Origin of the sequence: Lapidilactobacillus wuchangensis (genome assembly GCF_003946645.1) — a bacterium.
GTDB classification, from domain to species: Bacteria; Bacillota; Bacilli; order Lactobacillales; family Lactobacillaceae; genus Lapidilactobacillus; species Lapidilactobacillus wuchangensis.
In genome coordinates this window covers 1-176,157 of the sequence record NZ_RHOU01000004.1, presented here as the reverse complement: position 1 = coordinate 176,157, position 176,157 = coordinate 1, and the positions used below count along the sequence as shown (strand labels likewise).

At 42.0% G+C, this 176,157-nt stretch carries 156 protein-coding genes, 1 tRNA gene, 1 rRNA gene and 2 pseudogenes; 53 read left to right on the top strand and 107 right to left on the bottom strand.

The genetic code is table 11. The annotated features are described in order from the left end of the window. Nucleotides 1-850 precede the first annotated feature (850 nt). The gene (locus tag EKM82_RS05275; RefSeq protein ID WP_125767263.1) at nucleotides 851-1,381 is read left to right on the top strand and encodes a hypothetical protein; all 531 of its coding nucleotides are present in this window, start codon (nucleotides 851-853) and stop codon (nucleotides 1,379-1,381) included. After that, nucleotides 1,382-2,542, top strand: coding sequence for a tRNA epoxyqueuosine(34) reductase QueG (gene queG / locus EKM82_RS05270; RefSeq protein ID WP_125767262.1), 1,161 nt, complete (start codon nucleotides 1,382-1,384; stop codon nucleotides 2,540-2,542). Nucleotides 2,543-2,806: 264 nt separating this feature from the next. Here queG and EKM82_RS05265 read toward each other — a convergent pair whose 3' ends face one another. From EKM82_RS05265 to EKM82_RS05255, 3 genes are read right to left on the bottom strand one after another with little or no spacing between them, the layout of a single operon-like run. Further along, entirely contained in the window at nucleotides 2,807-3,604 is a 798-nt protein-coding gene (locus EKM82_RS05265; RefSeq protein ID WP_125767261.1) for a lectin-like domain-containing protein, read from the bottom strand. 25 nt (nucleotides 3,605-3,629) lie between these two features. Further along, nucleotides 3,630-4,313, bottom strand: a complete 684-nt coding sequence (locus EKM82_RS05260; RefSeq protein WP_164508123.1) for a type I 3-dehydroquinate dehydratase — start codon at nucleotides 4,311-4,313, stop codon at nucleotides 3,630-3,632. Between the two features lie 47 nt (nucleotides 4,314-4,360). Then, nucleotides 4,361-5,206, bottom strand: a complete 846-nt coding sequence (locus EKM82_RS05255; RefSeq protein ID WP_125767259.1) for a MerR family transcriptional regulator — start codon at nucleotides 5,204-5,206, stop codon at nucleotides 4,361-4,363. 334 nt (nucleotides 5,207-5,540) lie between these two features. Here EKM82_RS05255 and EKM82_RS05250 point away from each other — a divergent pair, with 334 nt between their 5' ends. Both EKM82_RS05250 and EKM82_RS05245 read left to right on the top strand, forming a co-directional pair. Then, nucleotides 5,541-6,908 (top strand): hemolysin family protein, encoded by a 1,368-nt coding sequence (locus tag EKM82_RS05250; protein ID WP_125767258.1) that lies wholly within the window; start codon nucleotides 5,541-5,543, stop codon nucleotides 6,906-6,908. Between the two features lie 38 nt (nucleotides 6,909-6,946). Further along, nucleotides 6,947-7,019, top strand: a tRNA-Ala gene (locus EKM82_RS05245). A 246-nt stretch (nucleotides 7,020-7,265) separates the two neighbouring features. Here the strand turns inward: EKM82_RS05245 and EKM82_RS05240 are convergent. Next, nucleotides 7,266-7,598, bottom strand: coding sequence for a hypothetical protein (locus tag EKM82_RS05240; RefSeq protein ID WP_125767257.1), 333 nt, complete (start codon nucleotides 7,596-7,598; stop codon nucleotides 7,266-7,268). A 357-nt stretch (nucleotides 7,599-7,955) separates the two neighbouring features. Between EKM82_RS05240 and EKM82_RS05235 the strand changes: the two genes are divergently transcribed. Continuing rightward, entirely contained in the window at nucleotides 7,956-8,414 is a 459-nt protein-coding gene (locus EKM82_RS05235; protein ID WP_125767256.1) for a GtrA family protein, read from the top strand. 144 nt (nucleotides 8,415-8,558) lie between these two features. On the opposite strand, the gene EKM82_RS05230 is transcribed toward EKM82_RS05235, so the two are convergent. From EKM82_RS05230 to EKM82_RS05215, 4 genes are all read right to left on the bottom strand, one after another. Further along, on the bottom strand, nucleotides 8,559-9,404 hold the full coding sequence (locus EKM82_RS05230) for a class A sortase (protein WP_164508122.1): 846 nt from the start codon (nucleotides 9,402-9,404) through the stop codon (nucleotides 8,559-8,561). Nucleotides 9,405-9,420: 16 nt separating this feature from the next. Beyond that, complete coding sequence (locus tag EKM82_RS05225) at nucleotides 9,421-10,302, bottom strand: class C sortase (protein WP_125767254.1); 882 nt, start codon at nucleotides 10,300-10,302, stop codon at nucleotides 9,421-9,423. A 220-nt stretch (nucleotides 10,303-10,522) separates the two neighbouring features. Continuing rightward, on the bottom strand, nucleotides 10,523-11,245 hold the full coding sequence (locus EKM82_RS05220) for a hypothetical protein (RefSeq protein WP_125767253.1): 723 nt from the start codon (nucleotides 11,243-11,245) through the stop codon (nucleotides 10,523-10,525). A 47-nt stretch (nucleotides 11,246-11,292) separates the two neighbouring features. Continuing rightward, complete coding sequence (locus EKM82_RS05215) at nucleotides 11,293-12,909, bottom strand: SpaH/EbpB family LPXTG-anchored major pilin (RefSeq protein WP_125767252.1); 1,617 nt, start codon at nucleotides 12,907-12,909, stop codon at nucleotides 11,293-11,295. Nucleotides 12,910-13,665: 756 nt separating this feature from the next. On the opposite strand from EKM82_RS05215, the gene EKM82_RS05210 reads away from it, so the two are divergent. The 6 genes from EKM82_RS05210 to EKM82_RS05185 all read left to right on the top strand — a co-directional run bounded on the left by EKM82_RS05210 (nucleotide 13,666) and on the right by EKM82_RS05185 (nucleotide 19,609). After that, nucleotides 13,666-14,949: an alkaline phosphatase family protein gene (locus tag EKM82_RS05210; RefSeq protein ID WP_125767251.1), complete on the top strand. Its 1,284-nt coding sequence runs from the start codon at nucleotides 13,666-13,668 to the stop codon at nucleotides 14,947-14,949. Between the two features lie 8 nt (nucleotides 14,950-14,957). Beyond that, nucleotides 14,958-16,211, top strand: a complete 1,254-nt coding sequence (locus tag EKM82_RS05205) for an MFS transporter (protein ID WP_125767250.1) — start codon at nucleotides 14,958-14,960, stop codon at nucleotides 16,209-16,211. A gap of 152 nt (nucleotides 16,212-16,363) precedes the next feature. Then, nucleotides 16,364-16,726, top strand: coding sequence for a GntR family transcriptional regulator (locus EKM82_RS05200; protein WP_125767249.1), 363 nt, complete (start codon nucleotides 16,364-16,366; stop codon nucleotides 16,724-16,726). 2 nt (nucleotides 16,727-16,728) lie between these two features. After that, the gene (locus tag EKM82_RS05195; protein WP_125767248.1) at nucleotides 16,729-17,613 is read left to right on the top strand and encodes an ATP-binding cassette domain-containing protein; all 885 of its coding nucleotides are present in this window, start codon (nucleotides 16,729-16,731) and stop codon (nucleotides 17,611-17,613) included. Further along, nucleotides 17,613-18,575, top strand: a complete 963-nt coding sequence (locus EKM82_RS05190) for a hypothetical protein (protein WP_125767247.1) — start codon at nucleotides 17,613-17,615, stop codon at nucleotides 18,573-18,575. Before EKM82_RS05195 ends, EKM82_RS05190 begins: the two co-directional genes overlap by 1 nt. 50 nt (nucleotides 18,576-18,625) lie before the next feature. Then, entirely contained in the window at nucleotides 18,626-19,609 is a 984-nt protein-coding gene (locus EKM82_RS05185; protein ID WP_125767246.1) for a hypothetical protein, read from the top strand. 63 nt (nucleotides 19,610-19,672) lie between these two features. Here EKM82_RS05185 and EKM82_RS05180 read toward each other — a convergent pair whose 3' ends face one another. The 8 genes from EKM82_RS05180 to EKM82_RS11355 form a co-directional block, all read right to left on the bottom strand. Next, nucleotides 19,673-21,340: an aryl-sulfate sulfotransferase gene (locus EKM82_RS05180; protein WP_164508121.1), complete on the bottom strand. Its 1,668-nt coding sequence runs from the start codon at nucleotides 21,338-21,340 to the stop codon at nucleotides 19,673-19,675. A 198-nt stretch (nucleotides 21,341-21,538) separates the two neighbouring features. Next, complete coding sequence (locus EKM82_RS05175; RefSeq protein WP_125767245.1) at nucleotides 21,539-23,122, bottom strand: ATP-binding cassette domain-containing protein; 1,584 nt, start codon at nucleotides 23,120-23,122, stop codon at nucleotides 21,539-21,541. Between the two features lie 2 nt (nucleotides 23,123-23,124). Beyond that, complete coding sequence (locus EKM82_RS05170) at nucleotides 23,125-23,304, bottom strand: hypothetical protein (RefSeq protein ID WP_125767244.1); 180 nt, start codon at nucleotides 23,302-23,304, stop codon at nucleotides 23,125-23,127. A gap of 257 nt (nucleotides 23,305-23,561) precedes the next feature. Beyond that, entirely contained in the window at nucleotides 23,562-23,735 is a 174-nt protein-coding gene (locus EKM82_RS11365) for a hypothetical protein (protein WP_164508120.1), read from the bottom strand. 353 nt (nucleotides 23,736-24,088) lie between these two features. Continuing rightward, complete coding sequence (locus tag EKM82_RS11360) at nucleotides 24,089-24,265, bottom strand: hypothetical protein (protein WP_164508119.1); 177 nt, start codon at nucleotides 24,263-24,265, stop codon at nucleotides 24,089-24,091. Nucleotides 24,266-24,384: 119 nt separating this feature from the next. Next, nucleotides 24,385-26,166, bottom strand: coding sequence for an ABC transporter ATP-binding protein (locus EKM82_RS05165; RefSeq protein ID WP_125767243.1), 1,782 nt, complete (start codon nucleotides 26,164-26,166; stop codon nucleotides 24,385-24,387). Nucleotide 26,167: 1 nt separating this feature from the next. Further along, entirely contained in the window at nucleotides 26,168-27,883 is a 1,716-nt protein-coding gene (locus EKM82_RS05160; protein ID WP_125767242.1) for an ABC transporter ATP-binding protein, read from the bottom strand. Nucleotides 27,884-27,923: 40 nt separating this feature from the next. Continuing rightward, complete coding sequence (locus EKM82_RS11355) at nucleotides 27,924-28,265, bottom strand: hypothetical protein (RefSeq protein WP_164508118.1); 342 nt, start codon at nucleotides 28,263-28,265, stop codon at nucleotides 27,924-27,926. Nucleotides 28,266-28,543: 278 nt separating this feature from the next. Here EKM82_RS11355 and EKM82_RS05155 point away from each other — a divergent pair, with 278 nt between their 5' ends. Continuing rightward, nucleotides 28,544-29,236, top strand: coding sequence for a hypothetical protein (locus EKM82_RS05155; RefSeq protein ID WP_125767241.1), 693 nt, complete (start codon nucleotides 28,544-28,546; stop codon nucleotides 29,234-29,236). Nucleotides 29,237-29,336: 100 nt separating this feature from the next. Here the strand turns inward: EKM82_RS05155 and EKM82_RS05150 are convergent, their stop codons facing one another. Beyond that, nucleotides 29,337-29,870: a GNAT family N-acetyltransferase gene (locus tag EKM82_RS05150; RefSeq protein WP_125767240.1), complete on the bottom strand. Its 534-nt coding sequence runs from the start codon at nucleotides 29,868-29,870 to the stop codon at nucleotides 29,337-29,339. Between the two features lie 192 nt (nucleotides 29,871-30,062). On the opposite strand from EKM82_RS05150, the gene EKM82_RS05145 reads away from it, so the two are divergent. The 3 genes from EKM82_RS05145 (at nucleotide 30,063) to EKM82_RS05135 (ending at nucleotide 32,610) form a co-directional block, all read left to right on the top strand. Next, a complete protein-coding gene (locus tag EKM82_RS05145; RefSeq protein ID WP_125767239.1) occupies nucleotides 30,063-30,788 on the top strand; it encodes a DUF975 family protein in 726 nt (241 codons plus the stop codon). 221 nt (nucleotides 30,789-31,009) lie between these two features. Continuing rightward, nucleotides 31,010-31,726, top strand: a complete 717-nt coding sequence (locus EKM82_RS05140; protein WP_125767238.1) for a DUF975 family protein — start codon at nucleotides 31,010-31,012, stop codon at nucleotides 31,724-31,726. A gap of 143 nt (nucleotides 31,727-31,869) precedes the next feature. Beyond that, complete coding sequence (locus EKM82_RS05135; protein ID WP_125767237.1) at nucleotides 31,870-32,610, top strand: class I SAM-dependent methyltransferase; 741 nt, start codon at nucleotides 31,870-31,872, stop codon at nucleotides 32,608-32,610. Between the two features lie 60 nt (nucleotides 32,611-32,670). Here EKM82_RS05135 and EKM82_RS05130 read toward each other — a convergent pair whose 3' ends face one another. From EKM82_RS05130 to EKM82_RS05125, 3 genes are all read right to left on the bottom strand, one after another. Beyond that, the gene (locus tag EKM82_RS05130) at nucleotides 32,671-33,129 is read right to left on the bottom strand and encodes an 8-oxo-dGTP diphosphatase (protein ID WP_125767236.1); all 459 of its coding nucleotides are present in this window, start codon (nucleotides 33,127-33,129) and stop codon (nucleotides 32,671-32,673) included. Between the two features lie 339 nt (nucleotides 33,130-33,468). Further along, nucleotides 33,469-33,618 (bottom strand): hypothetical protein, encoded by a 150-nt coding sequence (locus EKM82_RS11350; RefSeq protein WP_164508117.1) that lies wholly within the window; start codon nucleotides 33,616-33,618, stop codon nucleotides 33,469-33,471. 215 nt (nucleotides 33,619-33,833) lie between these two features. After that, entirely contained in the window at nucleotides 33,834-34,424 is a 591-nt protein-coding gene (locus EKM82_RS05125; protein WP_125767235.1) for a peptidylprolyl isomerase, read from the bottom strand. 474 nt (nucleotides 34,425-34,898) lie between these two features. On the opposite strand from EKM82_RS05125, the gene EKM82_RS05120 reads away from it, so the two are divergent. Continuing rightward, on the top strand, nucleotides 34,899-35,531 hold the full coding sequence (locus tag EKM82_RS05120; RefSeq protein ID WP_125767234.1) for an NAD(P)-dependent oxidoreductase: 633 nt from the start codon (nucleotides 34,899-34,901) through the stop codon (nucleotides 35,529-35,531). 181 nt (nucleotides 35,532-35,712) lie between these two features. Here the strand turns inward: EKM82_RS05120 and EKM82_RS05115 are convergent, their stop codons facing one another. From EKM82_RS05115 to EKM82_RS05085, 8 genes are all read right to left on the bottom strand, one after another. Continuing rightward, on the bottom strand, nucleotides 35,713-35,799 hold the full coding sequence (locus EKM82_RS05115; protein ID WP_125767273.1) for a type I toxin-antitoxin system Fst family toxin: 87 nt from the start codon (nucleotides 35,797-35,799) through the stop codon (nucleotides 35,713-35,715). 289 nt (nucleotides 35,800-36,088) lie between these two features. Next, complete coding sequence (locus EKM82_RS05110) at nucleotides 36,089-36,175, bottom strand: type I toxin-antitoxin system Fst family toxin (protein ID WP_125767272.1); 87 nt, start codon at nucleotides 36,173-36,175, stop codon at nucleotides 36,089-36,091. 167 nt (nucleotides 36,176-36,342) lie between these two features. Next, complete coding sequence (locus tag EKM82_RS05105) at nucleotides 36,343-37,254, bottom strand: N(4)-(beta-N-acetylglucosaminyl)-L-asparaginase (RefSeq protein ID WP_125767233.1); 912 nt, start codon at nucleotides 37,252-37,254, stop codon at nucleotides 36,343-36,345. A gap of 147 nt (nucleotides 37,255-37,401) precedes the next feature. Continuing rightward, the gene (locus EKM82_RS05100) at nucleotides 37,402-38,373 is read right to left on the bottom strand and encodes a ribose-phosphate diphosphokinase (protein ID WP_125767232.1); all 972 of its coding nucleotides are present in this window, start codon (nucleotides 38,371-38,373) and stop codon (nucleotides 37,402-37,404) included. Between the two features lie 389 nt (nucleotides 38,374-38,762). Beyond that, nucleotides 38,763-38,924, bottom strand: a complete 162-nt coding sequence (locus tag EKM82_RS11345; RefSeq protein WP_164508116.1) for a hypothetical protein — start codon at nucleotides 38,922-38,924, stop codon at nucleotides 38,763-38,765. A 142-nt stretch (nucleotides 38,925-39,066) separates the two neighbouring features. After that, nucleotides 39,067-39,408, bottom strand: coding sequence for a DUF2568 domain-containing protein (locus EKM82_RS05095; protein WP_225419664.1), 342 nt, complete (start codon nucleotides 39,406-39,408; stop codon nucleotides 39,067-39,069). A gap of 122 nt (nucleotides 39,409-39,530) precedes the next feature. Continuing rightward, nucleotides 39,531-39,887, bottom strand: coding sequence for an iron chaperone (locus EKM82_RS05090; RefSeq protein WP_125767231.1), 357 nt, complete (start codon nucleotides 39,885-39,887; stop codon nucleotides 39,531-39,533). Between the two features lie 15 nt (nucleotides 39,888-39,902). Beyond that, nucleotides 39,903-40,745: an alpha/beta hydrolase gene (locus tag EKM82_RS05085; RefSeq protein WP_125767270.1), complete on the bottom strand. Its 843-nt coding sequence runs from the start codon at nucleotides 40,743-40,745 to the stop codon at nucleotides 39,903-39,905. Between the two features lie 214 nt (nucleotides 40,746-40,959). On the opposite strand from EKM82_RS05085, the gene lepB reads away from it, so the two are divergent. Together lepB and EKM82_RS05075 are read left to right on the top strand one after the other, a co-directional pair. Then, nucleotides 40,960-41,538 carry a signal peptidase I gene (gene lepB / locus EKM82_RS05080; protein WP_125767230.1) on the top strand — a complete coding sequence of 193 codons (579 nt, stop codon included), beginning with the start codon at nucleotides 40,960-40,962 and terminating at the stop codon, nucleotides 41,536-41,538. A 214-nt stretch (nucleotides 41,539-41,752) separates the two neighbouring features. Further along, the gene (locus EKM82_RS05075) at nucleotides 41,753-42,358 is read left to right on the top strand and encodes a hypothetical protein (RefSeq protein ID WP_125767229.1); all 606 of its coding nucleotides are present in this window, start codon (nucleotides 41,753-41,755) and stop codon (nucleotides 42,356-42,358) included. Here EKM82_RS05075 and EKM82_RS05070 read toward each other — a convergent pair. After that, the gene (locus EKM82_RS05070) at nucleotides 42,303-42,833 is read right to left on the bottom strand and encodes a hypothetical protein (protein ID WP_125767228.1); all 531 of its coding nucleotides are present in this window, start codon (nucleotides 42,831-42,833) and stop codon (nucleotides 42,303-42,305) included. The genes EKM82_RS05075 and EKM82_RS05070 overlap by 56 nt on opposite strands. A 145-nt stretch (nucleotides 42,834-42,978) precedes the next feature. Then, nucleotides 42,979-43,542, bottom strand: a complete 564-nt coding sequence (gene efp, locus EKM82_RS05065; protein WP_125767227.1) for an elongation factor P — start codon at nucleotides 43,540-43,542, stop codon at nucleotides 42,979-42,981. A gap of 190 nt (nucleotides 43,543-43,732) precedes the next feature. On the opposite strand from efp, the gene EKM82_RS05060 reads away from it, so the two are divergent. Next, nucleotides 43,733-44,305 carry a TMEM175 family protein gene (locus EKM82_RS05060; protein ID WP_125767226.1) on the top strand — a complete coding sequence of 191 codons (573 nt, stop codon included), beginning with the start codon at nucleotides 43,733-43,735 and terminating at the stop codon, nucleotides 44,303-44,305. Between the two features lie 82 nt (nucleotides 44,306-44,387). On the opposite strand, the gene EKM82_RS05055 is transcribed toward EKM82_RS05060, so the two are convergent. From EKM82_RS05055 to EKM82_RS05025, 7 genes are all read right to left on the bottom strand, one after another. Beyond that, nucleotides 44,388-46,406, bottom strand: a complete 2,019-nt coding sequence (locus EKM82_RS05055; protein WP_125767225.1) for a WxL domain-containing protein — start codon at nucleotides 46,404-46,406, stop codon at nucleotides 44,388-44,390. A gap of 70 nt (nucleotides 46,407-46,476) precedes the next feature. Beyond that, nucleotides 46,477-47,511: a DUF916 and DUF3324 domain-containing protein gene (locus tag EKM82_RS05050; RefSeq protein ID WP_164508115.1), complete on the bottom strand. Its 1,035-nt coding sequence runs from the start codon at nucleotides 47,509-47,511 to the stop codon at nucleotides 46,477-46,479. Between the two features lie 61 nt (nucleotides 47,512-47,572). Next, complete coding sequence (locus EKM82_RS05045) at nucleotides 47,573-48,208, bottom strand: WxL domain-containing protein (RefSeq protein WP_125767223.1); 636 nt, start codon at nucleotides 48,206-48,208, stop codon at nucleotides 47,573-47,575. A 593-nt stretch (nucleotides 48,209-48,801) separates the two neighbouring features. Beyond that, nucleotides 48,802-50,814, bottom strand: a complete 2,013-nt coding sequence (locus EKM82_RS05040; protein ID WP_125767222.1) for a WxL domain-containing protein — start codon at nucleotides 50,812-50,814, stop codon at nucleotides 48,802-48,804. Between the two features lie 47 nt (nucleotides 50,815-50,861). After that, nucleotides 50,862-51,893 (bottom strand): DUF916 and DUF3324 domain-containing protein, encoded by a 1,032-nt coding sequence (locus EKM82_RS05035; protein ID WP_125767221.1) that lies wholly within the window; start codon nucleotides 51,891-51,893, stop codon nucleotides 50,862-50,864. Between the two features lie 66 nt (nucleotides 51,894-51,959). After that, complete coding sequence (locus tag EKM82_RS05030; protein WP_125767220.1) at nucleotides 51,960-52,598, bottom strand: WxL domain-containing protein; 639 nt, start codon at nucleotides 52,596-52,598, stop codon at nucleotides 51,960-51,962. 333 nt (nucleotides 52,599-52,931) lie between these two features. After that, complete coding sequence (locus EKM82_RS05025) at nucleotides 52,932-53,951, bottom strand: YeiH family protein (protein WP_125767219.1); 1,020 nt, start codon at nucleotides 53,949-53,951, stop codon at nucleotides 52,932-52,934. A 106-nt stretch (nucleotides 53,952-54,057) separates the two neighbouring features. On the opposite strand from EKM82_RS05025, the gene EKM82_RS05020 reads away from it, so the two are divergent. Together EKM82_RS05020 and EKM82_RS11340 are read left to right on the top strand one after the other, a co-directional pair. Then, nucleotides 54,058-54,882, top strand: coding sequence for a LysR family transcriptional regulator (locus EKM82_RS05020; protein ID WP_125767218.1), 825 nt, complete (start codon nucleotides 54,058-54,060; stop codon nucleotides 54,880-54,882). 455 nt (nucleotides 54,883-55,337) lie between these two features. Next, complete coding sequence (locus tag EKM82_RS11340; protein WP_164508114.1) at nucleotides 55,338-55,526, top strand: hypothetical protein; 189 nt, start codon at nucleotides 55,338-55,340, stop codon at nucleotides 55,524-55,526. On the opposite strand, the gene EKM82_RS05015 is transcribed toward EKM82_RS11340, so the two are convergent. From EKM82_RS05015 to EKM82_RS04980, 8 genes are all read right to left on the bottom strand, one after another. Beyond that, nucleotides 55,519-56,886 carry a hypothetical protein gene (locus EKM82_RS05015; RefSeq protein WP_125767217.1) on the bottom strand — a complete coding sequence of 456 codons (1,368 nt, stop codon included), beginning with the start codon at nucleotides 56,884-56,886 and terminating at the stop codon, nucleotides 55,519-55,521. The genes EKM82_RS11340 and EKM82_RS05015 overlap by 8 nt on opposite strands. A gap of 536 nt (nucleotides 56,887-57,422) precedes the next feature. Next, entirely contained in the window at nucleotides 57,423-58,751 is a 1,329-nt protein-coding gene (locus EKM82_RS05010) for a dihydrolipoyl dehydrogenase family protein (protein ID WP_125767216.1), read from the bottom strand. Nucleotides 58,752-58,852: 101 nt separating this feature from the next. Continuing rightward, nucleotides 58,853-60,019 (bottom strand): PrsW family glutamic-type intramembrane protease, encoded by a 1,167-nt coding sequence (locus tag EKM82_RS05005; RefSeq protein ID WP_125767215.1) that lies wholly within the window; start codon nucleotides 60,017-60,019, stop codon nucleotides 58,853-58,855. Nucleotides 60,020-60,034: 15 nt separating this feature from the next. Then, nucleotides 60,035-61,498, bottom strand: coding sequence for a serine hydrolase (locus EKM82_RS05000; RefSeq protein ID WP_125767214.1), 1,464 nt, complete (start codon nucleotides 61,496-61,498; stop codon nucleotides 60,035-60,037). Nucleotides 61,499-61,500: 2 nt separating this feature from the next. Then, complete coding sequence (locus tag EKM82_RS04995) at nucleotides 61,501-62,166, bottom strand: zinc ribbon domain-containing protein (protein WP_125767213.1); 666 nt, start codon at nucleotides 62,164-62,166, stop codon at nucleotides 61,501-61,503. Next, nucleotides 62,163-62,435 (bottom strand): Mor transcription activator family protein, encoded by a 273-nt coding sequence (locus EKM82_RS04990; RefSeq protein WP_125767212.1) that lies wholly within the window; start codon nucleotides 62,433-62,435, stop codon nucleotides 62,163-62,165. The genes EKM82_RS04995 and EKM82_RS04990 overlap by 4 nt, the downstream gene beginning before the upstream one ends. 356 nt (nucleotides 62,436-62,791) lie before the next feature. Further along, nucleotides 62,792-64,192: a hypothetical protein gene (locus EKM82_RS04985; protein ID WP_125767211.1), complete on the bottom strand. Its 1,401-nt coding sequence runs from the start codon at nucleotides 64,190-64,192 to the stop codon at nucleotides 62,792-62,794. Then, nucleotides 64,189-64,758 (bottom strand): hypothetical protein, encoded by a 570-nt coding sequence (locus EKM82_RS04980; RefSeq protein ID WP_125767210.1) that lies wholly within the window; start codon nucleotides 64,756-64,758, stop codon nucleotides 64,189-64,191. Before EKM82_RS04980 ends, EKM82_RS04985 begins: the two co-directional genes overlap by 4 nt. Nucleotides 64,759-64,924: 166 nt before the next feature. On the opposite strand from EKM82_RS04980, the gene EKM82_RS04975 reads away from it, so the two are divergent. Then, nucleotides 64,925-65,920, top strand: coding sequence for a helix-turn-helix transcriptional regulator (locus EKM82_RS04975; protein WP_125767209.1), 996 nt, complete (start codon nucleotides 64,925-64,927; stop codon nucleotides 65,918-65,920). A gap of 87 nt (nucleotides 65,921-66,007) precedes the next feature. Beyond that, nucleotides 66,008-67,012 (top strand): helix-turn-helix transcriptional regulator, encoded by a 1,005-nt coding sequence (locus EKM82_RS04970; RefSeq protein WP_125767208.1) that lies wholly within the window; start codon nucleotides 66,008-66,010, stop codon nucleotides 67,010-67,012. A gap of 625 nt (nucleotides 67,013-67,637) precedes the next feature. On the opposite strand, the gene EKM82_RS11915 is transcribed toward EKM82_RS04970, so the two are convergent. The 3 genes from EKM82_RS11915 to EKM82_RS04955 are packed head-to-tail and all read right to left on the bottom strand — an operon-like array spanning nucleotide 67,638 to nucleotide 69,666. Continuing rightward, nucleotides 67,638-68,645, bottom strand: coding sequence for an NADP-dependent oxidoreductase (locus tag EKM82_RS11915; protein ID WP_318531085.1), 1,008 nt, complete (start codon nucleotides 68,643-68,645; stop codon nucleotides 67,638-67,640). After that, entirely contained in the window at nucleotides 68,638-68,976 is a 339-nt protein-coding gene (locus EKM82_RS04960) for an ArsR/SmtB family transcription factor (protein WP_125767206.1), read from the bottom strand. Before EKM82_RS04960 ends, EKM82_RS11915 begins: the two co-directional genes overlap by 8 nt. Nucleotides 68,977-68,979: 3 nt before the next feature. Next, on the bottom strand, nucleotides 68,980-69,666 hold the full coding sequence (locus tag EKM82_RS04955; RefSeq protein ID WP_125767205.1) for a type 1 glutamine amidotransferase domain-containing protein: 687 nt from the start codon (nucleotides 69,664-69,666) through the stop codon (nucleotides 68,980-68,982). Nucleotides 69,667-69,857: 191 nt separating this feature from the next. On the opposite strand from EKM82_RS04955, the gene EKM82_RS04950 reads away from it, so the two are divergent. Beyond that, on the top strand, nucleotides 69,858-70,505 hold the full coding sequence (locus EKM82_RS04950; protein WP_125767204.1) for a DNA-3-methyladenine glycosylase family protein: 648 nt from the start codon (nucleotides 69,858-69,860) through the stop codon (nucleotides 70,503-70,505). A 774-nt stretch (nucleotides 70,506-71,279) separates the two neighbouring features. Here the strand turns inward: EKM82_RS04950 and EKM82_RS04945 are convergent. The 4 genes from EKM82_RS04945 to EKM82_RS04930 all read right to left on the bottom strand — a co-directional run bounded on the left by EKM82_RS04945 (nucleotide 71,280) and on the right by EKM82_RS04930 (nucleotide 75,870). Continuing rightward, nucleotides 71,280-72,140, bottom strand: coding sequence for an aldo/keto reductase (locus EKM82_RS04945; protein WP_125767203.1), 861 nt, complete (start codon nucleotides 72,138-72,140; stop codon nucleotides 71,280-71,282). Nucleotides 72,141-72,252: 112 nt separating this feature from the next. Next, on the bottom strand, nucleotides 72,253-73,686 hold the full coding sequence (locus EKM82_RS04940; RefSeq protein ID WP_125767202.1) for a hypothetical protein: 1,434 nt from the start codon (nucleotides 73,684-73,686) through the stop codon (nucleotides 72,253-72,255). 100 nt (nucleotides 73,687-73,786) lie between these two features. Then, nucleotides 73,787-74,377: a TetR/AcrR family transcriptional regulator gene (locus EKM82_RS04935; protein ID WP_125767201.1), complete on the bottom strand. Its 591-nt coding sequence runs from the start codon at nucleotides 74,375-74,377 to the stop codon at nucleotides 73,787-73,789. Further along, nucleotides 74,374-75,870 (bottom strand): MFS transporter, encoded by a 1,497-nt coding sequence (locus EKM82_RS04930; RefSeq protein WP_125767200.1) that lies wholly within the window; start codon nucleotides 75,868-75,870, stop codon nucleotides 74,374-74,376. Before EKM82_RS04930 ends, EKM82_RS04935 begins: the two co-directional genes overlap by 4 nt. A gap of 1,351 nt (nucleotides 75,871-77,221) precedes the next feature. Here EKM82_RS04930 and EKM82_RS04925 point away from each other — a divergent pair. Then, entirely contained in the window at nucleotides 77,222-77,917 is a 696-nt protein-coding gene (locus EKM82_RS04925; protein WP_125767199.1) for a M57 family metalloprotease, read from the top strand. 125 nt (nucleotides 77,918-78,042) lie between these two features. Here EKM82_RS04925 and EKM82_RS04920 read toward each other — a convergent pair whose 3' ends face one another. Both EKM82_RS04920 and EKM82_RS04915 read right to left on the bottom strand, forming a co-directional pair. Then, nucleotides 78,043-78,675, bottom strand: coding sequence for a DUF421 domain-containing protein (locus tag EKM82_RS04920; RefSeq protein ID WP_125767198.1), 633 nt, complete (start codon nucleotides 78,673-78,675; stop codon nucleotides 78,043-78,045). Further along, nucleotides 78,675-79,127 carry a DUF3290 family protein gene (locus EKM82_RS04915; RefSeq protein ID WP_125767197.1) on the bottom strand — a complete coding sequence of 151 codons (453 nt, stop codon included), beginning with the start codon at nucleotides 79,125-79,127 and terminating at the stop codon, nucleotides 78,675-78,677. Before EKM82_RS04915 ends, EKM82_RS04920 begins: the two co-directional genes overlap by 1 nt. A gap of 213 nt (nucleotides 79,128-79,340) precedes the next feature. Between EKM82_RS04915 and EKM82_RS04910 the strand changes: the two genes are divergently transcribed. The 5 genes from EKM82_RS04910 to EKM82_RS04890 all read left to right on the top strand — a co-directional run bounded on the left by EKM82_RS04910 (nucleotide 79,341) and on the right by EKM82_RS04890 (nucleotide 85,083). Continuing rightward, nucleotides 79,341-79,925 carry a TetR/AcrR family transcriptional regulator gene (locus tag EKM82_RS04910; RefSeq protein WP_225419663.1) on the top strand — a complete coding sequence of 195 codons (585 nt, stop codon included), beginning with the start codon at nucleotides 79,341-79,343 and terminating at the stop codon, nucleotides 79,923-79,925. Next, entirely contained in the window at nucleotides 79,918-81,153 is a 1,236-nt protein-coding gene (locus EKM82_RS04905; RefSeq protein WP_125767196.1) for an MFS transporter, read from the top strand. Before EKM82_RS04910 ends, EKM82_RS04905 begins: the two co-directional genes overlap by 8 nt. 154 nt (nucleotides 81,154-81,307) lie before the next feature. Beyond that, nucleotides 81,308-82,306 (top strand): cation diffusion facilitator family transporter, encoded by a 999-nt coding sequence (locus EKM82_RS04900; RefSeq protein WP_125767195.1) that lies wholly within the window; start codon nucleotides 81,308-81,310, stop codon nucleotides 82,304-82,306. A gap of 818 nt (nucleotides 82,307-83,124) precedes the next feature. Then, on the top strand, nucleotides 83,125-84,501 hold the full coding sequence (locus tag EKM82_RS04895; RefSeq protein ID WP_125767194.1) for a hypothetical protein: 1,377 nt from the start codon (nucleotides 83,125-83,127) through the stop codon (nucleotides 84,499-84,501). A gap of 24 nt (nucleotides 84,502-84,525) precedes the next feature. After that, the gene (locus EKM82_RS04890; protein WP_125767193.1) at nucleotides 84,526-85,083 is read left to right on the top strand and encodes a TetR/AcrR family transcriptional regulator; all 558 of its coding nucleotides are present in this window, start codon (nucleotides 84,526-84,528) and stop codon (nucleotides 85,081-85,083) included. Here the strand turns inward: EKM82_RS04890 and EKM82_RS04885 are convergent. The 3 genes from EKM82_RS04885 to EKM82_RS04875 form a co-directional block, all read right to left on the bottom strand. Beyond that, the gene (locus EKM82_RS04885; protein WP_125767192.1) at nucleotides 85,080-85,910 is read right to left on the bottom strand and encodes an N-acyl homoserine lactonase family protein; all 831 of its coding nucleotides are present in this window, start codon (nucleotides 85,908-85,910) and stop codon (nucleotides 85,080-85,082) included. The genes EKM82_RS04890 and EKM82_RS04885 overlap by 4 nt on opposite strands. A gap of 243 nt (nucleotides 85,911-86,153) precedes the next feature. Continuing rightward, nucleotides 86,154-86,696, bottom strand: a complete 543-nt coding sequence (locus tag EKM82_RS04880) for a GNAT family N-acetyltransferase (protein WP_164508113.1) — start codon at nucleotides 86,694-86,696, stop codon at nucleotides 86,154-86,156. Nucleotides 86,697-87,125: 429 nt separating this feature from the next. Further along, a complete protein-coding gene (locus EKM82_RS04875; RefSeq protein WP_125767190.1) occupies nucleotides 87,126-87,521 on the bottom strand; it encodes an iron-sulfur cluster biosynthesis family protein in 396 nt (131 codons plus the stop codon). A 194-nt stretch (nucleotides 87,522-87,715) separates the two neighbouring features. Here EKM82_RS04875 and EKM82_RS04870 point away from each other — a divergent pair, with 194 nt between their 5' ends. From EKM82_RS04870 to EKM82_RS04855, 4 genes are all read left to right on the top strand, one after another. Next, a complete protein-coding gene (locus EKM82_RS04870; protein ID WP_125767189.1) occupies nucleotides 87,716-88,057 on the top strand; it encodes a PadR family transcriptional regulator in 342 nt (113 codons plus the stop codon). Beyond that, complete coding sequence (locus EKM82_RS04865; RefSeq protein ID WP_125767188.1) at nucleotides 88,041-88,391, top strand: DUF1048 domain-containing protein; 351 nt, start codon at nucleotides 88,041-88,043, stop codon at nucleotides 88,389-88,391. The genes EKM82_RS04870 and EKM82_RS04865 overlap by 17 nt, the downstream gene beginning before the upstream one ends. Next, complete coding sequence (locus EKM82_RS04860) at nucleotides 88,372-88,785, top strand: ATP-binding cassette domain-containing protein (protein ID WP_125767187.1); 414 nt, start codon at nucleotides 88,372-88,374, stop codon at nucleotides 88,783-88,785. The genes EKM82_RS04865 and EKM82_RS04860 overlap by 20 nt, the downstream gene beginning before the upstream one ends. A 464-nt stretch (nucleotides 88,786-89,249) precedes the next feature. Then, complete coding sequence (locus tag EKM82_RS04855; RefSeq protein ID WP_125767186.1) at nucleotides 89,250-91,760, top strand: ATP-binding cassette domain-containing protein; 2,511 nt, start codon at nucleotides 89,250-89,252, stop codon at nucleotides 91,758-91,760. Between the two features lie 285 nt (nucleotides 91,761-92,045). Here the strand turns inward: EKM82_RS04855 and EKM82_RS04850 are convergent, their stop codons facing one another. Continuing rightward, nucleotides 92,046-93,755 (bottom strand): MFS transporter, encoded by a 1,710-nt coding sequence (locus tag EKM82_RS04850; protein WP_125767185.1) that lies wholly within the window; start codon nucleotides 93,753-93,755, stop codon nucleotides 92,046-92,048. A 159-nt stretch (nucleotides 93,756-93,914) separates the two neighbouring features. On the opposite strand from EKM82_RS04850, the gene EKM82_RS04845 reads away from it, so the two are divergent. Further along, nucleotides 93,915-94,457, top strand: a complete 543-nt coding sequence (locus EKM82_RS04845) for a TetR/AcrR family transcriptional regulator (protein WP_125767184.1) — start codon at nucleotides 93,915-93,917, stop codon at nucleotides 94,455-94,457. A gap of 445 nt (nucleotides 94,458-94,902) precedes the next feature. On the opposite strand, the gene EKM82_RS04840 is transcribed toward EKM82_RS04845, so the two are convergent. From EKM82_RS04840 to EKM82_RS04805, 9 genes and pseudogenes are all read right to left on the bottom strand, one after another. Further along, nucleotides 94,903-95,499 (bottom strand): NAD(P)H-binding protein, encoded by a 597-nt coding sequence (locus tag EKM82_RS04840; RefSeq protein WP_125767183.1) that lies wholly within the window; start codon nucleotides 95,497-95,499, stop codon nucleotides 94,903-94,905. Between the two features lie 178 nt (nucleotides 95,500-95,677). After that, nucleotides 95,678-96,661: a helix-turn-helix domain-containing protein gene (locus EKM82_RS04835; RefSeq protein WP_125767182.1), complete on the bottom strand. Its 984-nt coding sequence runs from the start codon at nucleotides 96,659-96,661 to the stop codon at nucleotides 95,678-95,680. Nucleotides 96,662-96,675: 14 nt separating this feature from the next. Then, nucleotides 96,676-97,488 carry an oxidoreductase gene (locus tag EKM82_RS04830; protein WP_125767181.1) on the bottom strand — a complete coding sequence of 271 codons (813 nt, stop codon included), beginning with the start codon at nucleotides 97,486-97,488 and terminating at the stop codon, nucleotides 96,676-96,678. Nucleotides 97,489-97,747: 259 nt separating this feature from the next. After that, complete coding sequence (locus tag EKM82_RS11780; protein ID WP_225419662.1) at nucleotides 97,748-97,915, bottom strand: nucleoside triphosphate pyrophosphohydrolase family protein; 168 nt, start codon at nucleotides 97,913-97,915, stop codon at nucleotides 97,748-97,750. Between the two features lie 3 nt (nucleotides 97,916-97,918). Further along, entirely contained in the window at nucleotides 97,919-98,062 is a 144-nt protein-coding gene (locus tag EKM82_RS11775; RefSeq protein WP_225419661.1) for a nucleoside triphosphate pyrophosphohydrolase family protein, read from the bottom strand. 306 nt (nucleotides 98,063-98,368) lie between these two features. Continuing rightward, nucleotides 98,369-98,470 (bottom strand): annotated as a pseudogene (locus EKM82_RS04820) (2,3-bisphosphoglycerate-dependent phosphoglycerate mutase); the annotation flags it as partial. 540 nt (nucleotides 98,471-99,010) lie between these two features. Next, on the bottom strand, nucleotides 99,011-99,862 hold the full coding sequence (locus EKM82_RS04815; protein ID WP_125767180.1) for an aldo/keto reductase: 852 nt from the start codon (nucleotides 99,860-99,862) through the stop codon (nucleotides 99,011-99,013). Nucleotides 99,863-99,875: 13 nt separating this feature from the next. Further along, a complete protein-coding gene (locus EKM82_RS04810) occupies nucleotides 99,876-100,460 on the bottom strand; it encodes a TetR/AcrR family transcriptional regulator (protein ID WP_164508112.1) in 585 nt (194 codons plus the stop codon). A gap of 1 nt (nucleotide 100,461) precedes the next feature. Beyond that, nucleotides 100,462-101,367 carry an alpha/beta hydrolase gene (locus tag EKM82_RS04805; protein WP_225419660.1) on the bottom strand — a complete coding sequence of 302 codons (906 nt, stop codon included), beginning with the start codon at nucleotides 101,365-101,367 and terminating at the stop codon, nucleotides 100,462-100,464. A 124-nt stretch (nucleotides 101,368-101,491) separates the two neighbouring features. Between EKM82_RS04805 and EKM82_RS04800 the strand changes: the two genes are divergently transcribed. Then, entirely contained in the window at nucleotides 101,492-102,382 is an 891-nt protein-coding gene (locus EKM82_RS04800) for an alpha/beta hydrolase (RefSeq protein ID WP_225419659.1), read from the top strand. A gap of 259 nt (nucleotides 102,383-102,641) precedes the next feature. On the opposite strand, the gene EKM82_RS04795 is transcribed toward EKM82_RS04800, so the two are convergent. From EKM82_RS04795 to EKM82_RS04785, 3 genes and pseudogenes are all read right to left on the bottom strand, one after another. Continuing rightward, nucleotides 102,642-103,334 carry a 2,3-diphosphoglycerate-dependent phosphoglycerate mutase gene (locus tag EKM82_RS04795; RefSeq protein WP_125767177.1) on the bottom strand — a complete coding sequence of 231 codons (693 nt, stop codon included), beginning with the start codon at nucleotides 103,332-103,334 and terminating at the stop codon, nucleotides 102,642-102,644. Nucleotides 103,335-103,487: 153 nt separating this feature from the next. Beyond that, a complete protein-coding gene (locus EKM82_RS04790; protein ID WP_125767176.1) occupies nucleotides 103,488-104,918 on the bottom strand; it encodes a hypothetical protein in 1,431 nt (476 codons plus the stop codon). A gap of 426 nt (nucleotides 104,919-105,344) precedes the next feature. Next, nucleotides 105,345-105,971, bottom strand: a pseudogene (locus EKM82_RS04785) (transposase). A 376-nt stretch (nucleotides 105,972-106,347) separates the two neighbouring features. Here EKM82_RS04785 and EKM82_RS04775 point away from each other — a divergent pair. Further along, nucleotides 106,348-106,659 (top strand): helix-turn-helix domain-containing protein, encoded by a 312-nt coding sequence (locus EKM82_RS04775; protein ID WP_125767173.1) that lies wholly within the window; start codon nucleotides 106,348-106,350, stop codon nucleotides 106,657-106,659. Here the strand turns inward: EKM82_RS04775 and EKM82_RS04770 are convergent. Then, nucleotides 106,654-106,881: a hypothetical protein gene (locus EKM82_RS04770; protein ID WP_125767172.1), complete on the bottom strand. Its 228-nt coding sequence runs from the start codon at nucleotides 106,879-106,881 to the stop codon at nucleotides 106,654-106,656. The two genes, EKM82_RS04775 and EKM82_RS04770, sit on opposite strands and share 6 nt — an antisense overlap. A gap of 501 nt (nucleotides 106,882-107,382) precedes the next feature. Between EKM82_RS04770 and EKM82_RS04765 the strand changes: the two genes are divergently transcribed. Beyond that, nucleotides 107,383-108,336: an NAD(P)-dependent oxidoreductase gene (locus EKM82_RS04765; protein WP_125767171.1), complete on the top strand. Its 954-nt coding sequence runs from the start codon at nucleotides 107,383-107,385 to the stop codon at nucleotides 108,334-108,336. Nucleotides 108,337-108,398: 62 nt separating this feature from the next. Here EKM82_RS04765 and EKM82_RS04760 read toward each other — a convergent pair whose 3' ends face one another. Continuing rightward, nucleotides 108,399-109,268, bottom strand: coding sequence for an NAD(P)-dependent oxidoreductase (locus EKM82_RS04760; protein ID WP_125767170.1), 870 nt, complete (start codon nucleotides 109,266-109,268; stop codon nucleotides 108,399-108,401). Nucleotides 109,269-109,312: 44 nt separating this feature from the next. Beyond that, complete coding sequence (add, locus tag EKM82_RS04755) at nucleotides 109,313-110,326, bottom strand: adenosine deaminase (protein ID WP_125767169.1); 1,014 nt, start codon at nucleotides 110,324-110,326, stop codon at nucleotides 109,313-109,315. A 1,059-nt stretch (nucleotides 110,327-111,385) separates the two neighbouring features. On the opposite strand from add, the gene EKM82_RS04750 reads away from it, so the two are divergent. Continuing rightward, on the top strand, nucleotides 111,386-112,687 hold the full coding sequence (locus EKM82_RS04750; RefSeq protein WP_125767168.1) for a pyrimidine-nucleoside phosphorylase: 1,302 nt from the start codon (nucleotides 111,386-111,388) through the stop codon (nucleotides 112,685-112,687). A 194-nt stretch (nucleotides 112,688-112,881) separates the two neighbouring features. Here the strand turns inward: EKM82_RS04750 and EKM82_RS04745 are convergent, their stop codons facing one another. Beyond that, nucleotides 112,882-113,451: a guanylate kinase gene (locus tag EKM82_RS04745; protein WP_125767267.1), complete on the bottom strand. Its 570-nt coding sequence runs from the start codon at nucleotides 113,449-113,451 to the stop codon at nucleotides 112,882-112,884. A gap of 133 nt (nucleotides 113,452-113,584) precedes the next feature. Continuing rightward, complete coding sequence (locus EKM82_RS04740) at nucleotides 113,585-114,139, bottom strand: helix-turn-helix domain-containing protein (protein WP_164508111.1); 555 nt, start codon at nucleotides 114,137-114,139, stop codon at nucleotides 113,585-113,587. Between the two features lie 448 nt (nucleotides 114,140-114,587). On the opposite strand from EKM82_RS04740, the gene asnB reads away from it, so the two are divergent. Further along, a complete protein-coding gene (asnB, locus tag EKM82_RS04735; RefSeq protein WP_125767166.1) occupies nucleotides 114,588-116,549 on the top strand; it encodes an asparagine synthase (glutamine-hydrolyzing) in 1,962 nt (653 codons plus the stop codon). On the opposite strand, the gene EKM82_RS11335 is transcribed toward asnB, so the two are convergent. The 5 genes from EKM82_RS11335 to EKM82_RS04715 form a co-directional block, all read right to left on the bottom strand. Further along, nucleotides 116,546-116,740, bottom strand: a complete 195-nt coding sequence (locus EKM82_RS11335) for a hypothetical protein (RefSeq protein ID WP_164508110.1) — start codon at nucleotides 116,738-116,740, stop codon at nucleotides 116,546-116,548. The genes asnB and EKM82_RS11335 overlap by 4 nt on opposite strands. A gap of 528 nt (nucleotides 116,741-117,268) precedes the next feature. Beyond that, complete coding sequence (locus EKM82_RS04730) at nucleotides 117,269-117,496, bottom strand: hypothetical protein (protein ID WP_125767165.1); 228 nt, start codon at nucleotides 117,494-117,496, stop codon at nucleotides 117,269-117,271. A 98-nt stretch (nucleotides 117,497-117,594) separates the two neighbouring features. Continuing rightward, the gene (locus EKM82_RS04725; RefSeq protein WP_125767164.1) at nucleotides 117,595-118,224 is read right to left on the bottom strand and encodes an NAD(P)H-binding protein; all 630 of its coding nucleotides are present in this window, start codon (nucleotides 118,222-118,224) and stop codon (nucleotides 117,595-117,597) included. Next, nucleotides 118,217-118,546 carry a carboxymuconolactone decarboxylase family protein gene (locus tag EKM82_RS04720; RefSeq protein WP_125767163.1) on the bottom strand — a complete coding sequence of 110 codons (330 nt, stop codon included), beginning with the start codon at nucleotides 118,544-118,546 and terminating at the stop codon, nucleotides 118,217-118,219. Before EKM82_RS04720 ends, EKM82_RS04725 begins: the two co-directional genes overlap by 8 nt. 27 nt (nucleotides 118,547-118,573) lie before the next feature. Further along, nucleotides 118,574-118,978 (bottom strand): cupin domain-containing protein, encoded by a 405-nt coding sequence (locus tag EKM82_RS04715; protein ID WP_125767162.1) that lies wholly within the window; start codon nucleotides 118,976-118,978, stop codon nucleotides 118,574-118,576. A gap of 112 nt (nucleotides 118,979-119,090) precedes the next feature. Here EKM82_RS04715 and EKM82_RS04710 point away from each other — a divergent pair, with 112 nt between their 5' ends. Further along, nucleotides 119,091-119,972 (top strand): LysR family transcriptional regulator, encoded by an 882-nt coding sequence (locus EKM82_RS04710; protein WP_125767161.1) that lies wholly within the window; start codon nucleotides 119,091-119,093, stop codon nucleotides 119,970-119,972. 709 nt (nucleotides 119,973-120,681) lie between these two features. Here the strand turns inward: EKM82_RS04710 and EKM82_RS04705 are convergent. The 4 genes from EKM82_RS04705 to EKM82_RS04690 form a co-directional block, all read right to left on the bottom strand. Beyond that, a complete protein-coding gene (locus EKM82_RS04705; protein ID WP_125767160.1) occupies nucleotides 120,682-122,793 on the bottom strand; it encodes a MucBP domain-containing protein in 2,112 nt (703 codons plus the stop codon). Nucleotides 122,794-123,412: 619 nt separating this feature from the next. Beyond that, nucleotides 123,413-124,753 carry a branched-chain amino acid transport system II carrier protein gene (gene brnQ, locus EKM82_RS04700; protein WP_125767159.1) on the bottom strand — a complete coding sequence of 447 codons (1,341 nt, stop codon included), beginning with the start codon at nucleotides 124,751-124,753 and terminating at the stop codon, nucleotides 123,413-123,415. Nucleotides 124,754-124,846: 93 nt separating this feature from the next. Beyond that, nucleotides 124,847-125,473, bottom strand: coding sequence for an LVIS_2131 family protein (locus EKM82_RS04695; RefSeq protein WP_125767158.1), 627 nt, complete (start codon nucleotides 125,471-125,473; stop codon nucleotides 124,847-124,849). A 927-nt stretch (nucleotides 125,474-126,400) separates the two neighbouring features. Continuing rightward, nucleotides 126,401-127,300 (bottom strand): LysR family transcriptional regulator, encoded by a 900-nt coding sequence (locus EKM82_RS04690; protein WP_125767157.1) that lies wholly within the window; start codon nucleotides 127,298-127,300, stop codon nucleotides 126,401-126,403. A gap of 119 nt (nucleotides 127,301-127,419) precedes the next feature. Here EKM82_RS04690 and EKM82_RS04685 point away from each other — a divergent pair, with 119 nt between their 5' ends. The 7 genes from EKM82_RS04685 to EKM82_RS04660 all read left to right on the top strand — a co-directional run bounded on the left by EKM82_RS04685 (nucleotide 127,420) and on the right by EKM82_RS04660 (nucleotide 134,719). Beyond that, nucleotides 127,420-128,616 (top strand): aminotransferase-like domain-containing protein, encoded by a 1,197-nt coding sequence (locus EKM82_RS04685; RefSeq protein ID WP_125767156.1) that lies wholly within the window; start codon nucleotides 127,420-127,422, stop codon nucleotides 128,614-128,616. 353 nt (nucleotides 128,617-128,969) lie between these two features. Next, nucleotides 128,970-129,212, top strand: coding sequence for a hypothetical protein (locus EKM82_RS11330; RefSeq protein ID WP_164508109.1), 243 nt, complete (start codon nucleotides 128,970-128,972; stop codon nucleotides 129,210-129,212). A gap of 340 nt (nucleotides 129,213-129,552) precedes the next feature. After that, on the top strand, nucleotides 129,553-129,786 hold the full coding sequence (gene nrdH, locus EKM82_RS04680; protein WP_125767266.1) for a glutaredoxin-like protein NrdH: 234 nt from the start codon (nucleotides 129,553-129,555) through the stop codon (nucleotides 129,784-129,786). A 3-nt stretch (nucleotides 129,787-129,789) separates the two neighbouring features. Next, nucleotides 129,790-130,173 (top strand): ribonucleotide reductase stimulatory protein, encoded by a 384-nt coding sequence (locus EKM82_RS04675; RefSeq protein WP_125767155.1) that lies wholly within the window; start codon nucleotides 129,790-129,792, stop codon nucleotides 130,171-130,173. Next, nucleotides 130,148-132,313 (top strand): class 1b ribonucleoside-diphosphate reductase subunit alpha, encoded by a 2,166-nt coding sequence (nrdE, locus tag EKM82_RS04670; RefSeq protein ID WP_125767154.1) that lies wholly within the window; start codon nucleotides 130,148-130,150, stop codon nucleotides 132,311-132,313. Before EKM82_RS04675 ends, nrdE begins: the two co-directional genes overlap by 26 nt. Nucleotides 132,314-132,498: 185 nt before the next feature. Continuing rightward, nucleotides 132,499-133,467 carry a class 1b ribonucleoside-diphosphate reductase subunit beta gene (nrdF, locus tag EKM82_RS04665; protein ID WP_125767153.1) on the top strand — a complete coding sequence of 323 codons (969 nt, stop codon included), beginning with the start codon at nucleotides 132,499-132,501 and terminating at the stop codon, nucleotides 133,465-133,467. 760 nt (nucleotides 133,468-134,227) lie between these two features. Continuing rightward, nucleotides 134,228-134,719 carry a DUF2798 domain-containing protein gene (locus EKM82_RS04660; RefSeq protein ID WP_125767152.1) on the top strand — a complete coding sequence of 164 codons (492 nt, stop codon included), beginning with the start codon at nucleotides 134,228-134,230 and terminating at the stop codon, nucleotides 134,717-134,719. 105 nt (nucleotides 134,720-134,824) lie between these two features. Here the strand turns inward: EKM82_RS04660 and EKM82_RS04655 are convergent, their stop codons facing one another. From EKM82_RS04655 to EKM82_RS04630, 6 genes are all read right to left on the bottom strand, one after another. Beyond that, nucleotides 134,825-135,640 carry a putative ABC transporter permease gene (locus EKM82_RS04655; protein WP_225419658.1) on the bottom strand — a complete coding sequence of 272 codons (816 nt, stop codon included), beginning with the start codon at nucleotides 135,638-135,640 and terminating at the stop codon, nucleotides 134,825-134,827. Next, complete coding sequence (locus tag EKM82_RS04650) at nucleotides 135,640-136,386, bottom strand: hypothetical protein (RefSeq protein ID WP_125767151.1); 747 nt, start codon at nucleotides 136,384-136,386, stop codon at nucleotides 135,640-135,642. Before EKM82_RS04650 ends, EKM82_RS04655 begins: the two co-directional genes overlap by 1 nt. Before the next feature lie 917 nt (nucleotides 136,387-137,303). Continuing rightward, nucleotides 137,304-138,599: an extracellular solute-binding protein gene (locus EKM82_RS04645; RefSeq protein ID WP_125767150.1), complete on the bottom strand. Its 1,296-nt coding sequence runs from the start codon at nucleotides 138,597-138,599 to the stop codon at nucleotides 137,304-137,306. 137 nt (nucleotides 138,600-138,736) lie between these two features. Then, entirely contained in the window at nucleotides 138,737-139,222 is a 486-nt protein-coding gene (locus EKM82_RS04640) for an NAD(+) diphosphatase (RefSeq protein ID WP_125767149.1), read from the bottom strand. 763 nt (nucleotides 139,223-139,985) lie between these two features. After that, the gene (locus EKM82_RS11950) at nucleotides 139,986-140,090 is read right to left on the bottom strand and encodes a putative holin-like toxin (RefSeq protein WP_125767138.1); all 105 of its coding nucleotides are present in this window, start codon (nucleotides 140,088-140,090) and stop codon (nucleotides 139,986-139,988) included. Between the two features lie 195 nt (nucleotides 140,091-140,285). Then, a complete protein-coding gene (locus EKM82_RS04630; protein ID WP_125767148.1) occupies nucleotides 140,286-141,104 on the bottom strand; it encodes a sugar phosphate isomerase/epimerase family protein in 819 nt (272 codons plus the stop codon). 256 nt (nucleotides 141,105-141,360) lie between these two features. Here EKM82_RS04630 and EKM82_RS04625 point away from each other — a divergent pair, with 256 nt between their 5' ends. Further along, the gene (locus EKM82_RS04625; RefSeq protein ID WP_125767147.1) at nucleotides 141,361-142,719 is read left to right on the top strand and encodes a C39 family peptidase; all 1,359 of its coding nucleotides are present in this window, start codon (nucleotides 141,361-141,363) and stop codon (nucleotides 142,717-142,719) included. Nucleotides 142,720-142,844: 125 nt separating this feature from the next. On the opposite strand, the gene EKM82_RS04620 is transcribed toward EKM82_RS04625, so the two are convergent. Then, the gene (locus EKM82_RS04620) at nucleotides 142,845-145,184 is read right to left on the bottom strand and encodes an HAD-IC family P-type ATPase (protein WP_125767146.1); all 2,340 of its coding nucleotides are present in this window, start codon (nucleotides 145,182-145,184) and stop codon (nucleotides 142,845-142,847) included. Between the two features lie 264 nt (nucleotides 145,185-145,448). Beyond that, a complete protein-coding gene (locus tag EKM82_RS04615; protein ID WP_164508108.1) occupies nucleotides 145,449-151,127 on the bottom strand; it encodes a MucBP domain-containing protein in 5,679 nt (1,892 codons plus the stop codon). 628 nt (nucleotides 151,128-151,755) lie between these two features. Here EKM82_RS04615 and EKM82_RS04610 point away from each other — a divergent pair. After that, nucleotides 151,756-153,264, top strand: a complete 1,509-nt coding sequence (locus tag EKM82_RS04610) for a gluconokinase (RefSeq protein ID WP_125767144.1) — start codon at nucleotides 151,756-151,758, stop codon at nucleotides 153,262-153,264. A gap of 358 nt (nucleotides 153,265-153,622) precedes the next feature. Beyond that, nucleotides 153,623-156,001: a helicase C-terminal domain-containing protein gene (locus EKM82_RS04605; protein WP_125767143.1), complete on the top strand. Its 2,379-nt coding sequence runs from the start codon at nucleotides 153,623-153,625 to the stop codon at nucleotides 155,999-156,001. A 60-nt stretch (nucleotides 156,002-156,061) separates the two neighbouring features. On the opposite strand, the gene EKM82_RS04600 is transcribed toward EKM82_RS04605, so the two are convergent. The 4 genes from EKM82_RS04600 to EKM82_RS04585 all read right to left on the bottom strand — a co-directional run bounded on the left by EKM82_RS04600 (nucleotide 156,062) and on the right by EKM82_RS04585 (nucleotide 163,055). Next, nucleotides 156,062-156,661 carry a WxL domain-containing protein gene (locus EKM82_RS04600; RefSeq protein WP_125767142.1) on the bottom strand — a complete coding sequence of 200 codons (600 nt, stop codon included), beginning with the start codon at nucleotides 156,659-156,661 and terminating at the stop codon, nucleotides 156,062-156,064. A gap of 1,044 nt (nucleotides 156,662-157,705) precedes the next feature. Next, nucleotides 157,706-159,310, bottom strand: a complete 1,605-nt coding sequence (locus EKM82_RS04595; protein ID WP_125767141.1) for an ABC transporter permease — start codon at nucleotides 159,308-159,310, stop codon at nucleotides 157,706-157,708. Continuing rightward, nucleotides 159,303-160,067: an ABC transporter ATP-binding protein gene (locus tag EKM82_RS04590; protein WP_125767140.1), complete on the bottom strand. Its 765-nt coding sequence runs from the start codon at nucleotides 160,065-160,067 to the stop codon at nucleotides 159,303-159,305. Before EKM82_RS04590 ends, EKM82_RS04595 begins: the two co-directional genes overlap by 8 nt. 537 nt (nucleotides 160,068-160,604) lie before the next feature. Beyond that, the gene (locus EKM82_RS04585; protein ID WP_125767139.1) at nucleotides 160,605-163,055 is read right to left on the bottom strand and encodes a hypothetical protein; all 2,451 of its coding nucleotides are present in this window, start codon (nucleotides 163,053-163,055) and stop codon (nucleotides 160,605-160,607) included. Between the two features lie 728 nt (nucleotides 163,056-163,783). Between EKM82_RS04585 and EKM82_RS11945 the strand changes: the two genes are divergently transcribed. Next, complete coding sequence (locus EKM82_RS11945) at nucleotides 163,784-163,888, top strand: putative holin-like toxin (RefSeq protein WP_125767138.1); 105 nt, start codon at nucleotides 163,784-163,786, stop codon at nucleotides 163,886-163,888. 159 nt (nucleotides 163,889-164,047) lie between these two features. Here the strand turns inward: EKM82_RS11945 and EKM82_RS04575 are convergent, their stop codons facing one another. Further along, nucleotides 164,048-164,341, bottom strand: a complete 294-nt coding sequence (locus tag EKM82_RS04575) for a hypothetical protein (RefSeq protein ID WP_125767137.1) — start codon at nucleotides 164,339-164,341, stop codon at nucleotides 164,048-164,050. Between the two features lie 44 nt (nucleotides 164,342-164,385). Between EKM82_RS04575 and EKM82_RS04570 the strand changes: the two genes are divergently transcribed. Next, nucleotides 164,386-164,652 carry an ATP-binding cassette domain-containing protein gene (locus EKM82_RS04570; RefSeq protein WP_125767264.1) on the top strand — a complete coding sequence of 89 codons (267 nt, stop codon included), beginning with the start codon at nucleotides 164,386-164,388 and terminating at the stop codon, nucleotides 164,650-164,652. An 87-nt stretch (nucleotides 164,653-164,739) separates the two neighbouring features. On the opposite strand, the gene EKM82_RS04565 is transcribed toward EKM82_RS04570, so the two are convergent. The 10 genes from EKM82_RS04565 to rrf form a co-directional block, all read right to left on the bottom strand. Further along, a complete protein-coding gene (locus EKM82_RS04565) occupies nucleotides 164,740-165,549 on the bottom strand; it encodes an aldo/keto reductase (RefSeq protein ID WP_125767136.1) in 810 nt (269 codons plus the stop codon). A 742-nt stretch (nucleotides 165,550-166,291) separates the two neighbouring features. Beyond that, the gene (deoD, locus tag EKM82_RS04560; RefSeq protein WP_125767135.1) at nucleotides 166,292-166,987 is read right to left on the bottom strand and encodes a purine-nucleoside phosphorylase; all 696 of its coding nucleotides are present in this window, start codon (nucleotides 166,985-166,987) and stop codon (nucleotides 166,292-166,294) included. Nucleotides 166,988-166,999: 12 nt separating this feature from the next. Continuing rightward, entirely contained in the window at nucleotides 167,000-168,202 is a 1,203-nt protein-coding gene (locus tag EKM82_RS04555) for a phosphopentomutase (RefSeq protein WP_125767134.1), read from the bottom strand. Beyond that, a complete protein-coding gene (gene deoC, locus EKM82_RS04550) occupies nucleotides 168,189-168,860 on the bottom strand; it encodes a deoxyribose-phosphate aldolase (RefSeq protein WP_125767133.1) in 672 nt (223 codons plus the stop codon). Before deoC ends, EKM82_RS04555 begins: the two co-directional genes overlap by 14 nt. Before the next feature lie 1,228 nt (nucleotides 168,861-170,088). Further along, nucleotides 170,089-171,237 carry a bacterial Ig-like domain-containing protein gene (locus tag EKM82_RS04545; RefSeq protein WP_164508107.1) on the bottom strand — a complete coding sequence of 383 codons (1,149 nt, stop codon included), beginning with the start codon at nucleotides 171,235-171,237 and terminating at the stop codon, nucleotides 170,089-170,091. Nucleotides 171,238-171,748: 511 nt separating this feature from the next. After that, nucleotides 171,749-173,182 (bottom strand): 6-phospho-beta-glucosidase, encoded by a 1,434-nt coding sequence (locus tag EKM82_RS04540; protein ID WP_125767131.1) that lies wholly within the window; start codon nucleotides 173,180-173,182, stop codon nucleotides 171,749-171,751. A gap of 248 nt (nucleotides 173,183-173,430) precedes the next feature. Beyond that, nucleotides 173,431-174,174 (bottom strand): MurR/RpiR family transcriptional regulator, encoded by a 744-nt coding sequence (locus EKM82_RS04535; RefSeq protein ID WP_125767130.1) that lies wholly within the window; start codon nucleotides 174,172-174,174, stop codon nucleotides 173,431-173,433. A gap of 331 nt (nucleotides 174,175-174,505) precedes the next feature. After that, nucleotides 174,506-174,979 carry a threonine/serine exporter family protein gene (locus EKM82_RS04530; RefSeq protein WP_125767129.1) on the bottom strand — a complete coding sequence of 158 codons (474 nt, stop codon included), beginning with the start codon at nucleotides 174,977-174,979 and terminating at the stop codon, nucleotides 174,506-174,508. A gap of 12 nt (nucleotides 174,980-174,991) precedes the next feature. Further along, entirely contained in the window at nucleotides 174,992-175,771 is a 780-nt protein-coding gene (locus tag EKM82_RS04525; RefSeq protein WP_125767128.1) for a threonine/serine exporter family protein, read from the bottom strand. A 300-nt stretch (nucleotides 175,772-176,071) separates the two neighbouring features. Continuing rightward, nucleotides 176,072-176,157 (bottom strand): 5S ribosomal RNA (gene rrf / locus EKM82_RS12000); the annotation flags it as partial.

Here is a 176,157-nt window from a genome sequence, read left to right as displayed (position 1 = left end):
CAATTGTTTCAAATACGAGCCTTTGTCTAATTGCTAAAGCAATAAGACAAATTTGGCGGCTGACAACCACGCCCTCCCTTCCGTCTGGAGTTTAGGTGTGCATTTTAACTTTGTTAGTACTTGAGGCAATTTTAGTGAGATTAAGCAACTTGATTTGAATTGTTCTCATACTTGAATAGTGATATTAAAAGAGCCTGTTTGACATTCCTCTGGTTTCATCCAGACAAGACTGTCAAACAGGCTCATTAGTTTATAACGATCTGCTTTTTTAATAGTGGTAATCAGTTCTCTTAGTTTTAATCAGGTGGTTGCCGAGCGATTACCATCTAACTTTGCAGTGCTGCCTTAATATCTATTAAATCTAAAGTGGACCAGCCTGGCTCAAAACGCAGTGGAGGCCGCCGGGTTGTCAGCCGCCAAATTATCCTTGGCGCTTTAGCGCTTAGGATAAGGGTTGTATTTGAGATTGTTGCGTTAGCAATAAGCTCAAATCAATCCCGGCAGCGTTCCACAACCCGCCGGCCGCAACGGAGTTGTCAGCTATTTAGCCCAAAATTAATTCAGTTTCAAATTGATCATGTCTATTTAGAAAAACCAATTTTATTTAACCATAAAAAACAGCGCTGCGATCGGCCGCAGCACTGACTTAAGATGTCATTTTAAAATGTGAAGAAATTGTGAAGATTTTGTGACGAAACTGTGAACATCACTTTTTATTTATTTCTAGCTAAAACTCACTACAGCTATCATAACAAAGTAGTGTATACTTTTCAAGGTAAGCAGCTAAAAAGTTGCAGCAAATTTAATTTTGCATCATTCAAAGAATAAACAATCATGAGGTTAGCTCAAAATGAAAACACAAGCAGTTCGGTTGCTCACGTTTACGGCATTAATGGGCGCGTTAGGCGTTGGTCTCAACTACTTAACGATTGCCTTACCAAACTTTTCCATGATTCTCGCATTTTTTCTATTAATTCTAACCTTTGCTGGCTGGACCGTTGGAAGTCTAACAATGCTCATTACCGTACTCGCGTCTAATCTTCGGACTGGTGGCGTTGGTCCTTGGACACTTTTCCAAATTGCGGCCTATTTGATTATTTTCCTGCTTTGGGAATTACTAGGTAAAACTTCCTTAAAGCGCTGGCGCTGGAGTCAAACCATCGTAGCCGCAATTTTAGCGTTTAGTTTTGGTTTCTGGAACGCCCTGCTCAATGTGCCTTTTTACCACCTACCAAATTTCTTGGTTTATTATTTACAAGGATTACCTTTTGATGCCGCCTACTGTTTAGCCACAGGCATCAGTTATTATTTCATGGATCGTTATTTGCAACCATTATTACAGCGACGAATTCCTGAACTCGCTCGAAAGGAGCACCATTAAATGGCTAATGATCAACTTAAGCAGGCAATCATTGCTGCCAGCAAAGAAATCGGCATTGATAAAATTGGGTTCACCACTGCCGCTGACTTTGAACACTTGCGGCCCAGCTTAGTCGCTCAGAAAGCAGCCGGGCATACCACTGGCTTTGAACATCAAAACTTAGATGAACGTTTAAATCCAGATTTGATTTTTGATCAGCCGCAATCAATTATTGCCATTGCTTTAGCCTATCCAACACGAATGAAGCAGCGACCACCACGAACCGAATATCGTCGCGGACAGTTTGCCCGGGCTTCGTGGGGCGAGGACTATCACAACATTTTGCGTGAAAAAATGACCGCTTTAATTGCTCGCATCAAAGATTTGGCCAATAACGACACCACAATTGATTTTAAACCGATGGTGGATACTGGTGAGTTAATTGATGTTGCAGTGGCGCAGCGTGCTGGTTTAGGCTTTATTGGGCTAAATGGCCTGCTGATTACGCCAGAATTTGGTTCTTATGTTTATTTAGGCGAAATCATTACAAATTTAGCCTTCACGCCGGATCAACCAATGGCCAGTCAATGTGGGACTTGTCGACGTTGTGTCGAAGCTTGTCCACCACAGGCATTGCTTGGTGACGGCCGTTTAAACGGCCAACGTTGTCTTTCTTATCAAACGCAAACCAAGGGGATCATGCCGGCTGAATTTCGGCCAATGATTCGCAATGTGATTTACGGCTGCGATATTTGTCAAATCGTTTGTCCTTTTAATAAAGGAAAAGATTTTCACTTTCATGAAGATATGGAACCTGATCCTGAAGCGGTCATGCCGGAATTAGTGCCGCTACTGACTATGAACAATCACGATTTTAAAGTGAAGTTTGGTCCCATGGCTGGTTCTTGGCGCGGTAAAAAGCCGTTACAACGCAATGCGATTATTGCTTTAGTAAATCTCCATGACCACAGTGCCGTACCAAATTTATTGGCAGTTATTGATCACGATCCCCGGCCTGTGATTCGGGCTACTGCTGCTTGGGCGGTAGGCGAATTAGCGCTGCAAGCCAATCCTGATTTAATTGATTTTATAAAACAAGCCTTGACCAAAGAAGACGCTGAGAATCCTGAAATTGTTCAAGAATATCAACAAGCCCTAACTAAATTAACTGCCCTTAATTGAGAACATTCTTAATATCGAAATTAGCTGCATTTTTGCTTTCAGCTTCCGTGACAATTGAAAGTATCAAAAAAGCCCAAGCGACAATTGCTAGTTAAACTAGCAAGATTATCGATTGGGTTTTTTTGAATTAAGCCACTTTAATTTCAAACTTGGTTGTTCGCTTAGTCAGTGAATTTCAACAGTGACACCAGTAATGCACCCGTCATTCTGGCCGTGTCAGCTAACAAATTTCCTGACTAATGGTAATTTTTTGATTGAGCGGAATTACTCAGGCATTTGATTTTTAACGTAGGTTGTGGCGACGCCCTTGCTGGAACTGGTTAACTGGCTAATACCGTTATCGCGAGTAAAGTTCAAAGTGTAAGCCTTGCTATTGGATGGTGATAGCTTGATTTCCAGCTTCTTGGTATCGCTGTGATTGTTCACAACGGCAAACCGGCCTTCTTCAACCTCTTTGTTAGCACTACTGTAACGTTCATAAGTGCCATCGGGATTATAGTTAGTCGTAATGGCATCCGTCGCATTCTCATCAGTATTCATCCAAGTACCGACTAATTCTTCACGCAACGTGTTCGGAGTACCTGAGAAAGCCTTGGTCATCAACAAATCAGTCGTAATATGACTGGCCTCACCAGCTAGCGTGAAATGTCCGAAACCAACAATATTCAACTTCTTGTGAGTGGTGTCAAACCGCACGCCTAAATAGTTACCAATCCCACCGATACCTTGGTCCAAGCCGTGTAGCTTCAATAAAACATCACGGCCATAGCCACCGGCCACTTGGAAAGTCCCATCAGTTTTGGCACCATTGCTGGTCTCATAAACCCATTTGCCATCAGGATTAAACGTAAACTGGATGCCGTCACTGGTTTTCCAGGTGCCAATTAATGGGACAGCCGTCAATTTAACTTTGTTGCGTACTTTTTTCTTAGTGGAAGTGGTGGCTTTTTTACTACTAGTCGTTGACTGGCTGCTGGTTTTAGTTGCCGGCTGACTTTGGCAAGCGGCTAATAGGAAAAACAAAGGTAATAATACTAACAGAAATTTTCTGAATTGTTTCATAATGGTCCTTTCTGGCGAAACAGAACTAATCAAGGAGAATTTGATCCAATTGGCTAAGAGGCAACTGCCCCGGCGCTGAGCCGGTCGTTGTCAAAGCACCAAAACTCACCTGCGAACCAAACAACGGTCCTAAAATACGTGAAATTTGGCCTTCATGTCCCATGGCCATCGTAATTAATGGTTGGGGAAATTCATGATGTGCCTGCCAAGTCGCCGTTAATAACGCTAAGGTATCGGCACTGCTTTGACTAACAACTGCCAGTTTCAAATAATCAACTGCACTGGCAGTTGTCGCCATTTTACGTAAAATGGTTAGCATTTGCAAATAAGATTTTACTGTTAAACTATGGTGACTCCAAATAAACCGCTGCTGAGCCCCGGCAATTTCACGTAATTGCTGATAAAAAGGCTGCGCCGTCGCTGACCATTGAATATCCCAATAAGCCGCCGGTAATTGCGGCAGCCACTGTAAAATACGCTGTTGATATGCTTGATCAGTCAACGTCAGCTCACCACCAGCTGCTTTGGTGCGCAGTGTCATAATTAATTGGCCGGGCCGAACTTGCTGACAGATAACTTGATAACCTGCCGGCAAATCGGCCCAATTTTGCCAATAATCTAAACGCCATTCAACGAGCAAGGCGTGCTGCAATTGCAGTTGTGCTAATTGTCGTAATTGTTGTTGGAGCTCAGGCAAGTTAGTCGCCATCAGTGCAACGGCTATTTGGGTAGCGTTAGTGGTCGTCATGACAGTAATTATTTACCGGTGACCCGATGCCACCAAGATTGCTTCTTCGTTTTATTATCATCGGGTAACTGCATCTCGGCTAAACCATGAGGATGATCATAAACTTGAACCTGGTGATCCTGATCTTTCTCATCGCCAAAAACCAAATGATGGGTGGCACTTTCGGCGGCATTGGGGTCATCACTAGGCAGAGGCTCAGTAAATTTCAGGCCACTGTTAGTTGCCGCTTCATCCTCTGCTTCAGCCTCAGGATCAGTGGTTGCTGTTTGATCAGCAGCTTGGTCTTGGTCGGCTGCGGCCATTGCTTCTTCAGTAACGGCTGCATTTTTGGCGACGGTCCGCTCAATTAATGCTGCATCAGCGGCCGCATCAGTTGGATTAGCCGCTAAGACGTCATCAACAGGGCTAGTCGTTGCCTGAGTTTGCGCAGTCGTTAAGGTTTGTTGCGCCTCTAATTTAGCAATGCGCTCTTCAAGTTTGATCATTCGTTGCCGCGTTGTTAAAACTTCACCCTTCAATCGCTGACAAAGTTCCCATAATTGCGTTTGGTCATTGCGGTTATTCAGTTGATCAGCTGAAGTAATAATTTGCTGTTGACTGCCAGTGGCAAAAATTTGTTGTGCTGCTGACTGTAAAGTCATATCTCGTTGCTTACTCAGTTCAACTAATTTTTGTAGATCAGCGAGATTCTTCTCAGAGTATGAACGCACATTCTGTTGATTACGCGTAAAGTAGTTCGTGTTACTCGTGACTTTCTCAACGAGTAGTGAGTATTTCCGTAAAGTCGGCACACTGATATGAAGCAGTTTTGCCAAATCGGCTGGCATATATTGTTGGTTTGTTTCGGTTGCCAATTGTTTCACCCCTGTAATTTTAACTAATTTCATTATAGCGTCCGTTATAACGCCGTGCAACCGTTAGCCTGTCAAGATTTGTCGAATTAAGGCGACTCGTCACAAAACAACCGCCGGCAAAAACTAAAATATTGTCATTAGTGCCATCAGCGCGCCTGACTAAATTGAAACCAGGCTAACATGAACCGCTTCCCGGTCGGCATCCTATGATTAAACTGAACCATTCCCCTAAAACATGTTAAAATAAGTAAGGACTAATGACTATGAGCTTGAAACATAGGCGTTATCACTGACAATTGGTCAGTAATTATTATAAATAATGGGGCTTTATTCTGTGAGTGCAAATACCATATCGACAAATTTATTAATCATTGTAATTACGTTCATTGCGGCGACTTTCTTCGTGGCGGCGGAATTCGCGCTAGTACAAACGCGTAGCAGTCAGATCGAAGAATTACTTGATCAAGGCAAAGGGAATCAGCGTAAGCTTAATCGTGCTTTAAAGATGGTTCAAAGCTTGAACGAGTATTTATCAACGACGCAAGTAGGGACAAGTTTAACTGGGATTATTTTAGGTTGGATCGGTGAAACGACCATTGAACAATTATTAGTTGATTTCTTTGGCTGGGCTCATTTTGCCTCTGGTAATTCGCTCAGTATTCTGGGAGCCGTCGTTGGTGTGATTCTCCTGACTTATTTGGAAGTCGTCATTACTGAAATTGTGCCCAAAAATATCAGTATTGATATGCCTTTAAAAGTTTTATTATCCGTGGTCACACCGTTATTCTGGTTCCATAAGATCTTCTATCCGTTCGTTTGGTTATTAAACGTATCTGCATCAGGAATCGTGCGGATGTTAGGTATGCAAGTGGCTAACGAAGAAAATGAAGTCTTCTCGCAATCAGAAATTCTCAATTTATCAAAAGTCGCCGTTTCTGGTGGGAGTTTGGATAAAAACGACCTCCTTTATATGGAGCGGGCTTTCGAGCTAAATGACCGCGTGGCCAAGGATATTATGACCGACCGGACCCAATTGACGGTAATTGACGTCTCACAAACCGTTCACGAAGCATTAGGCGTTTATTTATCGGAAGGATATAGCCGCTTACCGGTCACTCGCGACAACGACAAGGATAATCTAATCGGTTATATTTACTCCCATGATATCGTTCAACAAAATCAGGTCAATGGTGATTTAGGCGTGAGCCGAATTTTACGAGCTTTGATCACGGTTCCCGAAAGTATGCCAATTGATGAAATTTTGCAATTAATGCTGAAGAAACAAACACCAATTGTCGTGGTTGTTGACGAATACGGTGGTACCAGTGGTGTTGTAACTGATAAGGATATTTACGAAGAATTATTCGGCGCTGTCCACGACGAGATCGATGATGTCTCTGATGATTATATTATCAAGCAAGATGACGGCACGGTGAAAGTTAGCGGCAAAGCAACTTTATATGACTTTGAACGTTACTTCCACACTAAGCTGCCCGACTTCCAAGAATCCGATATTATTACTGTCGGCGGTTTCTTCATGGAGAATTATCCTAATCTCCAAGTGAATGAAACCGAGGAAATTGGCCAATTCACTTTTAAGTTGACGGAAATCGAACACGGCTTTATGAATTGGTTTACGGTTACAGTAACCCCTGTGACCACTGAATCTGAATCAACAGCAACAACTGACGAGAAAGACTAGTCAAACTTAATAATTTGCGGTAAAATAAAACACGTATTGGGTCCTTAGCTCAGTTGGGAGAGCGCTTGCTTCGCATGTAAGAGGTCAGCGGTTCGAATCCGCCAGGATCCATTGACGTGAAAAAGGTGGTTATTGTAGGTCTTCAAAAGCCTATGGTGATTGCCTTTTTGTTTTGGTTAATAGCATGCGGTGCTTAAAAATGAAAATATCAGGCAGCAAAAAGGTACCCTCCTAATGGAGACTACCTTCAAATTATTGCTTATATATCTTAATTCATTAATAATCCTTATCGCCCAACAACGCGCGATATTCTGCACTTTATTGCTTACTGCTGTAACGAGGAGCGCTATAAGATCCTCAATCGGTTTCTTCCGCCAAGTTCGTCCATGGTATTGTCGTCACCATTTTTTCCAAACGGGCAATGGGGACTCTTAACTTCTCACTAATTGTATAGAGCAAAACCAGTTTTAATTGGGCCTCAGTCGTTTCGCCGTAGACCAACATAGTTTCCGCAGACGGCTCACCCTGTTGATAAGCAATCACCCGAGAAGTGGTGTCTTCAACGTATCTTTCTAAAATCGTCAACAAATCTTTAACACTATCTAACTCAACTACTGCCTCTTCCACGATATCGCGATACTCGTTGCGCTCAGTTCGTAAATCCTGTGTAGTTAATATGATCTGATTCATAGGAACAACCTCTTTCTATTCAGAAATTCATCGTCAACGTTGAACAGTGAATTTATTCCCAGAGAATACTGTCAGTGATTAACTTCATCATAACAGCAAACGTAGACTAAAATTATCTCAGGCTGCGAAAGCACCATTTTATTACCTCAAAGATTGCTAACACACTTTTTCCTGTCAAGACAAATGGTATTCTTTATTTCATTTCAATTTATTTCATGCTATGCTTGCTAAATAAGTGCTTTGCCACAAATTAATCATTTTACGTGGCACTTCCCTACTAGAAAATCCAGAAATCTTTAACTTATTCTGTAAAGAATTCACTGCAACTCTTAAAATAACGAAAGTAAGTGTTCATCGATGAAAGAAAATTCATTTATCAAACGATTGCTCCAAAATAAACTGATTCAACAATTCGTAAAATTTGGCTTGGTGGGTGGTCTAAATACCATTCTGACCATGATCATCTACTATTTGACCTATCAATATATTGGCCCATCATTTGCCAATGGCCTGGGCTTTTTCCTGACCTCAATTTTAGGCATCTATTTAAACTTCAAATACGTCTTCAAGAGCGATCATTTCACAGCTTGGACTTTGGTTAAGTATTACACTACTTACGGTATTGCCATGCTGATCAGCATGTACATCCCTCATTTGTGGGTCAACGTCTGGGGCCTATCTGCGAAAATTGCCCCTTGGATTTCACTGATCATTACGATCCCATTTAATTTTGTGTTGATGCGGATTTGGGTCTTTCGCAAACCGAAAACCGTGGCAACTCCTGAAAAATCTGAAGTTAATAACAATCTAAAATAACTAAAATAAACGTTATGACCTCGTCACTCAACCAATCAAGTGATGACTGTCATAACGTTTTTATTATTAATTTACTCATTCTGTTGTCGGTTATTCTTCAACTAATTGTTAGAAATATTCCCGCCTAATTTCAACTGGCCTTTTCTATCTAATGTTTGTCCGCAAATAACCCCAAATGCCGCAACACCAGCTGAGTAATAGCAATCCCAACAAGCTGATTAACCACGACACTTTGAAAACATGACTGCTAACAAAGGTGGTTAATTTTTTGAAGCTAGTTCTAGTTACTGCTATTTGTGGCTGATTAGGACCATTTTTAGTACCAATAACTACTGGCCCGCCGTTCTTGGCAAGCGCGTGTTGTGCGACTAAACGCCCGACAACAACCCGACGCCAAGGCGTTTGCGGACCACCCTCACACCGAATCAAGGTCAATTTATTAGCAGCTTTAGTATTAGCTAAGACAGCTACCTTTGTCTGCGCCACAACCTGATTTTGTTGAACTTGATAATCATAAACATTTGCTTGGTCGGCCACATAAAGATGATCTCTCACCTGCAAACGATTAATTCGTTGGAGTAGGACATTAGCGCCATCGAAATTATGAGCGATCAATACTTGGTTGCCCCTCGCACCTAGCGCTCGTTGCGAGAAATAGCGAGCGACGCCGGCACTCAAAGTGGCCATAGTTGGTGTACTAAATATTGGTAACTTAATTGCCACTGTAGGAATGCTTAACTCACCAATTCCTTGAGTTGCCACTAATTGTTGAAACTGGGTTCGTGCTGCCAACAGATCTTGCGTATTGGCAGCGCTAATTAATTGTGACTGCTTAAGTTGTTTCGAACTGGCCGAAGCAGTTCGTTGCAAGTTCCGCTTAATTTGTTGCTGAGTTAATTGGTATTGTGTTTGATCTTGACCAGTTAATAAACGCTGATAACTCCAGTAATAAAGTCCGGTCACCACTAGTGTCAGCAACAAGGGTATCATGAGCCATTTGCAAAAATTATTCATCTTGGTCACGGTCTTTTCGCCGATTACGCCACCACAACCAGAGAATGACAATAATGGCTAACAAAGGAATGATGCTAAGCAAAGCCATAATCGACTCAGGTGTCCACTGCGAACGAATTTGAACTGGCCGATGTTTGGCCTGTTTCAATTTAGTTCGCCGCGCGTAAATCACTAACCGGCGATTATTGATGAAGCGCGGTGTACAAGTCATTAAGGCAATCTGATCTTGATTTTTCTGGGCATATGATGTACGAATGCTGCTCGGTTGATTAGGATCAAGGACGACGCGGCCAGTAACCTTGTAGGCAAATTCTTGATCAAATGCGGTGACATAAATCAAATCACCCTTCTTCAAATACCGAATATTGTCGAAGAAAACTTGGCTCATGCCGGTATGACCAGTAATTTCAGCTAAAGTCCCCCGGCGGCCATTAGGAATACTGGTCCAAGGTAACAACCCTGCGCCATGAGTCAACGCCCAATCATCATCACCATAATAAAAGGGCATGCTGCTCATTTTAATTGCTGGCACCGTCACAAAGCCTAAGGGATGATGTAGTTGTGGTTGAAATTTTTTGACTAATGCCAGGCGATCACGGCTGGCATTGGTCCCGCCAATTTGATTGGCCTGTTGTTGCTGGACCACGAGTTGGTTGTACTGATTAATTGCCTGCTGACGTCGTTTTTCAGAAGCGCTCTTTTTTGGGGTAGCATTTTTCTCAACAATAAGCGCTGCCTTTTGATTAGCAGTCATTTGCTGAGTTGTGCGTAAATATGGATAGAGCAATAGGCCTGCTGCTAACAATAACAGAACCAGGCTGACCGCTAATAGTATTGGTGAGCGTTTTTGCTGAGTTGAATTTTCCGATTTCATTAGAACACGCCCTCCTAATCCAAGTGACAAATTAAATGAAAGAGGCTGTGATCTCAGTCCTCTTACTCAAAATAAAATGAGTTTTCGCTGTTGAAACGTGTTCTCAAAAAGCAACCAGCTCTGCTTAACGACAAAATAACGAGCAATTCTAACGAATTGTTCGTTATTTTATCTTAATGCGCACCGGCTAAATTGCCTTTTGTCACACGTTGTTTATTTATCAAGAATTTTTCTGTCGTTTTAATTTAAAAATTAAGCTCTGAATGGCTAATAGAAAGCCGCCACTAATGACGAAAATCAACCAGCTCGGCAAAACTCGCCCGCCAGACTGCATGATTTTGGCATTAGGTCTTAGCTCATTGACATTGGCAATTGCGGTTGATGTCTTGCTAGACGTCATTGTCGACTTGTGTGGCTCAATTGCCGCTGTTAAACCAGACTTCGGCACATAATCGAACACATCATTAGCCGTGCCCGCTTGGCCATGGTCAGCAAAATAAAGCAAAACTGGTGCGGCTGGCTGAGGCACAATTGCTGAAGCTTGCTCGCTTAGCAAATAGTAGCCCGCTGGTAATGAATCATTTTGATAACTGACCTGACCAGCTTGATTGGTCGTTAACGTTATCGCAAATGCCTGACTACCAGTCAAAGGCTGATAAGACTTAGAATCAGCCGCGGTTGGTTGCTGTTGCGAATTAGTTGGCATAGTTGGCATCACTGCTTGTAACCGATAATGGACGCCAGCTAATGGCGCTGTTTGTTGTGTTGCCGTTTGATTCGAGGTCTTAATGGTCACTAGCTTATCAATCCTCACAGTCGCCGCTTGGGTGACTTGGGCAGGTCGATAAGAACACAAGCCAATCAGTAAGAGGCAACTGACAAGTAACCAATTCCTGATGATTCTTCGATATTGTTCTAGATCATTTGTACCCCGAAATACCATTTGCTCACCTCCGCTTTCCGTTTGGTGCTTGACTACCAAACGAGGGATTAACGAGCTGAATGATGATCACTATGACGCCGACGATTATTGTAAACAACGATCAATGTGCCAGCAATAATAACTAATAATGCGGCCGCAATCATCATGTAAAGATTCATCTTAGACCCAGATAAAGGAAAGTCAGGTAAAAATGATTTACTATCCACGAAAGTAGCGTCAAGATCTGTATCTGCTGCCGCCGTTACTTCACGAATGCCGCTATCTCGATCATAACCAGCTGGTGCAATCGTTTGTACTAAATAATAGGTTTGAGTTTTATTAGTGGGATCAACCTGTAAGCCATCTAATGAAATATTGCCATCTGCATCTGAAGTAACCGTTGCTGGAGCTGTCTGGCCATAAGTACCAACAAGTTTCATCAAGTTAACCCACTTTCCGGATTTGGCATTTTGAAGCGAAGTGGCCACTCTGAATGTTGCGCCAGAAATACCCACACCATCGCTATCAACTACTTTTGCGTTTAAATTACCAAAATAAATAGTAGCTGGTTCAGCTGGACTTCCTGTAGTGGTCACTCCCACTGAATCAGTGTAAGTGACCGTATAATTACTAGGAACTTGGGTTGTAGCAGGTGTATTGTCTGTAGCGGCAAATGATCTCGCAGTAACAGGAACTGTTACAATAATTTTTTCAGAGGTAGCAACTTTCGCCATTCCGGCCTTAGTTAATGAAACTTTTATTTGTCCTGATTGATTAACTTCAAAATCGGTTGAGTAAACTAATTTCTTAACTTGACTGCCCGTAGCATCTTCGCCACTAACTGTCACATCTCGAGCCTGGGTTATATCCAAATTATTCAAATAAGAATTAAAGAAATGAGTAGATATATCTTTATTTGCGAAACTCAATTCTGAAGCAGAAGAAATATCTTTTGGAGTATTGATCGTGTACTTATAAGTAAACTGAGTTTGAGACATGCCTGATGCTGATTGGCTATCAGCGCCACCATCCTGACCCGGAAAGGCAATCGTGGGATTCAACTCAGTACTGACAATTTCGTTTTTAGGATATACATTAACATCATAAGTCACTGAACCATCAGTGCTTTCATTCACATTATCTTTAGGTTGCGGTACCTTCACGATAAATGCTGATGTTCGTGTCGTAATTGATGGAGATGCTAATTCAGTAACCAAATATAGACCATCTACGCTACTATCATTACCTAACACTTGTTTATAAATACCATATTGACTGTTTTTTACGCCAGTTGTAGCATCGAATTCCGTACCGGTTACACCAGTGAATTCTTTACTAACTGTATAAGTACTTGAATCAGTTGCTACAATACTTGCATCGCTTTTATTTGCCAGTGGCGCTATTTTTTGAATTTTAAAGGGGACATTGGCTAGCGGTGTAGAATTATCTGTAGGTGCGTCAGCAGTTGTCCCAGTAGCAACATCATCCTTAGCTCTTTTGCCAGTTGCTTGAGCAGCTGTTCCTGCAGACTTATGAATCGTAATACTTCGCTCAGTCGTATTATCAACTATTGTCGAATCTGTGTCTGCGAACACAGTCGCGTTATTAGCATTGGCACTCATACCAATCGCGGCCAATAATAATAGGCTCGCAGCTAATACCTTAATCTTCAATGCCTGTTTCATCATAAAACCCCCAATTATATATCTCGTAATTACTTCATTACGATTTCAGGCTAAATAGCCGTGAAACAAATTCGTTCACTAATAGCTGGAAAATCTCAAAAGCTAACTAATTCTCCAAAAACTACTTTGCAAACAACAAAGCCTGTTTTTTCACACAAAAAAACAGTCATACCAGCAAGCGAATTGCAAGATGACTGAGCACTGATAAATTTGAAATTTGATAGTTAAGCGAAAATCTAGTAATTGCTATTCAGTAAATCTTGACCCACATCAAGATTGCTCAAAAGTTATTGCCCCAATAATCATTCATTAATTGTCATAAATCCCAGATTCAAAATCATTTAACAGCTCGCTAAATACTATTTCCATAACGAACTTATCTCATAATTAGTGATAGTCTCTTTATACTCGTTCACTTTATTATACTAGCTAAACTACCATAATGAAAAGCTTATTGCCAAGATAATTACTTGGTATTTTTATGCTTTAATAAGACTTTCGTTTATTTTTCCGTCATTCAGAAATAATTTGCTGTCTTTGTTGGGTAAATTCTGTTAATGACACCAGTCACCAAATTATCATAATTTCAAAATAATCTAGTCGACCAAACTCTAAATCCTACTTACTAAAATTTGCCGTTTCACCCGATTCAAAGCACGATGACACCAACTGGTCATTACATCTCCCCCACAAGTGGCGTATAATTTAAGTAATCTTAATAAATTATTTATCACCTGATAAAAGGAAGTTTTCAGTATGACAAATCAACATATGGTCATCATTTCATTGGATTCCCTAGGCTTTCGTGATTTGCGCGAACATCAAGATGAATTACCGACCTTAAAAAAACTGATGCAAACTGGGGCTTGGGCTAAATCGGTCACCGGTATTTATCCGACGCTGACTTATCCTTCTCACACGACGATTATTACTGGCCAGTACCCAAGCGTGCACGGTATCGTCAATAACACCAAGATTCAGCCAGAGCGGCGTTCGCCAGATTGGTATTGGTATCAAAAAGACGTGAAGGTGCCAACACTTTACGACTTAGCCCGTCAAAAAGGACTGAAAACAGCCGCTTTTTTGTGGCCGGTCACTGCTGGTAGCAAGATCAATTATAATCTGGCCGAGATTTTTCCTAACCGGATTTGGACTAACCAAGTTTTGGTGTCATTAAAAGCCAGTTCGCCACTATTTATTCTTGAGTTGAATCACAAGTTTGGTAAGTTACGCGATGGCATTCATCAACCACAATTAGATGCGTTCATCACGGCGTGCGCTGTTGATACGCTTAAGAATAAGCGGCCAAACTTAACAATGATTCATTTAGTTGCCATGGACAGCATGCGTCACCGTTATGGCGTTCGTTCGGCGGAAGCAATGACGGCCCTACGCACTTTAGACCAACAAGTGGCCGAATTAATTCAAGCGACTAAAGATGGTGGTTTTTATGAGGACACGAATTTCGTTATTCTGGGCGATCATTATCAAATCAATGTCGATAAGATGATTCATCTGAACACATTGTTTGCGCAGAAAGGTTGGCTGACACCAGCAGCTGATCAGACCTTCAAAGAATGGTCGGTCATGGCCAAAACTTGTGACGGTAGCACTTATATTTACACTAAAAACTTTACAAAATTGGCTGAGTTACGTCAGGCTATCAGTCAAGTTGAAGGCGTGGAAAAGATTTATAGTCGCAAAGCAGCTAATCAACGTGGCGCTGATCCTGAATGTACGCTGATGGTTGAAGCCAAAGAAGGCTACTATTTCACTGACGAAAGTGATCGTCCCGCAATCGTTGAAACTGTTGATCCCGCCAGTCTAGGTACACCTGACCGTTACCACGGCGTTCACGGCTATGATCCTGATAAACCTGATTACCAAACAACGATTCTCTTCAATGGCCCTGCTGTTAAGCCAGGCGTTGAAATCAATCGAGCTAATTTAGTCGATGAAGCCCCAACTTTCGCCCAGCTACTTGGTCTCGAATTTCCTGAACCATTACCTGGTCATGCTTTACACGAGATTTTCAAGTAGGAGGACGTATGAAGAATAAATTTAATAAACAACAATGGAGTTGGATTTTCTATGATTGGGCCAACTCTGGTTACGGCATTATTATTACAACCGCCGTTTTACCAGTCTATTTCAAGGCAGTGGCACAAAGCAGCGGTGTCAGTGCGGCTAACTCAACGGCTTATTGGGGCTATGCTAATAGTTTCGGCACTTTGATTGTCTCACTATTAGCACCAGTCTTAGGCGCCTTAGCTGATTATCGCGGCTTCAAGAAAAAGATGCTCAACTTCTTTACTTGGGTCGGTATTATCACGACATTAGGCTTAAGTTTTATTCCTACTTCCCAATGGCGCTGGTTATTAGCCGTTTATATTCTGTCGATTATCGGCTACTCGGCGGCCAACCTTTTCTACGATAGTTTCTTGACCGATGTCGCGCCGGATAATGATATGGATGCCTTATCCTCCTATGGTTACGGCTTCGGCTATCTCGGCGGCGTTATGGCGTTCATTCTGTTCTTGATTCTGCAATTGACCAAGGGCTTTGGTCAGTTATCAAGCTTCGGTGTCGCTCGGTGGAGTTTTGCCTTAGCAGCAGTTTGGTGGCTCATTTTCTACGCCCCACTGTTAAAAAACGTCCAACAAGTTTATGCAATCGAACCAGATCGTCATCCCGTTCGTGATAGTTTCAAACGCGTTTGGGAAACTTTGAAGCACATTCGTCAGTATAAAGAGGTTGCTTGGTTCTTGATTGCTTACTTCTTCTACATTGATGGTGTTGATACTATCTTTACCATGGCAACGTCAATTGGGATGGATATTGGCATTACCACCACTACTTTGATGATTGTTCTCCTAGTTGTTCAGCTAATTGCCTTTCCGTTCTCATTACTCTATAGTTGGCTAGCCAATAAAACCTCAACGCGAGTGGGAATTTTAACTGGGATCATTATTTATTTGTTTATTTGTCTCTATGCCTTGAAGCTGAACACCACCGCCGACTTCTGGTTCTTAGCTGTGCTGATTGGGACCAGTCAAGGTGGGATTCAGGCTTTAAGCCGGTCTTACTTTGGTAAACTGATTCCCAAAGAATCCGGTAGTGAATTTTTCGGTTTCTACAATATCCTTGGTAAATTCTCCGCTGTTTTAGGCCCGGTCATTGTCAGCGTGGTCACCCAAATCACCGGCCGCTCAACTATCGGTGCTGCTTCCTTAAGTATTCTGTTCGTGATTGGCTTAGTGATTTTCCTTTATCTACCAAAATTAATTCGTCAAAAAAATTAAGCGTTATTTCAAATACATCGACATCTAAAAAGTTGTTGCTAAAACTCAAGTGAGTTCAGCAACGACTTTTTTTATTGTTAATAAAATAAAAGTTGCACTTGTTTTTCGAAGTGTACTAGGTATAATAGTACACGTAAAGGAGCTGAATGCCAATGGCACCTAACTTTTCAGGTCAGGCCTACTACGAACGCCTTGCCTTCAAGATTAAGACGGAAATTCTGCAGGGGATTTGGCAGCCTGGTGACAAGCTACCCTCAGTGCGGGAACTGGCCGCCCAAGAACATTTGAATCCGAATACGGTGGCCAAAACTTATCGTTTGCTCGAAAGTCAACAGCAAATCTATACCGAACCGGGCCGTGGCTCATTTATTAGCCACCCACCAGAACAAGTCAATCAGCAGCAAGTAATTAAATTACATCATCAATTCCAACAGTTTGTCGTTGAGGCGCGCGCTCAGGGTTTGACGCAAAACCAACTACAAGCCTGGTTAACCGAGCAATTTCAGGAGGAGTAACTGTGAAATTAACCGTTACAGATTTAGCCAAACAAATTCAGCACCATCAAATTCTCAAAGAGATTTCTTTCCAGTGGGCAGCTGGTGAAATCGTCGGTTTAGTGGGCCGTAATGGAGCTGGTAAAACGACTTTAATGCGTTGTTTAACGGGCCAATATCGGACCGATCATGGTGAAATCGCCCTTGATCAACAACCGTTCTCAACCGTACCAGCTGGTCGCCAAGAATTAATTATGGTCGATCCTCAGCAGAATTTCTTCAAAGGCTATGCCTTAAAAACAGTCGCAACTTTTTATGCCGAGCTTTATCCCCACTTCGACCAAAAACACTTCAGTGAATTAATGGCGCAACAAAAATTAGCCCCCGAAAAACGCTTCCGTGATTTATCTAAGGGACAACAAGCGTACGTTGCGATTGCTTTAGCAATTACTAGTGGTGCTAAGTTTATTCTGCTAGACGAGCCTTTTGACGGTTTGGACCTGCTCGTTCGCGAAGATATCATCAAATTAATTATTAAGGCCAACACTGATCACCAACAAGGTTTTCTAATTGCCTCGCATAATTTGACCGAACTAGATGGTCTCTCTGACCGTGTCTTATTTCTGAAGCATGAGCAATTGGTGGCTGATGTCAGTTTGGAAACTTTTCGGACGCAAAGTAAAAAGTTACAACTCGTCTTTCGTCAAAATCAAGTACCTCAATTATTAAGCGACCAAGGCCAAATTCTGTCAATTCACGGTCGTGTGATTGAAGTTTTCTTTAAAGATTACACGGAAGAAATTGATCAAGCTTTAAAGACACTCGATCCAGTGTTAATGGAAAATCTGCCGCTGAGTCTGAGCGATTTATTTAAAGTTGAATATGCTTATGGAAAGGATGATCTCTGATGCCGACAGCTCTGAAAAAAGAAATCCGCCTTCGTGAACGCCCGCTTTTTATCATTTCATTCTTGATTGTCATCATACTTGTGCTTCTCAAGCTAACAACACTGCCAGCCTATCAGCAAGCTGCGCCATTAATGCATCTTGCCAAGCCGCAGCAGCACCATCAATGGTACTTTAATGTTTATGTTAACTTTCCTGCTCAAGCCTATGGTCTTTTCTTTCTTAGTTTGTTTTGGGGATGGCTAAATGGCATTCGTGATAATGTCGGGCGTTTCTACAACTTTCTTACTACTCAAGGCTATAGTCGTAAAACAATTTTTAAAACATTGTGGTGGGAACGTGCCTGGCCAGTTTTAACGTTTGGTCTGATCTACTGGGGTAGTTTAACAACTATCTGGATTCTGAGCCTTTCTTGGTCAACTTTAAAAATGACCCTGTTACAATTACTTTTGATTATTTTTACAAATTTATTAATCAACCAAGCAGCCTGGATTATGATGACATTAGTTAGCCTATTTTTTAGTAACATCATTTTCAGTCTACTAGCTCTGGCAGCATTCTGGTGGACAGCCGGTCAAACAATTTACTATCTTGACCATCCTCACTTTGATCTTTGGAATAACTTTCTTTATCCAATGACTGATTTAAGGTTTTGGCCGTTATTTGGAATCTATCTGGGGTTAATTGTTTTCGGTACTCTCATAAGTTACTGGTTATTTCAACATTATTCCGGCGAAAATATTGGCGAATTCTTTAGTGTTCCGCAAACACGTTGGCTATTTTCGATTTTAATGATGATTTTAGTGGCAACAGTCTTTTATTTAATGCCAGTAGTTTCTTCAACATTTATTGTCATTCTCTTGTTCATTGTCATTACAGTCACTAATTTTTGGTCAACAATTCAACGGCGAATATTACCTTATCTCAAATTCCATTCTAAAACACATTTCAACCGTTCAGTCTAATGAATCTTAACAATCTTAAATCATAAATTGCATCTTGGAGGAGAAACATCATGACTGTTTCAATAAAAAGAATCATTCGGCAACGTCAAAAATTTCTTTTATTAGGGTTACTGATGGCTCTGCTGATTGTAGTTGGTTTCAGTATTGTAGATAGTATTTCGCTGCACAACCAAGGGATCATTCCGCGATTCGTCAATAATCACAGCAGTAAACAAGACGATTGGCTATATTTCCGTGAAACATATGATGTCGCTAATTCTAATGGCTTTTTATTTATTATCGCTGCTATCTGGGGTTGGTTAAACGCCAGTTGGAACCACCAAAGTCAATTTTATACTTGGCTTAAATCAACTGGTCAGCCATCACGAAAAATATTTCTAGCGATTTGGTGGGAAAATTCTTGGCCAATTTTACTAATGACCCTTATTTTTTGGTTTAGTTCTTTATTAATTTGGCTCTCAGCAACAAGTTGGCAAACGTTAAATCTCGGAGTGCCAAATTTGATAATGATTTTCTTAGTCAACCTTTTATTAAATCAGGCGGTAGTGAGTTTTTCGTTTCTAGTTGGGCTATTCTTTAACAATCAAATTTTAGGTTTGATGGGTTTCAGTCTATTCTGGTGGTTAGTTAATCAGGCAGTTAAACGCATCCAAATTACTTTTCAGATAGGTAATCCCCGTAGTAATGTTCTTGGGTTACTGTTGGCTGGTTCCAGCCACACTCGCTTATGGCCCCTGATTGCCTTTTATGTCGTAATGATTATTGGCAGTGCTGAGCTATCCTACTTACTTTATAGTCATCAGTCTGGCGAAAATACTGGTCATCTTTTTACCATTCCCCAGACACGTTGGCCGTTCGCTGTGATTATAATGGCCCTCATTATCGTTGCTAACCTACATCTTCATATTTTGTATAGTTGGATTTTTACGACAATTTGTATAGTAATGGTATTGGTGCCAAATATTTGGTGGCACTTACAGCGCAAAAATATATATTTCTCTAACCTAATCAAAATAAAAAGTAATACGAATTAATAATGTAAAAAAATCGATTCTCCAGATGACGGAGAATCGATTTTTTATATTTTAAATATTTTATTAGTCATTCAAATCAAACACATAACTACTATCATAAACTGCCAGGCGATAAGCGCGGTAGACGTAGGCTTTGGCCGAGGGATTGGAGACGATTAGGTTGAAGACTTGATTTTGGCCGTCGACTTCGATGATGTTGCTTTCGGTGCCGCTGCCTTTATAACCGAAATCAATTAAATAATTGTTGCCGGTTAATTTCTGCGTGTAGCCGATGACTTCAGTGAAGTTGGCTTTACCCAGCGTTTTACCATAAGACCAGGTTTGTTTAATGGTCATCGTCTTAGTATCGATATAATACTGGACACCTTCAGAATACTTGCCAGAAGTGCTGGCGTCGCCGTTAGTCACGTTGATATTATTGTTATAAAGCAAAATGTTTTCGCTGCTAGGATCGTTATTATCGTCGTTCAATAAGGTCACGCCGTGTTGCCCGCCAGTGATGGTGGTACCAACCGTACCAGTCAGCAGCAGAGATTGATATTTTGTCGGCCAACTGCTCTTCTTTTTGCCAGAATAGATCCACTTGATCTTGGCCGTCTTCAGGTCCAACTTCATGATCATATCCTGATTCCGACCAGAAATAATAATGCTGCCATCATTGCTGTCGTAATCAACGGCATTCTGGTGGAACCAATCAACGGTGCCATCGCTGCTAGCCTTGTAACTTTCATACATTGACTTCGGCAACAACTTCTTCAAGTCAATCACCTGGGTCACTTTACCAGTCGTGTGAGAAATCACCACCATGGTATCTTCAACATACTTGGAGCCATCACTAACGGTGGCCAGCAAATCATGATTAGGTAATTCTAAAATATCGTGGTGAATAACGGTCTTATCAGAATTAGCGTTTTCGCTGTGGCCAGTTTTAGTGTCAAAAGTGTACTCCTTATAAACGCGACCCAGTAAATCAGTTTCCACCAAATCATTATAAGTCGTGCCAGACTGATCATTCTTCGTCAGCATCAAATAATGACCGTTGGAAATCGGTTCCAGCATATGTTGAACGTACAAGGTTGAATACCAACGCACGGCGCCATCAGCATCTACTGCGAAGGACTCTTTAGTTGTGCGCACTAAAAAGGTCAACTTATTATCGCCAATGTCCATTTCGCTCTTATTACTCTTGCTGACAGTAATCTTGGTCGAAGCAATGTACTTCGGCAAAGTGGACGTGGTGGTAATTGCTAAAGTTTTCGTGGTGGTGCTGCCATTTTCATAAGTGACCGTAATTTTCACGGTATTATTACCAGCGTACAAACCAACCACCGGTACTTGATGCTGGGTTTGGTAACCACCATTGACTGTGTTCGTAATACTGGTTTTCGCCGTCTTACCGACTACGGTGTAACTAACCTTGGCTTTTTCAGTGGTCGTGAAAAGAACTAAAGCCGTTAACGGCGAAGTGCTATACGGATTGACTTTCACATACGGCGTATCAATTGTGTATGCCGTATTAGCCAAAGCAGCCTGATAAGTTTTCGTTGCAGTTGCTTGGGCATCAGCCCGCGTTGTAACTAACTTGCTGCCTAAATTGTCTGTGATTTCCGAACTTGATAAGGGCACATTTTCCGTTGCATTAGCGGTTTGCTGCTGACAACCAGCCAAAAATAATAACGTACTTCCTAAACCAATTAATAATGAGATTTTAAATTTTTTTCGATGTTTCACGAACTATCACCACTCCAGACATATCATTCCAATAGCTTTCATCATACAGAAAAGTTATGAAATGATAATGAAATTTGCGATGAAGTTATGAATGAATTGTAAGGATTATATGACAATTCTGTAAGATAGTCATTAAAAAACTAACCCTAACCTCAGCAAAGAAATGAACGACAGCGGATCAACCAGCCCCTGATCGCACTAGGCAACTGGTTTAACCGTCACGGTTTGATCGACTAAATTATTGGCACCATCTTCAGCCCGATGTGATGTAAACAATACCGTGCGCTGGGGATCTTGGAGAATCGCTGTTTCAATGGCGGTGCTGGTCGCCTGATCAACATTGGCGGTGGCTTCATCTAATAATAAAACCGGCGCTTTGGTCAAAATGGCCCGGGCGATACACAAACGCTGGCGTTCACCACCGGACAATTCATTGGACAGTTCACTAATTTCCGTATCTAATTGCTGTGGTAATTGCTTAATTCGCGTTTCTAGTCGAACTAATTTTAAGACTTGCCACAGCTCGCTATCTGAAATGTTTGAAGACAATGTTAAATTATAGCGAATGCTCCCAGAGAAAATATGCGTTGCTTGCGGCACATACAGCACTTGTTGCTGATCAGAAATGGTCGCCGTTTGCCAAAAGTAGTGGCCGGTACTCGGCGTGACTAAACTGGCCAACGTTTTCAGCAAAGTTGTTTTGCCAGCACCGCTAGGACCAGTGACAAATGCCTTCTGACCAAATGGCACTTGGAAGCTAATCGGGGCCAACCAAGTATTGTCACGATCACCGACGGACAGCGACGAAACGGCCAAATCAGGACGGGCTGCTTCATCGAATGCTTGATCAACATGCGGCGTAAAGTCCAACCCTTGATATTTCTTGAAAATCGCACTAACCGACCTAAAACTAACAATCGCATTGCCTAACCCAGCGAAAGAAGTCACGAAAATACCGGCCAAGTTACCCGTCGCATAAAAAGAACCGGCCGTTAGTTGACCATTCAGTACTAATAACGAAGTGGTAATAATAATCACGTATTGCGAGACTTGGCCAAACAGTCCATTGACCAAACCAGCTTGGGCTGTTTTAACACTTTGATTAACGGCTGCCGCTTTCGTTTCTTCTGACTGCTGCTTAATTAGCCGGGGGATCTCGACTCGTTTATGAAAGGCGAAGAGCACCTCAAAGCCACCAAGCACATTTTGCACCACATTATTCATTTTCTCGTTCTGCACGGTCAAACGTTCAGTCGCCTTGGTGACCCAAGGCGTTGTGATGCGCGGAATAATCGTCGACAGCACTGCCAAAATAATGCCGCTCAACCCAATTAGCCAGTGATAAGAGAACAGCATGATAATCGGAAACAATAAGCCAAAAGCATACATAATGATGTTAAATAACGACTGCAATCCTTTTTGTTCGATCTGACTAATATCATTATTAAACCACGACGAGTATTCGCCAGTGGTCCGTTTAGTGACGGCTTGATAATCCATATTGGCAATCCCAGTACCTAAATCAGTTCGAATTGCGGTATCCACACTTTGCGTAATTTTCTGCTGCCAAACTTCACTATACAAATCCGCCAACACCATAAAAAGATTCGTAACAATACTCAATAACAGCCAAAAGAAAAACTGCTGCTGATTTTTCTTGATCAAGGTATCGATCACCTTGCTAATCGCCACACTAGTAAAAGTTTGACTAAAAATAACTGCTGCTGTTAAAACGGTATACCCAATTATAGTTCCCCGAAACATCTTCAAATAACGTTTCATTGCTAATCATCCCTTCGCGTACATTTCAGCCGCTGATCTGGCGGTGGTGCTGTTTCAAGCCGCGTAATTTCCAGATTTAATCGATCACGAAGCTGTTTAATGACTGCCAAATTCTGACTCGTCACTCGAAACGAAATTTGTTTCGCGTGATTTTTACTGCGAATAATAATTTTATGACTCACTTTCTCGCTTCCCATCGATTAATATCTCATTTAATTATTGTCTCGATGTCATCATCTCTCATTATTTGAATGTTCCTTAATTGCTGTTTTGCTGATTTAAAGCCGATTTCAACCCATATCAGAATAAATGTTCAATATTTATCTTCTCATCTGGTTAGAAATATTTTAATTCACATTTAATCTTAATGCAATGCTTTTTTATTGGAAATAGTTTTAGGCCGATTATAGGGACTAAATCTATCTAGAACAATTAAAATCTAGTATATGTATTGAAACAGAACTGGTTCTGACGCCATTCCGGGCTTGCTGGTTGCGGAACGCGGCCGGCATCGATTGATGCCAATTAAAAACCAAATTGTCATCAATACGAGCCTTATACTAAGCGATAAATCGCTAAGTATAATTTGGCGGCTGACAACCACGCCCTCCATTCCGTCTGGAGTTGAGGTAGCTCACTTCAGATCTGTTAGTGCTTAAGGCAATTTAACTGGGATTGATCAACTCGATTTAAATTATTGTCACATCTGAACAGTATTAAAAAAGTCTGTCTGACAGTTTCTGACTTAATTCCAGAAAGCTTATCAAACAGGCCTATTAGTCTATTGCGATTTGTTTTTCAAAACAGTGGTAATCAATTCAGTTAGTTTCATCTGGTGGTTGTTGGGCGATTGGTGTCCAACTGCGCTAGTATTGCTTGATATCAACCAAACCTAAAGTGGGTTAAATTAACTCAAAACGCAGTGGAGGCCGCCGGAGTGTCAGCCGCCAAATTATCCTTGGCGCTTTAGCGCTTAGGATAAGGGTTGAATTTGAGATTGTTGCGCAGCAATAAGCTCAAATCAATCCCGGCCGCGTTCCACACTCCGCCGGCCGCAACGGAGTTGTCTGCCATTCCGCCCAAAACTAATTCAGCTTCAAATCGACGGCCACAGCGTTCCACGTCAGTAAAATCGCCCAGCAACCACCTTCACCAATTGGGGAAGACTTTAAGCACTACTCATATACAAAAAACCATGCTGCCCGTAAAACTAGGCAGCATGGTTTGTCATTACTTATTATTCAATTGTTTCAAAACAAAGCTTATTCAAACACCATTTGGTTATGATACAACTCAGCGTAAAAGCCCTTTTCGGCGAGCAGCTGTTTATGACTGCCCTCTTCAATGACATTGCCATCACGAAGCACCACAATCTTATCAGCATTCAGAATCGTCTTCAGACGATGGGCAATCACGAAACTGGTCCGTCCCTGAATCACGTTGTCCATCGCTTCTTGAATCTGCGCTTCGGTGACAGTATCAACGTTGGACGTTGCCTCATCAAGAATCAGCAACCGCGGATTGGTGATGATCGTCCGGGCAATTGACATCAATTGCTTTTGACCTGCTGAGAAAATCGTATTCTCATCGCTGATCATCGTGTCGTAGCCGTCATCCAAAGTCATAATGAAATCATGAATTCGCGCTTGTTTAGCCGCATCATACAATTCTTCATCAGTGGCATTCGGCTTCCCGAATTTAATATTCTCAGCAATTGTTCCTGAGAATAGTTGCGGATCTTGCAGCACAATCCCGACATTTTCCCGCAAGGACATCAGATCCATGTCGCGAATATCGACGCCGTCAAAAGTGATACTACCTGAATCCAAATCATAGAAACGATTTAGCAAGTTCATGACCGTCGTTTTACCAGAACCGGTTGGCCCAACTAAGGCGACCATTTCGCCACGATCGACTTCAATATTGATGCCATGAAGGATTTCTTTCCCAGGCAAGTAGCTGAAATGAACATCCTTTAACTCAATCTTATCGTGAACGCCATCAAGAATTTTACCATTCTGGGGATTGATCTCGTCAGGCTGTTCGCGAACTTCATTGATCCGCCGCGCCCCAGTAATGGCCAATTGGATCATACTGTACAGTGAGGTCAAAGAAATAATTGGCTGGTAATATTGTTGTGCTAGTTGAACGAAGATGACAACTAAGCCCAACCCAGCGGCAACCGACATCCCTTGTTGTAGCACTAACGCTGAGCCAACAAAGATAACCAAGGCAGTGTTAAACAATGACATCCCTTGCATCAACGGGAATAAAATCCCTGACCAAACTTGACCACGTAAAGTTGTCTTTTTAACTTCATCGTTGTGTTTCAAGAAACCCTTGATCGATTCCTGTTGTAAACCATTGGTAATAATAATCTTCTGACCAGTAATCTGTTCGTTAATATAACCATTCAATTTACCAACATCGTCTTGTTGCTCGTTAACGTATTTCTGTGCCTTGACAATAATCACCGCAGCTAAGATAACTGCGACCGGTGTTGAGGCCACCGCCACCCAAGCTAAGGTCACATTCTGGCGGAACATCATAATGATCATCCCGACAAACAACGTGATACTTGCGAAAATTTCAAACATCGCCTGATTCATGGCATTGAAAATATTATCCAAGTCAGAAGTGTAACGCGCTAAAATATCGCCATCAGAATGAGTGTCGAAATAACTCACCCGCATCCGTTGCATTTTACGGAATAAACCGATCCGCATTGTCCCGGTAGAACGACCAGCAATCTGGGAAATGATCAACGAACTGATCAACATTGCGGCCGCGTTAAAGATATAGAACCAAGCCATTTTAATAATCGCACTATTGAAAGTTGCTTGTGATGCTTGGGCGCGTGTTGCTGGGTTCGACCAAGCCTGCAGATACTTGGTCAAGGCTGTAATCGCGTCACCCATGTAAATTGGCGCTTTTACTTGGAGATATGAGGCCAGAATCGTTAGCGCTAAAACAATTAATAAACCTGGCCAATATTTGCGTAAATAATGAGCGTAAAACTTACCGGCTCCTTTTAAATCATTCATCTTAAACCTCCTCCAACGCCTTTTGCGTCCGATAGATTTCCTGATAAACCGCGTTATTTTTAACTAATTCGTGGTGCGTCCCTGAGCCGACGATCTTCCCTTGATCAAGCACTAAAATACGATCCGCCTTAATAATCGAAGCAATCTTTTCAGCGATGATCACCGTAGTCGTATGGCCTAAGTCACGGGCCAAAGCTTCCTGGACGAGTTTCTCCGACTGAGCATCAAGGGCGCTGGTCGAATCATCCATGATCAAAATATCGGGTTTACTAATAATCCCTCGAGTAATTGATAGGCGCTGTTTCTGACCACCAGAGAAGTTAGCCGAGCGTTCTTCAATCGGCGCATCATATTGCTGGTCCAAACGCTCAATAAATTCAGCCGACTGGGCAATATGAGCGGCCCAGCGCATATCACTAACTGAGGCGTCAGCTTTACCTTGCCGTAAATTATGAGCAATCGTTCCAGAGAACAAGGTCGACCGTTGCAAAACATATGAAACTGCTTGCCGCAAGGATTGTTCGTTAACATCCTTGACGTTCTCACCGCCGACTTTAACAGTCCCGGTTTCTGGATCAAATAGCCGCGGAATCAGCTGAGCCAAACTAGACTTACCTGAACCTGTGGCCCCAACAATCCCAATCATTTCCCCCGGTTGCACGGAGAAGTTGATATCTTGTAAAGTTGGTGCTTCGTCACCAGGATAAGTGAAGGTCACATGATCAAATTCAATCGAACCGGATAATTTCTCTTCAGGCACATCAGGGAAAGTTAAGCTAGGTTTCGTATCGTAGATTTCTTGTAACCGTCGTAAAGAAACGAAGGCCCGTGAAGCACCAGTCAACATGAAACCACCGTTAACAATCGCAAACAGAATTTGATACAAGTAACTGACAAATGCCGTGATTGCAGCTAATGAACCAGGATCACTAGTGACCATACTGCCGACTAACATAATTGAGCCGGCCATTGCCAAGTCACCAATTAAGAAGAATGCTGGCATTAAAATTGAGAACAAGTTCCCGATAATAATTGTAACTTTTGTCATTTTGTCAGAAGCTTTAGAGAATTGTTCGATTTGATTCTGTTCTTGAACGAAGGACTTGACCACGCGAATTCCCATGAGGTTTTCCCGGGCCAACGTGTTATTGCGATCCAACATGGTCTGCATTTTCTCGAAATACTTGCCCATCTTGGAGAACGAGAAGTAACTGATGACGAAAATTAAAATCATCATTAAAATAATGACCCACCATAATTTCGGCAAGGTGATGATCGCCAAAATAAAGGAACCAATAAATAAAATTGGCACGCGGGTTAATTGCTGGAGCACGGACATGACAACCATTTGCATTTGATTGATGTCGTTTGTCAGTCGTACCACCAAATTTGAAGCTGAGAATTTCTCAATATCTTGAAATGAGAAAGTTTGAATTTGCCGATATGCTTTCTCACGCATATCAGCTGCCACACCTTGCGCCGCCCGCGCTGAATAAATCGTGTTAACAATCCCGGCGATAATCCCCAGAATCGCTAACGCCACCAGTTCGATCCCGAGCTTGGTAACAGTGCTACTGTCACGTTTGATGATCGCATTTAGCATATCTTGCAATAAATGCGGTTGCCATAATGTGGCAAAAGAAATAATAACTACGGCCACAGTTGACCAAATCACATCAGATTTGTACTTTTTCAAGTAATGACCCAAAGTTTTCATGTCCGAACCCCCTATCGGTTTTTTTAGAATAACTCTTTTATTATACTGTAAGAATTTTATACAAGCTAGTAAAAAATAAGTTGTTCGGAGCAGCGGGTAGCTGGCGTAGAGTAACTTCAATTATTTGATTGAGCTGGTGTAACCAGATCGAGCAAATAATTAAGTTAATCATAGCCAGCTGCTGCTCCGAACACGATTCAGCAGAGCGTGAAGAGTGGCGACGAAGCTGAATTGAGTCTGACTCCATTGCGGGCTTGCTGGTTGTAGAACGCGGCCGGCATCGATTTGAACCAATTACAAACCAAATTATTTCAAATACGAGCCTTATCCTAAGCGATAAATCGCTAAGGATAATTTGGCGGCTGACAACCACGCCCTCCATTCCGTCTGGAGTTGAGTTAGTGCAATTCATCAATATTGGATGTTAAGTCAATTATCGTAGAACTGATCAACTTGACTCGAATTGTGATGACAACCGAACAGAGCATAGAAAAACAAACAAATAAACCTGTCTGACAGACGCTAGATTCATCAGATTGCGATGATACTATTTATTTACTGATGACGGTGTTTTATATCAAATTGCAAGCGCTGTCAGTCAGTGGGATAATGAAATCAAGTTAACTAGTGGGCAAGCTTTTTGGAAAGGAGTTAAGCAATATGCAGCGAACTTTAAAATTAGCACTAGGTAGTCTAAGCGGATTATTGCTACTGGTTGCAGTCACAGCACCGACAATTGAAGTAGCGTCGGCTGCACAAGAAATCACCGATGATCACGTGACCATTATTTATCCGGACTTACCAGCAGAACAGCCGCCTAAGGTTAGTGAGGTTCGCGATGATAATTTGACGGTGGTTTATTTGGAGACGCAAGATGATGAAAATGCTGAGGCAACAGCAATTGAAAGTACAGTTGCTTCAGAAAGTTCGGATACTAATACTGCACCAGAATTAACCCCATCAACGCTTCCAGCAACCGGTCATCATCGCGAGCTTAAATCAACAATTCAAATTATGCCCAATTATCAAGCCACTATTCTTTTGCACTGTATCACCAGTGAAAGTGGCAATTTCCGAGCGATTAAACAGATTACCAGCGTCAATTTCTTAACGAAAGAAAGTTCAGTTAAAAAAGATTTTAGTGGCCATCTCTTGATTGAATTAACCGACCCTAATCAATTGCATTATGCGATTGACGGTAATTTTTATGATGCCAGGATATTCAGTCAAACAATTCTTGAATCTAGCCAGCGCCTTGATGAAAAAAGCTTATTAACAAGTTTTACCACCAGTGGTATTAATACCACTGTCGATAGTCCCTACATTTTCCAAAGTGGGGTAATTACTTTCTAATTGAGTTAAACCAAAGCATCAGCTAAAATTACTAAATAAAAAATAGTTCGTTGACCTTTTCATTTCGAAATCAGTCAAGGAACTATTTTTATTTGTGACCTTACAAATTCAATTCATAAGCTCGTCTTGCATTATCTTCATGATTTTCAGCAGGCTCATCTACATAGATTTTGCCCCGGTATTGATAGCCGAAACTTGTGACCACGGCTTGCATGCGTTTGTTAAGTTCGTGAGTATCAATTCGAAAATTGCGAACGCCTTGTGCATAAGCCTGGCTGATTAAATCGGAAAAGAAATAATGGCTCAAATGTTGACCACCAAATTGGCCGCCAATGGCAATTCGATGAATCGTTGCATATGAATCGGTGACATTTTGCCAAGCGCCATTTTCAATTTCTGCATAATTGGCATCATTGCCAACAATCATGGTCGCAGTGCCCGCAACTTCATTGCCGACCATTAATAACCAGCATTGTTGCGCTGAAATATCTTGGGTGAGCGCCGCTTCATCGGGGTAACCATCTTGCCACTGAGGACTACCATCAGCTTTCAATTGCGCTTTAGCCTGATTAATAATCGGCATAATCATTGGCAAATCTGCCTGTCGCGCCTGTTTAATATAGATTAAGCTCATCGCGAACCCTCCATCACTCATTAGTTATCTCTAAGAATACCATTTTTAGAAACACTTGTGCACACTCATTCAAAAATGTTACCTCTCTCGTTTCTTGATTATGGATTCATTAGTCACATTGTATTTAATTCATCACTATGTTATAAATTAATAGGCTTTTGCACAAAAATATATTTGGGGATGGGTTAAGTTATGAAGCAGCAATATAAAACTCGGGCGGAGTTAAAACGTGAGGTTAAGGATCTTTATCGCGGTAATTGGGGGATGGCGATTAAGTTGAATTTGGTGCCGGTCATTATTTCGATCTTGGCGGCATTTGTCCTGATAATTGTGGGCATCATGGGCATCATTTCCATGTCGATGGCCACCACAGATTTGTCGGCAGCTGATATTTTATTTGCCACTAGTTCAGTCTTCACGGTGATTGGCAGCTTTTTCAGCAGTGCTATCGGCGGCATTATCATGGTTTTAATTAGCACTGGGATTCTGTTTACGTCATTAAATTGGTTAAGAACTCAGCAAAAACCTGATGGTGCGCTGAAAAATGCCTTTGCTGTTTTCTCTGGAAAATATTTCGTAGGTACTTTATTGACTTACATTTTAGTTAGAATTTTTACTTTCCTTTGGACATTATTATTTATTATTCCCGGGATTATTAAACAGTATGCCTATTCACAGGCACTCTATATTTTCAAAGACGCGGCCGATAATGATAACAACACCAACGTCAGTTACTTCGACTGCATTACGAAAAGTCGGCAATTAATGGTCGGTCATAAATGGCGCCTGTTCGTCTTGCAACTTAGCTTTATTGGCTGGGATATTTTAGCCAGTCTGACCTTTGGTATCGGCAATCTTTGGCTAACACCTTATAAAAACGCTACTTATGCCGCTTTTTATAAAGATTTAGTTGACTAATGATTGTTCGCTGCGTTGATTTAATAGACCTTGATGACAATTGAAAAAAGCCATTGCTAGCTAAAAACTGGCAGTGGCTTTTTTTCATTACTGTGACTGATTTTTGACCGATAAGTTTAAATGTCGTTTTAAATTAGCAGCAACTATTGTATTCACTTTTTTCCTATGATATAAACAAAGACGAGTGTTTGGGCTAAATACAATGTAAATGGGGGATTTTTATGATAAAAAAACACAAAACTCGGGGCGAATTAAAACGTGAAGTGAAAGATGCCTTTCGCGGTAACTGGTTGGAAGCAATCAAGCTGAATTTGGTGCCAGTGTTGTTAGGTATTATTGTTTTAATCATGATTGGCGTCATGGCTGGCAAAGGTTATTTCTATTTTCTTAGAGACAGCTTCAATAATTTCGAAATTAGCAATATTCGCGATATTAATACGAATCAATCAACTTCTAATAGTAGTGTTTTCGGCGGCTTTATTGCGTCCTTAGTGACCACAGGGATTATGTATACCAGCTTGAATTGGTTGCGGACGAAACAAGTGCCCGAAAGTTCGATCAAGGGTGCTTTTGCAGTTTTCACTAAAAAATATTTTATCGGCGTGTTCGCCACAACTTTATTGTTACGGATTTTCACCTTCCTCTGGACCCTATTGTTGATTATTCCTGGAATCGTTAAAAACTACGCTTATTCTCAGGCCAATTTCGTCTTCAAGGATTTGGCTGACAGTGATTCTGATCAAAGCATCAGTTACCTTGATTGTATTACGAAAAGTCGCCAATTAATGGTTGGCAATAAGTGGCGCTTGTTCGTCCTCCAATTAAGTTTCATTGGTTGGGATATTCTTGCTTGCCTGACCTTGGGGATTGGTTTTCTCTGGTTGATTCCTTATCAAAACGCCACCTACGCCGCTTTTTACAAGGATCTTGTTGATTAGGCCCCATTTTAAAATTTTTAACTCGAAAACATCAGTCCTGTTTCAATAAGCTATGTTTGTAAAACACTGTCGTAATAACGAACTGTTGCGCGACAATAACACACTAGCCGCAAATACTTAATAATATTTTCGGAGGTAAGTCCATGTTTACCGAATATGGCAAATTAAGTACAATGCTTTATGAATTCACTAAACCAGCCGGTACTTCCATCGATGGCGATTTAGAATATTATTTAGAAAAACTACAAGGCACTTCTGGCCGCATTCTTGAAGCCGGCGTTGGTACTGGACGGTTATTAATTCCGCTACTGGGGGCTGGCTTAACGGTTGATGGTGTTGATATATCTGCGGAAATGCTGGCGCAATGTCGGCAGAATCTACAGGCCCATCAGTTAAGTGCTGATTTATTCGAGCAAGATCTGACCAAGTTAAATCTACCTGAACATTATCAAGCCATCGTCATGCCAACTGGTAGTTTTTGCCTGCTCCCTAAAGCAAAAATTGCGGCAGTTTTAGCAGCTTTTTACCAACAATTAACGCCAGGTGGGCAATTAATTGTTGATCTCGAAATGCCCAGTGATTTCCATGAAGGTACAACTGATCAAGCAACTTTCCCGCTGGATGATCATCAAGGCATCATGATGACCAACTATCATGAAAAAATTGACTGGTTTAATCAGAAAACATCAACCTTGAGTAAGTATGAATTGATCACCAACGGCGCAGTCACCGCCACAGAGCTTTCGCACTTTATCATGTATTGGTACGGTTTAAATGAATTTGAAATGTTGCTGCAAGCCGCCGGATTTTCGGAAATCAGCCATGAGATTGGCTACGGCAAACACGCTTCAGAAATCATCACGTTTATTGCTCGCAAAGCATAAGCGACTTAAAAAAAGGCACCGACAATTCATTTCTAAGTTGTCAGTGCTTTTTTTGAACCATTAATTAAAATCAGCCGGACTTTCTTCGTCATAGTAAATGACTTCGGACAGTTTCGGATCATTAAAAATCTTCATGAAATCTGTTAAGGCACCGGCCAATTTAAGTTTGGCAAATTCAGACTTCTTCATCCAGAAAATTTCGCCCTCACGTCCAGAGTGAATCTCACCACTAAAATCAGACGTGCGATAGAAATAGATCACGCGGCGAAACGGTGCACCCTCAACTGTTTTGTCAGGATACTGACATAAGCCGACTGATTGCAAGTTGCGAATCGTTAGGCCAGTTTCCTCTTTAATCTCGCGAATAGCTGAATCCACGAATGATTCACCAGGCTCCACATGTCCGCCAGGGAAGGTAATGCCGGGCCAATCTTTCTTGCGCCGATTCTCCACGAGAACTTGATCACCAGATTCAATCATGACTAAGTTTAAGAATAATGCCGGTTCTGGTAGATGCATACGGGAACCTCCTTGATATTAATAAAACTAAGTATAGCCCTGCACAGAATAATTAGCTACCTTATCTAGACATGATTTAACGCGACTCAAGTACGAAAGTAAAAAGTTGTCAAACTGGCTTAGTATTTTATCTCAATCTGATTTTCCAATTAGTGGTGATTAATTCTGTTAGTTAGTACAGGTGGTCGCTGGGCGATTGGCATCTAACTTTACTAGTTTTGACTTGATATCGACAAAATCTAGAGTGAGCTAAATTAGTTTAAAACGTAGTGGAGGCCGCCGGGTTGTCAGTCGCCAAATTCTTCTTGCCGCTTTTAGCGGTTAGAAGAAGACTCGTATTTAAGATTTTGCATTGCAAAAGCTTAAATCGATGTCGGCAACGTTCCACAACCCGCCGGCCGCAATGAAGTTGTCCACTATTTTGCCCAAAACTCGTTCAGGTTCAAATCGACGGCCACAGCGTTCCATGCCAATAAAATCGCCCAGCAACCACCTTTCTAATTGAGGAAAACATGGCACTATCCGCATTTCATCAACTCGACCTTGATATCAATCAAAACTAAAGTGGACTAACCTAGCTCAAAACGCAGTGAAGGCCGCCGAGTTGTCTGCTATTCTGCCCAAAACTGGTTCAAACTAGCATAAATTCTTTGATAAAAAAATAACCAGCCCTGATTATGGGTGGCTATTTTTTCAAAGCGCTATTATTGAGCTGGTGTAATTGTAACTGATTCAATGACAACATCATCTTTAGGCTTGTCACTGCCGTCACGACTAACGCGGGAAATTTCTTGAACAACGTCCATGCCCTTAATCACTTGACCGAAAACCGTGTGGCGATGATCTAACCAAGGCGTGCCACCGTTTTTATAAGCAGCGATAATTTCATCGGGATACTGAGCATCGCGCATACTCTGAAGCATCCGCTTAGGCATATTCGCATTTGAAACAATGAAGAATTGGCTGCCGTTTGTATTAGGACCAGCATTGGCCATCGACAAAGCACCGGTCAAATTAAACAATTCATCGGAAAATTCATCAGCAAATTCACCGCCATAAATACTCTCACCACCAGCACCAGTGCCAGTTGGATCGCCACCTTGAATCATAAAATCAGGAATAACGCGATGGAAAATAATCCCATCATAATAATTTTTATTTGCTAAACCAATAAAGTTAGCAACTGTTTTGGGTGCTTGTTCATCAAACAATTGAATCTCAATTTCACCATGATTAGTTTTAATCGTCGCCATACTGCCAGTTGCGTTAGCCAAGTCTAATTGTGGAAAAGTCATAAGTGCCTCCAAATATTTAATTAGTAGCTACATTCTAATACAAACAGAGTGTGAAGAGCAATGGGTAGCTTGCGTAGGGTAATTTCAAATATCTGATTAAGCGGCGCTAGCCGATTGAGCAGATATTTAAATTAGCCATAGCCAGCTATTGCTCTGAACACGTTTCAACAGAGTGTGAAGGACAACGGTCTTTTGGCGTAGCGTAACTTCAATTATTTGATTGAGCGGCAAAGCCGATCGAGCGAATAATTAAGTTAGGCATAGCCATTTGTTGCGCTGAACACATTTCAAAAGAGTGTGAAGGGCAATGGGGAGCTTGCGTCGCATAATTCTTGTGCAATCTTTAAATAACTTTTAATATCAATAATTTTCGACAATGTTCTCGCCCTTTCACTTGTCAAAAATAAGTTTTTCGCCTATGATTAAGGAGGATGAAACCGTTACCAAATTTGAAATAATAAGGAGTCTTCACTTATGAAAATTGGAATTATTGGTGCCACCGGCCATGTTGGTCACTTTCTGACCGAAGAGGCATTACGGCGCGGCCATGAAGTTGTGGGCATTGTTCGTCACGTGCCTGAAACAACCGAACCAAATTTACATTTCTTGAATAAAGATTTGTTTAACTTGACCACAGAAGACGTGCAAGACTTCGATGCGCTCATCAGTGCTTACAACGCACCTGCTAATGAAGAGCCGTTACACTTGGAAGCCATGAAACACTTAGTTGAAATTCTGAACGGCACTAACGTTCGCTTGTTAGTTGTCGGCGGTGCTGGTAGCTTGTATGTTGATAATAAATTGGAAAAGCGGCTATTCGAAACGGATGACTTTCCTGATGATTTCAAGCCAACAGCAGCTAACATGACTAAGGGCTTGGATTATTTGCGCGATGTTGAGAATGTGCGTTGGACTTATTTAAGTCCTTCCAAAGATTTCTTAGTCAACGGTGCACGTACTGGCCACTATAAAGTTGGTCAGGAACAATTATTGATCAGTAAGTATGGTAAGAGCGAAATCAGTATGGCTGATTATGCCATTGCCATGTTGGACGAAATTGAAAATCCCCAACATCAACAACAGCGTTATACGGTTTGCATGGTATAGCCAAACGGGTTGACCATCTTTTAATTAACACAATTTGCATTATTTGTGTACTGATGTTATATTATGAATATAATCTCATTGAGCATGAATCACCGAAGCCCCAGACTATTCTCAGTAGTCTGGGGCTTTTTTTGCGAACAATATGTAATTGAACGAGTGAGGCTAATTGTTGCCAAACTGACTATTTATGCTGTTTATTATTTAGCCAATAATTAAACAAAGCCAGAATCACACCAACAATTATTGGCGCAATAATCTCATCGAGCATAAACTCACCTCCCCCACGCTGATAATTTTTTCACAACATGTGGTTGGCAACACATTCATTATGCCAGATGGTTCACAAATATGATAGTCCAAATGAAGAATGTCTAAGAATCGCTAATATCCTAATTGGTCGATTGAACAAGATTGCTTTATTTAGCTACTAATGTTATATTGTAAGTATAATTTTGTCGAACATAGACCACCAAAGCCACCGACTATTGCAGTAGTCGGTGGCTTTTTTTGCGAGCAATTATGTAATTGAACGGGTGAGGCTAATGTTGCCTACTTGACTACTTGCGATGCCGATTACTTAGCCAGTAATTGTACGTCGCAAGAACCACACCAATAATGATTGGCGCAATAATTTTGTCAAACATAAACTCACCTCCCCCACGTTGATAAATTTTCCACAACGTGTGGTTGGCAACACTCTCATTATGCCAGAGATCGAGTTGATTGTGTACCTATAAACTAATGATTTAATCAGAAATTAATCACAAAAATAGCCGGCGATAAGCGACTATTTTAGCTGCTCCAAATTAATCTAATTTTCATTCATTGGTGTAATCACGGTGCACTGTTCTGGACCAGGAGTAGCTAGATAAACACGCTCCGCTTGCTGATCATTGGCCACACTGAAGGTAAATTCCACGTTGGTTGCCACGCCCCACTCGCCATTTTTGTTCATGGCAATCAGTGACATGGCACCGCACTTACCATAGCGTTGGCGCAGTTTAGCCGCAAAATCATAAACGGCTTGGTCGCAGGCCGCCTGCGGCGTCAAGCCCGTCCCCATGAGTCGAACAATCTCATAAGACAAACAGCCTTTCATTAAATCTTCACCCAAACCCGTGGCGCTAGCACCGCCGATGTCACTATCCACATAAAATCCGGAGCCAGATAGTGGCGAATCACCAACTCGACCTGGCTTTTTCATAAATAAACCCGAGGTTGAGGTACCGACCGTCATTTGCCCAGTCGCATCTAAAGTGACCGCGCCAACCGTATCATGGCCGTCGTAAGGATTCAGATTATTGGCAGCGACTTCTTTGACACGCTCCGTCCAATCAGCATGGGCCTTCTCCGTCAACATATTTTGCTTGGTGAAGCCGGCCAGTGATGCATATTTAGTTGCGCCGGCACCAACGCGAAAACTATTAAACTGTTCGTCGCTTAATTTGCGAGCCACCGAAATGGGATTCTTGACGTCTTGAATACCAGCAACACCACCGATTTTGAAAGTATTACCATCCATAAAAGCCGCGTCCATTTCAAGAATGCCTTCCTCATTAGGCAAGCCGCCATAACCGACGGATTGATAATCAGGACAATTCTCAACCGTTTGAATCAGCCGCTCGACGGCATCCCCCGCCGTCACACCGTCTTTCAACATTTCACTGGCAGTCACAACTCCATCATGAGCCATTTGCCAAGTTGCAATAACTCCCCAACTCATTTGCGCACCTCTTTTTTCATTATGATAGCGATTTCAACAACTATTATACCGGATTCCTTTCAAAATTGCGGTAAATTTACGATAAAAAAACGAGTTTAGCTATTTCAGCCTAACTCGTTTTATTTAATGTTTAAAATGAACAACTAATTAATGCTTGCCGTCAAACAAATCATGAATAGATTCGTTATTATAGATACGTTCAATCGCATTGGCAAATAAGTCAGCAACTGACAACCGCACTAATTTTGGAAATTCTTTTTCTTCAGGAACACGAATTGAATCAGTGACAACCACTTGTTCAATGATTGATTCCTGTAATTTCTCAGGGGCACCCTTCGAGAAAACAGCATGAGTGGCACAGCCATAGACAGCTTTAGCACCAGCAGCTTTCAAGGAGTTAGCCGACCAAACCATCCGGTTCGCCGTATCGATCAAATCATCAGCAATAATGCAAATTCGACCATCAACGTCACCAATGATATCTAAAGGATCAACGCTTGGACTACTGTCACGCTTGTCAACAATGGCAATTGGCGCATTCAAATATTCAGCCAAGGCCCGTGCCCGCTTCGTTGAATTATGGTCAGGTGCTACGACCACAATATCGTCTTTATCGTCTAAATGTTTCTTCTCAAAATACTTAGCCAGTAATGGTAACCCTTGTAAGTGATCAACTGGAATATCGAAGAAGCCTTGAATTTGATCCGCATGTAAATCTAAGGCAATAACTCGATCAGCGCCACCACATTCAATTAAATTAGATACTAATTTAGCCGTGATTGGTTCCCGCGAACGTGTTTTACGATCAGCACGAGAATAGGCATAATATGGCATCACCACATTAATCGTATGGGCACTAGCACGCCGTAAAGCATCCAACATGATCATTAATTCCATGAAGTTTTCATTTACTGGATCATCAACAGATTGAATCACGAAGATATCATCACCACGAACGGTTTCATCAATGTTGATTTGAATCTCGCCATCGGCAAAATGCTTCACTGAAGTTGACAATAAAGGTGTCCCCACAGCCTTAGCAATTGCCTCTGCCAATGCATAGTTACCATTCAACGCAATTAATCTCATTGCGTGTCGATTATTTGCTCTTGTTGCCATATGTTCCTCCAAATAGCTTTAACTGAAATTTTAAAAACAATCCGTTTAATTATCACCCTTCATTATAATTGAAAACCGAGCTGATGACTAGTGAAAATTAAAGAGTGTGAGGAGCAGCGGGTAGTTGGCGTAGGATAACTTCAAATATTTTGATGAGCGGCGCCAGCCGATCATTGAAATATTTAAGTTAGCCATAGCCAACTGCTGCTCCGAACACGTTTCAAGCAAGTTGTGAGGAGCGATGGTCAGACTGCGTAGCGTAATTTCAATTATTTGATTGAGCTGGTGTAACCAGATCGAGCAAATAATTAAATTAGGCATAGCAGTCTATCGCTCCGAACACGTTTCAGCACCACAAAAAAATAAAACCACCAATCCAAGTTCAGGTTTTAAAACGGAACTGAGTCTGACTCCATTCCGGGCTTGCTGGTTGTGGAACGCGGCCGGCATCGATTTGAACCAATTAAAGACCAAATTGTTTCAAATACGAGCCTTATACTAAGCGATAAATCGCTAAGTATAATTTGGCGGCTGACAACCACGCCCTCCATTCCGTCTGGAGTTGAGTTGATTTATGCCACAATTTATTGTTCTGAATTCAATGCGGCAAGTTTTAGCGCAAAGACTCAAAGTAGTTCATCAATTGAAACTATCTATTTTGCTTCGTCGAAAGACTCAACTGCAGCCCAACCGCTAGTGCCCTTGAAGTTTCAACACATACATTAAAATCAAATCAACCACGACGATGACTGCATAAACGCTCCCAATTTTAATACCGAATAATACAAAGAACCCGATGATGCCACAGCTATAAACAAATAACTCTAATAGTAATTTAGCGGTACCTGCAAATGCGTGGTCTGATTTTGGGGCGCCATATCGTGCCCACAAAACAATCACCAATAAGCCAACGATTAAAAATAAGACTTTTGCTAAATTACCGTTCGCAAAATAAACGCCACTTAATAAACCTAACGCCGTCACAACTTCAAGCAGAAAACGAACAGCTAACACAATCACCTGAATAACAGACATCTTGATCTCCTATTTTTAAGCTTAAAAATAATGATAGTCACTTCAACAAAAGTCCAATGTAACCACAGGAGAAATTTAAAAATTTATCGTGTAGCTATATTGGACTTTTCGTGAAACTGTTATTATTTTATTTTCGCCAGCACTTGATCTCGCCGCCATAACGCGATTTTTTGAATTAAATCGTAAGGAATTGGTTGGTCAAAAGGAAACTGAATCGCACCTTTGCTGGTTTGATAATTCTGCAATTCTTTGGCGAAATGAATAATGGCACTGGGCGTTGGGTAAATGCCTAAATGTTTCTGGGCGCAGGCAAAATGAATTAAATTTTCGTGATAATAATAAGTTGGCATGCCATATTTCATGGTTTCTTCAGCCTCAGGTAAACAAGACAACATAATTTCGCGAACTTGATTTAGTACGTCTTGGCGCTCATGGGGACATTGTTGGATATATTCGGTAATCGCTGGATTTTGACTCATGACAGTTCCTCTTTTCTACTTATTCCACAAGAATTTAATTAGGATTTGATCAACTTGTTTATTTTCGTGTAATTTACTGTGCTGAGCGTTGGGACCGACAATCTTTTTTTCTTGATAGAACTTAGCTTGATCCGCTACTAAATAACGTAACGACTGTGAGGACGCGTTACTGACATCCCCGTCAGAATGGGTGCCATTATTTAAATCGCCGAAAATATTCAACACTTGAACTTGGCGATAAGTTGATTGAGCACGCAGCTTTTCCAGCTCACCATAAGTCTGATTGATTTTCGTCGGCCGACCATTAGCCGCTAACTTCATGCGATTAGGCTGATCATCCATCCCTAAAATACCATTAAAGTGCCCGGCAATATCGACTTGCTTCTGCACTTGGGGCAACTTTTTATCTTGACCATAGTCCAGCATGTAAAAAGCAATCGCCATGTTGCCCATCGAATGACCGACTAAATTCACCTTTTCAATCTGATCACGTTTCTGGAGCGCCCGAATAACATTGTGCGCCCATTTACCAGCCTGGTGATAATCGGGATTCTTATTATCGACGAAGCCAACCTCAACAATTGGGTGGTGATCATCCGCCTGAAAATTGCCCTGCAGCGTTACTTGACCAGTTTTCGACACGTGGGCCTGAATAACCGTTTGCGTCACGCCGGCCTTGACCGCGGCATTGGCCATTTGCTTCTCTGCATTAATGCTACTGCCGTAACCGTGGAAAAATAATGTCGGCACAATTTTAGCACCAGCTTTAGCAGTAACCGGCTTGTTAGTCGGCTGACCACAGGCTGTTAGAAAAAGCAGACTGCCTAGAACAATTAAGCCACTGAAAAACTTTCTCATTGTTTTCACGATAAACCTCCCACCCTTGAGTCTGTTTTCATTTAACCGCATCTCACCAGAACCGTCAATTCAGAACACTTTACCGGCCAAGAACTCTAAAGTTTCAATAAGATGCGGCGAAATAATTGCTTTTTGAGCCTGAAAATTAGACAATGAAACTAATGATATTGCGGCCAAGCTTTTGACCGCGAACAATTTTATTGGGGTAAGTTAAATGACAAATGGACAAGATACTACGAAAAAAGGTCAAAAGAAAGAGGAAACTAGTTTTATTAAGTGGCTACTGGAATTAATTATTATTGCCATCGTGATGTTTACCGGCGTGAATCTGCTTTTCAATTACGTGCTCGCTAAAGATGTGGTGACTGGGCCATCGATGCAACCGACTTTCTACGATGGCGATCGACTGATCACTTATCGTTTAGGCAAAATTAAACGCGGCGACATCGTGGTGCTGAATGCGCCCGACGAACCTGGCAGTCTTTATATAAAACGAGTGATTGGCTTGCCTGGCGATAAAGTTTACGCCAAAAACGACCAGCTCTACGTTAATGGTAAGAAATTAAACGAATCGTATTTATCTGAGTATAATACCGGGACTGATTTCACTGAAGATTTCTCGCTACAACAATTATTCGGTCGGAGCACTGTGCCAGCTGATAGTTATTTCGTGATGGGCGATAATCGGCCGGTTTCTAAAGATAGCCGGAAGATTGGTTTCATTAAGAAGTCGTCGATCAATGGTGTCGTGAAGTTGCGCTACTGGCCACTGAATCGCTGGAAGATTTTCTAAACAATTTTGAGATTAATGAATAAAAAGATGTTGCGTGAACTCATGAATTCGTGAGTACCGCAACATCTTTTTTGTTGGCCAGCATTAAACAATGCCCTAGAAACAAATTGTCACTTTTTTCCAAGGCGATTAAGTGTTAAATTATTAATAGTCTAATCATAATAATTTTTCATCTTTACGATAAGTAAAATTCGCGTGCAGGGAGGTTAATCCGGTGTCAACTAAATCGTCAACAATACCGCCACGGCCACACTTGACCAATTACACTTGGGGCTGCTTGATTATTTCACTGAGCCTGTTCATTGCTGATTTCGTTTTTCGGCAACAACATCAGGCTGCTTTGAAAAGTGGTCTTAACCACCAATTGCTGGTATCCAGTGGTGCCAATTTAAAACAACTCAATTTCATTCAAGTTCAGGATGTTATTTTGACAATTGCCTTGATTTTATCGATTCAAGCGATTGTCGAGCTGATTATTAAGAATATTCGGATTGCCAACTACTTACTGACTTTGCGCATAACGGCCGTGTTGATTTTGGTCGTGATTCTTTATTTCTCCTATACGCCAACCGCCTCAGTTTATAAAGACATGGCCCACAGTCTCTTGAGCCAATTCGATCAACTATTCCTGCCGCTAGTGATTTCACCACACGTTTCCCCAATTGGCAGTGTGCTATCAATCGCGAAATATGGCTTCTTCGTCTTAGCGGTTCTCAGTGTGCCACCCTATCGCCCACTGATCACGCCATGGCAGGCTCAGAGAATTAAGACCAAGCAAAATTTTGACGATCAGAATCCTTGTGATAGTAAAAAATTCTAAAATCTGGATCATTATCTTCTGGCCAACGATATTTTCGGAATTGATAAACATATTTTAGCTTGATGCCTTTAACAGCCGGTTGTTTCAACTGCAGTTTCTTCCAAGAGTCGTATTGATAGTTCAAACCACTTTCTTGATAGATAACGCCATAGTAGCGTTGCTGACTTTTTTGAGAAAATGCTCGTGCCCGATAAACAATAACGTCGTGATTCCAGCCTACTTTTTCAACCTGTGGGACGCTGACGTCCTGCCACCCTTGGCCACTGTCGTCAACCTTGACGATTGTCACATCGTTTCCTGAACCAATTCCAGCATAAGGTTTGCGTAATTTAATGAAACAATCCTTCATCACATTGTCAGTTGCACGCGGTGGTCCATAATGACTAGTAGGACGTGCACTCCAAAGAACGGCTACACTGATCAACATCATCGTAATCGTCATGCCTAACATCATTCGTTTCAAAAGCCAGCCCATTTTTGAAAACCTCCTTGCCATCTAACTCATCATATCACAAGAAGTGTGCCAAACATTTATGTCCCAAATTTTTCCACAAAAAAACAGTTACTGTTCAGAATCACTTCCATAAAAGTGATTTTGTCAGTAACTGTTTTATTGACTATTATTTTTGAGAACGGCCACGATATGAGTTATCGCTTGTGTTAACTTGAATCTTTTCACCAGCAGAGATGAAATCTGGCACGTTAACGACTAAGCCAGTTTCCAAAGTAGCAGGTTTGCCACTACCAGTTACAGAACCACCCTTGATTGAAGGTTGTGTTTCTGTCACAACTAAGTCAACTGTCCCTGGTAAAGTAACACCGATCACTTCTGAACCGTAGAATTCAATTTCAACAGTCATGTTTTCCAATAAGTAATTCATTTCATGAGCGATTGAAGCCACTGGAATTTCATATTGTTCGTAAGTTTCCAAGTCCATGAAAACGGCCATGTCATTTTGAGTGTATAAGTATTGAACTGATTTACGTTCGACAACGGCTAATTCGATTTTTTCGCTAGGACGCATGGTTGTTTGAATCGTTGAACCAGCGCGAACATCATATAATTTCACCTGCATCACCGTGTTGCCTTTACCGGGTTTGTGGTGATTACTTTCGATAACTTTAATGAGCTTGCCGTCCTTAACGAAGGTCATACCTGCCCGTAAACTAATTGCTTCTGTCATGATAACTACCTCTCGTTCAATCAGAATTTCTTGACCAGCCCCAAAAGAACTGAACCAAGCATGATTTGTCAATCCTACTGATTATAACATTGAATAGCCTAAGTTGCGAACACCTGCGGTAGCGGCATGGCATCACATCGAACTTCACGGTATAATAAATTCAAGAACTATCTTTTGCGGGGGAATATTAATGAAAAAAGAACGTTTAACCACATTTATTGACGCAGTTTTAGCCATTGTCATGACCATTCTTGTTTTGGAATTGGAGAAGCCCAAACAAATTACGCCCCAGGCTTTCTGGGACTTGCGGGAAAACTTCTTCGCCTATAGCTTGTCGTTTTTCTGGTTAGGCGCCATGTGGGTCAATCTTCATAACGAATGGTATCCCCTAGATAAAATCAATCGTAAAACAATCTGGGCCACTTTAGTTATGTTATTTTTTGCTTCTTTATTTCCTTACGCCACCAGCATTGTTTCTTCTAATTTCAACAATCGAACGGCTCAAATTTTCTACGGCATTGTTGTTTTGCTAATTACCTTCTCGAATATGTTCATGTATCGCGTGCTGCAAAATGCTAACGCCGCAGATACAACCTTTATTCACCACATGCGCCGGCGCTTAGATTGGGCCTGGTATGATATTGCCATCAAATTAGTTGGCTTCGTGATTGCGCTAACTGTTTATCCACCAGCAATGATCTATTCAGTTTTAATCACTTTAGTCGTCTTAGTTATTCCCAATCAATTACGAGAACCTAAATAAACAGAAAAGTTCAATCTCAGGGGAGCGCTCCTAAGATTGAACTTTTTTATTACTCTGTCTTAAAAAGATGACATTCAGTTAGTTATAGTGCAGCAGCCGTCGGTGTATCCGAGGTGAGATTCCAAGTGATGGTCGAATGAAATTGCACGCCCTCAGTTAACTTCGCCAAAGGATTGGCGGCTAGCTGAAGCTGCGCGGCCACTGGGTAATTGCCAGAAGCCATTTCATTTGAACTCAGGATTTGATGTTCTTCCGAATCGCTTGGTAGCACCGGCGTTAAGCTATTAGGTAGACCAGTTAATTTCAAATTAGTTCCCGGCAAAGTTTGCTCATCCTGATCTTCGAAAGATGACATTTCAGCTGACAAGTACCAAGTCTGCGGTTTGCCATCCTGATTTGGCCGCGTATCACTAATTGAGATTTGATTATTCGTATTATTTTTCGAAACTGGTTGTGAACTTTCATTGCTTAAATTGCCATCATAAATTTGCTTAGCAGCAACATTACCGAAGTTAAAATCGGGCACGCTAGCCAAACTTAATTCGCCAATCGCCCCAGTAATTGAAATCTGGGCAAAGTTGGTCTTAACAGTAATGGTTTCTTTACTAAACTTAAACGCCATTGTTAATTGAGCATAGAAATTATCATTCACAGCCGTTGCTACGTTGGCCCCTAGAAAGAAGTCGCTATCGCCATGAAGATAGAGTTGCTTAGTCGAATTCAATTCAGCAGGAGTATTTAACATACCATCACTATTATCAGTCTGGGAAGTATTAAAGCTTGTTGCCACGTACTTGCCGCTGCTATCTTTTCGATAATAGCGCCAACTATACGTAGCCGATTTAGGCTGATCAAGTGCTTCGCCATCCGTATCGGATTCGTAGAATTCTTTGGTTAATTTATCTAAGCCATCGACTGACCAAGACATGCCATATTTTTGGGCCTGGTCAATTGCCAAGCTTTTCGCCTTCAAGCCACCAACATAGACTGTAGTTGCCGCAGACACTCCCGTTGGCGTACCAGTTAAATCTTGCGCGTCCGCGGACAAGGTCACTGGTATTCCTGGATTCTCAGTACTCGTATTAATAGCACTATCAATAACTGAAGCTTGCGGCTCAAAGTCAACCTCACGGCCGGTATACATATCATAATCCACATCACTGGATTTATTCCAGCCAATAAAGTTTGTTGAGGTGTTCGGTGTCACCGTAGCTTGAGCCTCATATTCAAAATTAGGAAAAACAACGTTCGACTCTGGTGTAATACTCAAATCAGTCGCCGGTATCTCTTCAGGGACCACCACCACTTTAACTAATTTGGAGTAGTAGTTGCCTTGTAGCCAACCCTTGCTGTAATAATACTGAAAATAGTAATAACCTACGTCCAGAGTGTTTTGCACGGTAACATCATAACGAGAACCCAAACTATGAATCTGATTCACATTATTCTTGTCAATCTTACGATCCTTTGTCATTATCCATTTTTGTGTTGCTTCATCATAACTCCACATATTTTCATACATGGTTGGTTGTGACCCCACGGTACCTGCAAGTATCGAATTAATTACCTGATGTTTTAAATTGGCGGCCGTTCCTTTGACCACGTATTGTTCCGACTGTGGTTGGGTAATAAAGCCATCACGCACAACAATACTATCAAAAATCAGCGATGCACCCTTGCTAGCACTTTTCACGCCATCAGCTGACGTTGGTGCAGCTGGTTCATCTTCCAAATTCAGTTCATCTTCTGACCTATTCGTTGGTAATTCTTCTTGATCAGACGTTGTTTCCTCAGATTCAGATGTGGCTTCATCAGACGTTGTTGTCTCTTCAGCATTTACAGATTCTTCGTCATCATGATTGTCGGCCGCAGCTGTCTCCGCATTGCCTGTTTCATTTGGTGTCTCATTAGTAGTTGTCGCTTCGTTTTGATTGACTGCTTGATTAATCGCTACTAATTTTGAATCAGCACCGGTTAATTTTTGTTTTGCTGTTGTTGTAACTGCACTCCCGGCAGTTAAATTTGGTGTTATTTGGCCAACAATTGCACCTAGAAGAACCAGTGCAACTATTAACTTACTTGTTTTTTGCCAGTAGTTCACGACTAATCCCCCCGAGCAATTAGACTGATCACAATAGCTGAATTATTCAGTTATCCCCAATATAGCACAATTATTTCTGAGCACGACGTTTGCGATAGATCAGCAGAATCACTAAGCCAATAATGATTAAGACTAAGCCAGCGCCAATTGCATACCAAAGCCACCAGATATTGCGGTTTACTTTGACCAATTGTTGTTCCGTGGTACGATGCTCACTTGCTTTAATGCCGAATTCTTTTTCCAGATTAAAGACTTTTTCGCCAGAAGTTAACCGCATCTTCAAAACATAGCGACCAGGCGCTAATGCTTCGCCACCGGTTCTAACTTGATAAGGCATTGTTGAGTTCGGCGCCATTTCAAAGTTCTGATCAGTTTGGGTGATCAGGGCTTTTTTGCTGCCTTTTTTAAACACTTGCGTCTTCATGTTGATCTTGCCGAACATCACTGGCTTGCTGTTATGAACCCGCGCCTTTAAAACAGCCGCTCCCCCAGAAGCAGATTGTTTAACGCTGGTAATGTTCAAAGCAGGCGTGATTTTGGGCAGATTTTTCTGCTGAAGCATGACAGGAATGGTCATTGCAAATTCATTCTGAATGCCAATCGTCTGATCATTTTTACTTTTAGCGTCGACTCGCCGCACATAAATACTGCCTAAAACAGTCCCGACAATATTACTCTTCGGCATCGTCACGGTAAAAGTCACTTCTTGCTTGCTAGCTGCCGGCACTGTAATCCGATGAGTCGTTGGCTGATCAAGTGCCAATTCTGGCAAAGTGGTCAAAGCACTGGAATCACGTTTATCCGCAGTTGGCATATAACTAATTCGACCTGAACTAGTCGTCGTTGCAGTCACCAACTGCACTTGGAAATTCTGGGCTTTCTCAGAATTCAAGTTATTCACGACCACTTTTAACGGATAGACCTGATTTGCTTCCGTATTTAACGAAAAATAGTTTAAACTTTGATCAGCTTGAGCCTCTGGTAGAACTGGACTGATCGTAAAATCAGCGCCAGAACCAGCAGCTTGGGTTTGATTAATGGTTGTTGCAATGCATCCCCCGATGAACACTGCCAAACCAAATAAGATTGATTTTAAATGTTTCATACGCATCCCCAATTCAAAAGAGGTAAAGTAGCGCGACCCGCTTTACCCCAAGAAATCTAAATTATTCTGCAACTTGAGTCGTTGGTTGACCTGAAGTTAATTCCCAAGTTAAGTTCGAAGTATAAGTTGCGCCATCAGTTAAGACAGCACCACCGTTAGCGCCTAAGTTTAAGGTATTGTTAGCTGCGGCTAAATTATAATCAAAAGTACCATGGGCAGTACCATCACTAGTTGCTAATTGTGTTTGGGTACCAACATTGATTGCCCCATTTAAGTCAAGTGCAGTTGTTTGACCAGCTGCTTGCAAGTTCAACACAGAATCGCTTAAAGTTGTTGTGCCATCAGTGAAACCAGTCATCGATGCTTTCAAAGTCCAATCAGTTGCACCGATTCGGTTATCACTAATTGATACTTTACCATCAGCAGTTGCTGCACGGCCAGTAAAACCACCATAAATATTTTTAGCAGAAATTATCCCAAAGTTAAAATCAGGTACTTCGTTAAGCACTAATTTACCTGCATCTGGATCTGGATCCGGATCTTCTGGATCTTCTTTAGCAGTAACCTTAAAATCAGCAGTTGAACTACCCCCTAGTTGGTCCGCCGAAATTGAAGCTGCTTGAGCTGTTGATCCTGTAAATGCAAGTGAACCAACGATTGCCAGTGATAGTGCCAGGAGTGAGATTGTTTTTTTCATAATGATTTCCCCATTTCTTTTTTTCAACACAAATTTTTGATTGTTGACAGCGCCGTCACATCAATTTATGAGCCTAGTATACGAAGAGTTACTAGGTACGTCAACTAAAAAAATTGCGCTTTCAAAAAAACAGTAATTTTTTTGCATATTATGATAGTTTTTAAGTTACATTGTGTCACTTTGAAAAATTAATCATATCATCATATTTATCAAGATGTTTAGACATCTTTTTTGAGTTACATATTGTCACTTTTTAGATAATAAATCGTAAAAAATGAATAATTAAAAAATATTTTTTCAGTAGGCTTGCTCAAGATATCATATTTATAATTGTAATAGTTTTTCATTATCATTATTCATTTTTGTATTTTTGCGAGTCATTAATCTAATAAATGAGCCGTACCGCTAACGCCATTAGCTGCGGTAGTATTCGTGTGTAATGAAAGCCTTGCCCGTAAAATCAGTTTACGTTTTAAAAAGTAATCAGCTGCAACATGCACCAAAAAAGCGACTCAATTCAGCATTGAGTCGCTTTTTTAACGTGTTTCACACTAACATCTTGTCACCAAACTAATGTTGAATCACTAGTTCGCTTACAGCATTGGTGCGGCTGGCTGTGTGGTGGTCAAGTTCCAGGTAATTTTAGCCTGGAATTTTTGTTGGTCGTGTAATTGGGCTAGTGGTTGCGGATCGAGCAGTAGTTCGCCTTGAACCGGAAAGGCCCCCTGCTGCCAATCACTTGATTTCGCCACCGTTAGTGGGGCCTGATTGGGTCGTAATACAGCTTCTGCCGGATGAATCGCAAAGCTTTTCAACTTGATGCCAACCTGTGTCAGCTGTTGATCAGCGGCTGTAAACGGCGTCATCGTTGCTTGTAAAGTCCAGTCGGCATTGTCCGGCCGCGTATCGACCACCGCCAAAAAACTGCGTTCAGTCATTGGTGCCAAGATTTGCTCAGCAGTGGTTTGTTGATTACCCTGATAAATTTGACGACTAGTCACTGGTGGAAAATTGAAATCCGGTGTCATTGCTAAATACAATTTTCCTGTGGGTGGATTAACCAAAAGTCGAGCCTGATTCGTGGTTAAATTAACGTCCTTAGTCGCATTACGGCCAGTTTTAATAGTTAACGTCAGCATCAGCTTCGCGTAAATGGCCGCATTATTCATGCTGGCAGTTCGCAGCGTGTTAATGAAGGCACTGTCGCCAGGAATCGCTAATAATTTACTGCTATTTAAATCAGTGGGCTGATCAAGTGTGCCGCTGGCGTTTTTAACTTCTTTAGGAAAGCTGCGTTCCGTGTAGCGCCCGCGATTATTTTTTTGGAAATAGGACCACTTGAATTTCGTCCGCTTCACTTCAACACTACTGTCAGCAGCGTACAAGTCACGCTGCAACTTATCCATTCCGGCCACGGGCCACTGAATGCCTTGATCACGAGCGCGGTCAAGCGGCAATTCTTGAGCTTTCAACCCACCGGCGTGAACTAGTGTCGTATCATAATGTTCATTGGCCTTGGCGGTAACTGTTACTGGCAAGCCTGGCCGGTTAGTGTCAACGTTGACCCAGTCTTTAATCGTCCCACCATCTAAATGGAAATTAGCACTGCGGCCAAAACTACGGTCCAAAGTAGCCGCATCGCTTTGCCAGCCAACAACACTGGTTGAATGGGCTGGCTGAATATTGGCATCGATTTGATATTCAACATTGGGGAAAATAATTTCCGTCTCCGGCACCACATTAACTGATGTGGCAGCATTGCTATCACTTTCAACAACAATTTTAGCCAATTGCGAATAGTAAGTGTTGCGCACCAAGTTACCATTGGTGAACCGCAATTGAAAATAATAGTAGCCGACTGGCAGTTGATCATGCTGGCCAGGGCCAAAGCGAATCACCGTTTTAAATTTATTGTTTCCTATATCAGTTGCCTTGTAGGCATAACCATCATCACTCTTTAACCAACGCTCGCCGTTCCACGACCATTTGGTTAGAAAAACCTTTTCGCTGCCAGAGGGGTGCCATTCGGTTTCGGTAAAACGAGCATCCAATTCAACCGAATCACCCTCTTGAACATATTGTTGCCGCTGAGGCTGGCTGAGGAAGCCGGCAAATAACGGAATACCTAAAACCCAGCCAGCCTTATCCGCCGGACGGGCCCCATCCTGAGCTGTTGGCGGTAGTGGTGGCTCCGTGATTGGTGTGGCTGGCAAAGTATCAGTTGCCGCCGGTTCGATTGCTAACTCATCAGCAGACTCAGACACAGTTGGGGGTTCACTGGACGTTTGCGTTTCCGAATCTGGTGTTGTCGTTAATGGCAGTGTTAATAGTGGTTCGGCTGGTCGTTCGGGATTGGCAGTTGTATCTAGAGCTGCATCTGCGGTTGTATCTGTGATTGCATTGGCTGTTGACTCTTGTGCACCAGCATGAGGCAGATTAGTTTTGTCTTCGTCTGCAACTGGTTCATTAGCTGCCAGGCTGGCTGAGTCATTGACTGCAGTTGCTGCGGTAATTGTGCCTGCCAACGTTGGCTGAAGTGGCGAGCTGATGCAGCCCCAAAGCATTGCTAACAAGCTGAGTCTCACCAAGTATTTTTTTTGCTTCATCGCTATGCCGCCTTTCTCCTTTCAACCATCGGTAGCAACAATTGTAATTAAGACCGGCGTCGTTGGCGGACGAACCAAATAATCAAGCCGCTGATCACGAGCAGTCCGGCCAACGTGCCTAGAATTAATAGCAACCAGGGCGTCGGTCGTGTTTGATTAATTTCGACTAAATGTTGCTCAACTGCACCTTGATCAGTGGCCTTAATCGTAAATTTTCGCTGTAATTTGAATTTCTTCTGGCCAGAATTCAGTGTCAAATCAAGCACATAGCGACCTGGTGTTAACGTCTTACTCCCCGTCTCCAAATGATAATCTAACGTTGAATTAGGCGCCATTTCATAATCATGATCCTGCTGATGGATCAGCACTTGATTTTGGCCTTGACGGCGAATCTTCGCATCAAGTTTAATCTGGCCAAACATCACCGGACTGTTGTTATGAACCGCCGCGACCAATCCCGCCCGGCCACCAGCTGAAGCTAAATAGACATCATCAACAGCAAGTTTGGGCAGGCGATTACTCGGCGTTTCCAGCACCACCGGGATGGTCATGGCAAATTGATTTTGCAAGCCAATTTCCCGGTCAGCTGCTGCCAGTTCGGTCACCCGTTGAACATAAACGCTGCCTAAAATAGTGCCCTCAATTAACGGTTGCGGCGTTTTAATCATGAAAGTGACAACTTCTTGGCTGGCTGGTGCCACGGTTATCAGCTGTTCTGGTGCCTGCTGTGCCACTAAATCCGGTAGCAACACGTGCGCACTAGAATCACGTTTTTTATTTGAAGGCGTGTAGTCAATTTTGCCGCCACTAGTCGTTGTGGCTGCCAAAAGCTGCACCCGAAATTGGTGACTGGTCGTCGGGCTCAAGTTTTCGACCACAATTTTTAACGGATAAGTTGTGTTTGCCTGAGGTGTAATTGCAAAATGGTGTAATTGTTGGTCAGTTTGCGCAGCCGGTAAAATCGGTTGAACTGAAAATTCAGCACCAGTTTCGGCAGCCTGACTGATTCGCGGTGCAATTAAGCCGAGGCTGACTAAGCCAGCGACAATAATGGCACCTAAGATTATTTTAAATTTCATACGCAACTCCTAATAGGAAAAAGGAGTAAGGCAGCGCGACCCAACCTTACTCACAAAAGGTTCAGATTATAAAGGCTTGACTGCTGGTTGTGAGGCCGCCAGTGTCCAAGTCAAAGGGGCGGTAAAAGTATCATTGGTCTTAATTGCCAAGCGATTGGTTGCATCTAAGCTTAACGTGTTATCGCTTTTAGCAAAGTTATATTTTACTAAGCCATGCAGGCCAGAGCGGTTCGTTGTCAGCACATGGGTGGCACCATCAGTTGGCACCTTGCCATTGATCGACGCGGTTGTATCAGCCTGATCAGCGGCCATTGGTAAGGCCATCAATTGTAATAGTCCGGCGTTTAAAGACTGCTGATCAGCCCGCTTGAATGCATCGGCTTTAACTGATAATTGCCATTGATCGTCGCCTAGTCGATTATCAACAATCACCAATTGCCCATCTGCTTGCGCTTGCTGATCTTGAAAACCATTGAAAATTTGTCGAGCCGATAAAGTACCGTAATGAAAATCAGGAACTGATTTTAAAAGCAACCGGCCATCCTCGGGATTAGGATTATCGGGATTGGTGGCATCAACATTAACAGTTGCTGTTGAATCCAAGGCCTTATTATCGTCCGTTGCTGCTGCCACCGGCTTCGTTACAGCTAAGGTGCCGCCCAACATCGCCAAAATTAAACTTAAACTCACTAATAGTTTCTTCAAATGACTACCCTCGTTTTCTGAAAATTTCTGTTATTTTTACCAAGCAAAAAATATTATACATTATAAAATAAAATATCGTCAATGCTTTTTGGCTTATTTTTAATAATTAATCAGAATAATGAATATTTTTAAGCAAATCTCCTCGTCGTATTATCTTTGATAAATAAAAGAATAATAAAAAATATCTCAAAATAATTTGTATATTATTTTGAGATATTTAAATTGTTAATCATAAATTTTACCAAATAAATTATACTTAAAAATATTCATAACGACTTATTGTGTTTTATTTTGACGAAAAAAAGTTGTTGCACCCCAATTTACTGAATACCCTTATAAACCTAAGAGCAGAATAAAACTAATCGCCGCTACCGTCTGGACAAAACCAACGCCAACCCCATAAAGTAGGAACTTGACCCCTTGCTGCATGAACTTACGAAAATCTAATCGTAACCCAATAGCCGCTAATGCCGTCGTTTCAAACCAAGTGCTAATTGTATGTGCACTGGCATTCAGCACCGTTGGTAATGACACGAGACTATTTAGGATACAAAAAATTAGAAATCCCAAAACATACCAAGGAATGCGAATCCCTTTCGTTTTGTGGGTTGTGTTTGCCGCCGAAGTCGTTGGAGCGGCAACTTTTTTAGTAAAGGCCAAGACGACCACGACCAGCAACATGATCCGCATAATTTTAAATAGCATCGCGTATTGCACGGTAGCGCTACTAATTAGACTGGCGCCAGCCACTACCTGACCCACAGATTGTAAGGTGCCACCAAGCAGCGCACTTTTGGCCAGCAGTTGATCACCAAAAACCTGGCCGCCAATTAACGGCAACAATAACATCATTACCGTGCCTAGCAAATTCACCAACGTAATAATCTGGCCCTTGTCAGTTTCATCAGCCTTAATCGCCGGGGCAATCGCACCAATCGCGCTGGAACCGCACACTGCGTTACCGCCGGCCATCATTAACGACATCTTCTCGTCGAAGCCTAGCCAGTGACCCAGCCAATAAGCCGCGAAAATCACCGTGGTCATCATTAAAACAACATAAACCACCCCGCGCCACCCAATCTGGCTGATGGTTTGAAAAGTCACTGTAAAACCCAATAAAACAACTGAGTATTCCAACAAGCGACTTTCCGAGAATTTCGTCCCCACGGCCCATATTTCCTGTCGAAAACACGTGTTACCCAGCAGAATACCTAATAAAATAGCAATCGTGGCACCACCCAAATCAGGCAACCAAATGGCAATTACTTTAGCAGCAATTGCCACGGCCACTGATAAACCCAGTCCTGGTAAAACTGGCCGAGCAGCAACTGAAATTTTTGCGAATCGTTCCATTATTTTTCCTCCAAAATATCAATATTAATATTGTACCGGAAGACTATCATTAGTATGATTGATAGAGATAATAGTTACGATTGATATTTGTAATGGAAAGGTTCCCATGTTTAAATTACTGACAACTTTCAAAATGGTTTATGAAACAAAAAGTTTCTCGCATGCCGCTGATTTACTGTTCATTGCTCAGCCAACAGTTTCCGCACAAATCAAACAACTGGAAAACGAACTCCAAACAACCCTATTTGTGCGCAATGGCCGCACCCAATTATTAGTGACGCCGCAAGCCGAGGAACTTTACCGGCAAGCCAGCAAAATTTTAGACGAGTGGACCACTGTCAAGCAGAATCTACCTGGAAGCCAGCGACTAAACTGCCGCATTGGCGCCTCCCACACTTTCGCCTGTTACTTCTTGCCCGAATTGCTGCCCCAACTTTATCAACACAATCAGCAAGTCAATTTCAGCGTCACCATGCTGAATTCTTTGGCCGTTTTTGAAGCGCTGCAGCAACACAAGATTGATCTCGGCTTTATTGAAAAGCCCCTGTCCAGCAATAGTATTCATCGGCAAACTTTATTTAATGACCAACTCGTACTTGTAAACGGTGAGCAGCCTGAACAGCCTTGGCTAGTTCGTGAGGCCAATAGCGGCGTCTATCACTATACGGCTCGCTATTTTGCCGAGCACGATATTCAAGGGCCACAGTTGACCATTGCCAATAATCAAATCATCGTCCAACTGCTGCATCAAAATTTCGGCAAAGCGATTATTTCTGAAAGTGCCGCCCAGAATTTGAATTATCAGACCTTGGGCAGTCCTTATCAGCGGCAATTTTATTTGATCAGTCGGCAAGTTGATAAGCCTGATCAATATCAGTCACTAACGAAGCAAATCACGGCTTGGGCTCGCCAGCACAAAACAGTGGTGTAATACCAAAACTACTTCAATTGGAAATGGTGGTAGCGCAATTTGCAGAGTTTGGAATACCATGGCCTTGAACCTAGTCGTTTCCTAGCGAGAACGGCAGGGGCCCAGCGATTTTGTAGGCGTGGAACATGGTGGACATCGATTTGAGCTTATTGCTGACGCAACAATCTCAAATACGAGTCTTATTCTAACCGCTAAAGCGGCAAGAATAATTTCACCATTGACGCCAATCGCTGGGCCCCTGCCTGAATTAAACTAACGAAATTGATCACCACTATTTAGCCGAGCCGGATTGCGGTAATACGGAAATCGGTGTGACAATCTCTACTGAATAGAGTTGTCACACCGATTTTTTGTGCTACTTAACTATTGTACTGATTGAATTGAGTTACTGAATCCCACTACCACTGCCTCAAACACTAACAAATGTGAAGTGCGCTAATTCAACTCCAGACGGAATGGAGGGCGTGGTTGTCAGCCGCCAAATTTGTCTTATTGCTTCAGCAATTAGACAAAGGCTCGTATTTGAAACAATTCGGTCCTTAATTGGTTCAAATCGATGCCGGCAGCGTTCCACAACCAGCAAGCCCGCAATGCAGTCAGAACCTGTTCTGTCCCACCACTTTCACCAAATTTTAACTATTTAGCATCATGATCGACAGTCGGCGCATTCAAGAGCTGGTGCTTGCGCAGTGCTCGATAAGTCATTAAGCTACTCAAACCCACACACAACACGATGAAACAATTGATCAAGTTGAGCTGCCAGTTGGTAACACCTTGCACATCAGGATTAAAGAACGACAAGACGCGGACGTTTTGGAAATAACTGACGAAATAAACGGACATCATGAAGAGCAATTGTTGTGCGACACTACCAATACTTGAGAACTGGTATTTCACTAAGAACGAGCGCTCGGTCTCAATTCGAGGATCAACATAAATGGCATCATTCAATAAGCGATTGTCGGCCCCAATAAAGACCGAACAAGCAAAGATTCCCAAGAAATAAGTCCAATTAAACAAAGTCAGCAATAAGCCGGCAAACAAAACGAAGTAACGTTGACTCGGGTATTTTTTCAATAAAACTGGGCCGAGTTCCAGGCCAACTAAATATAACGTATAAATGATCATTAAAGTGCTGAGCTTGGGAAAGCGTAACTGGCTGTTGAAGGCGGCGTAGAGCATGACAAAGTTCATCACCACGCCACGATTAATCGCATCTAAACTGAGCGGGAATAATTTCTGATGAATCGCTAATTGATAAAAGATCAAGAGCGCTAAGACGCCTAAGGAAACCAGCGCTAAAATCAAATCATAATAATGAGGTGTCACTTTGGTGCGGGTATAACGATAAGCGAAAACTAAAATCAAGAGAATCGTAACAGCCAGCGTATTACGAGCCAAGCGCAACTTATTCGTCACGTGCTGGCGCCAATCAGTCTCCTGCAAATCCGTTTGCTGATAGTAGGTTATTTTCTGGCCCATGAACCAACTGCCCAATAGCGACAAACCGTACAACACCGCCAAAACTAGAAACGACCACGACAAGCGCTGATCGTGGGCATCAAAAAATTCGACTGCCCCAAGTAAGACCACTGTGATCAACGACGCCAATGAATGCATCTTGGTTAATTTAAATTCGTGCTTTTGCCGGCCGCGATATTTTACAGTCAAATAATAAGGCCAAACCCAACTAGAAGCTAAGCCTAAGAGAATCCCGCCAATAATCCCTAGTGCCGGCATTTGTGCGCCTAGCAAAAGCAATGAGCCCACCACACCGAAACCATTGGCCAACATCAGCATTTTAACAGTTGGCTGGTGAATCGCCGTCGTTAGTAGCATCCCAATCGTTCGAAACGCATAAACCATTAAAAAGGGATAAATTGCCGCTGCTAAATTCTTGTTTTGATTATAAAAGGTTAAGCAGAAAAAATAAGGCAAAATCACGCCAGCATTAGCCATCAGGTTCAATACACCTTCAGAAAAAACTGCGACTCTTGTTTTCATCAATCAAGCATCCCTTATCAAGTTTTAGTAAATCCATTCTACAATAAAAAAATTCAGGTTGCGAGAATCAGCTGTTCCTCCCTAAATATAACCTACTCATCAAAAAAATAAAAAATAGCGGCTAAATAAGCTGTAAAAAGACAACTGCCCCACTTAAACGAAAAAATCCCGAACAATTCCTAAGAATCGTCCGAGATTTCAAATAAACGTCATTAACTGCCCCGCAGTCACACACTTCAGGTCGTGACATAAACCAGATATTTGCCACAATCCCACAACAACTGCCTTGATTACTAGCAAAGATAAAGTGTACTAATTCAACTCCAGACGGCGTGGAGGGATCTTGGCGTCAGCCGCCAAATTGTTCTTAGTGGCTATGCCACTTAGAACAAGGCTTGTATTTGAGATTGTTGCGAAGCAATAAGCTCAAATCAACGCCGGCAGCGTTCCACAACCAGCAAGCCCGCAATGCAGTCAGAACCAGTTCTGTTTTAAACCGATGTCATCACTTCATCGATCATTTAACACTTTTTATTTTAATAAAGATAACCAAGGTCACTGGAAAAGCTTGGATAAACAGCAATCGATTTGGCCAAATCAGCCGGCGTTTGTTTCAAGCTAATGATTTGGGCAAAGCGATTCATTAACTCTTCGCTATCATGGGCCATAACCACAGCGCCCACCAATAAACCAGTCTTTTTATCAACCACGGTCGTAATTTGCGCATCTTGATCACGCAAGCGGAAATAATTGTACCACTGGCCAACTTCATTCACTTTAATCTCATAACGATCAGGCTCTTTCATAGCTTGATCGACGGTCAGCCCGACCTGGCCTAATTGAGGACTGGTAAAAGCAATAAATGGAATTGCTGGGTAAATAATTGGGGCCGTTGCGCCGAGAATTGTCCGCGCAACGTAAGCACCCTCGAAACCAGCCACGCCAGTTAGCTTGGGAATTCGTTTGGAGCCAATATCGCCAATGGCATAAATATGGCTCTGACTAGTCCGCAAGTGGTCGTCAACCTTAATACCATGATTATCAGTTGCAACGCCAGCATGCTGCAGATTTAAGCCATTTAAAGCAGCTGGGCGGCCAACTGCACTAATTAACATGTCCACAGGAACAGAACCATCACTGGTTTGCGCGATCAACGCGCCTTGATCCTTATTAATTTCACTGACGGTAGTTTGCCAATGGAATTTAACCCCTCGTTGACCGAGAATCTTGGCTAAACGGTCGGTAGCACTTTGCGGCAAGGTTTCCAGTAAGCGATGATTATGTTGGAAAATATGGACTTCGGCGCCAACAGCATTAGCAATGTTAGCCAGCTCCAAAGTAACAAAGCCACCACCAATAAACCCAATTCGCTTCGGCATTTCCGTCATCTTTAAGAAATCGGTACTCGTCTTCAAATAATCCTGGCCTGGAATATCAAGAATTCTTGGTTCAGCACCAGCAGCAATTACAAAATTATCGGTCTCGTAAGTCGCGCCGTTCACAGCAATCATATGGTCATTGACGAACGCTGCTTCCCCGGCCAAGGTTTTGGCACCAGCGGCTTTAAGTCCAGCGACCATATTCGTTGGAATATTCTTGGTATAGCTTTTCTCGAAGGCAACTAGTTTAGACCAGTCTAATTGGCCCATGGTTGGCATGCCATCGTCATGAAAACGTTGCGCCTGTAAATAGTTGTCGACCACACCATAAAGGATCTTCTTGGGATCACAGCCGCGATTAGGACAAGTACCACCCCAATCACCTTTTTCAACCACTAATACGCGTTGCTTGCTGGCTAACGCTGAGGCCACCGCCATGCCGCCGGGACCAGCACCAATTACAATCGTATCGAATTTCTCAGTCATCTCAGAACCCCCTACTTTGATTTTCACCTCAGTATAGGAATAGCTGACCCAAGATTTCAAGTTTTATGCTGGCACTGGCGCTCAGAAATTGTCTAGTAGCGTTAGGCCGGAATTTCACCATTTTTAATATGAGTGACTTCTTTTAACCCAGCATTGATTAATACGAATAAAATCAGCCAGGCAGCAACTGTTAACAGCAACAACTTTAAGTATAATGGCAAAACAGGCAAGTCATAATCCCATAAAGCGTGCATCGCAACTGCGAGAACAAAGAAAACTAGAAATTTCGGATTCAATAATTGATTATAATCAAACCGGTTGGCTTTTTTAACAATAATTAAAGCCCCACCAGCAATCGCACACCAGACAAGATGACCGCCAATTGCTGTAACTGCTCGAACAATTGCCACATCAACTAATTGCGCTTTACTGGCTTGGTAAATGTAGCCAGCTGTTTCAAAAGCGGCGAAGCCAGCACCAACGGCCCCACCAATTAAGATGCCATTTAAAATACGATGGATATTTAATTTGCTGACAAAATAAAGTAAAATAACCAGCTTACCAACCTCTTCAACAACGCCGACTGACAAGGCATCGCCCAGCGTCATCACACCAAAAATCTGTTCCTGAACGCTCATCGTCACAAAGCTATAAAGAATCATTGTAATTAATAGCGAGAACACGCCACCAATAAAAAAGACTTTCGCCACTTGATATAAACTAACATTCTGGAAAACGTTGGATTCAAAAAAGAAGATCACAGCACTTAATGGCACGGCAAAAGCTCCCACAAAAATCAATCCCGGAATTGCTTTTTCATTGCCTAAATTGCCAGCCATATATAACAAGGCTACAAAAGCAATGCCAAACACGGCGAGAATTCGTGAGAAAAGCCAAGGTTTGGCCCAATCACTGGAAATACTTTCCAGCGCTGGCGTCGTTGTTTTAGTCCCCGCAATAAAAATTTCTTCAGCCTCATCTTGCGTATGCTTTTGAAAAACCTGTGAGAAAAGATCTTTTAAATTGATTTTAACGGGACCTTGCTCACCAGTAAATTGGTTAAGTTTCTCCGTGGCCGATGCATATAACCCGCGAGTAACATTCTGTGGGTTAGACTGAGGCGCCATTTCTGGCTGCGCAACAATTTTCTGCTGGGTGGTTGCTGCTGGCTGAGCGGCCGCCTCAACGACTGGCAAATGATAACCACAAGTGGTACAGAATTTAGCTGTGGGTTTTAATTCAGCGCCACAATTGGGACAAAATTTCATGATAACTCCTCCATTTTAAATTAATAATTTTTGATACAAATCAGCACCTAAGAGATTCATCGCCTGAATTTGTGTTGATTCTTGACCATCTTCGGATAGCACCACGACAACCAAAGCCGCTTTGCTGCTTTCGAGAATCGCGGCATCATTTTGAACCCCATAAGTCGAGAATTCACCAGTCTTGTTGTAACCTTTAGCGCCCGCTGGTAAATCAGCTAACAATTTACTGTGATTTTTATTTTTGGCTAAAATATTTAACATTTCTGTGTCGTAGCCTGATGAGACTAGCTGATGATTGTACATTTGCTTCAAGACAACGCCGAGGTCCTTGGCCGAAGTCATGTTATCGCGACCGGCGTTGAGCGCATCCGTATCCATTAACTTGCGCTCTAATTGCGTGTCAGTCAGACCTAACTGACTGATTTCATCGTTGACCGCATCAAGCCCACCAACAGCGTCAATCATAATATTAGCCGCAGTATTATCACTCTCGTCGATCATGTACTGAATACACTCCCGCAAAGTCAAGCGCGTCCCCGCCGGCATGCTTTGAACAACCCCAGTACCGCCAACTTTGTCATCATCGCTTAATTCATATTTGCCGTCTAAATCAAGCTGATTATTCTTAGCCTGTTCATAAGCTGTAATCATAATAAAAATCTTAATGTCACTGGCAGCTCGTTGCTCGCGGTTGTTGCGAACGACTTCCTCATCACTATCTGTTCGCGAAACATAAGCCGACGTATTGCCAGCTAAACCTGACAAGTCACGATCCAGAATCGGTTCCACTAGACTGGTGATTGCTGGCGGTTCATTAGATTGAGCGGCTTTCTTCGGCGCGGCTTTAGTGACTTTCTGCGATGATTTTGCTGACTTGCTTGAAGAGACCCGACTTTTTTTCGACGAGCGTTTTTTAGAGCTCCGGTCAGCTGTTGCCACCGATTTGGCGCTAGGCTGATTATTTTGATAGAAATAATAACCAGCCCCACCTAGTAACAGGACCAATAATAAAATTGCTGCCCACAAGCCTTTTTTATTTGGTTTAGGTTTAACTGCAGCTGCAGGTGGCACTTTGCCTGTGGACGCTGCTGGCATTGGCTGATTGTCTAACTGTGCGCTCGGTGTTGGCGTATTTGCCGGTGCTGTTGGCTGATTATTACTGACCAGCGACTGAGTAACCTGATTAGCGGCTGCAGCAGTATTGACCACTGGCTCAGGTGCCGCCACCGAATTTGACGATGCTGCTTTTACTGGTGCGTCAGTTAAGGGCGTGCCACAATTCAAGCAAAAATTCTCACCGGGCTCATTGGGTGTGCCGCAATTCGGACAAATATTTGTTGCTACTGTTTGCTCAGTCGGTGTTTCGGAAGTTGCTGCTGTTGCTGGAATATCGGCTGGTGTCGCTGCTAAACTCTGACCACACTGCCAACAAAAAGCTGCATCTTGATCATTTTTGGCACCACAATTGGGACAAGTCATGATTAATCCTCCGTCTCAGTTGCTAATTTCGTGCCACATTCCGGACAGAACTTTGTGCCAGCCGCATTTAGATGATGACAGTTAGGACATTCAATTTGTAACTTCTGACCACAATTTGGACAAAACTTCGCGTCGACGGGATTGTCATGACCACAATTAGGACAAGGTGCTGTCGTAGCGTCTGACTTAGTTGCCGCAGTTTCAGTTGTAGCTTGTGGTGCTGCTGGTTGACTGGCTTCGACGCTAGCAGTTTGCGCATAGCCACTAGCCGAGCGGCCACCAGAAACAATATAATTCTCGATACATTCGAAGATTTCTTTTGGTAATTGTTTCTGGCTCCAAGCACCGACTGCTGCCGTAATCGCTAACGGTGCGAAAACAAACATGCCAATGGTGGCCGCACTAGCCTTATCGACCCATTTTCCTTGGCCAATATTAACTGTGACTAAATCAGTGCCATTTTGTAACAATTGAATATGAATCGCAGTGTCCATGCCAGCGAACTTTTTCCAACTTTCTTGATTCTTAGCCTGCACCAAATATCCCTGCTCAGTTGGGACTGCTTCGGCTTCAAGATTTTTTTCAAATTGTAAGAAATTAACTAACCCCTGACTGATTCCCTCAAGATCGACCCCATTATCTAACCGAAAAGTTTTTGATTCTGTCATGCTTCTTTTCCTCCATTGTCATTTTTAATCAACCGCTTCATCCAGCGTTGTGAATACCCATATTTTTGTGTGAGTTCTTTCAAATTAGCACCGTTATACTCACGCTGAACGATTTGCTCCACCTTGTTGCTGTCATAAAGCCGCATTGGAAAGCTTACTTGCTGCCCCTTAAGCTCATCATAAAGTTGCAGCATCGTTTCTTTTCCAACTAAGTCATACAGCTGCTGATATGTTGGATGAAGTGCTGATACATCAATATCATCTTGCATTGCCAACCCCCGATTTCTAGACCTATAAGCAAATATACCAAATCATTATTGCTCAAGATAATTCGCTACAACATGCAGAATTCACAACGTAATCACATCAATTCAGCACCGAAAAAATCTCAAAGAAATAATATTTAATTATCAAGTCGTTGACCACCCAAATACCTGTCCCTCCGGAAGAACTTCGACATGTCGCAATGACTTAAGTGATCATACCCTTATGATAGCGGTGGGGTGGACAGTGAGTGACGCAGGAGGAAAAAGAGTATAAAAAAAGCTCAAAGTATAAATTATCTTTTACGATAACTACTTTGAACTATTTCATATAGTAATTAAACTTCAATGTTAAATCTCATTTAGAACGTTTTGTACAAATCATCAATTGCAATTAGCTCTTTCTCCATACGGTTTGATATTTCATTCTCCACAAATTCCTTTTTTATCTTACAAATAAATCTGACATCCGTAAATAAATGCAACACAGTATTTAACAAACTCCCAATATCGAGATTTTTTGGATTAGATGTGATTGCTGCTTCAATAATAGAACTAGATGATGCAATAGAATTTGAAATTAACAGAATTTTCCTAGTCCGCACTTCAAACATATCACGTGATCCAACCTTATCGTAAAACAAACCATGAGTTAGCGTTATAATAACATCAATTAATTTGGATACGATAAAAGAGGCAGTAACAATCTTAGTATCGCGAGCAAAGCAAAGTGCATCGTAATTACTCTTATATAATTTACTGGCAAAATCTTCATTTACTGTTTCAAGAATGGGCACTGGTAAACCAACTTTTGTATATTCATCAGATTTCAAATGCTGCGCTTCTGCAAAAATTGCAGCAGGTAAATTTAATCTGTCGCTTCTTACTACATCATACGATTCACCAATCATACCGGTTAAAGAAACAAAGTTTGATGTAATTCTCATAGGATTTCTAACTACTCGATATGAACTAAAATTATTAAATGTGATAATATCTGTCAAAATATTCATAGTGCCAAAAACCCAGCCTAAAATCGGATCGTGTCCAAGTGTGTGCATTCGATGGTAGGCGCCACCCATATTTATTCCTAACGATTTTGATCCTTTCGTAATATCATATGGCGGTGTCTGATAAACTATATTAATCCATTTACCCTTGTTATCATCCGTAAGATGTTTATCACGGAATGAATCATTTGCCTTTTTATGAGCGCTCTCAATACTCTTATCATTATGTGCAAGCCGATCATTTTTATCAAAGCTCTTACCATAGTCGAACTTCTCGGCGATAATAGGAAATAGGAGACTCTTTGTTACCTGTAAGGCTATAGCAATTGAGAGAAAAGCCAAGTCTGTTTTGTTTATAATACTTGTCTTTCTTGAAAATTCTTTATTAATAGATTTGAGTTCCTGAAATGACTGGTCAATCTCATCTTTCGACATAATATCCTCAATTGAGACTTCTTGAGGATGATACTCATTGGCCTGTTTAACAATTTCATCCCAATCATCTAATTTCATGTCTGAAGAACTTGTCGCAGATGTTGACCCATTTTTTATAGTTGCCTCTTTTAAATCTTTAACCTTTTTATCATATTTCAGTGATTGTAATAACTCTAACGAATCTGAAATATTACAATCTGCTGTGCTACGAGTTTTTGTTTTCTCAGTATCTTTTTCTAAAGAAGCACTTACGTCTTGATTTACTTTAAGCACTTTGTTCATATCTAGTTCATCGCGAGAATACTTAAACTCGCTCATGATTCTGCCGGCAAACTATCTGAAACACCTAAATCAAATTTCAAATCATTAATTGCTGCTTTCAAAAGCATATTTAATCCATTGAGATAATCTAAACGTTCTTTGTCTGCATCGGATTCTTTTTTCAACTCCTGAAGAATTTTTGTTTGTTTTGCGATTGCATTTTTGTATACTAATTCTTTTGCTGCGCGTAATTTCTTATTTTTATGATGAGAAGCAACTCCAATTCCTGCCCCTGCGAGAACAACAGCTGGTGCTGCCAACACTGCCACGCCAGCAGCCATTCCACCGCCTATCACGGCACCCGCCGTTGCTAATCCGCTAGTAATTCCTGCAGCACTTAACCCAGCGACTGATCCACCAAGATAAAGTCCCGCAAAACCAATACCAGCGCCTACACCTGCACCCAAAGCACCACTCACGGTCTCACCTAGTGGAGAATCCTTTAACTTTCTCGATTTTTGCTTTATCGCTTTATCCGCATCATCAATAACGCTTTGCACCCTATTCAAAGATTCTATATCTTTAAATTTCATACTTTTTTTACTTTTTACATATTCACCCATAATAATTGATTCTCTCCTCTATCATTCTATAAAATTAAAAGTATTCTTTCACATAAGTTACTAAGAAGAACGCTTTCATGTTATTATCATACTTATGACCTAGCCACATAATGTCCATTAGACAGAAAATGTCAAAAAATATCTTTTTAATTTTGGAGCAGATAAAATGTCATCAGCAGCTTATCGTCAGTTATACATACTTAGCACCTTTAGTCAGCAGCAAGCCGTTACCAAGGCGGACTTGATGTCAAAATTTGCCGTCAGTGCCCGGTCGATTCAGCGGGATATTAGTTCGTTGAATCAATTTTTCGATGATGAAAGTTTATCCCAGCAAATTAATTACGATGCCACTGAGAAAGTTTTTAAATTGCAGGCTCAAGAACAGCAGTTAACTGATGCGCAAATTTTGATTTTGATCAAGGTTTTGTTAGCCAGCCGCGCGCTCAATGTCCCGGAACTGAAAGAATTAGTTGGTAGTTTATGCCAATTAGTTTCTGCGGATCAGCGACGCTTGGTCGATCGCATCACGAATATTGAAAGTTTCGATTACGTGCCCCTGCATCACCAGCAAGATTTGGTCCAACCGATTTGGCAATTGAGCCAGGCGATCATGAAGGGCGGCACCATGAAGATTTCCTACGAAGATCGCCATCATCGCGCCTTAGAAAAGCAAATTCGGCCAAAATCAATCTTCTTTTCCGAATTTTATTTTTATGTGATTGCCACCGATATCACGATTCAGCAGGACCGTTTTTATCGGATCGATCGCATTCAGCACTTGGAACCTTCGCTATTACCTCATATTAATAGTTACCAAAATCGTGCCGAGGATGGCGACGTGCGCAAACACGTTTATTTAATGTACAACGGCGATGTGGAAACCATTACTTTTGAGTTCTGGGGGATTGTCGAAGCGGCGCTAGATCGACTGCCCACAGCCCGGGTCATTCAAGAAAAGCCCGACAAAGGTAGTGTGATTATTCAGGCCCAGGCCTCAGATAACGGCATTCGCATGTGGCTGCTTAGCCAAGGCAACATGCTGAAAGTGCTCAGCCCCCAAAGTTTAGTTGACGAAATCCACGACATTGTCAGCCAAATGGGCCAGCTTTATCAGCAAGAATTAGGCGAAGATAACGGTCCTCAACCAAAATTCATCATTTAATTTTGGCAAATCACTACTGCTAGCCATATTTTGTCCAAGGCAATCGTTATACTGGAATTATCAGAACAGTATTTTGGAGGGCAATCAATGACGCTGGCAGCAAATCGTCAACTTTATATTCTTAATGCATTAAATAATCACGAATTTTTAACGAAAAACGACCTGAGCACGCACTTTCACGTCAGTGCTCGCACTATTCAACGTGATATTAGCGAACTCAATCAATTTTTTGACGACACCAAAAGCCAACAAGAAATTAGCTATAATACGCAGTTGAAGACTTTTGAAATGACCCAGCAAACTGATGGTGGGCAACTTTCTGATGCGCAAATTTTGATTATTATGAAAGTTCTCTTCGCTAGTCGCGCTTTAAATAATCGGGAGCTGCAAGATATCACTGCAGCTTTGCAGAATCAAGTGTCGCCTAGTCATCGCCAAGTGGTCAGTCGGATTACGAATAAGGAAAAATATAATTATGTCCCCTTGCATCACGACAAAGATTTGGTCAAATTAATTTGGGATCTGAGCAATGAAATTTTGGCGGGACGGCGCATTAAAATTCAGTATCGTAATCGCAATCTAAAAAATTGGACCGACGTTGAGTTGCAGCCAAAAAGTATCTTTTTCTCCGAATATTATTTCTATTTGATTGCCGCTGGTTCCTACCATAATCGCGACCGCTTTTATCGACTGGATCGAATTATTAATTATGAAGAATTGGCCGACTATCATCCCGACGGTCATCGTCATGACTATGCTGAAGGTGAACTACGTAAGGAAAAGCCGTTTATGTATAATGGCGCCGTTGAGAAGGTCACTTTCGAATATTGGGGCATTGAGGAAGCGGCTTTGGACCGCCTTCCCACCGCCAAAGTCATTGCCCGCCATCCCCAGCAGAAAAGTATCACCATTGAAGTTAACGCCGCCGATACTGGCCTGCGCTTCTGGTTGCTTAGTCAAGGCAACATGGTCCACGTTCTCAGCCCGGAAAAAATGGTCACTGATTTAAAAAACATTGTCGCGCAAATGAGCCAGCTCTACCAAGGCACGCTGGGCCAGCCAACTGGTCCACAACCAACATTAATCAACTAACTGAAATTTTAGCTGATTAACGATTTAAATCTATGTTAGTCTTCCCCAATTGAGGAGGGTGGTTGCTGGGCGATTTTACTGGCGTGGAACGCCGTGGCCATCGATTTGAGCTTATTGCTAACGCAACAATCTCAAATACGAGGCTTTGACTAGCTGCTAAAGCAGCAAGACAAATTTCACAGCTGACGCCAATCGCCCAGCAACCACCTGTATTAACTAACAGAACTGAGCACCACTATTTGGAAAAACAAATTGCAGCAAATTAATAAGTCTGTTTGACAATCTTTCTGGAATTTAACCAGAGAACTTTCAAACAGACTTTTTTTGGTATTACTGTTCAGTTGTGACAACGATTTGAAATAAGTTGATTAATCCCACTGCAACTGCCTCAAGCACTAACAACGATGAAGTGCACCACCTAAACTCCAGACGGAATGGAGGGCGTGGTTGTCAGCCGCCAAATTCTCGTTGGTGCTTTAGCACTTACGAGAAGGCTTGTATTTGAGATTGTTGCGCAGCAATAAACTCAAATCAATGCCGGCCGCGTTCCACAACCAGCAAGCCCGCAATGCAGTCGAACTCAATTCTGTTTTAACACTTTTTTCTTTCAACTAATCACGTGCAATTACTTCATGGTAACAACCACTTTGCCAGTCACGTGACCTTGCTCAGCATAATCCAGCGCCTGTTTTATTTCAGCAAAAGGATAGGTGCGGTCGATAATTGGACGCAACTGCTGATGTTCGATTAGATTAGTTAGCTGATTTAATTGTTGACCGCTGGCGTGCATCAACAAGAATTGATAGCTAACCTGTTGTTGCTGAGCGATTTTAGTCAATTGACTACTGGCCATGGCAAAGCCCAACTCGCGGATTTTACCTAAATGGCGTTCCCGGGCAAATTCAGCCGTTGGTAAATTGGCAATTGACACTAATTTACCACCAGGCCGTAGAATACTGAGTGCTTTCTGGGTATCAGCACCACCGTGAGTATCAAACACGGCATCATAATCGTGCAAAATGGTCGAAAAATCCACTTGATGATAATCCGAAATATGATCAGCACCTAAATCGGCCACTAATTGCCGATTCCGCTCACTAACAGTCGTAGCAACTTCAGCGCCTTGAGCATGGGCAAGCTGAATTGCCATACTACCAACGCCACCACTACCAGCATTAATAAAAATCTTTTGACCAGCTTGCAATGCCAAAATTTCCATCAGAGCCTGATAAGCCGTTAAGCCAACCAGGGGCACGGCAGCCGCCGCCGTTAAAGACAAATTAGTTGGCACTTTAGCAATTGCCGTTTGATCGATTGCCAAATATTCCGCGAAGGTACCAGTACGATCATGATTAACTCGCCCGTAAACTTGGTCCCCCACTTTAAAGTCAAGTGCTTGGGCACCACGCGCCACAATCGTTCCCGAAAAATCATTACCTAAAGTTAGCGGATAAACTGTGGTCAATTTCATACTGTAATGCAGTAAACGATACTTCTGATCAACGGGATTAATACTAGCGGCGGCCACGGCAACCAGAACTTCATTAGGCTTTAATTCAGGTCGGGGAATTTGTTTTATTTGTGGTTGCGAATGAGTGTGTGCTGCGACAAGGGCTGACATTAGTTTAGTCATGGTCATGGGCCTCCTGCAATTGCTGAACGGCATCTAATAGCTGGCGCAACTTAGCAAAATTAGTTCTAATATCGGCGGCATAGAAATTCATGGTTCCTTCTTGACGCTTCTTAATTAGCCCAGCCTCACGCAAAATTTTCAGGTGATGCGAGACTGCTGGCCGTGACAAATTCACCAGACTCGTAATTTCGCCAACCCGTAAACCAGTTTGGCAAGTGGTGTTGACTAAGGCCAAGAGAATATTTTGACGATTTTCATCGCCTAGCGCCGTTAACATTGGCTGACATTCAACGAAACTTTTCTTAGTCATGAGTGCTGCTTGATTGGTCATCAATTATTGCTCCTTTTGAATATTTTCTAAAAATAGGTTCGCGACTGCTTTCACTGAAAATGGATTCTGCCCCGTAATGAAATGACCATCTTGAGTAGCAAACTCACTGTAAGCACGCTTTTTTATAAAATGAGCGCCATGATCAGTGGCGACTTGCTGATTCAAGAACGGCACCACCCGTTTTTTGCCGGCGAGAATTTCTTCCGTCTTAGTAAAACCAGTGATTGTCCGGCCGTTGATCAAATATTGGCCGGCGGCGTCACGGACATTCAACAAGCCAGCAATGCCATGACAAACCGACAAAACCCAACCGTTATTCTGGTAAATAGCCAAAGTCAGCCGCTGCAAATTCGCATCATCCGGGAAATCCCACATGACGCCATGGCCGCCAGTAAAATAAATGGCTTGATAGTCGCTAGGATCAACCGTCGCCGCGGCCAATGAATGCGTCAAGGCGCGCTCTTTAAAATCAGCAGATTCATAAACGCTCATCATCTCGGCGTCTGTATACTTCATACTCCGCGGATCCAATGGCACGAAGCCACCTTTAGGACTAGCAAAATCATAGGCAATCCCTGCTTTTTGTAAGGCAGTGATGAATTCGGCCGCCTCGCCTAACCACAAACCAGTCGGCTCATCAGTTCCCTGGTAACGCGTCACATTTGTTAGCACAATCAATACTTTTTTCATGTCAATCCCCCGCAAATCATTTTGTGATGGTTCATTAGTTTAAACCAACGAAACGTTGCTCATAGCATAAACCTTTTGGCTGCTTTTAACCACATTGAGAAAGAAATTCGAGACCAATACTTTTTGTAAGCTAAAGAATTGCAATTAAACACCAATTCTGCAACCATTAAAAACAGAACCGAGGTTAAAATATGGCTACAATCCAACATCTATCTGCCACCACGCCAGCTGTTCAGTACTTAGTCCAAAAAGACAAACACCTGGCCAAAGTAATGAAAATGGTCGGGCCGCTTGATTATCAGGTCGAAACTGACGGCTATGCCTTCCTAACTAGCCAAATCGTCGGCCAAATGTTATCCAACAAAGTCGCCGCCGTCCTCACCGCCCGACTAGAAGATTTGTGCGGCGGCCAAATCACGCCCCAAGCCATTGCCAAACTGTCAGCTGCAGAAATTCGACAAATCGGCATCTCCCATGCAAAAATTGGCTACATTCATAATTTAACGGCAGCCGTCACTAGTGGCGCATTAAAATTACCAGAATTGGCCACAAAATCTGACCAAGAAGTCATTAAGGAGCTCACTAAAATTAAAGGAATTGGCAATTGGTCCGCAAAAATGTATCTCATTTTTTCCTTGGACCGGCCAAATGTGCTGCCATTTGAAGATTTGGCTTTTTTACAAGGCTATGGCTGGACTTATCATACCGACGATTACCACGCCAAGGCGGTTCAGAAAAAATGTGCCAAATGGCGCCCATACTCATCAGTTGCTGCCCGGTACATGTATCGGGCGCTAGATCTTGGCCTCACGACAGAGCCATTCCATCTGTTTAAGTAACAAAGATTAATTTTGCTGAATTGTACAACATTTTTTCCATTCAGGAAGGCGATTGCTGGCCGATTTAAAACTTAACTGGCTTTTGACGGAATAGTGAACAACTCCGTTGCGGTCGGCGGGTTGTGGAACGCTGCCGACATTGATTTGAGCTTTAGAGCCGTAGTTTTGATGTTAGTCGCTCCTCAGTCGAAAGCGGCAGGGGCCCAGCGATTTTATGGGCGTGGAACATGGTGGGCGTTGATTTGAGCTTATTGCTCCGCAACAATCTCAAATACAAGCCTTATTCTAACCGCTAAAGACGGTAAGAATAATTTCACCATTGACGCCAATCGCTGGGCCCCTGCCTGGATTAAACTTGCAGAATAAAGCACCACTATTTTGCCAAACCAGATTGTGGTGAAACAAAAATGGTGTGACAATCTCTACTTGATAATAGAGTTGCTCACACCATTCTTTTGTGCTATTTAACTAATTATTACTGATTGAATTGAGTTAATGAATCCCGCTAACACTGCCTTAAACACTAGCAAATGTAAAGTGCACTAACTCAACTCCAGACGGAATGGAGGGATCTTGGCGTCAGCCGCCAAATTATCGTTAGTGCTTTAGCACTTACGATAAGGCTTGCATTTGAGATTGTTGCGAAGCAATAAGCTCAAATCAACGCCGGCAGCGTTCCACGCCAAGCAGCACGGAATGCAGTCAGACACCATTCTGTTTCAGCATCATTATCAGGTTTTAAGGTGTTTGCGCAATTGTTTTATATCAGCCCATTTATGAATGATAGGTCTCAGGATCATAACTAGTTGTGCCCCGATTCAGCTGATCAAGTTGCAACATTTCGGCAGCAGTCAACTCAAAATCAAAAATTTCAGTATTACTAGCTGCATGCGCTGGATTGCTAGATTTTGGCAACGGAATAATCTGCTTCTGTAATAGCCACCGCAAAATAATCTGTGCCGGTTGTTTCTGATAAAGTGCTGCCAACTGACGAATCACTGGCGCTTGCATAACAGAACTTTCAGGACCGCCAAACGGTCGCCAAGCTTCCACAACAATCTCGTGCTGTTGGCAATACTCGGCAATGGCGACTTGAGCAAAATCAGGATGATATTCAATTTGATTGACTTGGGGCAGCACCGTGGCTGTTGTTTGTAAGGCTTGTAATTGTGCCACCGAAAAATTCGACACCCCAATGGCCCGCACTTGACCAGCATGATATAAATCTTCTAATGCCCGCCAAGTCTCAGCATTTAAGGCTTGCCAGTTTTGATGCCAGCGTGCATTTGCCGGCCAATGGATCAGATACAAATCTAAATAGTCCAGCTGTAATTTTGCCAAAGTTTCTGCAAATGATTGCTTGGTAGCCTGATAACTGCGCTGTTGATACCAGACTTTACCACTCATAAATAATTCCCCACGAGTTACTTGACCACTGTTTAAGGCCGCCTGCAATCCTCGCCCCACGCTACTTTCATTGTGATAGGCCGCAGCAGTGTCAAACAAGCGATAGCCAGCCTTGACTGCCGTAGCAACTGCCTGCTCAGTGACTGGACCCGCTGGTAAAATTGTGCCAAATCCTAACACCGGAATTTGAACCCCGTTTGCTAATCGATAAGTCGCTGATTGTGCCATTAAAAATCCCCCTAATCTGCAACGCCAACTGACAACATCATTAATGTGTTGTCAGTTTAACATAGGCGAAGATTAAGGGGGAAAATTATGCTGGTTTAACTAGTCAGGTTCGTTATTTTGCTAGCAACGAAGCGCTGTGGCAGAGATAAGTATCGGCCGCATCTTCAATCGCGGTGAACAGCATGTCGGCATTTTTAACGGCGCCTTCATCATCTAAAGTGAACAGATATAACTGTAAAAAGCGCAGAATTGTTGGCTTAGCCGCCAATTGTGTATCAGCTTCAAAAAGCGTTTCTAAACAATCCAATAAACTTTGATAAGTCCACTGACTTAGCCGCCGATTGTACTGCTTGACCATCGTTTGATGGATTTTCAAGACGAAGGACATAAACAAATTTAATTCAGGCAGCTCGTCACCAGTGACATCACCAGTGAAAATTGCTAAAAATTTACGGGCCCGATTTAGTTCAAGATCTAATTGATGCTGATCCAATTTCGTGCTTAATTTTAACTGAACTCGGAATATGCCGTCGATGGTTGCTGTTGACTTTTTGATTGGATAAGGGTTTTGCAGCAGTGCTTGCCGCCCAGCCGCGATATTTAACCGCTGACCAACGCCGGAGAAGATTTTAGCAGCCATTGCTTGAGATTGAGCGGGATCATGATAAACTTCTTCCAGTAAATAATGATTACCCAACAGTCGAATTTGTTCAGCAGTAGCGCGACTCAATAATTGCTTCGCCACGCAAAAATCTAAGTAATTCTGGTAACTTTGCATCACAGTAAGTAGGCCAGCAGCCGTTAACTGTGCTGGCAAGCGCCAAAACGACACAAAAGTACTGACGGCTGTCATTGCTCGGTCTGACGTTGGCGCCCAAGCTAGTATTTTCAAATAGCCTGGTTCGTCACCAATAAATAACAGTAGTGTCGCCGCCAACAAAGCCGGATCCTGTTGCTGCTCAGTCTGTTCAATAAATTCAGCAAAGTCAACCGTTCCTTGGGCATCTTGGCTATAAAACGAGGTCAGACCAGCTGGCAGCAATACTAACTGTTCCGTAAAGAAATGATTGCTTAACCCCATGGCCAACCGACTGTCACTGTCCTCATCGGCTGCCGCAATGTCATCCGTCAGTTCAGGCCGTCGTTGTCGCACTGCATCAATAAAGTTGGCGCCCATTAACGAACTATTGGCAATTAATTCGTTGGCAGCAATTAATTGGCAAAAATAAAAAATTGCGCCAACAAAATCAGTTAATTCTTCAGTAGTCGTCCCAATAGCTGGCAAGGCTACCAAAACCAAATCGGCCAATGAAGCCACCGTTATTTGTTGCAAACTACGATTGAAGAAGAGCCGTTCGAACAGAATGACTTCACCTAAATAACTCATGGCCACTTCAGCGTCGTCTAAATCACGGTTTAATAGGCGACTGATTTGATTCATGTCACGCTGCAGCCCCACTTGGTCAATATTTTCAGGGAAAGGCTGGCGAACAGTTGGTAAGTTACGTACCGCTAAAGCAATCTTGGCGAAATCTTCTTGATCCATAAGCGTCACTCCTGAATTTTAATGAATTCGGTATTACTCTCCATTATCACAGTTTCCCGACGCAATCGCAAAAAAATTTTAGACAGCGTGCCAGTAGCAATTACGCCAACAGATATGGTTGCAAAATAACCGGCAAAATCAGCTGACAAAACGTCACAATTGCCGACTGGGGCTCAACCTGATCACTCATCCCCCAGCCAAAAACCAAGCCGTATAAATAAGTCACCAAGAAATCAGCCAGTTGCTCAACTGGCGTCGTTTCTGCCAATTGTTTTTTTGCAATTAATTGCTTTAACAAGGTCCTTAGCTTAGCAGCATCAAAATCCCATTTATTGGGCGCCGGACTAGGAATCACCACAAAGCGAATCCAATCGCGAGCCCGAGTTACCCCGGCCGTGGTAATAATTGTCATAAATTCGATCAGATAATGACTTAAAGTTTGAGTTGCCGTTTGGTCGGCGGGAATGTCCGTGATCAACGCATCCAACTGACTGAAATGAGCCTGACTAATTTCCGCAAAAATGGCTTCTTTTTTCGAAAAATAGTTGTAAAAAGTGCCCTTGGCGATTCCACAGGCTTGCGTAATATCAGCCACCGAAATATTTTCAAAACCACGCTGATTAATTAACTCATCAGTGACCTGAATCAATTTCTGTCGTGTCGCTTGAACTTTCTCTGAGCGCGTCGTCATTTGCTCGCCTCAAGTTGTTTAGCGGTATGGCGGTGTTGTTGCCATAAATGCCGGAAAACAAAAATTAAAATGACGGTTACGACTAAAACTAGTGCCAAAGCCGTCAACATAATTTGATGAATCCCTTGAAAAAGAATCCGTCGCATTTGTGGTAATAATTGCGTTGGCAAACTACCAGAAGTTTTCGAATTACTGAGTTTATTCAACATGCTCATGGTGATTTGCTGATGACTTGCTGCCACGCCAGCCCGCAGCGCCCGATTCAAAATCACGCCGTAAATCGACGACATAAATGTCTGACTCAAAATACGAATCAAATAGGCAAAAGACGTGGCAATGGGCACATCTTGTATTTCAGCATCATTTTGGACGGCGACTTGTAAAACATTAAAACATAAACCTAGGCCCAAGCCTTCGAAAACGCCCATCACTAATAGGAAACCATAACTAGTCTGCTGAGTGGCTAGCGCCATGCCAATAAATGTGACTAAAAATGCCAGGGTTCCCCAAGCCACAATGCCATAACGGCCTAAACGCCGCTGAAATAAGGGGCCGATTTCCGAACCGACAAAGTTCGTAATTGAACCAGGAATCTGGGTCATTCCACCAATCAGAGCACTCAGCCCCATAATACCTTGAGCCCACATGGGAATATAAATGTTGAAAGCTACAAAAGCGCCCCAAAGAATGGCAAATAAAGTAAAGTCCAACATTAATTTACCGTTTTTAAACAGGCGATTTGGGACAATTGGATCAGTGACTCGATTTTCAACGCGATTCATTCGCCATAATAATGCTAAGCCCAGAACGAATAATAAAATAGTCACCCAAATCGAAGTCGTTCCTAATAGCTGAATCCCCACCAAAATCGAACTCAAACCTAAAACCATTAAAGCAGCGCCTTGATAATCGACGGGATGACGATTCAATTCAACTGGTAACTGGAAGAAAATAGCGACTAATAAAATTGAGACTAAGGCAATGGGAATATTGAGGAAAAAGACCCAATGCCAGCTAAAAGTATCGACCAGCCAACCACCTAGTAGCGGCCCAATAATCGAACCGGTGCTGAAACTAGCGGTGGCAATGCCAATGACTTGGGCCCGCCGTTTCATATTTTTGAAAAGTTGGGCATAAATAATAAAGGGAATGGTGTTCATCCCACCAGCGCCGATACCCATGAACCCCCGGGCCGCGACGAACCAAACAATATTAGGGGCGATCCCTTGTAACAACGCACCAATAGCAAACATAGCTGTCGCCACAATATAAGCTAATTTATTTCCCTTACGTTCGCCAAACTTACTCCACAAAGGCGTGGAAACTGCCATCCCCAATAGAAAGATTGCCACAATCCAGCCCATATACTGAATCCCATGCAGATCACTAATAATCGCTGGCAAAGCGGTATTAACAATGGTCCCATCCAGACCAGCCATGGTATTCGATAAGATCAAGGCAAAAGTTACTAATAATTTCCGATTTCGATTCATTGACTTCACTTTTCTTCTTTCATTGATAAATTTGCTCTAGAAAAATGATGTCACCGCCATTTAACGAGTATTTTTAGCTTTATTTTTTCATGACCAGTAGTCATTTACATAGTGCTTTTCATTTTAGTTCTTAACGGATTGGCTGTCAATGACCGCCAGTCACTTTTTTGATTGTCTTTTTCAAAAGTGGCGTATTATAAAAAAATCGAAAGTGTTAAACCTGAATTGAGTTTGACTCCATCACGGGCTTGCTGGTTGTGGAACGCTGTCGGCATTGATTAAACCAATTAAAAACCAAAGTTCAAAACCATTAAAACCTGATCAAGGTGGTAAAAAAGAGCCGGTTTTGACTACATTGCGGGCTGCTTGGTGTGGAACGCGGCCGGCATTGATTTGAGCTTATTGCTGCGCGACAATCTCAAATACAAGCCTTGTTCTAAGTGGCACAGCCACTAAGAACAATTTGGCGGCTGACGCCAAGATCCCTCCATTCCGTCTGGAGTTGAGGTGGCACACTTCACAGTTATTAGCGCTTAAGACAATGCTAGTGGAATTCATTAACTCAATTCAACCAGTAATAATAGTTGAACAGCAAAAACAGGTGTGGCTCCTCTATTCAATCAATAGAGATTGTCACACCGTTTTTATGTCACCACAATCTGGTTCGGCTAAATAGTGGTGATCAGTTTTGTTAGTTTAATCCAGGCAGGGGCCCAGCGATTGGCGTCAATGGTGAAATTATTCATAGAGTGTGAGGAGCAGCGGTTTTTCGGCGTAGAGTAACTGCAAATAATTGATTGAGCTGGTGTAACCAGATCGAGCAATTATTTCAGTTAATCATAGCCGTTTGCTGCTCTGAACACGTTTGCCGCTTCAGCGGTTAGAATAAGACTCGTATCTGAGATTGTTGCGTCAGCAATAAGCTCAGATCGATGTCCACCATGTTCCACGCCCATAAAATCGCTGGGCCCCTGCCGCTCTCAACTAGAGAGCGGCCAAGAGAGTACCCCCCTCCACCAATTGAGAAAAACTTAATGCCAATTTTGTCCTCAACTAATAAGTTCAGATTAATGGCAAATTATCGTTGAACTGATTTTCTTAAATAGCGCAGTGTTTTCTGAAAGTATGATGAAATAATATTATAAATATCTTAAGATTCGTTCCCAAACCAGCAAAATCCAGTCTATCTTGTACGTTTTAAACGTTGATTTAATAACCTTAGCGACTGATTTTCGCACTATTCAACTGTTTTCTTTAGGAATAGCTAACTCATGAAATTAAAGAAATATAATTGGACAATTAGTCGTTTTCTGGATAAAATAAGAAACTAACTAATTGTAAGGAGTCCCTAATGATGAAAAGAAAATCATGGTTAACTTGGGTCATTGTTCTTGCTGCGATCTTTTTCGTCGTTAAAAAGGAACCGCAGCTTGTGCCCAACACTGTTGCCACAGTTAAACAAACAACTGTTAAATTACAGCCGTATTTCTATTTAGTCCGTGCCTCAATCAACAATCGTCTCAAAACACCCTTAACTAAAGAAACCGCTCAAGCAGCTAGCACTGATACCACGCCCACGGAATCACCGCTTAAAAATCTCACCACCAGCAACACCTACCAGTACTATTTCGAAAGTGATGTTCCCGCAAACGTTCGTCAAGTTTTCGAACAGGCGGTAACCGTCTACAATCAGACCGGCCTCGTGAAATTGGTGCCTGGTCAAGGCAAAACTAACAAAAACAAAGTAACCTTCTTTGTTTATGATAAAAAGCTGACCGATCCTGCCTCAGAAACAGTCGAACTTGGCAATGGTGGTCCCACCACACTGGCTTGGAACAGCTACGCCGTAAATAGTGGTCGTGCTGGCTTAAACTTAGCTTACCCTTACATTGCCATTAAAGAGTCCGTCGCCATTCACGAATTAGGCCACGCTTTAGGTTTAGCCCATAATCATGACCAAAGTTCTGTGATGTATCCCCTGGACCAAGGCTTGACCACCTTATCAACTGCTGACATCAATGGCCTACGTGCTATTTATGCGAAATAACTAACCGCTCAAAATGACATTGATTAAAAAATTAACGGGTGAATATCAGCATAAAAATAGCGCACAATTCTTAACGAATTGTGCGCTATTTTTTTGTTCAGCAATCTCTGCAACCCAATTTTCGATTAGCGTGTGTACGGAAAAATCAATAATTTCTGATCAACATAGGTGGCCAAATAAACATCCTTAACGGCGCAATGATAGCTAGCCAACTGCTGGTCCAGCCAAGCACGATCGCGGTGAATGTCATCAAGAATATCCACATTCAGTTGACCGTCGACAATTAACGGATATTTGATTGAGTCATCGCCTTTTTTAGTCACGGTTAATTGACCATTTTGTTCTAACACCGCCCGTTTAACGAAACGAATATCAGTCACGCCCTCGGTTCGCAAGCGCAAGGCCAGGTCATTGGCGCTCATGCCATTTTTCAAAGCAGTGGCAACTTTAAGTTGGCCGTTTTCAATTAACAATTGCGGGCGGCCGTCGATCAGCCATTTGACGTAACGATTATGTTTCGTCAAGAATCGCAATGTCGCCACCAGAATCATCCAAATCAATAACACTAAAATGTACTGCAAAACCGTCACGCTCGTACTGTATATCATGCCACCGACAATTGCCCCTAGCACATAGTTCTGAACCTGATCTAAAGCACTGATGGGTGCCAAATTACTTTTACCAGATAAATTGATTTGTAAAATAATCGTCAGTAAACCTAGCGCTAACTTAATGGTCACATCACTATAGGTAAACATTATTTGTTCCCCCCAACATAATTGATCTCCTGATTGATCAGCTTGGCGTCACTCAACGTGAAACTACTACCGTCAGCATTAATCGTGACAGTATAAAGGTCGCCCTTGACCAAAACTAACATCCCACTATTGGCATTAGCGGTATTCGACCAAATTTTAGACACGGTGGTTTGTTTGTCTTTAGCGACACGCTGCATAATTTGTGTGGCTTGGGATTTCTGGGCCGAACTGGATTTCAGATCACGCCATTCATTCACTTGCAGACCAATCAAAAAAGCTAGCAGCAAGGTCATAATCGTTAATAAATCGCGATATTTTAAATCTGAGCGATGTCGATACCACATCACTCCGGCCAAACTCACCGCGACCACGACGATCGCAATAATAATCCATTGGACCGTTTTATAATTATTATTCTGCTGAACCAAATACTGATACGAGTAAAAATTCATGAACTTAAGCTCCCCACTGAATAAATCTTAATGATTAACCGTTTAAATTGTGCCATTAGTCAAATAATAATCGTTACTTTTATCATAGCATGACTATTTATTGAATCATTAAGATTAGCAAAAATAAATCGGCGAAGTTTAATTTACAAGTTGTAATTTGTATTTACACGGAGTAGTATGGATGGTGAAACTTTTTTGAAAAGAGGACTAATTTTGCAGAAAAGAAATTTAAATCAAGCTCGTGTTTTACAAGCGGCGCGGCAAATCGTCAATGAAGACGGTGCTGATACCTTAAGCTTCAGTAAAATCGCCGCAACTCTGGGCGTCCGTTCTCAAGCACTATACGCTTATTTTCCCAATGTCCAACAACTGAAATTTGCCTTAATTATCGATTACTTAGATGGCTTAACCGAAACTTTAAAGGCAGCGCTAGTCGGCGTTAGCGGCAAAGAAGCGCTCTTCATTTTCGGAGACCAATTACATACCTTGTTACTTGCCCAACCCAATTTAACCAAGTTGGCCTTTGGCGGCATTAGTTATGATCGAGAAGCCGAGGCTGGTGATCATCTCCATCAATTGATTCTGGTTTTAGATCGATTAATTGCGCCTTACTGTACCTCAGAAGCTGAAGTCATTGCCCAAGCTCGGTATTTTAGAGCGATTATTTTCGGTTACGTGCAAAATCAGTTGTGGGGGCTTTTCCAATTAGCAACTGTTCCTGTTGCCGATTCATTTGAAAATTCTTTGTGTCAAGCAATTACCAGTATTACTGAGAAAGGAAGTATTAAACATGGATGATCAGCAACGTGAACAACAACCTTGGCGGCGGAATTTATCGGTGCTGTGGGTCTGCACTTTTATTGCCGGTATTTCTTTTAGTGAAATCATGCCTTTCATGTCACTTTATGTCGGCCAACTAGGCAATTTTACAAAGTCGCAATTATCTTTTTATAGTGGCTTGGTTTTCGCCGCAACTTTCTTTGTCAGTGCGATTGTTTCGCCAATGTGGGGCGCCCTCGCTGATCGTAAAGGTCGTAAAGTCATGTTGATCCGCGCTTCCTTGGGCATGGCCGTAGCAATGTTTCTGATGGGCTTGGCCACTAACGTTTGGGAATTAATTGGCCTGCGTGCGTTACAAGGCGTTTTCTCCGGCTTTATTTCTAACGCTCAAGCTTTAATTGCCTCGCAAACGCCACGAAAAAATTCTGGTAAAGCACTGGGCACTTTAGTCACTGGCTCCACGTCCGGCATGTTGATGGGTCCAATTATTGGTGGGATTTTGGCCCAAGTCTTCACGATTCGCAATACCTTCTTTATTACTGCCGGTTTATTACTATTGGCTGGCATTCTCTCCGCTACTTTAGTCACCGAACATTTTGTCCCCATCAAACGGCCCAAGAATCCTAATAAAAAAGGCGTCCTGGCTGGCTTGTTAAGTCAGTTCGACAATCCGCGCTTAATCATTGTCTTGTTGCTGTCAACAATGTTCGTCCAGTTAGGTAATGCCTCAATTTCACCGATTATTAGTTTGTACGTCAAAGAATTAATGCACGGTCACGGTAGCGTGCCTTTAGTCGCCGGGATCATTGCCGCTCTACCAGGTATTTCCAACATTATTGCTGCACCACGTCTTGGTGATTACGGTGATAAACACGGTTCAGGAAAAGTGTTGATTGCTGGCTATTTATTTGCGGTCCTGGTCTATATTCCCCAAGGCTTGATTCCTAGCGTCGTTGTTTTAGGGATCCTGCGTTTTCTAGTTGGGGTCTCTGACGGTGCTTTATTCCCCACGATTCAAACTTTATTAACGAAGAATTCACCAGTGAGTGCTACTAGTGCGATTTTCTCCTGGAATCAGTCATTTCAGGCCTTAGGAAATATGTTCGGCGCGCTCCTCGGCGGGACTTTAGCCGGGATCTTTGATTACAACGTCGTCTTTATTTCCACGGCTGGACTTTTATTAGTTAACTTAGCGATGCTCTGGTTCACTGAACCTTCACTGCGCCACAGCGGCACTAAAGAATAAATAAGTTTAAATAATTATATTACGGCTTGCAAAACAGTTTAAAAGCGCCTAAAATGCCAACTTAATCTCTAAAAAAAACGACTATTCAAATTACTTGTATCGTTGAGACAATCGCCTTATGCTAGAGGCGTTTAGGAAAAGGTGGCTTAAAAAAATGAACGATATTGATCGTCATTTTGCAGAAGAAAAAACGGATTGGCAACAGGCAGAAGCGGCTGAACTCAAAAAATTAACCAGTGCGGCTCACCACCTCTACATTAATGTTGCGGCTTACTTGAGCATCGCGGTGGCTGAATACTGGCTGGCCATTGTTGGTCATTCCCAAACTTTACGGGCTGATGCCTTAAACAATCTGTCCGGCATTATTTCGACGATTTTATTATTGATTGGGATCCATATTGCCCGCGATGTTGACGATGACGATATTGCTGGCAAGAAATTGCCGACGCCGGTGAGCAATTCCGATGGCGCTGACCAACGAATTACTTTCACGCGTTTCCGTTATCAGACGATTTTTACATTAGTCACCGGGATCATCATGATTGGGATTGCTGGTAACGTTATTTTTACCGGGATTCAAGCTTTGACCCACGCTGGTGAAAAAACGATTCCTAAGCCAATTACAATTTACGGGGCCGCAATTGCCAGCGTGATTATGTTAATCGTTTGGTATTTAAACCGGCGCGCTGGTCGCAAGCTGCAAAACGCCGCCGTGATTGCTTCGGCTCAAGATAGTTTAAGCGATGCCTTTACTAGTATTGGTACTTTGCTCTCAATTATCGGTGCCATTCTTTGGCAAGTCACCTGGCTTGATGGTGTCACCAGTATTTTAGTCGGCTTCTTCATTCTTTATTCGGGGATTCATATTTTCTCCAATAGCAGTTTGCAATTGGCGGATTATTTCGATCCGGTTGCTGAACAGCAATTTCACGATTACATTGAACAAATTGATGGCGTCCATGACGTCCGTGAATTAAAAGCTCACTATGATGGCAATGTCATCACTTTGGATGTCACGATTACGGTTGATGCGCAAATGACAGTCCTGGAGAGTTATCATTTAGCCGAAAATATCGAGCGGCAATTACAGATCAAGTATGGCATTATCGATACCGACGTGGTAACCGTGCCCGAACCCTCGACGATTAAATGATCGTGCCCAGTCCTCCCTAATTGGGTTAGGTGGTTGCTAGGCGATTTAATCTGAATTGGTCTTAGACAGAACAGCTGACAACTCCGTTGCGGCCGGCGGGTTGTGGAACGTGGCCGACGCTGATTTGAGCCTTTCTATCGAAAGTCTCAAATACAGGTCTTCTTCTAACCGCTAAAGCGGTAAGAAGAATTTGGCGGCTGACACCCCGGCGGCCTCCACTGCGTTTTGAGTTAGGCTAGTCCACTTTAGGTTTGATTGATATCAAGACAATATCAGTGAGGCTAGATGTCAATCGACCAGCAACCACCTGTGCAAACTAACGGAACTGCGCACTACTGTTTAGAAAAACAAATTCAAATAATAATAAGTCTGTTTAACTATTTTTTCTGGATAAGCCTCCAGAAACTGTTAGACAGACTTTTTTTGCAATACTGTTCAGTTATGCCAGCAATCAAAATAGAGTTGCTTAGTCCCACTATAATTGCCTTAAAAACTAGCAATGATGACATACACCACCTCAACTCCAGACGGAATGGCGGGATCTTGGCGTCAGCCGCCAAATTGTTCTTAGTGGTTGTGCCACTTAGAACAAGGCTTGTATTTGAGATTGTTGCGCAGCAATAAGCTCAAATCAACGCCGGCAGCGTTCCACGACAAGCAGCCCGGAATGGAGTCAGAACACGTTCTGTTTCACCATCTCGCTCAGATCTTACGATTTTACTGATTTTTACGAGTTATCATGACTTTTAATGCAAATTCACAGCTATTCAGCTTATAATCAAAGTAAGTATCTTAATGATTGAATGGGGAATCTTACTTTGATTAATTGGAAACAACTCAAGCAACAAGCCGCACCGTTTTCGGCGTTGCTCCTTAGCATTACCAGCTTCACTGTCAATATCTTGCCTTACCTGTTACTACCACAATTGATTTTACGACAACACGTGGTTATTCTTAACGCCCTGCCTTTCGTCTTATTCTACACATTCAGACGAACCGTTCTCTTTCTTTTTCGCGGCTACCAACCGCGAGCTGAACGCCTACTGACGATTGGCGTCGTTGCTGGTATTTTAGGCAGCTTTTTAGGCTTATTTGGTAGTTGGCTGCCAATTTTTTGGGACTTAGCTGGTGTTGGTATTGGGATTGCATCCGCCCTATTACCGCCAGCAATTCGTGTTTTCGGCCATCGTCAGAAACAACAACATCTGCCAAAAATAAAACACAGCGCTCTTTATCAGTACGGCGCACTGCTATTATTAATTTTGTTAATCCAATTAGCCGGCGGTGATCATATTGTTTGGTCTTTTGCGGGAATGCTGCTGTATTTATTATTAGGTGGCGTTGGCTTTTGGGCTAGTCCTTTACGCCAACCTTGGACGCCTTTCCGTCTGCATAATGCCAAACGAATTACGATTAATTTAATTTTAACGGCAGCGATTTTTATTGGCTTAATTAATTTGCGAATGACGCGTAATGAAGGCACTTTAACCACGTTATTGCACGGCCTGATTTTCTTAGCGATTATTCTGCCAATTGGTTTATTATTATTCTCATGGCATTTAAGTCGTGGCAATGATCGCATCACTTGGACCATTCGCGCTCGTGGTATTTTGCGAGGAATGTGTATTGACTTTGTCGCCGTTTATGGCACGATTTACTGCTTCGTCATTTTAGGCAGTGCTTTTTATGTTTGGGTAATTTTAATGTACGTGGTGGCCATGGCAATCGGTGCCCCACTATTAAGTTTTTTGGCTAAAAAAATACCTGCGATCAGCCGGCCAACCATGACTTTGCTACTAATGGCTTTGGGTTTAGTTCTGACTTTCTGGCAGCCAGTCTATTTGGTTGGCATTTTATGCCTGCGAATTGTCGTCGGCGAATTAAATCGCGAAGTCATTGGCGAGCTGGACACGCAAACACCATTAACACCAGACGAAGAATATTTAGTCGCACCACGATTATTATCATTAGGTGGTTTAACCTTGCAAATGATCCTGTGGCTAATTATGATCGGAATCGCCAATCAGCGTGGGATTAAATTGGCTGGCCTATTAGCCTCATATGCCCATAAAACTGTCGCTGGTAACTTTACCAATTTAATTAGCACCACTCATTTGTGGCTAGTCATCGTCATGTTTGTCGCCGGCGTGATCGTTTATTTGATCGACCAGCATCACCAAGTCGCTACCGACTAATATTTCTGAAGAAGGTGACCGCAGATGTCCAAACCAGATTTACGTGTCCAAAAAACTGAAAAAGCCTTGGCCAATGCTTTAATTGAATTACTGCAACAATTTTCCTTTACGGAAATCACGATCGATCAAATTTGCCAGCAAGCTATCGTTGGACGTAGCACTTTTTACAATCATTACGTGGATAAATACGAATTAATGGCAAAAATCAGCAACGATGAAGCCCAGCATTTTGATCAATTACTTCACCAGCGCTTGGTCGCACCGGTTGATGATGATTTGTTAATCTATTTATACCACGAGTTATATCATGATCGCCGCACTATCCTGACCCTTTTAAAAATCAAGACGCCTGGATTTAATTTAACGCAGCAGTTCCTGACTAGCTTGACACAATATAGCCAGCCACTAATTGCCCCCTTGTCCGCGCCAGTCCCATCAGAATTACTCCAGGAACTTTATGCAACTAATGCTTTAACTGCCATAACTTGGTCGTTAATCCACAATGATCCCACTGAAGTCGCAACCTTCATGAACACCACTGCCAAAACGCTACTTCAAAAATATCAGCCGACTAATTCTTAAGCAGGTAAATCAATCACTTGTTGTGGCACCTGGGGATCATGATTCACCAAAACCTTTAAACATGCTGGATCTTGAGCCATTGCTCCTAACCATCCTAGGGAAGTAATGGCTTTTTTACGACTGGTACAAATACCTGGCGTAATCATTTGTTCCCAGGAAGTTTGGGAGTAGCCAACATCCGCGGCCAATAAAACATAGCGTCCGTCGCGACCACGTACCAAGGTTGTCGACATTCCTGATGCGTGTCCTGGTGTAGCAATCTGTAATAAACTACCATCATCGAAAACATCCCAAGCTTCACCAAAGGGGCCCACGCCCTGATGCTGATATTGATAAGTCTGAATTTTCACCCCCTGCCATTCTTTGGGTAAATAAACCAGCGGTAATCGATTGGCAATTTGCCATTCTGATGCCGAAACCATAATTTTAGGTGCATTTTTTATTAATTGTAGGCCACTGGCATGATCACAGTGTAAATGACTCATAAGCACGTAATCCAAATCTTCAGGCCGATAACCTAAATTTGCTAAACGTTCGTCAACTGCCCAACCAGCAGGTAAATAACCAGTATTAATTTGTGTTTGCGTGCCTAATTCCTGCCAATTACTTTGACGAATTGTTTTATTCCAACCCGTGTCAATTAGCACTAAACCCCGAGGATGTTCAATTAAATAACTCGAAACTGGCAAAATAATTTTGTTCTTGGCACTTCTGAATAATCCCGTAAAAGCCAGAGGGTTGCGATACTGCCCATGAAACGGCAACGCTCGATCAACTTGTACCAAACCAGTATGTAAAACATGAATGCGAATGTGATTGACTACCATTATCCCTACCTCCAATAATTAATTGACCTTATTGTAGGTAAATTTCTACGACAAAAACAGAAGCAATCAAGCGCAATTTGTCCAATATTGGACAATTGGCGGTCATTCGTTCAATATCTAAGAAATATTATCAGGACAAACAAACAGCGACCAATTTCAATTAGAAATTGGTCGCTGTTTTAGAATTCAAATCATTCAATAATGACGTGAAGCTAACGCGTTAAAAAAATGACTTCTTCAATATTATAATTGCTTATCTAGTAAGTAACAGGTCAACGGCTGCTCAGCAACACCGGTCTGCAAACTAATTTCTTGTTGGCCCTTTTTATGGAAGCCACGGTGGAAATAAAAGGGATAAGAACAGCCGGAATCAGTGTAGAGATAAACTAATTTGCCGGGCTCGTCATGCGCTAATCGCTTCAATAATTTTGTGCCAATACCTTGGCCTAAAATATCGGGATCAACGGCGAAGAAACTCAACTCACCGGCGGGATGATGGCGCAAACGATATTGCTGCATCATCTCCGCGTTGGCCTGATCATAATCGTCGGACAGCTCACCATAGAAGTGATTGATCAACCACATAACCAGCTTAACCACTCGGGAAATCACTGGGAAATTGAAAATCTTCGGCTGACCCTTCATATTGACTAACAAGACGCCGACTAATTCGCCTTGCCAATATGCACCATAAGCATGCGTTGCTTGGCTCAATTCAGAAAAAACAAAATATTTACTATAAAAATAAAGTTCAAATAAATTGTTTGTAAATAATTGTAAATGCATACCTTCTATTGCAAATTTTCGTGCGTTTTCAAAATCTTTTCTCTTTAATCGCTGAATATTCAGCGCCATTTCGGACACCTCAATGCTTGATTTTTTGATGATTTTGTTAACTCCTACTTATACTAGTCTAGCACAAATGCCGTTATTTATCAGGAATCATGTCTAGTCTAGCTGTTTGAGGCGCTGATCAATCAGCAAACAGTCGGCAGAGAATGGGCCAATAGTTGGTTCAGAAGGTGATATTTCGAAGCATTTTCCACCAGTTGATTATCTGAAAATAATTATATATTTTCTGAAATCATTCCAACTGTAATGCTTTAGATAATAAAATATCAGGCTAACTTCATCTTGATTCAAGACGAGTTACCCTGATATTAATAAGTCGACTGACGACTTCACATTGCCACTAGCTTTGATGAACTGTTCAACTTAGCAATCAGTCGCGGGTTTTTTATCTCCCTGTTTGAACGCTGCCAATACTTGTTGACCATCGGCAATTTGCACGCCGCCGTCAATGAAACGCGAACGGTCTTTCATTTGAATGCTGCCGTTACGGTAATCCAGCGTCAGTCCTGGTTCACAAAATGTTAAATCATAGTCTGACGTCCAGAAGGCAATCTTTTGCTGATTGGCCAGTTTAATTGGGTAGGTTGGATCTGGTTGAGGTAAAGAAACAATCGTAAAGCTTTCGCCAATACTACAAGCCCCACCATGCAATGAATACTTGCCACCACCATCATCGGCTAGCAAAATCAGGTTTTGATTTAATAAGTTCTTTAGCCGCAATAAATCGACAAACGCTGATGTTAGTTTAATTTCAGTCATTAGCTAACCTCCTTAAAATAATCAACTAATAATAAGTAAGTCTTAACAATTTTTATTTTAGCAGCCTTTGAAAAATATCGTTAGATTTTGCTTGACATCGTTGCTACTGAGTAATACTATGTACCCGTATCAAACATTCCAAATTTGGTACTGCCAGTGATTCACTACTTAGTATCACTATCTAGGAGGCAACAATGCAAGGTTTAACAGAACTATTAAAAGGATCTTTGGAAGGAATCGTCTTGCAACATATTAGTTGTGGCGAAACTTATGGTTACGAAATCACTCATTATTTAATTGATTTGGGTTTTGAAGATATTGTGGAAGGCACTGTCTACACTGTTTTATTACGGCTAGAAAAAAAAGGACTGCTAACAGTTGAACGCCGACCTTCAGATCTGGGACCCCAACGAAAATTCTATCAACTCAATGACGCCGGTGCCGACTATTTAGCAACTTTTTGGAAAAAGTGGGCGTTCTTAGTTGATAAGATGGCTATTCTGGAAGGAGAACAAAAAAATGACAATTCTAAATAAATTAATCGGTGATAAGAAACGTTATCGGCAATTCAAGCGTGATGTTGCTGCCCTGCCAGCTGACTATCGCGACACGCTACTGGCAATTGAAAAGTATATGTGGAATTTTGCTAAAGGTGAGGGCTTCATGGCTGTTCTAGAAGGCATCCTAACGATGTTCCAAGAAAATGCCGCCGACCAGGTGCCCATTACTAGTTTAATTGGTTCTGATCCCGTTGCTTTCTGTGACAATATTATGGCGCAATACCCAGATGAATTATGGCTGATCACCTATCAAAATCGTTTGCGTCAAACAATCCAGGAGATTATTGCTGATGATCGCAATCAAAATTAAGCAGCTTAAAAAGAGTTTCGGTCAATTAACTGTTTTGAACGGCATCGATCTTGAAGTCCAGCAAGGTGAAGTTTTCACTTTACTAGGTGAAAATGGCGCTGGCAAATCAACCTTGATCAACATTCTAACGACTTTATCGCGTGCTGATAGTGGCCAGGTGACGATTCTGGGCTTAAATCCTCAAACTCAAGGTGCGCAAGTACGCCAGCAGATCAGTTTGAACAGTCAGACGATGACACTAGATCAAGAATTCAGTGGGATTGAGAATCTGCGTTTAATTGCTAAGCTACGCAACGTGGCTGACCCAGAAGAAGTTATTGCTGAGCTGGTTACTGGGCTTGATTGTGGTCTGTGCAATTCTCTCTCATATCACTTATCAACACGTTTATATTAGACGCTAATTCGTTCCTTGTTAGCCATTTAGTGATTATAGGTAATCGCTGACCCAATAATGGCCGTCTGAATGGGAACCCATTAAAACTAATCCTAACAACCGAAAAAATCAATTACAACAGACCTAGGACCCCAAGGTGATGAAATAAAACCTTAAAGTTGACCGGGTCTTTTTGTTAGCCTTTTTAAGCAGCACATCCTGAAAGTTTTCGACCGCTTGTTCATTCACTAATGAAATCACAGGCACGACTTGCTAACTGATTAATAACGCCAATATTTGAGCCTGTTGTAAACAGGCTCTGCTCATGGCAGACTGCTTACAGTAGCAAGCTTTCAACATTGTATTATCCCCAAATCTAGTTTAAAATTGCCCTGATGACACCATCAAAAGTTAGTTCAGTTAAAACATTGAATCAAGCGCTAATTTTTGTCGACAGTCACTACTTTTGAAGGGAGTTATTTTTCATGGTCCAAGAATTACCAACTAAAATTGAAGTACGTGGTGGGCGAGTCAATAATTTAAAGAACATTGATGTTGACATTCCCCTACATAAATTTGTAGCTGTTTCCGGTCTTTCAGGCTCTGGTAAAAGTTCCCTGGCAATGGGAATTCTGTATGAGGAAGGCTCACGACGCTATTTAGAGGCATTATCAACTTATACCCGCCGCCGCATTAAAATGGGCGCCCAAGCCGACGTGACCAGTGTCAAGCACATCCCCTCAGCTTTAGCCTTAAAACAACGGCCGACGATTCCTTCTGAACGCGCGACAGTGGGAACGATGAGTGAACTTTTTAATATCATTCGCTTAATTTTCTCGCGGCTAGGATCACCACTTTGTCCCAACGGCCATCGTGTCGCACCTAGTCTTAAAATTGCTCAGGCGATGGCTAAATCCGGCGACCAAATGGGCACCATTACTTGTCCCACATGTGGCGCTAAATTTGCTGCCTTCAGTGCCGAAGATTTCGCCTTTAATTCAACCGGTGCTTGTACGAATTGTCAAGGCACTGGCCGCGTCCGTGAACTTGATGAAACCAAATTAATTGGTGATCAGAATCTAACCCTCGCTGAAGGTGCCGTCGCGGCTTGGCACTTGCCTGGTCGGAACTTTATGCCGACCGTCGCAGAATATGCCGGTGTCCGCAGTGATGTGCCTTATAAAGATTTAACTGCTAAAGAAAAAGACTTTGTTTTAAATGGCCCTCATAAAAAATACAAAATGGATTTCACGTCTGGTACTGGTCGCGTCTTTCATGACTTTCACGCTTTATACGAAAATGCTCATTCAGCAGTCCTTGAATCGGCTAAAACTAGTAAAAGTGAGCGCGCTCAACAACGGATTAGCGAATTCTTCCATTACTCAACTTGCCCAGTTTGTCACGGTACCAGATTAAAGCCAGAGCTATTAACCCAATTGGCCGGCAACTTGAATATTGCTCAGGCCAGTGACCTGACTTTAGGCGAATTAGCTAACTGGAAGCAAACTGTACTTAAATCTTTAAATCCTGAAATGACCACCCTCGCCAACAATTTATTCAAGGAATTTGATGATGATTTACGACCATTGCTTGAATTAGGCCTGGATTACTTGATGATTTCCCGCAATGGCAATACCTTGTCCACTGGCGAATTGCAGCGTATTCAGTTAGCCCGTACCCTACGCACGCAGACAATTGGTGTGCTTTACATTTTGGATGAGCCATCAATTGGCTTACACCCCGACAATATCAAAGGCTTGTTGCACGTGTTCCGTGAACTGATCGACCAAGGCAATTCCTTAGTTGTTGTTGACCATAATGTGGACATTATCAAAGCGGCCGATTGGATTTTGGAAATCGGGCCTGGCTCTGGTAACGACGGTGGCCAAGTCATTGTTCAGGGAACCGTTGCCGATGTTATTAAAAATAAACAATCAAAAATCGGACCTTACTTAAGTGGCCAAGCGCATTTATTGGCCCGGCAACCTGCAACAACTAGCAATGATCAAAAAATTAAATTTGAAGTCAGCAATTATTACAACATCAAAGATCTGCAGGCTGCTTTACCAGTTAATCAGATTAGTGCAATTACCGGCTTTTCTGGTGCGGGTAAAACGAGTTTGATTTTAGATAGTTTAGTGCCGGCAATTAAGAATCAAGCCCAAGGTCAAGCTTTGCCAGCCCAAGTTAAGCAATTAGATTCTCCGGTTAAAGACGTTGTCAGCGTTGACGCTAGCCCCATTGGGAAAACCCAGCGCTCAACGGTCGCGACTTACACCACCATCATGGATAATTTGCGAAAACTATTCGCGAGCCAACCACTGGCCAAAGAAAATCACTATACGGCTAGTTATTTTTCATATAATAATAAAACTGGCGCTTGTCCTAACTGTGGTGGCGCTGGTGTGGTCACTTTAGATATTCAGTTTCTGCCTGATATGCAACAAGTCTGTCCAGTTTGTCATGGCGAACGCTATAACAAAGATGTCCAAGCAGTGAAATGGCACGGCTATTCCATTGTTGATTTACTGAAGCTTGATATTAATGCAGCACTAGCAGTCTTCACTAAAGTCCCAAAAATTGAACGAGAATTACAACTGCTGAAAGAAGTTGGTCTAAGTTACCTGCATCTTGGTGAAAGTACGCCGAGCCTTTCTGGTGGCGAAGCACAACGATTGAAGCTAATCAAACACTTAAATAACAACCAAGCCACTACTTTGTTTGTCTTTGACGAGCCCACCATTGGCCTCCATCCCCTAGATGTCAAAACGCTAGTAACCGTTATGCAGCAACTGCTGGATCGTGGCGCCACAATTATGACCATCACCCACGATTTAAATTTGATTGCCAATGCGGATTATATCTTGGACCTCGGCCCTCGTGGCGGGATTCATGGTGGTCAGATTGTGGCCCAAGGTACCCCAACCGACTTAATCAAAAATCCTCAAGGACTAACCAGCAATTATTTAGCTGAATACTGCCATCGATTTGATTAATGATCAGTACCACCGGACAACCACGCACCGCAAATAAATTTCCTGATCTGTCTACAAAAGGGCATCCTCAATATGGGATGCCCTTTTTATTGGCTAAACGATTAGTCGTTTAGCCGAGAATTTCTCCAGAGAATGTCATCACTGCTAACAATTGCGCTGGACTAATTTCGACTGTTGTTCATCTTTAGGAACAAATTCTCTGATTATTTATTTCGGCTGATTGCTGCTAAGACTTACCAAAGAGCAATGAATCACTTTACCTGCCTGCTAAATTTCATTAATTTCTCAATCGTGTTTAATTAATTTAGCGCTAAATAGACTGACACAAGCCACTAATAACAGTGTAAATGGCATGGCAACTTGATATGGCCTTTTGAAGGCAGCAATCAATGCTCGCGTCATCTGCGATTTAATTTTCTTAATGCTTTGTGCCAATTGCTGATTTATCTGACGAATCTCTGCCCTCACTTGCTGCTGAGTCTGACGATAGGCACTTGCTTGGACTGCACTAGGCTGTTTATCTAAATGTTGTTGGCGCACCACTTGTTGATATTGTTGCGCCACTAAACGCTTTTCCTGTGTTTTATTAATAAATCGTTTATTTGTTGGTTGCTGTTCGTTTGATTGCGCCGCGAATATTTGCTGGTTCACTTGAGCCAAAGTTTGCTGTTTAACTGGTTTGGGAACAGCTAACTGATTAATCTCTTGTTGTGCGGATTGCCAAACCGTCTGCTGAGCACTTACCAAATTGGTTGATAACGCCGTGACAAAAATAGCGACCGCCAAAGATGTCCCGATTTGCCGAAAAACACCAATCACACTCTGCGAGGCCGTTAATAATTCCCCGGTGAAATCGCCGGCGGCCAAAATAGTAATTGGACCAATAATGATGCCATATCCAGTCCCAATTAATAACAGCCCCAGCAAAATTTGGCCATAAACATTGAAATCGACAAAGCTTAAGGCCACATAACCAAGAATTATTGCCAGCGAGCCTGTCAGCATCACTAATCGGGGGCCAATTTTTTCAAGCAATAGACCGCTGATTGGTGACCAAATGAAAATCATTGCTGAAGTTGGCGTAATCATTAGTGCGGCCATTAATTCGCTATGATGCTGAACTTTGGTAAAGAAACTAGGCAATAAAACCAAAACGGCTACCAAAAATATTCCTGAAATAATGGTGACAATACTGGCCCCGACAAATTGTCGATCTCGGAACAAACGCAGTGGCATCATTGGCTGAGCAGTTCGTCGTTCAGTTAAAATAAAGAGAATTAAGGCAACACAGCTTAAACTAATTAAGCTGATAATCTTAGGACTGCGCCAGCCCCAATCACTGCCCTTGATCAAGGTTAATGTCAGCGCGAATAACACGACCATCGACCAGAGACTACCGAGAATATCTAACTTAGCTGCTTGTCGCGTTTCCTTGAAATCAAGTAGGCGCCAACAAAGAAGCATTGCCATTAAGATAAATGGAACATTAATTAGAAATATTCCCCGCCAACCAATGAATTGAACGACAATACCGCCAATTGTTGGCCCAAGCGCTGCGGCAAGTCCTTGAGTCACCCCCAGGATAGCAATTGTGTTCCTTCTTTCAGCCAGGGTAACATTTTGAATGCCAATGGTCATGCTGGCCGGAAAAACAATTGCGGCGCCAATACTTTGGACACCACGACCAATAATCAAGAGGCCCACGTTTAGCGCCAAGCCTGAAAAAATCGAGCCAGCCAAGAATAATCCCAGTCCCAATAGATATACTCGCGAGCGGCCATAAATATCTGCCATTCGGCCCAAGGGAATTGTTAAACTGGCGAATAAAACTGTATAAATATTTAAAGCCCATGATAACTGGCCTAAATCGGTTTTTAATCCAGTTTGAATTGCTGGCAAAGCAATGTTCATCACAGTTGTATCAAGCATGCACAGAAAAATTCCGATCGCCATTGTCAAAACGATGCCACGTTGTTGCAGCACTTCTTTTATCATTTGAAACCCTCCAATTTATTAACAGTTTAATCAGCCGAAAATTATTCGTAAATGTTTGATTGACATAAAACCGGAATCTTGTAAACTAAAAGTCCCAGCAAGATTCGTTCAATTTCGCAACGAAAAATATGACAACTGCTATTAAAAAGGATTGAGTCAATGAGCCCTCAAGAAATTAAGAATCAAAAACTAACCGCTATTTATCGGGCCTTATTGGCCACTTTAAACCACCAAAACATGAACGAAATCAGCATCTCAAAACTTTGTCAACATGCTGGTGTCTCACGAACCTATTTTTATCATGAGTTCGGTGACTTTGAAACAATTATTACCAAATATCAAGAGCGAGCCATCTTAGCCTACATTCGAAAATTACCACTTAACGAGCCGATCGGTCTGACGGCCGCCATGGTGCAATACTTTCAATACGTCGCGGACTCGGCGGCCGAACAACAATTAATCGTTGACTGTGATCGCGCCACCACCTTAATCACCACATTCGAAGAGGCCTTCACTGTTCTGGCTCAAACTAAGCGGCTCATTGCCAGCGCTGAAATATTAAAGCAGCCCTACTATGTCTCTTTGTTGGCCGCCGGCGTTGTCAACGTTTCAATCCAATGGTTAAAAAATGGCTGCCTAGAAACGCCAGCACAGATGGGCCACTTAATTAATCGCTTCATCCACACTATCCCCACAAATTAACACACGATAAAAGCACCAATCAGATTATTTCAATCTGATTGGTGCTTTTCATTTAATGTGATTTACATAAATATTGTGCCAAAGGAATTACCTGAGAATTAGTCACTATTTCATTAACTAACGTCTGGCACCAGCAATCACTCATTTATTTGTGGGTGTCCCCAATAACTTTTTAGACAAATAAACGATTCCCGTGAAACCGAAAAATGGCACAATTACTAGAATTAAGAAGTTACCATCTCGGCTTGGTCCCATCAGGAGTAACAATAGTAACCGAAATAAAATCAATAACAAAAGGCCTAATAGCCAAGAATTAGTAAGCATTTTCTTCATCTGAACATCCCTTAGCAAATCGATTAATTTTATAAGCTTATTTTAGCAGGATTGTTTCAAGCTGAATAGCAAGCCAAACATAACTTAATAAATTCATTCGTCTTAGTACAGATTATCTGGTGTTCAAGCCAACACTTTCGCGGGAATAGTAATTGTCATCCGCAATCGCGTTTTTAACAAAGTCAGCGATTGAACTGATCGAAACATCGTGCCCGCCAAAAGGTTCGCCTTTCCGTGTAATTTCATAATTAACCGGGCCATTGGTGAACCAGCCTGGACGAATCACGGTATAATTCAGGCTCGATGCTTCAATCACATCGGCGGCGTCACGATAGGGTTGCAACACACTATTGGCGGCCAAGTTGCCATTACTACCAATTGCTGCGGAAATTTCATTATAAATCCCCATTGAGGTAATGAATAACAAACGCTTAACCTGATGACGTGTCATGGCGGCAACAATTTTCTTAGCAAATTGTCCCAGTGGACCACTTAAGGCAACAAATACAGCGTCCTGCCCAGCAATTGCCTGATCCAAATCACTATCTTTGGTCACGTCGCCGGCAATCACAGTTTCTCTGGGACCAGCTGTCAAATGACTGACGTTGCGCGCAAACAAAGTCAATTCAGCAGTCGTTTCATTTAATAACGTTTGACGGACAGCATTGCCAATAGTCCCCGTGGCACCAATAATCAAAACTTTAGTCATATTTTTATTCTCCTTAAAATAGCCTCTGCGGCAATCAACTGTTAACTTATTCTCATTTTGCCCATTGTTCGAAGGTTAAATTATTTATTTCACCTTTCAAGGAGTATTTTACAAAGGATCACTACTGAAAACAATTTGAAATTCAGCCGTCATTGATAAGCTAAACTTATTAATCGAGTTACTTTAATTCGGCAAATTTATTTACACGGTACACTGAGGGACTTTCCTGAAACCACTTTTTAAACGCTCGTGAGAAAGTTTCTGGGTCGGCATATCCTAGTAAATAGCCAATTTCAATCAAGCTTAACGTTCGATCCTTCATTAAGGGCAAGACCAATGTTTGCCGCGCAATTTGAACTTCATCATTAAACGTAGTCCCTAACGCACTTAAGTTCCGCTGTAACGTACGTCTACTAAGATTTAAACTGGCCGCCACATCATCAAGTGAGAACTGACCACTGGGAATTTTTTTAAGTAATATTGCCTGGACATTGGCGACTAAGGACTTGTCGCGTTCATTGGCCAACTTTTGGCGATCTAACTCTGGTTGCAGAAAGGTCCACATTGAATTATTCGTCGAAATAAAGGTTTGTTCAAGGTCAGCAGTTCGAAATTGAATTAAATTCTCATTTTGGCGCTGTGGCTGAATACCCATTACGTTGCTAATTTTCGGACCATAGTGATATTTGCTACCCACAAAACTAGGATTAATCACTCGACCAGTACCAACCCGCAACAGACTAATTAGCAGCAGTTGCTCAGTCAGCACTGTGAAACGAGGCAACTCAATTCCCAGACTTGTGCCTTCTGCACGAATGCTGACAAGTTCAGCGTCAGCTGTGATGATCAATTTTACCGGGCCAATTAGAGCCTTATAAGTTGCCAGCCGCTCAATTGCTTGGCGACCATTTTTAGCAGCTAATGCGGCAAAGAATGAAGGCATAAACGTATTGATATTGTTAATGTCGCCAAACTGAACCACAACTTCATCTGACAATTCATTATCCAGCTCGTTCATCAACTGCCAATATTCTTTATCGGTCAGTTCCAATTGTTCTTGCCAAATCACTTTATTAACATTGGCTGCTGCCAAAGTATTATTTAAATCAATGCCGATTTTAGCCATAAACTGTTGAAATTGCTCAGATATCATTATCTTCATTCTTGGTCACTCCATTAACTGGCATGCATCATAATAAAATCAAATGCGCGCGTTGGTAAAATTGTTTTCGCAAATACGAGCGGTTTCGCACCAAAGCCAATTAAGTAGCGTGAACGCGGGTGGCGCCGATTAACAGCTTTAGCAATCGCCTTGGCAATTATTTGCGGGTTAGACATCATGTTCGAAGAATATTGTTGCCGCATTCCGGCAGCTGCCTTATCAGCTTGGGCTTCATATGCGCCGCCCTTTGCAGTAGCAGTCAAATGATCAGCAGCAATGAAACCCCAATTTGTTTTAATGCCGCCAGGTTCAATAATTGAAACTTTAATGCCAAAATCTTTAGTTTCCATCCGCAACGCATCACTAAATGCTTCGACTGCATACTTAGTTGCATGATACCACGCCCCCATGTAGCTGACCAGTCGGCCACCCATTGAGGAAGTATTAATGATTCGGCCACTGTGTTGTTGCCGCATATAGGGCAATACCAACTGAGTTAGGCGGGCCATCCCAAATAAGTTAACCTCAAATTGTTTTTTTGCTTCGGCAATCGGCACATCTTCAATCGCCCCATATGAGCCATAACCGGCATTATTTACTAAGACGTCAATTCGACCTTCGTTTTGGATCAAGGTGGTCACGGCGCGGCTAATTGAGGCTTCATCAGTGACATCAAGTTGGAGCGCTTTCACGCCATCTTGCTGCAACGCTTCAATTCGTTCAATACGACGCGCGGCCCCATAGACTGTATGGCCCTGTGCTGCTAAAAATTTGGCGGTTTGAAAACCAATTCCACTACTAGCTCCGGTAATTAAAATAACTGACATTGAAATGTCCTCCTGTACTTAATGAATAGTTATATTTTAACCGGCAAGCTGTGACGAATTAATGATTCAGCGTGCCATGATATTGATATATTGTGCCATACCTTATTCAACAGATGGCACAAATACAGCATCTATCGGAAAGCTTCATGCCATTTTCACGTAAATACTATCTGATGATCATTATAAAAAAGCACCCCGCAAGCGGGATGCTTTTTACTATCTGATGAATTGATCGGCTAATCCATTCATACAACAATATTTAACTTCTTAATTGAGCCTCTTTTGTTTCTAAAAAATGAGCAGTCGCCTTTTCAACGTCGATACCATTCTCCTGGGCCAAGATAGCCAACCACCAAATGGATTCGCCAATTTTATCGCTTAATAATTGATCATCCTCGGCGGCTGGCCAGCTCCCCACGTGTGCCATAACTTAACGGCCAACAAGACCAGCATCCGTTAAAAACGCTAAGGCATCCTGTTCCGTAGTCCAGGCATGACCATCCTGTTTTAATTCTAATTGATGATAACGCTCCCGAATTGCTTGGGAACGATCTGCTACTTCTTTCATATCCAAAATAAAACCTCCAGTTAACATTTAATTTAATCTTGTGCCTTACAAATACCTGCATAACTTGAATCAATCTTCGTATTGAAAATAAAATAGCAATCGGGTTACAAATATGTCAACTAAATCAGCGTCATTGATAACGCCGGCTCTTAATAATACCAATCCCAGCGTATCACACATTTTGGCCAATTAGCTTTGTCTTTTGAAAAGTTTCAACAATATATTGATCCACATACATAAGTGCGACCGCTATCTGACGATAAGCACAAAAAAAGCACCCCACCAGCGGGATGCTTTTCAATATCTAAATGATTAGTCGCCTAATTTAGTCTTTGAAACAACGTTTAACTTGTCGTCCAAATCGTAAACTACTGGTTGGCCAGTAGCCATTTCAACGTCCATGATGTCAGCATCTCATATTATGCCAGACGCTATTCAATGAATCGCGGTAACTATTAAAGAACATTTATCTCCCGGTATCTCCCGGTAAACTTATTTATCAGCAATTGGGTGCGTCAAAACATATCTGGTAGTTGGCCCTACGCCAACTTTTTTTAGAATTTGTGCATCAACAAGTTGCTTCAAGTAATTGTTTGCCTAAGTTCCTTTCATCTCTAATAGTAGTTCTGTAATTGCCCTAGTGATATATGGATGGTTTTCTAAGTATTCAATAATACAGTTGGGTAACTTTTCCTCTCATCGCTTATGGGCTGTCCCGTAATACCTGCCAACAATGGATTATTAAGATCAATATATGTCAAAATATCATCAATTTGTTTTGGCAAGCATCCTTTGAATTTATAAACAACTTTCATTAACGATAAAAAATCTAGCTTTAAGCCGACCAACTTTTTTCAATCATTCTAAGAATTGGTTTAGCAAACTAACAACATCAGCACAAAAAAGGGCACCCCCACAATCGGGATGCTCTTTATTATTTATTGATGAAAAAAACTAATCATGAATCTTCCATTCGTTTAATTGTTTGGCCGTTTCTGCAGACGTCAATGATGGACTATCCGTTTCTTTTGAATCCAGCATCTCAATGTTGTCCATATCTTTCTGACTAAGTGAAAAGTCCCAAATATCAATATTTTGTGCCATACGTTGGGCATTTAAAGACTTGGGTAAGGCAACGACACCTCTTTGCACATTCCATCGAAGCATGACTTGTGGTACCGTCTTTTGATACTTTTCTGCGATATCAACAAGTACCTGGTTACCAAAAATATTGTGTCGGCCTCTGCTTAGTGGTCGCCATGCCTCCCCTTGAATATTTAAATCTTTCATGACCTTCAGTGCATCATTTTGCTGGTACAGAGGATTCATTTCTAACTGATTAATCATCGGCTTTATTTTGGCATTCAGATAAAGGTCAACCAACCGAGCAGCATAAAAGTTGCTTACCCCAATTGCCCGAATCTTACCTGCTTCATAAAGTTCCTCCATTGCCCGCCAAGAACCATAGTAATCACCAAAAGGAAAATGAATTAACACAAGATCCAAATAGGTCAGTTTCAACTTATCAAGCGACTTTTGAATTGCTTGTTTAGTTGCCTCATAACCTGCATCTTGAACCCAGACCTTAGTTGTTATAAAGAGACTTTCTCGGTCAAGTTGGCTTTTTTGAATCGCCTGCCCGACTGCCTCTTCATTTCCATACGCCACCGCTGTATCAAGCAGTCGATAGCCTGCTTTTAGTGCCATCTGAACTGCCTGCTCACATGTATTGGGATCATCAACATCTAATAAACCATACCCAATTTTTGGCATTATCACACCATTGTTTAATTTTGTATACTCCATATTTTTTATCCTCCTAATTATTTTCGTTATTTTCGATATTTAGAAAGTGACTGATTAATGTCGTAATCGCTTTTCGATAGTATTGATTGTTTTCCGGGTCGTGCTGTGCATAAATAATCGCAAGATCTGCCAACGCTGTAAAAATTGATTCCGCGAAATCTGAGTGCCCTGCCAATAAAACTTGATTTTGAAATAATTGACCCACCTCTAAATCAGGGAATTTTTCATTAACCAGCGTGACCGTCTCTTGGGTTATTAATTTTGAATCGGCTAATCGATTGCTGGCAACATTATCAGTGGGATGATTAATTCCCCAATCAAGATAATCGTCTAATAGAACTACAAAACGTCGCTCTAGTGACTGGCCTTTTTGATAATTCTGACCTAAAAAATCGAACATCTTTACACGTAAATCTAAATAGAGGGTGTTGTATAAATCAGACTTATTAGGAAAGTAGCTAAAAACCGTTCCTTCAGCAACTCCCGCTATTCGAGCTATCTCGGCAGTTGGCACACTATCCAGCCCCCGCTTGCTAATCAATTCTGCACATGCTTGTAAAATAGCCTGTCTTTTTTCTGGGTCTTTTCTTCTTACCATATTATTGCTCTCCCATATTTTTCGAGAAAAACTTTGCAAATTCGGCGGCAGTCTCTGGCACGCGCTTATCATAAAACTCAAAATGTGAAGCACCCTCAATAATGGTTAAATCCTTTTGTTGGGATGCAGCCCGTTCATAAACATCTTTAGCATCAAATAACGCGTTAAAAGAACCCACCTTACTCCCAACAATAATTCTAAGTGGTTGCGTCAATAGTAGTTCTGCAAATTGGAACGCATCAAAACTATAAACGGCGTCCATCGATGAAAATCGCATCTTATTAATCCATTTCTTGTTAGCGCCACGACTTGTCCGGTAATAATCATAGCCTTCGCGCTCATCGATATCATTAGATGTTTGGTACTCATCTGGCATCCAAGGCAAGAGCGTTGGCTCCTCACCACGGGCCTCCCGCGTTCGCAAATCTGCAACCATTTTAAGTGCTTGGATTGTTTCTTCCTGACCGCCGGCACGCATTTCACGACCAGCATTTACGGGAGATGCTAAAGCAACGGCGTGAATTCGCCGTTCAGTCATGGCAGCAGAAACTGCATAACCACCACCCGCACAAATTCCAATAATGCCAATTCTTTGATCATCAACAAACGGTAACGTCACCAAATAATCAACAGCCGAACGAATATCTTCAACTCGAGCAGATGGATTTTCCTGATAGTGCGGCGTTCCTTCGCTTTCCCCTTCAAATGAACCGTCCATCGTAACGGTTACAAAACCATATGTAGCCATCTCTTTAGCGTATAAACCCGCCGTCTGTTCCTTAATTGCACCAGCAGGTCCTGTCACAATTAGGGCAGGGTACTTTGACTGCTGATTTAATTTTTCTGGTGTAAAAAGAACTGCTGAGAGTGCTAATCCAAGCTTGTTTCCAAAAGTTACTTTTTCCATATTTACCATATCCTCATTATCTGATAGTTGTGATTTTCTATATTGAGTGTATACTCATTTTAGAACATTGTTATTTGCCTTGCAACTATTTATTAACACAATATCAGAATTGGAGAGAATCTGAATGACAAAAATGAAAAGGGTTAGCCTATTTATCGTGAGTCTACTTGCAGGAATTTTTTTATTGGCAACCGTTGCTTTAAACCGGCAACGCAGAACTAACGAAAAGAAATATGTTACTAGTCAAACGGTAACCATTTTTGTTCATGGTTGGGGAAGTAGCTATCTTGCAGAAAAGCATATGGCCAATGCTGCCAAAAATGCCGGTGTTACCAACACAATCATCAGAGCAAACGTCTCTAAAAAAGGGCGGGTTAAGTTCTTAGGGAGAATTAAATCAAGAGACAAGAATCCAATTGTAGAAGTCAATCTAGCTGACAACAAAACTCCAGAGGGGACTGAAAGAAGTTCTCAAGTAAAACGACTCTATCATCAGAGCGGCACTTATGTTAAAAACGTTGTCGTTGCGTTAAAAAACAAATTTTCTGTACACCACATTAACTTTGTTGGTCATTCAATGGGAAATCTGCTAATTTCCTATTATCTACTAGACAATGCTACTAATCAGAATTTACCTATCGTAGACCACCAAGTTGTCATTGCTGGTCACTACGATGGCATTAAAGATATGCAGCCCTACTCAGTTAAAAGCACGTTAAATTCTAAAGGGCGGCCATCAATTCTGACACCGGAATATGTCGGACTTTTGGGCTTAAGGAAAAAATTCCCAAAACAAGCAAAAGTTCTGAACATCTTCGGAGACGTTGGCGATCGTTATCACTCTGACGGTCAAGTAACATCAACTTCAGCGAGATCATACCAATATCTTGCTAGTCGCGCCAAGCAGTATAGAGAATTAAAAATAACCGGCTACTGGGCCCATCATAGTCTATTACATGAAAATAAAACGGTCGACAAAAATATCATTAACTTTCTGTGGGCCAAGCACAATTAACCAATAATTTATTAGTCTTTGCTAGAAATAAACATATATTTACGTAATCACCAAAATTGGTGGTTCTGGTGGTTCTGGTGGTCCCGGGGGTACTTTCTAATATTGTGCTAATAACACACCACCGCTTTAGTCGCAGTGTCCGATTAGCGTCCGCGTCTGCTAGAAAGTGCCAACTGATGCCATTTCTAAAGGACGCTATCTAACGATAAGCACAAAAAAAGCACCCCGAAAGCGGGATGCTTTTCAATATCTAAATGAATTAGTCGCCTAATTTAGTCTTTGAAACAACATTTAACTTGTCGTCCAAATCGTAAACTACTGGTTGGCCAGTAGCCATTTCAACGTCCATGATGTCAGCATCAGAGATGTTTTCGATGTACTTAGTCAAGGCACGTAATGAGTTACCATGAGCTGCGATGATGACGTTCTTGCCGTCTAATAATTTAGGAGCAATTTCGTCTTCCCAGAATGGAATAACTCGTTCCAAAGTAACTTTCAAGTTTTCGCCACCAGGGATGATCCGTGGGTCTAAGTCAGCGTAACGACGGTCGTTTGCTGCTGAACCTTCGTCAGTTGCTTTCAATAATGGTGGTAAAGTATCGTATGAACGACGCCAGATATGAACTTGTTCGTCACCGTATTTTTCAGCGGTTTCTTTCTTGTTCAAGCCTTGAAGAGCGCCATAATGACGTTCGTTTAAGCGCCATGTCTTAGTTTCAGGAATCCATAATTGGTCTGAACCTTCCAAAACATAGTGCAAAGTCTTGATAGCACGAGTCAATACTGAAGTGTAAGCTTGGTCAAATTCCAAACCTGCTTCCTTAATCAACTTGCCGGCGTTCTTTGCTTCTTCAACGCCTTTTTCGCTTAAGTCAACATCAACCCAACCAGTAAATTGGTTGCTTAAATTCCATTGGCTTTGGCCATGACGGATAAATACTAATTTTGCCATTAATCGAAACCTCTTTCTTTCATTGGTATTTCACACTTGTATTTTACACTATTTTACGATAAATTTCAGCAATTATCTTGATTGACGCCCAGTATCTTTCAAAGCACTGGCCGGTGAAAATGAAAACCAATTAAAATCAATGAAAATATCAAGCTACTTTGCGGCTGCTTTTTCTGTAGCGACTAGTGGTGAAATCACTGTAATATCTAAATCAATTTGCGCTTTCTGTTCTAAATAGTGCTTGATTGAAGGTTCAGCGACTAAAATACTTTCAATACCATGACGATGGTTCGCCAAATCTTGAAGCTGTGGCGATTGTGGATCAAGCTCGCTGACTAGCGGGATGACCTCTAGCCCCTGATCTTGAGCGGCCAGTAAGGTTTGATAAAGCACACTATCAATCGAGACGATGATCACACTGTTAGTTTGCAACACTTGATGTTCAAACCACCAATTGATCAATTCTAAATCACTATCAAAGACTGCCATTAACACATTAGTTGGTCCCAATACTTGAATGTAAGGCTCATCGGGCAAATAACTCTTGATCATTGCCAAGGTCCCATCAGGCCGGTAGAAGTTTTCCCGCACCACTTTTTTGGCGTCAGTGGCAGCGTAATATTGGGTGGCCGACAACACGCCGTCATTATCGAACAAATCTTGGCTGAGCAACGCATCATTCAGGAAATGCTGAACAGTAAACAAATTACCGTTCTGGCGATGGCGAATAATCATGTTTAATTGTTCCTGAGGGTCGTAAACCTTCTCATGTTCACCAGCTTGAACCACTTTGAATCCTGGCGCGAAAAAGAGCTCGTTAGCTTTCTTGCTAGTTTTCATTTGGCGGTCTTGTAAATCTTGGAATAAATTCCGTAGCACGGTTTCTTTAGCTGCTAAGTGATCGGCTTGGTAATGCTGCCAAGTTGGCTGCAATAAATCATCATAATCAATCGTTACTTGCGTGGGCACAATTTGTTCACGTTGAAAAAGTTGGACTAATCGTTGTAATGAGTGGCGCTGAGTCTCAGTCGGTTGATGCGCCAATCCATTATTCAATAATAAATAAGGTCGTTGGGGATCGAAATGGATCTCATTGGCCATTTTGTCAGTCCCATACCAATGAGTCAGTTTTTCGTTTAAAGTCGCAATTTTCTTTTCTAAAGCATGAACTTGATGATCATCAACTAGCGGTGTATCAGCGCCTTGATTGGGCCGATTCAAACGACGCAAATCATACTTGGCAATACTTCGCGCAGTCAATAATTCATCACGCAAAGAGTCAGCTAATTGATCGCGTTGTTCATCTAACTGATTCAATTGTTGTTCAGTTGCCGACCAATCAATTGGTTTGGCAGCTGATTTAACTGGCTTTTCGGTGTCGGCCGATGAATCAGGCGTCGGCACATGAATCACTAAATGATCATCAGCAGCCGTCGCAGCCGGTTTGGTCTGGCTTTGCGTGTAATCAATCAACGGCACTTCCGGATGATTGCCGTCAAAATTAGCTTCTTCAGGTGCAGTAGTTACCGCTGAATCAGTAGTTTCACTTTTAGGTTGATGTTTCTTACGTTTAAATATCGACATACTAGCTAAGCTCCCCTGCAATCAACATTGCAATTTCTCCGATAATTAGCTTGTTATGCTTCATTTTATCATCAAATAGGTTATTTTAGTAGCAAAGTCTGGTTAACGCCTTAAAAAACAACCGCTGCCAAAAGGATTGGTCGTGAACATTGATACCAAAACAGCGAACAACTCATTAGAATTGTTCGCTGTTTTGGCGTTATGTGAAACTGACTAACTGTTGAGCACAGATCAAGCTATTAAGGCCCACTTTTATTTTATTGAAAGGAGGGCTATTCCGGTCTTGGCTTACTTCAGTCTTTGCAACTGACCGTTTTTGCAATGGAAAATTGTCAGGTTGTTCTGCGTTAAACCAATCATTTAATTTATATTTACTGACTAACTTGGCATATAATGTTTTTTTATGCTGTGAGTATAAAAATACGTCTACAATTTCAAATCAGGCGATTGATAAGAGGTATTTAGCAAATAACTAAACACTTCATCGTCGGAATCGATCACCGAACTAATTTTTACATTAACTGAATAACGCGCCGCTGAGTCATCGGCCAGAAGCACCGGCAATATTTGCTGGTAAACACCAGAATAGCGATAGTTCGAGCGCCGCGCTTGTAGAATGTCGTGGTGATTATTCACCGATTTAATAATTGACGTCACTGCCGGCGTCTCATAATAAGGGCCATAAAGTTCTTTCAGTCGGTGATTAATATCGGTTGTTTTGGCATCTTCACGACGCAGGTCCAGAATTAAATTTTCTAACTCACGATTCTGTTCGGAATCACGATTAAACGTACGCGCATTAAATCTACCAGCGCGATCACGCGGTATCCGCAGATTCAGTCAACCGAACCTCGTCCACAATTGCCGCTTATAGAAGCCATTACGATAATTAGTTGTACTGCCCGGCCGGTGAAATGCCTCGTATCCTAAAAAGGCTGTTAATTCATCTTGAAGTAACAGGTTAGTTGCTTTCTCCATCTGCTTCCGAAAGCTTTCTTTGATAACCTGGTCTCGAGCAAAAGCTATCGCAATTTCTGTGTGCTGCTCTGGCAAAATAATGCCTCCTATCTTAGATACAACTCGCTATTGTTTCGCGCCATTCTGAAGCAATAAAGCCTTAATGAATTAATTAGCAATCAAGTTCTGTCTTAACAAATGACAAATCATACATGCCTAATTCATATTTTATCGAATAATGACACTGATAATAAAGCTAACCACGCCAGCAATAAGTCGATATTTTTTTATCAACTTAGCCGAATAAAATATAGACTATCTAATCTCATATGTGAACACTTTCCTGTGGCAATTATAACATCAGTATATCGTTATTGCTATATTATTAGCATAAATGTACTTTTTTAGCTCTTTCAACCTTAAAAAAAATATTCTATCGTTACAGTAAAACGTGAAAGAAGTGGCCGCCAAAGTGCTTGAAACAATCAGTCGAATGATTCGTGACCGCCGCCTTGCATTAGGTTTAACAATTGAAGAATTAGCTGAACGTTCGGGCAGCTCATACAGTTTTATCTCCAGAATAGAGCGCGGTAAGATTGACAATCTGAAACTAAAGAAATTAAACGATATTGCCAACGCCTTAGGACTAAGCATGTCTGATTTATTCGTTGATCCGAATTTAACAGGTGTTCAAACGTTAGAACTCATGAAATACTTGGCTACCCTGCCCAGTGAAAAGCGCGAAGAAGTCGCTTCCGCCTTAATGCGAATCATCAAATTATAACTGGTAGTGCTTAATAATTAAGTCGGCAAGCTCAGTGAGCGATAATTGATCTTTGAACTGATGATACCAATCGCCCAGATCAATTGTCTGCTGCTTCGTTTCCAGTGTGTATAACCCAAAATAATGAAAATCTAATTGATGATGACTGCGGAGATAAATTTCGAATTTTAAATCCTGCAGTTTTTTTAAATTCGGCAATAAACTTTCCACTTGTTTATCCAACTCGGTCCCTCCCTTCCTGTCAATTTAGCACCTCAAAAAGGGATCAACTCGTTGATTAAACTCACTGTATCTGAATCATTTTTGTTTGTAAATACATTTCAATCTATTGCCAATGTTTTATTTTTTATCAATTAAATTTTCTTGTGAGATAGCCACCAATTTCAGCTTCTATTAGGTCAGTATCTGCGATAAGCACTGTCATGGTAGGTCACTAAAATCGACACAGACAAGAATACCATTCAATATGGACACATTATGTCTAACTGCCATTAATTTTAAAATTTTTGCACAAAATATTTTTTTGAACCGAATTTATTCGTCATAAAGCACCGAAATCAGTTGCATGATGAATCACACGACTAATTTCTCAGCAGGTGCTGAACAGCAACTTCCTTAGCTCCAAACACATTTGCGACCGCTGTTTGCAAAATCAGCAAATGCCCTTTCTAGTTTGGTTATGTTTATAATGAGAGATAATACTCATCAATAAAGGAGACCGTCATGACTAAACCAGTTATTTATTCTTTCGTTGATTTCAAACCAGAACAACAAGCGCAATTGCGCCAAATTGCCCCTAATTACGACTTGATATTAGCTAGTGAACATCCTGAAATACCGACAAACCAGTTAACCATTGTCATTGGTTGGCAGAAAAATCGGGCCGCCGAAATTTTGGCCGCCCCTCATCTGGCTTGGGTGCAATCAATCTCAGCTGGAGTTGATTATTTGCCCCTAGCTGAATTAAACCAGCGCCACGTGTTAATCAGCAACGGCAGTGGCATTCATGTCAATGTCATTAGCGAACACGTTCTCGGCGTCATGCTTGGTCGCAGTCGTGGCTTACTAGCCTATCAAAAAGACCAGGCCCAGCAAAAATGGTTACCTGGTTCGGTACCATTAACTGATCTCAGCGACGAAAAACTTTTAATTTTCGGAGCTGGTCATATTGGCCAAATGCTTGCCAAACGAGCAAGTGCTTTGGGTATTACGGTTTATGGCGTTAATACTGCTGGTGAAGCTCGACCTGGCTTCCAAAAAATGTTCACGCAACAAACCGTGGCGCCAGCAATTAAGGCTGCGACGACAATCGTCAATATTATGCCGCTAACGCCAAGCACCAAATATTATTTTGACCAAAAGTTCTTCGCGCAAATGAATCCTCAAGCTAGTTTCATCAACGTCGGCCGTGGGGCTTCTGTGAAAACTAGTGACTTAATTGCCGCCTTGCAAAATAAGCAATTAGCCTTCGCCGCCCTTGATGTTTTCGAGCAAGAGCCTTTAGTGTCAACTAGTCCCTTGTGGCAAATGGATAATGTCTTAATTACGCCACATATTGCTGGCCAAGTACCGCATTTCCGCCAAAAATTATTACAAATTGTCGCACCTAATTTAACTAGTTTCATCGAACAGCACCAATTAAGCGTCAATGAAATTAAGCCGGGCCATTTCTACTAATACTGGTTAAAAATAAAAAGAACCTATCAACTTCAATATTGGAGTTAATAGGTTCTTTATTTTTATTGTTCCCACCAAAGCTTAATCAATGCTTGCGTGCCATCATTGCCCAAACCCTGATCATCAACTAAGGTTTCATAAAGCTTCTTCGCCTCAGTTGTGGCTGGCAGATCTAAATGCATTTGGTCGGCTTCCTCTAAGGCAATTCGTAAATCCTTCAGAAAATGCTTCGCGAAAAATCCCGGTGTATAGTCACCAGCCAAAATCCGCGGGCCGTAATTCGTCAGCGACCAATTGGCGGCAGAACCAGCACCAACTGTCTTTAAAACTTCTTCTAGATTTAAGTCAGCCGCTTTGGCGTAAACCAGCATTTCTGTTAAGCCAGTCATCGTTCCAGCAATCATAATCTGATTGGCCATTTTAGTTGCTTGACCTTTGCCGGGACCGCCGAATAGTTGTACTCGCTGCCCCATGGCTTGAAAAATTGGCAAGACCGCTTGATAAGTTGGCTCAGCCCCGCCAACCATAATCGTCAGCGTGCCATTTTTAGCGCCAATATCGCCACCGGAAACCGGCGCATCTAAAGCTTGAATGTTTTTGGCAGCGGCGGCCGTGGCAATTTTAGCGGCTAAAGCGGGCTTGCTCGTGGTCATGTCGATAATGATTTGGTCAGGACGAGCGGCGCTTAAAATTCCCGCATCGCCAAAATAAATCTGTTCCACATCTTGCGGAAAACCAACCATACTGATCACCACATCAGTTGTCTGAGTGACCGCGGCTGGACTAGCCGCCCAAGTTGCCCCAGCGGCGATAACCGTGGCGGCGTGCGCCTGGGTGCGATTATAAACCGTCACGGCGTAACCAGCTTTCAATAAGTTCTTGATCATGCCAGTGCCCATCACGCCAGTACCAATAAAACCAATTTTTTTCATTGTGTCAATCCTCTCCGGCCGTCGCCGTAAAGGGACGACCCTGACTAAGCGTAAGCTTGCGTTAATTCTTGTTGCACTTGTTGCCGAATTTGTTCCGAACAGAAAGCGGCGGCAAGGGCGTTTTGATTAAATTCACCAAATTGCGCCTTCGTAATGCCAAAATATTGCTGCCACAATTCATATTCATGAGTTAAATCAGTGTTAGAAACTGTGCGATTGTCAGTGTTAATCGTTATTTTAACATGATTAGCCAATAATTGAGGGACTGGATACTCAGCGATGCTCGCAACGGCTTTAGTTTGTAGATTACTAGTCAAGCACATTTCCAAAACACCACCAGCGGCAGCAACTTCCGCTTGCCAAGTTGGCGTCTCGCCTAAAGCTACCCCATGACCAAAGCGGCGAATATTCATTGCCAGGGCCGCCATCACGTTATGAGCACAATGGCTTTCACCAGCATGAACAGTTAAGGGAATCCCTAATTTTTTCGCATAATCAATTGAAGGGGCGATAATTTCCGTGCGATAATCGGCCTCATTGCCAGCAAAATCACCGCCGACCACGCCTTTACCCAAATAAGGTAAGGCTGCCTGAAACATTTGTTGCCCTTGGGCTAACGGAAATTGACGCATTGCACAAACTAGCACGCCACTTTCCACGCCAAAGTCTTTTTTACCGCGGGCAAGTCCTTGAATAACGGCTTCAATTGTCTCACCAACCGTCAGACCTTGCTCCAGGCAAAGATCTGGGGCATAACGTACTTCAATGTAACGAATATTATCGGCTGCGGCTTGTTCCATTAGGTCATAAGCTGCCAGCTCCAAAGCAGGCGCTGTCTGGAGTAATGGCAAAACAATATCAAATCGCCGCAAATAGTCCATTAAGTCCAGCGCATCATCAGAAACGCTGACCAACTTCCTTAGTTCATGATCATCTTCAGGTAAATTGACCCCCGCCATTGTTGCTAACTGATGAATCGCCTTTAAGGATAAAGAGCCATCCAAGTGACAGTGCAATTCAACTTTTGGTAACGCCCGTAATTCTGATTCAGTTAACATGAACCCACCTCTTCAATAAAAATATTGTAATCTACAATACCCGATTTAAATATCTCGTGCAACCCGAATATTTCAGCACCACAAAGAATGAAACCAGCAAACCAAGTGTCGTTTTAAAACGGAATGGCGTCTGACTCCATTGCGGGCTTGCTGGTTGTGGAACGCGGCCGGCATCGATTTGAGCTTATTGCTACGCAACAATCTCAAATACGAGCCTTTGTCTAACCGCTGAAGCGGTAAGACAAATTTGGCGGCTGACGCCAAGATCCCTCCACGCCGTCTGGAGTTAAGTTAGTGCCCTTAACTTTTGCCAGTTTTTAAGACAAAACTAGTAAAAACGCTATTACTCAAATTCAATTAGTGCTCAATGTTAAATAGCAAACCCAATCAATTGATACGTGCATCTCTTAGTTCAACTAGAAAACCTGTGACACAATCAGAACCAAACTATTTTTCTAAATAGTGGTGCTGAATTCTGTTAGTTTCATCAGGTGGTTGCTGGGCGATTGGCGTATAGCTTTGCCAGTGCTGCCTTGATATTGAAAAAATCTAAGGTGGACTAGCTTGGCTCAAAACGCAGTGGAGGCCGCCGGAGTGTCAGCCAAGGGCACTTTCTTTGCGTAGGAGCTTGCGAGAAGCAGCCAAATTATCCTTAGCGCTTAGGATAAGGGTTGTATTTGAGATTGTTGCGTTAGCAATAAGCTCAAATCAATCCCGGCCGCGTTCCACACTCCGTCGGCCGCAACGGAGTTGTCCGCCATTCTGCTCTGAATTAGTTAAAATTCAAATCGCCCAGTAACCACCAGCCCGACTCAGGAAGTACTGACAACTCTGCTAGGTCATTGTAGTTATCCAACTTTATTATACGCATTTTTAGCAGCAATGGTAGCGCTTTAATTTATAATTGGACCGTGTTAGAATGTAAGCAGGTGACACGCGGGACGGGCCACTGTTTTATTCTTCATCGTTTTAAATAAAAAAAGGTTTCACTATTCTAATTGAGTCTGGCCATAGTTATTGTTAAACTAGGACTAGCAACAAATTGAGGAGGTTTTTTCTATGCGGATGGTTGATCTAATTGCCAAGAAACGTGATGGGCAAACACTGACAACACCAGAAATTCAATTTATTATCGATGGTTATACAGATGGTTCGATTCCTGATTACCAGATGAGTGCGCTATTAATGGCGATTTATCTGAAGGGAATGGCTGATCCTGAAATTGCCACACTAGCAAAAACAATGTTGGATTCCGGTGAGAAACTGGATTTGAGCATGATTCCAGGTATTAAAGTTGATAAGCATTCAACTGGTGGTGTTGGTGACGAGATCAGTATTCCTTTAGCACCACTAGTTGCTGCGGCTGGCGCTAAGAATCCAATGATTTCTGGTCGTGGTTTAGGCCATACTGGTGGGACTTTGGATAAACTCGAATCAATTCCTAATTTCAATGTCAATCAGACAACTGAACACTTCATTGAGGAAGTTCAAGAACACGGCACCGCAATTGTTAGTGCTAGTAAAGATGTTGCGCCTGCTGACCGGAAGATTTATGCACTCCGCGATGTAACAAGCACTGTTGAATCAATTCCATTAATTGCCAGCTCGATTATGAGTAAGAAATTAGCTTCTGGTACCAATGCGTTAGTACTTGATGTTAAAACTGGTAATGGCGCGTTCATGAAGAATGAAGCCCAAGCTAAGAAATTAGCCGAAACTTTAGTAGCCATTGGCAAGCAAAATGATGTGCCATGTGTGGCTTTCTTAACTGATATGAATCAACCATTAGGCTATGCCATTGGTAACGCCCTAGAAATCAAAGAATCAATCGATGTTCTGAAGGGCGAAGGTCCTAAAGATGTCACTGAATTGACTTTAGTTTTAGGCGCAGAAATGTTAATTTTGGCAGGGATTGCTAAAGATACCGCCACAGCTCGGCAAATTCTTGAAGCTAAAATTGCTGATGGCAGTGCATTACAGGCCTTCAAACAATTGATCATCGACCAAGGTGGCGATGCCAGCGTGGTTGACGATCCAACCAAATTACCACAAGCATTATCTACCTTAGACATCACTGCTAAAGAAACTGGTTATGTTAGCGCCATGCAAACAAACGAATTAGGTTTAGCTTCAATGAAGATTGGCGGCGGTCGGGCTAAGAAGGAAGATTTAGTCGATCCTGCAGTCGGCATTATGCTGCATAAGAAGATTGGCGACCAGATTACTGTTGGCGAACCACTGGCAACCCTTTACTTGAACGCCCCAGCACCACAAGAAGTCCAAGATCAAGTCTTGAACAGCTTTACGATTAGTGCTGAAGCACCAGAATTACCTGAATTGATTCATGAAATTGTGCGGTAATTTCCCGTAATTATGGATACTTTTGAATTACTTGGTCAATTCAATTATCATCACTAAATCAACAGCAACTAATTCAATTGAAAAATAGCACTAGAAAAAGCACATCGGCAAAAAATGTCGTTGTGCTTTTTTGATTGTTATTAAATTAAATGCGACTATCTCTGCAAAATCCGATGACAATGATTGAGAGGTGATTAGCGGCGCATCAATTCTTTTTTCAACACCTGATCCACTTGTTGTTGTGCTTCGGCCCAGGAATCATTCAAAATGACGTGGGCGGATTCTTTAAGTCCAGCTGGTACGGCTAGGTCACGTTGAGCTTCCTCACTTTGCAAGCGTTGTTCAATGGCTTGCGGAGTGTCGCCGCGTTTTTGTAAGCGGGATTTCAGAATTTCTGGATTGGTAATCGCTACGTACAAAACAATCAGTTGTTTGGGCATCACTTTAACGTAAGCCTCGGCGCCCTTAGTATCTAGCACCAAGCTAACCACGCGCCGTTTCCGCCAAGCTCGTTGCAAGGCCTCACGGGAAGAACCATATTGATGACCAGCGTAATCGACTGATTCAATATAGTGATTTTTAGCAAAACTAGCCGTCGTTTCAAAATAATAATCAATCTTATCCTGTTCACCTTGGCGGGGCAGCCTGGTCGTATGGGTAATCACCCGTAACACACCATAATTATCATGCAAGTAGTTGCTGACAGTTGTTTTGCCCGAACCTGATGCACCGGTAATAATGATCAACTTATTGCCCACTTTAATTGCCAAAATCCTGAACTCCCCTCAATCACTTTGATGTAAAAAGATTCTGTGCAACATTTCGGCCGCCACAGAATCCACTTAACTTAGTTTCATTATAAGCTAGGTCAGCCTCAGCGGACAAGTTGTTTGCGAGTTATTCGTTTAAAATTCGCAGACTTAATTCTGCTGTCGTCTGATCAACGATGTGAACCTGATAGGCCGTCGCAATATCCTGCTTCAAATTTTCCAACTGCCGATTTTCGCCTGGCGTCAGTAACGTTAAAATTCGCGTAATCACCCACATTTCAATCGTGCCCGTGCCATTAGTGCCCACCTGAAACCAATCGTTGACTTCATCATCTAAACTGGCATTCCGAACACCTTTCAAAAAGCTACTGAAATCGCCACAAATTAAAAAACGCCCTTCTTTCTGATGAACCAATTGTTTTATTTCTGCATAAGTTGTCGCTTGCATCAGTCTGTGAGGATCATCGCGAATTTGTAGTAATTGATTTAACGTTGCGCCTGATGATATCGCAACTGTCTGACTCAAGGCCATAATTAATTTAACCGTGTAAGTTTCCGGATCGCGCCGATTCGCTTTGGACAAGGCCGCTTCAGAAATACCAGTTATTTTGGCCACATCGTAACGTGTTTTCTGATACTGTTTAAGGAAAATATCTAAATTACTCTTCATGATCAATATCATTCCTTTTCAAATATACTTAACTAGAATTAAGTATATTTGATTCTAATAAAATTGCAAGCCCTTACAAAATAATATTTTTTGAATAATTTCCTCGTCAAATTGCCTAGAACATAAATTCCACATCATCATCCGCACGCAACTTTAAAGGGTAACTTTTTTATGAATTAGCAATCTTTGCGGTCAAGTAATCCCGCTCGTGGGCTATTTAATGCAATTCAGTCGTGAATTTGCTAAAATATGAGTTGAATATGGGTCGGATAATTGCTTACTATCAAGGATTGTTTCCCTAAAGTGACAAAATTGTTCGTTTAACTATTGTTTCATTTTCATTACAATAGGTAGGAAACTTAATTTTTTCTGAAAAGGCCTTTAAAAGCAGTTATCATCGTTAACCAGTGGTAACATTATCTAGAGAGATTGTACGGTTTTTAGTCACGGAGGGCTACATATGTGTGGAATTATTGCGTTTAACGATCCAACAATTACTGACAAAACATCCATCATTGAATCAATGATGGAACTGATTCGCCATCGAGGACCAAACATTGGTGGCGGCGGCCATTATACAAATGACCAAGTTGCCATGGGCTTCTGCCGTTTAAGTATTATTGACTTAAAGGGCGGCGCTCAACCTATCTATAACGAAGATAACTCAATCCTCGTGACTTTTAATGGCGAAATTTATAATTTCCAAAGTCTACGTTCTGAATTGCAAGCTAAAGGCCATGTTTTCAAAACGAAGGCAGATACCGAAGTTTTGCTTCATGGTTACGAAGAATGGGGCATGGCTGGCACTTTGAAACGGGTCCGCGGAATGTTTGCCTATTTAATTTGGGATAATAACAAGCAAACCCTTTATGGTGCCCGCGATTTCTTTGGCATCAAACCTCTTTATTACTATCAAAAAGATGACACGTTCATTGTGGGATCTGAAATCAAATCCTTCATGGCGCAACCTAATTTCCAAAAGGAATTTAATCCTGAAGCTTTGAAGCCGTACTTAATGAATCAATACAATGACTTGCCTGAAACTTTCTTCAAGAATGTTTATCGTTTCCCAGCTGGTCATTGGTTTGAATTGCACGGCAAAGATTTCCAAATGCATGAATATTGGGATGCTAGCTATAACATTGATTATAAGCGGACCCCAGAACAAACCATCGACGCCATTGATGACACAATCAAAGACTCAGTTAAAATGCATAACATTGCCGATGTTCCCGTGGGTAGTTTCTTATCTGAAGGGGTTGACTCTAGTTATGTCACTTCATTACTGAAACCTAAAGAAGTTTTCAGTGTTAACTTTGATAATGGTCCTTACAATGAAGCTAGTGCGGCCAAGGCCTTGGCTGATCAGGAAGGCTTACATTTCAACGCCACAACTGTTGATGGCGACGAAGCGTTCCGCGATTTTGCCGAAATGCAATATCACATGGACGAACCTGACGGCAATCCTTCTTTGATTCCTTTATGGTATCTCTGTAAAATCGCCCGCCAAAAAGTGACCGTGGCACTTTCTGGTGAAGGTGCTGATGAATTGTTTGCTGGCTATGTTAACTACGGCATGCACTCCCATCATCAACTCATCAAGGTTTTTGCTAACGGCTTGGCGAAATTACCTAAGAATTCTCGTTACCGTTTGGCAAAACATATCAAGAAAATGCGTAACTTCCCTGGTAAAACTCACTTGTATACACACACGGCAGAACCATCTGCTTATTACGTGGGTGAATCAATTATTTATGATCCCGATCAACCAACGATTTTCACCAGCAAGCAAGCCAATGGCATCGTCAAGAAGCCTTATCAAAATGACCTCACAGTTAATGGCATCTATCAACAAGATTTCAAGAAAGTGGCCAACGCTGAAGAAGTGAAGCAAATGCAATATATCGATTTACATCACTTTATGTTAAACGATATTTTACAAAAAGCTGATAAGATTTCCATGGCTCATTCCTTGGAATTACGGGTTCCATTCTTGGACAAAAAAGTGGCTGAATTAGCCAATACCATTCCTTCTAAGCTATTGCTGAATAGCCATGACACCAAAGATATTTTCCGTAAAGCTGCCGCTCGGCATTTGCCAAGTGACTGGGCAACTCGTCCTAAGTTAGGCTTCCCAGTACCAATCAAGACTTGGTTGCGCGAAGAGAAATATTACAATAACGTCAAAGCATTATTTAGCGAAGACTGGGTCAGCGAATTCTTCGATCAAGACCAGATCATTCAGTTATTGACTGACAACTTCGAGGGCAAAATTGATGGTCGGCGTCAAGTTTGGACGATCTTCACGTTCTTAACTTGGTACAAGTTGTACTTTATTGATTACGAAAACACCGTTAAAAACTACGCTCATGTGCAACCTGAAGTGCAAGCTTTGATGGACAGTGGCAAGTTGACTAACTAGCTTGAAAGTTCAAAACCAAGTGAAGATGTTGAAGTCGAACAGGTTCTGACTGCATTCCGGGCTTGCTGGTTGTGGAACGCGGCCGGCATCGATTTGAACCAATTGAAAACCACAATTGTTTCAAATACGAGCCTTTGTCTAATTGCTAAAGCAATAAGACAAATTTGGCGGCTGACAACCACGCCCTCCATTCCGTCTGGAGTTGAATTAATGTCTTTCATCTTAGTTAAAGGCTAAGGCAATTGTAGTGGGGCTAATCAACTTGATTTAAATTTGTTATCACAATTGAATAATTGTCTTAAATAGGCCTGTTCGACAGTTTCTGGTTTCATCCAGAAAGCTTGTCAAACAGGCCTATTAGTTTTACTCCAATTTTTTCTAAATAGTGGTGCTCAATTCTGTAAGTTTAATCAGGTGATTGCTGGGCGATTGGCAGCTAACTTCACTAGTACTGCCTTGACATCAATCAAAACTAAAGTGGATTAAATTAACTCAAAACGCAGTGGAGGCCGCCGGGTTGTCAGCCAAGGGCACTTTCTTTGCGTAGGAGCTTGCGAGAAGCAGCCAAATTCTTCTTACCGCTTTAGCAGTTAGAAGAAGACTTGTATTTGAGATTGTTGCGTTAGCAATAAGCTCAAATCAATGTCGGCAGCGTTCCACAACCCGCCGGCCGCAACGGAGTTGTCCGCGACTCTGCCCGAAACTAGTTTCACTTCAAATCAACGGCCGCCAAAATGACTCATAAAAGCAGCAGAGTGGCCGGTGATGAACGCAAAGCCGGCAACGATCATCAGTACCCCGAAAATCAGGCCAAATAATAATCCCAATAGCGTAAATGACTTGTCTTTTTTGGCTTGCCAAACTTTAAAAGCTTGGTAAGCCAACCGCATTTGATAAAGGCCGCCAATGATTAGGGTCACGCCTAAAATCACAATCCAAATTTGCATTGGTTGTTCCTCCCGACTAGCTTGCTGTTTGATAGTACTATTTTAGCATCAAATCAGTGCTGGTTTGAGAATTTGGCCTCAGCCGTTATTCGTAGCGCTTAATAAAATGATGGTTTATCCCACTCGGTGTTAGGTTCCACCAGGCCAATATTATCCTGTTGATACAAGTCCGGTTGCAAGATTAACTTGGTGACAAAAGCAGCCACAGCTTGGCGCGTGATCTGAGTACCTTTAAGTGGTTCACCCAATGGCACCACTTGATACTTGGTATTCCCCTTTTGATCATATAACCAGGTCATCCGCAAATAAGTGTAGTTCAGACCACTATGCCAAATAATGGCCGCCGCCTGTTTATATTGCGAGTAATCGCCCATCATGCGAGCGTTCCAGCGGCCAAATTCACCGGCAACTTCATCATTCATCCCCAAGCCACCAGCAACAATCAAGCGACTAACACCAGCCTGCTTCATTGCAGCAACCACCGCCGTATTGCCCTTGATTTCTGATGACGCTAGAAAAACAAGTCCTTGCCCTGTGAGCGCCGGTACCAAATCTGCAACCTGATTCCAATCGCCATCAATCAGTTTCGCTTGGCCGCGATATTCGGCCAAACGCTGACTAGCCTGCCGGGCAAATAACGTTAGCTCAATTGCTGAATGTGTCAATAAATCAGGAATTAAGTAGCGAGAAATCTGACTAGCCGCCCCGAGAATAATCACCTTAGTCATGATCAGGACCATAGATTTCTTTGGCTAAATTAAAGGCAGACCAAGCTTTGGGCCACCCAGCATAAAATGATAAATGAGTGATCTCGGCGACAACTTCTTCTTTAGTCACACCATTTTGTTTAGCCATTTGTAAATGGGCTTTTAACTGTGGAAAACTGCCGCTGGTCATTAAACTAGCAATGGTGATCATGCTTCGATCATGAGCGGATAATTCGTCTTCTTTGGCCCAAACTTGCCCAAAAAGGACCTCATCATTTAATTCAGCAAATTGTGGTGCAAATTCGCCTAATTGTTCATGTCCTGCTGTTTGTTTCTTTGCCATCGTGTCAACATCCTTTCTTTTAATGAATTATTTGCCAAGTTTGGCATAAGCTTCATCAGTTACTTTTTCTAACCATTCACTACTACCAGTGGTAATCGCAATGTGACTGAACCAGCTATCCTTAGTGGCACCATGCCAATGCTTAACACCCTCATGAATCGCAACCACATCGCCGGGATGCAATAATTGTGCCGGCTTGCCAGCTTCTTGATACCACCCTTCACCAGCAGTGACCAGAAGAATTTGGTAGCCGTTATGATGAATATGCCAATCATTGCGACAGCCTGGTTCAAATGTCACGTTGGCCACATTGACATTAATGTTATCGTCAGCAGGTACCAATGAATTCAAATAACTTTGACCAATAAAATATTTTGCGTAAGCTTCATTTTTGTCACCTAATTTAAAAATACCACCATGTTGTGTTGTCATACTTGAACACTCCTTTTCTGAATGACTTCATTATGCAACCAGTTGTCGAGAATAGCTAATACTTATCTTTAATGGTATGATATTACTAAAAATTATAAGGAAGCTTTCATCAATGGAATTACGGACACTCACATATTTGGTGGCAATTGCTGATGCTGGTACGATTACGGCCGCCGCACAACAATTACATATCACTCAACCAGCTTTATCGCGACAAATCAAAGACTTAGAAACCGAACTGAACACGCAATTATTCATTCGTCAAAGTCATGCGGTGACGCTAACTGCTGATGGGACTTATTTAGTCAATCGCGCTCGCCAGATCCTGACGTTGGCTAATAATGCCGTCAGCGATTTACACCGTGAACAAAAACTTAGTGGTACGCTAACTATTGGCCTGGGCGAATCGCGATTGAATCAATTTGTTTTGCAAGCAGCCCAGAATTTAGTCCAACAATATCCTGATGTTAAATTACAGATTTATAGTGGTAATGCTGAGGATATTTTCGAACGGCTAGATCATGGTTTGTCCGATTTTGGCGTCGTAATTGATCCAGCTGATAAATACAAATATGCCTTCACTAGTATTCCCGGCAACAATCAATGGGGCGTCACTTTGCCAGCAACTGATCCCTTAGCTACGCAGACGCAAATTACGGCCGCTGATCTCCAGGGCAAGCCACTGATTATTTCCCAGCGTCAACCCGTGCGCGCCATGTTAGAAAGTTGGGCTGGTGCTTCTTTGCCAGACAAACAGTTTATTGCGACTTATAACTTGGTTTACAACGCGAATTTGCTTGTGGAGTCAGGACTGGGCTGGGCCGTGGGCATCAACCATTTGATTACTGATAATCACAACTTGAAATTCATCCCCTTCACGCCGGCAATCACCAGCTCAATGTCCTTGATTTGGCTCAAACACGCACCACTTTCAGCAGTTGGCCAGCGCTTCTTGGAGATTCTTGCTGATCAGAAAGACGAGTCGTTGAAATAAACATCCTCATTCTCTCCAATAAAATATAGTATGTAAAAACAGAATCGGTTCTGACTGCATTCCGGGCTGCTTGGCGTGGAACGCGGCCGACGTTGATCTGAGCCAACTGAAGACTAAAATTCAAAACCGTTAAAATCTGATGAAGATGGTGAAACAGAACGGGGTCTGACTCCATTGCGGGCTTGCTGGTTGTGGAACGCTGCCGGCATCGATTTGAGCTTATTGCTACGCAACAATCTCAAATACGAGCCTTTGTCTAACCGCTAAAGCGGCAAGACAAATTTGGCGGCTGACAACCACGCCCTCCATTCCGTCTGGAGTTGAATTAGCACATTTCACAACTTTTAGCGTTTAAGGCCGTGGTAGCGGAATTCAGAAACTCAATTCAATCATTATTAACAGTTAAACAACATAAAAAAGCGGTGTGACTTCTCTATTTCTCAGTAGAGATTGTCACACCGTTTTTGTCTCACCACAATCTGGTTTGGCCAAGTAGTGGTGAGCAGTTTTGTTAGTTTCATCAGGTGGTGGTGGCGCAATTGGCGTCAGCCGTGAAATTATTCTTGCCGCTTCAGCGGTTAGAATAAGGCTTGTATTTAAGCTTTTGTGTAACAAAAGCTTAAATCAATGCCCATGGCGTTCCACGCCCTTAAAATTGCGCCGCCGCCACCTTCCCTAATTAGGAAAGGCTTGATACCATTCTCAGAAATTAATCGCGATGACGTTTTGGTACGAATAATAATCCTGCTGTTAATACTAAAACAGCCAGACCAGCAATTTGTAAACCAAGTTGCCGTTTTTCATTAGTCTTTGGTAAAGTTGCGGCAGCCTGTTGCTTAGTCTGATTAGCAACTTGCTTTGGTGCTACCGTCTGACTACCACCAGTCTTAGGTAACAGAATATTACTGTTATCGTCAGTTCCGGGAACTACTGGCTTCGTTGGTGTGACTGGATCTTTCGTATAAATATAAGTCACTGTTTGGGCTGCAGTAGTAAACAGGCCAGTTGGTTGGGCGCCAGTCACTTGTTTGAAGTGATAGCCGGCAATGGTCTTTTGTTGGGTTTGATAAGTAGTACCAATGGCGCCTTGAAAAGCTTCAGTTTTGGCAAGTTCATGACCGGCTTCGTCTTGATACTGGGCATAAACATTGCTGGTAACAACTGGGTCCTTGGTATAAACATAAGTAACCGTTTGGGCAGTATCAGTGAAAATACCTGCCATTCTGCTTTGTTTAACTTCTTTGAAAGTATAACCAGGAACTGTCTTTTGTTCAGTGGTATAACTGTCACCAATATTGCCGCTCAGAGTTTCAGAATCAGCCACTTTATTGCCAGCTTCATCTTGATAATTGACAGTCACGTCGGCACCCTTGACTGGGTCCTTCGTGTAAACGTAAGTAACCGTTTGGGCAGCATCGGTAAATTTACCAGTGGCGTTGTTGTCTTTAACTGCTTTGAACGTGTAACCAGCAATAGCCTTCTGTTCTGAAACATAGTCCGCACCGACATTACCAGTTAACGTTTCAGAACCAGCAATCTCATTCCCAGCTTCATCTTCGTAATTAACCGTGACGTCAGCACCCTTGACTGGATCCTTCGTGTAAACATAAGTAACGGTTTGGGCAGCGTCGGTAAACTTGCCAGTGGCGTTATTATCTTTAACCTCTTTGAAGGTATAGCCAGCGACGGTCTTCAGTTCACTTTGATAATCATCGCCAACTAAACCAGTTAACGTTTCAGAGGGAGCTACTTCCTTGCCGGCTTCGTCTTGATAATTAACGGTGACATCAGCGGCACTAGTGGCTAATGAATAAGGTTGAATTTGCGTTAAAGTCCCACCATTAGCAGTACTGGCAACCCCAATCAAATAATATTTATTTTCAACAGGCACTACGGTTACATTAGGCATACTAGGAATACTTGTTACTGGTGGCAACTGATCTTGAATCGTATTGTAATCAAGCCCACCAGCAGCATTTTGAGTTGCGTAACCACCAGCATAATAAATACTATAGTAGAATGGTGCAGCGGCATTACTAGTATCATATTTAACGGGTGTTAGGACACCGGACTTGTAGGTCAAAGGTGCTACCGCCCCGTTGGTCAACTTAAACACTGTTGGTAAAGTCGCTGTTCGCGTTTGACTATTAATTGTAATCTTCGGCAAAATCACCACTTGATCGTTATAACTGATACTGGCCTTCGTTAAACTGCTTAAACTCGAAAAATCACCAATATGGTTAAAAGCCAAGCCAAGTTGCTTTAAATTAGTCAACCCAGCTAAAGGCGTAACATCTGTGATTCGATTACCAGTCAATTCCAAGTCAGTCAATTTCGTTAAACCAGCTAAAGGACTAACATCAGTAATGTCACCATAATAAGCAGTCGAAACAGATGACTGTAACATGATTTCAGTTAAATTAGTGGCGTACTGCAAACCTTCCAATGAAAAAGAAGTTTGACCATCAATATGAGTAATATCGCCTTCGCTAATTCGCGTTAAATAAAGCATATCTGCTTGAGTAATTTGGTCAACGCTGGTGAAGTTGTGTGGTCCAGTACTTAAACTACTGCTATTTAATGAACGTAAAACTACTTGTTGCAAAATTTTATTAGGCATCCATTGATCAATACTTTCAGCGGCTGTTGTTGCCACTGCAGGCGTTGCCTTAACAGGTGTACTTGTTGGTGCTGCTTGTGTTTGGGCAACAGCGGCTGGCGTTGCTTCATCAGTAGCCGCCTGTGTGGCAGCCGTTGGTACGACAGCAGCATTAGCTAATAAAACCAAGGTACAAACTAAACCAATATTTTTTTTGAACATAAAAAATCCCCCCTGGCAAAGGACAATAAAAGCCGCCGGTGTTGATAACCGCCGACCTTATTATCACTTTGCAATAATTTTGAATTTACACAAATTAATCTTTCGCCACTCCCCAGTGGCTAGTACGAATACGCTTGTCTGAATATAAAAGAAATAATCCGCGCCTACTTTTGCAGAGAGATAATCATCAATTTCCCCCGAAACTAATCATTATTCATGCTAAGATCATTGGCAAAACGGCATTACATTTAATAGTTGGCCAACGCAAGGAATACTACAGAAACGGATAATAATTATTTTTTAATAAAATATAAAAATACATCATAATTATTATTCCACCGTTATCTTAACATATTATTATAGGTAAACATAGTTATGTGTACGCTAAATTCAAAGCTGCGCTAATTAGTGAGGACTGTTAGATTGCGCTTAAAGCCAGTTTTCAAAATAAATTGCCCTAAAAAGACAGGAAGATCAGTCATCAATAACATAAAACACCGAACAATCCAGCAGGATTGTTCGGTGTTTGACTGCCTTTTAAGATTATTTAGGACTAACGACAATTACTTCAGGTTAACAAATCAGAAGTGAATTTCTTTCATTGACAAATTCCTAGTAACTATAATTCTTTATCCCAGAAATTGTCGAGTAATAAGCCGACCATTAAGCCCAGAATTGCCGGGAACAACCAGCCTAGGCCATAGTCCGCAAAGGGCAAGAACAGATTTAAATCCGTGAAGCCGTGCAACCAACCGATTTTCGCTAAAACATTGGCTGGTAGATTAGCCAGGCCATTCAGAATCGCTGGAATCAATACAAACAACATTGCCAAACGATAAGACCAGTAATGCGGCGGTTGCGTTAAGGTGGAAATCAAACTGCTTAAAACCAAGGTGATCGCTAAAGGATAAATCAGCATCAAAACCGGATTTGAATAGGCAATTAATTGATTTAGCCCTAAATTTGCTAATATCAGAGCGCCAGCAGTAGCAATCAAAATGAAGCGCTGATAAGACCATTGCGGATACAAATCAGTGAAAGTTTCGCCAAAGGCCGAAATCAAACCAACGGCCGTTTTCAAGCAAGCGACAATGACGATGGCGCTGAGAATCACCTGGCCCCATTGACCAAAATAATAATGAGCGGTCAACGCCAACGTTAAAGCGCCATTGGCTTGCACCCCAAATTTGGCAACACTACTGGCCCCTAAATAAGTTAAGGCGCCATAGAGAACGGCCATTAGACCAGTACTGATCACGCCAGCTTTGATCGTCGTTAGTGCTAATTCTTTCGGCTTCGTCACGCCCCGCACCTGTAACGACGTAATAATGATAATGCCAAATGCTAAGGCCGCCAATAGATCCATGGTATTATAGCCAACACTAAAGCCAGAGCTAATTGGCCGCTGCGCAAATTGCGGCTGAGGTTGATGGCCAGTGCCGCCCAGTGGATTAATCAGGGCTGCTCCTAATAGCAAAGCCAATAAAATCAGAAACAACGGATTCAGAATTTTGCCAATATAATCCAATAACTTTCCTGGGCGTCGTGCCAGCCAATAGGCGCTCCCTAGAAACAACAATGAAAAGAGCAGCAACCACCAAGGCGAGTTGGTTACCGTGCCAAAGCTAATGACAAAGGCGGTATCGGCCAACCGTGGTAAAACAAATAACGGCCCAATCACCAAATACAAGGCGATCGTAAAAATACGGCCGAAATGACGCCCCACTTTATTGGCCAAGGATAAAACACCATTGCTTTGAGTCAAGGCAATTGCACAAACACCCAGCAATGGTAACCCAACGGCACTGAGCAACATGCCAAATAATGCCGGCCAAAAATTAGCCCCGGCACTTTGCCCTAAAGCAACTGGAAAAATTAAATTTCCAGACCCAAAAAACAAACCAAATAGCAATGAACCCGTGAAGATTAAGTCACGAGTACCAAACTGCTTTTTTCCCAATCAAATTACCCCAAAACTTTCTAAAAGAGCGAACTTCAAGATAAAATTAGCCATCATTAACTGCCATTAATGATGACTAATTGCGCTTAATAATTACTCATCTTGACTAACAAAAGTACTAGACGGTACCCGAATCATCGTATAATCCAAGGCATTGTGACCAACGCGCATGCCTAAACCATTCCAGAAACCTGGTTTATAAGTAGCAACTACCCGCGCAGCAAACGCCTGACTGTATTCTTCATCGGCTGTTTTAATCATTTTACTTGGCCAGCGATAAACCTTACCACCAATCGAAATCGGTGTTTTCCCAGTAGCAATGCTGGCATGAATACTCTTGACCTGATTCTGATGACCTTCAGTCCAATAAGTGTACGTTTGGATGGCGGCCCGGCCCTCACCTTGCTGAACCTTTACCATATAACCAGTATCACCTTGCGTCTGCAAAACCAATGGCTCCGTCGTGTACTTCACTTTAACCAAACGTTCTTCAGTAACACTAGCTTGATTGAAGAAGGTCTGATAACTCATAAAGACAAAACCAGCAAGGAACACAACAATCAAAGCCAAATCAGTCGCCAACACTGGCCAACTAAATGTCTTCTTCGACATAATGATCATCCGAATATGACGATGCCGGATGTTATGAATGATGAAAATCAAGTAGCCTAAAACGAGCAACCATGCAATAATACCAATCCAATTCCATGCTGATCCCATTGAAATACCTCCCAAAAAGCCTTTATTAAATTATACCGTATTCACGAAAAAGTTGCGAGAGCCGGTGATTTTTTTGACGTCGGATAATTTCGATTAATTGGTTGTTCTATCAATTATGAGCCCAAAACAGAATTCGTTCTGACTGCATTCCGGGCTTGCTGGTTGTGGAACGCTGCCGGCATTGATTTGAGCTTATTGCTTCGCAACAATCTCAAATACAAGCCTTTGTCTAATTGCTAAAGCAATAAGACAAATTTGGCTGCTTCTCGCAAGCTCCTACGCAAATAAAAACCGATTGGCTGACAACCACGCCCTCCATTCCGTCTGGAGTTAAGTTTGTGTCCTTCATCCTTGCTAGTAGCTAAGGCAATAAAGTTAGAATCAAGTAACTCACTCAAATTGATTCCATGGCTGGTATAAGAAGATTGAAATATCACTACGTTTATCTAAAAACCATGTTGATCAAGCTGTTAGGTTACGCTAATCCGTTTTCCCGAGAGTAGTACTGGATTAAACTAATAAAATCGAGCAGCACTATTGGACCAAACCAAATCGTGGTAACACAAACAGTGTGACAATCTCTATTGAAAAAAATAGGACTTGTCACACCGATTTTTTGTGCCACTTAACGATTACTACTGATTAAATTGGACCAATGAATCTTGCTAACATCGCCTTAATTGCTATCAAGTATTAAGTGCACCACCTCAACTCCAGACGGAATGGAGGGATCTTGTCGTCAGCCGCCAAATTATCGTTGGTGCTTTAGCACTTACGATAAGACCTGCATTGAAGACTTTTGAAAAAAGGCTTCAATCAGTGTCGGCCGCGTTCCACGCCAAGCAGCCCGGAATGCAGTCAGACTCAATTCTGCCAAAAACCAACTTCGTCAGAGAAGTGCTGACTACCATTATTTGGTAACTGAGATCATTTCTTCCCCATATAGCGGTCGCCGTAAACTTCCGCTAAATGCTGGTGAATGGTGTTGATAAACAACTGAGTTGACGGCGTTTCAGCCTGAACCCGATTCGTTACCAAACAAATGGTCCGATGATACGTTTCGGAGAACGGGTAAATATGCACGCGACCCGATAACTTCTGCAAGGCCAACTCCGGTAAAATCCCCCAGCCCAAATCACTTTCAACCATTGATAAAATAGATTGATCGTCAATTGAGTAAGAAATCGTGTTTGGCGTCACGTTATAACGGTCCAAAACGGCCTTAGTATCACCATCATAATCTACTTGCTGTAAAATAAAGCGGCGTTTGCCAATATCAGCCAAAGTGACGCTTTTTTTATTCTTGGGCACAAAGTTAGTCGGTGTTACACAATAAATGGGGTCCTGGATCAAAGGCTCAATCAACAGATTATCTTCGACCGGCAATGCTGAAAAGCCAATATCAACACGGCCTTGCTGGACCATTTCTTCAATTTGTTCAAATGTACCTTGAACAATACTGATTTCAATTTTAGGAAACTGGCGGCGAAACTTCTGAATAATCGTTGGTAGCCAATTAATACAAACACTACTGAAAGCGCCAATGCGAATTGATCCCGCATTCAGGCCTTGAATGTTAGCTGCCACCTGCTGCAAACGTGCTTCCATATTCAAAATCGATTGAACTAGTGGATAGATTGCTTCACCATCGGTTGTGAGTTCGACCCCCGTGCGCCGCCGGACAAATAACGGAAAACCTAGCTCGGTTTCAAACTGACTGATTGAATGACTAATCGCGCTTGGCGTCACATGTAAAGTTTCGGCAGCTGCTCGAAAGGTTTTGTTAGTCACAACCGTTGCAAAAACCTGATATTGGAAAAGTGCCACAAAAAACGCCCCTTTTTAAAAGTGAATTATTTTCACCTTAATTTCAGAACCTTGAATTTTACTATTGTTTTGAAATAGTTTAACATACAATTGAAAGAAATTTAAGGGGGATGTAAACCATGATGACCAAAGAATTTGCCTCACGAATTGCCGCAACTAGTCAAACTGGGATTGAGGACTTAATCCCCGATCCTGATAATGTCACTATTTCATTTGCCGGCGGTTTGCCAGATGCGAACTTATTTCCGCAGGCTGCTTTAGCTGATAGCTTCCAACGTGTTTTGCTTAAAGGCACTGATAATCCACTACAATACCACAACGCTAAGGGATACTTGCCATTACGTGCTTACTTACAACAACAACTGGCCGACGAGGGGACGCCCGTTGATATTAGTCAGATTTTGTTGACCCAAGGTGCTCAGCAAGGTCTTGATTTAGTTGCGAAATTACTTTTAAATAAAAACGATAAAATTGCTATTGAAGCGCCCACTTATATTGGTGGACTGGCTGCTTTTGCTGCTTACGAACCTGATTATTTAGAAATTCCAATGCAAGCTGACGGTTTAGACGTTGACTTGCTCGAACAGCTATTATCGACCAATAAAATCAAATTCTTATACACGATTCCTAATTTCCAAAATCCCACTGGCTTCGTAATGTCGCTAGCCAAACGGCAAAAATTAATTGCCTTAGCTAAAAAATATGACTTTATTATCCTTGAAGATGATCCTTACCGGCATTTGCGCTTTGCAGGCGAAGATTTACCCGCCTTACAAGCATTAGACGATAGCGGCCATGTGATTAGCCTCGGCAGCTTTTCAAAAGTCTTAGCGCCCGGTTTACGGCTTGGTTGGCTGGTCACTACGCCAGAACTACTCACTGAAATTCGCTTATTAAAAGACGGTTCTGATTTAGAAACGCCAGCAATCATTCAGCAAGCAGTGACCGACTACTTGACCCATAACGATTTCCAAGCACATTGGCGGAAGTTGCAACAAGACTATCGGCAACATCGTGATTGGATGAGTGCTGCTTTAACGAAGTATTTGCCAAGTGGCTATCAATTTTCTCATCCTGAAGGTGGCTTCTTCCTGTGGCTAATGGGACCAGCTGATGTTAATTTGGATAAATTGTTGCGTGAAAAAATTGCGCCAGAAGATCATGTGTTGTATGTGCCATCAACGAATTTATACGCGCACAAGAATGTCTTTAACTGCGCTCGGTTAAGTTATGCCGGCACTAGTCAGGAACAAATCGAGCGTGGTATTAAAATGTTGTGTGCAGCTTTGACGCCTGATTTGGAATTTAGCGAATAGGTTTTCGCATTGGTAGTGTGGTGTCAAGACTTCCCCAATTGAAAACCAAATTGTTTCAAATTCGAGGCTTATTCTAAGCGATAAATCGCTAAGAATAATTTCACAGCTGACGCCAATCGCCCAGTAACCACCTGTGGAAACTAACTGAATTGAGCACCACTGTTTTGAAAAACAAATCGCAATAGACTAATAGGCCTGTTTGACAAGCTTTCTGGAATTAAGTCAGAAACTGTCAGACAGACTTTTTTAATACTGTTCAGATGTGACAATAATTTAAATCGAGTTGCTCAATCCCAGTTGAATTTCCTTAAGCACTAACAAATCTGAAGTGAGCCACCTCAACTCCAGACAGAATGGAGGGCGTGGTTGTCAGCCGCCAAATTATACTTAGCGATTTATCGCTTAGTATAAGGCTCGTATTGATGACAATTTGGTTTTTAATTGGCATCAATCGATGCCGGCCGCGTTCCACAACCAGCAAGCCCGTAATGCAGTCAGATTCAATTCTGTTTCAACACCTTCACCAGAATTTTAACAATTTCAATTCCTCGGAATCACTGCTTATCCAAATAGAATTCTCTCGTCCTAACGATTAGTTATGCAACTACCCATTTTCACTACTGGGCACGTGTTGGCAGGCTTAATTCACTTTATTCGCATAAAAACGGCGACTTAAAAATCATAAAAAAACCTGACCTTTTTTAAAATCGCCACTGACAAGGCAGTAACCGTTTTTCCGAATATTCACTTATTTAACAATTAACCGCATAAAGTAGGAGAACACACGTTTTACTCAATAATTGGTATTCATTTCAGATTCAAACACAATATATTGTGCTGGATTACAAAAGCGCCTATAATCATAATCAATCTTAAGTGGCTTTTTCCTAATCGAAACATCCCAGCTTCAAGAATTATTTGCAGGAGGATTTTATGATGAACAAAATTGTTGTCTACACTCGAAATGGTTGCATGCAATGCCGCATGACCAAGCGTTACCTTGACGAACATCACGTCGACTTTAAAGAAATTAATATTAGTGAGAGTCCTGCTTCTGCTGACTACTTGCGTGAAAAAGGCTTTAGCAGTGTGCCGTTAGTTTTCAGTGAAAAATCTGAGCAACCAATTGCCGGTTTCCGCCCCGCTGAATTAGAAAAGTTAGTTGGTTAACTGATGAAACTCGCTTACTTTTCTATTACCGGACAAACACGGCGCTTCATCGAAAAAGTCGGGCTACCAGCTTATGAGATTACTGACGCGAATCCTTATCATGAGATGGGCACGCCTTTCATTCTGGTGATTCCAACTTATGATGACGAAATGTTAGAACCAGTCGTTGAATTTCTTGGTTATCACGGTAATCATCAACAACTCATGGGAATTGCTGGTGGGGGTAACCGCAATTTCAACGAGCTCTACATTCACAACGCCAAAGACATCGCTCAAGGCCTTGATGTGCCCGTTGTTTTCGACTTTGAATTCAATGGCACGCCGGCCGATGTACGTAAATTTAAAAAGGTGGTGCAACAGCTTGAGTCTCAAAACACTCGATCTTAACCAAATTTCCTATTTCAAACTGAACAACGAACTGAATCGGCCGGTCAACGGACAAATTCCTTTAAATAAGGATCAAGACGCGTTGGCTGCCTTCTTAAAAGAAAATGTCGCCCCAAATACCAAACCATTCACTTCAATTACCGCGAAAATCGATTGGTTAATTGCCAATGATTATTTAGAAGCAGGTTTTATTGCAAAATACACGCCAGCCTTCATCGAGAAATTGGCTAGCTGGTTGATCAGCCAAAATTTCCGCTTCAAATCTTTTATGGCGGCCTATAAATTTTATAATCAATATGCGTTGAAAACCAATGACGGTACCGCTTATTTAGAGGATTTCAATGATCGCGTTCTTTTTAATGCCTTGTATTTTGCTGATGGCAATGAACAATTAGCCGAACGCTTAGCTGATGAAATGATTCATCAGCGTTATCAACCAGCAACACCTAGTTTTCTTAATGCTGGCCGCAAACGTCGGGGCGAATTTGTTTCTTGTTTTTTGATTCAAATTACTGACGATATGAACAGCATCGGTCGTGGCATTAATAGTGCGCTGCAGCTGTCGCGAATTGGCGGCGGCGTCGGGATTACCCTCTCTAATCTCCGCGAGGCTGGAGCGCCAATCAAGGGCATCAGTGGCGCTTCTAGTGGCGTACTGCCGGTTATGAAGCTGCTTGAAGACAGTTTCAGCTACAGTAACCAACTAGGCCAACGCCAAGGTGCTGGCGCCGTTTATTTAAATGTCTTTCATCCCGACATCATTTCTTTTTTGTCCGCAAAAAAAGAAAATGCTGACGAAAAGATTCGGGTCAAGACGCTCTCTTTAGGCGTGATCGTGCCTGACAAATATTACGAACTGGTTCGCGAAAATAAGCAGATGGCCTTATTCAGTCCCTATGATGTGGAGCGAATCTACGGCCAGCCTTTCTCGTATATTGACATCACTAAAGAATACGACAATTTAGTCGCTAATCCAGAAATTCGCAAGTATTATATTGAAGCTCGCGAATTGGAAAATGAAATCAGTAAGCTCCAGCAAGAGTCCGGCTATCCTTACATTCTGAACATTGATACTGCCAATCGCAGCAACCCTGTCCCTGGCAAAATTATTATGAGTAACCTCTGTTCTGAAATTCTACAAGTGCAAACACCTGCTGAACTAGATGACGGTCAGAATTATGTCAAAATGGGCCGCGATGTCAGTTGTAACTTGGGCTCCACAAACATTCTGAATCTCATGAAAAGTGCCGACTTCGGTCAATCGATAAATACGATGGTTCGCGCCCTGACTTTCGTAGCAGATAGTTCTGATATTGTCGCCGTGCCAACCGTGGCTTATGGCAATCAATTAAGTCACGCCATTGGCCTTGGCGCCATGGGCTTGCATACTTTCTTAGCCGATCACGAAATCGAATATGGCTCTCCTGAGGCGCTAGAATTTACAGGAACTTATTTCATGCTCCTGAATTATTGGACTTTAGTTGCCAGTAACGAAATTGCCCGCGAACGCCAAACAACTTTTGCTGGCTTTGCCGACTCTGATTACGCTTCTGGTAAATATTTTGAACGCTATCAACAAACCAACTACCAACCTAAATCAGCTGTAGTTAAAGATCTCTTCAAGGACATTTTTATCCCGGGACCGGCTGACTGGGCTAAATTAAGTGTGGCCGTGCAAAAAGATGGCTTGTACAATCAGAACCGCCTAGCCGTGGCACCAACTGGCTCAATTTCTTACATCAACGACACCAGCGCCAGCATCCATCCAATCACCCGCTTGATTGAAGAACGCACTGAGAAAAAGAACGGCAAATTGTACTTCCCGGCACCACTGCTCAGTAATCGGACCTTGCCTTACTACAAGTCTGCTTACGACACCGACATGCGCAAAGTCATCGATACTTATGCAGCAGCTCAAGTGCATGTGGACCAAGGCATGAGCTTAACGTTATTCTTGCGTTCAACCTTGCCTGAAGGTCTGTACGAATGGAAAAAAGAACCTGAACAAACCACCCGTGATTTAAGCATTCTGCGCAACTATGCTTATTACCAAGGTATCAAATCAATTTATTACGTCCGCACCTTCACCGACAACTCCCAAGAAATCGGCAGCAACGAATGCGAAAGCTGCACGATCTAAGAGTGTGAGGGGCGGTGATCTTTTGGCGTAGGATAATTTCAAATAATTAGTTGAGCGGTGCAACCGATCGAGCAATTATTTAAATTAGCCATAGCCATTTACCGACCCGAACACGTTTCAATAAGTTCTGAGAGCCAGCGCACTTTTTCAAAAAGAGTCAAATAAAGTCAATAAAGGAGTTAACCATGGTCAAAACTTATTATGAAGCCATTAATTGGAACAGTATTGAAGATGCCATTGATAAAGCGACTTGGGAGAAATTAACCGAGCAGTTCTGGCTGGACACGCGAATTCCTTTATCAAATGATTTAGATGATTGGCGTGGTTTGTCGGCTGACGAGAAAACGGTGGTCAATCACGTTTTTGGTGGCTTGACGCTGTTGGACACACTCCAATCTCAAGATGGCATTGATCAGTTACGGCGGGACATTCGCACGCCGCAAGAAATGGCCGTCTTCAATAACATTCAGTTCATGGAATCCGTTCATGCCAAAAGTTACTCTTCAATTTTTAGCACCTTATGCAGTAGCGAAGAAATTACGGCTATTTTCGATTGGACGGATCACAACGAGCAGCTTCAATTTAAAGCCGAGAAGATTAATACGATTTATCAAACTGGCACTCCATTAGAAAAGAAAATTGCCAGTGTCTTCTTGGAATCATTTCTCTTCTATTCTGGCTTTTACACACCGCTTTATTATCTCGGCAATAACAAATTAGCCAACGTTGCCGAAATCATTAAATTGATCATCCGCGATGAATCCGTTCACGGCACTTATATCGGCTATAAATTCCAATTAGGTTTCAAAGAATTGCCTGAAGCAGAGCAAATTAAGCTGAAGGATTGGATGTACGATTTATTGTACGAACTTTACGACAATGAGGAGCGTTACACCGAAGCACTTTACCACACTGTTGGTTGGACTGATGAAGTCAAAGTCTTCCTGCGTTATAACGCTAACAAAGCGCTGATGAATCTCGGTCAAGACCCACTCTTCCCTGATGGTGCTGACGATGTTAATCCGATCGTGATGAATGGTCTGTCAACTGGTACGGCCAATCACGACTTCTTCTCGCAAGTTGGTAATGGTTATCTACTTGGTCACGTCGCTGCAATGAAGGACGACGATTATAATATTGGCCGGCAGAAATAAGGATTCAACCTTTGCTAATGAAAAATGTGCCAAGACTTCCTCAATTGGGATGGTGGCTGCTGGGCGATTTAGAGGGCGTGGAACGCTGTGGCCATCGATTTGAGCTTATTGCTAACGCAACAATCTCAAATACGAGGCTTTGACTAGCTGCTAAAGCAGCAAGACAAATTTCACAGCTGACGCCAATCGCCAGCAACCACCTGTGGAAACTAACAGAATTGAGCACCACTATTTAGAAAAGCAGATTGAGATAAACTACTAGGCCTGTTTGACAAGCTTTCTGGTTAAACCAGAAAATGTCGAATAGGCTTTTTGGTACCGCCGTTCAATTACGAAACAATTCGAATTAGGTTGATTAGTCCTACTAGAATTACTTTAAGCTCTAATAAAGTTGTAGTGCACCACCTCAACTCCAGACGGAATGGAGGGCGTGGTTGTCAGCCAATCGGGTTTTATTTGCGTAGGAGCTTGCGAGAAGCAGCCAAATTTGTCTTGCCGCTTCAGCGGTTAGACAAAGGCTCGTATTTGAAACAATTGTGGTTTTCAATTGGTTCAAATCGATGCCGGCCGCGTTCCACAACCAGCAAGCCCGGAATGAAGTTAGAACCAGTTCTGTTTACACATTTCATCCTGTATAAGACTATCTTTCAGAAAAGAAATTGATTTTTTCATAAATGTCATCAATTTGTAACTTACGAAGCGGCCCTTTTTAGTGCTATACTAACCAATCGAATCACTAAGGAAGAGGAGTTTTTGATAGATGCCTAGAAATGTAAAAGAAGAAGTTGTTTTCACAGCAATCATGGCCGGCCTAATGGTTTTGGTTATGACTGCCTATAATATTGTTCGTGCTGAAGGATTTTTCGGTGGTTTGCCCATGGCGATCATCACTGGTTATCCTTTAGGCTTAATCGTCGCAATTCTATTAGATTTATTTGTCGTCGGCCCTGTTGCCAAGAAAGTTGCGTTCAAGTATTTCATTACTGATGAAATCAAGAAAAACAAGCCAATGTTGATTGGCATCATCATTTCAATTTGCATGGTGCTTGGCATGGTCACTTTCATGTCACTGTTCGGTTTAATTGTTGAAGGTAAATTATTTGGTGCTGGCAATGCTTGGGCCACTTACGGTAACACTTGGATTTTCAACCTGATCATGGCTTTACCGTTACAATTATTGATTGTTGGCCCAATCGCTCGTTTGGTTCTTGGTAAAATGCAGGCCGCAACTGCCGCTGATACTGAAGATTAAGCTAACTATTCTAACAACACAATCCATATCAAAATAATAATCCACAAAAATACCGTGTTGCCATCCTTTAATGTAAGAATGGCAACACGGTATTTTTACAAGAAATTATTTAGAAATGGATTGTTTCTTTTTATCGCGTTTGCTCTTATTCCGTAAGGCCACCACTAACTCGCGAATTTCATCGAGATGCGTGCTGACATTTGCATTATCAGTCCGTAAATTAGGAAAACTACGCAGCAAATGACGCTGGCCGAAATTCAAATTAGACAGATGCGCTTGATTCTGAGGATGACGTTCTAAGAAGTCGTCCCAATTCTCTTGAACATCAGTCCGCAAGTTGGTCACGTCGCTGTTAAACTGCGTGCGCCGTTCTTCAACAGCCAATTCCAACTTCGCTAATTTTTGACGGAAAGATTGTAAGTTGGCTAAAGTAAAGCCAAAGTCGAAAGACCCTAAGGCAATCAAGCCAACTGGTAATAATAAGCCGAAGCGGCGTAGCCAATCAACCAAATGGACCACTTCTGGTTGCACAAAGCGAATGATCAGAACACAACAGATGCCCCAGAAAATTGAGACCGGCAAAGCAACTCGACCCTGAATATTCAGTGGCACTTTTTCATAGTTCCACCATTTTGTGTGGAATAATTTTTCCAGTAAAAAGCCAGTTAAGTATTCTAGTAGTGATACTAAAATCGTCGCTAAGATAAATAGCATGCCTAACTGATTTTTCCACGGCTCCAATAAGTAAATGACGCCGACGACCCCAAAACCATAAATTGGCGTAATCGGGCCAATTAGAAAACCAGTATCCACAAATTTATGGCGTTTTACCGCCGCCAAACTTGTCTCCCACAGCCAACCAACCATGGCATAAATAAAGAATTCTAAGATAACAGTCGTGAATGTATTAACGGTCATCATTAAGCCTTAGTCGCCTTGCTGGACGTTTTCTTAGCGGCAGTTTTGGTTGTGGCTTTCTTTGTGGTGGCCTTTTTGGTCGTAGTGGTTTTTGCTGCAGCTTTTTTAGTAGCTGGCTTTTTAGCAGCGGCCTTCTTCGTGGTAGTTGCTTTTTTGGCGGTTGTTTTCTTAGTCGCGGCTTTCTTAGTTGTGGCCTTTTTAGCGGTTGTCTTCTTCGTGGTCCGACGCGTTGTTTTGCGCTTAGTCGTGGTCTTCTTCGTCGTTGCTTTAGCAGCAGGCTTGGCTGGTTCAATCGGTGGATTCTGGAAATGATCCACAATTGTTTGCCAGTTAAGGGTCATGATTGCCAACATTTCCTCATGAAAAGTCGTTAAATCATCTTCGCTGCTACCTAACAAGTCGATATGCAAATGGGAAACATTCAAATAAGTCGAGCGTGTCACCAAATAGACATTTAATGGCACAACATCATTATCATCACCAAAGAATTGATTAACCTTTTTGGCATCGGCCATTGGTAAATTAACCGGGCTTAACTCCACAGTAAATTGCACGGCTGGTTCGCTGGTCACTTGATAACTACTGTACCCTAAACGGCCCTCGTTAATTAAATCTTGACTGGCGGCCAATAAATCAGTCGCTATTTTTGGTAAGTCAGTTTCGGTAATTTTAGCTTGTGCTGGTAATTCGCGCACAACTGGTGGATTTTCTTTTAAAGCTGCTTGAAATTGAGCAACGGCAATTTTCATTTATCTACACCTCATTGCAAATTTATCATGGCTCTAGCATACCATATTCGCTAGAATCGTGACGGTGGAAACTGCAGGATAGTTAATGTTTTAATTTCGATTTGTTTGTCATTGGACGACAACACTGATTGATACTTACCGCAAAACAAAGTTCAAAACCCTTAACTCTAGTGAAGATGAATAAACAAAATTGCGTCTGACTCTGTTCCGAGCTGCTTTGCGTGGAACGCGGCCGGCATTGATTTGAGCTTATTGCTGTGCAACAATCTCAAATACAAGCCTTTGTCTAACCGCTAAAGCGGCAAGACAAATTTGGCTGCTGACGCCAAGATCCCTCCACGCCGTCTGGAGATGAGGTAGTTTCCTCTATTTTTGTTAGAAATTTGGGCAATTGCAGTGGAACTAATCACCTTATTTCAAATCGTTGTCATAACTGAACAGAGGTATTCAAAAAGCCCATCTGACAGTTTCTGGTTTTATCCAGAAAACTTGTCAAACAGGCTCATTAGTTTACATCAATCTATTTTTCTAAATAGTGGTGCTGAATTTTGTTAGTTTCATCAGGTGGTTGCTGGGCGATTGACATCTAACTTTACCAATATTGCCTTGATATCAATCAAGACTAAAATGGACCAGCCTAACTCAAAACGCAGTGGAGGCCGCCGGGTTGTCAGCCGCCCAATTCTTCTTGATGGCGCTAGCCATTTAGAAGAAGACTCGTATTTAAGATTTTGTGCAACAAAAGCTTAAATCGACGTCGGCAGCGTTCCACAACCCGCCGGCCGCAACGGAGTTGTCCGCCATTCTGCCTGAAGCCTACCTTGAATTACTGATCAATTATTACCGAGCTTCTCTAATTCGCCCAGCAACTACCACCCAAATTAGGGAAAGTCTTGAACAATGGAACTTTGCAACCATTATTCAGGCTGCTGATGATCATAAATAATCGTTTCAGTTTGCTTCTGCAGGGTCGTTAACGTGGTTGCTAATTGCTCAGGATGCTGCTCCACGTTATCAATTGCCATTAATAAATCTTGGCGATAATCTTGATAGCCGTTAAAGATTTCCGAGCTAAATGAGGTCTTAATTGATTTGATGGCACCATCATATTGCGGCCAAATCTGCAAATACTTTTGATATTTGGCACTGTCGATCGCCGTTTGGGTGACGGGCACATAACCTGTTGCTTGCGACCATTTCACCACATTTTCTTTCTTCAATAAGAATTTAATGAATGCCCAAGCGCCTTGTTGCTGCTTCGCCGACGCGTGTTTGAAAATCACTAAATCACTGCCCGCCAACGCATTAGTACTACTATTTTCATACTTTGGCAACAGCGCAGTATTCCAAGTCATCTTTGGTGCATGAGCCAACACCTCGGGAATTGCGGCACTGGACCCAATCCCGAACAAGACATTGCCTTGATCAAATGAATCCGTAAAATATTTTCCAGGAGCAGCAATCTGAATCAGCCCCTGCTGACTACCTTGAATCAGCATCGTGCTCATTTTCTGGGTAGCTGCCGTGTCAATATTGACGTGTAATTGATCGTCAATTAATTGCTGATTGGCACCATACGCCATACTTTCCAATTCCATGTCCGGCGAATGATCCAAAACAATCGGCGTCAAACCTGCCGCTTTTGCCTTAGCAGCCGTGGCCAGCAACTCGGACCAAGTTTTCGGCACTTCTAAATGATAAGCCTCTAATAAATCTTGATTGTAATACAGAATTCGGGTCGACATGGCAAATGGCATCGCATATTGCTTATTGTCATAATTACCCGTTGCTAAAAAGCTGGGGTTGATATTAACGACTTGCTTGCGCGTCAAGGCATTTTTGCCATGATAAATAAATTGATCTAATGGTTCCAACCAGCCTTGAGCAGCGTAATCGCCAATATTGGTATACGGCGTTTGCCCCAAAACTGGCAAATGATTGTTTTTTCCAGCAGTTTCAATTTGATCGTGAAGCGCTTGATAGCTCCCCCATGACTTCGCGACAATTTGATACTTCTTCTGAGAATGATTGAATTGTTTAATTAACTTTTCCTGCGACTTTGCCCACGAGCCGGTCATACGATGCCAATAAGTGATTTTAATTGGTGCCGCGGTTTCTTTCACTTGCGCCGCGACCGCATGACGACAACCAGTTAGCAAGAACGCCCCCAATATGAGCAAGACAAGCTTGGCACTTTGGATGTGTGTTCGCATAATAACCCCGATTCATCTGTAAATTCGTATATCTGGAAAAACATACAAATCTATTATGCAACATTTGAAAGCGCTTGACAAATTGCCGTCAATTAATTTGTTGATCTTATTCTTAGAAAAATAATCGTAACCAGCTGCTAAAGCTGATCTAAATAGGCATCCAGGAATTTCTCCGCCAACGATCCAGCAGCAATTTGCTGCCGAGCTTCAGCAAAACTAAACCACTGCACCTGGTCGACCTCATCCTGATTGCGCGTAAACTGCTCACTAGTTGCCTGACAACTGAAATTCAACATTAACGTATTACTTTTCTCGAAAAATTCACTGCGGTTAAACTTGATTTGTTGAACCGCTAATTGTACTTCTTCCCGGACCTCACGCGCCACGGCTTGTTCTGCTGCTTCACCGCGATTGACATAACCGGCCAATAAAATATTGCGCTGACCGCCATATTGTTGCAACAACAGAATTTTATCAGCTGCTGGATTGCGCACAATCGCGCTGATAGCCACGTTATATTGTGGAAAACGAAATTCCTGACAGTTGGGACAATAAGGAATCTCACCCTCATGTTCCAGAAATTTCGGTTGTAACTTAGTGCCGCAAACCGTACAGTAAGCCATTATTTTTTCTCCTTAATTGAGACTTAACGTGCCGAACTTTTCCTTAGCCCGGCCGATTAAAACTCATCTTCATAATTTCGTCACAGTTACTTCAGTAAAGGAACATTTTTCCCCCACGATTTCATCATAGACAGCGGTTATAGTAGTCAATATAGAAAGTTACTTAATTGCTTGTCACAAAACTTTCTACTCCAAAAACCCTAAAACCCAAATTGTTAATTTTCTTCATTACTTCTTCATTTTACTCCTCCAAAATAAAATGAAACAACCACCACTTCCTGCCCAGAAGTGGTGGTTTTGTATTTTCAAGCTGTGACGGACGGTGGGCTTTTGGCGTAGGCTAACTTCAAATATTTTGATGAGCGGTGCTAACCGATCGTCGAAATATTTAAGTTAGCCATAGCCATTTACCGACCAGAACGCAATTATGTTGTGAAAGATGACGGTCTTTTAGCGTAGCCTAATTTCAATTAATTGATTGAGCGGTGATAACCGATCGAGCAATTAATTAAATTAGGCCTAACTATTTGTCACCTTGAACACGATTAAGCTGTGACGGGCGGTGGGTTTTTGGTGTCGAGTAACTTCAAATATTTCGATAACTACTTCAGAATAATTGTACTTATTTGTGAATATGTTATACTAAAGATACAAAAAGCAGCGGTTGTGATGGACCGCTGCCCTCACAGAACCGTTTCAAACGGTGACTGTCTTTGGTATTTTAGTTAAAAAATAACCGCAAACTGTCGAAAGTTATGGGCGGTTATTTTTTTGATCTAAATTTAATCAAAATTACAACTAAAGTTATCAGATGAATAACAAATTCACCAGCAATAAACATTAGTTGCAATGCGTCTTTAACAGACAATCAATTGTCCCTTCCGTGTTGTTCGTCCAATAAAATTCATTGGCATCACCACGCTTTCTCAAAGACAGCCACCACGCAACTTCTCTGTGTACTAATCAGTCTAACATATTGCTCACTACTTTTCAGTATCAAAAAAATAGCAGCTTACTTCGAAATTGCTGAAGTAACCTGCTATTTTATTTTTCAATTAATATCTTACTTTAATTCGGCGGCAATTTTTTCTAAATAATGATGGCTGGCCAGCATTTCCGCACAATGATTGGGATCAGCTAAATCAATTTCATAAATTCGAGTTGCTTGGGGATTTAATAGCGGTAAAACGCCACGCCAATCAATCCGTCCATCACCTAATGGCAAGCTATCGTGAAACAGCCCCATAGAATCAACTAAGTGATAATGAGCAATGTGCGGCTGTAAAGTTGCTAAACTCTGTTGAAGCAACTCATTATTGCCATGCAAGTAAATAAAAGCATGACTGACATCATAAACCAATCGATAATTGGTCGCCAAAATTTTTTGATCACTGGCCGGCAAGCCATAATGGTACAATTCCGAAATTGAATTCTCGAACATCACATGGTCATGGGCGACAGCGTCAATTTTCGCCAGTCGCTGCCAAATAACGTCCTCGGCCTCTGCAACTGAATCATATTGTTGCAAAGCTTCAGCAGGCGTCAAGCTGTACGCACCGTGAAATAATACCTGACAATCTTGCTGTTGAACTAACTCTAAGAGCATTTCCGTAGAACGATGCAAAAATTCATACAATTGTGGCCGGACCTGCTGATTAGTCGCCATTTCCACGTGCTGGTCGTGATATTTCATCGGTTGATGCAAAACCACATGTTGCACACCACTATTTCTAACATCGTTGACTGCTGCCGTTAGTTTAGCCCAACCAGCGCTGCTAAAATCAGCCGGGCTTAAATAAAACTCATAAGTATTGGGATGATACTGCAACCGATCCTGCAGCTGTGCTTGAGAATCATCGCCTTTAAGACCTAATGGTAACATGAACATCATCCTTTCTGAAAACTGGCTATTACTGAAACGGGTTGTATCATAGCGCAAAAATGGCAAGTTGACTAGGATCGAGCACTGTGCCATTTAATTGTTTGTGATATTACTAATGATTATCGGCACTTACTAGCCTATAATATAAATTAGTAAACTATTCACATTAAAACAGTAACCAGGCCCATTTTTAATATTAACGACTTTACTACAAATTAGTAATTAAGGAATAACTGGTTATTAAGGAGGAGCAACCATGGTTTTACGAAAAAAGAAGCTAATTATATATCTTACAATGCTTATTATGTTCCTATTTCCGCTTATAGGGTGTTCCAAACAGGAAAATCAATCAGCTAAAGCTGAAATAAACGCTTCAGTAAAAGCGCTAACTCGTTATACAAATATCGTTAAACAATTCTATACAAATAACCGACAGGAGCTAATAGTCGAAAATTTGTCATCCAAGGATTTTGCCCAAGCAAAATCTATTCTGAAAAGAATCAAGGTAAACCAATTAAACAAAAAGCAAAGAATTGGTTTAATTAGCTGTAAACAATCAGCTCAAATTGCAGAAGAAATGTTTGAACAGCAGAAAAAAGTTGAGAAATTATTCAATTCAGAAGGCTTAATAGACACAACGAAAGAACCGAGTAACCCCACCTACATTAATGGCAAAAAGAAATTCAATAAAATATTGAGGCTGAAATACAACGAAGCTAACAATCAGTATCAAGCATCAATCGCTGTTAACAAGCTTTTCGATGATAGTACTCAACAAGTAGTAATTGCTAATATAACACAACTCAGCATTGATCAGGCATTAAAATCAGTTGATAAATCTGAAAACACTATTTTTAAAGAAAAAATGCATCAAAAACTCAAATCAGCCACTACTCAGCTTGCTAACTTAGCTGAGAAAAAGGCCAACCAGGTCAAGACCGAAACTAATAAAGCTTCATCAAGTCAGACGGTAACGAATTCAACGTCACATTCCACCGATACACTCAGTGACAGTAATCACGATTCTCAGACTAACAACGATTCCCAAGTAAAGGAGCCTAATGAAGTCGCAAATAATAGTATTTTGCTGAATGTACCTTACATTAATCAATATCAGGTCGGCGAAATGGCCTGTGAGGCTAGTGCTCTACTTGAAGCACTACATGGCAAAGGTTATGCAACAAATTATAGTCTGTCTAGTTTTATTGCCACTATGCCAATTTCTAAAAGCGGTAATCCAAACGAGGGCTTTGGAGGAAGTTATCAAACAGTCGTTGCTAACGTATTCCAATCGATTTATCCCGCAGCATTGGCAAACTGGGGTAGTCGCTTTGGTACTGTAACAAATATCAGTGGAACATCATCTGAGGGACTAAAGACACAGTTAAAAGCCGGTCATCCAATAATCATTTACGTAACAATGAATTGGAGTAATCCACAATATCATCAATATTGGTGGGGTACTGGAATTGATAATAGTCATGTAATGACATTGGATGGCTTCAAAGACGGAGCCTATCATGTCGCTGATCCTGCTGGTGGCTTATATTGGGTACCAGCTAGTTCATTTGAATATTCCTATAACTTAACTCGTTATGCCGTCTCCGTGGGCTAATAGCAGACAGAAAAACATTCTTCACTAATAATATGTCTATGGTCAAGACCAATAATATTATTATGAAGAATGTTTTTTATGCTTTTTAACTTTTCGTTGATAACAATAAGCGAATAACGTACTCGCTACTTCCACTTAATCCTTGAGAAAACTCGCCGTCCCAAAACTTCGCGCATGAAGAGGAATAGGGGCCAGCTGATTAGCAGTAAGGCGAGGTAGAGCCAGCTGTACCACCAGTTAAGTGGCCAGATTGATTGCAAGGCGAATATTTTCGTGGCATAGAAGAAAGTGAGGATGAATAGCGCGAAGAGGGCGCCAATCATCACTTTCTTTCGTGGCACTAACGGATTGCTGATGGAAACTAAGGCACAGAAACCGATCAGGCCGATAGTAAAGACGGACAACGTTGAAGTGGTCGCAAAAGAATAATTTTGCCAGCGATCGAGGATGTTAATGCCCACCAGCAGCAAGATATCGCACAGGGCCGCAGGTAAGGCAATTTCCATAACATTGCGCATGAAGCGGCCAGCTGGTGGCGTGTAGTTAGGCTCCAGCGCCAAGAAGAACGTTGGAATACCAACAGTCAGCACGTTGATCGGTGTCATTTGTGAGAGCTGGAATGGATAACCAGTGCCAAGAATGATAAACAAAATTGATAAAACGACCGAATAAATTGTTTTAATCAAATACATCGAAGCGACCCGCTCCACGTTGTTGATCACTCGCCGACCTTCATTCAGCATATTGATCATCGAATCAAAGTTATGATCCAGCAGCACAAAATTAGCGGTCGCCTCAGCAGCATCACTCTCACCAGCCATGGCAATACTACAATCAGATTGGCGCATCGCCAACACATCGTTGACACCATCGCCAGTCATCCCCACAGTTTGACCATTAGCCTGCATGGCTTTAATCAATTCGGCCTTTTGCTGGGGCTTCACCCGACCAAAAACTTGATTGTCAGACACTAATTGCTGATAATCCGGGTTATCGCCAACCTGACTAAGGTCAACATAATGTTCACTGCCTTCGATTCCAGCCTGTTGCGCGACGTTAACGACTGTAACAGGATTATCGCCAGAAATAATTTTCAATTGTAGACCTTGATTGCGCAAGTAGGCAAACGTATCCTTGGCTTGCTTACGGACTTGATCAGCAATCAAGATTAATCCAGCCAACTCACGCCGCCCGGCCGTTTCAATGACCACCGCCAAAACCCGATAGCCAGCAGTCGTCGCTTGATCAATCGCCGCCTGCTGGTCAGCGCTGACATCAGTCAAGATAAACTCCGGTGCCCCCATCAAATAATGATGATCAGCAGTAACGACCCCAGAATATTTCCGCTCCGAAGAAAAAGCAATCACGTCTTGGACAGGTGCTGACAGGGCCTTTTTTTCTAGGGCTAGAATTGCGGCTGCAGTGGCGTTGGTCTCTTTAGTGGCTTGCACAATTAACGTGGCGATGGCGTCAATCTGAGCCTCACTTTGACCAAAAGGAATAACTTTCTTGACTGTTAACTGGCCGGTGGTGATTGTCCCGGTCTTATCCAGACACAAAGTATCCACCCGCGCCAAAGTTTCGATGGCATTTAAGGAGCGCACCAAAATATGGCGTTGACTCAATTTATACGCGCCTGTCGCCAAAGCAATTGATGTCAGCACCACCAAACCTTCGGGAATCATGCCAATGACCGAGGCGGAAGTGCCCAGAATAGCTTTCACTAAATCACCATTGCGTAAATAGGAACGGAAAAAGAGAATTAATCCCACCGGAATAATCGTGTAAGTCAGGACTTTGATAATCCGGTTAATAATCCGCATCAGCACACTGAGCTCCGGCTTGTCCTGACTAACAGCATTAGACAGCTGGGCCACAAAGCTGGCATGACCAACTTGGGTCAATTGAATATAACCTTGGCCAGCAATCACGAAACTGCCCGAGTAGGCTGGCGCACCCACTTCTTTAGAAACCGAATCAGATTCACCAGTCAAACTAGATTCATCGGTTTGCAAGCCCGTGGTAATGCGCACGATTCCATCGGCCGGCACAGTATTACCACGCTTCAACAGCACAATGTCATCTTCAACTAATTGATCAATCGGTATCGTCTGGGCATGGCCATCGCGAGTGACCGTTAGTTTACTTTCGTTAACCAAACTAATTTTATCGACAGTTAACTTGGAGCGAATTTCCTGATAGCTACCAATAATTAGGTTGATCAGCACTGGTCCCAAGAAGAACAGATTCTTATAGGCGCCAGTCCAAAAAATCAGAATCGCAATCACAAAGTTTAAAATATTAAATAATGTAAAAAAGTTATCAGCCAAAATTTGCGGAATTGAGCGTGAGAGTTTCTTTAATTGAACGTTGGTCTTCCCCTGTTCAACACGTTGTTTGACTTGCTCTGTGGTCAATCCAGTATGCAAATCTGTTGGCTGTTCAATCGGTTTGACTGTTTTCATCTACCCACAAGCTTTCGTATTGGTTACTCTAATTTGAATTTACCACAAATCACGACAATTACCGAATATTTCGGCCATATTTAGTTAAAAATTAGAGAAAATCCATCTAAAGGCCGAGAGAGATTCAGCCTTGACCAGCGTCATTTTCGAACCTGTTAAAATTAATTTTTTGTCCAGCAACCTGAGCGCAAAAAAAGAAATACCCGCAATGCGAATATTCCTTTTCCAAAATTATTTTATTTGTGTAAATAACTTTTCAACTGCTTAATCACGATAACTCTTCCGAAAATCAACAGTTGTGTAAATCAACAAACCAAACATTAAGAACATCCCCACAACGAATTTGATCAATGAATCATTCGTTGCTTCACTAGCTTGGGGCAACTTCTTCTGCTTAGTTGCAGCTGACTCAGAAGTCTTATTCTGATTAGCAGCATTGGTCTTATTTGATGAAGAACCATTCTGATCAGTGCTAGGCTTCTGGCCAGGTTCAGGTTTGCTTGGTTCAGTAGGCTTCGTTGGTTTTTCAGGCGAAGTCACAACTCGGTAGACATAGGTAACTGTGATTGCGTTAGCGCCAAATTGCCCCTGAGCATTCTTTGGCAACTGTGCTTTGACTAACTCATAGCCAGAGATTGCCAATTGATACTGACTAGTCGTGGCATCATAGGCCTTGCCAAACTCACCCTCGATTGTTTGATCAGCATGAATGGTCTTACCTGCTTGATCAACATACTTGACAGTGACTGGTTGAGAATTCTGTGTATAAATGTAAGTGACCGTCTGGGCCGCGTTCGTTAACTGGCCAGTGACATTCTTTGGCAACTTGCTTTCATCAAGCTCATAACCAACCTTACTTAACTTATACTCGGCAGTGCCGGCATCGTACTTGTCGCCAACATGACCATTGATCACCTTGCTGGATAAAATTTCCTTGCCAGACTGATCAACGTATTTGACCGTGACTGGTTTGGCGATTTCGTTGTAGATGTAGGTAACTGTCAATTCAGTCGTACCCAATACACCTTCGGTTGGCGTGTCATCTTTCATTCGATCAAACTCATAACCAGCAATTTCTGCCTGTTTTGTTTGATATGAATCACCAATATGACCAGTAATTGGCGCAACTTTTTTAATTTCTTTACCAGTTTGATCAACGTATTTAATGTTGACTGGTTTAGCGATTTGGCTATAGACGTAAGTAACCGTCTGAGCTGCGTTCGTTAATTGACCCGTGACATTCTTTGGCAACTTGCTTTCATCAAGATCGTAACCAGCCTTGCTCAACTTATAATCGGCCGTACCTGCATCGTATTTGTCACCAACGTTACCATTGATTTCCTTGCTATCTAAGATTGGTTTGCCAGTTTGATCAACGTATTTAACCGTGACTGGTTTGGCGATTTCGTTGTAGATGTAGGTAACTGTCAATTCGGTCGTACCTAATACACCTTTGGTTGGGGTATCATCTTTCATTCGATCGAACTTATAACCAGAAATCTCGGCCTGTTCAGTCTTATACTCATCACCAACATTACCTGTTATTGGTTTAACTGTTTTAATCGTTTTGCCATTTTGGTCAACATATTTAACGTTGACTGGTTTGGCGATTTGGTTGTAATGATAAGTGACTATGATAGGTTCAGTACCAAACTCACCGGTTGCATTAGTCGGCAGTTTAGTCTGGTCAAGTTCATAACCGGCAAATTCTTGACGATAATCAATTGTAGTGGCGTCGTACTTAGTGCCAAGATCAGCTAAAGGTAACTGCTTACTTGGTGCAAATTCATGATCATTTTGGTCAAGATACTGAACTGTCACTGGCTTGGCAACTTGTTTGTACACATAAGTAACCGTAATAGGGTCATTACTGTATTTACCAGCAGCGTTAGTTGGAATCTTGGCTTGATCTAAATCGTACCCAGGAATCGCTAATTGATATTTAGAATTATTAGTATCATAATCATCGCCAACAAAGCCTGAAAGCTTCTGTGATTCAACATTAGCGATTTCTTTGCCAGCTTCATCCACATATTGAACTGTTACTGGTGAACTAAACTTACGATAGAAATATTCAATCGTATCTGATGCATCTGAGAAAACGCCCTTAGTGTTTGTTGGCAGCTTACGAGAATCTAGTTCATATCCAGGAATAGTCAGTTGATATTCTGCCTGACTGGCATCATATTTTTCACCAGCAAGTCCACTTAAACGAGCACTGGTTAAAATATCCTTTGTCAATTCATCAATATAATTGATGGTGATTGGTGCTGCTAATTTATTGTAATAGTACTTAACGACTTGGTCAGCTGTCGTATATTTACCACTAGCATTATCTGGTAATGCTTGATTATCTAATTGATAACCTTCTATTTGCACAACATTTTCACTAGTGTCATAACTCTTGCCAGGGATATCTGATATTGTTTGATCAGCAAACAATTTATTGTTTTGGTGATCAAGAGACTCAATCGTTACCTTGGCGTATTTATGATAATAGAAAGTAATATCTTGCGGCTCTTTAGTAAACTTACCGATATAGCTCTCATCAGTCAGTCCAGTTGTCAAATAACTATCAGCCTTATAACCAGGAATTGTCATAAAGTACTTCGTTAAACCAACATTATATTCAGTGCCAATAACGTCAGAAAGCACTTGGCTGTCATACCCAGGAATCTTTTCTTTAGTTTCTGCATCAACATAATTGAGGGTAACAGTACCAAAATCTTCGGTATTACGCTCATTGTAAATAGTTAAAGGCGTATCTTTACCATCAGTAATCTCAAAATTTGCCGTTGGCGTTGTATCCAGAGTATAGCCATTTGGTGCAACACTTTCGACAGCATAGTAAGTACCAACCGGTAAATTGTAAGAGGTAACAGTACCACTAGCACTGGTTGCTGCCGTTTCATCAACTTCTTGCTTAGTAGTAGCATCATAGATTTTAAACTTGGCACCAGCCAATGGCCGTTGCTTATCTTGATTATCTAACTTAGTAATGTTCAGATTACCTTGTTCTTGATGAATACTAACTCGACTATTGTTTGAATCAAGATAGTTCTTCCCATCATCAGTTGATAGCGCAAAGCTGTTAAAAGCTTGTTTGCCTGGTAAAGTTAGATTGGATTTAGGTGCAATGACTGGCATTTGAATATCAATACCCTTACGTGCACCAATTGTTTGGCCGTCTTTCAGTACAATTTTGATCATGCGAACCTGACTATAATCTGCAGGTGTCAGAGTCCAACCATCCTTTGTATCATTTACCTCTGGTGTAGCATCCGGTGCCTCAGTTGAATAGTAAATATCATACTGATCAGTTAAATCCTTATGACCATAAAAGTAATCATCATAGTCGTCAACAACCTTGACTGGGCCTGTCAGTTGAACTGCAAATTCAGATTTTTCTGGTTCAGTCGTATCTGCTAAGCTGAACATAGTAGCATTAGCACCATCAACAAACGGCAACACATCTATTGCCCGAAACTTGCTAATTGCGGACGCGTTACTATTAAGAATCTTTAATTGATAGTTGAATTTCTCATCAGGCTGTAAAATGTTACCTAAATCTTCAACAAAATTGGTCAAGGTCAAGCTTGAAGTACTAGTGATTGACAAGCTTGCCGGCGGTGTGTAATTAAAACTACCTTCAGTATTAACACCACGTTTAGGATCCTGTGCTGTGTCAAAAAAAGTATAATTATTGTAATAACGACTGCTGACATCATCCATTTCAAAATTTTCATTAATTCGTGGATCATTAACATCTTTTGTAAAATAGTTGTTGTCAACAGCAAAGTAAGCATGAATATTATTGAGTGTATTGACTAACGTTTTAGTTGCCGTTGTTGGAATCGTAAAAATAACATTACCTGTCGTTTTATTATCAACATTGGGTATTCCGGTAACTAGAGTTTGTCCGTCAACATAGTTAGGCGTCACTTGAACATCATGTAAATTCTTAACTTGCGCTGATTGCCCTTCTTCATAAACCAATCCTTGTGGCAATAGGAAGTAAACTCGAGGATTCTTCATTGCCAGTTGATTAGGATTAGTAATTGTAATGCCGAAATCAACTAATGCAGTTGGACCAAATAATAAGTTGTAAGGACGAACTTGAACGCCGTTACCGATACCGCCGCCACGAGTAATTTTTGGTTGAACGGATTCTACACTAGACTTTTTCAGCTCAAGCAAATCAGCTGATTTAACAAGTTCTTCTTGTTCACTAATCTGTGTTTCTTCATTTACTGTGAAAGTCTTTCTGATTTCAGATGATGCTTTGAAGTCATCCACATCTTTCTGGTCCAAATGGCCACCAATGTCCAGATAGAACATCGTGTCCCAGGTATTATCAAGCGTTATCGGTCGGGCAAACTTGATCTCAATACTCTTGTACACCTTTCCACCCAAATCAATGCTTTCACCTAAAGCCAAGTTGTGTTTAATTGTCTGATTGCCATTTTGATCAGTTAAAGTGACAGTATTATTTTGCAGTTCCTGCTGTACTAGAGCAGACATATTATTATACAGATGGTAGAAGCGTAGTTTAGTTAGATGTAAACTACCATCATCCAAATTAGGCTTAACCGTAAATTTCTGAATGGTCGCTACATCGCCCTCTTCAAAATCACTAATTTGAATTGGCGTGATTTTAAAGTTATAAGTAGTCGCGTCGCTAACCTGATCTTGAATAACATCTAAACTATTAACCTCAGTGAATCTTGGATCACTATTCTTATATTTAGAATATACTGCGTTAACATCGGAAATGTAGGATGTTTTACGTTGTTTGAAAATATAAACATGATCCTCTGCCAAATAATTCTTCGGATTATCATTAACAAATCCAGTTTGAAAATGAAATGGTATTTTCTCTTCGGCTTGAATATGACTACTTAAAATTGGATGAACTATTAATTTACTTGGATAAGTGTTAGATAACTTATGGTTAGTATGATAAGTAGCAATTCCGGTAGTTGCGTTATAAGTCCAATCAGGACTTTGAGCCGCATCAAAAGTCACCTTATCTTTGGGTAAAGTAACATTAATAAAGAACGGTGAATTAGTTGATCCCGGATCTTCATAAGAACCGTACATGTACGAAAAACGTAGCATTCGAGAAATATCCATATCTTGTGACTTATCTAGTGTCATACCGTTCCAATTTTCTTTTTTTAGGGTGACACCACCATCAGTAAAACCAGTTAAAATTTCAACTGTGTATGGTAGAAAAACCTGATTTTGACTAACAACTTCTGTACTACCAGCAGACTTATAAATCGTCTGAGTAATAGTGGCTTTGGTCCCTACATCTTGGCTGCCCGCTAAAGCAACATAGAACGGTAGTTCCGCCTTAGAACCGGCACCAACTGTTTTCAGCTGGTATTTGATTAAATAATTATCAGGGTCACTATCAGCGTCGATATCAACAACCTTGTTAGTCATATAGTCCTGACCAGCCGTAAAGTCAGTGATAGCCGGTGGCATAAACTGCTTTTTCGGCAATTTAATAACAACTTCACCACCGGTAAATGGTTGAGCTTGTCCAGAATTACTGATTAATAATTTCAATTGCACGGTCCGATGTGCTTCAAAAGTCGTTTCTGAATCAATCGAGCCATCTGTAAAAATTAGCTGTGAAGTTAGACCAGTACTGGTATCGGCATTGACTGGTGCGATATCCGACTTTTGAGTATCGGCTGCCGGCGTCGGCAAGCTATTAGTGGTCGCCGAACTACTGGAACTACTGCTTGCTGAGTCTATATTAGTTTTGCTGGTATCAGTAGCTGGAGTTTCCGCTGTTGCCGGCGTACTTTGCTTACTTACTGTGCCCGTCATGTCCGTCGCCGCTTGTGCAATTTGTGGTGCTGCCCATGCTTGTGTGGCTAGTGGCAAGACAACGATCAAGCTCATTAGCAGAGCTGTTAATTTCTTCCCCATGTTCATTTTCCCCTTTGTTTAACCTGTATAGTTAACATTATACCCGCTGTTGACGTTTTTACGAGAAATGTGAATACACACTGTTAATAACTATTTATTAGTTATTAATTTTATACCTCATTATTAAATCTATTGTTTGTGATTGCTGGTTCATACAACATTTTTTACATTTTTTGCTACAAAAAAAGTTCTACAATCTTTAAGTAACTTTGCATTACTCACGTCTTGTAAAACTCAGCCGTACTGAAAATAAATAGAACGCTCAGCCGCCATTCGACTAAATGTAAGTAACGAATGACGCATCCCAATATAATTTTGATAACAAGCACAAATTTAAAGTAACAACTTCAATCCCCCGACTAGAAGCGTTTACTTATTTATCAAAGAGTAATATATCAATTAATAAATCATAATGCAAATATAATGTTTGGCCGCAAATTATACATTCTTGCTATATAAATGCCATACTTTATCGCATACTAGTCAAACTGTCGACCAACTTGGCAATTATTTAGCGTGGCAACTTTTATAATGGCAATTGTCGGCTATGCAGGTTACGCGATTGCTTGCATCTACCTATTAAATTCACTAAACTTAACTTAATATGACGCGCTAAGGAGGCACCGCAATGATTATTGGCCTTGATGTTGGCACCACCAATACGAAAGCTATTCTCTTCGACGATACTGGTAAAGCTTGGGCCAGTGCAAAAAAGGGCTATTCACTTGATCAACCCCAACCAGGTTATGCCGAGCAAGATCCGGCAATAGTTTTGGCAGCGGTCAAACAAACCGTTCGCGAAATTGGCCGTCAAGCTCAAACCGCCGGCTGGCCAATTGAAGCCTTGGCAATTTCAACGGCAATGCACAGTGTTCTATTATTAGATCAACAACGGCAACCATTAACGCCGATCATCACTTGGGCTGACAATCGCAGCGCGGCAATTGCTGCTGAATGGCAACAAGGGCCACAAGCCGCGGTCATTTATCAACGAACTGGCACGCCAGTACATCCCATGACGCCCCTTTGTAAATTGCGCTGGCTGCAATTGAATCAAGCTGACCTTTATCAACAGGCAACTTATATCAGTGATTTGAAAAGTTATTTGTGCTGGCAATTAACGCAGGAATTCGTGATCGACACTTCATTAGCTAGCGCCACCGGCTTTTATAATTGGCAACGTGAGACTTGGGACGACACGCTGTTGGATATGCTGGCACTGACGCCGGACGAACTACCACACATTGTGCCGATTACCCAGCAGTTAACCTTGACTGAACAACTGGCTCAAGAATTGCATTTGCCTAAAAGTCTTCCTATTATTGTGGGTGCCAGTGATGGTGCCCTGTCGAATTTAGGCTTGGCGGCTAGTCAGTCTGATCAAATCGCGCTGACCATTGGAACAAGCGGTGCCGTCCGGATGATCAGCAGCAAACCTCACTTAGATCCTGAAGGTCGCTTGTTCTGCTACCAGCTCCGCAAAAATCAGTGGTTGATTGGTGGCCCAGTTAACAACGGTGGCATTATTTTACAGTGGGCCGACCAGAACCTAGCCACAACCACCACCAAAAATTATCAACCACTTTGGCAAGTCGCTAGTGAAAGTCCCGCCGGCGCCCATGGTTTATTGTTTTATCCTTATCTCAATGGCGAGCGGGCGCCACTTTGGGACGCTGCCGCCAGTGGTAGTTTTATTGGCCTCACTCAACGCCACCAACGTTCAGATTTATTGCGGAGCGTTCTGGAAGGCGTCACGCTGAATTTATCCGTGGTTTACCAACAAATTATTGCATTAACAGGCCCAGTCACCACGATTCACGCGGCCGGTGGTTTTGCCCGTTCAACTTTGTGGTGCCAGCTAGTGGCAGATGTTTTCGACCAAAACGTCATGATTCCCACGCAAGTTGAAAGCTCTAGCTTAGGCGCGGCTATTGTTGGTTGGCAGAGTCTGCGCCATGATCCTACTTTCGGCATTCCGGCGCAGTCAGAACAAACTTATCAACCGCAACCAGCCAGCCAGAAAGTTTACCGTCAATTATTACCGCTTTGGAAAAACATTGGTCAAAGTCTTACGCAACAATATCAAACCATTGCCAACTGGCAACAAAACTTAAATGACGAACAACCAAAAGCCTGATGCAATCAGGAATTAAATCATTAATCGTCCGCTACTAAGGCAAGCAATTCTAGCTGAACTGCTTGCTTTTTTGGTCGCAAAAAAGACTGACTCAGGCAGCCAAGATGGGATTTTCTATGCTACACTTGATGAAGTCTAAGTTTCAAGACAGCAATTGCAAGGTGATGATAAGCGCACGACTTATGGCCTAGCCTGCTGTGATTGGACTGCTAAATAGTTATAGCTGCTCAATGATTTGTTTCCAACTTCGACCTGCATCAAATAGTTGCACCGTCTCGCAACTATTCCAACTTCAAACAATCCCGGTTACTCGACATCACCAGCCGCCGCCTCGTTCACATTGATTAAGGAATTTGTTATGGTTAAAAAAATTGGTATTCGTGAATTAATTGAATTCACATTAAAATCTGGCGACTTAACGCCAACGACCACCAGCACCAACACGGCCTTGCTGGGGGCGCGGATTCATCGCAAGTTGCAGAAACAAGCTGGCCCTGATTATCAAAAGGAAATCAACTTAAAATATCAGACTAAACTTGATGGTGAAGACTATCAAATCGAAGGTCGCGCTGATGGCGTGGTGATCAATCCTGATACCCACGCCGTCATGGTCGACGAAATCAAAACCTCTGATCCAGCCTTTGCCGAGCTGACCCAGGATGCTTTAACCCGCTATTGGGGCCAGGCCAAGTTTTACGCTTGGTTATTGGCCGAGCAGCAGGATGTTAATGAAGTGACGGTTCAACTAACTTATTTCCAAACCACGACGGAAATCATTACGCGCAAGCAAGAAGTTTGGCAGCGGGCCGCTTTAAAAACTTTCGTCGACCAAGTCTTACAAGAATTAGAATTCTGGCTTCATTTGCGTTCTAGTTGGTGTGCCGAGCGTAATCAAGCCGCCGCCGATCTGACTTTTCCCTATCCAAACTTCCGTGATAACCAGCATCAATTCGCCGGCGTGGTTTACAAAACGATTGCAGCTCAGAAAATTCTGTTAGCCGAGGCACCCACTGGCACTGGCAAAACCATTGCCACCTTATTTCCCGCGGTCAAAGCGCTGGCCAATGGTTTAGGCCAGCGGATTTTTTACTTAACGGCGAAGAATAGCACCCGCCAAGTCGCTGAAAAAACGATTGCCGCCTTGAACGCACATGGCGCCAAGCTCAAGGCCGTGACGATCACCGCCAAAGATAAAATTTGCTTTCAAACTGCCGCCAATTGCCCACCAGGAAACTGTCCCTATACTGACGGCTATTACGACCGCAATAAAGATGCGCTAAAAGATTTATTTGCCCACGAGGATATTTGGGACCGGGCAACGATTGAACGCTACGCCAAGAAACACACCATTTGTCCTTTCGAATTCAGCTTAGATGCTAGTCTGCTGGCTGATGTGGTGATCGGTGATTATAATTATTTGTTCGATCCGCAAGTTTATCTGCAACGTTTCTTTGCTGACCCGCAACCAGGGAATATTTTCCTGATTGATGAGGCTCATAACTTAGTCAGCCGCGGCCGCGATATGTATAGTAGCCAGCTGAATGAGGCCATTTTGAAACCAATTCTCAAGGATATTCGTGGTCATCGCAGCACCGCCGTTCAAAAACTACGTCACGCCCTGAAGCCATTGCAGCAGGCCTTTAAATCATTAGATGAATTATTCGACGCCGATTCAGCCCCCGTGGTTTTGGCAGAACCGGACGAAGATTTCCTTGAAGCCCTTTATCAGTCCTTAGATTTGCTGACTAAATGGCTGCAAGATTTCCAGCAGTCAGAATTTCTGGAAACAGTGCTGGATGTCTTCTTCGCCCTGAACACTTTCTTGAAAATTTATGATTTCTACGGCACCAATTACCAAACCATTGTGGTCCAGCAACCAACCCGGCAATTGACCTTGCAGTGCCTGGACCCGAGCGAATATTTGCAGGATTCTTTGCACAAAGGCGATGCCAGTATTCTTTTCTCGGCGACCTTAACGCCATTGAGCTACTATCAGGAAACGCTGACGGCTGAGGATCCTGATAGCCTCGTCTACCGAATTCAATCGCCGTTTCCGCTGACCCATCAACTGCTGATCGGCACGAATTATATCCAGACCACTTATCATCAACGCGCCGAGAATTTGCCGAAAATTGTCGCCGCATTAGGCAGCTTAACCCAAGGTAAAAAAGGCAATTACTTGGTGTTCCTACCTTCATATGGTTTTCTCGACCAAGTCGCCACCGCCTTCCAAACAACGTTCCCTAAAATCAAAACCACCACCCAGATCAGTGGTGCCACTGAAGCCGAGCGCCGAGAATTTCTGGCCCAGTTTGAAACTGATCCAGATGAAACTCTAGTTGGTTTTGCCGTATTAGGTGGCGCTTATTCAGAAGGCATCGACCTCCAAGGCACGCGCTTAATTGGCGTGGCCATTGTCAGCGTCGGCTTGCCCGGCCTAAGTCTAGAGAACAACTTATTGAAAGACTATTACCAAGCCAAAAATCACCAAGGTTACGCCTATGCCTACCAACTCCCCGGCTTTAATAACGTCCTTCAAGCCAGCGGCCGCGTGATTCGCGGCGAACAGGACCGCGGCGTGATTCTACTGATCGACCAACGCTTCGCCAGTTCCCGCTACCGCCAACTCTTCCCACCCCACTGGCAAAACTTCCGCCAAGCCGACAGCAACACCAGCCTCGACCGCATGATTGATAGCTTTTGGGAAGAGCAGGACGAAGACCAAATTAAGACATAAAAAAAGTTAGTTCGCGCAGTCTTAAGAAACTGTGCAATCTAACTTATTATTTATAGTTTATTACCTTACTGGTGCATCCGTTAAAGTCCAAGTCAGGTTGGAAACATAAGTACCTGCAACATTACCAGCGGGGATTTTCAAGACCGCACGTTGATGGTCATAATCCGTATCAAAATTATTTAACCATCCGCCAATCCCATTATTTGCAGTAGCCGTGAAAATGTTCTGAGCCTGATCATTAACTATGATAGGCTTCGTTGTGGGTGCAACACTTTGATTTTCAGAATCTTCTGCAGCAACCTCACCGTTGAGAACTAATTTCGCGCCATTTAGTTTCGTAGATCCATTTAAAAAATCTGAGCCCGTAACAGTCACATTCCAACCAGTACCTAGACCGGGATTTTCAACAGTTATCGGATCAGTAACAGTCTCCGCTTGCAATGTAAGCGGTTGACTGCCAATCTGTTGTGACCCAAAATCAAAAACTGGCGCCTTCGTTAATGAAATCTTATCATCATCTGAATCTGATGTAAGCCCCACAGTCGCCGTTGTATCACCAGTATTATTAGTAATATCAGCCGCCTGCGCATTCACACCGCTAACAGCAAAAAAACCTAGCAAAGCGGTTGCTGCCGCCAGCACTAATTTTGTACTTTTCATTTGTAAATCCCCCTTGGAATTCTGTCCAATAATTTTGTCGGTTGCTTGTTACTCCCCAGCAGCAAGGTAACCGCTTTATTAACTTGAAGTAATCATACAATAATCGTTCATTGTTTTCAACTATAATATCTTAATTTCTGATAAGTTTTTAAATTTTATATTTAGTTATTATTAATCGTTGCAATATATATTTATTAATATGTAAATTGTATTTTTTTGCAGTATTAGTATCAACACTGGAGTCTATGAAATTGGATTTCAAAACAGAATGGCGGCTGACTCTGTTCTGGGCTGCTTGTCGTGGAACGCGGCCGACATTGATCTGAACTCAGTAAGGACCAAAGTTCAAAATCGTCAAATCACTGTGCAGATGAATAAACAAAATTGCGGCTGACTCTGTTCCGGGCTGCTTGTCGTGGAACGCTGCCGACATTGATTTGAGCCTTTGCTACACAAAGTCTCAAATACAAGTCTTATTGTAAGTGCTAAAGCACCAACAATAATTTGGCGGCTGACGACAAGATCCCTCCACGCCGTCTGGAGTTGATTTGGTTCACACTATTTTTTGTTAGTGCTTAAGGCAATTGCAGTGGGATTAATCAACTTAATTTAGACTGTTATCACAACTGAACAGTAGTGCAAAAGGCCTGTCTGACAGTTTCTGGTTTTATCCAGAAAATTTGTCAAACAGGCCTATTAGTTTACATTAATCTGTTTTGCTAAATAGTGGTGCTCAATTCTGTTAGTTTTATCAAGGTGGTTGCTGGTCGATTAGCAGCCAACTTCACTAGTATTGCCTTGATATCAATCAAGGCAAAAATGGACCAGCCTAGCTCAAAACGCAGTGGAGGCCGCCGGGTTGTCAGTCGCCAAATTCTTCTTGCCGCTTTAGCGGTTAGAAGAAGGCTTGTATTTGAGATTGTTGCGCAGCAATAAGCTCAAATCAACGCCGGCAACGTTCCACAACCCGCCGGCCGCAACGGAGTTGTCCGGACTTCTGCCGAAACTAACTATGAATTCAAATCAAACGCCCCAGCGTTGTGGCTAATCAAATAACCGCCAGAACTTCTTTTGAGAACGAAGCCAGAACCAAATGGAAACGATTAGGACGACACTCAAAGCAATAACATTGGCCAGCAGTGCCAACTTGGTGGTACCCACCACGACGGCATAGGCCGCAACAATGACCCCGCCAATGATAATGCTGCCAAACATCGTTGCAACTAAGGCTAAATTACCACCGCCTCGATTGAATAGCTGGGTAATATTCGTCCAATTCGTGATTCGCAGACGATAATCGCGGCGAAAATAGTGGAGACACATCAGATAAGTGCCCCAGATAACCCCGACAATCAAGGATGCCAATAACACTAATGGCATCTTAAACGTAATCGCCGCAATCAACAACATCAAAATATTAATCATCACTTGGAAGAAGAAACCAAGCTGGAACTTGCGGTGCAAATATTGTTTCATCGAAATCGGCAACGATCTGACAAATTCAAAGTTTTCCCGATCTAGAGAAATTAGATTGGCAATCAAAGCTGTTTGGTTAACCGTCATTGCCGCAAAAACCAACCCACCCACGAAGAAAACGCCGAACCATTTAACTGGCAATTGGCCGAAATTAAAGGCGGAACCATTCATCGCAAAAGTCAGAATGAAAATCAATGGCATCATGATCGAACTTGATAAGACTTGCAACAACAAGTTCGGCTCTTTCAATAATTGCCGATTGTAAGCGTCGAGAATTGGCACCAATTTTGTCTGGCGGCGCCGAGCTTTTTTATGGGGATTGGCGTTGTTGACTTCAGTTGTATTGACTTGGGTCAACTGCTCGCTTAAATTAGGCAAGACTTGATACTTCAGTAAAGCGGCAAACAATGACAGCAAGGCAATTAAGCCCAGCCAACCTTCACCACTTGCCAACGAAATTGGCGCCTTGAAAATCTGATAAATTGGTAACAACAACGTAATTGGCGCTCGATCAAAACTAGCACCGGCGCCAGCATAGTTGTTGGAACCGTTCATCAATAAAATCCCGGCCACAGCAATAATCATGGTAATCGCCATTAAACCGCTCATAACGGCGTTTTTATGATGTTGGAATAATTTAGTCTTTGTTAATCCGAACACGATCAGGGCGCAAATCAAGAAAACCAGCGCCATGATCAATAAGAACACCACGATTGCTAAAATAATCGCCAGCGGAATGAAAATGCCAAAGCGCCAACCGGTGTAGAAGAATAGTAACAGCAATGGCAGCGTAAACGGCACTACATTGAGAAAGACGATTAAAGTTTTACTGAAGAAAATCTCTTTTTCCCGGAAAGGTAATGGCAAGTAAGATGCTAAATCTTTGCCGGCAAAAAAGACGTTATAAATGCTGGAAATGCTTTGCGAGATGCCCAATAGCACAAACAGGCCGACATAAAAGGTGAACATCCCCGGCATTTTGCTAAAGTCTAGCATGAACATTGTGAAGCCATAAATCAGAATGAAAATAATCGTGTTGTAAACAAATTGATTGGTCAATTTCTTAGTTAAGGCGGCGCCAGTCTTGCCCTTTTTCCGGTAACGATCGGTGACTTGAGGATTGGCTAGGCGCAGGTCAACTGACATCAATGCGCGCAATTGTTGCTTATTCATGCTCGTCACCTTCAATGTTATCAACTAAATGACCATCATCTTGGCGACCAGCCATGCCCAAATAGATGTCCTCCAATGATTGGTTGTCATGTTGCGCCCGCAAATCAGCCACGGAGCCGTTATAAATCAACTGGCCTTTTTTCAGAATGGCTAATTCGTCACATAATTGTTGGGCCGTATCCAGAACATGAGTTGAGAAAATGACAGTCTTGCCTTTAGCAGCATGGGCCTTCATCAGTTCCTTCAAATCATGAGCTGCCTGGGGATCCAAGCCCTGGAGTGGCTCATCCAGAATCCACACGTCAGGATCAGACAACAAGGCCCCAATCAAAATCGACTTTTGCCGCATCCCGTGGGAAAAACTAGCCATCGTTTCATCAACATGAGCGCCCATATCAAACAACTCAATCAAATCATGCCGGCGTTTAGCCACATCGTCCTCAGACAATTGATAAGCTGCGGCCAATAAATCCCAGTACTCGCCAGCAGTTAATTGCAGGAAAATATCCGGCGTGTCAGGTACATAAGCAATTTTTTCTTTGATTTTTTGGCGATTGGCCTTTAAATCCAACCCATCGACGGTAATTGTGCCGCTAGTCGGTTCAATAATGCTGACCAAGCTTTTCAGGGTCGTAGATTTGCCCGCACCATTATGCCCTAAAAAGCCAAAAATCTCACCCGACTTAATCGTCAGCGTTAAATTCTGTAGTGCCTTTTTGTCACCATAGTTCTTACAAAGGTCCTTAATTTCGATCATAATACATAGCCTCCCGCTAAGATAATGACATGATATCCCCAGTATACCAGAGTCATTCTCCAAAAAAACGGTGCCAAGGTTGTATTTACTGCCAGAATTTGACGAAATAAGTTATTGTGCCATTTAAACAGGTCCGGTAAATAAAGTACGTTTTCCGCTAAGTGGCTATTTAAAGACACGACAAATATTTAAATAGGCGCCATTCTTTGTGAAAATGACTGGCCGTTCGTGAATCGGCGCCTATTTTTAAATTTGTCGTGTCCCTATTTTGCTGAATTGTCATTTGATGACTTTTTAAAACGGTTAATAAGTTTGCTGCTCCTCGCACTCTGATAACATTGGTTATAATTTTGCTCGAATTTAGGTCAAAAAAATAACCGCCTAAAAGCTTCGACCAGCTCGCGGTTATTTTTGCATTAAAATATACCAAAGGCAGTCACCGTGAAATACGGTTCTGTGGGAGAAGCAGTCCTGACTGACTGCTGCTTTTTGTATCTTCAGTATAACATATGTTCACTAAGTTCAATTTTTTAGCGATTAATTGGCGCGACGTTTACGATTAACGATCTCAATCCCTAAAAGTGACATTAAACTAAGTCCTAGCGCAACTAACCAGTTACTATTCTGCGACTCACTGGCTTGAGGTAATTTTTTGCCATCCAAGGTAGCTGCTTGAACAACGCCATTACCATTATTTCTTGCTTTATCAGCTGCCAGCTTCTTGGCCGCAGCATCCGCAGCTTCCTTAATTGCATTTTCTTGGTCTAATTTAGTTTGGACTTGAGTCAGCGCCTGTTTAGCAGCTGTTAATTTAGTTTGAGCGCCTTGTAAAACTGTTTTTGCAGTAGCGACGGCCAATTGTTTAGCTTTTAATTCAGCCTGATCACTCTTAAGCTGTTGTTGTGCCATAACTAGGGCAGCCTCTGCGTCATCTAAAATCTCATCAGCGTGAAGCAAATTATATAAATAATCCTCAGCAGCATTAACAGCTTCTTGATCAGCTGTCACAACTGCTTGTGCTTCCTTAGCAGCTGCAGTCACTTGATTCAACTCTGTTTGAGCCGCAGCTAAATCAACTTCAGCCAACTTCACGGCGTCCTGAAGCGTTGCTTGCTTATCTTGGGCAGCAGTTAATGCCTCTTGGTAATCTGCTAAATTACTTTCAGCTTCTACCAAATCAGCTTGGTCTGAGGATAATTTGGCTTCTGCAATTACTTGATCATTCACAGCCTGTTGGGAAGTAGCGGTAGCATTATCCAAGTTGATTTGAGCCTGCTTCAGCATACCAGAAACTGTTAAGTTCGTTTTAGCCACATTTAAGACTGAATTTTGATTCGTCAACTCAGTTTGCAATTGTGATAAATTAGCATTATAACTTGTCACGTTTTGTAATGTACTTGAAACTTTATAGCTAGCATCGCGAATATTTGCATCCCTATACTGTAATACCGGAATATCTTCTATGCTAGACTTATCCTTATTCCACACTTCTTGTGTACCATAATTATAGCCGAAGCTATGTAACATACCGTATTTATCAACAGAATATGCCATTATTTGCTCTGATCCCTTATGATTATTCCAGATGAATCGTTCAGGAATGCCATCATTATGGATGTTCTCAAAAACAAAATTATAAATTTGTTCTTTAAGCTCGGCCATAGTATAGGATTGTTTTAAATTAAGTTTTAGGTCCCCGAGTGGGCCACTAGCATTAAAATCATTCAAATAATTGGAAAATATTTCTTCCGGCTCCCACCAAATTGCTTCTAACATCTCACGATTAGCACCGTACCTTAAATCAATATTATTTTCATTAATTGATTTATTAGTTTTTTTGATCACTGCCAATGTACCATCAGTAAATGATATTCGGCTCATTCCTAACTGTTCTGCTATATCACCATATATTCTATTTATAAAATAATTGATTTCCATTAATTGAGTGTCACTAAGACTCTCTAGATTAACATTTTGCTTTTTATCATCAGATGATGCTTGAAATTGTTGCTTAATTACAGAACCATCATTTATGTTCTTTTTATTAGTTAAGGTATCTTCTATCTTTTGTTGCTCTTGATATAATAAATCATAACTAGCTTCATCAAAATCTTCCCATGGGCCATCAATCATGCCATCCATAGTTTGCTGAATTTCTTTATATCTTTTAATCGCAGCAATTCTAGAATCACTTAACTTAATCTCAGCCTGTTCTTGACTATCCTGCAAATCCTGAATTTCTTTCTGAGTTTGATCAACTGCAGCTTGAGCGTCTTTAACAGCTTGTTCGGCAGCAGCAATATCTTCTTGGCTGGCACCATTTTCTTTAATCTCCGACAACTTAGCCTCGGCGTCAACTACTGCTTGTTTTGTTTCAGCTACTTGCTTAGCAGCTTCGTCCACAGCTGTCTGGTCCTGCTTAACTGTTGTCTGTAAGTCAGTTACTTGATCAACCTTGGCCTGAGCATCAGTCACAACTTGATCTTGAACAGCTAAGTCCTCGTCAGCTTTATTCTTCGCGACATCTTTTTCATCGACCACTGCTTGCTTTTCGTCGACATCTTGACCAGCTTTCTCAGCAGCTTTCTGATCAGTTTCTAATTGTTTTTGCGCGGCTTCAGCGTCAGTATTAGCTTGTTCAATTGCTTCTGGCGTTGCTGCTTCTTGGTTTTTAACTGCTGCGTCCAAATTATTGGTAGCATCAATTAGATTTTCTTCTGAATTGGTTACTTGGTCCTCGGCCTGATTCTGATCAGCTACAGCATCATCAATCTTGTTTTGAGAATCATTTACTTCTTCCGTTGCCTGATCAACTGATTTTTTTGCGGAGTTAACAGCCGTTTCAGTGGTGCTCTTTGCTGTTTTAGCCGTTGCTGAGTTGTCAGTGCTCGCCGCCTGAACGTGCACTTCTTGTTGTTTAACAGTTGCCCCCGTCATCCCTGCGATAATTGCTACTGTTGCTAATGACACAATTTTCTGATTTTTCATGCCCAATTCCTCCAATTAATAATAAAATCACATAATATAGATGCCTATATTATAGCATTCATGTTTTATTATTAATATTGGTTTATCAAAATAGTTCTCTTACACACAAAGTCGTTGAAATTTCGTTCCTAAATTAATTTTTATTGGTTAAAACTAATGATGACTGTTTAAAAATACTATTAGTGAATTCGTTTCTGGACTATGACTACTAGCTCTAATTGATTTCATCATCTTTTGTGATAAAGCGTTTTCTTACCGATACTTTTTAAATTAGGTTTATAACAATATATTATTTTTAAAATCATCTGCGTTTTTTCAGTACCTAACACACAAAAACACCACTTCTGGGCAGGAAGTGGTGTTCGTCTCATTTTATTTTGGGAGGAGTAAAATGAAGAAAATTAGCAATTTGGGTTTTTAGGGTTTTGGAGTAGAAAGTTTGTTGCAAGCAACTAAGTAACTTTCTATGTTGATAACTATAACCTCTGCCTATGAATTAATCGTGCTAGAAAAAAGTCCCTTTCCCGAAGTAATCATGACGAAAGTGTGAAGCCCTATTTTAAAGGTTAATGATTATTCGTGAGCAATATGTTAGAGTAGTATTTACACAGAGAAGTTAATTGTGTTGGCCAAAGTAATTGCCTGGCACAAAGCGGTGGCAGTCTTTGAGAAAGTGTGGTGATGCCAATGAGTTTTGATTTGGTGAGCAACACGGAAAGGACAATTTATTGTCTGTCAAAGACGCACTACAGCTAATGTTTATCGCTGGTGAATTTGTTATTCATCTGATAACTCTAGTTGTAATTTTGATCAAATTTAGGTCAAAAAAATAACCGCACTCTAGCTTCGACAAGCTCGCGGTTATTTTGATTAAAACAAACCAAAGGCAGTCACCGTTTAAAACGGTTCTGTGGGAGAAGCGGTCATGGCTGTGATCGCTTCTTTTTGTATCTTTAGTATAACATATGCGCAATAAAGTTCAATCTTTCAAATCAGCGTTGATAAAACTGCTGGTCAACTTCATTGAAATTGTCCTTAAACGCATGATAATAATCAGTCATTTCCAGTGACTTTAAAACTTCCAAAAGTTCATCAATTCGTTTCTTAGCAACAACTTTATTTCGATAACAATACTGGTAAAGCGCGTTGCTAAACTGTCGCATAAATTGGGCATCCATCCAACCGCTACCATAATCAAGTCGGTTCAAAGCCGTTATATAAAAGCGCGAATCTTCCTGACTAATCCCCAAATTGACTAATAAAACGTTGTAAAGTGCATTAACCAAAAAATCAAAATTCAGCTCCTGATATTGACTAGCCTGCTTAACTAATTCATGAGCCGGACTATTGGCAGTCGCCCGGCCAAAATCTCTCTGGCGGTCAGCGCCAACGAATTGCCTTAGCCCGCGCCCTAGTTCATCGCAAACCCATTATTTTTCTCGATGAAGTGACGGCTGGCCTTGACGAACAAAGCGCCCAGCAAATTGAAACCCGCCTCCTCCAAGATCCTGACCTAACCCTAATCATGATCACCCACCACCTCACCGAAGCAACACGACGCCAGTTGACGGGCGTGCTAGATTTGTCGGTGGCGTAAAAGAAAATTGGACTAAGCCAACAAAAAATAGTGTCCTGACCTAAAAAGGTCCGACACTATTTTACATATGACATTACTTTGGCGTAATTATTTATCGTAGTTAAGATGTTTATCCTGATCCAAGGCATTAATTGCTTTGATTTCAGCGTCCGTTAAATTGAAATCGAAAATATCGAAGTTTGCTTTTACGTGGGCGCTATTTGAAGACTTAGGGAAAATCACAAAGCCGGTATCCACTTGCCAGCGCAAAACTACTTGAGCTGGTGTTTTGCCATGAGCTTTCGCAATTTGATTGATTGTGGGATCTTCAAGAATTAAGTGGCCGTGACCAATTGGTGAATAACCTTCGTTAACAATCCCATTTTCCTTGTCAAAAGCAGCCAATTCTACTTGTGTCTTGTATGGATGGCGCTCGATTTGGTTGACCATTGGCTTAACTGTTGCCATGGCGAAAACTTCTTTTAACTGTGCTTCAGAAAAATTAGAAACGCCAATAGCTTTTGCTTTACCATCAGCATAAATTTTCTCAAGCGCCCGCCAAGTATCCAAAGTCAATTGGAAATTATCCTCATTAGGCCAATGAATCAAATAGAGGTCCAAATAATCTAACTGCAAGTCTTTCAAAGTCTGGTCAAAAGCCGCCAACGTGCTTTCATAACCCTGATCAGCATTCCAAACCTTCGAGGTCACGAATAAATCTTCGCGTTTAACAGCAGACTTCTTGAAAGCCTCGCCAACTTCAACCTCATTGCCATAAATATGAGCACAGTCAAAATGACGATAGCCAGCTGCTAAGGCTTCAGAAATTGCGTCAGCGACTTCTGCTGGCTTAATGCGATACGTGCCAAATCCCAACATTGGAATTGAAACGCCATTACTTAATTTTTCAAATTGCATGTGATATTACCTCCTACATCCATTAAACTACGATATCACGAACTTTTTCAACTATCCACCCTTCAGTTCACCATCATTTTCTAATTTAACGATTAATTTGAAAAGTTGGCGCTGACTATTTACAGCAAAGTTCAAAACCTTAGTGAAGGTGTTAGGACAAACTGGTGTCTGACTCCATTGCGGGCTTGCTGGTTGTGGAACGCGGCCGGCATTGATTTAAGCTTATTGCGTTGCAACAATCTCAAATACAAGCCTTGTTCTAAGTGGCCCAGCCACTAAGAACAATTTGGCAGCTGACAACCACGCCCTCCATTACGTCTGGAGTTGAGGTGGTGCACTTCATCTTGGTTAGTAGTTAAGGCAGCTATAGCGGGACTAATCAACTTGATTTGAATTACAATAATAACTAAATAGTCAATCAAAGAGCCCGTTTGACATTCCTCCGGTTTTATCCAGAAAGCTTGTCAAACAGGCTCATTAGTTTACATCAATCTGTTTTTCTAAAGAGTGGTGATCAATTCTGTTAGTTTAACTAGGTGGTTGCTGGGCGATTGGCGTCAGCTGTGAAATTTGTCTTGCTGCTTTAGCAGCTAGTCAAAGCCTCGTATTTGAGATTGTTGCGCTAGCAATAAGCTCAAATCGACGGCCACAGCGTTCCACGCCATTACAATCGCCCAGCAACCACCTTCCTCAATTGGGGAAGTCTTAGCACAATTTTTCGCAAGAATAATCAGCAGTGAAATTAAACCTGCAATGCCAAATTGATCATGTCGTTGAATGATGTTTGCCGCTCTTCAGCAGTGGTTTCTTCGCCAGTCACCAAATGATTGCTGATGGTCAGAATTGCCAATGCCCGACGTTTGTATTTAGCAGCTAACAAATACAGCGCTGGTGTTTCCATTTCAGTTGCCAGAACACCGTAATCAATTAACTTCTTCATATCGATTTCGTCGTTGTAGAAACGGTCTTCACCTAAGACGTTGCCGACATGATAACTGATTTTATCAGCTTCGGCTAATTGTGCTGCTCGTGATAACAAACCATAGTCAGCAACTGGGGCGAAGTTGATCCCGGGGCCAAAAGTATTGGTCACGATTGAAGAATCAGTTGAGGCTGCTTGACCTAAAACCACGTCACGGATTTTAACATCAGCGCCTAAACCGCCAGCAGTACCAACACGAATCAAGGTTTGGACATCGTAAGATTGAATCAATTCATTCACATAGATTGAAATTGAAGGAATCCCCATGCCGCTTGATTGAATCGATACTTTTTCACCTTTGTACAAGCCAGTATAACCAAAAGCATTACGAATTTCGTTATACAAATGAATATCAGTTAGGAAATTTTCAGCAATATACTTTGCGCGTAAGGGATCACCAGGAAGTAAAACTTTTTCAGCGATTTCGCCTTTTGCTGCACCAATATGTGTACTCATATTAACCTCCGCCTATTTCAAATCAGCTAAGAAACTCTTGCCAGCACCATTACCAGCAACCTTGAAGTTATCCAAAACAGTCGCACCTAAATCAGAAAAGGGACTGTGGATGCCTAAGCTGCCACCTTGAGCAAATGATGGTGAGTAGCAAATCAATGGTACATATTCACGGGTATGGTCAGTGCCCTTGAAGCAAGGATCGTTACCGTGGTCAGCAGTGATGAACAATAAATCATCATCATGCAACTTAGGTAATAATTCGCCCAGCCGCTTGTCAAAAGCCATCAAAGCATCGCCATCCCCTTGAGGATTACGACGATGACCATACATCGCATCAAAGTCAACTAAGTTCGTGAAGCAGAAGCCTGTGAAATCTTCGTCAGCAGCAGCGATGGTTTTGTCCATGCCGTCCATATTGCTAGTTGTATGCCAACCTTTAGAAATGCCACGGCCTGAGAAAATGTCGTTGATTTTACCAACAGCCAACACATCTAAGCCAGCTTTATTCAAGCGGTCTAAATCAGTGTCTTCAGTTGGTTCCAAAGTGTAGTCATGACGGTCACTTGAACGTACAAAATGATCCTTGTCAGGGCCACTATATGGCCGGGCGATAATCCGACCAACATGATATTCGTCAATCGTAATTGAACGAGCGTATTCGCAAATCTTGTAAAGTTCCTTTAAAGGAATAATGCCAGTATGAGCGGCAATTTGTAAAACTGAATCGCCTGAAGTATAGACGATCAAATCGCCAGTCTTCATTTGTTCTTCGCCGTAATCATGGATAATTTCCGTACCACTATATGGCTTGTTAACAATCACATGACGACCGCTGAAGTCTTCAATTTTTTTGATTAATTCTTCGGGGAAGCCATTGGGGAAGAAGCCTAATGGTTTAGTAACAGGCAAACCCATCATTTCCCAGTGACCATCCATACTGTCTTTACCAGCAGAGATTTCGAACATCTTGCCGTAATGACCTTCAGGATGGGCAATTGGTTCAGCACCGAGAATTGGCTTATCTTCACGAATGTTACCTAAACCGATTTTAACTAAGTTAGGCACTTGGAACTTACCTTGGAAGTATTCGCCAATGTGACCTAAAGTATCAGCGCCTTCATCATCAAACTTGTTGGCATCTGGTGCTTCGCCAATCCCAATTGAATCTAAAACAATGCCAAATACACGTTTAAATTGATAATCAGTCTTTGCCATTTGCTTCGGCCTCCTTAACGATTTCAACAGATGCACTAGCACCAATTCGGCTAGCACCAGCAGCAATCACTGCTTCAGCTTCAGCTAATGTGTGCACACCGCCAGAAGCCTTCACACCTAATTTGTCGCCTACAGTATCACGCATGATTTTAACATCATGAGGTGTGGCACCGCCTGTTGAGAAACCAGTAGAAGTTTTAACGAAATCAGCACCGGCAGCCATTGATAATTCGCAAGCACGAACTTTCTCAGCGTCAGTTAATAAGCAAGCTTCAATAATAACTTTCAAAAGTGCGCCACCACCATGAGCAGTGTGGGCAACATGTTCAATATCTTGTTGAACGGCTTCATCATGACCAGCTTTCAATTCGCCAATATTGATGACCATATCAACTTCACCAGCGCCGTCTTGGATGGCTTGAGCAGCTTCAGCAACTTTAGAAATCGTTGTTGTCGCACCCAGAGGGAAACCAATCACGGTACAAGTTGTGACATCAGTACCCTTTAATTCTTCTGCAGTTAATCGAACCCAGTATGGGTTAATACATACGGAAGCAAAATCATATTCCTTTGCTTCAGCAATCACCTGACGAACTTGATCCTCAGTTGCTTCAGGTTTCAATAAGGTATGATCAAAGTACTTTGCAAATTTTGTCATGTTTGCGCTCCTTTATATTGTCAAAAATAACTTCTACCTGAATCTTATCATGATTAGACTCTTTTTAGACACTTTTTACAGAAAAAAACTGAGAAGTTTCGGGATTTTAAAGTCATCATCAATGAAGTCCCGACTATTGACGAACATAAAATAAGCTACGTGTTAACATCCCGTGCCCAAATCATATTACGACCTCCAAAAAGTTATCGTTCAATTATTATTAAAGCGCTTTCTTAAGGAAAAAGCAATTAATTTATAGAGTGTGAGGGGCTGCGGGTAGCTGGCGTAGAGTAACTTCAATTATTTGGCTGAGCGGTGCCAACCGATCGGACAGATAATTAAGTTACTCATAGCCAGCTGCAGCCTCGAACACGTTTCAATCAAGTTGTGAGGGGCGACGGTCTTTTGGCGTAGCGTAATTTCGATAAATTGATTGGGCGGTGCCAACCGACCGAGCAAATTATCAAATTAGGCATAGCCATTTGTCGCCCCGAACACGTTTCAACCAGAGTGTGGCGGTCTTTTGGCGTAGTACAATTTCAAATATTTGCATGAGCGGTGCAACCGATCGTGTGAATATTTAAATTGTACCTAGCCATTTACCACCCCGAACACGTTTCAACAGAGTGTGAGGGGCTGCGGGTTTTGGCGTAGCATAACTTCAATTGCTCCACAATCCAGCCTAAGTTATAATCAAACTAAATCAATTCGTTAATAAATAGAGGAGTTTTAACCATGAAACCAACTTTAGTTTCCGTTTTAATCGTCTTATGCCTGATATTTTTGATTCTCGGCTTTCAAAAAAGATTTCGCCATCAGTGGCCGCAATGGCTCTTTTGGATTTTGAGTTTGGCTTGTGTCTTAACAGCGACGCTGATCAAATAGGCCAGCAATCATGAATAGCATATTTAAAGCGATTATGATTGCCTTGTTGTTGACCCTGACGTTGGTATTCCACTTACGCGGTGTTTTTCTGCTACTAATCTTACTTTTAACAGTCATCATTATTTGGCTGCCCACAACGCCACGCCGCAAGTAAACATCTGATCCACAACCTCACCCATTCTAAGTAAAATGAATACTAATGACAAAAGGACGAGCAATTCTTACGAATTGTTCGCCCTTTTTGTCGTCAGCAGAACCGACAATCCCCTATGAGAAAATTTAGACAATTAAAGATCATTTTATTTCACTGAGAGAACTTATGTCAGCACCACAAATTAAGGATTTAGTTGCGCCGATAATTAATAAAAATCAGGCCTAAACTGCCTAAAGCTAAAATACCCAATCCTAGCACTGCCACACCATAACCTTGCCGACCTTCGCCAGTTTTAGGCAATGTTTCCCGATTAGTTGCTTGCTTAGTGGCATCCTGAGTGACTGTCTGACGAATAACCTTTTTTGTAACTGTGGTTGATTCTGATTGATTGCTAGATTGACTGTCTGTAGCGGGCTGCTTTGGTGCAGTAGCTGTTGAATGATTCTGATTGGCATCAGTTGCTGACTGATTACCTGATTGTTGACCATTATTATCATTGGCATCGGCCGTTCCTTGATCACTCCCAGACTGACCATTAGTATCAGTTTGGTTGCCCGCATTATTTCCAGCGCTACTGTTGCCATTGGTGTCACCGGTCGAATTATCACCACCACCATTGGCTTCATTGGTATCCCCTGCACCAGTATCACCATCACTGCCAGGCTTGTCAGGATTCGTCGTATGACCACCTTCATCCCCACCAGTTGACTCCTTCGCTAAAACGGTTAGCGTCATTTTGGCGAAACGATAATCACTCTGGTATTCAACAATATACACACCGGGTGTATTCAAATCATACAGACTGACGACATAGATTTTATCATATGAAATACCAAATCCGCCTGGTTCAGTCACTTCAACAATCGCATCATAAGGATCCCACTTATCACCAACCATCACTGTCTGATCAGCAACGATGAAAGTGGAGGTATTCTCTGTGACTGTCACTGTGATTGTGACACTGAGCTTGCCATACTGGTAAGTAATTGGATAGACCCCGGGTTTATTAATATCAACCGTCCCAATCACCGTCACTTCTTCATTCTCCACATCATTTCCTTCAGCATCAGTAACTGTCACCAGGTTATCATATGGGTCCCAAAAATGCCGTTCAGCGATAAACTCAGAATTTTCTGCCGACAAGCTGGCCTCGCTATCTTCATCTTGATCCATCACATCTCCGGGCCACTTCTTCACGGCCGTCTTAATTGACTGATTGTTCCGCACCACTTGCTGGCTATTGGTTACCGCCTGGACTGACGCGGTGCTACTTGCTACTCCTAATAAAATGGCAGCCGCGCTAGTTATTACTACCGTTGCTAATTTCCTTGTTGTCATTTTGTTCCTCCCAGTTATCCTCTTCCGACTAGTGCAATTGATTATTTGCTGCATTAATATTCATCAGATTGCATATATTGCATAAAAAAGATTATAGCAAATATAATTTCACTTTTCATTACTTTTTATCAAAAAAACCGAATATTTTTTCAAGCTTTCAAGCTGATATTCAGTTAATATAATCTAATCATTCGCGTATTAATAGTTTTTTACAGTAACGATTGATAATAGAATTAGTAATGACTATTTATGGAAACGGTTATCATTTATATTCGATTTATTTTAAAATTATTGTTTTTTCGCGCCATCAATTGCATATTACTTGTATATCAAGCAATTATTTATACTGCAAGGTCAGTTGAGCAGACTGAATATTTACCCAAATTAACGACAAAAAAATATCACGTGAACCAAGTAAGAACTTGATCCCGTGATATGTCGGTTAATTCAATGTTATTTGTAGAGATTTAGCCTTTAGCCATTAGGCGTACTAATCAGTTCTGATTGACTATTAGCCTAAATCTTCGCCGTTAGTAGCGATAACTTGTTTGTACCAGTCGAATGAATCCTTACGTGAACGGGCCATGGTTCCTTCACCAGCATCGTTTTTATCAACGTAGATGAAACCGTAACGCTTGTCCATTTGACCTGTACCAGCGGAAACTAAGTCGATACAACCCCATGGTGTGTAACCCATTAAGTCGATCCCATCAATTTCAACGGCAAGCTTCATTTGTTCGATATGGCGGCGTAAGTAATCGATCCGGTAGCTGTCATGAACTTTGCCATCAGCAGCTACTTTATCAATCGCCCCAAAGCCATTTTCCACGATGAATTGTGGTAAATTGTAACGATCGTTAAACCAGTTCATCCCATAACGTAAACCTTCAGGATCAACGGCCCAGCCCCAGTCAGAGTGTTCCAAGTAAGGGTTCGTTGTTTGGCCATTTTGTTCGTCGTAGTGATATTCTGGCCCGTTGCCGTTGTCTTTGATACAAGCAGACATGTAATAACTGAAGCCGATATAATCAACGGTACCAGCCTTTAAAACGTCCAAATCTGCTTCAGTAATATCTAGATTGAAGTTTTCATGTTGGAAGTGAACTGGTAACCAGCTTGGGTAACGGCCGTTGCAATGAACATCCGCAAACCAATAACGCGCTTGCATAGCTTTTTCAGCGCTCATAATATCTTGAGGTTTAGCTGTTAATGGATAAATTGGCACCATGGCGATCATGCAACCAACTTGGTTGTTAGGATCGATTTCATGGGCTTTTTGAACGGCTAAGGCACTGGCAACCAATTCAAAATGGCTAGCTTGATACATCAAGCGTTCCATATTTTCGCCAGGTTCAACTGTCAAACCAGAGTTCGTCATTAAGGCAAACGGACTGTCGTAATTAGTTTGGTTATTAATTTCATTGAAAGTCATCCAGTATTTTACTTTACCAGAGAAACGTTCAAAGCAAGCAGTGGCAAACTTCATGAAGAAGTCGATCATCTTACGATTACGCCAACCACCATATTTTTTAACCAAATGGAACGGAATTTCAAAGTGAGATAAGGTAATAACCGGTTCGATCCCATATTTATGGCATTCGTCAAATAAGTCATCATAGAACTTCAAGCCAGCTTCATTAGGTTCAGCTTCGTCACCTTCTGGGAAAATCCGCGTCCAAGCAATCGAAGTTCGGAAACACTTAAAGCCCATTTCAGCAAATAATTTAATATCTTCAGGATAATGATGGTAGAAGTCAATCGCTTCGTGATTAGGATAATTCTTGCCGGGCAAAACGCCGTCAGTAATTTCCCGTGGCACGCCGTTCGCACCAGCAGTCATAACATCGGCAACACTAATGCCCTTGCCGCCTTCTTGCCAACCGCCTTCGAGTTGATGAGCAGCAACCGCGCCGCCCCAGAGAAAATCTTTACGTAAACCTGTCATTAACGAAACCTCTTTCTAAATTTTAGATTGATCAGATTAACTTAGCTAATCTGTTGTTAATCACTGTTTAAATTGTTAAATCATGGTCTTCGAATTCACAAATCGAAGCGATTACTTAACAACACATTTAGAATAACATACTTTAACAACGTTTTTATTAAGAAATGTCATAAAGCACCGTCAAAACTAAAAGCTAAAAGGGCGATTTTTGAAAGTGGCTGCTTGATGCGCACACGTGATTGAGAACACTATTGATCTTGGCTGGTCTCAGCAAAACGTTGGGCAATTGTTTCCAGCAAATAAACCACTGGGATTTGCGTGGTCATTTTACCAGCGGCCTGACCACTAGTTTCCGGCATGTAGTAAGAAATCGTTAGATCGGCAACTTTGCTAAGGGCCGATTGCTCGCGGTTAGTAATCGCAATAATTTTGGCATGATGCCGTTGATATTCGCCAGCGCGCATCAACATTCTTTCGGTCTCGCCAGAAACTGACAGGATCATCACCACGGTATCACTCAGATCATAATCGCGCAGAATCTGCGGCTGAAACGGATCTGTTTGGGCGAAGGCATAACCACCAGCATTATTCATAAAACGGGCGCCATATTCAGCCAAGTAACCCGAACTGCCCATACCAACATAAATCAAGGTTTTGGCCGCCGTAATCATTTGTAGCCAGCTAGCAATTTGTTGTTCGAATTCGTCACGGGATACTTTAGTGAAGAAGTCCGTTAAGGGCGTACTAATGTCGTATGTGGGAAAAGTTTGCTGCTCAGTATTGAGTTCGTCGCGAATCATAAATTTCAGTTCGGGGAACCCAGTTAAATTCAATTTTTGGCAAAAGCGATTAATTGTCGCCGTAGAAACATTGGTTGTCTTCGCCAGGTCCCGAATCGTTTGGTTCTGAACCGTTTTCGGATGGCTAATAATATAATTATAAACGGTCAGTTCTAATTCACTCAGCGTTTTTAAGTCGATGTTGTGAAACATGTCCTCACCTCTAGGCCCATTGTAACATGTTACAATAATAAATTGCTGATTATCTGATTAACAACAACATCGGCGCAAGCGGCTTGGCTAGATTTTTGACTGCACGCAAAAAGGCACATCTAATGATTACTCATTAAACATGCCTTTTCGCTGTGGTACGTCGTTAAACGCAATCATTAGTTGCTCCACAACACCTAATGAACGTGTCGCCTCACGATCCGGTGAGCTACCATGCAAGTAGAGGACACGCCACGACTCTTTTACCCATGTTTCGGGTTACTCGACTCATCGCATAACTTTATTTTAGCACAATTGTGTCGCGCTGTCAGGGTTATTTTTTATCCAAGAGGTTCTGCTGGTTATATTGATGGAAATGACGCCAGACTTCATCTAAGAGTGAAGTCAACATGAAACCGACTGCGATGGCCCCAGCCACCATTGCCACACGAAAGGTATAAATAATCGCCTGATCAGCGCTGCCAAACACCATTTCATGGACAGCTTGATAAGCAGTGGCTCCGGGCACTAATGGCACGATTCCCGGAATATTAAAGAGGATCGCCGGCATTTTCTTACGGCGCGCGAAGACAATCCCCATGACGCCTAACAGCAAGGAGCCGGCAACATTAGCCACCATCCGCCCCATACCTAAGTTGAACAATAGCCAGTATGCTAACCAGCCGGCTGCGCCACAAATGCCGCAACTATTTAGGGCCCGCCGCGGAATATTAATACAAATTGCAAAGGCGATCGTCGCCAAATAACTGAAACTTGTTTGAATCAGTAATTGTAACCAAATATTCATGACCACAACCTCCTAGAAAAAGAACCGAAAACACAGACCAATACCGGTACCTATTGCCGCAGCCGTTAAAATTGCCTCAACTGCTCGAATCGTTCCAGTCAGTAAATGCCCAGCAAATAGGTCTCGAATTGAATTTGTTAATGGCACGCCGGGAACTAGTGGCATCATGGCGCCAATCAGAATGTTATTATAATTGCTGCCCCAATTCAGATTGATTGCCATCACACCGAGAATACCAATCGTTAACGCCGCTAAAAACTCGCTTAAGAACTTAACTCGCGTCCAAATATTAATATAATAATTCGCTAGATAACCGCACCCACCAATTAAGCCCGTAATCACGAAATCGCGCCAATCATACTGTCCCGAGAAAAGAATCATCAACGTCGCACTAACAACTATGGCAGCTACCGTTTGTAACCACAACGGGAAGAACAGCGACTCTTGATCGATTTGTTCCAAGTCGTAGTGTAATTGCCACAGTCCAATTTCACCAGCCGCAAAGCGCCGCGATAACGTATTAACTTGTTGAACCTTCTCCAAATTAATGGTCCGTTGATTGATTTGCCGCAATTCAGAAACCGGTTGGCCTTTAATCCCAAAAAATAAACCAGTTGGAGTGGTGTAGATGACACTATTTTTCACACCAGCATTATTGGCAATTCGATTAATCGTATCTTCGACACGATACATTTCTGAGCCACTTTCGATCATAATTCGGCCTGTCAATAAGCAGGTATCAATTAGAAGGTCCATTTTATAAGTTGAAATTGCTACTGGTGGTTGGTTCATTGGGTTGTCCTCCAATTATTGAAATCCGTTAGTTAATCAATCAGTCTTAATCACGGATACTGCTACTGATCCTAAGCGACTACTCACATTTTAACGGCTCTAATCAACTAAAACAACCGTTCTGAGTGATTACTTTAGAAATAGTGGGTCTGGCATGTTTGGCAAGACGTGTTGAGAAAGGCTCTAAAAATTATCTTCACCAAGACGATTTGACAAAGGACCCAAAATTCAGAATATGTCATTCGTTTTGAAGACAACAAAAAAGGAACTGAGTTTTTAAACTCAATTCCTTACTTGTTAGCGTGGCAACGCCCTATCCTCGCAGGCAGTCTCCCACCAACTACTTTCAGCGCTAAGAAGCTTAACTTCTGTGTTCGGCATGGATA

Excerpts from the sequence above, each read along its gene's own strand:
- EKM82_RS05275 (WP_125767263.1), top strand. The coding sequence starts at position 851 with ATGAAAACACAAGCAGTTCGGTTGCTCACGTTTACGGCATTAATGGGC.
- queG (WP_125767262.1), top strand. The coding sequence starts at position 1,382 with ATGGCTAATGATCAACTTAAGCAGGCAATCATTGCTGCCAGCAAAGAA.
- EKM82_RS05265 (WP_125767261.1), bottom strand. The coding sequence starts at position 3,604 with ATGAAACAATTCAGAAAATTTCTGTTAGTATTATTACCTTTGTTTTTC.
- EKM82_RS05260 (WP_164508123.1), bottom strand. The coding sequence starts at position 4,313 with ATGGCGACTAACTTGCCTGAGCTCCAACAACAATTACGACAATTAGCA.
- EKM82_RS05240 (WP_125767257.1), bottom strand. The coding sequence starts at position 7,598 with ATGAATCAGATCATATTAACTACACAGGATTTACGAACTGAGCGCAAC.
- EKM82_RS05235 (WP_125767256.1), top strand. The coding sequence starts at position 7,956 with ATGAAAGAAAATTCATTTATCAAACGATTGCTCCAAAATAAACTGATT.
- EKM82_RS05230 (WP_164508122.1), bottom strand. The coding sequence starts at position 9,404 with ATGATACCCTTGTTGCTGACACTAGTGGTGACCGGACTTTATTACTGG.
- EKM82_RS05225 (WP_125767254.1), bottom strand. The coding sequence starts at position 10,302 with ATGAAATCGGAAAATTCAACTCAGCAAAAACGCTCACCAATACTATTA.
- EKM82_RS05220 (WP_125767253.1), bottom strand. The coding sequence starts at position 11,245 with ATGGTATTTCGGGGTACAAATGATCTAGAACAATATCGAAGAATCATC.
- EKM82_RS05215 (WP_125767252.1), bottom strand. The coding sequence starts at position 12,909 with ATGAAACAGGCATTGAAGATTAAGGTATTAGCTGCGAGCCTATTATTA.
- EKM82_RS05210 (WP_125767251.1), top strand. The coding sequence starts at position 13,666 with ATGACAAATCAACATATGGTCATCATTTCATTGGATTCCCTAGGCTTT.
- EKM82_RS05205 (WP_125767250.1), top strand. The coding sequence starts at position 14,958 with ATGAAGAATAAATTTAATAAACAACAATGGAGTTGGATTTTCTATGAT.
- EKM82_RS05200 (WP_125767249.1), top strand. The coding sequence starts at position 16,364 with ATGGCACCTAACTTTTCAGGTCAGGCCTACTACGAACGCCTTGCCTTC.
- EKM82_RS05190 (WP_125767247.1), top strand. The coding sequence starts at position 17,613 with ATGCCGACAGCTCTGAAAAAAGAAATCCGCCTTCGTGAACGCCCGCTT.
- EKM82_RS05185 (WP_125767246.1), top strand. The coding sequence starts at position 18,626 with ATGACTGTTTCAATAAAAAGAATCATTCGGCAACGTCAAAAATTTCTT.
- EKM82_RS05175 (WP_125767245.1), bottom strand. The coding sequence starts at position 23,122 with ATGAAACGTTATTTGAAGATGTTTCGGGGAACTATAATTGGGTATACC.
- EKM82_RS11365 (WP_164508120.1), bottom strand. The coding sequence starts at position 23,735 with ATGGAGGGCGTGGTTGTCAGCCGCCAAATTATACTTAGCGATTTATCG.
- EKM82_RS05165 (WP_125767243.1), bottom strand. The coding sequence starts at position 26,166 with ATGAATGATTTAAAAGGAGCCGGTAAGTTTTACGCTCATTATTTACGC.
- EKM82_RS05160 (WP_125767242.1), bottom strand. The coding sequence starts at position 27,883 with ATGAAAACTTTGGGTCATTACTTGAAAAAGTACAAATCTGATGTGATT.
- EKM82_RS11355 (WP_164508118.1), bottom strand. The coding sequence starts at position 28,265 with ATGGAGGGCGTGGTTGTCAGCCGCCAAATTATCCTTAGCGATTTATCG.
- EKM82_RS05155 (WP_125767241.1), top strand. The coding sequence starts at position 28,544 with ATGCAGCGAACTTTAAAATTAGCACTAGGTAGTCTAAGCGGATTATTG.
- EKM82_RS05150 (WP_125767240.1), bottom strand. The coding sequence starts at position 29,870 with ATGAGCTTAATCTATATTAAACAGGCGCGACAGGCAGATTTGCCAATG.
- EKM82_RS05145 (WP_125767239.1), top strand. The coding sequence starts at position 30,063 with ATGAAGCAGCAATATAAAACTCGGGCGGAGTTAAAACGTGAGGTTAAG.
- EKM82_RS05140 (WP_125767238.1), top strand. The coding sequence starts at position 31,010 with ATGATAAAAAAACACAAAACTCGGGGCGAATTAAAACGTGAAGTGAAA.
- EKM82_RS05135 (WP_125767237.1), top strand. The coding sequence starts at position 31,870 with ATGTTTACCGAATATGGCAAATTAAGTACAATGCTTTATGAATTCACT.
- EKM82_RS05130 (WP_125767236.1), bottom strand. The coding sequence starts at position 33,129 with ATGCATCTACCAGAACCGGCATTATTCTTAAACTTAGTCATGATTGAA.
- EKM82_RS05125 (WP_125767235.1), bottom strand. The coding sequence starts at position 34,424 with ATGACTTTTCCACAATTAGACTTGGCTAACGCAACTGGCAGTATGGCG.
- EKM82_RS05120 (WP_125767234.1), top strand. The coding sequence starts at position 34,899 with ATGAAAATTGGAATTATTGGTGCCACCGGCCATGTTGGTCACTTTCTG.
- EKM82_RS05115 (WP_125767273.1), bottom strand. The coding sequence starts at position 35,799 with ATGCTCGATGAGATTATTGCGCCAATAATTGTTGGTGTGATTCTGGCT.
- EKM82_RS05110 (WP_125767272.1), bottom strand. The coding sequence starts at position 36,175 with ATGTTTGACAAAATTATTGCGCCAATCATTATTGGTGTGGTTCTTGCG.
- EKM82_RS05105 (WP_125767233.1), bottom strand. The coding sequence starts at position 37,254 with ATGAGTTGGGGAGTTATTGCAACTTGGCAAATGGCTCATGATGGAGTT.
- EKM82_RS05100 (WP_125767232.1), bottom strand. The coding sequence starts at position 38,373 with ATGGCAACAAGAGCAAATAATCGACACGCAATGAGATTAATTGCGTTG.
- EKM82_RS11345 (WP_164508116.1), bottom strand. The coding sequence starts at position 38,924 with ATGGAGGGCGTGGTTGTCAGCCGCCAAATTATACTTAGCGATTTATCG.
- EKM82_RS05095 (WP_225419664.1), bottom strand. The coding sequence starts at position 39,408 with ATGTCTGTTATTCAGGTGATTGTGTTAGCTGTTCGTTTTCTGCTTGAA.
- EKM82_RS05090 (WP_125767231.1), bottom strand. The coding sequence starts at position 39,887 with ATGAGTCAAAATCCAGCGATTACCGAATATATCCAACAATGTCCCCAT.
- EKM82_RS05085 (WP_125767270.1), bottom strand. The coding sequence starts at position 40,745 with ATGAGAAAGTTTTTCAGTGGCTTAATTGTTCTAGGCAGTCTGCTTTTT.
- lepB (WP_125767230.1), top strand. The coding sequence starts at position 40,960 with ATGACAAATGGACAAGATACTACGAAAAAAGGTCAAAAGAAAGAGGAA.
- EKM82_RS05070 (WP_125767228.1), bottom strand. The coding sequence starts at position 42,833 with ATGGGCTGGCTTTTGAAACGAATGATGTTAGGCATGACGATTACGATG.
- efp (WP_125767227.1), bottom strand. The coding sequence starts at position 43,542 with ATGACAGAAGCAATTAGTTTACGGGCAGGTATGACCTTCGTTAAGGAC.
- EKM82_RS05060 (WP_125767226.1), top strand. The coding sequence starts at position 43,733 with ATGAAAAAAGAACGTTTAACCACATTTATTGACGCAGTTTTAGCCATT.
- EKM82_RS05050 (WP_164508115.1), bottom strand. The coding sequence starts at position 47,511 with ATGAAACATTTAAAATCAATCTTATTTGGTTTGGCAGTGTTCATCGGG.
- EKM82_RS05045 (WP_125767223.1), bottom strand. The coding sequence starts at position 48,208 with ATGAAAAAAACAATCTCACTCCTGGCACTATCACTGGCAATCGTTGGT.
- EKM82_RS05040 (WP_125767222.1), bottom strand. The coding sequence starts at position 50,814 with ATGAAGCAAAAAAAATACTTGGTGAGACTCAGCTTGTTAGCAATGCTT.
- EKM82_RS05035 (WP_125767221.1), bottom strand. The coding sequence starts at position 51,893 with ATGAAATTTAAAATAATCTTAGGTGCCATTATTGTCGCTGGCTTAGTC.
- EKM82_RS05025 (WP_125767219.1), bottom strand. The coding sequence starts at position 53,951 with ATGGAACGATTCGCAAAAATTTCAGTTGCTGCTCGGCCAGTTTTACCA.
- EKM82_RS05020 (WP_125767218.1), top strand. The coding sequence starts at position 54,058 with ATGTTTAAATTACTGACAACTTTCAAAATGGTTTATGAAACAAAAAGT.
- EKM82_RS11340 (WP_164508114.1), top strand. The coding sequence starts at position 55,338 with ATGGAGGGCGTGGTTGTCAGCCGCCAAATTTGTCTTATTGCTTCAGCA.
- EKM82_RS05015 (WP_125767217.1), bottom strand. The coding sequence starts at position 56,886 with ATGAAAACAAGAGTCGCAGTTTTTTCTGAAGGTGTATTGAACCTGATG.
- EKM82_RS05010 (WP_125767216.1), bottom strand. The coding sequence starts at position 58,751 with ATGACTGAGAAATTCGATACGATTGTAATTGGTGCTGGTCCCGGCGGC.
- EKM82_RS05005 (WP_125767215.1), bottom strand. The coding sequence starts at position 60,019 with ATGAAATTTTGTCCCAATTGTGGCGCTGAATTAAAACCCACAGCTAAA.
- EKM82_RS05000 (WP_125767214.1), bottom strand. The coding sequence starts at position 61,498 with ATGACTTGTCCCAATTGTGGTGCCAAAAATGATCAAGATGCAGCTTTT.
- EKM82_RS04995 (WP_125767213.1), bottom strand. The coding sequence starts at position 62,166 with ATGACAGAATCAAAAACTTTTCGGTTAGATAATGGGGTCGATCTTGAG.
- EKM82_RS04990 (WP_125767212.1), bottom strand. The coding sequence starts at position 62,435 with ATGCAAGATGATATTGATGTATCAGCACTTCATCCAACATATCAGCAG.
- EKM82_RS04985 (WP_125767211.1), bottom strand. The coding sequence starts at position 64,192 with ATGAGCGAGTTTAAGTATTCTCGCGATGAACTAGATATGAACAAAGTG.
- EKM82_RS04980 (WP_125767210.1), bottom strand. The coding sequence starts at position 64,758 with ATGGGTGAATATGTAAAAAGTAAAAAAAGTATGAAATTTAAAGATATA.
- EKM82_RS04975 (WP_125767209.1), top strand. The coding sequence starts at position 64,925 with ATGTCATCAGCAGCTTATCGTCAGTTATACATACTTAGCACCTTTAGT.
- EKM82_RS04970 (WP_125767208.1), top strand. The coding sequence starts at position 66,008 with ATGACGCTGGCAGCAAATCGTCAACTTTATATTCTTAATGCATTAAAT.
- EKM82_RS11915 (WP_318531085.1), bottom strand. The coding sequence starts at position 68,645 with ATGACTAAACTAATGTCAGCCCTTGTCGCAGCACACACTCATTCGCAA.
- EKM82_RS04960 (WP_125767206.1), bottom strand. The coding sequence starts at position 68,976 with ATGACCAATCAAGCAGCACTCATGACTAAGAAAAGTTTCGTTGAATGT.
- EKM82_RS04955 (WP_125767205.1), bottom strand. The coding sequence starts at position 69,666 with ATGAAAAAAGTATTGATTGTGCTAACAAATGTGACGCGTTACCAGGGA.
- EKM82_RS04950 (WP_125767204.1), top strand. The coding sequence starts at position 69,858 with ATGGCTACAATCCAACATCTATCTGCCACCACGCCAGCTGTTCAGTAC.
- EKM82_RS04945 (WP_125767203.1), bottom strand. The coding sequence starts at position 72,140 with ATGGCACAATCAGCGACTTATCGATTAGCAAACGGGGTTCAAATTCCG.
- EKM82_RS04940 (WP_125767202.1), bottom strand. The coding sequence starts at position 73,686 with ATGGATCAAGAAGATTTCGCCAAGATTGCTTTAGCGGTACGTAACTTA.
- EKM82_RS04935 (WP_125767201.1), bottom strand. The coding sequence starts at position 74,377 with ATGACGACGCGCTCAGAGAAAGTTCAAGCGACACGACAGAAATTGATT.
- EKM82_RS04930 (WP_125767200.1), bottom strand. The coding sequence starts at position 75,870 with ATGAATCGAAATCGGAAATTATTAGTAACTTTTGCCTTGATCTTATCG.
- EKM82_RS04925 (WP_125767199.1), top strand. The coding sequence starts at position 77,222 with ATGATGAAAAGAAAATCATGGTTAACTTGGGTCATTGTTCTTGCTGCG.
- EKM82_RS04920 (WP_125767198.1), bottom strand. The coding sequence starts at position 78,675 with ATGTTTACCTATAGTGATGTGACCATTAAGTTAGCGCTAGGTTTACTG.
- EKM82_RS04915 (WP_125767197.1), bottom strand. The coding sequence starts at position 79,127 with ATGAATTTTTACTCGTATCAGTATTTGGTTCAGCAGAATAATAATTAT.
- EKM82_RS04905 (WP_125767196.1), top strand. The coding sequence starts at position 79,918 with ATGGATGATCAGCAACGTGAACAACAACCTTGGCGGCGGAATTTATCG.
- EKM82_RS04900 (WP_125767195.1), top strand. The coding sequence starts at position 81,308 with ATGAACGATATTGATCGTCATTTTGCAGAAGAAAAAACGGATTGGCAA.
- EKM82_RS04890 (WP_125767193.1), top strand. The coding sequence starts at position 84,526 with ATGTCCAAACCAGATTTACGTGTCCAAAAAACTGAAAAAGCCTTGGCC.
- EKM82_RS04885 (WP_125767192.1), bottom strand. The coding sequence starts at position 85,910 with ATGGTAGTCAATCACATTCGCATTCATGTTTTACATACTGGTTTGGTA.
- EKM82_RS04880 (WP_164508113.1), bottom strand. The coding sequence starts at position 86,696 with ATGCATTTACAATTATTTACAAACAATTTATTTGAACTTTATTTTTAT.
- EKM82_RS04875 (WP_125767190.1), bottom strand. The coding sequence starts at position 87,521 with ATGACTGAAATTAAACTAACATCAGCGTTTGTCGATTTATTGCGGCTA.
- EKM82_RS04870 (WP_125767189.1), top strand. The coding sequence starts at position 87,716 with ATGCAAGGTTTAACAGAACTATTAAAAGGATCTTTGGAAGGAATCGTC.
- EKM82_RS04865 (WP_125767188.1), top strand. The coding sequence starts at position 88,041 with ATGACAATTCTAAATAAATTAATCGGTGATAAGAAACGTTATCGGCAA.
- EKM82_RS04860 (WP_125767187.1), top strand. The coding sequence starts at position 88,372 with ATGATCGCAATCAAAATTAAGCAGCTTAAAAAGAGTTTCGGTCAATTA.
- EKM82_RS04855 (WP_125767186.1), top strand. The coding sequence starts at position 89,250 with ATGGTCCAAGAATTACCAACTAAAATTGAAGTACGTGGTGGGCGAGTC.
- EKM82_RS04850 (WP_125767185.1), bottom strand. The coding sequence starts at position 93,755 with ATGATAAAAGAAGTGCTGCAACAACGTGGCATCGTTTTGACAATGGCG.
- EKM82_RS04845 (WP_125767184.1), top strand. The coding sequence starts at position 93,915 with ATGAGCCCTCAAGAAATTAAGAATCAAAAACTAACCGCTATTTATCGG.
- EKM82_RS04840 (WP_125767183.1), bottom strand. The coding sequence starts at position 95,499 with ATGACTAAAGTTTTGATTATTGGTGCCACGGGGACTATTGGCAATGCT.
- EKM82_RS04835 (WP_125767182.1), bottom strand. The coding sequence starts at position 96,661 with ATGAAGATAATGATATCTGAGCAATTTCAACAGTTTATGGCTAAAATC.
- EKM82_RS04830 (WP_125767181.1), bottom strand. The coding sequence starts at position 97,488 with ATGTCAGTTATTTTAATTACCGGAGCTAGTAGTGGAATTGGTTTTCAA.
- EKM82_RS11780 (WP_225419662.1), bottom strand. The coding sequence starts at position 97,915 with ATGGCACACGTGGGGAGCTGGCCAGCCGCCGAGGATGATCAATTATTA.
- EKM82_RS04815 (WP_125767180.1), bottom strand. The coding sequence starts at position 99,862 with ATGGAGTATACAAAATTAAACAATGGTGTGATAATGCCAAAAATTGGG.
- EKM82_RS04810 (WP_164508112.1), bottom strand. The coding sequence starts at position 100,460 with ATGGTAAGAAGAAAAGACCCAGAAAAAAGACAGGCTATTTTACAAGCA.
- EKM82_RS04805 (WP_225419660.1), bottom strand. The coding sequence starts at position 101,367 with ATGGAAAAAGTAACTTTTGGAAACAAGCTTGGATTAGCACTCTCAGCA.
- EKM82_RS04800 (WP_225419659.1), top strand. The coding sequence starts at position 101,492 with ATGACAAAAATGAAAAGGGTTAGCCTATTTATCGTGAGTCTACTTGCA.
- EKM82_RS04795 (WP_125767177.1), bottom strand. The coding sequence starts at position 103,334 with ATGGCAAAATTAGTATTTATCCGTCATGGCCAAAGCCAATGGAATTTA.
- EKM82_RS04790 (WP_125767176.1), bottom strand. The coding sequence starts at position 104,918 with ATGTCGATATTTAAACGTAAGAAACATCAACCTAAAAGTGAAACTACT.
- EKM82_RS04765 (WP_125767171.1), top strand. The coding sequence starts at position 107,383 with ATGACTAAACCAGTTATTTATTCTTTCGTTGATTTCAAACCAGAACAA.
- EKM82_RS04760 (WP_125767170.1), bottom strand. The coding sequence starts at position 109,268 with ATGAAAAAAATTGGTTTTATTGGTACTGGCGTGATGGGCACTGGCATG.
- add (WP_125767169.1), bottom strand. The coding sequence starts at position 110,326 with ATGTTAACTGAATCAGAATTACGGGCGTTACCAAAAGTTGAATTGCAC.
- EKM82_RS04750 (WP_125767168.1), top strand. The coding sequence starts at position 111,386 with ATGCGGATGGTTGATCTAATTGCCAAGAAACGTGATGGGCAAACACTG.
- EKM82_RS04740 (WP_164508111.1), bottom strand. The coding sequence starts at position 114,139 with ATGATATTGATCATGAAGAGTAATTTAGATATTTTCCTTAAACAGTAT.
- asnB (WP_125767166.1), top strand. The coding sequence starts at position 114,588 with ATGTGTGGAATTATTGCGTTTAACGATCCAACAATTACTGACAAAACA.
- EKM82_RS11335 (WP_164508110.1), bottom strand. The coding sequence starts at position 116,740 with ATGGAGGGCGTGGTTGTCAGCCGCCAAATTTGTCTTATTGCTTTAGCA.
- EKM82_RS04730 (WP_125767165.1), bottom strand. The coding sequence starts at position 117,496 with ATGCAAATTTGGATTGTGATTTTAGGCGTGACCCTAATCATTGGCGGC.
- EKM82_RS04725 (WP_125767164.1), bottom strand. The coding sequence starts at position 118,224 with ATGACTAAGGTGATTATTCTCGGGGCGGCTAGTCAGATTTCTCGCTAC.
- EKM82_RS04720 (WP_125767163.1), bottom strand. The coding sequence starts at position 118,546 with ATGGCAAAGAAACAAACAGCAGGACATGAACAATTAGGCGAATTTGCA.
- EKM82_RS04715 (WP_125767162.1), bottom strand. The coding sequence starts at position 118,978 with ATGACAACACAACATGGTGGTATTTTTAAATTAGGTGACAAAAATGAA.
- EKM82_RS04710 (WP_125767161.1), top strand. The coding sequence starts at position 119,091 with ATGGAATTACGGACACTCACATATTTGGTGGCAATTGCTGATGCTGGT.
- EKM82_RS04705 (WP_125767160.1), bottom strand. The coding sequence starts at position 122,793 with ATGTTCAAAAAAAATATTGGTTTAGTTTGTACCTTGGTTTTATTAGCT.
- EKM82_RS04695 (WP_125767158.1), bottom strand. The coding sequence starts at position 125,473 with ATGGGATCAGCATGGAATTGGATTGGTATTATTGCATGGTTGCTCGTT.
- EKM82_RS04685 (WP_125767156.1), top strand. The coding sequence starts at position 127,420 with ATGATGACCAAAGAATTTGCCTCACGAATTGCCGCAACTAGTCAAACT.
- EKM82_RS11330 (WP_164508109.1), top strand. The coding sequence starts at position 128,970 with ATGGAGGGCGTGGTTGTCAGCCGCCAAATTATACTTAGCGATTTATCG.
- nrdH (WP_125767266.1), top strand. The coding sequence starts at position 129,553 with ATGAACAAAATTGTTGTCTACACTCGAAATGGTTGCATGCAATGCCGC.
- EKM82_RS04675 (WP_125767155.1), top strand. The coding sequence starts at position 129,790 with ATGAAACTCGCTTACTTTTCTATTACCGGACAAACACGGCGCTTCATC.
- nrdF (WP_125767153.1), top strand. The coding sequence starts at position 132,499 with ATGGTCAAAACTTATTATGAAGCCATTAATTGGAACAGTATTGAAGAT.
- EKM82_RS04660 (WP_125767152.1), top strand. The coding sequence starts at position 134,228 with ATGCCTAGAAATGTAAAAGAAGAAGTTGTTTTCACAGCAATCATGGCC.
- EKM82_RS04655 (WP_225419658.1), bottom strand. The coding sequence starts at position 135,640 with ATGATGACCGTTAATACATTCACGACTGTTATCTTAGAATTCTTTATT.
- EKM82_RS04650 (WP_125767151.1), bottom strand. The coding sequence starts at position 136,386 with ATGAAAATTGCCGTTGCTCAATTTCAAGCAGCTTTAAAAGAAAATCCA.
- EKM82_RS04645 (WP_125767150.1), bottom strand. The coding sequence starts at position 138,599 with ATGCGAACACACATCCAAAGTGCCAAGCTTGTCTTGCTCATATTGGGG.
- EKM82_RS04640 (WP_125767149.1), bottom strand. The coding sequence starts at position 139,222 with ATGGCTTACTGTACGGTTTGCGGCACTAAGTTACAACCGAAATTTCTG.
- EKM82_RS04630 (WP_125767148.1), bottom strand. The coding sequence starts at position 141,104 with ATGTTACCATTAGGTCTTAAAGGCGATGATTCTCAAGCACAGCTGCAG.
- EKM82_RS04625 (WP_125767147.1), top strand. The coding sequence starts at position 141,361 with ATGGTTTTACGAAAAAAGAAGCTAATTATATATCTTACAATGCTTATT.
- EKM82_RS04620 (WP_125767146.1), bottom strand. The coding sequence starts at position 145,184 with ATGAAAACAGTCAAACCGATTGAACAGCCAACAGATTTGCATACTGGA.
- EKM82_RS04615 (WP_164508108.1), bottom strand. The coding sequence starts at position 151,127 with ATGGGGAAGAAATTAACAGCTCTGCTAATGAGCTTGATCGTTGTCTTG.
- EKM82_RS04610 (WP_125767144.1), top strand. The coding sequence starts at position 151,756 with ATGATTATTGGCCTTGATGTTGGCACCACCAATACGAAAGCTATTCTC.
- EKM82_RS04605 (WP_125767143.1), top strand. The coding sequence starts at position 153,623 with ATGGTTAAAAAAATTGGTATTCGTGAATTAATTGAATTCACATTAAAA.
- EKM82_RS04600 (WP_125767142.1), bottom strand. The coding sequence starts at position 156,661 with ATGAAAAGTACAAAATTAGTGCTGGCGGCAGCAACCGCTTTGCTAGGT.
- EKM82_RS04595 (WP_125767141.1), bottom strand. The coding sequence starts at position 159,310 with ATGAATAAGCAACAATTGCGCGCATTGATGTCAGTTGACCTGCGCCTA.
- EKM82_RS04590 (WP_125767140.1), bottom strand. The coding sequence starts at position 160,067 with ATGATCGAAATTAAGGACCTTTGTAAGAACTATGGTGACAAAAAGGCA.
- EKM82_RS04585 (WP_125767139.1), bottom strand. The coding sequence starts at position 163,055 with ATGAAAAATCAGAAAATTGTGTCATTAGCAACAGTAGCAATTATCGCA.
- EKM82_RS04565 (WP_125767136.1), bottom strand. The coding sequence starts at position 165,549 with ATGCAATTTGAAAAATTAAGTAATGGCGTTTCAATTCCAATGTTGGGA.
- deoD (WP_125767135.1), bottom strand. The coding sequence starts at position 166,987 with ATGAGTACACATATTGGTGCAGCAAAAGGCGAAATCGCTGAAAAAGTT.
- EKM82_RS04555 (WP_125767134.1), bottom strand. The coding sequence starts at position 168,202 with ATGGCAAAGACTGATTATCAATTTAAACGTGTATTTGGCATTGTTTTA.
- deoC (WP_125767133.1), bottom strand. The coding sequence starts at position 168,860 with ATGACAAAATTTGCAAAGTACTTTGATCATACCTTATTGAAACCTGAA.
- EKM82_RS04545 (WP_164508107.1), bottom strand. The coding sequence starts at position 171,237 with ATGACAACAAGGAAATTAGCAACGGTAGTAATAACTAGCGCGGCTGCC.
- EKM82_RS04540 (WP_125767131.1), bottom strand. The coding sequence starts at position 173,182 with ATGACAGGTTTACGTAAAGATTTTCTCTGGGGCGGCGCGGTTGCTGCT.
- EKM82_RS04535 (WP_125767130.1), bottom strand. The coding sequence starts at position 174,174 with ATGTTTCACAACATCGACTTAAAAACGCTGAGTGAATTAGAACTGACC.
- EKM82_RS04530 (WP_125767129.1), bottom strand. The coding sequence starts at position 174,979 with ATGAATATTTGGTTACAATTACTGATTCAAACAAGTTTCAGTTATTTG.
- EKM82_RS04525 (WP_125767128.1), bottom strand. The coding sequence starts at position 175,771 with ATGAACCAACCACCAGTAGCAATTTCAACTTATAAAATGGACCTTCTA.